Annotated in this window: 223 protein-coding genes, 3 tRNA genes, 3 pseudogenes and 1 riboswitch (2 of these 230 only partly in view); of the genes and pseudogenes, 124 read left to right on the top strand and 105 right to left on the bottom strand. The window is 57.5% G+C overall.

Annotated features, from left to right (window positions below; genetic code table 11):
- The 3 genes from BOSE62_RS13550 to BOSE62_RS13540 all read left to right on the top strand — a co-directional run.
- Window positions 1-480 carry the 3' portion of a DUF3604 domain-containing protein gene (locus tag BOSE62_RS13550; protein ID WP_159647074.1) on the top strand. 1,410 nt of this gene lie to the left of the window's left edge, so 480 of the gene's 1,890 nt are visible here — the last part of the coding sequence; its start codon lies beyond the left edge, outside the window; its stop codon occupies window positions 478-480.
- A 90-nt stretch (window positions 481-570) separates the two neighbouring features.
- A complete protein-coding gene (locus BOSE62_RS13545) occupies window positions 571-1,386 on the top strand; it encodes a peptidyl-prolyl cis-trans isomerase (protein ID WP_159647072.1) in 816 nt (271 codons plus the stop codon).
- Window positions 1,383-2,372 carry a HupE/UreJ family protein gene (locus tag BOSE62_RS13540; RefSeq protein WP_159647070.1) on the top strand — a complete coding sequence of 330 codons (990 nt, stop codon included), beginning with the start codon at window positions 1,383-1,385 and terminating at the stop codon, window positions 2,370-2,372. The genes BOSE62_RS13545 and BOSE62_RS13540 overlap by 4 nt, the downstream gene beginning before the upstream one ends.
- A 102-nt stretch (window positions 2,373-2,474) precedes the next feature.
- Here the strand turns inward: BOSE62_RS13540 and BOSE62_RS13535 are convergent, their stop codons facing one another.
- Both BOSE62_RS13535 and BOSE62_RS13530 read right to left on the bottom strand, forming a co-directional pair.
- A complete protein-coding gene (locus tag BOSE62_RS13535) occupies window positions 2,475-3,407 on the bottom strand; it encodes an SDR family oxidoreductase (protein ID WP_159647068.1) in 933 nt (310 codons plus the stop codon).
- A 106-nt stretch (window positions 3,408-3,513) separates the two neighbouring features.
- Window positions 3,514-4,287 (bottom strand): SDR family oxidoreductase, encoded by a 774-nt coding sequence (locus BOSE62_RS13530; RefSeq protein ID WP_159647066.1) that lies wholly within the window; start codon window positions 4,285-4,287, stop codon window positions 3,514-3,516.
- A 125-nt stretch (window positions 4,288-4,412) separates the two neighbouring features.
- On the opposite strand from BOSE62_RS13530, the gene BOSE62_RS13525 reads away from it, so the two are divergent.
- The 30 genes from BOSE62_RS13525 (at window position 4,413) to BOSE62_RS13385 (ending at window position 34,379) form a co-directional block, all read left to right on the top strand.
- Window positions 4,413-4,793, top strand: coding sequence for a VOC family protein (locus BOSE62_RS13525; protein ID WP_159647064.1), 381 nt, complete (start codon window positions 4,413-4,415; stop codon window positions 4,791-4,793).
- A gap of 5 nt (window positions 4,794-4,798) precedes the next feature.
- Window positions 4,799-6,607 (top strand): acyclic terpene utilization AtuA family protein, encoded by a 1,809-nt coding sequence (locus BOSE62_RS13520; protein ID WP_159647062.1) that lies wholly within the window; start codon window positions 4,799-4,801, stop codon window positions 6,605-6,607.
- A 14-nt stretch (window positions 6,608-6,621) separates the two neighbouring features.
- Window positions 6,622-7,437, top strand: a complete 816-nt coding sequence (locus tag BOSE62_RS13515; RefSeq protein WP_201295683.1) for a TIGR03084 family metal-binding protein — start codon at window positions 6,622-6,624, stop codon at window positions 7,435-7,437.
- Window positions 7,438-7,449: 12 nt separating this feature from the next.
- A complete protein-coding gene (locus BOSE62_RS17545; protein WP_268893911.1) occupies window positions 7,450-7,575 on the top strand; it encodes a hypothetical protein in 126 nt (41 codons plus the stop codon).
- Window positions 7,576-7,912: 337 nt separating this feature from the next.
- The gene (locus BOSE62_RS13510) at window positions 7,913-8,290 is read left to right on the top strand and encodes a MarR family EPS-associated transcriptional regulator (RefSeq protein ID WP_159647060.1); all 378 of its coding nucleotides are present in this window, start codon (window positions 7,913-7,915) and stop codon (window positions 8,288-8,290) included.
- Window positions 8,291-8,471: 181 nt separating this feature from the next.
- The gene (locus BOSE62_RS13505; protein ID WP_159647058.1) at window positions 8,472-9,776 is read left to right on the top strand and encodes a UDP-glucose dehydrogenase family protein; all 1,305 of its coding nucleotides are present in this window, start codon (window positions 8,472-8,474) and stop codon (window positions 9,774-9,776) included.
- Window positions 9,773-10,777, top strand: coding sequence for an SDR family NAD(P)-dependent oxidoreductase (locus BOSE62_RS13500; RefSeq protein ID WP_159647056.1), 1,005 nt, complete (start codon window positions 9,773-9,775; stop codon window positions 10,775-10,777). The genes BOSE62_RS13505 and BOSE62_RS13500 overlap by 4 nt, the downstream gene beginning before the upstream one ends.
- Window positions 10,778-10,779: 2 nt before the next feature.
- Complete coding sequence (locus tag BOSE62_RS13495; protein ID WP_159647054.1) at window positions 10,780-11,490, top strand: sulfotransferase; 711 nt, start codon at window positions 10,780-10,782, stop codon at window positions 11,488-11,490.
- 118 nt (window positions 11,491-11,608) lie between these two features.
- Window positions 11,609-12,340, top strand: a complete 732-nt coding sequence (locus BOSE62_RS13490; RefSeq protein WP_159647052.1) for a hypothetical protein — start codon at window positions 11,609-11,611, stop codon at window positions 12,338-12,340.
- A 55-nt stretch (window positions 12,341-12,395) separates the two neighbouring features.
- On the top strand, window positions 12,396-13,169 hold the full coding sequence (locus BOSE62_RS13485; RefSeq protein WP_159647050.1) for a glycosyltransferase family 2 protein: 774 nt from the start codon (window positions 12,396-12,398) through the stop codon (window positions 13,167-13,169).
- Entirely contained in the window at window positions 13,160-14,263 is a 1,104-nt protein-coding gene (locus BOSE62_RS13480) for a hypothetical protein (protein ID WP_159647048.1), read from the top strand. Before BOSE62_RS13485 ends, BOSE62_RS13480 begins: the two co-directional genes overlap by 10 nt.
- A 49-nt stretch (window positions 14,264-14,312) precedes the next feature.
- Complete coding sequence (locus BOSE62_RS13475; protein ID WP_159647046.1) at window positions 14,313-15,311, top strand: hypothetical protein; 999 nt, start codon at window positions 14,313-14,315, stop codon at window positions 15,309-15,311.
- Complete coding sequence (locus BOSE62_RS13470; RefSeq protein ID WP_159647044.1) at window positions 15,308-17,176, top strand: ABC transporter ATP-binding protein; 1,869 nt, start codon at window positions 15,308-15,310, stop codon at window positions 17,174-17,176. The genes BOSE62_RS13475 and BOSE62_RS13470 overlap by 4 nt, the downstream gene beginning before the upstream one ends.
- Before the next feature lie 37 nt (window positions 17,177-17,213).
- On the top strand, window positions 17,214-18,497 hold the full coding sequence (locus BOSE62_RS13465; protein ID WP_159647042.1) for a hypothetical protein: 1,284 nt from the start codon (window positions 17,214-17,216) through the stop codon (window positions 18,495-18,497).
- Window positions 18,494-19,768: a glycosyltransferase family 4 protein gene (locus tag BOSE62_RS13460; protein ID WP_159647040.1), complete on the top strand. Its 1,275-nt coding sequence runs from the start codon at window positions 18,494-18,496 to the stop codon at window positions 19,766-19,768. Before BOSE62_RS13465 ends, BOSE62_RS13460 begins: the two co-directional genes overlap by 4 nt.
- A complete protein-coding gene (locus BOSE62_RS13455; protein WP_159647038.1) occupies window positions 19,765-20,724 on the top strand; it encodes a glycosyltransferase in 960 nt (319 codons plus the stop codon). Before BOSE62_RS13460 ends, BOSE62_RS13455 begins: the two co-directional genes overlap by 4 nt.
- Window positions 20,725-20,812: 88 nt before the next feature.
- Window positions 20,813-21,394 carry a class I SAM-dependent methyltransferase gene (locus tag BOSE62_RS13450; RefSeq protein ID WP_236554025.1) on the top strand — a complete coding sequence of 194 codons (582 nt, stop codon included), beginning with the start codon at window positions 20,813-20,815 and terminating at the stop codon, window positions 21,392-21,394.
- Between the two features lie 6 nt (window positions 21,395-21,400).
- Complete coding sequence (locus BOSE62_RS13445) at window positions 21,401-22,516, top strand: glycosyltransferase (protein ID WP_268893909.1); 1,116 nt, start codon at window positions 21,401-21,403, stop codon at window positions 22,514-22,516.
- Window positions 22,513-23,415 (top strand): sulfotransferase domain-containing protein, encoded by a 903-nt coding sequence (locus BOSE62_RS13440; RefSeq protein ID WP_159647032.1) that lies wholly within the window; start codon window positions 22,513-22,515, stop codon window positions 23,413-23,415. The genes BOSE62_RS13445 and BOSE62_RS13440 overlap by 4 nt, the downstream gene beginning before the upstream one ends.
- A gap of 123 nt (window positions 23,416-23,538) precedes the next feature.
- A complete protein-coding gene (locus BOSE62_RS13435; protein ID WP_236554192.1) occupies window positions 23,539-25,425 on the top strand; it encodes an acyltransferase family protein in 1,887 nt (628 codons plus the stop codon).
- A complete protein-coding gene (locus BOSE62_RS13430) occupies window positions 25,422-26,660 on the top strand; it encodes a glycosyltransferase (RefSeq protein WP_159647028.1) in 1,239 nt (412 codons plus the stop codon). The genes BOSE62_RS13435 and BOSE62_RS13430 overlap by 4 nt, the downstream gene beginning before the upstream one ends.
- Complete coding sequence (locus BOSE62_RS13425; protein WP_159647026.1) at window positions 26,650-27,684, top strand: polysaccharide biosynthesis protein; 1,035 nt, start codon at window positions 26,650-26,652, stop codon at window positions 27,682-27,684. The genes BOSE62_RS13430 and BOSE62_RS13425 overlap by 11 nt, the downstream gene beginning before the upstream one ends.
- Window position 27,685: 1 nt before the next feature.
- On the top strand, window positions 27,686-28,795 hold the full coding sequence (locus tag BOSE62_RS13420) for a polysaccharide biosynthesis C-terminal domain-containing protein (RefSeq protein WP_159647024.1): 1,110 nt from the start codon (window positions 27,686-27,688) through the stop codon (window positions 28,793-28,795).
- Window positions 28,796-28,817: 22 nt separating this feature from the next.
- On the top strand, window positions 28,818-29,507 hold the full coding sequence (locus tag BOSE62_RS13415) for a hypothetical protein (RefSeq protein WP_159647022.1): 690 nt from the start codon (window positions 28,818-28,820) through the stop codon (window positions 29,505-29,507).
- The gene (gene wecB / locus BOSE62_RS13410) at window positions 29,504-30,637 is read left to right on the top strand and encodes a non-hydrolyzing UDP-N-acetylglucosamine 2-epimerase (RefSeq protein WP_159647020.1); all 1,134 of its coding nucleotides are present in this window, start codon (window positions 29,504-29,506) and stop codon (window positions 30,635-30,637) included. Before BOSE62_RS13415 ends, wecB begins: the two co-directional genes overlap by 4 nt.
- A gap of 69 nt (window positions 30,638-30,706) precedes the next feature.
- Window positions 30,707-31,849 carry a glycosyltransferase family 4 protein gene (locus BOSE62_RS13405; RefSeq protein WP_159647018.1) on the top strand — a complete coding sequence of 381 codons (1,143 nt, stop codon included), beginning with the start codon at window positions 30,707-30,709 and terminating at the stop codon, window positions 31,847-31,849.
- A gap of 37 nt (window positions 31,850-31,886) precedes the next feature.
- Window positions 31,887-32,030: a hypothetical protein gene (locus BOSE62_RS13400; protein WP_201295736.1), complete on the top strand. Its 144-nt coding sequence runs from the start codon at window positions 31,887-31,889 to the stop codon at window positions 32,028-32,030.
- Window positions 32,031-32,035: 5 nt separating this feature from the next.
- Window positions 32,036-32,620, top strand: a complete 585-nt coding sequence (locus tag BOSE62_RS13395) for a sugar transferase (protein WP_321326641.1) — start codon at window positions 32,036-32,038, stop codon at window positions 32,618-32,620.
- Complete coding sequence (locus BOSE62_RS13390) at window positions 32,617-33,243, top strand: acetyltransferase (RefSeq protein WP_159647016.1); 627 nt, start codon at window positions 32,617-32,619, stop codon at window positions 33,241-33,243. The genes BOSE62_RS13395 and BOSE62_RS13390 overlap by 4 nt, the downstream gene beginning before the upstream one ends.
- Window positions 33,244-33,245: 2 nt before the next feature.
- Window positions 33,246-34,379, top strand: coding sequence for a DegT/DnrJ/EryC1/StrS family aminotransferase (locus BOSE62_RS13385; RefSeq protein ID WP_328799782.1), 1,134 nt, complete (start codon window positions 33,246-33,248; stop codon window positions 34,377-34,379).
- A 77-nt stretch (window positions 34,380-34,456) separates the two neighbouring features.
- Here the strand turns inward: BOSE62_RS13385 and BOSE62_RS13380 are convergent, their stop codons facing one another.
- The 5 genes from BOSE62_RS13380 to BOSE62_RS13360 form a co-directional block, all read right to left on the bottom strand.
- Window positions 34,457-35,605, bottom strand: coding sequence for a hypothetical protein (locus BOSE62_RS13380; RefSeq protein WP_159647014.1), 1,149 nt, complete (start codon window positions 35,603-35,605; stop codon window positions 34,457-34,459).
- Between the two features lie 38 nt (window positions 35,606-35,643).
- A complete protein-coding gene (locus BOSE62_RS13375; RefSeq protein WP_159647012.1) occupies window positions 35,644-37,785 on the bottom strand; it encodes a GumC family protein in 2,142 nt (713 codons plus the stop codon).
- Between the two features lie 15 nt (window positions 37,786-37,800).
- The gene (locus BOSE62_RS13370; protein ID WP_159647010.1) at window positions 37,801-38,505 is read right to left on the bottom strand and encodes a polysaccharide biosynthesis/export family protein; all 705 of its coding nucleotides are present in this window, start codon (window positions 38,503-38,505) and stop codon (window positions 37,801-37,803) included.
- 163 nt (window positions 38,506-38,668) lie between these two features.
- Window positions 38,669-40,108, bottom strand: a complete 1,440-nt coding sequence (locus tag BOSE62_RS13365; protein ID WP_159647008.1) for an O-antigen ligase family protein — start codon at window positions 40,106-40,108, stop codon at window positions 38,669-38,671.
- A 351-nt stretch (window positions 40,109-40,459) separates the two neighbouring features.
- Window positions 40,460-41,302, bottom strand: a complete 843-nt coding sequence (locus BOSE62_RS13360; protein ID WP_159648049.1) for a hypothetical protein — start codon at window positions 41,300-41,302, stop codon at window positions 40,460-40,462.
- Window positions 41,303-41,642: 340 nt separating this feature from the next.
- Here BOSE62_RS13360 and BOSE62_RS13355 point away from each other — a divergent pair, with 340 nt between their 5' ends.
- Window positions 41,643-41,795, top strand: coding sequence for a hypothetical protein (locus BOSE62_RS13355; RefSeq protein WP_159647006.1), 153 nt, complete (start codon window positions 41,643-41,645; stop codon window positions 41,793-41,795).
- 404 nt (window positions 41,796-42,199) lie between these two features.
- On the opposite strand, the gene BOSE62_RS13350 is transcribed toward BOSE62_RS13355, so the two are convergent.
- Window positions 42,200-42,289, bottom strand: a tRNA-Ser gene (locus BOSE62_RS13350).
- Between the two features lie 224 nt (window positions 42,290-42,513).
- Here BOSE62_RS13350 and BOSE62_RS13345 point away from each other — a divergent pair.
- Window positions 42,514-43,296 (top strand): DUF1134 domain-containing protein, encoded by a 783-nt coding sequence (locus BOSE62_RS13345; protein ID WP_159647004.1) that lies wholly within the window; start codon window positions 42,514-42,516, stop codon window positions 43,294-43,296.
- 92 nt (window positions 43,297-43,388) lie between these two features.
- Here BOSE62_RS13345 and BOSE62_RS13340 read toward each other — a convergent pair whose 3' ends face one another.
- From BOSE62_RS13340 to BOSE62_RS13310, 7 genes are all read right to left on the bottom strand, one after another.
- Entirely contained in the window at window positions 43,389-43,997 is a 609-nt protein-coding gene (locus BOSE62_RS13340; RefSeq protein WP_159647002.1) for a riboflavin synthase, read from the bottom strand.
- Between the two features lie 46 nt (window positions 43,998-44,043).
- On the bottom strand, window positions 44,044-45,024 hold the full coding sequence (gene ribD / locus BOSE62_RS13335) for a bifunctional diaminohydroxyphosphoribosylaminopyrimidine deaminase/5-amino-6-(5-phosphoribosylamino)uracil reductase RibD (protein ID WP_159647000.1): 981 nt from the start codon (window positions 45,022-45,024) through the stop codon (window positions 44,044-44,046).
- Window positions 45,018-45,425 (bottom strand): hypothetical protein, encoded by a 408-nt coding sequence (locus tag BOSE62_RS13330; protein ID WP_159646998.1) that lies wholly within the window; start codon window positions 45,423-45,425, stop codon window positions 45,018-45,020. Before BOSE62_RS13330 ends, ribD begins: the two co-directional genes overlap by 7 nt.
- Before the next feature lie 96 nt (window positions 45,426-45,521).
- Window positions 45,522-46,175, bottom strand: a complete 654-nt coding sequence (locus tag BOSE62_RS13325) for an energy transducer TonB (RefSeq protein ID WP_159646996.1) — start codon at window positions 46,173-46,175, stop codon at window positions 45,522-45,524.
- A gap of 152 nt (window positions 46,176-46,327) precedes the next feature.
- Complete coding sequence (gene gltX / locus BOSE62_RS13320) at window positions 46,328-47,665, bottom strand: glutamate--tRNA ligase (RefSeq protein WP_159646994.1); 1,338 nt, start codon at window positions 47,663-47,665, stop codon at window positions 46,328-46,330.
- Entirely contained in the window at window positions 47,662-49,317 is a 1,656-nt protein-coding gene (locus BOSE62_RS13315) for an NAD+ synthase (protein WP_159648048.1), read from the bottom strand. Before BOSE62_RS13315 ends, gltX begins: the two co-directional genes overlap by 4 nt.
- A gap of 40 nt (window positions 49,318-49,357) precedes the next feature.
- Window positions 49,358-49,888, bottom strand: coding sequence for a DUF2306 domain-containing protein (locus tag BOSE62_RS13310; protein WP_159646992.1), 531 nt, complete (start codon window positions 49,886-49,888; stop codon window positions 49,358-49,360).
- Window positions 49,889-50,052: 164 nt separating this feature from the next.
- Between BOSE62_RS13310 and BOSE62_RS13305 the strand changes: the two genes are divergently transcribed.
- The 12 genes from BOSE62_RS13305 to BOSE62_RS13250 all read left to right on the top strand — a co-directional run bounded on the left by BOSE62_RS13305 (window position 50,053) and on the right by BOSE62_RS13250 (window position 62,358).
- Entirely contained in the window at window positions 50,053-50,817 is a 765-nt protein-coding gene (locus BOSE62_RS13305; RefSeq protein ID WP_159646990.1) for a LytTR family DNA-binding domain-containing protein, read from the top strand.
- Between the two features lie 103 nt (window positions 50,818-50,920).
- Window positions 50,921-51,856: a ribose-phosphate pyrophosphokinase gene (locus BOSE62_RS13300; protein ID WP_159646989.1), complete on the top strand. Its 936-nt coding sequence runs from the start codon at window positions 50,921-50,923 to the stop codon at window positions 51,854-51,856.
- A 35-nt stretch (window positions 51,857-51,891) separates the two neighbouring features.
- Window positions 51,892-52,299 carry a hypothetical protein gene (locus tag BOSE62_RS13295; protein WP_159646987.1) on the top strand — a complete coding sequence of 136 codons (408 nt, stop codon included), beginning with the start codon at window positions 51,892-51,894 and terminating at the stop codon, window positions 52,297-52,299.
- 75 nt (window positions 52,300-52,374) lie between these two features.
- The gene (locus tag BOSE62_RS13290; RefSeq protein ID WP_159646985.1) at window positions 52,375-53,688 is read left to right on the top strand and encodes an SDR family oxidoreductase; all 1,314 of its coding nucleotides are present in this window, start codon (window positions 52,375-52,377) and stop codon (window positions 53,686-53,688) included.
- The gene (locus tag BOSE62_RS13285) at window positions 53,685-54,158 is read left to right on the top strand and encodes a DUF2269 family protein (protein ID WP_159646983.1); all 474 of its coding nucleotides are present in this window, start codon (window positions 53,685-53,687) and stop codon (window positions 54,156-54,158) included. Before BOSE62_RS13290 ends, BOSE62_RS13285 begins: the two co-directional genes overlap by 4 nt.
- A 14-nt stretch (window positions 54,159-54,172) precedes the next feature.
- Complete coding sequence (gene hisN, locus BOSE62_RS13280) at window positions 54,173-54,952, top strand: histidinol-phosphatase (protein ID WP_159646981.1); 780 nt, start codon at window positions 54,173-54,175, stop codon at window positions 54,950-54,952.
- A 129-nt stretch (window positions 54,953-55,081) separates the two neighbouring features.
- Window positions 55,082-55,285: a 50S ribosomal protein L35 gene (rpmI, locus tag BOSE62_RS13275; RefSeq protein WP_159646979.1), complete on the top strand. Its 204-nt coding sequence runs from the start codon at window positions 55,082-55,084 to the stop codon at window positions 55,283-55,285.
- A 39-nt stretch (window positions 55,286-55,324) separates the two neighbouring features.
- Complete coding sequence (rplT, locus tag BOSE62_RS13270) at window positions 55,325-55,687, top strand: 50S ribosomal protein L20 (RefSeq protein ID WP_089133726.1); 363 nt, start codon at window positions 55,325-55,327, stop codon at window positions 55,685-55,687.
- A gap of 109 nt (window positions 55,688-55,796) precedes the next feature.
- The gene (pheS, locus tag BOSE62_RS13265) at window positions 55,797-56,912 is read left to right on the top strand and encodes a phenylalanine--tRNA ligase subunit alpha (protein ID WP_159648047.1); all 1,116 of its coding nucleotides are present in this window, start codon (window positions 55,797-55,799) and stop codon (window positions 56,910-56,912) included.
- Window positions 56,909-59,353 carry a phenylalanine--tRNA ligase subunit beta gene (pheT, locus tag BOSE62_RS13260; RefSeq protein ID WP_159646977.1) on the top strand — a complete coding sequence of 815 codons (2,445 nt, stop codon included), beginning with the start codon at window positions 56,909-56,911 and terminating at the stop codon, window positions 59,351-59,353. The genes pheS and pheT overlap by 4 nt, the downstream gene beginning before the upstream one ends.
- A gap of 117 nt (window positions 59,354-59,470) precedes the next feature.
- Complete coding sequence (locus BOSE62_RS13255) at window positions 59,471-61,039, top strand: peptide chain release factor 3 (RefSeq protein ID WP_159646975.1); 1,569 nt, start codon at window positions 59,471-59,473, stop codon at window positions 61,037-61,039.
- A 17-nt stretch (window positions 61,040-61,056) separates the two neighbouring features.
- Window positions 61,057-62,358, top strand: coding sequence for an MFS transporter (locus BOSE62_RS13250; RefSeq protein ID WP_159646973.1), 1,302 nt, complete (start codon window positions 61,057-61,059; stop codon window positions 62,356-62,358).
- 200 nt (window positions 62,359-62,558) lie between these two features.
- Here BOSE62_RS13250 and BOSE62_RS13245 read toward each other — a convergent pair whose 3' ends face one another.
- The 4 genes from BOSE62_RS13245 to metX form a co-directional block, all read right to left on the bottom strand.
- Window positions 62,559-62,825: a Txe/YoeB family addiction module toxin gene (locus BOSE62_RS13245; RefSeq protein ID WP_159646971.1), complete on the bottom strand. Its 267-nt coding sequence runs from the start codon at window positions 62,823-62,825 to the stop codon at window positions 62,559-62,561.
- Window positions 62,822-63,076 carry a type II toxin-antitoxin system Phd/YefM family antitoxin gene (locus tag BOSE62_RS13240; protein ID WP_100093159.1) on the bottom strand — a complete coding sequence of 85 codons (255 nt, stop codon included), beginning with the start codon at window positions 63,074-63,076 and terminating at the stop codon, window positions 62,822-62,824. The genes BOSE62_RS13245 and BOSE62_RS13240 overlap by 4 nt, the downstream gene beginning before the upstream one ends.
- Before the next feature lie 136 nt (window positions 63,077-63,212).
- The gene (metW, locus tag BOSE62_RS13235) at window positions 63,213-63,803 is read right to left on the bottom strand and encodes a methionine biosynthesis protein MetW (RefSeq protein WP_159646970.1); all 591 of its coding nucleotides are present in this window, start codon (window positions 63,801-63,803) and stop codon (window positions 63,213-63,215) included.
- Between the two features lie 124 nt (window positions 63,804-63,927).
- Window positions 63,928-65,052, bottom strand: coding sequence for a homoserine O-acetyltransferase MetX (gene metX / locus BOSE62_RS13230; protein WP_159646968.1), 1,125 nt, complete (start codon window positions 65,050-65,052; stop codon window positions 63,928-63,930).
- A 115-nt stretch (window positions 65,053-65,167) separates the two neighbouring features.
- On the opposite strand from metX, the gene hisC reads away from it, so the two are divergent.
- The 3 genes from hisC (at window position 65,168) to BOSE62_RS13215 (ending at window position 69,206) form a co-directional block, all read left to right on the top strand.
- Entirely contained in the window at window positions 65,168-66,268 is a 1,101-nt protein-coding gene (hisC, locus tag BOSE62_RS13225) for a histidinol-phosphate transaminase (RefSeq protein ID WP_159646966.1), read from the top strand.
- Entirely contained in the window at window positions 66,268-67,176 is a 909-nt protein-coding gene (locus tag BOSE62_RS13220) for a prephenate/arogenate dehydrogenase family protein (RefSeq protein WP_159646964.1), read from the top strand. Before hisC ends, BOSE62_RS13220 begins: the two co-directional genes overlap by 1 nt.
- A gap of 533 nt (window positions 67,177-67,709) precedes the next feature.
- Window positions 67,710-69,206, top strand: coding sequence for a spinster family MFS transporter (locus BOSE62_RS13215; protein WP_201295682.1), 1,497 nt, complete (start codon window positions 67,710-67,712; stop codon window positions 69,204-69,206).
- Between the two features lie 89 nt (window positions 69,207-69,295).
- Here BOSE62_RS13215 and BOSE62_RS13210 read toward each other — a convergent pair whose 3' ends face one another.
- Together BOSE62_RS13210 and BOSE62_RS13205 are read right to left on the bottom strand one after the other, a co-directional pair.
- Window positions 69,296-69,691, bottom strand: coding sequence for a cupin domain-containing protein (locus tag BOSE62_RS13210; RefSeq protein WP_159646962.1), 396 nt, complete (start codon window positions 69,689-69,691; stop codon window positions 69,296-69,298).
- Window positions 69,692-69,736: 45 nt separating this feature from the next.
- On the bottom strand, window positions 69,737-70,342 hold the full coding sequence (locus tag BOSE62_RS13205; RefSeq protein ID WP_159646960.1) for a hypothetical protein: 606 nt from the start codon (window positions 70,340-70,342) through the stop codon (window positions 69,737-69,739).
- A 349-nt stretch (window positions 70,343-70,691) separates the two neighbouring features.
- On the opposite strand from BOSE62_RS13205, the gene BOSE62_RS13200 reads away from it, so the two are divergent.
- Window positions 70,692-71,285 (top strand): HdeD family acid-resistance protein, encoded by a 594-nt coding sequence (locus BOSE62_RS13200; RefSeq protein WP_159646958.1) that lies wholly within the window; start codon window positions 70,692-70,694, stop codon window positions 71,283-71,285.
- 82 nt (window positions 71,286-71,367) lie between these two features.
- Window positions 71,368-71,967, top strand: coding sequence for a hypothetical protein (locus BOSE62_RS13195; RefSeq protein WP_159646956.1), 600 nt, complete (start codon window positions 71,368-71,370; stop codon window positions 71,965-71,967).
- A gap of 198 nt (window positions 71,968-72,165) precedes the next feature.
- Here BOSE62_RS13195 and BOSE62_RS13190 read toward each other — a convergent pair whose 3' ends face one another.
- The 5 genes from BOSE62_RS13190 to ftsE form a co-directional block, all read right to left on the bottom strand.
- Window positions 72,166-73,137 (bottom strand): hypothetical protein, encoded by a 972-nt coding sequence (locus BOSE62_RS13190; RefSeq protein ID WP_201295681.1) that lies wholly within the window; start codon window positions 73,135-73,137, stop codon window positions 72,166-72,168.
- Between the two features lie 176 nt (window positions 73,138-73,313).
- A complete protein-coding gene (locus BOSE62_RS13185) occupies window positions 73,314-74,003 on the bottom strand; it encodes a lysophospholipid acyltransferase family protein (RefSeq protein WP_159646954.1) in 690 nt (229 codons plus the stop codon).
- A gap of 1 nt (window position 74,004) precedes the next feature.
- Window positions 74,005-74,538 carry a YdcF family protein gene (locus BOSE62_RS13180; protein ID WP_159646952.1) on the bottom strand — a complete coding sequence of 178 codons (534 nt, stop codon included), beginning with the start codon at window positions 74,536-74,538 and terminating at the stop codon, window positions 74,005-74,007.
- Window positions 74,539-74,546: 8 nt separating this feature from the next.
- Window positions 74,547-75,443: a cell division protein FtsX gene (locus BOSE62_RS13175; protein WP_159646950.1), complete on the bottom strand. Its 897-nt coding sequence runs from the start codon at window positions 75,441-75,443 to the stop codon at window positions 74,547-74,549.
- 15 nt (window positions 75,444-75,458) lie between these two features.
- Window positions 75,459-76,169 (bottom strand): cell division ATP-binding protein FtsE, encoded by a 711-nt coding sequence (gene ftsE, locus BOSE62_RS13170; protein ID WP_159648045.1) that lies wholly within the window; start codon window positions 76,167-76,169, stop codon window positions 75,459-75,461.
- Between the two features lie 197 nt (window positions 76,170-76,366).
- On the opposite strand from ftsE, the gene BOSE62_RS13165 reads away from it, so the two are divergent.
- A complete protein-coding gene (locus tag BOSE62_RS13165; RefSeq protein WP_159646948.1) occupies window positions 76,367-77,140 on the top strand; it encodes a zinc-ribbon domain-containing protein in 774 nt (257 codons plus the stop codon).
- 18 nt (window positions 77,141-77,158) lie between these two features.
- Here BOSE62_RS13165 and BOSE62_RS13160 read toward each other — a convergent pair whose 3' ends face one another.
- Window positions 77,159-77,410, bottom strand: a complete 252-nt coding sequence (locus BOSE62_RS13160) for a hypothetical protein (RefSeq protein WP_159646946.1) — start codon at window positions 77,408-77,410, stop codon at window positions 77,159-77,161.
- A 254-nt stretch (window positions 77,411-77,664) separates the two neighbouring features.
- Between BOSE62_RS13160 and BOSE62_RS13155 the strand changes: the two genes are divergently transcribed.
- A tRNA-Leu gene (locus BOSE62_RS13155) sits at window positions 77,665-77,753 on the top strand.
- A 412-nt stretch (window positions 77,754-78,165) separates the two neighbouring features.
- On the opposite strand, the gene BOSE62_RS13150 is transcribed toward BOSE62_RS13155, so the two are convergent.
- From BOSE62_RS13150 to BOSE62_RS13135, 4 genes are all read right to left on the bottom strand, one after another.
- Entirely contained in the window at window positions 78,166-79,827 is a 1,662-nt protein-coding gene (locus BOSE62_RS13150; RefSeq protein WP_159646944.1) for a recombinase family protein, read from the bottom strand.
- The gene (locus tag BOSE62_RS13145) at window positions 79,824-80,261 is read right to left on the bottom strand and encodes a DUF2924 domain-containing protein (protein ID WP_159646942.1); all 438 of its coding nucleotides are present in this window, start codon (window positions 80,259-80,261) and stop codon (window positions 79,824-79,826) included. Before BOSE62_RS13145 ends, BOSE62_RS13150 begins: the two co-directional genes overlap by 4 nt.
- Entirely contained in the window at window positions 80,261-80,569 is a 309-nt protein-coding gene (locus tag BOSE62_RS13140; protein WP_236554023.1) for a DUF3489 domain-containing protein, read from the bottom strand. The genes BOSE62_RS13145 and BOSE62_RS13140 overlap by 1 nt, the downstream gene beginning before the upstream one ends.
- A 438-nt stretch (window positions 80,570-81,007) precedes the next feature.
- Window positions 81,008-81,769 (bottom strand): hypothetical protein, encoded by a 762-nt coding sequence (locus BOSE62_RS13135; RefSeq protein WP_159646938.1) that lies wholly within the window; start codon window positions 81,767-81,769, stop codon window positions 81,008-81,010.
- A 957-nt stretch (window positions 81,770-82,726) separates the two neighbouring features.
- Between BOSE62_RS13135 and BOSE62_RS13130 the strand changes: the two genes are divergently transcribed.
- The 7 genes and pseudogenes from BOSE62_RS13130 to BOSE62_RS13100 all read left to right on the top strand — a co-directional run bounded on the left by BOSE62_RS13130 (window position 82,727) and on the right by BOSE62_RS13100 (window position 88,358).
- Window positions 82,727-83,095: a DDE-type integrase/transposase/recombinase gene (locus tag BOSE62_RS13130; RefSeq protein WP_268893908.1), complete on the top strand. Its 369-nt coding sequence runs from the start codon at window positions 82,727-82,729 to the stop codon at window positions 83,093-83,095.
- A 115-nt stretch (window positions 83,096-83,210) separates the two neighbouring features.
- Window positions 83,211-84,595, top strand: a pseudogene (locus tag BOSE62_RS13125) (IS3 family transposase).
- 105 nt (window positions 84,596-84,700) lie between these two features.
- Entirely contained in the window at window positions 84,701-85,588 is an 888-nt protein-coding gene (locus BOSE62_RS13120; RefSeq protein ID WP_236554022.1) for an RHS repeat-associated core domain-containing protein, read from the top strand.
- A 9-nt stretch (window positions 85,589-85,597) separates the two neighbouring features.
- Entirely contained in the window at window positions 85,598-85,951 is a 354-nt protein-coding gene (locus BOSE62_RS13115; protein ID WP_159646934.1) for a hypothetical protein, read from the top strand.
- Window positions 85,948-86,433 (top strand): hypothetical protein, encoded by a 486-nt coding sequence (locus BOSE62_RS13110; RefSeq protein ID WP_159646932.1) that lies wholly within the window; start codon window positions 85,948-85,950, stop codon window positions 86,431-86,433. The genes BOSE62_RS13115 and BOSE62_RS13110 overlap by 4 nt, the downstream gene beginning before the upstream one ends.
- Entirely contained in the window at window positions 86,417-86,797 is a 381-nt protein-coding gene (locus tag BOSE62_RS13105) for a hypothetical protein (RefSeq protein ID WP_159646930.1), read from the top strand. The genes BOSE62_RS13110 and BOSE62_RS13105 overlap by 17 nt, the downstream gene beginning before the upstream one ends.
- 176 nt (window positions 86,798-86,973) lie before the next feature.
- Window positions 86,974-88,358, top strand: a pseudogene (locus BOSE62_RS13100) (IS3 family transposase).
- A 775-nt stretch (window positions 88,359-89,133) separates the two neighbouring features.
- Here BOSE62_RS13100 and BOSE62_RS13095 read toward each other — a convergent pair.
- Window positions 89,134-90,485 (bottom strand): IS3 family transposase gene (locus BOSE62_RS13095; RefSeq protein WP_159646928.1). Its coding sequence is split into 2 segments (ribosomal slippage): window positions 89,134-90,149 and window positions 90,149-90,485, totalling 1,353 coding nucleotides; the frame shifts between segments, so codons are not numbered across the junction.
- Between the two features lie 88 nt (window positions 90,486-90,573).
- Between BOSE62_RS13095 and BOSE62_RS13090 the strand changes: the two genes are divergently transcribed.
- Window positions 90,574-92,061, top strand: a complete 1,488-nt coding sequence (locus tag BOSE62_RS13090; protein WP_236554021.1) for an RHS repeat-associated core domain-containing protein — start codon at window positions 90,574-90,576, stop codon at window positions 92,059-92,061.
- Between the two features lie 699 nt (window positions 92,062-92,760).
- On the opposite strand, the gene BOSE62_RS13085 is transcribed toward BOSE62_RS13090, so the two are convergent.
- From BOSE62_RS13085 to BOSE62_RS13075, 3 genes are read right to left on the bottom strand one after another with little or no spacing between them, the layout of a single operon-like run.
- Window positions 92,761-93,300 (bottom strand): DUF5681 domain-containing protein, encoded by a 540-nt coding sequence (locus BOSE62_RS13085; RefSeq protein ID WP_201295680.1) that lies wholly within the window; start codon window positions 93,298-93,300, stop codon window positions 92,761-92,763.
- Window positions 93,297-93,812 (bottom strand): DUF5681 domain-containing protein, encoded by a 516-nt coding sequence (locus BOSE62_RS13080; RefSeq protein WP_159646927.1) that lies wholly within the window; start codon window positions 93,810-93,812, stop codon window positions 93,297-93,299. The genes BOSE62_RS13085 and BOSE62_RS13080 overlap by 4 nt, the downstream gene beginning before the upstream one ends.
- On the bottom strand, window positions 93,809-95,113 hold the full coding sequence (locus BOSE62_RS13075; protein ID WP_159646925.1) for a site-specific DNA-methyltransferase: 1,305 nt from the start codon (window positions 95,111-95,113) through the stop codon (window positions 93,809-93,811). The genes BOSE62_RS13080 and BOSE62_RS13075 overlap by 4 nt, the downstream gene beginning before the upstream one ends.
- 574 nt (window positions 95,114-95,687) lie before the next feature.
- On the opposite strand from BOSE62_RS13075, the pseudogene BOSE62_RS13070 reads away from it, so the two are divergent.
- Window positions 95,688-96,030 (top strand): annotated as a pseudogene (locus BOSE62_RS13070) (integrase core domain-containing protein); the annotation flags it as partial.
- 161 nt (window positions 96,031-96,191) lie between these two features.
- On the opposite strand, the gene BOSE62_RS13065 reads toward BOSE62_RS13070, so the two are convergent.
- The 3 genes from BOSE62_RS13065 to BOSE62_RS13055 form a co-directional block, all read right to left on the bottom strand.
- Entirely contained in the window at window positions 96,192-96,368 is a 177-nt protein-coding gene (locus BOSE62_RS13065) for a hypothetical protein (RefSeq protein ID WP_159646923.1), read from the bottom strand.
- Window positions 96,369-96,375: 7 nt separating this feature from the next.
- Entirely contained in the window at window positions 96,376-98,289 is a 1,914-nt protein-coding gene (locus tag BOSE62_RS13060) for a hypothetical protein (protein ID WP_159646921.1), read from the bottom strand.
- A gap of 133 nt (window positions 98,290-98,422) precedes the next feature.
- Window positions 98,423-100,306, bottom strand: a complete 1,884-nt coding sequence (locus BOSE62_RS13055; protein WP_159646919.1) for a sensor histidine kinase — start codon at window positions 100,304-100,306, stop codon at window positions 98,423-98,425.
- A gap of 149 nt (window positions 100,307-100,455) precedes the next feature.
- Here BOSE62_RS13055 and BOSE62_RS13050 point away from each other — a divergent pair, with 149 nt between their 5' ends.
- Window positions 100,456-101,109: a LuxR C-terminal-related transcriptional regulator gene (locus BOSE62_RS13050; protein ID WP_159646917.1), complete on the top strand. Its 654-nt coding sequence runs from the start codon at window positions 100,456-100,458 to the stop codon at window positions 101,107-101,109.
- 34 nt (window positions 101,110-101,143) lie between these two features.
- On the opposite strand, the gene BOSE62_RS13045 is transcribed toward BOSE62_RS13050, so the two are convergent.
- Both BOSE62_RS13045 and BOSE62_RS13040 read right to left on the bottom strand, forming a co-directional pair.
- On the bottom strand, window positions 101,144-102,178 hold the full coding sequence (locus BOSE62_RS13045; protein ID WP_236554020.1) for an SH3 domain-containing protein: 1,035 nt from the start codon (window positions 102,176-102,178) through the stop codon (window positions 101,144-101,146).
- Window positions 102,142-103,110: an RICIN domain-containing protein gene (locus BOSE62_RS13040; RefSeq protein WP_159646913.1), complete on the bottom strand. Its 969-nt coding sequence runs from the start codon at window positions 103,108-103,110 to the stop codon at window positions 102,142-102,144. The genes BOSE62_RS13045 and BOSE62_RS13040 overlap by 37 nt, the downstream gene beginning before the upstream one ends.
- Before the next feature lie 735 nt (window positions 103,111-103,845).
- Here BOSE62_RS13040 and trpS point away from each other — a divergent pair.
- Together trpS and BOSE62_RS13030 are read left to right on the top strand one after the other, a co-directional pair.
- Window positions 103,846-104,847 (top strand): tryptophan--tRNA ligase, encoded by a 1,002-nt coding sequence (gene trpS / locus BOSE62_RS13035; protein WP_159646911.1) that lies wholly within the window; start codon window positions 103,846-103,848, stop codon window positions 104,845-104,847.
- Window positions 104,848-105,182: 335 nt separating this feature from the next.
- A complete protein-coding gene (locus tag BOSE62_RS13030) occupies window positions 105,183-106,406 on the top strand; it encodes a serine hydrolase domain-containing protein (protein ID WP_159646909.1) in 1,224 nt (407 codons plus the stop codon).
- A gap of 147 nt (window positions 106,407-106,553) precedes the next feature.
- Here the strand turns inward: BOSE62_RS13030 and BOSE62_RS13025 are convergent, their stop codons facing one another.
- The 6 genes from BOSE62_RS13025 to BOSE62_RS13000 all read right to left on the bottom strand — a co-directional run bounded on the left by BOSE62_RS13025 (window position 106,554) and on the right by BOSE62_RS13000 (window position 114,950).
- The gene (locus BOSE62_RS13025) at window positions 106,554-107,597 is read right to left on the bottom strand and encodes a DUF1838 family protein (RefSeq protein WP_159646907.1); all 1,044 of its coding nucleotides are present in this window, start codon (window positions 107,595-107,597) and stop codon (window positions 106,554-106,556) included.
- A gap of 25 nt (window positions 107,598-107,622) precedes the next feature.
- Complete coding sequence (locus BOSE62_RS13020; RefSeq protein WP_159646905.1) at window positions 107,623-109,965, bottom strand: TonB-dependent receptor; 2,343 nt, start codon at window positions 109,963-109,965, stop codon at window positions 107,623-107,625.
- A gap of 245 nt (window positions 109,966-110,210) precedes the next feature.
- Entirely contained in the window at window positions 110,211-111,086 is an 876-nt protein-coding gene (locus tag BOSE62_RS13015; RefSeq protein ID WP_159646903.1) for an alpha/beta hydrolase family protein, read from the bottom strand.
- A 135-nt stretch (window positions 111,087-111,221) separates the two neighbouring features.
- Window positions 111,222-112,430, bottom strand: coding sequence for a class I SAM-dependent methyltransferase (locus BOSE62_RS13010; RefSeq protein ID WP_159646901.1), 1,209 nt, complete (start codon window positions 112,428-112,430; stop codon window positions 111,222-111,224).
- A gap of 1 nt (window position 112,431) precedes the next feature.
- On the bottom strand, window positions 112,432-113,661 hold the full coding sequence (locus BOSE62_RS13005) for an MFS transporter (protein WP_159646899.1): 1,230 nt from the start codon (window positions 113,659-113,661) through the stop codon (window positions 112,432-112,434).
- Window positions 113,658-114,950, bottom strand: a complete 1,293-nt coding sequence (locus BOSE62_RS13000) for a hypothetical protein (RefSeq protein WP_159646897.1) — start codon at window positions 114,948-114,950, stop codon at window positions 113,658-113,660. The genes BOSE62_RS13005 and BOSE62_RS13000 overlap by 4 nt, the downstream gene beginning before the upstream one ends.
- A gap of 248 nt (window positions 114,951-115,198) precedes the next feature.
- On the opposite strand from BOSE62_RS13000, the gene BOSE62_RS12995 reads away from it, so the two are divergent.
- The 6 genes from BOSE62_RS12995 (at window position 115,199) to BOSE62_RS12970 (ending at window position 120,488) form a co-directional block, all read left to right on the top strand.
- Complete coding sequence (locus tag BOSE62_RS12995; RefSeq protein WP_159646895.1) at window positions 115,199-116,398, top strand: class I SAM-dependent methyltransferase; 1,200 nt, start codon at window positions 115,199-115,201, stop codon at window positions 116,396-116,398.
- Complete coding sequence (locus BOSE62_RS12990; protein WP_159646893.1) at window positions 116,395-116,769, top strand: hypothetical protein; 375 nt, start codon at window positions 116,395-116,397, stop codon at window positions 116,767-116,769. Before BOSE62_RS12995 ends, BOSE62_RS12990 begins: the two co-directional genes overlap by 4 nt.
- Window positions 116,770-116,930: 161 nt before the next feature.
- Window positions 116,931-118,013, top strand: coding sequence for a serine hydrolase domain-containing protein (locus BOSE62_RS12985; protein ID WP_159646891.1), 1,083 nt, complete (start codon window positions 116,931-116,933; stop codon window positions 118,011-118,013).
- Window positions 118,014-118,118: 105 nt separating this feature from the next.
- Entirely contained in the window at window positions 118,119-119,516 is a 1,398-nt protein-coding gene (locus BOSE62_RS12980) for an MmgE/PrpD family protein (protein WP_159646889.1), read from the top strand.
- Between the two features lie 12 nt (window positions 119,517-119,528).
- Window positions 119,529-119,939 (top strand): nuclear transport factor 2 family protein, encoded by a 411-nt coding sequence (locus tag BOSE62_RS12975; RefSeq protein WP_159646887.1) that lies wholly within the window; start codon window positions 119,529-119,531, stop codon window positions 119,937-119,939.
- 24 nt (window positions 119,940-119,963) lie between these two features.
- Window positions 119,964-120,488: a DUF3598 domain-containing protein gene (locus BOSE62_RS12970; RefSeq protein ID WP_159646885.1), complete on the top strand. Its 525-nt coding sequence runs from the start codon at window positions 119,964-119,966 to the stop codon at window positions 120,486-120,488.
- Window positions 120,489-120,651: 163 nt separating this feature from the next.
- Here BOSE62_RS12970 and BOSE62_RS12965 read toward each other — a convergent pair whose 3' ends face one another.
- The gene (locus tag BOSE62_RS12965) at window positions 120,652-121,014 is read right to left on the bottom strand and encodes a hypothetical protein (RefSeq protein ID WP_159646883.1); all 363 of its coding nucleotides are present in this window, start codon (window positions 121,012-121,014) and stop codon (window positions 120,652-120,654) included.
- A gap of 231 nt (window positions 121,015-121,245) precedes the next feature.
- On the opposite strand from BOSE62_RS12965, the gene BOSE62_RS12960 reads away from it, so the two are divergent.
- From BOSE62_RS12960 to BOSE62_RS12950, 3 genes are all read left to right on the top strand, one after another.
- A complete protein-coding gene (locus BOSE62_RS12960; protein ID WP_159646881.1) occupies window positions 121,246-121,551 on the top strand; it encodes an REDY-like protein HapK in 306 nt (101 codons plus the stop codon).
- Between the two features lie 2 nt (window positions 121,552-121,553).
- The gene (locus tag BOSE62_RS12955) at window positions 121,554-122,348 is read left to right on the top strand and encodes an SDR family NAD(P)-dependent oxidoreductase (protein WP_201295729.1); all 795 of its coding nucleotides are present in this window, start codon (window positions 121,554-121,556) and stop codon (window positions 122,346-122,348) included.
- A 253-nt stretch (window positions 122,349-122,601) separates the two neighbouring features.
- Window positions 122,602-123,504, top strand: a complete 903-nt coding sequence (locus BOSE62_RS12950) for a hypothetical protein (protein ID WP_159646877.1) — start codon at window positions 122,602-122,604, stop codon at window positions 123,502-123,504.
- A gap of 61 nt (window positions 123,505-123,565) precedes the next feature.
- On the opposite strand, the gene BOSE62_RS12945 is transcribed toward BOSE62_RS12950, so the two are convergent.
- Genes BOSE62_RS12945 through BOSE62_RS12935 form a run of 3 tightly spaced genes read right to left on the bottom strand, consistent with a single transcriptional unit; the run spans window position 123,566 to window position 125,486 of the window.
- Window positions 123,566-124,441 carry a class I SAM-dependent methyltransferase gene (locus BOSE62_RS12945; protein WP_159646875.1) on the bottom strand — a complete coding sequence of 292 codons (876 nt, stop codon included), beginning with the start codon at window positions 124,439-124,441 and terminating at the stop codon, window positions 123,566-123,568.
- Between the two features lie 17 nt (window positions 124,442-124,458).
- Window positions 124,459-124,857: an ArsR/SmtB family transcription factor gene (locus BOSE62_RS12940; protein ID WP_201295679.1), complete on the bottom strand. Its 399-nt coding sequence runs from the start codon at window positions 124,855-124,857 to the stop codon at window positions 124,459-124,461.
- Entirely contained in the window at window positions 124,854-125,486 is a 633-nt protein-coding gene (locus tag BOSE62_RS12935) for a peroxiredoxin (RefSeq protein WP_159646873.1), read from the bottom strand. Before BOSE62_RS12935 ends, BOSE62_RS12940 begins: the two co-directional genes overlap by 4 nt.
- 99 nt (window positions 125,487-125,585) lie before the next feature.
- Between BOSE62_RS12935 and BOSE62_RS12930 the strand changes: the two genes are divergently transcribed.
- Genes BOSE62_RS12930 through BOSE62_RS12895 form a run of 8 tightly spaced genes read left to right on the top strand, consistent with a single transcriptional unit; the run spans window position 125,586 to window position 133,318 of the window.
- Window positions 125,586-126,503 carry an MBL fold metallo-hydrolase gene (locus BOSE62_RS12930; RefSeq protein WP_159646871.1) on the top strand — a complete coding sequence of 306 codons (918 nt, stop codon included), beginning with the start codon at window positions 125,586-125,588 and terminating at the stop codon, window positions 126,501-126,503.
- Window positions 126,503-126,943 (top strand): YeeE/YedE family protein, encoded by a 441-nt coding sequence (locus BOSE62_RS12925; protein WP_159646869.1) that lies wholly within the window; start codon window positions 126,503-126,505, stop codon window positions 126,941-126,943. Before BOSE62_RS12930 ends, BOSE62_RS12925 begins: the two co-directional genes overlap by 1 nt.
- Window positions 126,940-127,347, top strand: a complete 408-nt coding sequence (locus BOSE62_RS12920; protein WP_159646867.1) for a DUF6691 family protein — start codon at window positions 126,940-126,942, stop codon at window positions 127,345-127,347. The genes BOSE62_RS12925 and BOSE62_RS12920 overlap by 4 nt, the downstream gene beginning before the upstream one ends.
- Before the next feature lie 28 nt (window positions 127,348-127,375).
- The gene (locus BOSE62_RS12915; RefSeq protein ID WP_159646865.1) at window positions 127,376-128,971 is read left to right on the top strand and encodes a bifunctional protein tyrosine phosphatase family protein/NAD(P)/FAD-dependent oxidoreductase; all 1,596 of its coding nucleotides are present in this window, start codon (window positions 127,376-127,378) and stop codon (window positions 128,969-128,971) included.
- 9 nt (window positions 128,972-128,980) lie between these two features.
- Entirely contained in the window at window positions 128,981-130,750 is a 1,770-nt protein-coding gene (locus BOSE62_RS12910; protein ID WP_159646863.1) for a SulP family inorganic anion transporter, read from the top strand.
- The gene (locus BOSE62_RS12905) at window positions 130,747-132,168 is read left to right on the top strand and encodes a cytochrome ubiquinol oxidase subunit I (protein WP_159646861.1); all 1,422 of its coding nucleotides are present in this window, start codon (window positions 130,747-130,749) and stop codon (window positions 132,166-132,168) included. Before BOSE62_RS12910 ends, BOSE62_RS12905 begins: the two co-directional genes overlap by 4 nt.
- Window positions 132,165-133,169 carry a cytochrome d ubiquinol oxidase subunit II gene (gene cydB, locus BOSE62_RS12900; RefSeq protein ID WP_159646859.1) on the top strand — a complete coding sequence of 335 codons (1,005 nt, stop codon included), beginning with the start codon at window positions 132,165-132,167 and terminating at the stop codon, window positions 133,167-133,169. The genes BOSE62_RS12905 and cydB overlap by 4 nt, the downstream gene beginning before the upstream one ends.
- On the top strand, window positions 133,169-133,318 hold the full coding sequence (locus BOSE62_RS12895; protein ID WP_159646857.1) for a DUF2474 family protein: 150 nt from the start codon (window positions 133,169-133,171) through the stop codon (window positions 133,316-133,318). The genes cydB and BOSE62_RS12895 overlap by 1 nt, the downstream gene beginning before the upstream one ends.
- 26 nt (window positions 133,319-133,344) lie before the next feature.
- Here the strand turns inward: BOSE62_RS12895 and polA are convergent, their stop codons facing one another.
- Window positions 133,345-136,149, bottom strand: coding sequence for a DNA polymerase I (gene polA, locus BOSE62_RS12890; RefSeq protein WP_159646856.1), 2,805 nt, complete (start codon window positions 136,147-136,149; stop codon window positions 133,345-133,347).
- Window positions 136,150-136,199: 50 nt separating this feature from the next.
- Window positions 136,200-137,036, bottom strand: a complete 837-nt coding sequence (locus tag BOSE62_RS12885; protein WP_159646854.1) for a GGDEF domain-containing protein — start codon at window positions 137,034-137,036, stop codon at window positions 136,200-136,202.
- Between the two features lie 334 nt (window positions 137,037-137,370).
- On the opposite strand from BOSE62_RS12885, the gene BOSE62_RS12880 reads away from it, so the two are divergent.
- The gene (locus tag BOSE62_RS12880; protein WP_159646852.1) at window positions 137,371-137,787 is read left to right on the top strand and encodes an MAPEG family protein; all 417 of its coding nucleotides are present in this window, start codon (window positions 137,371-137,373) and stop codon (window positions 137,785-137,787) included.
- Between the two features lie 27 nt (window positions 137,788-137,814).
- On the opposite strand, the gene BOSE62_RS12875 is transcribed toward BOSE62_RS12880, so the two are convergent.
- Window positions 137,815-138,534 (bottom strand): energy transducer TonB, encoded by a 720-nt coding sequence (locus tag BOSE62_RS12875; RefSeq protein ID WP_159646850.1) that lies wholly within the window; start codon window positions 138,532-138,534, stop codon window positions 137,815-137,817.
- 84 nt (window positions 138,535-138,618) lie between these two features.
- Window positions 138,619-138,704: riboswitch (ZMP/ZTP riboswitch) on the top strand.
- 18 nt (window positions 138,705-138,722) lie between these two features.
- On the opposite strand from BOSE62_RS12875, the gene BOSE62_RS12870 reads away from it, so the two are divergent.
- Both BOSE62_RS12870 and BOSE62_RS12865 read left to right on the top strand, forming a co-directional pair.
- Window positions 138,723-139,406 carry a DJ-1/PfpI family protein gene (locus BOSE62_RS12870; RefSeq protein ID WP_159646848.1) on the top strand — a complete coding sequence of 228 codons (684 nt, stop codon included), beginning with the start codon at window positions 138,723-138,725 and terminating at the stop codon, window positions 139,404-139,406.
- A gap of 52 nt (window positions 139,407-139,458) precedes the next feature.
- Window positions 139,459-140,673 carry an MFS transporter gene (locus tag BOSE62_RS12865; protein ID WP_159646846.1) on the top strand — a complete coding sequence of 405 codons (1,215 nt, stop codon included), beginning with the start codon at window positions 139,459-139,461 and terminating at the stop codon, window positions 140,671-140,673.
- Here BOSE62_RS12865 and BOSE62_RS12860 read toward each other — a convergent pair.
- The 5 genes from BOSE62_RS12860 to groES all read right to left on the bottom strand — a co-directional run bounded on the left by BOSE62_RS12860 (window position 140,670) and on the right by groES (window position 146,462).
- Complete coding sequence (locus BOSE62_RS12860) at window positions 140,670-141,674, bottom strand: NADP-dependent oxidoreductase (protein WP_159646844.1); 1,005 nt, start codon at window positions 141,672-141,674, stop codon at window positions 140,670-140,672. The genes BOSE62_RS12865 and BOSE62_RS12860 overlap by 4 nt on opposite strands.
- A 105-nt stretch (window positions 141,675-141,779) precedes the next feature.
- Entirely contained in the window at window positions 141,780-142,853 is a 1,074-nt protein-coding gene (locus BOSE62_RS12855) for an MBL fold metallo-hydrolase (RefSeq protein WP_159646842.1), read from the bottom strand.
- Between the two features lie 20 nt (window positions 142,854-142,873).
- Window positions 142,874-144,250 (bottom strand): L-serine ammonia-lyase, encoded by a 1,377-nt coding sequence (locus BOSE62_RS12850; protein WP_159646840.1) that lies wholly within the window; start codon window positions 144,248-144,250, stop codon window positions 142,874-142,876.
- A 221-nt stretch (window positions 144,251-144,471) separates the two neighbouring features.
- A complete protein-coding gene (gene groL / locus BOSE62_RS12845; protein ID WP_159646838.1) occupies window positions 144,472-146,124 on the bottom strand; it encodes a chaperonin GroEL in 1,653 nt (550 codons plus the stop codon).
- 47 nt (window positions 146,125-146,171) lie between these two features.
- Entirely contained in the window at window positions 146,172-146,462 is a 291-nt protein-coding gene (groES, locus tag BOSE62_RS12840) for a co-chaperone GroES (RefSeq protein ID WP_100092959.1), read from the bottom strand.
- 325 nt (window positions 146,463-146,787) lie between these two features.
- Between groES and BOSE62_RS12835 the strand changes: the two genes are divergently transcribed.
- Genes BOSE62_RS12835 through sppA form a run of 7 tightly spaced genes read left to right on the top strand, consistent with a single transcriptional unit; the run spans window position 146,788 to window position 152,299 of the window.
- Window positions 146,788-147,081, top strand: a complete 294-nt coding sequence (locus tag BOSE62_RS12835) for a BufA1 family periplasmic bufferin-type metallophore (RefSeq protein WP_159646836.1) — start codon at window positions 146,788-146,790, stop codon at window positions 147,079-147,081.
- Between the two features lie 60 nt (window positions 147,082-147,141).
- Window positions 147,142-148,014, top strand: a complete 873-nt coding sequence (bufB, locus tag BOSE62_RS12830; RefSeq protein ID WP_159646834.1) for an MNIO family bufferin maturase — start codon at window positions 147,142-147,144, stop codon at window positions 148,012-148,014.
- Window positions 147,998-148,729, top strand: a complete 732-nt coding sequence (locus BOSE62_RS12825; protein WP_159646832.1) for an HvfC/BufC family peptide modification chaperone — start codon at window positions 147,998-148,000, stop codon at window positions 148,727-148,729. Before bufB ends, BOSE62_RS12825 begins: the two co-directional genes overlap by 17 nt.
- A 1-nt stretch (window position 148,730) precedes the next feature.
- Window positions 148,731-149,171: a DoxX family protein gene (locus BOSE62_RS12820; RefSeq protein ID WP_159646830.1), complete on the top strand. Its 441-nt coding sequence runs from the start codon at window positions 148,731-148,733 to the stop codon at window positions 149,169-149,171.
- 4 nt (window positions 149,172-149,175) lie between these two features.
- Window positions 149,176-149,700, top strand: coding sequence for a sigma-70 family RNA polymerase sigma factor (locus BOSE62_RS12815; protein WP_159646828.1), 525 nt, complete (start codon window positions 149,176-149,178; stop codon window positions 149,698-149,700).
- Between the two features lie 28 nt (window positions 149,701-149,728).
- Window positions 149,729-150,355: an NrsF family protein gene (locus tag BOSE62_RS12810; RefSeq protein WP_159646826.1), complete on the top strand. Its 627-nt coding sequence runs from the start codon at window positions 149,729-149,731 to the stop codon at window positions 150,353-150,355.
- A gap of 57 nt (window positions 150,356-150,412) precedes the next feature.
- Window positions 150,413-152,299, top strand: coding sequence for a signal peptide peptidase SppA (gene sppA, locus BOSE62_RS12805; protein ID WP_159646824.1), 1,887 nt, complete (start codon window positions 150,413-150,415; stop codon window positions 152,297-152,299).
- Here sppA and BOSE62_RS12800 read toward each other — a convergent pair.
- The 10 genes from BOSE62_RS12800 to mdh all read right to left on the bottom strand — a co-directional run bounded on the left by BOSE62_RS12800 (window position 152,272) and on the right by mdh (window position 163,651).
- A complete protein-coding gene (locus tag BOSE62_RS12800) occupies window positions 152,272-152,904 on the bottom strand; it encodes a trimeric intracellular cation channel family protein (protein ID WP_159646822.1) in 633 nt (210 codons plus the stop codon). The two genes, sppA and BOSE62_RS12800, sit on opposite strands and share 28 nt — an antisense overlap.
- On the bottom strand, window positions 152,901-153,575 hold the full coding sequence (locus BOSE62_RS12795) for a PepSY domain-containing protein (protein WP_159646820.1): 675 nt from the start codon (window positions 153,573-153,575) through the stop codon (window positions 152,901-152,903). The genes BOSE62_RS12800 and BOSE62_RS12795 overlap by 4 nt, the downstream gene beginning before the upstream one ends.
- Before the next feature lie 30 nt (window positions 153,576-153,605).
- Window positions 153,606-154,931 carry an amidase family protein gene (locus BOSE62_RS12790; RefSeq protein ID WP_159646818.1) on the bottom strand — a complete coding sequence of 442 codons (1,326 nt, stop codon included), beginning with the start codon at window positions 154,929-154,931 and terminating at the stop codon, window positions 153,606-153,608.
- A 96-nt stretch (window positions 154,932-155,027) separates the two neighbouring features.
- Window positions 155,028-156,434 carry a dihydrolipoyl dehydrogenase gene (gene lpdA / locus BOSE62_RS12785; protein ID WP_159646816.1) on the bottom strand — a complete coding sequence of 469 codons (1,407 nt, stop codon included), beginning with the start codon at window positions 156,432-156,434 and terminating at the stop codon, window positions 155,028-155,030.
- 62 nt (window positions 156,435-156,496) lie between these two features.
- Window positions 156,497-157,717, bottom strand: coding sequence for a 2-oxoglutarate dehydrogenase complex dihydrolipoyllysine-residue succinyltransferase (gene odhB / locus BOSE62_RS12780; RefSeq protein ID WP_159646814.1), 1,221 nt, complete (start codon window positions 157,715-157,717; stop codon window positions 156,497-156,499).
- Window positions 157,718-157,819: 102 nt separating this feature from the next.
- The gene (locus BOSE62_RS12775; RefSeq protein ID WP_159646812.1) at window positions 157,820-160,606 is read right to left on the bottom strand and encodes a 2-oxoglutarate dehydrogenase E1 component; all 2,787 of its coding nucleotides are present in this window, start codon (window positions 160,604-160,606) and stop codon (window positions 157,820-157,822) included.
- 181 nt (window positions 160,607-160,787) lie between these two features.
- Complete coding sequence (locus BOSE62_RS12770) at window positions 160,788-161,081, bottom strand: GIY-YIG nuclease family protein (RefSeq protein WP_159646810.1); 294 nt, start codon at window positions 161,079-161,081, stop codon at window positions 160,788-160,790.
- Between the two features lie 104 nt (window positions 161,082-161,185).
- Entirely contained in the window at window positions 161,186-162,076 is an 891-nt protein-coding gene (gene sucD, locus BOSE62_RS12765; RefSeq protein ID WP_100092973.1) for a succinate--CoA ligase subunit alpha, read from the bottom strand.
- Between the two features lie 43 nt (window positions 162,077-162,119).
- Window positions 162,120-162,683: a hypothetical protein gene (locus tag BOSE62_RS12760; RefSeq protein ID WP_159646808.1), complete on the bottom strand. Its 564-nt coding sequence runs from the start codon at window positions 162,681-162,683 to the stop codon at window positions 162,120-162,122.
- Window positions 162,684-162,688: 5 nt separating this feature from the next.
- Window positions 162,689-163,651, bottom strand: coding sequence for a malate dehydrogenase (mdh, locus tag BOSE62_RS12755; protein WP_159646806.1), 963 nt, complete (start codon window positions 163,649-163,651; stop codon window positions 162,689-162,691).
- Between the two features lie 311 nt (window positions 163,652-163,962).
- On the opposite strand from mdh, the gene BOSE62_RS12750 reads away from it, so the two are divergent.
- A complete protein-coding gene (locus tag BOSE62_RS12750) occupies window positions 163,963-165,057 on the top strand; it encodes a hypothetical protein (protein WP_159646804.1) in 1,095 nt (364 codons plus the stop codon).
- Entirely contained in the window at window positions 165,054-166,127 is a 1,074-nt protein-coding gene (locus tag BOSE62_RS12745; protein WP_159646802.1) for a phosphotransferase, read from the top strand. Before BOSE62_RS12750 ends, BOSE62_RS12745 begins: the two co-directional genes overlap by 4 nt.
- On the opposite strand, the gene zapE is transcribed toward BOSE62_RS12745, so the two are convergent.
- The 5 genes from zapE to BOSE62_RS12720 form a co-directional block, all read right to left on the bottom strand.
- Entirely contained in the window at window positions 166,124-167,239 is a 1,116-nt protein-coding gene (gene zapE / locus BOSE62_RS12740; RefSeq protein ID WP_159646800.1) for a cell division protein ZapE, read from the bottom strand. The two genes, BOSE62_RS12745 and zapE, sit on opposite strands and share 4 nt — an antisense overlap.
- Entirely contained in the window at window positions 167,236-167,730 is a 495-nt protein-coding gene (locus BOSE62_RS12735; protein ID WP_159646798.1) for a PaaI family thioesterase, read from the bottom strand. Before BOSE62_RS12735 ends, zapE begins: the two co-directional genes overlap by 4 nt.
- 21 nt (window positions 167,731-167,751) lie before the next feature.
- Window positions 167,752-168,534: a succinate dehydrogenase iron-sulfur subunit gene (locus BOSE62_RS12730; protein ID WP_159646797.1), complete on the bottom strand. Its 783-nt coding sequence runs from the start codon at window positions 168,532-168,534 to the stop codon at window positions 167,752-167,754.
- Window positions 168,535-168,638: 104 nt separating this feature from the next.
- Entirely contained in the window at window positions 168,639-169,523 is an 885-nt protein-coding gene (locus tag BOSE62_RS12725) for an alpha/beta hydrolase (RefSeq protein WP_159646795.1), read from the bottom strand.
- Between the two features lie 130 nt (window positions 169,524-169,653).
- Window positions 169,654-170,661 (bottom strand): phosphoribosylglycinamide synthetase, encoded by a 1,008-nt coding sequence (locus tag BOSE62_RS12720; protein WP_236554019.1) that lies wholly within the window; start codon window positions 170,659-170,661, stop codon window positions 169,654-169,656.
- A 194-nt stretch (window positions 170,662-170,855) separates the two neighbouring features.
- On the opposite strand from BOSE62_RS12720, the gene BOSE62_RS12715 reads away from it, so the two are divergent.
- Entirely contained in the window at window positions 170,856-172,286 is a 1,431-nt protein-coding gene (locus tag BOSE62_RS12715; protein ID WP_159646791.1) for a hypothetical protein, read from the top strand.
- 5 nt (window positions 172,287-172,291) lie between these two features.
- On the opposite strand, the gene BOSE62_RS12710 is transcribed toward BOSE62_RS12715, so the two are convergent.
- A complete protein-coding gene (locus BOSE62_RS12710; protein WP_159646789.1) occupies window positions 172,292-173,095 on the bottom strand; it encodes an NTP transferase domain-containing protein in 804 nt (267 codons plus the stop codon).
- A gap of 129 nt (window positions 173,096-173,224) precedes the next feature.
- Between BOSE62_RS12710 and BOSE62_RS12705 the strand changes: the two genes are divergently transcribed.
- Window positions 173,225-174,574, top strand: coding sequence for a lipopolysaccharide biosynthesis protein (locus BOSE62_RS12705; protein ID WP_159646787.1), 1,350 nt, complete (start codon window positions 173,225-173,227; stop codon window positions 174,572-174,574).
- 48 nt (window positions 174,575-174,622) lie between these two features.
- Here BOSE62_RS12705 and rpsI read toward each other — a convergent pair whose 3' ends face one another.
- The 3 genes from rpsI to BOSE62_RS12690 form a co-directional block, all read right to left on the bottom strand.
- Complete coding sequence (rpsI, locus tag BOSE62_RS12700; RefSeq protein WP_159646785.1) at window positions 174,623-175,162, bottom strand: 30S ribosomal protein S9; 540 nt, start codon at window positions 175,160-175,162, stop codon at window positions 174,623-174,625.
- Complete coding sequence (gene rplM, locus BOSE62_RS12695) at window positions 175,162-175,641, bottom strand: 50S ribosomal protein L13 (RefSeq protein ID WP_159646783.1); 480 nt, start codon at window positions 175,639-175,641, stop codon at window positions 175,162-175,164. The genes rpsI and rplM overlap by 1 nt, the downstream gene beginning before the upstream one ends.
- A gap of 138 nt (window positions 175,642-175,779) precedes the next feature.
- The gene (locus BOSE62_RS12690) at window positions 175,780-176,850 is read right to left on the bottom strand and encodes a COX15/CtaA family protein (protein ID WP_236554017.1); all 1,071 of its coding nucleotides are present in this window, start codon (window positions 176,848-176,850) and stop codon (window positions 175,780-175,782) included.
- A gap of 150 nt (window positions 176,851-177,000) precedes the next feature.
- Between BOSE62_RS12690 and BOSE62_RS12685 the strand changes: the two genes are divergently transcribed.
- From BOSE62_RS12685 to BOSE62_RS12660, 6 genes are all read left to right on the top strand, one after another.
- Window positions 177,001-177,408 carry a MerC domain-containing protein gene (locus BOSE62_RS12685; protein ID WP_394700102.1) on the top strand — a complete coding sequence of 136 codons (408 nt, stop codon included), beginning with the start codon at window positions 177,001-177,003 and terminating at the stop codon, window positions 177,406-177,408.
- A 46-nt stretch (window positions 177,409-177,454) separates the two neighbouring features.
- Entirely contained in the window at window positions 177,455-177,913 is a 459-nt protein-coding gene (locus BOSE62_RS12680; protein WP_159646781.1) for a Fur family transcriptional regulator, read from the top strand.
- Between the two features lie 97 nt (window positions 177,914-178,010).
- Complete coding sequence (dxs, locus tag BOSE62_RS12675) at window positions 178,011-179,939, top strand: 1-deoxy-D-xylulose-5-phosphate synthase (RefSeq protein WP_159646779.1); 1,929 nt, start codon at window positions 178,011-178,013, stop codon at window positions 179,937-179,939.
- A 49-nt stretch (window positions 179,940-179,988) separates the two neighbouring features.
- The gene (locus BOSE62_RS12670; protein WP_159646777.1) at window positions 179,989-180,672 is read left to right on the top strand and encodes a pyrimidine 5'-nucleotidase; all 684 of its coding nucleotides are present in this window, start codon (window positions 179,989-179,991) and stop codon (window positions 180,670-180,672) included.
- Window positions 180,669-181,505 carry a 2,3,4,5-tetrahydropyridine-2,6-dicarboxylate N-succinyltransferase gene (dapD, locus tag BOSE62_RS12665; RefSeq protein ID WP_159646775.1) on the top strand — a complete coding sequence of 279 codons (837 nt, stop codon included), beginning with the start codon at window positions 180,669-180,671 and terminating at the stop codon, window positions 181,503-181,505. Before BOSE62_RS12670 ends, dapD begins: the two co-directional genes overlap by 4 nt.
- The gene (locus BOSE62_RS12660) at window positions 181,505-182,965 is read left to right on the top strand and encodes a carotenoid oxygenase family protein (protein ID WP_159646773.1); all 1,461 of its coding nucleotides are present in this window, start codon (window positions 181,505-181,507) and stop codon (window positions 182,963-182,965) included. The genes dapD and BOSE62_RS12660 overlap by 1 nt, the downstream gene beginning before the upstream one ends.
- Before the next feature lie 81 nt (window positions 182,966-183,046).
- Here the strand turns inward: BOSE62_RS12660 and ruvB are convergent, their stop codons facing one another.
- Window positions 183,047-184,078 carry a Holliday junction branch migration DNA helicase RuvB gene (gene ruvB / locus BOSE62_RS12655; protein ID WP_159646771.1) on the bottom strand — a complete coding sequence of 344 codons (1,032 nt, stop codon included), beginning with the start codon at window positions 184,076-184,078 and terminating at the stop codon, window positions 183,047-183,049.
- 61 nt (window positions 184,079-184,139) lie between these two features.
- On the opposite strand from ruvB, the gene BOSE62_RS12650 reads away from it, so the two are divergent.
- Entirely contained in the window at window positions 184,140-184,454 is a 315-nt protein-coding gene (locus BOSE62_RS12650) for a GIY-YIG nuclease family protein (RefSeq protein WP_159646769.1), read from the top strand.
- A gap of 140 nt (window positions 184,455-184,594) precedes the next feature.
- Here the strand turns inward: BOSE62_RS12650 and ruvA are convergent, their stop codons facing one another.
- The 7 genes from ruvA to BOSE62_RS12615 all read right to left on the bottom strand — a co-directional run bounded on the left by ruvA (window position 184,595) and on the right by BOSE62_RS12615 (window position 187,956).
- Entirely contained in the window at window positions 184,595-185,200 is a 606-nt protein-coding gene (gene ruvA / locus BOSE62_RS12645; protein WP_159646767.1) for a Holliday junction branch migration protein RuvA, read from the bottom strand.
- A 204-nt stretch (window positions 185,201-185,404) separates the two neighbouring features.
- Window positions 185,405-185,875, bottom strand: coding sequence for a crossover junction endodeoxyribonuclease RuvC (ruvC, locus tag BOSE62_RS12640; RefSeq protein ID WP_159646765.1), 471 nt, complete (start codon window positions 185,873-185,875; stop codon window positions 185,405-185,407).
- A gap of 1 nt (window position 185,876) precedes the next feature.
- Window positions 185,877-186,227 carry a DUF3147 family protein gene (locus tag BOSE62_RS12635; protein WP_159646763.1) on the bottom strand — a complete coding sequence of 117 codons (351 nt, stop codon included), beginning with the start codon at window positions 186,225-186,227 and terminating at the stop codon, window positions 185,877-185,879.
- The gene (locus BOSE62_RS12630) at window positions 186,227-186,976 is read right to left on the bottom strand and encodes a YebC/PmpR family DNA-binding transcriptional regulator (protein ID WP_159646761.1); all 750 of its coding nucleotides are present in this window, start codon (window positions 186,974-186,976) and stop codon (window positions 186,227-186,229) included. The genes BOSE62_RS12635 and BOSE62_RS12630 overlap by 1 nt, the downstream gene beginning before the upstream one ends.
- Window positions 186,977-186,998: 22 nt before the next feature.
- A complete protein-coding gene (locus BOSE62_RS12625; RefSeq protein ID WP_159646759.1) occupies window positions 186,999-187,319 on the bottom strand; it encodes a heavy metal-binding domain-containing protein in 321 nt (106 codons plus the stop codon).
- 42 nt (window positions 187,320-187,361) lie between these two features.
- Complete coding sequence (locus tag BOSE62_RS12620; RefSeq protein ID WP_100093000.1) at window positions 187,362-187,604, bottom strand: DUF2312 domain-containing protein; 243 nt, start codon at window positions 187,602-187,604, stop codon at window positions 187,362-187,364.
- 43 nt (window positions 187,605-187,647) lie between these two features.
- Window positions 187,648-187,956, bottom strand: a complete 309-nt coding sequence (locus tag BOSE62_RS12615; RefSeq protein ID WP_159646757.1) for a DUF1244 domain-containing protein — start codon at window positions 187,954-187,956, stop codon at window positions 187,648-187,650.
- Between the two features lie 86 nt (window positions 187,957-188,042).
- On the opposite strand from BOSE62_RS12615, the gene pyk reads away from it, so the two are divergent.
- The gene (pyk, locus tag BOSE62_RS12610; RefSeq protein ID WP_159646755.1) at window positions 188,043-189,494 is read left to right on the top strand and encodes a pyruvate kinase; all 1,452 of its coding nucleotides are present in this window, start codon (window positions 188,043-188,045) and stop codon (window positions 189,492-189,494) included.
- Here the strand turns inward: pyk and BOSE62_RS12605 are convergent.
- The 3 genes from BOSE62_RS12605 to galE all read right to left on the bottom strand — a co-directional run bounded on the left by BOSE62_RS12605 (window position 189,491) and on the right by galE (window position 191,357).
- A complete protein-coding gene (locus tag BOSE62_RS12605) occupies window positions 189,491-190,078 on the bottom strand; it encodes an HAD family hydrolase (RefSeq protein ID WP_328799798.1) in 588 nt (195 codons plus the stop codon). The two genes, pyk and BOSE62_RS12605, sit on opposite strands and share 4 nt — an antisense overlap.
- A gap of 47 nt (window positions 190,079-190,125) precedes the next feature.
- Complete coding sequence (ykgO, locus tag BOSE62_RS12600) at window positions 190,126-190,251, bottom strand: type B 50S ribosomal protein L36 (protein ID WP_011415100.1); 126 nt, start codon at window positions 190,249-190,251, stop codon at window positions 190,126-190,128.
- A gap of 101 nt (window positions 190,252-190,352) precedes the next feature.
- The gene (galE, locus tag BOSE62_RS12595; RefSeq protein ID WP_159646753.1) at window positions 190,353-191,357 is read right to left on the bottom strand and encodes a UDP-glucose 4-epimerase GalE; all 1,005 of its coding nucleotides are present in this window, start codon (window positions 191,355-191,357) and stop codon (window positions 190,353-190,355) included.
- Between the two features lie 150 nt (window positions 191,358-191,507).
- Between galE and BOSE62_RS12590 the strand changes: the two genes are divergently transcribed.
- A complete protein-coding gene (locus BOSE62_RS12590; protein WP_159646751.1) occupies window positions 191,508-192,110 on the top strand; it encodes a DUF4136 domain-containing protein in 603 nt (200 codons plus the stop codon).
- Window positions 192,107-193,231 (top strand): M14 family metallopeptidase, encoded by a 1,125-nt coding sequence (locus BOSE62_RS12585; protein WP_159646749.1) that lies wholly within the window; start codon window positions 192,107-192,109, stop codon window positions 193,229-193,231. The genes BOSE62_RS12590 and BOSE62_RS12585 overlap by 4 nt, the downstream gene beginning before the upstream one ends.
- Window positions 193,232-193,267: 36 nt before the next feature.
- Here BOSE62_RS12585 and BOSE62_RS12580 read toward each other — a convergent pair whose 3' ends face one another.
- From BOSE62_RS12580 to BOSE62_RS12560, 5 genes are all read right to left on the bottom strand, one after another.
- On the bottom strand, window positions 193,268-195,850 hold the full coding sequence (locus BOSE62_RS12580; protein ID WP_159646747.1) for a TcfC E-set like domain-containing protein: 2,583 nt from the start codon (window positions 195,848-195,850) through the stop codon (window positions 193,268-193,270).
- Window positions 195,851-195,870: 20 nt separating this feature from the next.
- A complete protein-coding gene (locus BOSE62_RS12575) occupies window positions 195,871-196,341 on the bottom strand; it encodes a hypothetical protein (protein ID WP_159646745.1) in 471 nt (156 codons plus the stop codon).
- A gap of 73 nt (window positions 196,342-196,414) precedes the next feature.
- Window positions 196,415-197,011, bottom strand: coding sequence for a hypothetical protein (locus tag BOSE62_RS12570; RefSeq protein ID WP_159646743.1), 597 nt, complete (start codon window positions 197,009-197,011; stop codon window positions 196,415-196,417).
- A 216-nt stretch (window positions 197,012-197,227) separates the two neighbouring features.
- The gene (locus BOSE62_RS12565; protein WP_159646741.1) at window positions 197,228-197,959 is read right to left on the bottom strand and encodes a fimbrial biogenesis chaperone; all 732 of its coding nucleotides are present in this window, start codon (window positions 197,957-197,959) and stop codon (window positions 197,228-197,230) included.
- A gap of 159 nt (window positions 197,960-198,118) precedes the next feature.
- Complete coding sequence (locus BOSE62_RS12560; RefSeq protein ID WP_159646739.1) at window positions 198,119-198,562, bottom strand: hypothetical protein; 444 nt, start codon at window positions 198,560-198,562, stop codon at window positions 198,119-198,121.
- Window positions 198,563-198,932: 370 nt separating this feature from the next.
- On the opposite strand from BOSE62_RS12560, the gene BOSE62_RS12555 reads away from it, so the two are divergent.
- A complete protein-coding gene (locus BOSE62_RS12555; protein WP_159646737.1) occupies window positions 198,933-200,171 on the top strand; it encodes a tyrosine-type recombinase/integrase in 1,239 nt (412 codons plus the stop codon).
- The gene (locus BOSE62_RS12550) at window positions 200,172-201,044 is read left to right on the top strand and encodes a hypothetical protein (RefSeq protein WP_159646735.1); all 873 of its coding nucleotides are present in this window, start codon (window positions 200,172-200,174) and stop codon (window positions 201,042-201,044) included.
- Between the two features lie 218 nt (window positions 201,045-201,262).
- Here BOSE62_RS12550 and BOSE62_RS12545 read toward each other — a convergent pair whose 3' ends face one another.
- Window positions 201,263-201,718, bottom strand: coding sequence for a hypothetical protein (locus BOSE62_RS12545; protein WP_159646733.1), 456 nt, complete (start codon window positions 201,716-201,718; stop codon window positions 201,263-201,265).
- 765 nt (window positions 201,719-202,483) lie between these two features.
- Here BOSE62_RS12545 and BOSE62_RS12540 point away from each other — a divergent pair.
- On the top strand, window positions 202,484-207,685 hold the full coding sequence (locus tag BOSE62_RS12540) for a hypothetical protein (protein WP_159646731.1): 5,202 nt from the start codon (window positions 202,484-202,486) through the stop codon (window positions 207,683-207,685).
- 541 nt (window positions 207,686-208,226) lie between these two features.
- Here BOSE62_RS12540 and BOSE62_RS12535 read toward each other — a convergent pair.
- Window positions 208,227-208,314, bottom strand: a tRNA-Ser gene (locus BOSE62_RS12535).
- A 207-nt stretch (window positions 208,315-208,521) separates the two neighbouring features.
- On the opposite strand from BOSE62_RS12535, the gene BOSE62_RS12530 reads away from it, so the two are divergent.
- The 6 genes from BOSE62_RS12530 to BOSE62_RS12505 all read left to right on the top strand — a co-directional run bounded on the left by BOSE62_RS12530 (window position 208,522) and on the right by BOSE62_RS12505 (window position 213,917).
- A complete protein-coding gene (locus BOSE62_RS12530) occupies window positions 208,522-209,526 on the top strand; it encodes a peptidylprolyl isomerase (RefSeq protein WP_159646729.1) in 1,005 nt (334 codons plus the stop codon).
- Window positions 209,527-209,894: 368 nt separating this feature from the next.
- Window positions 209,895-210,887 carry a peptidylprolyl isomerase gene (locus BOSE62_RS12525; protein WP_159646727.1) on the top strand — a complete coding sequence of 331 codons (993 nt, stop codon included), beginning with the start codon at window positions 209,895-209,897 and terminating at the stop codon, window positions 210,885-210,887.
- An 86-nt stretch (window positions 210,888-210,973) separates the two neighbouring features.
- Entirely contained in the window at window positions 210,974-212,095 is a 1,122-nt protein-coding gene (gene ald, locus BOSE62_RS12520; RefSeq protein ID WP_159646725.1) for an alanine dehydrogenase, read from the top strand.
- A 129-nt stretch (window positions 212,096-212,224) separates the two neighbouring features.
- A complete protein-coding gene (locus BOSE62_RS12515; RefSeq protein ID WP_159646723.1) occupies window positions 212,225-213,196 on the top strand; it encodes an oxidoreductase in 972 nt (323 codons plus the stop codon).
- Window positions 213,193-213,402, top strand: coding sequence for a DUF5818 domain-containing protein (locus BOSE62_RS12510; protein WP_159646721.1), 210 nt, complete (start codon window positions 213,193-213,195; stop codon window positions 213,400-213,402). Before BOSE62_RS12515 ends, BOSE62_RS12510 begins: the two co-directional genes overlap by 4 nt.
- A complete protein-coding gene (locus BOSE62_RS12505) occupies window positions 213,399-213,917 on the top strand; it encodes a GNAT family N-acetyltransferase (protein WP_159646719.1) in 519 nt (172 codons plus the stop codon). Before BOSE62_RS12510 ends, BOSE62_RS12505 begins: the two co-directional genes overlap by 4 nt.
- Here the strand turns inward: BOSE62_RS12505 and rpoN are convergent.
- The 5 genes from rpoN to BOSE62_RS12480 all read right to left on the bottom strand — a co-directional run bounded on the left by rpoN (window position 213,914) and on the right by BOSE62_RS12480 (window position 218,284).
- A complete protein-coding gene (gene rpoN / locus BOSE62_RS12500) occupies window positions 213,914-215,419 on the bottom strand; it encodes an RNA polymerase factor sigma-54 (protein ID WP_159646717.1) in 1,506 nt (501 codons plus the stop codon). The genes BOSE62_RS12505 and rpoN overlap by 4 nt on opposite strands.
- Window positions 215,420-215,421: 2 nt before the next feature.
- Window positions 215,422-216,183 (bottom strand): LPS export ABC transporter ATP-binding protein, encoded by a 762-nt coding sequence (lptB, locus tag BOSE62_RS12495; protein ID WP_159648037.1) that lies wholly within the window; start codon window positions 216,181-216,183, stop codon window positions 215,422-215,424.
- 232 nt (window positions 216,184-216,415) lie between these two features.
- Window positions 216,416-216,964 (bottom strand): LptA/OstA family protein, encoded by a 549-nt coding sequence (locus BOSE62_RS12490; protein ID WP_159646716.1) that lies wholly within the window; start codon window positions 216,962-216,964, stop codon window positions 216,416-216,418.
- The gene (gene lptC / locus BOSE62_RS12485) at window positions 216,965-217,609 is read right to left on the bottom strand and encodes an LPS export ABC transporter periplasmic protein LptC (protein WP_159646714.1); all 645 of its coding nucleotides are present in this window, start codon (window positions 217,607-217,609) and stop codon (window positions 216,965-216,967) included.
- 57 nt (window positions 217,610-217,666) lie between these two features.
- Window positions 217,667-218,284 (bottom strand): ribonuclease D, encoded by a 618-nt coding sequence (locus BOSE62_RS12480; protein ID WP_159646712.1) that lies wholly within the window; start codon window positions 218,282-218,284, stop codon window positions 217,667-217,669.
- Window positions 218,285-218,513: 229 nt separating this feature from the next.
- Here BOSE62_RS12480 and BOSE62_RS12475 point away from each other — a divergent pair, with 229 nt between their 5' ends.
- Window positions 218,514-218,876 (top strand): DUF4870 family protein, encoded by a 363-nt coding sequence (locus BOSE62_RS12475; RefSeq protein ID WP_159646710.1) that lies wholly within the window; start codon window positions 218,514-218,516, stop codon window positions 218,874-218,876.
- Window positions 218,877-219,064: 188 nt separating this feature from the next.
- Window positions 219,065-219,733, top strand: coding sequence for a cold-shock protein (locus tag BOSE62_RS17580; protein WP_159646708.1), 669 nt, complete (start codon window positions 219,065-219,067; stop codon window positions 219,731-219,733).
- Window positions 219,734-219,882: 149 nt separating this feature from the next.
- Here BOSE62_RS17580 and BOSE62_RS12465 read toward each other — a convergent pair whose 3' ends face one another.
- The 4 genes from BOSE62_RS12465 to BOSE62_RS12450 all read right to left on the bottom strand — a co-directional run bounded on the left by BOSE62_RS12465 (window position 219,883) and on the right by BOSE62_RS12450 (window position 225,233).
- Complete coding sequence (locus BOSE62_RS12465) at window positions 219,883-223,398, bottom strand: autotransporter domain-containing protein (protein WP_159646706.1); 3,516 nt, start codon at window positions 223,396-223,398, stop codon at window positions 219,883-219,885.
- A 342-nt stretch (window positions 223,399-223,740) separates the two neighbouring features.
- Window positions 223,741-224,205 (bottom strand): Dps family protein, encoded by a 465-nt coding sequence (locus BOSE62_RS12460; protein WP_159646704.1) that lies wholly within the window; start codon window positions 224,203-224,205, stop codon window positions 223,741-223,743.
- A gap of 115 nt (window positions 224,206-224,320) precedes the next feature.
- Window positions 224,321-224,887 (bottom strand): TMEM165/GDT1 family protein, encoded by a 567-nt coding sequence (locus BOSE62_RS12455; protein ID WP_159646702.1) that lies wholly within the window; start codon window positions 224,885-224,887, stop codon window positions 224,321-224,323.
- 10 nt (window positions 224,888-224,897) lie between these two features.
- Window positions 224,898-225,233, bottom strand: a complete 336-nt coding sequence (locus BOSE62_RS12450; RefSeq protein ID WP_159646701.1) for a hypothetical protein — start codon at window positions 225,231-225,233, stop codon at window positions 224,898-224,900.
- A 195-nt stretch (window positions 225,234-225,428) separates the two neighbouring features.
- Between BOSE62_RS12450 and rpmG the strand changes: the two genes are divergently transcribed.
- On the top strand, window positions 225,429-225,596 hold the full coding sequence (rpmG, locus tag BOSE62_RS12445; RefSeq protein WP_108811670.1) for a 50S ribosomal protein L33: 168 nt from the start codon (window positions 225,429-225,431) through the stop codon (window positions 225,594-225,596).
- An 18-nt stretch (window positions 225,597-225,614) separates the two neighbouring features.
- Here the strand turns inward: rpmG and BOSE62_RS12440 are convergent, their stop codons facing one another.
- Entirely contained in the window at window positions 225,615-225,983 is a 369-nt protein-coding gene (locus BOSE62_RS12440) for a response regulator (protein WP_089133587.1), read from the bottom strand.
- Between the two features lie 52 nt (window positions 225,984-226,035).
- Here BOSE62_RS12440 and BOSE62_RS12435 point away from each other — a divergent pair, with 52 nt between their 5' ends.
- The 5 genes in view from BOSE62_RS12435 to BOSE62_RS12415 are tightly spaced (at most 20 nt apart) and all read left to right on the top strand, a layout consistent with a single transcriptional unit that may run on beyond the window.
- Window positions 226,036-226,341 carry a DUF3572 domain-containing protein gene (locus BOSE62_RS12435; RefSeq protein ID WP_159646699.1) on the top strand — a complete coding sequence of 102 codons (306 nt, stop codon included), beginning with the start codon at window positions 226,036-226,038 and terminating at the stop codon, window positions 226,339-226,341.
- A complete protein-coding gene (locus BOSE62_RS12430) occupies window positions 226,334-227,011 on the top strand; it encodes an HAD family hydrolase (protein ID WP_159646697.1) in 678 nt (225 codons plus the stop codon). The genes BOSE62_RS12435 and BOSE62_RS12430 overlap by 8 nt, the downstream gene beginning before the upstream one ends.
- A gap of 12 nt (window positions 227,012-227,023) precedes the next feature.
- Window positions 227,024-227,491 carry a RidA family protein gene (locus BOSE62_RS12425; protein WP_159646695.1) on the top strand — a complete coding sequence of 156 codons (468 nt, stop codon included), beginning with the start codon at window positions 227,024-227,026 and terminating at the stop codon, window positions 227,489-227,491.
- A gap of 20 nt (window positions 227,492-227,511) precedes the next feature.
- A complete protein-coding gene (locus tag BOSE62_RS12420) occupies window positions 227,512-228,246 on the top strand; it encodes a glycerophosphodiester phosphodiesterase family protein (protein ID WP_236554013.1) in 735 nt (244 codons plus the stop codon).
- A gap of 5 nt (window positions 228,247-228,251) precedes the next feature.
- Window positions 228,252-229,266, top strand: partial view of a GNAT family N-acetyltransferase gene (locus tag BOSE62_RS12415; RefSeq protein WP_159646692.1) — the 5' portion only. It continues 140 nt past the right edge of the window; only the first 1,015 of its 1,155 coding nucleotides appear in the window; it begins with the start codon at window positions 228,252-228,254; its stop codon lies off the right edge, out of view.

Here is a 229,266-nt window from a genome sequence, read left to right as displayed (position 1 = left end):
ACCAAGGGTGTTCCGATGGGCGGCGATCTCAAGGGCGGCGGCGGCCAAGCGCCCAAATTCCTGATCAGTGCGCTGATGGACCCGGAAAGCGCCAGTCTCGACCGGATCCAGGTAATCAAGGGCTGGGTCGACGCAACCGGCAAGAGTCAGGAAAAAATCTATAATGTCAGCTGGAGCGATGCTGATAACCGCAAGCCCGGGGGCGATGGCAAGCTGCCCGCGGTTCCCAATACCGTCGATCTGGCCAAGGGCACCTGGGACAATGCCACCGGCGCGCCTGAACTGGTTACCTTCTGGCAGGACCCCGATTTCGATGCCGCGCAAAATGCCTTTTACTATGTGCGCGTCCTGGAAATCCCGACGCCGACCTGGCCTGTCTATGATGCGCTGAAATTCAACCTGACCCTGCCCGATGATGTCATCAAGATCCAGCAGGAGCGCGCCTACAGCTCGCCCATCTGGTATACGCCGGCAGCCTAGGTCCGGGACAGTGATTTGACGGGACCTGTCAGCCGACAGGCCCGGATTGCATTGGCATGCCGCGGTTGCACAGATTGGATATTTCGACAAATGATGCACAAGCTTATTCGGGAACCGCTCGTTCATTTTCTCGGGGGTGCGCTGCTCGTCTTTGCCTTCTTCTGGGCTAGTGGCAGCAATCGGGATCCGGCTGACTATGCGATCCATATTGATGAAACGGATATCGAAAGGCTCAAGACAGGCTGGGTGCAGAATTTCCGGCGGACGCCTACGCAGGCTGAACTGGACGCCCTGATCGATCAGGAAATTGCCGAGGAAATCTACTATCGCGAAGCCTTGCGGCTGGGGCTGGACAAAAACGACCCCGTCATCCGGCGGCGGCTGTTTACCAAGATGCGCTTTATCGAAAGCGGAGAGACGGCAGACTCTGGAGCGGACGATACGATCCTGAAGCAATGGATGGACGACCACCCCGAAAAATACGCCCTTCCCCCGCTCTATGATTTCGAACAGATCTATCTCGGCCAGATCGATGCAAGCGAGGCGCGTCAGCGGATCGACCAGCTGAAAGCCGGTGCGAACCCCGACAGCTTCGCGCAACCCCTTTCCACGCCGCGGACTTTCGCGCGGACGGAGACAGCGGACATTGCCCGACAATTTGGCGAGCGTTTTGCGGAACAGCTCGAGACGCTGGAGCCCGGCGACTGGAACGGCCCGATCGTCTCGGGTTTCGGCAGCCATGCCGTCAGGATTTCCGCGAAAACCCCCGGTCAGACAGCGACGCTTGCGGACGTCCGGCAAAGGGTCGCCAATGACTGGTCCGCCACGCGACAGGCCGAACAGAGAGACAAAAGCCTCGCCCGTCTCCAGGCGGAATATGACATCACGGTAGCCGGTCGGCCATGATTCGCTGGCTGGCTATTCTCTGGGTCTCTTTTGCCTGCGGGCTCGCACCCGGCAGCGCCCGCGCCGACGAGCTGCGCCCGGCCTATATCGAGCTGACCGAACAGGCGCCGGGCCAATGGGCGCTGCTGTGGAAAGCCTCCGCCAATTCCCGCCTGGGCCAGAGTGGACAGGTCATCATCCCCGCCAATTGCAAAATCCGAGGCGAGCGCCAGCGCGAATTTACCGGCAGCAATATTCTGACCCATCTCAATTTGCGCTGCGACGGCACGCTCCAGGGGCAGGCGATCGGGCTGAAAGGACTCGCGCTTTCCACCACCGATGCGCTGGTCCGCATTGCCCCGATCGGCAGCCCCATGCAGACTCTGCGCCTGACACCAGACCAGCCGGTCGCCACCCTGGCCAAGCCCTCGATCATTTCCAATGTCGCGGTGACATATACGATCATCGGGATAGAGCATATCCTGCTCGGCTTCGACCATCTGTTTTTCGTGCTGGCGCTCGTGCTGCTGCTCAAGGGCGGCTGGCTGGTTGCCAAGACCGTCACCGCCTTCACGGTCGCGCACAGCATCACATTGGTGGGGACAACGCTCGGCTGGCTATCGCTGCCATCGCAGCCGGTCGAAGCGGTGATTGCGCTTTCCATTATCTTCCTCGCTGTCGAGGTGGTGAAAGCCAAGCCTGATGACCGACGCCTGTCGGAACGTTTCCCGTGGATCGTCGCTTTTCTGTTCGGACTTCTCCACGGCTTCGGTTTTGCCGGAGCGCTGGCGGAAATCGGACTGCCGGAAGGCGATGTTCCGCTCGCCTTGCTGACCTTCAATCTCGGCGTGGAAATCGGCCAGCTGGCGATTGTCGCGCTCGCTCTGGCCTTGTTATATGGCCTGAGGAAATTCCGGGTCGATTGGCTGCATCCGGCAAAAACCGCCCTGGCCTATGGCATCGGGATCCTCTCTACTTACTGGTTCATCGAGCGGATGGTCGCCTGACCATTTTCCCAGGGGGTTGACCCCGCATAGAATCCGGCCTTCGCTCCGGGGTTCGGAGCAAAGGCCGCTATCGTCATTCAATTCAGCAATATGGGGAAAAGTCTATCCCGCAGGCGGGCGGTGGGCGTCTTCCGACCAGTCCTGCCGTGCTGCCCATTCTTCCAGCGTCTCGAATTCGACTTCCGGCAGACGCTGCTGCATGAAATCGGTGTCGACTTCGAAAGGCCTGGTGACATTATTGTTGTTATATTCGTAGAATGCGGTGATTCCCGCAGCCATGGTTTCACGGTTTTCCGGCGGCACATCGTCACCAAAGGCCTTGACCAGATAGTCGCCGAACTCTTTCGGCGTGCACGGGTCATATTTGATTTCATGACCAAATACCCGTGACAGGGTTTCCGCTACTTCTGGTGGTCTCAGACGCTGTGGTCCGCCGATATTGAGCCAGGAACCTTCGAAGTCCGGACGGTCCATTGCGGCAACCATACATTTGCCGACATCATCAAGACTGATCCAGTTGGCCTGAAGATCGGCATTGTGCGGATAGACATAGCGTTTTTCGTCAACAATGAACGGCCGCGCCCAGTTGGTCAGCAGATTGTCCATGAACAGCACCGAACCGAATACGGTAGCCGGCATGCCGGAGCGGAAAATCTCGTTTACCGCGATAGTGTTGTTGCCATAGGTGAACGGGTCGCCGGGACGCTCGGGTATCCAGCTCGAGGTGTTCCAGACGAAACGCTCGGTGCCGGCTTCCTTGGCCGCGGCCGCGACCTTGCCCACCATGGTTGCACGATCTTCGCGCGCCTGTAGCGGGTGGGTGTAGAAAACCGCATCCGAACCTTCAAAGGCGGGGACCCAGGTCGATTCGTCGGTCAGATCAATCTGGCGGCATTCATCCGCTGCATTTGTGCCTCCCAGATCCGGATTTTCACTGCGTGACAGGGCACGGACCTTGTGACCTGCCGCTGCCAATTGTCGTATTTGTGCCAGGCCTTGCCGACCGGTAGCGCCCACGACTGATACCAATGCCATGATTTTCTCTCCTCTTGCATCTGCAGCGACGCTAGAGGCGAACAGGAAGAGTCCCAATGCTCCATTTTGTCAGGCCATTATTGTTAGGCCCGTTGTCGGGACGGCGTCAGGTATCCTGTTCAGCCAGCATCGCCTGCCATCGTTGCATGCCGGAAATCCAGCGTTGGGGATTGGCCCCCTTCTGTTTGATATAGTCGCCGACTACCGGATGCGGCAGAATCAGGAACCGTTCGTCGCCGATTGCCTCAACGCACATATCCGCGACATGTTCGGGCGTCACGATACCGTCCTTGGCCACGGTGGATGTGTCGACACCGGCAATCATTGGCGTATCAACGCCTTGCGGACAGAGCACTGACACTTTCAGTCCTTCTGCGCCATGGGTGATCGCCAGCCATTCGGCAAAGCTGACCGCAGCATGTTTGGTCACCGAATAAGGCGCCGATCCGATTTGCGCCAGCAAGCCGGCCGCCGACGCGGTATTGAGCAGATAGCCGCCGCCACGGGCCAGCATTTTCGGCACCAATATCCGTGCCGCCTGGATATGAGACAGAACGTTGATTTCCCAGATATTCTGCCAATCGGCATCTGGCACTTCGACACCACCACCGGTTATGATACCGGCGTTGGATACGAACAGGTCGATCGGCCCGACATCGGCTTCCACCGTTTCGATCAGATGGCTGATATCCTTGGCCAGAGACACATCGGTTTTGATTGCAACGCCGCCAATTTCATCCGCGACGGCCTGCGCCCCGGCAAGATCACGGTCCGCGCAAATGACCTTTCTGGCCCCTTCCGCAGCGAAGCGGCGGGCCATGGCCGCCCCGATGCCGCTGGCGCCACCGGTGATAACGATAATCTTGTCCTGCAATTGCATTTGGATTTTGTCCTGCTTGAATAAATTAATCACTCGCTTAAAGATGCCAGACGGTTAGAACAAGGCAAGATTGCATCCGGGCAGGAACGCTCCTGCCCGACTAGCCGCGAACAAAGGAGAGAAAAATGTTCAGTCACATGATGGTCGGATCGAACGATATCGACCGCTCGAAGAAATTCTATGACGCGTTGTTCAAAAGCGTTGGCGGTCCGGAAGCGATGGTCGATCCGAAGGGCCGGCTGATGTATGTTCACAACGGCAGCATCTTCATGGTTACGGCCCCTATCGATGGCAAGGAAGCCACATGCGGCAATGGCATGACCGTAGGATTTGCGATGGAAAGTCCCGATCAGGCCGATGCCTGGCACAAAGCCGGCCTGGAAGCCGGCGGTACCGCCATTGAAGACCCTCCTGGCGTGCGCGATAATCCCGGCATGAAGCTTTATCTCGCCTATCTGCGGGATCCGGACGGCAACAAGCTCTGCGCTCTGCACCAGATGGGTTGAATCATATGCCGGACAGGAGCATCCGGATCGGCGGTGCGAGTGGCTATTGGGGTGAAAGCGCCATGGCTACTCCGCAGCTGCTCAATGCGGACGTGGATTATCTGGTCTATGACTATCTCGCCGAGATCACCATGTCGATCATGGCGCGGGCCCATGCCAGGGACCCGGCGGCTGGCTTTGCCGGTGATTTTATCAGCGCGATTCTGAAGCCGCATGCCAAGGCTATTGCAGCAAAGAGCGTGAAGATCATCGCCAACGCCGGCGGGGTCAATCCCGCTTCCTGCGGCGAAGCGGCACGGGCGGTCATCAGGGAACAGGGTCTCGACCTCAAGGTAGCGGTGATCACCGGCGATAATCTGCTGGGCGAACGGGATGAAATCGCTGCAGCTGCGCCCAAGGAAATGTTCACCGGCGCGGCCTTTCCGGACAAGGACAGGATCGCCAGCATCAACGCCTATCTCGGCGCGTTCCCTATTGCCAAGGCGCTGTCCGAAGGCGCGGATATCGTGATCACCGGTCGCTGCGTCGACAGCGCGGTGACATTGGGCGCCTGTATCCATGAATTCGGCTGGTCGGCGAGCGACCATGACCTGCTCGCCAGCGGAAGCCTGGCAGGCCATTTGCTGGAATGCGGACCGCAAGCGACCGGTGGCAATTATACCGACTGGGAAGAGGCTGGTGACATTTCGAATATCGGCTATCCGATTGGCACGGTTTCTCCCGACGGCTCGTTCACCGTGGGCAAGCCCGAAGGCACCGGTGGCTGCGTCACGGTCGGCACGGTGTCCGAACAAATGCTGTATGAAATCGGCGATCCGCAGGCCTATATGCTGCCCGATGTCGTGTGCGATTTTTCACAGGTTGAAATCGTCCAGGCCGGCTTGGACGAAGTGCACGTGTCCCCGGCGAAAGGCTATCCTGCACCCGACCATTACAAGACCTGCCTGACCTATGGCGAGGGCTATCGCGGCGGGACCTATGTCAGTTTCTACGGCATTGATGCTGCCCGCAAGGCGCAGAAATTCTGCGACAATGTCTTTGTCCGTGCCAACAAGATCCTGCGCGGCCACAATCTGGGCGACTATAGCGAAACCAGCGTCGAGCTGATCGGCGCGGAAAGCCAGTTTGGCGACTATGCCGCCTTTCATGAACCGCGCGAAGTGGTCGCGAAAATTGCCGCCAAACACAGCGAAGCCGCAGCCATCGGCATCCTGCTGCGCGAGCTGACCGGGCTGGGTCTTGCGACGCCGCCAGGTCTGGGGAGTTTTTCCGGCGCGCGGGCCAAACCATCGCCCGTCGTGAGGCTTTTTTCCTATCTGACACCGAAAGATTCTGTAACCGTCACGATCGATGTCGATGGCAAGGAAATCACATTCCAGGACGAACAAGGTCAGGGCTTCAACCCGGCTGCCATAAACCGTCCGGCGCCGCCGCAAAATCCGCGCGAACCGGAAAGCGCCGTCACCGTTCCGCTGGTCCGGTTGGCCTGGGCCCGCTCGGGAGACAAGGGCGACAAGGCCAATATCGGCGTGATCGCGCGCGATCCTGCCTATCTGCCCTATATCTGGGCGGCTCTTACCCCGGAGTCCGTAGCCAAGCGCTTCGGCCATTTTATCGAAGGTGGCGCCGATGCAGCCCAAATCGACAAATATTATCTGCCCGGCTCCCACGCGATCAATTTCCTGATCGACGCGGTGCTTGGTGGCGGCGGTGTCGCGAGCATCAGAAATGATGCGCAGGGCAAGGGCTATGGCCAGATATTGCTCGCCCATCCGGTCAGGATACCGGCCGAGCTCGCCGAAAAACTGGATTGAGAAGGATTTTATCGATGATGCAGGAAGCCAAGGATTTCAATGAGGAAAGCGACACGCTGGCAGCCGTGCTTGCCGATGCGAGTGATGATGTCTTTGCCACGGTCACCCAGTTCAAGAGCTGGACAATCGAAGATGTCATCGGCCATCTTCATATCTGGAACGCAGCGGCCCTGATGACCCTGCAGGCCCCGGATGCCTTCAAGCAATTTCTCAGCGACATGATGGGCGCGTTCAAGACCGGCAAGGGCCATATCGATGTGCAATATGAATGGCTGGACCAGCATGCCGGCGGGATCCGCGGCAAGGCCCTGTTCGATGCCTATTGCGACTATTATCCCAAGCTCGCCACCGCTTATGGAGAAGCGGATCCCGAGCATCGCGTCGGCTGGGCCGGGCCGGACATGACCACGCGCTCGAAGATCATCGCCCGCCAGATGGAAACCTGGTCGCACGGGCAGGAGATATTCGACATATTGGGGCAGGAGCGCCAGGACGGCGACCGCATCCGTAATATTGCCCATCTTGGCGTCACCACTTATGGCTGGACCTTCCGCAACCGGCGTCAGGAGCCGCCGGCGACGAAGCCGTTCGTTCAATTAACCGCGCCATCAGGCGCCGTCTGGGAATGGAATGATCCGCAAGAGGATAATATGGTAAAAGGCAGCGCGGTGGAATTCTCGCAGGTTGTGACCCAGACCCGCAATATCGACGACACTGCGCTCGAGACGGTCGGCGACACCGCCCGCCAGTGGATGGAAATCGCCCAATGTTTCGCGGGTGGTCCGGAAAACCCGCCGGCAAAGGGGACGCGGAGTGTCGCCATCGGCTGAATGGAGCAGATAATGACCAGCATCGACCGTATCGCCGCCCTTGCCGCATTTTTGGCTTCCCCGCCGGAAGATACCACGGGAATGGATGCGACCACCCGGCCGGTGCATTATCGCCCTAGGGATATTCCCGCTCATTAGGGCGATCCCCGGGCTAAACTGTAACTGTTGCTCGAATGCCGGGCCTAGTGTCAGATATTTGCGATCGCGGATTATCCGGCCAAGGCGGCCATTGACTTTCGAATAATATTGCGGATATCGGAAGCCGCGCAACCAGCGAGGATGTGTGCCTGTTACACCCGGCACCGGACGGCAGGACGCTTCAGCAATCATATTTTAGGGCTTGTTCGCGGGCGCAGCATCATGCTATCGCTCAAAAATGAACGATGTCGATTCCGCGCCCCCGTATAGCCTTTGATTGCCTCGCACCCGCCGGGCCATTCCGGCCGCATGTCCCGAGAAATACCGGTTTGAATCTATGACCAGCAAACGCAGCAAGCTTCAGGAGGATACGCGTTTCCGCGTGCTTCGCCTGCTTGCCGAAAATCCGGAGATGTCGCAGCGGGAAATGGCGGAAGCCGTCGGCGTCAGCGTCGGGTCCATGCATTATGTACTGAATGCGCTGATCGAGAAAGGCCTGGTCAAACTGGGAAATTTTACCGCAGCAGAAGACAAGCGTCGCTATGCCTACAAGCTGACCCTCAACGGGATATCCGAGAAGGCCGCGATGACCCGCCGGTTTCTGCTGCGAAAAATGGAAGAGCATGAAGCCCTCAAGGCCGAAATCGAAAGTCTCGCAGCGGAACTGCCCGAATCCCAAATGCCCGGCCTCCACGATGGTGTAAAAAGTAAATGACCGGCCATCATGAAATTGTCACAAGCAACGTTGATCGGGGCAGGAAAGAATGCCCGCGATCACTGAAGCCGCTCCATTGCATGTTGTCTCGGGCAGATGGCAACAGGAATATCAGTGTATCGGCAGGAATGCCGGCGCGCTCAGACAGCAATAGACTATTAACTAAGGGAATAATCGGACGATGAAAATTGCAATGATCGGTACGGGCTATGTGGGGCTGGTCTCTGGCGTATGTTTTTCCGACTTTGGCCATGATGTGGTCTGCGTCGACAAGCTGCCCGAGAAAATCGCCCTGCTGGAACGCGGCGAAGTTCCGATTTACGAACCCGGGCTGGACGCCGTTATGGAACGCAATGTCGCCGCCGGCCGGTTGAGTTTCACCACCGATCTGGCGGCCGCCGTCGACGGCGCCGACGCGGTGTTCATCGCCGTCGGCACGCCGACAAGACGCGGCGATGGCCATGCCGATCTGACCTATGTCATGGCCGCCGCCAAGGATATTGCCGAGGCGCTGACCGGATATGCCGTGGTGGTAACCAAGTCGACAGTGCCCGTCGGCACCAACCGCAAGGTCGAAGCGGTTATCCGTGATGCCAATCCCGACGCGGAATTTGACGTGGCTTCAAACCCAGAATTTCTCCGGGAAGGCGCGGCAATCGATGATTTCATGAAACCCGACCGCGTGGTCGTGGGCGTCGAAAGCGACCGCGCGAAGACGGTGATGGGGGACATTTACCGTCCGCTGTTCCTGCGCGAATTCCCGATCGTCTATACCGATCTGGAATCGGCAGAAATGATCAAATATGCGGCCAATGCCTTTCTCGCCACCAAGATCAGCTTCATCAACGAAATCGCAGCGTTGTGCGAGCGTGTCGGCGCCGACGTCAAGTCGGTTTCCAAGGGCATCGGTCTGGATGGCCGGATCGGCAACAAGTTCCTGCACGCCGGACCGGGCTATGGCGGCTCATGCTTTCCCAAGGACACCAGCGCGCTGGCTCGGATCGGTCAGGAACACGGTGTCCCCCAGCGCATCACCGAGACGGTGATCGAGGTGAACGAAGCGATCAAGCGGCGAATGATCGACAAGCTGCTCGACCTGTGCGGCGGCTCGGTCAACGGCAAGACGGTTGCCGTCATGGGCGTCACGTTCAAACCGGAAACCGACGACATGCGCGATGCTCCATCGCTGACCATCGTTCCCGCGCTCGTGGGCAGTGGCGCGAATGTGCGGGTTTGCGATCCCCAGGGACTGCGTGAGGGCGAGGCGCTGTTGCCCGGCGTCACCTGGATTGACGACGCCTACGAGACAGCCAGCGATGCGGACATCGTGGTCATCCTGACCGAGTGGAACGAATTTCGCGCGCTTGACCTTGCGCGCCTCGCCGGAGGCATGAAGTCCCCGGTCATGGCCGACCTGCGCAATGTCTATGATCGCGATTCGGTTCTTGCCGCCGGCTTCACCGAATATGTCGGAGTGGGCCGGTGAAAACAGCCTTCATCACCGGAACCGGCGGGTTCATCGGTTTTCATCTGGCCGAACTGCTGCTGCAGGAGGGCTGGACCGTGGCCGGCTATGACGGCATGACCGACTATTATGATGTGCGCCTGAAGGAAAGCCGGATCGCGCTGCTCAACCAGCATCCGAAATTCACATTCACCCACGCCATGCTGGAAGACAATGATTCCGTGCAAGCCGCCGTCACAGCGGCTGCGCCGGATATCATCGTTCACCTCGCCGCGCAGGCAGGCGTCCGTTACAGTCTGGAAAATCCCCGCGCCTATATCGACGCCAATATCGTCGGCACCTTCAACGTCATGGAGGCTGCCCGCACGGTGCCGGTGCAGCATCTGCTGATGGCCTCGACCAGTTCGGCTTATGGGGCGAATACCGAAATGCCCTTCGCCGAGACACAAAAGGCCGACACGCCGCTGACCATCTATGCCGCAACCAAGAAGGCTAACGAGGCGATGGGCCATTCCTACGCCCATATCCACGGCATGCCGACGACGATGTTCCGCTTTTTCACCGTCTATGGCCCCTGGGGCAGGCCGGACATGGCCCTGTTCAAATTTACCAAGGGCATATTGGAAGGCACGCCGATCGACATTTACAACAATGGCGAGATGTGGCGGGACTTTACCTATGTCACCGATCTGGTCCGCGGGATCCGGCTGCTGATCGACGCGGTGCCGGGCGGACCGGAAACCGCGGTTGAGAATGACAGCCTGTCCCCCGCTGCTCCGTTCCGGGTGGTCAATATCGGCAATTCCGACAAGATCCGCCTGCTGGATTTCGTGGAAGCGATCGAAGATGAAGTGGGCAAGAAGGCGGTGCGCAATTACATGCCGATGCAGACCGGCGATGTGCCCGCCACCTGGGCGGACGCCGGCGTGCTGCAGCGGCTGACCGGTTACCGGCCGCAAACCCCGTTCCGGGAAGGCGTGGCCGAATTCGTCAACTGGTACCGCGACTTTTACGGAGACTGAGCATGCGCCTTGGATCCATCACTCTTGAGCGCAAGCATCTGAAGCGGGCCTGGGACTATGTAAAAACGGCGAACTGGCTGAATGTTCTAGCCAACCGAAGAGCCCAAAGCCGGTTTCCGGACATAAAGATTTTCATCATTGGTCCGAACCGCTGCGCGACCACGTCCTTTCACCGTTTCTTTCATCGCAACGGCTTGCGTGCGCTTCACTGCCGTATCGGATCCATGTATCTGGCCAAGGAAATACGTGACCGGCTCGGAGATGACAAGTCGCTCAAGGCGTTTCTGTCCCGCTGGACGGTCTATTCCGATTTTGTTTATCTCACCGATAACGAACATTTCGAGGCGCATGATCTTTACGAAACCTATGCCCGCCTGTTCCCGCAAGCCTATTTCATCCTGAACGACCGTGATGTTGATCGCTGGGTTGGATCGCGCCTGAACTTCAAGGATGACTTTCTTCCACGATATCTGTCGGTGCACGGGGGAACGGCGCAGAAAGCGGAAGCGAAGTGGCGCAATGAATTTGCGCAGCATCGCGAGGCCGCGCTGACCTTCTTTGCCGGTCACCCGCGCTTCATTCATGTGCCGATCGACCGGAACGTCCAGAGTGGTAGCGCCATTGATCCGGTGATCGAGATGATGCGACCGCATTTCAAATTGGACAGCCGCCTGTGGCAACCGTTGAATGCTTCTACGCAGGGCAAGGGCTGATGGGCGGTTACCCCAGCAGCTCGTCATTGCGGGTGCGGTGCAGGTGCGCCAATTCCGAATTTCGCGTTAGCCTGAAAGTAATCTTGTGATCCTAAGCTACGAACATCAGTATATTTTCATGCACTGCCGCAAGACAGCGGGCAGTTCGATCGCCGTCTCGCTCGCGCGAAATCTGGGCCCAAAAGACATTTTTGTGGGCGGCATCGAGGAAGCCATGGATTTGGGGATTAACCCGCCGCGCCGTGTTGTCGCGGCTGCGCTCCGGGAAAATCCCGTCGACCTTGTCCTAAACAGGGTCAAAGGCAACAAGCAATATGCGGCCGCTGTCTCGAAACATGCGAAAAAGCGTTTCTCCCGGACGATAGGAAAAAAGCCCCAGCACGTGGCAGCGCAGGTCATGCAGACGACCTTCCCGGTCGAATGGAGCAAATTCTTCAAATTCTGCGTGGTTCGCAACCCCTATGATCTGGTCGTTTCGGATTATTACTGGCGGACAAGTGGCGTATCGAACCCGCCGTCATTCGAGCACTATATGCAGGCTTTAGAGCGTTCCGATTCGCTCGACGGGATAGTGCCACTCGACATCCATTCGAACTGGCCGATTTATACGATTGACGACGAAATAGCAGTCGATGCGGTCTATCACTATGAGCAACTCCCACACGCGTTGGAAACAGGGCTTAAGGGAGCCGGAATACCGTTTGAGGGAATCATCACGAAAGCAAAATCATCACAACGTTCGGCCCGGTCCAAAAACTATACCGAGTTTCACACCTCTTTAACTCGCGAGATAGTGGAAAGACTCTATGACAAAGAAATCGCGGCTTTCGGATACAGGTTCGGCGATTGATCATGTCAGATTATTTTCAGTTTAAACCGGAACCGACAAGCCAAAGTAGCGGATTATGCTGGACATGATTTCCGTAATCATCCCGACCTGCAACCGACCGGCTGCATTTCTGAACAAGGCCATTGAATCGGCAATGGTTCAGAGTTTTCCGCCGCATGAAGTGATCGTGGTGGACAATTGCACCGTTAGTATCGGCCATGAATCCCTGCCTGGCAATGTGACCGTTTATCGTCTGCCGCAGCGCATCGGCCCGTCGCGCGCTCGTAATTTCGGCGCGGCCAGAGCGAGTGGGACCCATTTCGCTTTTCTTGATGATGATGACTGGTGGGATGACAATTTTCTGCGGAATATTTGGTCTGTCCTGCATGCCGAGAAATCGCGTTGCGCTTGTGGCCGGCTGGATACTTTCCGGACGAACCGAATTGAACGTTTTAAATGTGCCACTCCGGAGACCTTGACCATCCCGCTATTGCTTCGACGCAATCCCGGGACTACCGGGACAAACCTGCTGATCGAGAAAAAGCTGTTTTGGGAAGTCGGCGGATTCGACGAGCGGCTTCGAACATCTGAGGACAAGGCTCTGGTGCTGGAAATTTTAAGAGCGGACGAGAAGATCTCGATAGCACCAGAGGCGGTCGCAATCATGCGTCAGCATGACGGGGTGCGAGCGCATCAGGCCCGGCGTTACAAGCTTCTCTTCAGCTGGAAATATCGCCATCTTCTGGGATATAAGGGTCTCTCACGGGAACTGTTCCGGCTGTTGAACCCGCGGTTACTCAAAAAAATGTCCCGCAAGACAGGTAGAATCCGGAGGGCAGAATGCGCCTGATCATTCATATTGGTACACCCAAAGCCGGATCGAGCAGTCTGCAAGTTGCACTCGACACTAACCGCAACAGGTTGATGGAACAGGGAATATTATATCCCACGATCGAACGTGCCACGCACCATTCGGGCCTTGCCTCCGGCCTTCACGTCCCTGAGGCGATGCGTGACATCGACCTGCGGCGAAATGGCAATGATCCGGCCTTGGTCGTACGCAAGACCGAAGCCGCGTGGCAATCGCTCGCCGATCAGGTGTCCAGTCACAATCCAGAAACTTTACTCCTCTCGGCCGAAAACTTCATGTCGATCGATGACTTTACCACGCTGCGGGAATGGCTGGCGCGCATTGCCCCGGATGCGGAGATATCGTCTGTCGCTTATCTGCGGGCCCCGGTGCCCAATCATGAATCCAAGGCTTCCCAGAGGCTTGGACGAACCACGAAAGTACGACTTCCGGGTCACCTGCCCTGGCATTCGCGGCTCATGCGGTGGAAAAATATAGGCCCCGTACAATTGCGGGACCTGGCCAAAGTCGGCGATATACGCACGGATTTTCTCGAGGCGGTACAAGCCGGACTGGCGTCAAAGCTGTCCATGCCTGGGCGGAACGCCAATGTAAGTCTCACCGGAGAGGGTTGCATAGCCCTGCAAGCGGCCATGATGAACGTGACCAGCGACAGTGCTTCCGACTATGTCGAACGGTCACGAGTCTGGCGTGCGCGTCTGGCAGAGGCAGAAGCCGCGCTTGGTGAGTCGCTCTCGCTGCGCCGGGTAACTGTAAATCCAGCCGTTCGCTGGCTGATACTGGACGAATGGCATGACGAAGCGGTCGCCCTGCGCGAAAAATTCGATTTTCAGTTTGACGAACCCGCGCTTTACGACCGGGCAGAAATTGACAAGGGGCTTGCAGAGACCGGCGCCCGGGACTTGGGGCTCGCCGAGACAGATGCCCTGTCCCGCTTTCTCGCCAATGACCAGACAGCAGCGCTGCGTCTTCTGGCCCATGCAGCCGAGCAGGGCGCCGTACGTCAGGGCGGTTTTCCGCTGAGCAGTATGAAAGACGGATTGCGCAAACTGCTTCGGAAAGGGGCCCGATGAACCACGCCGACCTCAGTCGCCTTAACCTTATATGGAGCACGCATCGACCATGAACGTCCTGGACGCCGTGACCATGATCATCCGGACCGTTGGCGAGCGCACCGAAGAGGCGTGCCGCGCGTCGATTCGCGCGCAGGGGGTGGATGATAGCCAGATCGTGACGGTGCGCGAAGCGCCCTTCTCCAAAGCAATGCGTGTCAGTTTCGAGGCGGGCATTGCCGCCGGTAGAGAATGGACTTTCTGTATCGATGCGGATGTCGTGATGCGCCCGGGATCGATTCAGGCGATGATGCGGCAAGCCATGCAGCAGCCACCGGAAGTCTTCGAACTGCAGGGCGTGGTGCTGGACAAGCTGTTCGTAACGCTCCGCGAAGCCGGGAACCATCTGTTTCGCACGTCCTTGTTACCGCAGGTGATCGAACTGATTCCCGAGGAAGGTCAATCGCTTCGGCCAGAAACCACGGCAATGGAAGGGATGAAGGCCCGGGGTTACCCCTGGGCACAAGTACCTTATGTCGTAGGGTTGCACGATTTCGGGCAAAGCAATCGCGATATTTTTCGCAAATGCTATACCCATGCCCAGAAACATGCTCACTTGCTCGGCGATATTCTGCCCAAAATGCGCCGCCGCGCTGCCACGGACCATGATTTCGCGGTGGCGATTGCCGGTCTGGCGGAGGGATTGAAGGCGACGGCCGCGGTGCGGATCGATATCGATCACCGTCCGTTCAGCGAGCGCTTCGAGGCGCAGGGAATTAAAGAAAAGGCGCCATGCACCATGGATGAATTTACACCCGGCAGGGTCGAACAGATTCTGCAGGAATATGCCGAAACCGACGATCTGACCGTGCGCTACCTGCCCTTCTCGGGGCCCGAGGCCATCGCTCTCGACGGGACCACACGCTTGACGCCCTCGTCACGCAGACGGGCCCTGTGGCGCCGGAGGCAGCAAAAACATGGTACCGGAGGGGCAATGCTCTACACTCTGGGCCACGGGATCGAACAATTGGGTCTGCGACTGCAGCAACGTGCCGGAGATAGCAAATGAACAAATCTGCTGGTCAGCTGGCATCAGCCTCTGCGGACGGCACCCCTTACCAGGGGAGCCCCCTGCGCCTCGCCTTTTCCCTGCTCACACCGCGCGAGCAACGCAATGCCTTCATCGTACTGGCAATATTTCTTGTGTCTTCCGTGACACTGGCGCTCAGCGTTGCATCGGTCTATCCGTTTCTGCTGGTTTTAACCCGTCCCGACGTAATCCAGACCAATGCCTGGTTGCAGTGGGGCTATCGACTGGTCGGATCACCTTCTGAATTCACTTTCATATTGCTGCTGGGCGGAGCGACTGTTGCCCTGCTCGTGATCAACGCCGCGCTTCAGGTGCTGCGCGTCTACATGATCGAACGCTTCACGCAGATGCGGATCCACACGATCAGCGTGCGATTGCTCGAAGTTTTCATGTCGCAACCGATGACCTTTTTCCTGGGCCGTAATACCGGGGATATGGCGAAAGGCATATTGAACGAGACCCGCGAGGTGGTGCAGCAGTTTTTCCGGCCCGCTGCCGAGTTGGCGGCCGGCGTGCTCGGCACTTTGTCGGTTATCGTCGTACTGATGGCTCTGGCACCGATGATCACCCTTATTGCGCTTGGGGTGATCCTTCTTTCCTACGCAATCGTCTATCTGTTCAGCCGCACGATATTGGGCCGAATGGGCGTCAGTCGCGTGAAAGCAAATAGCGAACGCTACCGGATTTCGCGGGAAGCGCTGAGCGGTATCAAGGACATCAAGATCGCGGGGACAGAAAAATTCTACCTGTCCAATTACAGCCGCTTTTCGAGTGAAGCGGCGCTGACACAATCCCGTGCCAATGTGATCAACTCGGCGCCGCGCTACATGGTGGAAGCGGTTATCTTTGTTTCGATCATACTCTTGCCGCTAGTATATTTTGACGAAGAAACCCTGATCAATGGGGGATTGCTGACCGGGGTTTTGCCGGAATTGGGTATCATGGCGCTCGGCGCACAAAGGCTGATGCCGGAGGTACAAAAAATCTACCGCTCGATCAGCGTGATGAAATTCGGCGCTGCAGCTGTAACCAGCGTGCATTCCGACATGATAATGCCCGTCGATCCGGCGATGAAGATCAAACCGTCGTCCCGTTCGATAAGGCTCGGCAAGTCGCTGGAGCTTCGCGATGTCCAATTTGCCTATCCCACTGCAGAAGGTCTGGCATTGAACGGAATCAATCTGAAAATTCTGAAAGGTGAGCGTATCGGGATAGTCGGGACAACCGGCGCGGGGAAGAGCACTCTCGCTGATCTGGTTCTTGGCCTGCTGCGCCCCCGCGAAGGGGACGTAATGGTCGATGATGTCCGGCTTGCAGACGAGGATATCCGGATCTGGCAAAAAGCCATCGGATATGTGCCACAGCATATCTTTCTGTCCGACGCGACAGTGGCCGAAAATATCGCCCTCGGCGCAAAAACCGGCCATGCCGACCAGAGCAAAATCGAGGAAGCGGCCCGGATAGCGCAATTGCACGACTTCATCGCCAGCGAAATGCCGCAGGGATATGATACGCCGATCGGCGAAAATGGTGTGCGCCTGTCCGGCGGTCAGCGACAACGGATCGGTATCGCCCGGGCGCTGTACCGCGATGCTGATCTGATCGTGTTTGACGAAGCGACAAGCGCGCTGGATTCGGTGACCGAAGGTGAACTGGTTGCGGCAATCGATGCACTGCCGGGCGAAAAGACCCTGTTGGTAATCGCTCACCGGTTGACAACAGTGAAATCCTGCGACCGGATCATTGTCATGAAACAGGGCCGGATCGTGGCATCGGGCAACTGGGACGAAAATCTTCGCGACAGCCCGGATTTTCGCGATCTTGTTGCCCAAAAGTCCGAATGATACCGATACCGGTCCAATTTACGTGAGTTGATCTGCCATGAAGCTAAATATTATCAGCCTGCAGAATTTCGCACTGGCAATCCTGTGCCTGTGGATCATAAGTCCGCCGCTAACCCTCAATCCGATCGCACGAGCGCTGGCGCTGCTCGCGATCGTCACATGGGGCTTGCTGGAAATCATACGCTCTAACGGAATTTTCCGCCGGCCGACATGGCCAGTCTTGGGCGCAGGCCTGTTTATCGCCTATGATCTGGTGCTGTGGTATGCCCTTGGCGAATGGGAACTGATATCCCACATTCAGATGTATATTCTGCTAGCTTTGCTGGTTATCTACGAAAGCCGCCGGACCGACCCAAAAAGCTTGGCACCGGTCTTCTGGACAATGATGCTGGCACTGCCCGTCTGGTGGATCAGCACCCTTCGCGGCTTCGATACGTTCGGAGACCATGCCGCAAGAACCGTGGTCCGTTCTTCTGGTGAAGCGATGGAATTGATGCAACAGGGCGTCGGAGGATATTCGCTGATCTATTCCTCGCTCGTTCTCATTCCCGTGCTGGTGCTGATGACTTTCCGCTGGCGCCAGTTCGACACTTCATCGGCTCCGCGATTTCTTCGGGCTTTCCCGCGCGCGTTTCGCCTGATGCCGCCGGTCATGCTGGCACTGATTACCATTCTGGTCCTGCGTGCCGGCTTTACAATTGCGGTCATCGTGATGGTCGCAACGCTGGCTGTTTCACTGATGTATCTGCGGACCCGCCCCTGGATTCTGCTGATGGCTCCACTGGTGGCCCTGTTCTTGGTAGTCGTGGGACAGATATTCCTGCAGGACATTGTCGAATTGTTGATCCCCGTCGCAGACGGAACCTCGTTCGTCTACAAGTTGCGCGATCTCCAGCTTTCGCTGGAAATCGGAGACTCGACCGGAACGGTAGCCGACCGGACCGAGCGCTATCTTCGCAGTCTCAATTCCTTCCTGCAGAACCCCCTCTTCGGGGTGCTGGGAGACCGTGGCGTGGGCAATCATTCGGCCTATCTGGACTATTTTGCACAGCGCGGTCTGTTCTTTGGCATGCTTTATATGGTGCTGATGCTCTATCTTCCGGTCAGGATGCTCCGGCAACTCCCCGGCGTGCTGAGCATGACCGGTGGCGTACTGGCGGTGATGATCCTGTTTCCCCTGTTGAACAGCGTGACAATGGCAATAGGCGTGGTGCTGTTCATCATGTTCCCGGTAGCATGCTCGATCACCAGTGAATTCGGGAACAGGTCCAGATATCGTCGTCCCGCCGTTTCGCCCGGAAGACGGATGTCCGCGGCATGACGGGGAAACCCATATCCGTACTCTGGACATCCAATATTGTCCTGCCGGCTGTAGCCGCCCGGCTGGGCGTGCCGGAAACGCCTTTTGGCGGCTGGCTTTCCGTGACCACCCGTCGTCTGGCCCAAGTCGAAGGCTTGCGGCTGGGGGTGGCGATGCGGGCGCCGGTCAAAAATCTTCAGCACGTCCGTCAGGACGGCATCGACTATTACGCGATCCCCCAGTCCAAAGGGAACAGCTATGATATCGGCCAAGCCGACTGTGATCGGGTTCTCTCCGACTTTGCCCCCGATATCCTGCATGTCGAGGGCACCGAGATGGCCTATACGCGGCGCTTCCTGTCCAGCTGGTCCGGCCGCCGGCTGATTTCCCTGCAAGGCGTGATCAACGGCTACAAGCCCTATCAGTTCGGCCATCTTTCGGCCGGCGATTTCATTAACCTCAGGCATCCCCAGCATTTGGTCGTGGGGCTGGCTCTGCTCGCCAACAACCTGGTCAAATTTCTGCCGCGCCTGCGCGGCGAACGCGAGACGATCGCCATGGCGAACCATATTCTGGGTCGCACGATCTGGGACCGCGCCCAAGCGAACTGGCTGAATCCCGAAGCCCGATATCATCATTGCCCGCGTATCCTGCGTGATCCCTTTTATGAGAAACGCTGGTCCCGCACGGATTGCGAACCCTTTTCGATCTTTGTCGGCAATGGAGCTTCGGCGCTGAAAGGCGTGCATTTTGCGGTTCGGGCGCTGGCCCAGATCCATCACAAGTTCCCCGATGCCAAGCTCTATATCGCTGGCCGCAACCCCTGGTCTTTGTCCCGACTGTCAGCGCAGCGACTGGTCGGTTACTCGGTCTATCTGATGGACCTCATATCCGATCTCGGACTAAGGGATCATGTGGTTTTCACGGGTCAACTCGACGCCGAAAGCATGGCCGAACGGATGCGCCGGTCCCATGTCGTCGTCCTGTCTTCGCTGATCGAGAATAGCCCCAATACGCTCGCCGAGGCGATGCTTATGGGCGTCCCGGCGGTGCCCTCCTATGTCGGCGGCGTGCCGTCCATGGCACAGGACGGAAAAGAGGCGCTTTTCTATCGCGCCGGCGACCCGGCCATGCTCGCATGGCAATTGCAGCGTATTTTCGAGGATGACAGTCTGGCGGGAAATCTCTCGCAGGCAGCGCATCTGCGCGCCAGCGCCACGCATGATCCGGACCGCATCATCCAGACACTGGTGGACGCTTATCAGACCGTAGTAGCGAGGCAACCGGAATGACCCGTTCGCTCGCTCCGGTTGCCTTGTTCGCCTATGCACGCCCCGACCATCTGGAGCAGACGCTCACGGCTCTGTCTGCCGCAGAAGGCGCGCGCGATACCAGTGTCTGGATTTTCTCGGACGGGCCGAAAAATGCCGCCGCCGAGGGCCAGGTTGCAGCCGTCCGTAGCATATTGGCCGAGTCGCGCTGGCAACAGGATTTCGCCCAAGTGACGATCATCGCATCAGAGAAAAACAAGGGGCTGGCGCGATCCATTGTCGAAGGCGTCAGCCGGGTTATCGATCAGCACGGAACCGTCATCGTGCTAGAGGATGATCTGTTGGTGGCGCCCGATTTTCTCCGGTTCATGAACAGCGCGCTGGAACGGCATGAACATACCACCGAAGTCGGGTCTGTCACGGGCTATTGTCCGATAGCGCAGCCGCCGGCGGATTACCCGCATGATGTCTACGCCGTTCCGCGCAGTTGCAGTCATAGCTGGGCCACCTGGCGCGACCGCTGGGAAACGGTCGACTGGTCTGGCAGGGACGCTCCGCGCCTCTGGCAGGACCGGGCTTTGCGCAGGCGGTTCATGGCAACCGGATCGGACAAGCTGGACCGGCTGGGCAGACAGCTCGCAGGGCGGATTGATTCCTGGTCGATCATGTTCAACCTGTGGCATGTCATCAATGACCGCGTGGCCCTCTATCCGGTCCGCAATCTGGTGCAGAATATCGGTTTTGACGGCAGCGGCACGCATACCGGAGCCCACGACCGGATGCACACGGCGCTGGCGCCTTCCGGCTCGGCGCTGGATCCGGCCTTGCCTCCCGAAGACCCTCGCGTACTGGCGTCATTTCACAAAATCTACTCAGGATCGCTGCCGGGCCAGCTGCGCCGCTTCCTGCGTAACTGGCGCATGCCGGCCAGCATCAGATCGTTAAATATTAAAGAAAGACATACCCATGGTGAATAATCGCTGGAACAAAACGCAAACTCAATATGAGGCTGCGAGCGAACATTATGATCGCGCCTATTTCACTGATCAGGGGCGGCATGGTCTGTTGCGCGGCCAGGCCAATGCCTGGAAATTCGAACCCTATTTGAAAGACGGAATGGAAATTCTCGATTTCGGATGCGGTGATGGTGCTCTGCTCACTGTCTTGGGTGGGAAAAATGGTGTGGAGATCAATCCGCACGCTGCTGAAGCGGCGCGGGCGCGGGGGCTAACGGTTCATGCCTTGATCGACGAATATCCTGACAACGCGTTCGATGCTGTGATTTCCAACCACTGCGTCGAACATGTCGAAGACCCGGCGAGACAAATTCGCGAAATGCGACGGGTGTTAAAGGAAGATGGCATTCTGATAATTGTGGTCCCATGCGACCAGACAAGTTATCCCTATCGAGAAGCCGACCGCGACTTTCACCTATATTCCTGGAGCGCGGCAAATCTTGGAAATCTGGTGAAGACTTGCGGATTTGATATAGTTGAAGCAACTGAATTGAAACATCGCTGGCCACCAAAATGGCCTCTCATCATACAATATGGAGGCTTGCCGCTATTCCATGTGGCTTCCCGCATCTGGGCACGGCTGAGCAGAAAATCCTCGCAAGTCCGGTGCATCGCGCGCGCAAAGACCTGAGGCGACGTGAAAATTCTCTTTCACCTTTCGCAATTCAATATAGGCGGCGCCGAAATGTCCACGCTACGGCTTCTCAACGCCCTAGAGGCGCGTGGAGCGCGCATAACGCTGGTGCTGACCGAGCGTGGCGGCGCACTGGTAGACCGTCTGGCGCCATCGATAAAGATCGTGCACTTGCGGCCAGGACTACGGTCAGAAAATCCCGCGGTTCGAATGCTCCGTGGTGGCTTGGGAGCGTTAGCAGCTCTGCGTTTGGCTTTGCGACGATATGACGGAGCGGCGGTTGGTATGACCGGAGCACCGACTTGGGTCATCCGACATGTTGTTCGGGCGAGCAACAAATTGCATTTTGTCCGGAACGACCTGTCGCAATTGAGCAGGAGCCAGGACATAGTGAATCGGGTACGGCGCAACCTTCACGCATTCACCAGCTATGTCTGCGTCTCGGATGTCGCCCGCCAGTCGCTAGTTGCAGCAGTGCCGGAGGTGGCGGACAAGGTCCATGTGGTCTATAATATCCTCGATCCCGACGAGATGCGGGCGCGGGCGCGGGCCGAGCCGCCCCCCTTTCCGCCCCGGCGCGACGGAGCGCTGCGCATTATTTCAGTCTGTCGCCTGCATGAAAAAGCCAAGGGACTGACCCGCATGACACAGGTGGCGCGCCGACTGCTGGATGCGGGTCTGGATTTCGACTGGTTCGTGCTGGGTGACGGCCCCAACCGCGACCACATCGAAGCCGAGATAGCCGCACGGGATCTGGGTCGGCATGTGCATCTGCTTGGCCGCATCGAAAACCCCTTTCCCGCTTATGCCGAGTGTGACCTGGTGGCGATGCTGTCGAATTACGAAGGCCTGTGCGGCGTCGTCAATGAAGCCAAGATCATGGGAAAACCGATCGTGGCCACCCGCGTATCCGGGGTCGACGAGCAACTGGTGCACGGCGAGACCGGCTTGATCGCCGAGCAGGATGCCGATTCCATTTTTGATGCGATGCACAAGCTTATGAAGGATGATGCGCTCCGCGAAACATTGTCCAATGACCGCTTGCCCGCCGCCCTGCTCGATGATGCGCACAAACTGGACATGATTGAACTGCTGTTTTCTGGAAAGGTCAGCAAATGACTACCCGCGGCTCCGACACCCGGATAGATTTCGCCATAATCGGCGCGCAAAAATCGGCTTCCACGGCCGTCCAGCATTTTTTGCATAATCACCCGTCGCTTTATTTGCCGCTTGGGGAATTGGCATGTTTTGAGTCGCCGGATTTCGAACAGGGTCGTGTCGCGCGCCAGCTTGATTTGTCCGGCGCGGCAGACGGGCAGCTGAAGGGAATAAAGCGGCCGACCATATTCACCGATATAGTAGCCATCGACCGGCTCAAGGACCATTCCCCCGATTGCAAGATGATCATGGTCTGCCGGGAGCCGGTCAGTCGTTTTGTGTCCCATTACTTCCATTTGATGAACAGCGCCAAGCTTCCGGTCATGGAAATAAACCGCGCCGTCCACGCGATGTTTCACGGCGACTATTTGTCAAAACACATAGTGGGAACGGCGCTGCTGAGAAACGGAATTTATCACTCCAGCCTGACACATGTCCGGGATGTCTATGGCGCTGACAGTATTTTCGTCACTAGCCAGAAGGCGATACAGCAAGATTTTGGCACGGTTACGCAGCGGCTCTGCACCTTTCTGCAAGTGCCGTTCGACCCGGATCAAATTCCAGCAAAACGCGAAAAAAACGTCGGCAGCTATGATTATCGGCGCGCCTTTTTCCGCAAGCTGCCAAACGCCCTGACCTATCATTACTCGCTGGGACGTTCGCGCAAGGAATATCGGTCATCGCAACTGTTGCGGAATGCCGGTCGCGGCTTCTCCTTTTTGCTCGGAAGATGGCCTTTCACCAATCCGATCGCGCATAAGGATGTTCTGACGCCTGAATCAAAGTCACTGCTTCAGGAATATTACAAGGCTGATCGAGAAAAACTGCAGCGGGAGTTCCCAGATGCTCTCTATTGGTAGCCAACTAAAGCGCCCTGCACTAACGAACGGTCGCTGTTCTGCTGTACTGCTTGACGACGCTAGCCAGCTGGATGCGCTCTCGGCATTGATCAAGGGGATCAAAGAGCTGGATAGGTGCTCAAGATGAATGCGCGCAATTACCGACCAGAGATTGATGGTCTACGTGCGGTCGCCGTTCTGGTCGTGCTATTTTACCACGCGGACATGCCAGGCTTCTCCGGCGGCTTTGTGGGTGTCGATGTATTTTTCGTCATCAGTGGCTTTCTGATTACACGGATAATTCTGAGCGATATCGAAGCCGGGAAATTTTCCTACCGCAATTTCTATGAGAGGCGAATTCGCCGAATACTCCCCCCATTGTTGCTGGTTTCGGTGCTGACAATACCTGTGGCTCTGCTGACCATGTACCCCGATCAACTGGTCGATTATGCAAAAAGCCTGATAGCCACACAGCTATTTGCTGCAAACATACACTTCTTGCTGTCGAGCGGATACTTCCAAACGGCATCTGAACTAAAACCGCTACTTCATTTCTGGAGCCTTGCGGTAGAAGAACAGTTCTATTTCGTTGTGCCCGCTCTGCTGATGCTGGCAGCGCGGTTGGGTCGCCGATGGGTTTTTGGGCTCCTCTGGGCGATTGTTTTGATCAGCTTTATACTCGCTGACTGGATGTCCACGCGCCAACCCGATGTAGCGTTTTTCATTTTGCCGACCCGGGCTTGGGAACTGGGTATGGGAGCACTGGTGTCTATGCATTTCAGTCGGCTCGATACAGCAGTTGTTCGGTTCCCGGGCCCTGCGGCCATGGCTGGCTGGATAGGCCTCGCGATGATCGCAATTTCGGTTCCTCTATTTTCTGAAATCACGCCTTTTCCAGGTCGATATGCGCTGATCCCTGTGGTTGGCACGGCGCTAGTGATTGGATTTTCACGACCTACGAGCGGCTCCGGTAAGGTGCTTTCCTTACCTTTTGTCGTCTCGATTGGTCTTGTAAGCTACAGCGCTTATTTGTGGCATCAGCCGCTGTTCGTGTTTGCCCGTCTACATTTCGGTGGAGAGGCGCCATTATCGGTGCTACTCCTACTATCGGTTGTGACTTTCATTTTAGCTGCAATTAGTTGGCGATGGATAGAAAGGCCCTTCCGGGATCGTCAGCGCATGCCCTCCAAGCTTTTACTGACATGGGTGATATCGACGGCCGCAATATGCATTCTTGCCGCTACAATTATTCTCGCTCGGGCCGGTTTTGCTGATAGCTATCCAACATGGCAACGCGATGTTGTCGCCATCTCAGCAGCTGATTCCACGGATTATACAGACAGCTCCGAATATGCGGAGGCTTTGGCGCGGTCTTTCGAAAGCAAGGCATCAGGACGACGGGTGCTGATCATCGGCGATTCCTTTTCTCAAGATTTGTTCAACATGATCCGCGCAAACCACGCATTTGCAGATGATCAGATTGCTGCCTTGAATATACCTGCGCGTTGCGGAGCTAGTTTGGGCGGAAAAGAAGCTGAAGCCAAGATATCAGCACGCTATCTCTCTCGTTGTCGCGAGGCGTGGCAGCAGCTCCGCACGGATTCACGCATTGATCAAGCCGACATCATTTTAATGGCGTTCTTTTGGAACAGTCGTAGGATGGATTCCTCCGTTGCCACTATCAAAGCATTAAGTTCGCGCAGTGATGCGGTGCTGCGAGTGATTGGTACGAAGGATTTCGAACGTGATCGAAAAATCCTCATCCAGAATAGCCTGACTGACGCGGTGGATCTCCGTGTGCGACCCCGAAAGGGCGCTTTGGCAGCCAATGGCATGTTATCTGACGCACTTGGGAAAGAGGTGTTTGTGGACCCGTTGACTATACTCTGCGACGGCAATCGCTGCCCAGCGTTCAATGAATCTGGAAGGATAATCACCTACGACGGTCGGCACCTGACGCCCGCGGGAGCATCATACTTGGGATATCGCCTTTTCTCCGCACCTCAATTTTCGGGATTAAATCCATTGTGAGCCAAAAGACTCATCACTCCCCCTGGATCGCCTATGTCGTCCCCTTCGACTTTCCCGAAGGCGGGGCGGGCGCGCGGCGCGTGCTGGGCAACGCCCAGTCGCTGGTCGCGGCTGGCTATCGGGTGACGATCATCTCGGCCCAGATCGACCGCTCGGGCGGCGATGCGCGGCCTTTCGCTCCGGGGATCAGCCTCGCCTCGACCGGCGAGCGCGATGCCGAGCATCTGCCGCGCGCGCTGAAGCGGGCCCGCTATATCTTTACCGGCAGCCGCACGCGGGACTGGATCGCGCGCGCGCCAACGCCGCCCGCCGCGATCATATTGTACAGCGGCTATTCACCCTATTTGCTGCAGCTGACCGGCATGGCCCGGCGGCGCAATATCCCGCTGATCTTCGACGCCGTTGAATGGTATACGGCCAGCAGCACCGCCGGCTTTCTGAAGTCGCCCTATCTGTGGAATATCGAACTGGCGATGCGCGTGTTGATCCCCCGGCTGGACGGCGTGGTCGCGATCTCCTCCTATCTCGCCGACTATTACCGGCGGCGCGGGCTCGCGGTCGCGCAAGTGCCGCCCACTCTCGACGTCACGGCGCTGGAACCGGTGCTGGAGAACCGGTCAGATGACGGCCGGCTGCACCTCTCCTATTGCGGGTCGGCCTCGAACGATCTGCTCGACACGGTCGTCACCGCCCTGATGCGGCTCGACCCGGAAGGGGCGCGCATCCGCCTCGATATCGCCGGCCCAACTGCGGCGGAAGTGCTGGCCCTGCCCGGCCTGCACGGCCACGATGCCGTGCCTCCGGGTCTGACGCTGCACGGCCGGGTCACGCACGAGCAATCGGTCGCGATCACGCGCGCTGCCGATTTCACCATCTTTCTGCGCCGGATCAACCGGGTGTCGACCGCCGGCTTCCCGACCAAGTTCGGCGAGAGTCTCAGCCTCGGGACGCCGGTGATCACCAACCTGACTTCGGACCTTGCAGAGCATCTGGACGATGGTGTCAACGGTCTGGTCTGCCCATCCCACGACCCCGGCGACCTGGCGAATATTCTCGAGCGGGCGCTGACGCTCGATCCGGCACAATTGTCGGCGATGCGCCGCGCCGCTCGCGCGACAGCCGAAGCCGATTTTGATTATAAAGTTCACAGCGAAGCCCTTGTCCGTCTGCTGGCGCAATGCAACGCGCCCGGCCCCGACCGGACCCTTATGGAGAATGATGTTCATGTTAGATGATGTTTGCCTGATGATCACCGGCGGCACCGGCAGTTTTGGCAATGCCGTGGTGCGGCGCTTTCTGGACAGCAATGTCCGCGAAATCCGTATCTTCAGCCGCGACGAGAAGAAGCAGGACGATATGCGCAAGCTGTATCGCAACGACAAGCTCAAATTCTTCCTCGGCGACGTGCGCAGCCGGGACAGCCTCTCGGACGCCATGCACGGCGTCGATTTCGTGTTTCACGCGGCGGCGCTGAAACAGGTTCCGTCCTGCGAATTCTTTCCGCTCGAAGCTGTGAACACCAATGTCCTGGGCACTGCCAACACGATCGATGCGGCGCATCGCTCCGGCGTCAGGCGGATGATCTGCCTGTCCACCGACAAGGCGGTCTATCCGATCAATGCGATGGGCACGTCCAAGGCGATGATGGAAAAGGTCGCCACCGGCAAGGCCCGCGCGATCGACCCGGAGCGCATGACCATCTGCTGCACCCGCTATGGCAATGTCATGGCCTCGCGCGGCTCGGTCATTCCGCTGTTCGTGCGCCAGATCCAGGCGGGCGAGCCGCTGACCATCACCGATCCCGACATGACCCGCTTCATGATGACGCTGGACCACGCCGTCGATCTGGTCCTGTTCGGCTATGAACACGGGGCGACGGGCGATGTGCTGGTGCAGAAGGCGCCGGCCGCGACGATCAGGGTCCTGGCCGAAGCACTGCTGGACCTGTTCGGGAAACCCGACCATCCGATCCATATACTCGGCACCCGCCACGGCGAGAAAAAGCACGAGACCCTGCTCTCGCGCGAGGAGCTCGCCCAATCGGTTGATCTGGGAGAATATTATCGCGTTCCGGCCGACATGCGCGACCTGAATTACGGCGTCTATGTCGAATCCGGGGAAAGCCGGATCAGCGAATCCTTTGACTATACGTCGGAAAACACGCAACAGCTTGATGTCGAGGGCATGAAAGAGCTGCTGCTGCAGCTTCCCTTCATCCGTTCCACGATGGCCGGCGAACCGGCAGATTCCGAGGTTTGACATGCAGGTCCTGATTACCGGAGCAAATGGTTTCATCGGCCGCAATCTGGCGCTGCGCCTGCGCGAAGCAGGCCATGACGTGCTTGGCGCGACCCGCGCCACCAGCGACGCCGATCTGGCCGACATGGTGAAGCAGGCGGAAGCGGTGGTCCATCTGGCCGGCGCCAACCGGCCGGACACGGAAGCGGAATTCGAGGAAATCAACGATCATTATACCGCGCAGCTGTGCGCATTGCTGCGCGACCGGTCCGCTGCCATTCCGGTGATTGCGGCGTCCACCATCCAGGTGGATCGCGACACGCCTTATGGCCGGACCAAGGCGAACGCGGAAACCCATCTTCAGGCGCTGGCCAGCGACAGCGGCGCGCCGGTCAATATCTGCCGGCTGGTCAATGTGTTCGGCAAATGGTGCCGCCCGGATTACAATTCGGTCGTCGCCACCTTCTGCCACAATATCGCCCGCGATCTGCCGATCACGATCAGCGCTCCGGACGCCGAGGTCCGGCTGGTCCATGTCGATGACGTGATCACCGGCTGGCTGGCCTGGCTGGCCTCGCCGGGCAGCGGCGCCCAGATCACTGCAATCGCGCCGGAATATCGCATCACCCTGCAGGAGCTCGCAGACCGGTTGCGCGAATATCGCGCCATCCGCGAGACGCACACGGTGGGCGAAACCGGCACCGGTCTCGGGCGGGCGCTCTATGCCACCTATATCAGCTATCTGCCGGTGGATGATTTCGCCTATCCCGTCACCCGCCACGGCGACGAGCGCGGTGTCTTCGCCGAAATGCTGCGAACCGAACATTCGGGCCAGTTCAGCTTTTTCACCGCCGGTCCCGGAGTCACCCGCGGCGGCCATTATCACCATGCAAAGACCGAGAAATTCCTCGTCCTGAAAGGGCGGGCGCGGTTCCGTTTCTACAATATGGACAGCGGCGAGACCCACGCGCTCGACACATATGGCGCGGAATCCATCGTCGTGGAAACCGTGCCGGGCTGGAGCCATGACATCACCAATATCGGCGAGGACGAGCTGATCTGCATGCTCTGGGCCAACGAGCTGTTCGACCGGGACCGTCCGGATACGATTGCGCACCGGCTGACTTCATGATGCAATTTTCGGGATAGAATATATGAGACTGATCGAATCAAGATGGTTACAAGAACATCTGGCCGAAATGGATGTTGCGGAATTGTCACCGCTGCTGGAAATCGGTTCCTCCAGTCTCGCATTCCGAACAATTGCAAAGCCCCATATCGAGCAGTTTGTTCATGCTCCACTGCGGGAAAGAGGCGTACGGATTGTCACTACCGATCTTCGAGATGCCGAAGGCGTCGAGATCGTCGGCGATATTTTCGATCCGGATGTCTGCGCGAAACTTCAAGACGTCCAGGCTAAATCGCTTCTGCTTTGCAATCTTCTCGAACATCTTGTTGATCCCGCCGCATTCGCCGACGCCTGCAAGAGCTTTGTTCGACCGGGCGGATATATCATCGTTACAGTGCCCTACGATTATCCCTATCATCTTGATCCGATTGACACGATGTTCCGGCCATCCCCGGAGGAAATACATGCTCTGTTTCCTGGTACCCGGATTGTGGACAGCGAGATTCTGGTGGATGGCGGACGATGGTCCGACCTGCGCCGCACGAGAACATCATTTCAGTCGCTAAAATCAATAGCGGGCGACATCGCGCGAATGGTAACGTTTCGTGGTGGAATCGAAAGAACCAGGTCGCGCGCTTCGGGCCTGAGCTACCTCGTCAAAAACTACCAAATTTCGGCGATCATTCTACGCGTTCAGGAAGAACAGGACAAATGACAAAAAAACTCAAAATCGCCACTATCGTCGGCACCCGGCCGGAGCTGATCCGGCTGTCCCGGGTCATGGGCGCGCTCGACCGGCATTGTGACCATCTGATCGTCCACACCGGGCAGAATTACGATTATGAGCTCAACGGGATTTTCTACGAGGATCTCGGCCTGCGCCAGCCCGATGTGTTTCTGGAAGCGGCGGGCGACACCGCCGCCGAGACAATCGGCAATATCATCGCCAAATCCGCAAAGATACTCGCCGAACACCGGCCCGACGCGGTGCTGGTGCTGGGCGACACCAACAGCTGCCTCGCGGTGATCAGCGCCAAGCGGCTGAAGATTCCCACTTTCCACATGGAAGCCGGAAACCGCTGTTTCGACATGCGCGTGCCCGAGGAGATCAATCGCCGGATCGTCGACCATACCGCCGACATAAACCTGACCTACAGCCAGATCGCGCGCGAATATCTGCTGCGCGAGGGGCTGGATCCGCAGCGGGTGATCGTCACCGGCAGCCCGATGCGCGAAGTCCTGTCCGCCTATGGCGACCGGATTGCCGCCTCGAATGTCCAGGAACAGCTGGGTCTGGAAAAGCACGGCTATTTCGTGGTCAGCGCGCACCGCGAGGAAAATATCGAGGACCCGCGCCAGTTCGAGGGGCTGGTAGAAATTCTCAACATGCTGCCCGATCGGTTCGGACTGCCGGTGATCCTCTCCACCCACCCGCGCACCCGCAACAAGATCGAGGCCACGGGCGCGAAACTGGACCCGCGGGTGCAGCAGATGAAACCCTTCGGCTTTTCCGACTATAACGCCCTGCAGATGAACGCCCGCGCTGTGCTGTCGGACAGCGGCACGATCACCGAGGAAAGCTCGATCCTCAATTTCCCTGCGCTCAATATCCGCGAAACCCACGAACGGCCCGAAGGCATGGAGGAAGCGGCGGTGATGATGGTCGGCATGAACCCAGAACGCGTGCTGCAAGGTCTGGAAATCCTCCAGACCCAGCCCCGCGGCGAGGAACGGGCATTGCATCTGGTCGATGATTATGCACCGGACAATGTGTCGGAGAAAATCGTCCGGATCATCCACAGCTACACCGATTTTGTGAACCGGGTGGTTTGGCGGAAAGGCTGAGAACCGTGCAATATCCTCCCGAGGTCAACGTCGCTTCCGCTGTGGCACACCGGCAGAACAGATAATCCCATGCGTTTCATAATCATTGCCGGATTTGCCGGATCGCTGCTGAATTTCCGGGGGCCGCTGCTGCAGGCCCTGGTGGCGCGCGGGCATGAGGTCCATGCGGCGGCGCCGGGGCTTGGCGCCAGCAGCGTCGAGGCGGAGCGGTTGCGCGAGATGGGCATCACCCCGCATGATGTGCCGATGGACCGCACCGGCCTGTCGCCGCTGGCCGATCTGCGCCTGCTCGCCGCGCTGGCGCGGCTGATGCGGCGGCTGCAGCCCGATGTTATGATGGGCTATACGGTCAAGCCGGTCATCTGGGGCACGCTGGCGGCCTGGCTGGCGCGGGTGCCGCGCCGCGTGGCGCTGATTACCGGGCTGGGTCTGTCGTTCAACGAGGGAACGGGCGCCAGGCAACGGTTGCTGACGGCGCTGGTCTCGGGCCTCTATCGCGCCGCGCTTAACCGCGCGGATATGGTGGTGTTCCAGAATCGCGACGATCTAGCGCTGTTCCGCAAACGCGCCATTGTGGGGGCCGGTGCGCAGACACGGGTTGTCGATGGCTCGGGCATCGATCTCGACCGTTTCGCCCGGGTGCCGCTGCCCGACGGGCCGATGCGCTTCGTGCTGGTCGCGCGGATGATCGCCTCTAAGGGCGTGCGCGAATTTGCCGCGGCGGCGCGCCGCACCCGCGAGCGCCATCCACAGGTGCAGTTCGACCTGATCGGCGGGCTCGACAGCAACCCGGACAGCGTGACCGCCGAGGAGATCGACCGCTGGCAGGCCGAGCAGGTGCTGACATGGCACGGCCAGGTCGCCGATGTACGGCCCCTGATGCGCGCAGCCCATGTCGTGGTTCTGCCGAGCTATTATCGCGAAGGGGTGCCGCGCTCGCTACTCGAGGCGCTGGCGCTGGGTCGGCTGATCATCACCACCGACATGCCCGGTTGCCGCGAGACACTCGACGGCGGGAGCAACGGCATGCTGGTGCCTCCGCGCGATGCGGCGGCGTTGGCCGGGGCCATGGACAGGCTGGCCAGCGCATCTTGCGGAGAGTTGCTAAAGATGTCAGACGCGTCCCATCGTCTGGCACGGGAACGGTTCGATGTGCACCGGGTAAACCGCGACATGATCGCGGTGATCGAGGGCGACACACAGGGAATATAAGCCGGGACATGTACGGGGCCGCACAAGGGAAAATGGCGTGAAGATAGCAGATGCCGATATGCCGGAAGGCGCGCACCTTGGCGAAGCGCGCAACCATTGGCTGATTGGCTGGATCATCCCCCTCACAAGCCACCATATGGATGGGCTTTGCACGGACCAGAGGCTTCTCAGGTCATGGTGAAGCGGATGTTTGACATTGCCGGCGCCGCCACCGGCCTCATCCTGCTGTCGCCGCTGATGCTGATCCTGGTGATCCTGATCCGGCGCGGGATGGGGTCGCCTGTGCTGTTCCGCCAAACACGCCCCGGGCGCGATGGCAAGCCGTTTGAAATGATGAAATTCCGGACCATGCGGGATTCAACCGGAGCAAATGGCCAGCTATTGCCCGATAGCGAGCGGCTGACCCCGCTGGGCCGCAGCCTCAGATCCAGCTCGCTCGACGAACTGCCGGAACTGTGGAATGTGCTGAAAGGCGACATGAGCCTTGTCGGTCCGCGTCCGTTGCTGATGGAATATCTGCCGCTCTATTCCGCCGAACAGGCGCGCCGGCATAATGTCCGTCCCGGCGTTACCGGCTGGGCGCAAATCAATGGCCGCAACGCGATTTCCTGGGACGAAAAATTCGCACTTGATGTCTGGTATGTTGACAACCGGACTATCTGGCTTGATCTGAAGATCATCTGGCTCACGATCCGCAAGGTGCTGAAGCGCGAAGGCATCTCGGCAGCAGGGGAAGCGACCATGCCAAAATTTACCGGCCCGCAATCATGAAGCGACTGATCGGCGTCTATGGCGCATCCGGTTGTGGCCGGGGCATCCTGCCGTTGTTGCGCGGACAATATGCCGGAGCCGATCTGCTGTTCATCGATGACGGCCAGGCACCCGGCCGCGTGAACGGACAGGATATTGTCGACTGGCCCGCTTTTCTGGAGCGCGAAAATCGCGACAAGGCGGTATCGATTGCCATTGGGGATTCGAAAGTTCGTCAGCGTCTGGCTGATAAATGTGCCGCAGCAGATATTCCGTTGGTTGAAGCGCGGGCGGCATCGGTCGTGCAGATGGACGAAGTAGCGATTGGTCCGGGCGCCTGCCTCTCGCCTTTTGTAACGCTGACATCCAATATCTCGATCGGATGCTGTTTCCACGCCAATCTCTATTCCTATGTCGAACATGACTGTGTTGTCGGTGATTATGTCACCTTCGCCCCTGGCGCCAAGGCCAACGGCAATGTCACCATTGGCGACCATGCCTATATCGGTTCCGGCGCGATTCTGCGGCAGGGAATAACCATTGGTGCCGGCGCCACCGTCGGCATGGGCGCGGTTGTCATCCGGGATGTGGCGGCCGGCCAAACCGTTGTCGGCAATCCGGCCCGGCCACTAATCAAGGACTGATCATGCGCATCTATCTTTCACGCCCCCATATGTCCGGCAGGGAACAGGAATATGTAGCCGAGGCCTTTGCCTCGAACTTCGTTGCTCCACTGGGACCGCAGCTCGAGGCTTTCGAGGCCACCGTCGGCGAGTATCTCGGCGGCGACCTGCATTGCGTCGGCCTGTCTTCCGGTTCGGCCGCGCTGCACCTCGCGTTGCGCATCGCCGGTGTCGGCACCGGTGACGAGGTGTGGATTTCGTCCATGACCTTTGCCGGTGGCATCTTCCCGGTCAACTATCTCGGCGCAACGCCCCGTTTTTTCGATCTCGACCCGGCCAGCTGGACCATCGATATCGCGCGGCTCACCGACGAATTGGCCGTTGCCGACCGGGAAGATCGCCTGCCGAAAGCCATTGTCCCGACCGATCTCTATGGTCAATCCGTCGATCTCGACGCGCTTGAAACGCTGGCGGCACAATATGATATCCGGCTCGTTCTCGACAGCGCCGAAAGCCTCGGCGCCTGCTATCTGGGCGGGCGCAAGGCCGGCAGCGGCGGCGACGCAGCGATCCTGTCGTTCAACGGCAACAAGATCATAACCACCTCAGGCGGCGGCATGCTGGTCACCCGGCACAAGGACTGGGCCGAACAGGCGCGTTTTCTCGCGACCCAGGCGCGCGACCCTGCCCCGCATTACGAACATTCCACCTTCGGCTACAATTACCGGCTGTCAAATATCTGCGCCGCGATCGGTCTGGGACAGATGGCGGTGCTGGACGATCGCGTCGCCAGACGACGGACGATCTGTCAACGCTACCGCAAGGCCCTGTCCCGCCCAGGCATTGCCTTCATGCCGGAACCCGAAGGACAGCGTTCCACTTGCTGGCTTACCGCCCTGACCATCGACCCGGCATTGACCGGCGTATCGCGCGAAGACATCCGACTGATGCTGCTGGAGCATGAAATCGAAGCGCGACCGCTATGGAAACCGATGCATATGCAGCCCCTTTATACCGGCACACCCTATCATGGTGCCGGAATTGACGAAAGCTTGTTTGCAAACGGCCTGTGCCTGCCCTCGGGAAGCGACATGACGGATGATCAGCAAGACGAGGTTATCGAGCGGATCCAGATCCTGCTGGATAGAAAAGGCTAAGCGCAAGTCCCGTCAGCCGCTGGTGGATAAGCGGGCCTTGCGCGCTATGCTGATGCGCCGGACGGCTGCGTTTAAAATCAGCGTGCACTGATCTGGATGGAATGAATCTGCCCGTTCAGATTATCCTTGTCGGACCAGGCCCGCGCCAGCAGGGACAGGCGGACGGCTGCACAATCGGACGGCAGCGGTCCGACCGGGAAAATGCTGGGGCTTTTCGTCAGTGGCTGGTCAAAAAAGCCGGTCTCGCTATTCTCACATTGAAGCGCGATCCTGACGTCTTCAAGCTGTTCCACGGGCGAGATTTCATGCGTCACCCTGAGCGTGAAAGATTGCGGTACCGAAATGATCCGCTCGGCCAGAATGCCGGCTTTTCCTCGCCTGACAAAAAACTCCAGCCGCTCGGGATCATCGACAATTTGCGCGCGCTCTCCGGAACCTTTGTTGAGCCGCCAGTCAAACGGCGGCATTTCGCTGCTCCAGCCAAGCTTGCCCTGCCGGCTGGTCGTGCCAGCCAGATTGTCAGAACCTGGCCCGGAAATTCTCTGATAGAGTGCGAATGCCGAATCCAGGTCGCCGGCCCTGACCAACGCGTCCACTATGGCTCGGTCCGTGTCCGGTTCAACGGCCAGCTTGTCAAACAGGCTCATTCGCAATCGCGCGAGATTGAAGAGCGCGTCGCGATCCCCTGCTGCGGCTTGCAAGAACGGATTGGCCCAGTCCGGCTCGAGGCTCAACGCCTGCGCAAATTCCGGAACCGACCGTTCGTCCTTCAGCGCCTGAATCAGGATCGGAAACATGGTTTTCTGTTGCTCGGGCGAAACGGTCAGTATCTGGTTGAGCACTGCGATACTGTTGGCGAAATCATCGCGTGAGGCATATAGCAACAACAGATTGGACTGCAGCATCAGAGTGCGGCGGTTGAGTTCAGATGCGGCCAGCAAAATCCGGTTCTTTGCTCCCTCATCCCGTTGATCAAGGGCCAAAATCGTCCAGGATACCGGTGACAATGGTTCCTGTGCCAAAATCTTTCTGGCCAGGGGAGAAAGGGGTTCCTCTGCCTGGCTGTTGAGCCGGTCGAGGGCGACGCGCTCCAGTGCAAATCCGTTCAAGGGAAAGGCCCCTGCGGCAACGGCAGGCTGATCATTGGCGAGAGCATTGGTGAAGGCCTGCATGGCCAGCGCAGCGCTCAAAGCGACGGCCCCGACAGACAGGACAGCTGCTTTCATCCAGTTCATCTTGCTTGGATCAGCGCATTGATCATCGTTCAACTATCGTCTTTTTCACCATAGCTATGCCCGTAACCATAGCCATAACCATAGCCGTAGGTCTGATTGCGGTCATCCAGCTTGGTTACAATAGCACCGAATATGCGGGCACCACTGGTTTCGAGCCTGCTCAGAGCCTGCTGGATCGTCCGGATCTTGCCGCTATTGGCCTCGACCACGAAAACGACGCCATCGGCGACCGATGCAATCTCGAGTGCATCCGCCAGTCCCAGGACGGGCGGGCTATCGATGATGACATGATCATATCTGGTGCCCAGCTGCTCGAGCAGTGACTGCAGCCGCGTTCCGGCCAGCAATTCCCCCGGATTGGGTGGTTTCCGGCCACTGGGTAGAATATCGAACGGGTGCGAATCCAGCGAAACGATGCTTTTCGCGAAATCGTCATTCCCGGCCAGAAAGCCGCTCAATCCCACGCCCGGCTGGGGCACATTTTCAAAGATTTCGTGCAGGCCGGAATTGCGCAAATCGGCATCCATATACAATACCCGCTTGCCCAGATGGCCGAAGCTTTCGGCGACGGCAACCGCGGTGAGGGTCTTGCCTTCATCTGGCCGCGTACTAGTGAACATGATCGTACCGGGCGCGCCCTTGTCCGTCAGGAAATTCAGATTCGTCCGTGTTGCCTGATAGGCTTCGTTCAGTTCGGATTTCTTGTCCTCGAGCTGCTCATTGATAGCGTCTTCCGGAATCAGCGGAATGAGGCCCAGAACAGGCAGATCGAGAACCCGCTTCACATCGGCCGGGTTGCGGATACTCTGATCCATGGTTTCTCGGAGGATTACCAGAGCGCCACTCGCGAAGGCACCGAACAGGAAGGCCAGAAGCAGATTGCGTGTCAGAGACGGCTCATAGGGACTCCGCGCTATTTCGGCCTTGTCGACCATGACCATGTTGTTCTTGCCCGCGCCGACAACACCGACTTCCTTGAACCGTTGCAGAAGCGCATCATAAAGTTGACGGTTCGTATCGACTTCGCGTTTCAATATTCCGTACCGGACACCCTGCCCCTGCTGCCCCAGATAACCGGATTTGGCGCGATCAAATGCTCTTTGCAAGGCCTGCTCCTGGAGCAGAGCTTTCTGCAAGTTCGCCTGCAATTCTCTGGATATGTCTTGCGATGCCCCCTGCATCGAGGATTTCAGGGACGCCTCTTCCGCCTCCAGAGCGACGATCTGCGGATAAGAGGGACCGAATTGTGATTTCAGGCTGGCAAGCTTGGCCTGCACCTCGGACAACCGGGATTTCAGCACAGCCGATGTGCCGCCGGTTCCGGCTGCCGCCGCGCTCGCCCGCAAGGCGCTTTCGGCCTCGATCCGCGCCGCGGTTGCGCGCGCCAGATCTCCGCTCAAGGCGGAGAGTTCCGATGAAGCCAAAGTCTGGCCACCACCAGCGGATCCATCCTCTGAAGTGATTGGCGCGATATTCACGATCTCGTTTGCATTGGCATAGTCGATCAGTTCCTGTTCGGACCGTTCGAGCTTTTCCCGCATTTCCGAAATCTGGTCGCCAAGAAACTTCTGGGCCTGGGCATTGGAGCCGAATCTTTTGTCATAATTCATGCCCAGAAATTCTTGCGCCCAGAGATTGGCGATTTGAGCGGAAAGTTGCGCATCCGGGCTGGAAAAGCTGATATCGACCAGGTTCGAGAATTCGATTGGCTGAATGGAAATATCCGCGAGCAAAATATTGGCCGCGGCGGTGTCCGAGACTCCCTTTTCCCCCAGTCCGAAAGCTTCTTGAAACTTCTTGTCGCGAGTCAGATTACCGGCGCTGACAACCCGGTTGGCGAGGCTGCGGGACTGGAGAAGTTCATATTGGGTGGCAAAATACTGCCGGTCTTTCGAGATATTCTGCAGTTCGACGTCGCCGATATTGGTCACATCGGACTCGATCTGGCTGATCTCGATCCGCGCCGTCGACCGGTACAGAGGCGTCTGCAAGAGCGTCATGATCAAGCCGACCACGAGCGAAAAGACAATGATGCCGAGAATCACATAGCGCAGGTTGATGGCCTGCTGCCAGAAACGCTCCAGATCGTGGAGGCTTATGGAATCCGGCGCTTCCGCTTCAAATGGGTCACGTTCACCGGCTGATCTCGCAGTTTGGAGGTTCGTTGCCATTATTCAATCAACCTATCATCTTACTCTGTCGATCAGAACAGCAGTATTTGTTAGAAGCGGAACATATGCCAGCAGACCCTGCAGGAAACGTTTTGAAGGGGAATCGCCCACGGCAATTACGTCATTCGGATATATGGCGGGATCCGGGTAGTTTCCCCGCTGGATCGCGGTAAGATTATAGACACCGATATATTTCTGACCGTCTACCGTCCGCGATACCAGCACTTCCTGAGACTTCGCATAGTCCGAGAGGCCGCCGGCATTATAGACCGCGCGCAGCAAAGTGGGCGAGTTGGAGGATGTATAGGTTCCCGGTTTTTTCACTTCACCGCCGATCGAAACGGTCAACTCCGGCAATTTGGTCGGTCGAACGGTGACTTGCGGATTGAGAATATATTGCCCGCGCAATTTATCCTCGAGCACATCCTCGACTCCCGAAGGTGTCAATCCCTCCGTGTCGACCTGGCCAATCAAAGGAAAATTCAGCCGGCCCTGTTCATCCGGCAGATAGGTTCCGGACAGCAACTCCGATCCGAAAACAGCTATTTCCAGAGTTTCAAGCGGGCGGACCTGATAAGGCGACCCGGCAGTGCTGGCGGGAAGCTCTTCCAATGTGGTCAGCTCGATATCACTCGACATACCGATCGGTGCGGTTGCGCAGGCACTTAGCAGAGCCCCCGATATCGCTAAAATGAACAATTGTTTCAATTGGATTTTCATTTCCACTCTCTAATCCACACAACGGAATTCAGCCGTAAACAGCAATTTGCGATTAGGCAACCTCGATCCATCGCTATTTCCGAACGGGTGATGAACCTGCGTTCTCCGGAGCCAATGAACCGGGGGATTCTTCGGCCAGACAAGGGCCGAAAACGAGGGTGGATCATGGATCCCTGATGAAGCCGAGAGCTTCCGGATTGCGCCGCGCTGCAAGCAGCAGAGCCACGATCCAGACAGCGACCGCACTGAATAATGGCGTTCGCAGGGGATAGTCGACCAGACTGGCGACCCCCAATATGGTCATGATGCCGAACCAGAAAAACAGATGCGCGCGATTACTTGCGGTCAGGACGAACAGTTTCAGAACAGCAGCAAAATAGAAGAGGATTCCGGCAATCGCCAGCACCGCTACCGGCGCGCCCCCTTCGATGATCATCTGCAGCCAGTCATTATGCGCCTGATTGAAATAGCTGGGCATCAGCAATTCGTTCGGTTCATGAATGAAATAGGCCTTGTCGAACGTGCCAAAGCCGGTGCCGAACGGCCAATAGGTGCCGATCATTTCCAGCAGCGTCGGCATCGCGCTCGTCCGCAGGTTCGACATATTGTCAGCTTCGATCAGACGGGTGACAGCCGGGACGCGATCCGAGGCAAAGAACAGCAGAATCAGCGTCAGGCTGAACGCCACAATGGCAACCGAACCGATGATCGATGCGACTTTCCGGCTCTGCTTCATGCCGGGTCCCTTGGCATCCGCGGGCCTGAGATTATACAGGACCAGACCGAGGAAAAGCGCTATGCCGCCACATAGAAATCCGGCACGCGACCCGTTCAGGATCGACGACAGGAAAATCAGCAGATAGATGGTGACCAGGACCATGTTGGTATATTTCCTGTCGAGGCGGAAAAAGCGCCAGTTTTGCGAATAGATATAGCTGATGATCAGCAGCGCCACTGCCGAGAATACGCTGGAGTGATTGCGATTGGCGAAGAAACCGACGGCCTCTGTTGCATTGGTGAATTCATAGAAATAGAGCGGACCGCCGCTGGGACCGAGGATCTGCAGGATACCCAGCAGCGAATTGCCGAGAGCAATGACAATGATCAGCGCGAGAAAGTCCTTTTTCCGCCGGTTCGGATAGCGATGAAATAACAGAAGGGCCGCTAGCGGGACGATCAGCGCGGCCAGCGAATTGGCCGTTCGCGAAGGCGAAAAGGACAGCGGACGCGACAGGCCCCTCTGTCCGCCGGCCGCATCAAGCTTGGCGATCAGCGCCCGGCCCGGCAATTCGGACCATATTTGATAGGGCAAGGGTATGAGCTGGATGATCATCCAGACGGCCAGCACCGCCAGCCCCGCGTAAAGCGGCGCAAGCCCCTGAACCTTTTGTCCGCCCGCGCGACTCGCTCCAAGCTGATACAAAGCATAGCCGGCCACCAGGCAAGCGGCCGGCCGCAGCACTATCAGCTGCACCGCATCGCCGCGAACGCTGCCACCCAACAGGCAGATAGCAGTGATAAAAGCCCCCAGCACCAGCAGCAAAGCGCGGTCGGCAATCCCGCCTTTCGGAGCTATATTCCTGCTTTTTCTGTTATTCATCATGGCCCAAATATTGTGAACTGCAATCGCGATGGCGTGCGGAATTGATGATCGGGCGGGAACGGATAGTCAATGCAATTCATGTCGCATCGCGTGGCCGGCCCGCTTGAAACCAAGCCATCAGGCCATCAGCACGGTATGACGCGCAAACTTCCGGCAGCGCTCCACAAAAGAAGGAACCGGACGAATGCAGGGACCGGCACTATTCATGCGAACGGCCTGCTGCTCGATCACGCCGGTTTGGCCGCTTCAGCCTTGAAAGCGAGCGCAGGCGCGGCGTGCCTTAGCTCAGGCGGCGGTGGCGCTACCATGGCCACCGCCAGATCAAAAGCATCCACCCATGCAGCCCCGGGCCTAGTAAATGGTGAAATCAAAAATACGTGCCGTGAGCGCGCCTCCCGCGGCGCCACCGTTCAAGGCGTAGATAAAACCATATTCACCCTGCTCGAGAACTTCTTGGGCGACAACCTTGTAGACGCCGGGCCGGACAATCTCATAATCAAACTGGTGCTGATCCTTGTCCATCACACCGACTTTCGTACCACCGATATTCATGCTGCCGACCCGCGCTTCACGGCGTCCCTTTTTCTGTTTGAGCTTGATCAGCGTGAACTCGTTGGGAGAGTTGATTGTCTGGGCCGAACCGGATTGCCAGCTACTGGCCTGAACCACAGTGTCCGGATTGGATTCGTCAAAAAACATATAGAAAACAGGCGTCTGTGAATCTGTTCCCGCACGAGCCGTCTCATTGGGAATGGACGCCTTAACGCTCATCGACGCGAGGCCGCCGGTAATTGCGTAGCCCAATATACCACCGGTTTTGGCCTGATTGGAAATGGTAGAATCGATCCGCACCATTCTGGCGGCTTCCCCGGTCTCGTCCAGCAGGTACACGCCCGCCGGATGCGGGACCATGGGATCTGGCGAATCCGGCGCCATCGCCGGCGCACTCGCCTTGTTGCTTTCCTGCGCCTCGATCATCGCCGCGATAACGGCGCTCGAAACACCCTGGTTTTTCAGACTCACCATGGAATCGATCGACAGGTCATATTCGGAATCCGAAGTGCGGATTTTCGCGACAATGGCTTCATCGCCCAGGCCGAGGCCAATCATCGACAGCACCGTATCGTTGCTCAAGGTCTCTGCCATGGCAGGCACGGCAGTTAGGAGCGCCAGAATGGGCACCACAAGTTTCATTTTCACTGAATATTTCCCCCTTTTTATGTTTCATTATAATAATTTATCAGCGAGGCAAGAAGAAATAATGCGCGGTTCCGCTGCACGCGTTAAACGGTCTTGATGCCATTGCGCTTCATCGGCACCGGTTGACCGAGCGGCAAGCAAGCAGCACGAAGCGCTTCCACACCAACTGACAAAAAGCGGGCGAAGAAGTCAGCGATGGTCGGGAATTGGCGAGTGCGGAACACGGAGTTCGCTTGCTTTCAATCTTGCCCCGATTAAATGTCGGCCTTCGGTACATGGTCGCAGATCACATGATCTTGCCGCCGTGCTGGCCATTGTAAAACAAGGAAGCAAAATGAAAAATTCAGACGGGAAAGATCAAATCGTCAAAGACAACAAACTGACCTATGAAAAACCCGCGCTGATTGTTTTTTCAGATATGCGCGATGGAACTGAGGGAAAATATTACAACGCCCCGTCTGAGACCTCCAGTTATGGGCCGAGCTAAACCCGCCGCTGGTTAATGTGTTGCCCCTAGACCACTGCCCGGCGCGCGAAAAAGAATCCGTAACAACGTTATCGCTGCGGATTGACAGCTGGAAAATTTAGATTCCCCCCTATCTAGGCGCGCCTATTGGTTGCGGCAAACCTCTCCTGTGCCGTGGGGTTGGTTCTCCCGCCCCCACACATCTGGCCTGCAACTGGAGCCAGCAGCCCCCGCGATGTCGGAATTAATCCTCGACGTGCTGCCGTCGCTGTCAGCCCGGCCATATTTCTTTTTCACATATTATTACCCTCACCGTGGTCGGGCTAGCAGGGAACGGCAAGCGACGGCGCGTGACACGAACGTCGCCATTTCCAAAGGCCTAAGCTAAGGAATTGGCATTTTCAGCAATGATAGGAACAAGGGAGTGGAGGACACGGAGGGATTCGAACCCTCGAAGCCCGTAAAGGCTTGTCTCCTTAGCAAGGAGGTGGTTTCAGCCGCTCACCCACGTGTCCACGCAGTTTGGCTTGAAAAAGCGCTATAACGGCGGATAGCGCTGGCTGCAACGGGAAAATTGGCCCCTTTGGATTCCTGCCGGAAAAAATCCGGAACCGGTGAAAGCAGGGCTGGGGGGACTCGGATCGCCGCAGAATCGAGTCCGTTCGTCGTCCGTTCATTGCGTGGTCATAGTCGACGGCCGAGAGCCTGTATTCGGCTGGTAACCGGAAGGAGTTTGCCCATGTTACGGTTATGCTTGAAGAAATCATTGGGTCTATTTGCCATATTGGCTCTCGCCGGTGCACCGGCGCTGTCGCCCGCATCTGCGCAGGTCGAAACTGTCGATCCGAATGACGTGATCGATGCCGATCTGGCCGCACCCGATTATGACGGAAATTTTGAACCCGACAGCTCCCGGTCGGCCACCGTGGAGGATGCGCCACTGGATAGCGACCTCAATGCCGACATTATCGCCCCCTCCAGTTCGGCTGCAACCGGCGCTCAAGGCGGCGATAGCATCGGTGCAGCGATCGAGGACAGCAACACCTATCAGGACGATGACCTGATCGGCGCGGCCGAAGGCGTGTTCGGCAAGGGCGCAAAAGGCCTCGCCGAGGTGATCGAGGATATTCTCAAGAAGCAGGGCCGGCCCAATGCCTATATTGCGGGACGGGAAGCCAGCGGCGCTTTTGTCGTCGGATTGCGCTACGGTTCGGGCAAGCTTTATCACAAGGTCGAGGGCGAACGCCCGGTCTACTGGACCGGACCGTCCATCGGCTTTGATGTTGGCGGCAATGCCGCAAACACCTTCGTGCTGGTCTATAATCTCTATGACACCGAAGAACTTTATCAGCGCTTCCCGGCGGGCGAAGGCGCGGCCTATTTCATCGGCGGCTTCCACGTCAGCTACTTGCGTAGCGGTGACAAGGTTCTGATTCCGGTGCGACTCGGCGCGGGCCTGCGGCTTGGCGCCAATGTCGGCTATATGAAATTCAGCAAGAAGCAGAAATGGCTGCCGTTCTGACCGGCTCACCACCAACAGCCTGAGCGATACGGCCCGGCACGCCATCCCCTTCCCGCGGGGCCGCGACCGTCACGGGCGGGTTGCGATTTTGCTCAACCCCGCGACCGGACTTTTTCCATTCTCGCCAGATAGCGGGCCAATATATCAATCTCCAGATTAACCGCGCGGCCGGGCTCGAGCTCGCCGAGCGTTGTCACCTGTGCGGTGTGGGGAATGATATTGAGCGTGAACAATGCGCCCTCATCATCGTCGGCAACCGCGTTAACGGTCAGCGAGACGCCGTCGACCGTGATCGATCCCTTGGCGGCGATGAACGGCGCCAGATCTTTCGACACCCGGATCACGACTTCCCGCGAATCGCCGGCGGCGTTGCTCGAGGAGACGGTACCGACGCCGTCGACATGGCCGGTCACAATATGCCCGCCCAGTTCGTCTCCGACTTTCAGCGCCCGTTCCAGATTGAGTCTCCGTCCGGCGGCAAACTGGCCCTGCGCGGTGCACGAAAGGGTCTCGCCCGATACGTCGACGGCGAACCAGTCCGGCCCCTTGTCAACCACCGTCAGGCAGACACCGGAACAGGCGATCGAGGCCCCCATATCGACATCGTCCATAGCATAGCCGCACCGGACCACCACGCGCAGATCCCCGCGCTGGTCGACCGATTCAATGGTACCGATGTCTGAAACAATGCCTGTGAACATGCGCGATCCTATTTGCTGTGTCTATTTGCGACAAACCCGGCGGAACCTAGGCGGCGCGATCATATATCTCAAGCATATCCTGCCCGAGTTCGCGCCGGTCGGTGCGCCGCCACTGGCCATGCGCCTCACCCAGTTTTTCCAGCCCGATATCGCCGATGCAGGGCAGGCCGCCACCGATGATGATCGGGGCTCGATAGAGCAGCAGCCGGTCGACAAGCCCCGCCGCAAGAAAGGAGGTGGCGGTTTGTGCGCCGCCCTCGACCAGCAGCCAGTTGATATCGACCAGACCGGCAATCGCGGCCGGCTCGTTCAGCTGTAGCCAGTGCTCCGGCTTATCCTTGTCATTGCCAAGAACGACCGGTTGCGGCGATCGATCGGCCAGCCCGTCAAGCCGGACATCCAGCCCGGGCCGGTCCGCTCTGGCGGTGCCGGCGCCGACCAGGATCGCATCGCTGCGCGCTCGTTCAAGATGGGCATGCGCCCGTGCCTGATCGCCAGTGATCCACTGGCTGGAGCCGTCGGCCATCGCGATGCAGCCGTCTAGTGACATCGCAAGCTTGAGCGTGACAAAGGGACGACCATTCTCGACCCGGCACAGGAATCCCGCCATCGCGCGGCGCGCTTCCGGTTCTCTAATACCAACCGATACTGGAATGCCCGCTTCACCAAGCCGGTCAATGCCGCGGCGTCTCGTCCGCTCGTCGGCGTCGAGGGTGGCGACGATCACCCGTTTCGGTCTGGCCTCGATGATCACATTGCTGCAGGTCGGACCGCGAGTACTTTCATGCGCACAGGGTTCCATCGTGACAAAGATATCCGCGCCCCGGGCGGCGGTTCCGGCTTCGGCCAGCGCCATCGCCTCGGCATGCGGACGACCACCCTGCTGGGTCCAGCCGCGACCTACGACGACGCCCTTTTTCACGATGACGCAGCCGACATTGGGATTGGCACCGGTCCGGCCACGTCCCCGCTCCGACAGAGCCAGTGCAACAGCCATGAAATGTGCGTCGCCGGGGGGGGTCAGCATTGCAGACCGGCCGGGCGATCGACTTCAACCTCACCTCGCGCCAGACGTTCGGCTTCGATATCTGCCTCGATCGCCTCGACATCCATGCCGGACATCCGGCCCAGCTCCTTCATTGATTCGCGCCGTTTGGCTGCCAGCTTGTCCTTCAGGCACTGGACCTGCCAGCGGTCCTGCAGAATTTCCTCGTCGGTGCGATCATGTGTCCAGTTTTCGACATAAACGACCTCCTGCGGTACATAAGTGTAGGTATTTACCTTGGGATCGAGCCAGAAAAGGAACAGTATGAACGAGGTGCAGGCAATCGCCATCACCGCGGGAAGCAGACGCTCCCCCGGTTCACTCTGGCGAAAAACGGCAACCAGATCACCAAAACCGCCGGTAACGGATACATCTTTCAACATTCCCATGGCGTTCAGATAGTGCGGCAACGGCCGGATGACCAGCCCTTCCCGCAAATTTGCCGCGGGAAAGCGCTGGTCGACCGGCTGGCCCGTAGATCAACTGTTGATTTCAAAGCGGACTTTCAGGGTTATCCAGCTTTCAAAAGGCTTGCCATCTCTGGTTTCCGGGGTGAAGCGCCATTTGCTCAGCGCCTGTCTGCGCGTAGCTTCCCAGAAATCCTCATGCGGCGCATCGATCAGTTTGATTTGCTTGACCCGGCCGTCCGTCCCGACCAGTACCCGGACGCTGACTTCGCCTTCCCGCTCCAGCCGCAACTGGCCCGGCGGATAGGCAGGCTGGAACCGGTCCGCATAGCGAGTGTTAAGCCGTGCGCCGACAATCACCGGATCGGGTTTGATGGTGATGGTTTCCAGGGGTATTACCATGCCTTCTCCTACCGAGGCGCTGGCCAGACTGGTCGTTGCATATTGATCTTTTGGAATCGGCGGCAAGTCGGTTATCCGGGGTTCTGGTGCGGTTTTCCGTACAGGCGCCGCTGTTCTGACGTCTGGCTTCACTTCTTCGACCACCGGTTCTGGAGTCGGCTGCACTCTCTCGGGGATAGCCAGGATCGTGCCTTCGAATCTATCCGGCACCACGATCGCCGGCATCGCGATCACCGCCGCGACGATCGCCGCATGCACGGCGCCGGTCATTATCAGGCCTTTCGAACGCGGAATTTTATTTTCATATACAGATACATAGCTCATGATACTGTCCTCTCAACCATCCTCAACATGGCGGAGCGGCTCCGTGCCTTTTCGACTATCACACCGCAGCGCCGATTGTAATGTTATACTATTACATAGTAAAATGCAATCAGGGGTGGTTGCAGCCGCAAATCCAGCTATAGAAAATCATGTTAACTTATTGATATTGATAGTCTTGTTAGCGCTTCTTCGCGGCCAATCAGAGGCAGCAAAACATTCATGTCGGGGCCATGATCCAGTCCCGTCAGAGCTTGCCGCAGCGGCATGAACAGGGGCTTGCCCTTGCGGCCCGTCGCTTCCTTTAGCGTGCCGGTCAGCTCTTTCCACAAGCCGGAAGATGCTTCCAGTTCTTCCAGCTCTCTATGGGCGACCGACAGAAATTCACGGTCTTCCGGCGAAAATTCTGGCGGCGCAACTGGACCGGTCACCACCTGCCACCACTTGTCGACATCGCCCATATCATGCAGGTTCGGCCGGATCACCGCCCAGCCGTCAGCATCCATGGACTCCGGCAGCCGGTCCTTCACATCCGCATAGTCCAGCAGATGAACAATCTTCTGGTTGAGCTGCACCAGTTCCTCGTCGTCAAACCGCGCCGGTGCCCGGCCAAAGCGGGCAAAGTCGAAGGTCGCGATCAGCTGCTCGACGTCGGCAATCGGTTCCACCGGATCGCTGGTCCCGATACGGGCGAGCAAGGCAACGATCGCTTGTGGCTCGATATGCTTCTCGCGAAAGCCGCTGACGCCGAGCGAGCCGAGCCGCTTGGACAGCTTGCCTTCGGTCCCGACCAGCAGGGCTTCATGGGCGAATTCCGGGGGTTTTGCGCCAAGTGCTTCAAACATCTGTATCTGCACCGCGGTGTTGGCAACATGATCCTCGCCACGCACAACGTGGCTGATCTCCATCTCGATATCGTCTATCGCCGAGGGCAGCATATAGAGCCAGCTGCCATCCTCGCGCAGGATGACCGGATCGGACAACAGGGCCGGATCGAAATTCTGATCACCCCTTATCAGGTCGGACCAGACGATCGGATTTTCGTGATCCAGCTTGAAGCGCCAGTGCGGCTTGCGCCCCTCGGCTTCAAAGGCGGCAATCTGGTCTGGCGTCAGGTCGAGCGCGGCCCGGTCATAGATCGGCGGCTTGCCCCGGCCGAGCTGGATCTTGCGCTTCAGGTCCAGTTCCTGCGCCGTCTCATAGGCCGGATAGACCCGGCCATCGGCCTTCAGCTTCGCCAGATGCTCTTCATAACGGTCAAAGCGGGCAGACTGACGCTGCTCTTCGTCAGCGGTCAGACCGAGCCATGCCAGATCGGCACGGATCGCCTCGACATATTCCTCTTTCGATCGTTCGCCATCGGTATCGTCGAGCCGCAACAGAAAGGTTCCGCCCTGTTTCTTCGCGAACATCCAGTTGTGCAGCGCCGTCCGGATATTGCCGACATGGAGGTGGCCCGTGGGAGACGGGGCAAAGCGGGTTTTTATGGTCATACGGTCCTGAATGCGTTGGTGATCGGATAGCGCCGGTCACGGCCGAAATTTCTGGTGCCCAGCTTGACGCCCGGAGGAGCCTGGCGGCGCTTATATTCGGCGATATAGAGCAGCCGCTCGATCCGCACCACCGTTTCGCGGTCAAACCCGCGCGCGACCATGTCGTTGACCGATAATTCTTCCTCGATCAGCCCGTGCAGCAGCGGATCGAGAATCTCGTAATCCGGCAGACTGTCGCTGTCTTTCTGGTCTTCCCGCAATTCCGCGCTTGGCGGTTTGGTGATGACCGTTTCCGGCATCACCGGCCCGTCGGGACCGAGACCGAGGCTCGGCTTGTTGCGGTTGCGCCAGGAGGACAGTTTGAAGACGGTCAGCTTGTAGGCGTCCTTGAGCACCGAATAGCCACCCGCCATATCGCCATAGATGGTGGCATAGCCGACGCTCATCTCGCTCTTGTTGCCGGTGGTCAGCAGCATATGGCCGAACTTGTTCGACAGTGCCATCAGCGTCACGCCGCGGATCCGCGACTGGATGTTTTCTTCGGTAATATCGACATTGCTGTCGGCGAAACTGTCCTCGAGCATCGCATCAAAGCCTTCAACCGCCGGGTTGATCGGAATGGTGTCCAGCCTGGTACCCAGCATTTCGGCACAACCCGCCGCGTCATCCAGGCTTTCCTGCGAGGTGAAGCGCGAGGGCATCATGACATTCCAGACCCGGTCCGCGCCCAGGGCATCGACGGCTACCGCAGCCGACAGGGCGCTGTCGATCCCGCCCGACAGTCCGAGCAACACGCCCGGAAACCGGTTCCGGTTCACATAGTCGCGCAAGCCGACGATCATCGCGTTGTAGATATCGGCCGGATGATCATCCAGTTGATGGATATCTCCCGGCGCACAGGTCCATTCGCCGTCTTCCCGCGACCAGTGGGTATCGACGATCGCTTCGTCCCAGTCCGGCAACTGGTGCATCACGCTCGCATCGCCATTGAGCACGAAACTGGCACCATCGAAGACAATCTCGTCCTGTCCGCCGACCCGGTTCAGGAACAACAGCGGTATAGCCGTTTCCCGTACCCGCTTCGTCGCCACCTGTCCCAGACGCTTGTCGTCCTTCTCGATCTCGTACGGACTGCCGTGCACGGAAATAAACAGCTCGGCACCCTGCGCCTTGAGATGCTCGCACACGGTCGGAAACCAGACATCCTCGCAGATCGGCAATCCGATCCTGCAGCCTTTGAATTGAATAGGTTCCGGCAGCGGGCCGGAGGCGAAGAGCCGCTTTTCATCAAATGTGCCGTAATTCGGCAATTCGACCTTGTAGCGGATGTCCCTGACATGCCCGCCTTCGAGCAGGGCGATGCCATTGTAGAGCCTGTCATCCTCGCGGAACACCGATCCGACCAGCATCGCCGGTCCCGGCCCCGCAGTCGCCGCGGCCAGCCGGTTGAGTTCCGCCTCCGCCCGCTCCCAGACCGCCGGCTTCAGCACCAGATCTTCCGGCGGATAGCCGATCAGCTGCAATTCGGGAAAGACAATCAGATCGCTATCCGGCTTGCTGCCGTGCGCCGCAATCATCGCATCGGCATTGCCGCGCAGATCGCCGACACTCTGAGTCAGTTGCGCCATGGTGATGATAAGCTTGTCGGTCATCGGGCCCTGATAGAAAGGGGCGGCATGATCGGCAAATGATTTATCCAAAAACGAGATTGCCGAGAATGCGGTCCGGAATGAACGAAAAAATTCCCGCGATGATCAGGCCGATATAGGGCCCCTGCATGGCTCGATAATGTTCCTTGATATTGCCGATCCGCGCCTGCCAGACGCCGAGCGGAATCGAGACCAGAGTAACCACCGCAAATATATGGATGAACCCGAGATGTGTTCCGAACAAGCCCGAACCATCGCTGCGGCCCAGCCAGAAGCTGGTGATCGCAGTTGTCATCATCAAGCCACCCCACGTCCGGCCCAGGATCTTGTGTAGACGATCCCCCTTGCGTCTGAGCAGAATGTAGGCGCCTAGGGGCAGCGCCGGAATTACAGTGGCCAGATGCAGGATGACCGGCAGCGTCAACCTGTCAGAGACGCTGGCGGCCGCTGCGGCGTTGCCGGATCCGAAATTGGTCAATGCCATCAGCAGCAACGTGAGCAATATGGTTGCCCCAGCGATCATGATCATCCCCGGTACGGAATATCCTTTAGCGATGCTGCTGTTATCTGACATATAGGCATTCCTTGTTATCGTTTGATTTCAAGAACATGGACCTTTTATCTGCTTGTCGCTATTGCCCATACGGCTACCGCCATATTTCTTCGTGAAATGGCTTGAAAACCGGAACTTGCCCGTTGGCGAAACGCGAACGGGTAGCTAAAGAAACCCTCGTGACCATGACTTGGCAAAAACAACTGGCGATCGAGTTGCTCGTTATCAGCGGCATCGGCCTGATCATGGGCCTGCTCGGTCCTTTCGGCACTTATGCGATGCCGTTTGCGCTACGATTGGCCTATTGGGTAATATTCATCCTCGTTGGTTATTTGATATTCCGGCCGATCAGCTTCGCCGCTATCTGGCTGCACGAAGCGACCACTGTTCCTTACTGGGGTGCCATGACCATGGCACTGCTCGTCGCAGGCTTACCGCTATCGATGATGATCGGTTTCATGATCAACGGTTTTCGCTGGCAGGGACTGATGTTCAGTGACGATTTTGCCCTGCTCTATCTTCAGGTTATCGGTATCGGCCTGGGCATTTCTCTGGTCATGCGAAACTTGTTTCCGCGAGAGTATCGGTCGACCGGCGATCAGGGTGACGGAGAAGGGCCTGATCATACCCTGCCACTGCCAGCCCTGTACAACCGGCTGCCGCAGGGCTTTCCCGACACGATACTCGCGCTCGGCGTAGAAGACCATTATGTCCGCGTCCACGCAACAGAGCGCAGCGAGATGCTGTTAATGCGATTGGGCGACGCAATTCGCGAGATGGAACACATCGAGGGCCATCAGGTCCACCGCAGCTGGTGGGTTGCGGCCGAAGCCGTGGCGTCGGCAAAGCGGCAGGATCGCAACTGGCGGTTGCTGCTCACCAATAGTCTGGAAATTCCGGTTGCCCGCAACCGGGTGGCCGCTCTCAAACAAATAGGATGGATTAAATGAAAAGCCTCTTTTGATTCAGCTAGCACCTGTTTAACAGGGTCGCAAAATCATCACGAGGTTCCGTTGGAGATTCTGGCGGGCCGCTGGATCGGGGAACACAATTATGAAACTCATGTCGGGCAACAGCAATCTGCCCCTTGCAACGGAAATTGCAGCATATCTGGATATTCCGCTCACCGACGCCAGCGTCAAGCGCTTTGCCGACGATGAAATCTTTATCGAAATTCATGAAAATGTTCGGGGCGAGGACGTGTTTGTAGTCCAGTCGACCAGCCATCCCGCCAATGACAATCTGATGGAATTGCTGATCAGCATCGATGCCTTGCGCCGCGCGTCAGCCAAGCGCATCACCGCGGTCATCCCCTATTTCGGCTACGCGCGGCAGGACCGGAAGCCGGGACCCCGCACGCCGATTTCGGCCAAGCTGGTTGCCAATCTGATCACCGAAGCCGGTGCCGACCGGGTCCTGACCGTCGACCTTCATGCCGGCCAGATCCAGGGTTTTTTCGATATTCCGACCGACAATCTCTACGGCGCCCCGGTGATCAGCGAAGACATCAAGTCGCGTCACGCCGACAAGGATATCATGGTTGTTTCCCCCGACGTTGGCGGCGTGGTGCGCGCCAGGGCGCTGGCGAAACGGCTCGACAACGCCCCTCTCGCCATCGTCGACAAGCGCCGCGAACGGGCTGGCGTGTCCGAAGTGATGAATATAATCGGTGATGTGGAAGGTCGTTTCTGCGTCATGATCGACGATATTGCAGACAGCGCCGGCACTCTCTGCAACGCCGCCGATGCCCTGATCGCGGCAGGCGCGACCGATGTTGCGGCCTATATCACGCACGGCGTTCTTTCCGGCAAGGCGGTCGAACGGGTCAACAACTCCTCGCTGCGCAAGCTGATCATCACCGATACCATCCGCGCGCCGCAATCCGCGCTCGATTCGAACCGGATTCGCATCCTGCCGATCGCCCCTCTGTTGGGAGAGGCGATCAAGCGAATTGCGGACGAAAGCTCGGTGAGCAGCCTTTTTGACTAGTCGGGAGAGCATTTTTCCGATTTCGGGAGAGGACAATGCCCAGCTTTGAACTTCTGTTGAAATATCGCATCCATATCGCATTGCTGGCGATATTTATCTCGCTATTCGCATGGTTTACCGAATGGGCCGACTGGGTTTACATCTGCCCCTATTGCCGCGCACAAAGGACGGTCATCGGACTGCTTGGCCTGCTTTTACTGGCCAACCCCATGCACTGGCTCAACCGGTGGATAGCATCAACATTGGCACTACTTGGGCTGGTTGTCGCCGGAATGCAGCATTTCAACGGCTGGAAAAAGATCATGGCTGGCCAATTTACCTGGGGTGACTATTGGTATGCCAATGCCTGGGTTCTCTCCGGCTGTGCGATGTTCATCATCACCGGCCTGATCCTCTACCTGTGGACTTGGCGGCCACCCCTTGTCGAGACGGACCAGCCATGACCTCTCGCTCTCTTCAACTTCCAGATCATCCGGTCGTAGAAAGTTCCGCGACCATTCTACTGGATTGACCGTCCGTTGGATCGGAATCCAAAGTCGATATTGGTTCTGGGGGCATATGGTTTCATTGGCAGCGCCATTGCCAAGGAGCTTTCATTTGCCGGACATCGAGTCACCGGCTTCGGTCGCAATCTTTCCTATGGCCGGGCCATTCTCCCGGATATCCAATGGTGTAAAGGCGATCTTCGCCAATATTGTGACCCCCAAAGCTGGTTGCCTCTGCTGCACGAAGTCGATGTCGTCATCAATGCGAGTGGAGTTTTGCAGTCCAGCCCGGGGAACGATGTCAATATCACTCAGGCCGACGCCATCTTCGCACTGATCAAAGCATGCGAGATTTCGGATATCTCTCAATTTATCCAGATATCGGCCTGCGGCGCGTCAAATGATGCCGCACATGATTTCATGACGAGCAAGGCCCGTGCCGATCAACAGCTCCACAATTCGGCGCTCACGGCAACAATTCTGCGGCCGGGCTTGGTGATCGGTAGAAACAGTTATGGCGGCACCGAACTGATCCGCATGATTGCCGCCCTTCCCCTTTTCGCACCGCGATTGACCGGCTTCGGCAAAATCCAGTGCATCGCACTTGCCGACGTAGTGGAAGCGACCGTGAATGCTATCGCCCGGCCTGTTGCGCTGGCCGGTTCCTACGATCTCGTGGAAACCGAATCCCGGCCCGTCGATCAGATCATTGCACTGCACCGGGAATGGCTCGGATTTGGCGCCGTCGGCCGGAAGCTTCCCGTCGGGCGCCTTCTAACGAAAATCGCCGCCATGATGTCCGACGCGCTTGGCTGGCTCGGCTGGCGGTCTCCGATGCGTAGCAACGCAATCCGATCCCTCATCAACGGAGTGCAGGGCCAGTCTGAGCAGACGGCGATCATCCTCGGACGGCCAGCCATTGCGCTGGGACAGGTTCTGGAGGGCTTCCCGGCAGGAAAGCAGGACCGCATCCATGCGCAATTGATGCTCGGACTGCCACTATTTCTGGCAATGCTCGCTCTCCTCTGGCTGGGTTCGGGCCTGCTGGGAATCTGGAAGGCTGACGAAGCCGCTGCGCTGCTGGATGGCTCATATCTTTCGTCCAATATCGCGTTGATCATGGTCTACGGCGGAGCCGTCGCAGATCTGATCCTGGGTGCCGGGCTGCTTTTTCGCAAAACGGTGCGGGCAGCATTGGTCGGCACCATTGCAATCTCGCTCGCCTATCTGGCCGGTGGCACGATTTTGACACCACTGCTTTGGCTTGACCCGTTGGCGCCGCTGATCAAGGCCCTCGCGTGCGTTGGGTTATCCATGACTTGCCTGATCGCGCTGGATAAAAGATGAGCAACTTGCTGCTCTTCGCCCAGTGGCTGCATATAATCGGTGCAACGATATTGATTGGTACCGGCGCGGGAATTGCGTTTTTCATGCTGATGGCCCATCGCACCGATGATCCAAAACTTATTGCCCATGTTGCCCATACCGTGGTTGTTGCAGATTTCCTGTTCACCGCTCTGGCGGTGATCGTTCAACCGATCACCGGATTCTGGCTGGCCGCTCTGACCGGATGGCCGATTATGACACCCTGGATAATCTGGTCGTTGGCACTGTATATTTTCATCGGGCTGTGCTGGCTTCCTGTCGTCTGGATCCAGTTGCGTCTGCGAAACCTGGCACGGCAGTCCTGCGAGACGCACTCTGCCTTGCCACCGGAATATTACCGGCTCTACAGGGTCTGGTTCGCGCTTGGCATTCCCGCCTTTGCAGCAATTTTGCTGATTGTCTGGCTGATGCTCGCCAAATCAGTTTTTTGACGATAGGACAAGTTATGACACCCAAAGATATCGAACTTGCGCAAAAACTTGCAGAAGCTGCGGGCGAAGCTATCCGTCCGTTCTTCCGCGCCAAATTTGACCAGGAAGCAAAAAGCGACTCGACCTTTGTTACCGAAGCAGATCGCGCGGCAGAAGCCGCCATGCGGGCGATCATCGAAGCGGAACGGCCGGATGACGGCATTATCGGCGAGGAATATGGCACGCGCAATGAAGGCGCATCGCGACAATGGGTGCTCGATCCGATTGACGGCACCACCAGTTTCATCGCGGGGCGGCCGATATTCGGCACCCTGATCGCACTGATGCAGGAGGGCTTTCCACTGATCGGGATAATCGACCAGCCGATTTCACGAGAACGGTGGGTCGGCGTCGTCGGCCGCGAGACATTGTTCAACGGCCAGCCGGCCAGATCGGCGCGCTGCCGGGAACTCAAGGACGCCGTTCTCGCCACCACCTCTCCCCACCTTTTCGACGAGCATGACGCCGATCATTTCATGGGACTGGCCGGCAAAGTTGCGCCGCGCAAGATTATCTATGGCGGCGATTGCTACAATTACGGCCTGGTCGCCAGCGGCCATGTCGATGTCGTCTGCGAAGCGGGCCTGCTGCTCCATGATTTCGCCGCCCTCGCCCCGATTATCGATGGCGCCGGCGGGATGATGTGCGACTGGAACGGCGAACCATTGCACGCTGAATCAGACGGCCATGTACTGGCGATCGGTGATCACGCGCGGGTGGATGATGTGCTGGAGGCTATTGCTTGCCATCATTGAGGGATTTTCTCTCTTGATATCCCTTGCATTCCTGCCGAATCCCGCTAAAGACGCCCTTCCGAAGTGACGCTCTGGCCAGTGTTGGGCTGCCACAAGTGTCCGTAACGGTACCATCTAGAGGAGACCAAAATGCCCAAGTTGAAGACCAAAAGTGGTGTGAAGAAACGCTTCAAGATCACTGCGAACGGCAAGGTAAAGCACGGCGTCGCCGGCAAACGCCACCGTTTGATGAGCCATAACAGCAAATATATCCGTCAGCAGCGCGGCACCAAGAAATTGTGTGATGCGGATGCCCGGACAGTCAAGAAATGGGCGCCATACGGTCTGGGTTAATCCCGCCGCAGCGACATTCAAACTTACAGGATATAGAATATGGCACGTGTAAAACGGGGTACGACCACTCGTACAAAACATAAAAGATTATTGGTTCAGGCGAAGGGCTATTATGGCCGCCGCAAGAACACCATCCGCGTCGCGCGGCAGGCTGTCGAAAAAGCCGGCCAATATGCCTATCGCGATCGTAAAGTTAAGAAGCGGGCTTTCCGCGCGCTCTGGATCCAGCGTATCAACGCTGCGGTTCGCGCCGAAGGCATGACCTACGGCACGTTCATCCACGGCACCAAACTGGCCGGCATTGAACTCGACCGCAAAGTGATGGCCGACCTGGCGATGAATGAACCGGCAGTCTTTGGCGGCATCATCAAACAGGCGCAGGATGCTCTGGCCAAAGCCTAAGCATTTTCATAATTTCAAAGAAGCGCCGGAGAGCAATCTCGCGGCGCTTTTTTATTGGGTTTTTCGTGAGGCTTGCTAGACGGGCAACGAGCAAGAACGGGACAATATGATGAGCGACATCGAAGCGGTCAGGGACAAATATCTGGAGCAAATTGGCGCGGCGGCCGATGGCGAATCGCTGGAAGCAATCCGCGTGGCCGCGCTCGGCAAGAAGGGCGAGATTTCGCTGCTGTTGAAAACCCTGGGCAAGATGACGCCGGAAGAACGGCAGGAACAGGGCCCGAAGATCAACGGCGCGCGGCAGGCGGTTGCCGATGCGCTGGCTGCCCGCAAGGAGGCGATGGAAGCCGCGGCGCTGGACGCGAAGCTTGCCACCGAGACACTTGATCTGACATTGCCCCCGCCAGCCGCCCCGAAAGGCAGCATCCATCCGGTCTCTCAAGTGATGGATGAACTGGCCGAAATTTTCGCCGATCTAGGCTTTTCCGTCGCCACTGGGCCGGAGATCGAGGACGACTGGCATAATTTCACCGCGCTCAACATTCCAGAAACCCATCCGGCCCGGGCGATGCACGACACATTCTATTTCCCGCAGACGGATGACAGCGGCATGCCCAAATTGCTGCGTACCCATACATCGCCAGTGCAGATCCGCACGATGATGGATGTTGCGAAGAAGACCGACGGAGCGGGTGAACCGATTTACCTCATCGCTCCCGGCCGCACCTATCGCAGCGACAGCGATGCCACGCATACGCCGATGTTCCATCAGGTCGAAGGGCTGGTGATCGACAAGGGCATTCACATGGGCCATCTGAAATGGACGCTGGAAACCTTCGTCCGCGCTTTCTTCGAGCGCGATGATATCGAATTACGCCTGCGCCCGAGCTACTTTCCGTTCACCGAACCCAGCGCCGAAGTCGATGTCGGCTTCTCGGTCGAAGGGGGCCGGCGCATAATCGGTGGCGACCCGCGCGGTGAAAATGGCGGTTGGATGGAGATACTCGGTAGCGGCATGGTCCATCCCAATGTCATCCGCAATTGCGGACTCGATCCAGATGTCTGGCAGGGTTTTGCCTTTGGTTGCGGTATCGACCGGCTGGCGATGCTGAAATATGGCATGGACGATTTGCGCGCTTTCTTCGACGGCGATCTGCGCTGGGCCGACCATTACGGCTTTGACGCGCTCGACGTCCCCACGCTGAGCGGAGGAGTCGGCGCATGAAATTTTCCCTAAGCTGGCTCAAGGCCCATCTCGAAACGGATGCAAGCCTCACTGAGATCACCGACAAGCTGACCGCAATCGGCCTGGAACTGGAAGGCGTTGAAAACCCTGCCGATGCCCTGCGCCCGTTCCGTGTCGCCAAGGTTATCGAAGCCGGACCCCATCCCAATGCCGACAAGCTGCAATTGCTGAAGGTGGACGACGGTAGCGACGAGCCTTGGCAAGTCGTCTGCGGCGCGCCGAATGCGCGCAAGGATATGGTCGGTGTCTTCGGCCCTCCCGGCAGCTATATTCCGGGTAGCGATTTTACCTTGAAACCCGCGAAAATACGGGATGTCGAGAGCTTTGGCATGATGTGCAGCGCGCGCGAGCTGGAACTGGGCGAGGATCATGACGGCATTATCGAACTGCCGTCTGATGCGCCGGTTGGCACAAGCTATGCCGACTATGCACAGCTGGACGATCCGGTGATCGATGTCTCCATCACGCCCAATCGCCAAGACTGCATGGGCGTGCGCGGCATAGCGCGCGATCTCGCTGCAGCCGGCCTCGGCGCGCTCAAGCCGATGGACATCGCCAACATCGCCCGCAATGGCGCAGGTCCCGATATCGCGATTGACGATCCGGAAGGTTGTCCCGCCTTTTACGGTTGCACCGTCAGCGGCGTGACCAATGGCGCGTCTCCGGACTGGATGCAGGCCCGGCTGAAGTCTGCCGGCCAGAAACCGATTTCGGCGCTGGTCGATATCACCAATTATGTCACGCTCGACCAGGGCCGCCCGCTGCACGTCTATGACGTTGCCAAGCTCAACGGCGGACTGGTTGCGCGCAAGGCGCAGGACGGTGAAAAGCTGGTCGCGCTCAACGACAAGGAATATATTCTCGACGAGACCATGACCGTGATCGCCGACCAGGCGGGCGCGCATGGCATTGGCGGCATCATGGGCGGCGCGGCCAATGGCACCGACGGGAACACCACCGATGTACTGATCGAATGCGCCTATTTCGATCCCGCCCATATCGCCCGCACCGGCCAGAAGCTGATGCTGACCAGCGATGCCCGGCAACGCTTCGAGCGCGGCGTTGATCCCGCGTTCCTTGAAGAGGGGATCGCTATTGCTACAGCGCTGGTGCAGGAACTGTGCGGTGGCACGGCGAGTGAAATCACCCGCGCCGGTGAAGCGCCGACGGACCAGCGCACTATTGCTTATGATCCGCGTCAATGCGCTTCGCTGGGCGGGCTGGATGTGTCTGCGGACCGGCAGAAGGCCATTCTCGAATCGCTCGGTTTCGAGATCTTGTGTCCCCGCGAAGGCGGGGATCCATCTCCTGAAGGCACCAAGGATGACGAGCGGGAGATGGACCCCGGCCTTCGCCGGGGAACATGGACCGTCACCGTGCCGACATGGCGCCGTGACGTCGCCGGCTGGCAGGATATCGTCGAGGAAGTGATCCGGATAGAGGGACTGGACAGGGTTCCATCGACCCCGCTGCCCCGCAAACCGGGTGTCGCCAAACCGACCGCCTCGCCGGAACAGCTTTCCGAGTGCAAAGCGCGACGCGCAGCAGCGGCAAATGGTCTCAACGAAGTCGTTAACTGGAGCTTCATTTCCGATAAGGAAGCGGCGCCTTTCGGTGGCGGAAGCTGGTCACTGGCCAATCCGATCAGCGAAGAGCTCAAGGTCATGCGCCCATCGCTGCTGCCCGGCCTGATCGCAGCCGCCCAGCGCAACGCCGCGCGCGGCGCAACGTCGATCCGCCTGTTCGAAGTGGGTCGCCGCTATCTGGAAAGCAGCGAACATCCGACCATCGGCCTGGTTCTGGCCGGCGAAAACCGCGCCCGCAGCTGGCAGGCTGGCGCGGCAACGAAATTCGACGCTTATGATGCCAAGGCGGAAGTGCTTGCGATATTGGCCGCCGCCGGCGCACCGGTCGATAAGCTGATGGATTTCGGCGAGGCCGGTGATCATTATCATCCCGGCCAGTCGGGCACGTTGCGCCTGGGACCGAAGAAGATATTGGCGGATTATGGCGTACTCCATCCTTCAACAACCAAGGCTATGGGCTTCAAGGGCACAGCGGTCGCCGCCGAGATATTCCTCGATGCGATACCGCTGAAGAAGAAATCCGGCCATATGCGCGAAGCCTTTGCGCCACCGGCATTGCAGGCGGTGACCCGCGATTTTGCCTTCATCGTTGATGCAGACCTGCCAGCTGGCGATCTGGTGCGCGCGGTCAAGGGCGCGGAAAAGAAGCTGATCACCGATGCCCGGATTTTCGATCTGTTCGAGGGGCCGAGCGTCGGCGAGGGCAAGAAATCGCTGGCGGTGGAAGTGACCTTTCAACCGCAAGATGCGACGTTGACCGAAGAGGATCTGAAGGCGCTTTCGGACAAGGTTGTCGCGAACGCCGGCAAGCTGGGAGCGGGATTAAGGGGCTAGTTACTGCCGTCATGCTGAACTTGTTTCAGCATCCATTTCTCCCCATAGAACCTGCGTCCAGTCGATGGATAGATCCTGAAACAAGTTCAGGATGACGAGTGTTAGAAAACTGAACTTATGACCCAAACCAAACCCCGCCGAACATTCGCGATCATCTCCCACCCCGATGCGGGTAAGACGACGCTGACCGAGAAGCTGCTCTTGAAAGGCGGCGCTATCCATCTGGCGGGCGAGGTCAAGGCGCGGGGCGATAACCGCCGGGCGCGGTCCGACTGGATGAAGATCGAGCAGCAGCGCGGGATTTCGGTGACCTCCAGCGTCATGACCTTTGAACGCAACGGCATTGTCTTCAACCTGCTCGATACGCCGGGCCATGAGGATTTTTCGGAAGATACCTATCGCACCCTGACCGCCGTCGACAGCGCGATCATGGTGATCGATGCTGCATCGGGTATCGAGGCACAGACATTGAAACTGTTCGAGGTCTGCCGGCTGCGCAGCGTGCCGATCATTACTTTCATCAACAAGGTCGACCGCGAAGGGCGGGATCCGTTCGAACTGCTCGACGAAGTCGCCGACAAGCTGGCGCTCGACGTCTGCCCGATGAGCTGGCCGACCGGCATGGGCGGGCAGTTTGAGGGCGTCTATGATCTGGTCAAAAACCAGCTGCACCAGCCGACCGGCGACAGCAAAATCTATGACGGTGTGACACAACAGTTTTCGGGTCTCGATGATCCGAAACTGGCCGGAGTGCTCAGCGAAGGCGCGCTCGAGCGGCTGACCGGCGAAGGCGAACTGGCGCAGGGTGGTTATAGCAACTTCGATCTGGAGGCCTATCAGCACGGCGATCTGACGCCGGTTTTCTTTGGTTCGGCACTCAAGCAGTTTGGCGTCGAGGAGCTGATCGAGGCGATCGCCGATTATGCCCCGCCGCCGCGTCCGCAACCGGCCGAGCCGGCTCCGATCGATCCGGAGAGCGACGATGTCACCGGCTTCATTTTCAAGATCCAGGCCAATATGGACCCGCAGCACCGCGACCGGATTGCCTTCATGCGGCTTTGTTCCGGCGAGTTCAAACGCGGCATGAAGCTGACGCCCTCGGGTCTCGGCAAGCCGATTGCGATTCACAGTCCAATCCTGTTTTTCGCGCAGGACCGCGAAATTGCCGACACGGCGGAACCGGGCGATATCATCGGCATCCCCAATCACGGCACCTTGCGGGTCGGCGACACCTTGTCGGAAAAGAACCAGGTGCGGATCACCGGCCTGCCGAATTTTGCGCCCGAAATCCTCCGCCGGGTAATCCTGCGCGATCCGACCAAGACCAAGCAATTGCGCAAGGCTTTGGACGATCTCAGCGAAGAAGGCGTCGTGCAGGTTTTCTATCCCGAACTGGGCGCCAACTGGATCATTGGCGTGGTTGGGCAATTGCAGCTTGAGGTTCTGGTATCCCGTCTGCAGGCCGAATATAAGGTCGACGCCTATCTGGAACAGGCCCCGTTTGAAACCGCCCGCTGGATCAGCGGTGATGAAGCGACCTTGAACGCCTTTGCCAATATCAACCAGTCCAGCCTCGCCCGGGACCGCGATGACAATCTGGTGTTTCTGGCCAAATCGGCCTGGGATGTCGGCTATCAGGAAGAGCGAAACCCTGATCTAAAGTTCAGCGCGACACGCGAACGCTAATCCGGTAAATCCCGGTCATGGCCAGCAAATCCACGACCCAAAAAGCCTTTCAAGCGATCACGATTGATGATGAAGGCCGTGTTTGCGCCGATATCCCGGAAAGCGCCTGCAATCAGGAACCGGGCAATTTCTTCAAACATGTAGGCTCGCTGGCGCTGACCAAAAGCGCCGACGGGCTGATTGATCCGAAGCTGGTGCTCAGCTGGCTGATGACGTCGCTGGGCGCGCCGGTGGCGCTGATCGGGTTGCTGGTGCCAGTCAGGGAAGCAGGCGCTCTGCTACCGCAGCTTCTGACCGCCGGATATTTGCGGAAATTGCAGCGCCGCAAATGGGCATGGGCGATCGGCTCGCTGATGCAGGGTCTGGGAGCCGCCGCGATCGGGCTGGTCGCGATCACTATGACCGGTGCGGCCGCCGGCTGGGCAATTGTCATCGCGCTGGCGATATTGGCGCTGGCGCGCAGCATTTGCTCGGTCTGCTACAAGGACGTGCTGGGTAAGACCATCGACAAGTCCCGGCGCGGCACCGCGACCGGTCTGGCGGGTTCTATCGCGTCGGTCACCGTGATTGTCTACGCGCTGGCTCTATCCTCCAATCTGGTGGACCGCATGACGCTGGTTATCGGCGGTCTGTTTCTGGCGGGGGCGGCATGGATATTGAGCGGGCTACTGTTCGCCACTTTGAAGGAAGAAGCCGGAGCGACCGAAGGCGGAAAATCCGCGCTGAAGGAAGCCTATAAAAATTTCGCCTATTTGCGCGATGACCCGCAGCTCGTGCGCTTCATCCTGACCCGCGGACTGTTGACCGCCACTGCGCTGGCGCCGCCGTTCATGATTGCCGTCGGCAGCCAGGCCGGGGAAGGCTATGACAAGCTCGGCTTTCTGGTGCTCGCCTCGGCGCTGGCCAGCCTGTGCAGCAGCTTCGTCTGGGGCCGCCTGTCCGACCGTTCCAGCCGCAAGGTGCTGGTCTTCTCGGCAATGGTCGCTGCCATCATATTGGCCGTGACAAGCTGGCTCGCCTTCGCCGGAACGCTCAGCGGCGGCTATATATTGCCGGTGCTGTTGTTCGGCCTGATGATCGCCTATCAGGGCGTCCGCCTCGGCCGGTCAACGCATCTCGTCGACATGGCCGACAAGGACAGCCGCGCTGCTTATACCGCGCTTTCGAATACGATCATCGGATTGCTGTTGCTAGCCGGCGGTGTGTTCAGTCTGGTCGCCAACTGGTTTGGCGGGGAAGTGGTACTGGCGATCATGGCGGGAATGAGCGGGCTGGCGATATGGGCGGCGTTTGGGTTGGACGAGGTGCAGCGGGGGTGAAGGTACCCTGCGGTCGGCGATGAACCTTTAGGAAATTTTCGAGAGTAGACCGCTCCAAATCGGGTCTTATCAACCTTCATCCTCTCCCTATGGGAGAGGATGGTTGGGTTTCACCGTCATCTGATCCGCGAATTTCGCTGCCATTGGGTTGGATCCCAGCATTCGCAGGGATGACGGTGATTACCATGAACAAACCCTCTTCAATAATGATATCGGCATTGCGCTATTTCCAGCACTTGCTCTGGTCCTTCGCCGCGCACCCGATAGACGAGGCGATGTTCGCGGTTTATACGCCGCGACCACCAGCCTTTCAGTTGGCCGCGCAACGGCTCTGGCTTGCCGGTACCCCGGAAAGGCGTCCGGCGACATTCCTCTATCAGCGAATATATTCGTTCGGAAAGCTTTGGATCATGTTCCTGGAAATATCGATATTCCGGCCAACTTTTTCCCGAGAATAATACATTCACTGCTTGAAAAGCTCAGGCTCGAATCCCTCTCCGGCATCTAGTTGCCTTATCGACTCCAGCAGGCGCTCGGCATTTTTTGGTGAAGACAACAAATGGATAGTTTCTTCCATACCGGCCCACTCACTCTCCGAGATCATGACCACCGCCTCGCCATTTTGACGGGTAATTTTCAGGGGAATCTTGTCGGCTACGACGCGATCCATCAGCGCCTTGAGATTGGCGCGGGCCTTCGAGAAATTTTCCATCAGCATGATGGGCTTTACTTGTACCTAATGTTGTACAATGTCAAGATGACTCTTGTCACCCCAGCGAAGGCTGGGGCCTAAACCAGGTTCGCGAACCTCACTGCCCTTGGGTTGGATCCCGGCCTTCACCAGGATGACAGGGTTAGCTCCTAAGCAAGAACACTGCATGTTCCGCCAGCAGATTCGCCAGGCTGCGCCCGGTCTGCTTGTCGCCGCTGAGGAACCATTGCCCCTCCTGCGCATATTGGCCGTCCTGCACAAGCGCACGGAAATCGGCGATCGTGACATGATGGATATTGGGCGTGTCAAACCAGGTCTGCGGGATTAGTCGCGTCACCGGCATCCGGCCGCCGAGCAGCAGCGACGTGCGAATCCGCCAATGGGCGAAATTGGGGAAGCTGACAAAGGCCTGCTTGCCGATACGCAGCAGCTCGTCGACCATGATGTCGGGGCGGTGGGTGGTCTGCAGCGTCTGGCTGAGGATCGCATAGTCGAAACTGGCGTCGGGATAGGCGGCAAGATCAGTGTCGGCATCGCCCTGCACCACCGACAGTCCCTTGGCGACCGCGCTGGCGACATTGGCCGGGTTGATCTCCAGCCCGCGCGCATCGCAGCCTTTCTCATCGCGCAGCGCCGCCATCAGCGCGCCGTCGCCGCAGCCGATGTCGAGCACCCGGCTGCCGGGAGCGATGTTGTCGGCGATGATCTGCAGATCGGGACGGAGTTTGGTCATGCGGCTACTCCCACCTCGTCACGCTGAACTCGTTTCGGCACCCCTTTGTTCGCGCTCGCTGCCTGTGTAATCAGGCGCGATGGGCCCTGAACCAAGTTCAGGGTGACGATGGATATAAAATTGATCATCGTCCTTCCCCTGCCTTCAGGAAGCCGTCGACAATCCGGTTCATCTCGGGATTTTCCAGCAGGAAACTGTCATGACCGAAGGGGCTCGACAATTCCATGAAGCTGACCTCTGCTCCGGCCGCGTTGAGCGCGTGGACAATCGCCCGGCTTTCGCTGGTCGGATAGAGCCAGTCGGTATCGAAGCTGATCAGACAGAAGCGCGTTTTCGAACCGCTAAACGCATTTGCCAACGCGCCGCCATGGGCTTCGGCGAGATCGAAATAGTCCATCGCCCGGGTGATATAGAGATAGCTGTTGGCATCGAAGCGGTCGACAAAGCTGATCCCCTGATGGCGGAGATAGGATTCCACCTGGAAATCCGCATCGAAGCCGAACGTCTTGGCGTCACGGTCCTGCAGCCGGCGGCCGAATTTCTCGGTCAGGCCGGCTTCGGAGAGATAGGTGATATGGGCCGCCATCCGGGCGACAGCAAGGCCGCTGCTCGGTGGATCATCGTCGGCATAATAATCCCCGCCGCGCCAGCGCGGGTCGGCCATGATCGCTTGTCGCCCGACTTCGTGAAAGGCGATATTCTGGGCGCTATGCCGCGCCGCCGAAGCGATAATCACCGCCGACTTGACACGCTCAGGAAAGAGCGCCGCCCAGCTAACCGCCTGCATCCCGCCCATCGAACCGCCGACGACGGCGTGCAAGCGCCGGATCCCAAGATGATCGAGGAGCATCGCCTGCGCACGCACCATATCGCCGATCGTCAGAACGGGGAAATCCATTCCCCAGGGCCGGTCGGTCGCAGGATTGACCGTCGCCGGTCCGGAACTGCCCAGACAGCTGCCGATCACATTGGCGCAAATGACGAAATGTCGCTCCGTGTCGACCGGCTTGCCCGGCCCGACCATTCTGATCCACCAGCCGTCTTTGCCCGTCAGCGGGTGCTTCGAGGCGACATATTGGTCGCCTGTCAATGCATGGCAAATCAGGATTGCATTGCTGGCATCCGCATTGAGTGTGCCATAGGTTTCATAGGCAATGTCGACAGGCGCGAGCTCTGCCCCGCTGTCCAGCGGCAGCGGCCCGAGCAGGCGAACCTTTCGGTCTAGTCCAAAACGCGTATCTTCTGTCATCAACAGCGGAGCTAAGCGGCGAAATCCCCACCGTCAAATGATAATGCTGTTGACTGACAGGCCGCAAAGGTTAGTCCGGCGACAGATATTCTCTTCTGACAAGCGGACCAAGGCAATGAGCGGACCAAAAGCAAAAGACTGGATCATGGGCATTGCGCCTTATGTGCCGGGCAAATCGACCGGCGCGGACGGCCGCAGGATCGTCAAGCTGTCGGCGAACGAGAATCCGCTCGGTTGCAGTCCGGCCGCTAGCGATGCACTCAATGCCGCCTCGGCCTCTGTCGACCGCTACCCCGATCCCGGCTCGACCCGGTTACGCGAAGCGATTGCCGCCATATATGATCTCGATCCGGCGCGGATCATCTGCGGCACCGGTTCCGACGACGTCCTGCATCTCGCCGCCAATGCGTTCAGCGGGCCGGGCGATGAGATCATCTATGTCAAATATGGCTTCGCCGTCTACGATATAGCGGCGCGACGCTATGGCGGCACGCCGGTGGTGGCCGATGACAAGGATTATGGCACCGATGTCGACGCCATTCTCGCCAAGGTCACCGACCGGACCAAGGTCATATTCATAGCCAACCCCAATAATCCAACCGGCACATTCACCCCGCGCGCCGAGATTGCGCGCCTGCACGCCGCCCTGCCTGGCCATGTCCTGCTGGTGCTCGATGCCGCCTATGCCGAATATATGGACGAAGGGCAGGATGACGGCGCGCTGGAACTGGCCAGCAGCCAGCCCAATGTTCTGGTCACCCGCACCTTTTCCAAGATTCACGGTCTCGCCGCCGAACGGATCGGCTGGGGCTATGCCGACGCAGAGATTATCGGTGCGATGAACCGGATCCGGCTGCCGTTCAATGTCACCACCGCCGGCCAGGACGCCGCCGTCGCGGCGCTTGCCGCCGACGATTTCGTGACCATGAGCCGCGAGCATAATGCCAGATGGCGGCAATGGCTGAGCGACGAAATGGGCGCGCTCGGCAATCACGGCCTCAGGGTGGTGCCGAGCCACACCAATTTCCTGCTCGTCCTGTTCGAGGGCAAGGTGACCGCCGAACAGGCCAATGCGGCGTTGATGGACAAGGGCTATGCGGTCCGCTGGCTGCCCGGACAGGGACTGGTCAACGGCCTGCGCATCACCATCGGCACCGAGGAAGAAACCCGCGGCGTCGCCCAAGCCTTGCGCGAGATACTGGAAGCCGCCGACTGATGCTACCTTTTGCCAATATTGCGATCATCGGTATCGGGCTGATCGGCTCGTCCATTGCCCATGCCGTGCGCGAAGCCATGCCGTCAGCGCGGATCACCGGCTATGACACCGATCCGGCGGTGCGGGCGCGAGTCATCGAACTGGGTTTCTGCCACGATGTCAGCGACAGCGCCGGTGCAGCAGTCACCGACGCTGACCTCGTGATCCTTTGCGTACCGGTCGGCGTGATGGCGGACGTCGCCGCCGAAATCGCCAGCGATCTGCCCGCTGACGCCATCATCAGCGATGTCGGTTCGTCGAAAGAAAGCGTGCTGGCAGCATTCGCCGAGGCGCTCCCCGGTGCACGGGTCATTCCGGCCCATCCCGTTGCCGGGACCGAAAATAGCGGACCCGATGCCGGATTTGCCACGCTTTTCCAGGATCGCTGGTGCATCCTCACCCCGCCGGCAGACGCCGCAGCAGGCGACATCGAGCGGGTACGCGCCTTCTGGCAAAAGCTCGGCGCCGATGTCGAGATCATGGACGCCAAACATCATGATCTCGTGCTCGCGGTGACCAGCCATTTGCCGCATCTCATCGCCTATACAATCGTCGGTACCGCGTCCGATCTGGAAGATGTCACGCGTGGCGAAGTGATCAAATATTCTGCCGGCGGTTTCCGCGACTTCACCCGGATCGCCGCCTCCGATCCCACGATGTGGCGGGACGTGTTCCTGTCCAACAAGGATGCGGTGCTGGAAATGCTGCAGCGCTTCTCCGAGGATCTTTCGGCCCTGCAGCGCGCGATCCGCTGGGACAAGGGCGACGAACTGTTCGACCTGTTCACCAAGACCCGCGCGATCCGGCGCCGGATCATCGAGGAAGGCCAGGACGACGCCGCCCCCGATTTCGGCCGGACGCACGATTAACAGCCGCGGGTAGCGGCGAAGCCGAGCTTTACAGCAACAGCCATTTTTGTTTTCTGCGGCCTTTGCCTCGAAACGCCGGATTTCTGGCCTTTTTTGGTCCGCGACCGCTCGTCTAGTGTAACCTTCCAGATAGCCCTCGAGCCGGTCCGCTAAAAACTGGCGGCGGCAGCAAGCGTGATAATTCCGTCCAAATGGTCAAAGAGCCCGTCCTGCCCAAGACGCAGGATCTTTGGCGATAACAGACGGCCGAGCCAGATGTAGGACAGCACTATTTCAGTAACGGAATGTGGTTTTATTGTACCATATAAGCCTTCCGTCTCTGTTCCCCGCCGCAGGGCGGGGGTCCAAGTCGATCACACAGGACAGTTCCGGGCGGCGCCTTTCGGCGGCGAACAAGCTTCAGAAAAAAGCGTTCGTACGGTGCTGGTCGAAAGCGTTTTTTTACAACGGGATATACAATGCCATAAATTTCGGTACGATGCCGGGATACCCAACGGCAACAATCAGTTGGGAACCGCTAGGGGAGTCTGGATTTGGCCGAAGCTACAGCGACCGAAGTCGCGCATTCCAACCATGGTGCCAGCAATGGCGGGAGCCCGGACACGGGTTATGGAACCAGGAATTACCGCAATTATATCCTCGGCATCCTGCTCACCGTCTATATTTTTAATTTCATCGATCGCACGATCATCAACATATTGACCGAGCCGATCAAGGAAAGCTTCGGGGTTGAGGATTGGCAGATGGGGCTGCTCGGCGGCCCGGCCTTTGCGATCCTCTATACATTTGTCGGCATCCCGATCGCCCGTTTCTCCGAGAAGAACCACCGGGTCTGGATCATTGCGGGATCGGTGGCGCTTTGGAGTCTGATGACCGTTTTGTGCGGCTTTGCCACCAGCTTTATCGCGCTGTTCATATTCCGTATCGGCGTCAGCATCGGCGAAGCGGGTTGTTCACCGCCTGCCAATTCGATCATCGCCGACTATTTCATTCCCAAGGAGCGTTCGACCGCGGTTTCGGTCTACGCGCTGGGTATCCCGCTCGGCGGCATGGTCGCTTATGTGTTCGGCGGTTTCATTGTCGGAAGCCTCGATGGGCCGACAGTCGCTGCGATGTTGAGCAGCTGGAACTGGACCTGGGCGGTCAACGCGCTCGACTGGCAGAATATCGAGGGATGGCGCGTTGCTTTCGTGGTGGTCGGCGTTCCCGGCCTGATCGTTGCGATGATCGTCAAGATGACAATCAAGGAGCCGCCCCGCGGCTACACCGACCCCGTGGAAATGCAGAATAAAGAGCATGTCGGGTTTCGCGAAGTCTTGAAGATATTGTCGCAAAAGCCCGCTTACTGGCACGTCACCATGGGCGTCACCATCGCCTCGTTCGTCAATTATGGCGTTGGCCAGTTTTTCGTGTCCTTCCTGATCCGCACCCATGAACTCTCGATCTTCGATGCGTCGGTCAAGGTCGCGCTGGCTCTGGCCGTCATGGCGTCAATCGGCACCTATATGTCGGGGTTTCTGGCGGACAAATATGCCGAGCGTTTTCCCAAGGCGCTGGCCCTGATACCGATGTTCGCGCTGCTCGGCGTCATCCCCATGCATGTCGTCGGCTATCTCGCCGAATCCCTGTGGCTGGCAATCCCGCTGATGATGGTTGGCCAGATGCTGCTCTACACCTATCTCTGTCCGCTCTATGCCGTACCGAGCGGGGTGGTCGACAGCCGGATGAGAGCGACGGCGGTTGCCGTGACCCTGTTCATTGTCAACCTGCTCGGATACGGGCTGGGACCGCCGCTGATCGGCGGCCTGTCGACGATATTGAACGCGACCTTCCTGTCGGGACTGGACCCGACGCTGACGCTGGAGGCGTGCAAGGCAAGCAATCTTGCGGTGGCCGCACAGGCCGCTTGCGATTCGGCCAATGCGGACGGACTGCAATGGTCGATGATCCTGTTCAAATGCCTCTATCTCTGGGCCGTGTTTCATTTCTACATGGCCAGCCGTACGATCCAGCGCGACATGGGGCGCTAGCGGGAAAGGGCCAAACGGATGACTGGGACTCGCCGCCAGAGCGAAAAGTCTCCGTCATCCGGTTGGTAAAGTGGCAATCGGAATGGCCGCTATTCCGTCGTCTTGCCGTCGAAATGCTCATGCTCGTTCGCAGCATCGGCCGCGGTGGCATGGACAGTACCGTCAATATGCTCGGGCGGGCCATAGATCGTATATAGCCGAAGCGGTTCCTTGCCGGTGTTCACGACATTGTGGCTGGCACCCTGCGGTACGATAATGCCGTCATCGGATTTCACCTTATTGGCTTTTCCATCGATCCAGATTTCGCCGCTGCCCTCTTCGATCCGGAAAAACTGGTCCCGGTCGTCATGCACTTCCATACCGATTTCGTCGCCGGGTTGAAGCGTCATCAGCACCAGTTGCAGATTATGGCCAGTGTAGAGCACGCGACGGAAGTCATCATTCTGCTCCGTCAGCGCTTCGATATTGTCGACAAATCCTTGCATGCGAATATTCCTTTCGAGGGTAAACCGGTGGTGTCGTGCAAATGACTATTCGGTTTCACCGTTCTCTGCCATTTCTTTTTCCCAGGTTTCCCTGGCTGCCACTTGCGCAGCTTTGCTGGCGTCGGCGGTCGCCGCAGCAGCTTTTATCGCTGCCTTTTGCGCCGATTCGGCCGCCTGTTTTGCGGCCGCCGCGTCGGATTCCAGTCCCGCCATAAGCGATGCATTGGTTTCACGAACGGCAGAGCCAGTAGCGGCTACAGCCTCTTCCACCAGATCCTGCGCTTTCCGCGCATTTTCATGCGCTGCCAGATCCAGTTGGCTGTTGGCCATGGCAATTCTGGCCTGAGCCCGTTTCGCCGCGGCCTCCGCATTGATCGCCATCTGGGCGGCGGCCTCCTTGTCTTTCTGCGCTTCGGAACAGACCGCCAGTTTGGCCGCCATCACAGCCATCCTGGCTGCATCTTGCGCCTCCAGCGCCGCCTTGCTGGCATCATGTTTTGCCGCATCCATAGCGTCGCGAGCGTCGTCCATCGCATCATTTTCGGATGTGGTGCATTCTGCTTTTTCTCCGGTTTCGGTTTTCTGGCTACAACCCTGAACGGCCAGGGTCAGCACTAATGCGGCGGCGACGGTGGATAATGTCTGTTTCATGCCTCGGGTTCCTTGATGAGATTTACGATCGGATAGAATTATCCGTCTGGAATTGGTCCTCAGAACAATATGTGCGGCGCCTTGTAACTACGTAATTTCCACTAAATGCCAGCCATCCGGGCCTTTAATTTTGCGCAGAAAAACAAGGATTTCGAAGCAAGACAACGGGGCGCCGGCTAAGTGAATTTACGGATTTTGAAGCCGGACCACTGCCGGTAAACGGGAACGGAAAACTTGATCCCTGCCGATAGAGTCAAAGGTTCGATTCGGTAGAAAACAGAAATCCGGATGCTGCCCCATTCCCTGAACCAGCGACGGATTTCTGCCCCCTTCAACGATGGAGACAGACATGGCTACGACAATTGCGGATGACTTGCCGGATATTGAAGAAAATACGTCTAACAATCGAGGCTGGATGATCGCAACCGGCGTGATCATGATTCTTGCCGGTACCGGGGCCTTGGTCTTTCCGCTGATCAGCAGCTTCGGTGTAGCGATTTGCGTTGCCATTCTGCTTGCCGTTGCCGGGTTCGCCCAGATCATACACGCATTCAGCTATCCGACCTGGGGCAAAATAACACTGGCGGTTCTGGTCGGCATTCTCTGGCTATTGGCCGGTATCGTGCTGATGGCACGACCGCTGGACGCTGTTTTCGTTCTGACCATATTGGTTGCAGCGGCGTTTCTGGCCGAGGGCCTGTTGAAAACCATATTCGCCGTCAAGACCCGTCCGGAAACCGGCTGGGGCTGGATCCTGTTCGACGGAATTGTGGCGGCCGCCATCGGTATATTGCTCTGGTGGCAACTTCCCTTCTCAGCGCTTTGGACGCTGGGACTATTGGCCGGGATCAATATTCTCATCTCCGGCTGGGCACTGGTGATGCTCGCCGGTGCAATTCGCAAACCGGCGCAATCTGCCGAAGCCGGGAAAAGCAGCGCCTGATCTTATCCATCGCCGTTGATGCGCCCGGTGCCGGATCGACGAGAAACTGACTTTGCAAGCCCAATCCCCAAAGGAGAATGAAATGACCGATCAAAGCCATCTGCACAGCTATATCGAACGGGCCAAGAACCGTCTCGACGAGATTGATGCATCCGTCGCGCATTTTGAGGCCAGAGCTCAGGAAGTGCAGTCCGAAGCCCGCACCAAGGCGGATGCCGCTATTGCCAGGATGAAGGCCAACCGTGAGGCCTACCGGGCCTGGGTTGCGGAGAATCAGGAAATCGGCGACCGGATCACGGCCGAGGCTCGCAAGGAGATGGAAGCCGAATGGGCTGCGTTCGAAGACAATATCATGGCCTATTTTGACGCCGCTGCCGGAATGTATGAGCAGGACAAGGCCTATTTCCAGGTGCGGATCGCGGCGCTGAAGGACGCTTGGGAAAAGACAGTGAAACGCGGCAGGGCAGCGGCAAGGACATTGCAGGTTTCCAGCCGGGAGGAAGCGGACACTGCGGTCGCGAAACTCGAGGAAAGCGCGGACAGGGCGAACGAAAAACTGAAAGAGCTGAACAAGGCTGGCAGTGCATCATGGGCCGCGGTCCGCGAGGCCTTAACGACATCTCGCACGGCCTTTGACAAGGCGCTGGATGAGGCTCAGAAGGCCTTTAAAAAGGCCGTATAGTCAACCGGACATCCATAGCAGTACAGGGGAACGCCTCCCTTCCCGTTGCAGCTATGCAGATGCCCGATGTCGAGTGGCCCGGGCTCCCCTATCCAGGAGCCGGGGCCAATCTTTTCCGGCAGACGCAGACGCGCCTTCATCCGGCGGTATAATTATCTGAAGGCTGGTACCGGATATACTCCCGAGGGTGCGAGCGGTTTACAGCTGCTCCAGTGCGAGGTTGATTTCCTGAAGCCGGTCACCGCTCGCCGGCTTCATGCCGTCATCCGATGCGATTTCGAGCTGCTTTTCGCCATAGGCCCAGCGTTTGAGAATATCTCTCTTGTTGCAGTCCGGAAGCTCTGTTGCCAGCAGATCGGCCGGCGTCTGGAATATGCTGGCGGGATTGCTCAGCAGCGCTTCGATATCCCAGCCCTGCGTTTTCGCTCTCGACCGCAATGTTTCGAGATCAAGGTTCCGGTCTATCTTCGCCTTGACGTCCTGTTCCGTGGGCAGAACTTCGCCGGCGATATAATATTCCCCGTCCGGGAGATAGGAATAAGGCACGCCGCGATAGGCCTGCAGCTCGCCCGCGACGGCATCGCCATTGTAGCGGTCCTCCAAGACTGCATGATGCTTGGGGAGGTCATGAACGTGCACATCCAAGCCGCTATGATTCGCGAGAATTTCTACTGCATGCTTTTCATCGGCCGCATTCCAGGTCCGGACCCACAGCAGCAGTCCGCCGCGTTCGAGCTGATCTTCGACATAATCGGCGTGATGCTCGCCGATAAGCTTCGCCAGAACAGCGCCGATCGCCCCGCCTCCGATACCGCCGGCCGCAGCGGCTATGATCGCTGCACCGATGGCACCGCCCGACGCCACCACAGCGGTAAGCGTCGCCAGCGCGCCGACATAAATGAACCCGCTAAAGACACCGCCCTCCGCATCGCCGATCGCATCCGTAGAAATATAGGCGGTGGTGGGTACGGCCGCATCATCTTCCAGTTCCTTCACCGAAGTGTAGCTGTGCCCCAGTTCCTTTTGCACCGACGAAAGCGGGGCAAGCAAACTGAGTTCCGAACGATCGAAACCGTGCGAGAGCAAATCGTCCACCGCAGCCTGCAGCGCGCGTTCGGATTGAAAGACACCAACCGCTTCGCGGACGGTGGGGGTTTCTTGCTTGGCCATATCATCTTCTCCGGTAATAATTTGCGTAACGGGGGGAAGAATTCCGGGACGCACGTATATTCCCCATCATGGCTGAATGCCCTACCCCGCTATCACCGGCAGATAACCCCGTAATCTTCCTTAGACGCCGCATCCGACGGCACAGATGGAGCAATCCTCCGACAGGCCGGCTGCGCTCAATCGTTCAGCATATTGATCGCCGTATGCACCCGGTCGCGAATCTCGTCGCGGTCGAGGCCCGGTTCTATTTCCGGCTGCACTTCATAGGTGATGACACCGCTTTTCTGCACAAATGTGTCGCGGGGCGAGACGATACCGCTGTTCAGCGCCACCGGCACCAGCGGGATGCCCAGCAGTTTGTAGATACCGGCGAAACCGGTCTGCAGTTCCGGCCGTTCGCCATGATGGGCGCGGCTGCCTTCGGCAAAAATGACGATCGGGCGGCCTTCTGCAACGGCTTTCTTGGCCTGCTTGATGATCTGCCGCATCGCCGCGCCACCACCATCGCGATCAATGCCGAGCAATCCGTGCCTAGTGGCGATCCAGCCCCACAGGGGAATGACCAGCAGCTCCTTCTTGGCGATCACCACCGGCTTGTCGAACAGACGCAGCAAATCGATGGTTTCGAACATGCTTTCATGTTTGAAGACATAAAGTAGCGGCTCGTCGCGGATCTCGCCGCGTACCTCGACCCGGATACCGAGGATCAGCCGGGCGCAGAGATAGTGATAGCGGCTCCAATATTGCGCCATATAATAGATGGTCTTGGGCCAGAAAAAGGCGCCGAGAAAGGTGGCGATGATGATTGGAACCGAACCGATGTAGAAAACGGCCATGAAGATCAGCGAACGGATGACGGACAGCATCTCAGACCCCCGCCAGAGCAGCCAGCCGGCGCATCAGATATTTATTATACTCGGTAAACAAGGTGCCGAGCGAAGGGCGCGTCTGGACGGCATCGGAAAGGATCCGGACATCAGCCGGCATCGCTCGTTCCAGTTCCAGCCGGGCCCGGCGCATATGCCAGTCGGAGGTCACCAGGCGCACCGACTTGTCACCCCGCCGGGCCGCCCAGCGGGCTATTTCCAGCGCGTTGGAACGCGTGTCGACCGCCTGGAAACCGAGATCGATGCAGCAATCGAACAGGTCATCCGGCCGGTCATATTCGGCGGCGAGTTCCGCCGGTTTCACATCCCGGTCAACACCGGAGATCAGCAATCTCCCGGCGCTTCTGGCTTCCAGGATGTCCAGCGCGCGATCGATACGTCCGGCACCGCCGGTTAGCACGACAACCGAACCGGTATGGGCATCATCATCCGCTGGACGCGGCAGATCGATGGCAAACCAGGCGAAGCCGATGATCCAGAGCAGGATCAGGAAAGAGAAAAGGCGCAAGATCATCCGGGTGACTATAATATCTTTTTCAGGGCGCCTAAAACCGTCAATCTGGCGGTTATCATGGCAAGGAACATACCCAATATCGGAATGCTGGCAATTATCAACCAGCTCCACCAGTCAAGGCCGACCGATTCCACCAGTCCGGAGCCGAGAGCGGTCAGCTGGATGCTGATCAGCCAGATGATCGCGGCGCCACCAACCAGTCCAATCAGGCCGCCAAGCAAGGCGTCCAGCGCGATCCGCCGCTGGAACAACCGGCTGATCTGCTGATCGGTACCACCCAGCAGATGCACAACCGCGATGGTCTCGCCGTGGGTGTTGAGCGCCGATCGCGCCGAGATGATGACCGCCGCTCCCGTCGCCAGGGCAAGCAGGCAAACCAGACCAAAAGCAATCCACTGCAAGGAACGCACCAAGGAAATGACCGGCGCGATATAGCCGCTGCTCGGTTCGACCCGGGCGCCGGGTGCAATTTCCAGCAGCGCTTCGCGCAAGGACCGATATTCTGCGTCCGTTGCAACCCGGACCAGTTTCAGGTCGATCAACGCAGGAAGTGGAATATCGTCGGCCAGATCCCGGGTCCCCAGCCAAGGCTCGATCAGCGCTTCTATCTCTTCGGGCGGCAGCAGCCGGACCTCGTCGATAAGCGGCAAGGCCCGCAACCGTTCGGCGGCGGCGGTGGCCTGCCGGCTGCGCACTTCCGGATTGGCTTCGACAATCTGCACCGTCGCCCGACTGGACAGTTCGTCCGATACATCACCGATCGCCCGGGTCATCGCCAGCCCGGCCGCGGCGGCCAGAACGGTGAGAAAGATCATGATCGCAATCACCCATGGCATCGGACCGGACAGTCTGCCCTCGGGTATCAGGCGGCGGTCATGGCCGGGAATCGCGAAAAATTTGAACATCGGTCCGGCGCCCCGTTACAGCTGGTCTTTGGGGCGTGGCGGATGGCGCAGCGATCCGGTCGGATCGGCAAGCATGCCTTTTTCCAGCCGCATCATCTGCGCGCCCGGGATCTTGCTGAGCAGATGGATATCATGCGTAGCCACGACGATCGTCGTGCCCAGCGTATTCAGTGCCTCGAACAATTGCAGCAGGCGGATCGCCATTTCGGGATCGACGTTGCCGGTGGGTTCGTCCGCCACCAGTATCTCCGGCCTGCCGATCACCGCGCGGGCGATCGCCACGCGCTGCTGTTCGCCACCCGAGAGGGTCGCCGGCCGGGCCGAAGCCCGGTCCCCGAGACCGACCCATTCGAGCATCTCCGCGACAGGAACCTCGAGGTCTTTCTCGCGCACTCCGGCTACCCGCAAGGGAAGCGCGATATTGTCGAAGGCGGAAAGATGCGGAACCAGACGAAAATCCTGAAAGACCACACCGATACGGCGGCGAAAGCCCGGCAGCCGCTCGCGCGGCATGGTCACCGCATCTTCGCCGAAAAGCCGGATCACGCCGCGGCTGGGACGTTGAGAGAGATAGAGAAGTTTCAGCAATGACGTCTTTCCGGCGCCGGACGCGCCGGTGAGAAAATAGAAACTGCCCGGAAACAGGGTAAAATTGAGATCGGCGAGAGTTTCCGCCCCCGCACCATAGCGCAGGCCGACATTTTCAAATCGAACAATTTCGTCCAACATGCTCTACATTCCCATATCGCGGCGAAATATTGCCCGGTCGGCCGACCAATAAGCCTTTAACAGCCTCCAAATCAACTCCGCTGTCAACCGGCAACGATCGAATCGGCAGGAAAACGCGGAAAAACCTGCTTCGGTCTCAAAACGGTCAAGCAGCCACTTGCAGTTTATCGTGATGCCGTGTTTAGAGGGGTGTCATGATCTTGAACTGCCCGGCCTGTAAAACCCGTTACCTTGTGCCAGACAGCGCCATTGGACCCAATGGGCGCTCGGTACGCTGCGCGTCCTGCCGTCATAGCTGGTTTCAGGAGCCGGCCATTCCGGAAGAGATTCCAGTCCGGGAAAAGGAACCGGCCGCTGCGGCACCTGCCGCGCCGTCAGCACCGGCAACCGATACTGAAGCCGCGGTTGAGCAGGATTGGGAACCCAGTCCGCCCGTCTCCCCGATTACGCGATCGGCATCATCGCCTCCCATTTCCGCCAGCCAGGGTTATGGCGCGGGGGATAGCAGCTTTGCCCATGAACCGCCGTTCAAACCGCGCCGCAATCCGGCGAAATTGTGGACCTTGGCCGCCGTCGCCTTTGCCATCTTGGTAATAGCATCGGGCGCGGCGCTATATTATTTCGGGCCGCCCCGGTGGGTTTCCGACTATGAATTCGCCTCGACCGAAGAAACCCCGCTGCTCATCGAACTGAGCGAGAAACAGGATCGCCGGACCTTGCCCGACGGGACCGAATATTTTGCTGCCAGCGGGACGATTATCAATCCGACGACCAGTGAGGAGGCGATCCCGCCGATGCTGGTGATCCTGCGCGATGCCGGCGGACGGATCGTCTATAGCTGGAAAATGAAGGCACCGGCCGCATCGCTCGCACCGGGTGCCAAGATCAATTTCAACGAAGCCAAGCTGGACGTGCCGCGCGCCGCAAGCCAGCTGGAAGTCGGCTGGGCGGATCAAAACCGCGAATGATCGCCTGCCGAAATCGGTTCAGTGAAACTCCTGCAGGCTGACTATCCGGCCATCGTCGCTTTTAACCGTGCCGGCCGACCGGGTCGGGGGCAGACGGAATATATCATCTGCGCCCAAGTGCTGCACGCCGCGCCGATCGACCGCCGTATCGAAATCGATCACGTCCGCGCGCAATATCCGCACGCTGGCGACCGCCTGTACGCGCGTCGGACCGGAAACGGGCTGTGCCGGGGAACGGTCCGGTGGCGCTGCAAGCAGCAGCAGGAGCATCAGGCTGTCCATGCACCGAATAAAGCCGATCGGCCCTGCAGGGAACAAGGTCAATAGAAGGTTAATCGCCGCCCCCGACCCTCATTTTACCCGTCCGGCAAGGGCAAAGCCGTTTCCTGTGCTTTTGCGGGACAATTCCGGTCTGGCCGTTAACGAATAGGCGAGATGGCGACGAATATCTGTTGCGGCTGGGAAACCCCTTTGCTAAGGGCACGCGCCTACCCGGGACATAGCTGTCCCAAGCTAGAGACAGTGCGGTCGTGGCGGAATTGGTAGACGCGCAGCGTTGAGGTCGCTGTGGGGTTAATACCCCGTGGAAGTTCGAGTCTTCTCGACCGCACCAGACAGTATAAGTGCTTGATAAAGAACGATATTTTATCATGCAGCTTAGCGTGTTCCCTCTTTGCGCGGTATCGCCGACTTTCCCAGAATTCGCCGGAGATCCCTACCGATTTGCCGAATTTGTCATTCAATTAGCCAAGCTGATCATGAAATGACACTTGTTGCGGTTTTCTTGTCATTTTCGAGTCTTCTCGAGAGCACCAGACAGTCTTTGAATATCATCCAAAATCGACAGATTGCAGGAGTCTGGGCCATAACCCCGCATTTGCGGCGGTATTGGCGGATGGATCGTTATCGATTGTGGCGGGAGACCAGCGTTGAGCAGGACAATCTCGGTCAAAATTACCCAAAGTCTCCACCGTCAAAAAACCCGCCTCAATGGGCGGGTGGCAATGGATCCGAGGATGTGGACGTTATTTCGTGAGCGAGCCAACCCCAAGCAACTGTTCCTGCTCACTCCAGGCGAGCGGTAGCTCAATCTCCATAATTCGCTTCCGGCTGAGCAGGGATGGCTGGCTGCCCTCCACAATGGCTTCGACGATGCGCGGGCTGAGCCAGCTGAGTTTGACAAGCTGGGTCAGTTGCTTGCGGCAGCGTCCCTCGCGCGTTGCGATTCTTTGAAGCGGTACATCGGATGATGCGAGCACCAGTTTCTGTGCTGACATCGCATCGGCAAGAAGTCCCATCAGCTTTGGGTCGATGTTTTTGGGGCGGTCGTCATTGCTGTCGATCCTCAACTTGGCTTCCCGAAACGGTTTCTTTGCTGGTCGCGGTATTTCATATTGCCAACTGGAGGTAAGTGGTTCGTCGATCCCGAACTGATTTGGGTCGAGTTCAATGATCATCCGATCAACAGCAAAGCTGATCTTGCGGACCAGCTTTTGAACGGTCGAGCCCAAGTCGGCTGCCATTTCTTGTCCGTGCAACTGAGCTTGGGCGAACATTCTCTTCAAGGATCCACCATCTGTCAAACAGGCGATGCGGCGCAGTGCATGCTGGTCGCTAAGCAATGCCTTAATGTGCTCAGCCACATGTCTTTCCAGATGCACCATGGCATATCGTGTGGATTCTGCTTTGTCTGGTCCGGTAAGATCGCGGCGGGTCTCATAGTAGCGATACCGGCGCGCGCCCTTGGTGGCATAAGTTGGAACCATCGGCCTGCCTTGTTCGTCGGAAAGCAGACCCCTTAACACTGCCTGCTGGGGATCATTGCTTGGCCTTTTCCGGGGCGGGGCTGCGCTGGCGAGCTTGACTTGAACCGCGTCCCAAAGCTCAGCATCGACGATTGCCTGATGCTCGCCATCATAGATTTGACCCTTGTGCACGATCTTACCGCGATAGACGGGATTTTTGAGCAGATGGAACAGACTGCCTCGCCGAAACGGGATACCGCCTCTGTGTGGCCCACTCACACGCTGCTGTACCTTGGTCAAAATGCCTTCGCTTTCAAGCTGGGCCAGTAAGGCGGGAGCCGACTTGCTCGCAAGATAGCGGCGCATAATGGTTCGAACACGCCGCGCTTCTTCCGGCTCAGCAACCAGTTTGCGATCCACGACAATATATCCGAGCGGAACCGGCCCTCCCATCCACATGCCTTTTTTCTTGGAAGCGGCAATCTTGTCGCGGATACGCTCGCCGGTTACCTCGCGTTCGAACTGTGCGAAGGACAACAACACATTGAGCGTAAGCCTGCCCATACTGGTCGTCGTGTTGAACGCTTGTGTAATCGAAACGAAGCTTGCCTGTTTTTCATCGAGGATCTCGACGATCTTGGCAAAATCTGCCAGACTTCGCGTTAGGCGATCAACCTTGTAGACAACGATCACGTCAACAAGGCCGTCCTCGACGGCCTGCATCAATGCTTTCAAGCCGGGGCGCTCCATCGTCCCGCCAGAATAGCCGCCGTCATCATAGGCATCGGGAACCAGTTTCCAGCCCTCGTGACGCTGGCTCAATATATATGCCTCACAAGCCTCCCGCTGGGCATCCAGACTGTTAAACTCCTGTTCCAGCCCGTCCTCTGTGGATTTGCGCGTGTAGATGGCGCAGCGGACAGGATTGGGCACTGTGGTCATGTTGCTGCCGCCCTGATGACCGTCAGGCCAAAGAAGCGAGGTCCCGACCATTTTGTGCCAGTAATATGACGTGCGATGGCAGTAAGCGATTTCCATCGCTTACCATCATATTCAAAACCGTCATCGAGCACGGTCACGCTATGGCCGACACCGTGCCAGTCGCGGATGAGCTTCGTGCCTGTGCTGAGTTTGGAGCCAGTCACCAGCTTTGGTAGGGCGGGTATATCCTCGCTTCCATATCTCGCCAGACAGGCAGCGGTCCGCCGGTCCAGCCTGCCCAGCTTCTTTTCCTGCAGGCGATAGGACAGACCTCGTCGCAACAGATCTGGTGATAAGGAGGGTGCGGCGCTGCCACAATGGCGATGCCATGCCGTTTGCAGGTCGGCAACCGGCATGGTCTCTATAGCAGCTAGTGAGATAGTCCGCCCCGCCATCAGGCTGCTTCCTGCCTCAGGAACACCGTCCCGTTAACATCCGGCGTTTTCGCAGCATCGGTGACCGCTGGCTCCGATGTCTTATCTATCCGATAATAGCTGGTATCGTCCTTGCGTTTAGCGCGGATGATGTTGTGACCCTTTCTGCGCAGGCCGGTAAGGAACGCGCGGCAACTATGGGGCTGCCATCCGGTGGCTTGGGCAATCTCACCGAGCGAGGCACCCTTTGCCGAACTGAGGAGTTTACTGACGATCTCGGCTTTGGTTGGTTGGTCGGCCTTGTCTTTAGCGGGTACTGATTTTTTCATTTTGGGTCTCCGGTTTTGCGCCGAATAATCCGGCGCTTCCACTGACCCAAGGTCGCATATGCTTTTGTTTAGCTGCGACCTGACCGATCCGGTCATCCCGTTCGGCAGGAACAGCAATGCTCTGTTTGGAACGCAAGTCCAGTCGAATAACGGGCACAACCAAACAGTTTTGGTGATTTGAACCTGCTATATTTGCAAAAAGAAGCAGCAGTCAGCAACCGTGCCACTTGCGGTGATTCGAACTGATTAGATGGAAACAAAATCTGCCGTTCTGCTACCGAGCCGATAGCAGTCAATCGCTGCGGTCCAATATTATGTCCGCTTCGCGCCCAATTGTCGTCATTCCGAAGGCAGACGCTCGTTCCTAAAAGCTGCCATTCAGCGTCTAGAATTTGCTCACACTCGAACGGCAACAAATGAACCTGCTGTAGCGCGGCGTCAGTCGACGATAGGCTGTCCTTTGTCCCGCTTCTTGATGCCCGCCTCGGCGTTACGGATTCGCTCGGCTATGTCCGGATGATCGGCTGCGCGGGGCAAGGCTTCGCGGTTGTGAACATGCACCACAGCCGGCATCTTCTGGATCATGAAATTGTGCATGAGACTTCGTGCCTCGCGGAGTTCGGCAAGCAACTGGCTGAGATGCTCAGCAGAGACCACGCGCGCGGTATCTAGCATGCGGTCCTTATTGAGGGCAAGCTTCGGACCGCCTTCGGCCTCGGCACGTAGCGCCTCTTCCATCGCCCCGGTGTAAATATCCGAGTTGGCAACGACCAGATCGTCGGGCAATTCTTTACATACCGCCCAAATGCCGTGCGCGATGTCATGCCGCTTGTTTGCGGGCAGCGCGACATAGCGCAATATTGACCGGACTTCGATTGCAAGCGCGTCTCCCTGCTGGCTCTTCAAGTGGCGAATGAAGAACTTGCTGCGCGCGTCCCAGCCCTTGATTGCCTGCATCTCGGCAAGTGCGCCTCTGTCATTCGCGCACAGGAGGAAGATCGCATCTAATCTGCCCTCAATATCGGCCCAGGTCGCAACGATCAGTCCGAAGAACGCCGCTAGGTGAGGCCGTTGCAACACAACGTCAGGGTGGATTTCGAGGCTCGGTTGATCGGGAAGGCGCTGATCACTAATATGCATACGAGCATGCATATACGAAATTTCGAGCCCATGCCTGCGGTTTCTTCCATGATCGCCCAAAGACCTGAACTCCGCGCACTGGTCGCAGCCCGAATTCACCGATTGGTCACAAGAGCGAAGGTCTGCTGCCTGCTGACGGTATCAAAATGCCGCTATACCGCTTGTGGCCCAGTATCAGCCTTTACACTCTGTCCGATTGAATGGAAGGCTTCAGGCAGCAGATGATCTCCGCTAAACGACAGCAAATGGCGTGCTTGCTGACTGGTTGCTTTTACTTTCCATATCATCGGGTCGAACGGCAGGAAGTGGGTGGTTAGCGGTCATACGAACAGCCCGATATAAACGCCCGCTTTTGAGCCAACAGCGGACACAAAAAAAGAAGGCGATTGTTGTTAAAAGTCTTTTCGCATAGATCAAACCGGTCGATTGCGATTTAAGGTAATGCTGTGTCTGTTTACTCAAAGGCTAAGCGCCATATCATTATTGTAATACTGAGTATGCCATTGATTATGTGGGGTGTCCCAATGGTTGCGAGCTACTTCGGGCTAAACCCGGTTGCATTTATGTTTCCGCTAATGGGTTTGTGGTTGATCATAGGGGGCTTAGGTTCTTTTGTTATAAGATGCCCAAATTGCGGTAAATCTTTGTTCATGCATGGTTGGATAAGTACGCCATGGCCTGAGAAAGTGTGTAGCAAATGCAATACGAACCTAACTTGACAGCATCCTTTTTCTGATCTGGTCCTTTTCCATTGCCTCAAGTCTGCTTTTACGCCCCAAGTGGACGTCGAATTGGAACAACGCGAACGTCCGCAACTGGGGCGAAAGCTGAAAGTCAGCTTTCCGTGCTGGATCACCAATTGCGGACTGTCGGCAACCGGCCCATTTCCAGACCCATCGTGCCGCGCCAAAAAGGTTGATAATTAGCCAGTATGTTAACCCACTAAGTTTCCAATGCTAATCTTTAGCCATCGACAATTTAATTTCTCCAAAGATCCATCATGCGTTGCCGTTTCATGTGGGTTCCAAAGCCGCCAGAAAGCTGATGCGCAGCCTGCTTAAGAAGCAGGAAATAGTTCCTATACTTATCGTGACTGACAAGCTGCGATCTTATCGCACTGCATTTCGTGAAATGCGAATTACCGCTCAGCATATCGATAACAAGCGTGCGAACAATCGGGCAGAAATTCCCATCAGCCAGTGCGAAGACGAGAACGAAAGATGCAGCGTTTTAAATCCCCCGGCTCCGCCCAACGCTTCCTCAACGTCCACGCCACTACCTACAATCACTTCAACCACCAACGTCATCTTGTTAACCGAAACCTGTTCAAAAAAACTCAGAGCAGATGCTTTCGCTGACTGGAAAGTTGCGACAACCGCAGTATGAATCTTTGGACTCAATACAACATCGCGACTGTCCCCCGTCAGCATTCAATAGACAGACTGGCTGCATAAAATAAGTGAGTGTTTTGGTTTCAGTGCAGTGACTGTAAGGAACGAAAATGAAAGCAAAACACTCAAAAACCCCCGCGGAGCGGGTGGTAAAGGATATCCGCAGAGCCACGCGCAAGCAGTATAGCGCAGAGGAAAAGATACGGATCGTGCTGGAAGGCCTGCGCGGCGAGGATAGCATCGCCGAGCTGTGCCGCCGTGAGGGTATCGCGCAGGGCGTATATTACAAATGGTCGAAGGATTTTATGGACTGAGGCAACGCAGCCATGCCTGGGGCATGGCGAGAACCGAAGGACAAGCGCCGGCTTGCCGGCGATACATCGCGCGCTGCCAATAGCGACGAGGTCCGTGATCTTCGTAAGGAAGCCCGCGATCTGAAAGAGGTGGTCGCCGAACAGATACTCGAGAACCGCCTACTCAAAAAAAGCATGATCGGGGATGGGGGCGACGACGAATGAGGTATCCCGCATCCGAAAAGCTGGAGATCATCCGCATCGTCGAGCGGTCACATCTACCTGCCAAGCAGACGCTGGACAGGCTGGGCATCGCTCGGCCTACCTTCTACCGCTGGTATGATCTGTATCAGCGGTTCGGCGAAGAGGCGCTGGAAGATCTGCGTCCCGGCCCCAAGCGTGCATGGAACCGGATCCCCGACAAGGTGCAGGCACAGATACTGGAGATGGCGCTGGAACGCTGCGAGCTGAGCCCGCGAGAGCTGGCGGTGACATTTACCGATGAACAGCGCTACTTCGTGTCGGAGGCCAGTGTTTACCGCCTGCTCAAGCGCCATGATCTGATCACCAGCCCGAACTTCATCGTGATGAAGGCCGCCAGCGAGTTCAAAGACAAGACCACTGCACCCAACCAGCTGTGGCAGACGGACTTTACCTACCTGAAGATCATTGGCTGGGGCTATTATTACCTGTCGACCATCCTTGATGATTACTCGCGCTACATCATTGCTTGGAAGCTGTGCACGACCATGCGTGCAGAAGATGTCACCGATACGCTGGAACTGGCTCTTGAGGCATCAGGCTGTGCATCGGCACATGTGCTGCACAAACCGCGCCTGCTCAGCGACAACGGGCCAAGTTATGTTGCGGGCGAACTTGCGGATTATCTGGCCGACAAAAAGATGCGCCACGTTCGCGGTGCACCGTTCCATCCGCAAAGCCAGGGCAAGATCGAACGCTGGCACCAGACCCTCAAAAACCGCATCCTGCTCGAAAATTATTATCTGCCCGGTGATCTAGAAGCGCAGGTCGAGGCGTTCGTCGAGCACTATAATCACCAGCGTTATCACGAGAGCCTGAAAAACGTCACACCCGCCGATGCCTACTTTGGCAGAGCGGAATCCATCATCAAACAGCGAGAAAGGATCAAACGAAAAACAATCGAGCAAAGGCGCTTGCAACACCGAAAGCTTGCAGCCTAATATCAACCAACCAGATGGAACCAAATACTCGCCTATTTTAAACCGGTATCAGTCTCAAATTATCTGACGACGGACACCCGCTTTATCTATGACGGCGATGCGCTGGTGCTGGAATATGACCAGCTGGGCACGATAAAGCACCGCTATATGCACGGCAGCGGCGTCGATGATCCGCTCGTCTGGTATGACGGCGGCACGGTGAACGCGACCAATCGCCGCCATATGTTCGCCAACTGGCAGGGCAGCATCACCGCGATCACCGACGCGAGCGGCAATGTGGTGCAGGTTAACGCCTATGACGCCTATGGCATTCCCAATGCCACCAACCTTGGCCGGTTCCAGTATACCGGCCAGATCCTGATCCCCGAGATCGGCATCTATCACTACAAGGCGCGGGCTTATTCGCCATATCTGGGAAGGTTCCTGCAGACCGATCCTATTGGCTATGAGGACCAGTTTAATCTCTATGCCTATGTTGGGAATGATTCGGTTGGACGGATTGATCCGAGTGGGAACGCTGGAAAAGCTGTCGTTGGTGGATATAAATTTTCATTAAGAGTACAGAAATTAACTTCAAAAGGTGTGTCATTTGAAAAGGCCTTGAAGATTGCGGCGGAAGAGTTTGGTCAAGATTTTGCGACGGACTGGAATGCAATTGGCAACGATTCTAGTGCAAGTTTTGTTGACAAGTTGGCCGCGTCGGCGGACCTTTTGTTAGGCACATCGCTGAACAATAATGATGGGTCAGAAGAAAGTGATAGTTCGGCAGAGCAAAAAAGAAATAAAAGGCGCAAAGGAGCTCCGAAAGACAAACCTGCTGGAACCAAACCAATTGATAAAGGCAAAATAGATCGAGGGAAGCTACATGATATAAAAGACGGTATTGGAGCTGCACCTGACGACTGGGTTGGCGTAGATGGCGATGGAAATATATATACCACTGATCCTGAGACAGGGCAGGCGGTCAATCAAGGGCATCTTGACGATTTCTAGGAAAAAAAGATGGAATTTGACATCAATTTAGCTGCGAGTTTGGAAATCCTCATTCCAAAAGGCGAATCAAATTGGGTGCGATCGACTAAACTAGGAAATGCAAAAGTTAAGCAGCTAAAAAATGAGGAGACAAAAATTTCGATGGAATTGATCAAACGTGGAAAGCATAACTTTTCTGCCGTAAAGAAAAAAATCATGGATAGCATTAATGATGCCGATCTGCCGGATAGAAAAATTTTTGAGAAACTGTGGATCAAAATCGAAATTTATGACCCGAGCTTTATTTCAATATATTTTGATTCTGGCTTTATGAATTTTTTGACAGCTCGTGATATTGATATCCATCTGGAAAATCGAAGTTGAGAAATTACACGGGGCCTGAAGTAAGGGAAGATGAGATGCCGCAAAAAGAGCAGGATCAATGCGCGCTGGCTTTGCAGCAACCGGGTGAAATTGAATTCACTGGGAACACTGGAAGTCTAGTATTTTTAGGCGGTTTCTCGGGTAGCATTGGCATCTGGCGCAACACTAAAACCGGTGCTAGTGGCGATTATCACACTATTGGCGGAGGAGTTGGGCTTGGGGTGGGATTCACTCAAGATTATGGCAAAGCTAGATCACTGGCGGCCTTTGTAGGCTATGGTGAAACCTTAGATGTCGGAGGCTCTATAGGGCCAGTTGGAGGAAGCTACTCTGCCACTCAGAACGCTGCAGGCGATTGGGTCTCAAGCGGTGGGGCGCTCGGCTATTCTCCCTCGATCCTCAGCTCTAGGCGACTGGGTGCTACGGCCACAGCAACTGCTGGAGAAACCTTCATCCGGAATTGCCATGTTCGCGGGCAGTAGACTTCTGGCCACGCTGCCCATTTCTTTCGCCGCCCTCCTCTCCTCGTGTGGAGATTTCGACGAACCGCAGCCGTTGAACCCACAGAAGTTTTTTGGTTGCTATGCAGAGAGCGAATTTCGAATAACGATCGGACAGAATGGTGTTCTAATCGACGGACAGCGTTACCCTGTTGAAATTCACGAAGAGAAAATTGGTTTGGTGATTGTCTTGCCTCTAATCTTTGTCAACGACGGTGATGGCATAAAGCCAAGAAACGCGAGTGAACATTTTTACAGACTAATTGACGATGATAATGATCGCTATATCATTGTTGCCGATCAAGATGCATTCGTTCATGAGTTAGAATATGGTGCCTGCGGCTAACTGTCCGTCGTCAGATAATTTGAGACTGATGCCGATTTAAAATAGGCGAGTATTTGGTTCCATCTGGTTGGTTGATATTAGGCTGCAAGTGTCCCCCATCAGCATTCAATAGACAGACTGGCTGCATAAAATAAGTGAGTGTTTTGGTTTCATTGCAGTGACTGTAAGGAACGAAAATGAAAGCAAAACACTCAAAAACCCCCGCGGAGCGGGTGGTAAAGGATATCCGCAGAGCCACGCGCAAGCAGTATAGCGCAGAGGAAAAGATACGGATCGTGCTGGAAGGCCTGCGCGGCGAGGATAGCATCGCCGAGCTGTGCCGCCGTGAGGGTATCGCGCAGGGCGTATATTACAAATGGTCGAAGGATTTTATGGACTGAGGCAACGCAGCCATGCCTGGGGCATGGCGAGAACCGAAGGACAAGCGCCGGCTTGCCGGCGATACATCGCGCGCTGCCAATAGCGACGAGGTCCGTGATCTTCGTAAGGAAGCCCGCGATCTGAAAGAGGTGGTCGCCGAACAGATACTCGAGAACCGCCTACTCAAAAAAAGCATGATCGGGGATGGGGGCGACGACGAATGAGGTATCCCGCATCCGAAAAGCTGGAGATCATCCGCATCGTCGAGCGGTCACATCTACCTGCCAAGCAGACGCTGGACAGGCTGGGCATCGCTCGGCCTACCTTCTACCGCTGGTATGATCTGTATCAGCGGTTCGGCGAAGAGGCGCTGGAAGATCTGCGTCCCGGCCCCAAGCGTGCATGGAACCGGATCCCCGACAAGGTGCAGGCACAGATACTGGAGATGGCGCTGGAACGCTGCGAGCTGAGCCCGCGAGAGCTGGCGGTGACATTTACCGATGAACAGCGCTACTTCGTGTCGGAGGCCAGTGTTTACCGCCTGCTCAAGCGCCATGATCTGATCACCAGCCCGAACTTCATCGTGATGAAGGCCGCCAGCGAGTTCAAAGACAAGACCACTGCACCCAACCAGCTGTGGCAGACGGACTTTACCTACCTGAAGATCATTGGCTGGGGCTATTATTACCTGTCGACCATCCTTGATGATTACTCGCGCTACATCATTGCTTGGAAGCTGTGCACGACCATGCGTGCAGAAGATGTCACCGATACGCTGGAACTGGCTCTTGAGGCATCAGGCTGTGCATCGGCACATGTGCTGCACAAACCGCGCCTGCTCAGCGACAACGGGCCAAGTTATGTTGCGGGCGAACTTGCGGATTATCTGGCCGACAAAAAGATGCGCCACGTTCGCGGTGCACCGTTCCATCCGCAAAGCCAGGGCAAGATCGAACGCTGGCACCAGACCCTCAAAAACCGCATCCTGCTCGAAAATTATTATCTGCCCGGTGATCTAGAAGCGCAGGTCGAGGCGTTCGTCGAGCACTATAATCACCAGCGTTATCACGAGAGCCTGAAAAACGTCACACCCGCCGATGCCTACTTTGGCAGAGCGGAATCCATCATCAAACAGCGAGAAAGGATCAAACGAAAAACAATCGAGCAAAGGCGCTTGCAACACCGAAAGCTTGCAGCCTAATATCAACCAACCAGATGGAACCAAATACTCGCCTATTTTAAACCGGTATCAGTCTCAAATTATCTGACGACGGACAGTCAGCAGCAAGCGACCGGCATTGCCAGCCCTTCTGTATTGGACGAGTGCAAGGATAGCGGGCGGTTGGCTTACCGAAATGGCGGGCGCAGACAATATGGACGTGGACAGACTGCTCCCTGTCGGCGAACATCTCGAAGCCATCGACATGAAACGCGGGATGCGCCGGGTTGCCGTGCGCGATGGCGAAGGCAGGCTGGCGGCCGCGCTTTTCGTGACGCGCGACGGTCAACTTCCATCACGGGAATGGTGGTTTGGCTGGAGCAGGGGGAGGCCAAGAGTGCATAAGAAATTAGGCTTTAAACTTTGGCCACAAAATAAAAATGCGTATTCCCGACACATGTTCGTGGCTGGACTAGTCACAGCGTCGGGTATTGGAGCACGTCATCCTTCCACCTATTTAGAGTATGCTTGGCTTTCGACGTCAATTGTTTCATCTATTTATTTTTACACTTTGGTTTTTCGACTTCGTAGATGCAGGCATGGACTCATTTGCCAATGGCGTATATTTTTCTTCCCTTGGGTGATAGACCCCTGTCCAAAATGTGGAACGAAATCATTTGACTGAGTTTGGAGATACGCTAGCTGTGCTGTAAGGTGCCGCTATCCTAAAGCTCAAGAATTGTGTCCGTCGTCAGAACATTTGGCACTGAAGGCTGCGTAAATTAACGGAGCATTGGTTCCATCTGGTTGGTTGATATTAAGCGGCAAGCTTGCGGTGTAGCAAGCGCCGATGTTCGATGGTTTGTTTTTTGATCCTTTCTCGTTTTTTGATGATGGCGAGTGCTCTGCCGAAGTAGGCATCGGCAGGCGTAACGTTGCCCAGGCTTTCGTGATAGCGCTGGTGATTATAATGTTCGACGAACGCCTCGACCTGCGTTTCCAAGTCCCCTGGTAGGAAGTAGTTTTCCAGCAGGATGCGGTTCTTCAAAGTCTGGTGCCAGCGTTCGATCTTGCCCTGTGTTTGCGGATGGAAGGGGGCGCCGCGTACATGGCTCATCTTCTGTGCTTCGATATATTCTACCAGTTCACCCGCAATGTAACTCGGGCCATTGTCAGAGAGCAGCCGTGGCTTGTGCATAACTGCTGCCTGGTCGCAGCCTGAAGCTTCCAGCGCCATGTCCAGCGTGTCGGTGACGTCCTCGGCCCGCATGGTGCTGCAAAGCTTCCAGGCGATGATGTAGCGCGAGTAATCGTCCAGCACCGTCGATAGATACATCCACCCCCAGCCAATGATCTTGAAGTAGGTAAAATCTGTCTGCCACATCTCGTTGGGCCGCACGGTCGGTGTGTGGAATCGATCAGCAGCTTTGATCACGACATAGGCGGGGCTGGTGATCAGGTCGTGGGCCTTCAGAAGCCTGTAAACCGTGGCTTCTGACACGAAGTAGCGCTGTTCATCGGTGAACGTCACCGCCAGTTCGCGTGGACTGAGCTCCGAACGTTCCAGCGCCAGATCGATGATCTGGTCATGCACTTCGGCAGGGATCCGGTTCCACACCCGGCTTGGAGCCGATGGCCGGTCAGCCAGCGCTTCAGGCCCCCCTTCCAGATACCGATCATACCAGCGGTAAAAGGTTCGGTGCGGGATCCCCAACTTATCCAGCGTCTTGCGCGCTGACAGATGTGATTGCTCGACGATCCTGATGATCTCAAGCTTCTCCGATGCCGGATATCTCATGCGTCGTCGTCCCCATCCGCGATCATGCTTTTTTTGAGCAGACGGTTCTCGAGGGTCAGGTCGGCCACGCATTCCTTCAGATCACGCGACTCCCGCCGCAGGTCTTTCACTTCATCGCTGGTTGCAGCACGGGCCGTGTCACCGGCCAGCCGACGTTTGCCGGCTTCCATGAACTCCTTCGACCAAGTGTAATACAGGCTCTGCGCTATGCCCTCCTTTCGGCACAGCTCGGCAATGCTGTCATCACCGCGCAGGCCGTCGATCACGATCCGTATCTTGTCTTCTGCTGAGAAATGCCGGCGGGTCGCACGGCGGATATCTTTAACCACCCGCTCTGCGGGCTTTTTTGCGGTGGAGTGTTTTGGTTTCATGCTTCGTTCCTTCGTCACTACGATGAAACCAAAACACTCCTTAATTCACAACATCAATTTGGTGACATAGGTGCTGACGGGGAACAATGTGACCTACAGCTATAAGGATGACGGTTCACTCTACGAGATACAGGAAAATGGCAGCGCGGCGCTCGCCACCTATGCTTATGACGCCAATGGTCGCCGCACATCGATGACCTATGGCAATGGTGCGGTCACCAATTACGCTTATGATCCGCTGTCTCGCCTGTCTTCGCTGACCAGCAATCTCAGCGGAACCGCCAACGATCTAACCACGACGTTCCAGTATAACCCGGCCAGTCAGATTAGCGAGCTGACCCGCTCCAATGACGCCTATGCCTGGCAGGATCATTATAATGTGGATCGGGCGTATAATGTGAATGGCCTCAACCAGCTGACTACTGCGGGCGCATTGTCGCTGACCTATGATAATCGTGGCAATCTCACCTCGGATGGCACCAACAGCTATACCTATGATGTGGAAAACCGTCTGATCACGGGGTCTGGGGGCGTCGCGCTGACCTATGATCCATATGGCCGCCTGCATAAGACCACGGGCAGCGCAACCACCCGCATGGGCTATGACGGCCAGGACCTGATTGCGGAATATAACGCCTCCGGCACTTTGCTCCGCCGTTATGTCCATGGCGACGGCAGCGACGACCCGATTCTCTGGTATGAAGGAACCGGTACAATCAACAAGCGCTATATGCACAAGGATGAGCGCGGCAGTGTGATCGCTTTGACCAATGGGTCAGGCGGTGTTATTGGCATAAATGCTTATGATGACCACGGCATTCCCGCCTCGACCAATATCGGCCGGTTCCAATATACCGGGCAGCAATATCTGTCTGATCTTGGGCTTTATCATTACAAGGCCCGCATCTACTCTCCGACGCTGGGCCGGTTCCTTCAGACTGATCCCATTGGTTATGGTGATGGCATGAATCTATATGCCTATGTCAGCGGGGATCCGGTCAATTTTACGGACCCTACTGGTTTCAAAGGTTGTGATGTAAAAGAAGGGTTCATCAATGTTTGCGGGCCGAAAATGACACAAGATGGTGGACCATCCGGGGTCAGCGGAAGAGCTGGTCACAGCAATCCAGGGTTTCGCGGCAACGGAGGAAGAGACGGGGGTGGAGGCGATAGTCCACCGCCACCGCAAAGTGTAACGGTCGATATCAGTTGTGCGGATGTCCCTGCGGCTAACGACCCTGGTGTACAGGCTGCTGCTCTGAACGCGTTGGCACTATCTGTAAGAGATGGTGTTGAATACGGGTTTTTTGCTCAGCAAAGGACAACCGGACCCGAAAATTTCAAACCTCTTTCTCGCTTTACCTCCGGTCAGCCACGCCGGATCACGGGCACGGATATTTTGGGGAACTTGCCAAGAGCTACTCGGGGCTGGAGAGGCAGGACACTCTTCCATACCCATCCCAACAATCCGCCACCTTCGTCTGTAAGCGCTGGAGATCAGCGTAGTGCAACCGCACAGGGGCGGCCTGTAGTAGCGATCGACAATGCGGGGAATTTGACATGCGCCGTCCCCTAACCGCAGGCCCCCGTGTGCTGAGCAAAGCGATTTTGGTTCTCGCCTTGGCTGCCGCTGCCGTCTCTTGTGATGACTCTACAGGTGGCCAAACCGTTCGTGTTGACGGGGACTTGTCATCTCCGAGCAGTGAGGATCAAAGATATATCCAGCTCGCAACTGATGCATGGGCAAACAAACAAGGTCTTCCATCAGCCGATGAAGCTTTAGCGGGCCAACAGATTGAAGTCAGCCATCTCGATGGCGAAACCTGCGTTAGCTTTGTGATGATCCCACCCGGAGTGGGAGGTGAGCCCACCTACTGTTACGAACGAGGGACATCTAACTTAACCCGAAAAATGGACGATGTAGAGTAGGCCATTGGATGAAGTTCCGCCTATCGTCGGCTCCGTCCCCAACAGGCATCCGGCCCATATTGTAGCACCGCCAGCAACCAATGCGCGCAACATCAGCCGCGGTCCCTATGTCTCGCACACCCTAAACGGTGCGACCGTAGGTCATATTGCGATTGCGGTGACAGGTGCAACACCCCCCCAAATTCGTCTGATTGAGCGCGTACCTACACAAAGGAACAGCCTAAATCTCCCCGGAATAATCCGATGCCAGCGTGTAGATATGTAGGGACTCGCGAGACATCTTCAGTAAATTCCTGACGTAGGAAGGAGATGATCAAATGACTTTAACTGGGGCGAACTGCACAATTCACCCTTTTACCTCCCACCAGTCGGGCCAATTGACCTTGTCGGGCGTGCGCACCCCGCTCCATACCTTCTGTTGTTCCTGAATAGTAAGCCGCCTGTCACCGAGGCGCTCAAGGGCAGCCTCGACGATCCATGGGTTCAATTCCCATCGCACGCGGTTTTTGTCGGCGGGGTATTTCTTTCTTGCCAAACCAAGCGGTTCCAAAATCGCATCAGCGCCAGAACTGACCACCGATAAAACAATAGCATCAATGTGCTGCCTGTCGTCGCCGCGCTCCGTACGGGCTTGTTCAATAGCATTGAGCGAGTCCCGTGCAGCCGCGCTGTCACCCGCGAGCCCTTTCTGGGTCAATTGGAGAAGGAACGCCTCAGCTGCCGTTACCCTGCGCTCTCGTCCATTCTCGCGGATCGTCACCATCTGACCAAGCACGGAATTATAAGGAACAGACTTATGGCGGTTCTTGGGTCGTCCCCTCGGATTGCCTGACTGGCCCTTCCTGAAACGCATTGCGGTTGGGGGTTTACCGTAACCTTCGCTCACTCAACTCTACTCCGCGGCCACTTCAAGCTATCAGGGTCAAACGTGAAGAACTTGATATTGTCGGCTTCCCTGCGGTTAAATTTCTTGCGCCCGGGACGGCTCAATGCTGCCTGCGTCGCCCAGGCATGCACTTTCCATCTTGTTGGAAAGGCCGGCTCGGGCTCTGCAATGCCGAGAATGCGAAGAGCCTCATCCGCGTTGTCAGCCGAGTAATGGTGCTTGAGTTCAATTTTCCGGCGCGGTTCAGGGTTCTTCTGCTCAAGGGCCTTTTCCCGTGTCTCGATCATCTTGAGCAGTTTACGAATTGCCAGACGCTTTCCTGCAAGAGCATCCTTAAGCGTCTGCTGCTGCAACGCCTCTTCAACCGTCGCCTCACGCGTTTTTCCATTCTGGGTAATGGTCAATGTTTTGTCGAGAATGATCTCGAACGCCGACACATTGGGCCGCCGATGCTTGCGAGGCCGTCCTTTGGGATTGCCGGACTGACCGGGCTGAAAGCGCGTACTGCTCATGCCGCCAGATCCTCGCCATCGCGAAACACCAGTTGCGGCTCCTTGCCCGTTAGATCGCTCCAACGCTGCATTGCAAGATCAACATAGGCTGGATCGATATCGAGCCCCCGGAAGGCGCGCCCCACTCGCTCGGCGGCAACAAGACTTGTGCCCGAGCCGAGGAAAATATCCAGCACAAGCTCGCTCTGCCTTGTGACATCGCAGTAAGCGTCCGCTACCATCGCAACCGGCTTGACCGTGGGGTGTAGCGCCAGATCCTCGCGGCGTGATCCGCGCATGGAATTGACGCTGGGATAATCCCACACATTGGTCCGGTTGCGGCCATGCTTGCCAAGCTCGACATTGTTGATGTGCGGTTCATCGCCGATGCGGTAGACAAAAACCATCTCGTGCTTCGACCTGTAGAGAGAGCCCATCCCGGCATTGCTCTTGTTCCAGACACAAATGTTGAGCAGGTCGCCGTATATATCATCGACCGAAGCGGTCACATCATCCATGTGACGCCAGTCCATGCATATAAAATGAACCGCTCCGCTGCGTGATACTTTAGCGCAAGCACCCAACGTTTCAGCAAGGAACATCCTGAACTCGGCTTCCTTCATTTCACCAGATGCCATCGCAAACTCGCGGTGACGGCCCTTGGCATTGGCGTGGCCGTTAATCTTCACGTTGTAAGGCGGATCAAGGAAAGCGCAGTCGATCAAGGCGCCTTTACCAACTACATTCTGCAAGAAGCCAGCATCACGCCCATCGCCGCAGGCGACCCGGTGCTCGCCGAGCTGCCATATGTCACCAGAATTCACACGCGGGTTTTCAGGGACAGCAGGGATCACTTCATCGTCCGGGTCCTCACTATCAGCGAGTGCTACGTCGATCTCGCCAGGACTGAAGCCCGTCAAGCCCAGATCAATGTCTACTTCTGGCAGGGAAAGATCGGTCAGCTCCAGCTTGAGTATTTCCATGTCCCAGCCTGCATTGAGCGCTATCTTGTTATCCGCAAGGCGCAATGCCTTCTTCTGGGGTTCGCTGAGGCCCGCAAGCACGATCACCGGAACCTCGGCAAGGTTCAGTTCTCTGGCGGCCCGAAGCCGGCCATGCCCTGCAATAATATTGCCCATCGGATCAGCAAGTATAGGATTGGTGAACCCGAATGCCCGGATGGACTCTGCGATCTGAGTGACCTGCTTTTTTGAATGGGTTCGCGCATTGCGCGGATCCGGGATCAGCTTTTCGATCCGGGTATAGTTTACCTCAAGGCGGCGATCGGCAGAATCGTCTGCGAGCGATTCGTTTATGTACATAAGAAGAACATATCAGGATCATATGTTCTCATCAAGAGTTAATCCCGACAGCGACCGTTGGTGAGATTTCAACTGGACCCAGCGATCGCCAATATTCCTGTTCTAACGATTAAACCCTCTGTTGCTGGCGATTGGGGGCCCTGTTACGGGGAATTATTTCCCTGTTCCGTCGATTAACAGGAAAACGGCTTTTTGCATTGCTATACTACTGTAAAGTCACATAAGTTTCCCAACATATACAATCAAAATCACCCAAATCGGCCTGTTTTGGGTCCAAAACGACCATTTTTCCCTGTTAATTCCCTGATAACAGGGAAAATCACGGTGAGACCCGTTCGCTACAGACTGCGTCGCGCACCAGACAGTCTTGGAATGTCATCCAGAATCGACAGATTTCAGGCGTCTGCGCCATTACCCCGCATTTGCGGCGGTGTTGGCGAATGGATCGTTATCGATTGTGGCGGGAGATATGCTATAAACCGGTCGATCTAGTTTAAAATAGGCCAAAGTCTCCGCGTTCAAAAACCCCGCCTCAAAGGACGGGTGGCAATCGATGCGATGCGGGCCACGTTAGGTTGCGGGCGAACTTGCGGATTATCTGGCCGACAAGAAGATGCGCCACGTTCGCGGTGCACCGTTCCATCCGCAAACCCGGGGCAAGATCGAGCGTTGGCACCAGACCCTCAAAAACCGCATCCTGCTCAAAATTTTTATCTGCCCGGTGATCTCGAAGCGCAGGTCGAGCGTTCGTCGAGCACTATAATCACCAGCGTTATCACGAGAGCCCGAAAAACGTCACACCCGCCGATGCCTATTTCGGCAGGGCGGAAGCCATCATCAAACATCGAGAAAGGATCAAACGAACGGCCAACGAAGATCGGCGTCTGCAATACCGCAAGATCGCCGCCTCATATTAACCAACAGATGGAACCAAATACTTGTCTGTTTTAAACCGCCGTAAGTCTCAAATTATCTGACGACGGACACTTGGTGCAGAGCACGGCAGCACTCGGTTCCTCGGGGCCCAATTGATCGACCCTTCGGCTGAACATATCGCGCATCTGTTGGCGTGGTCCATTCAGGCCAACATCACCGCAAAGCAAATCCTGCAAATGCCGGAGAGCGGCTTGTAGTAATAATCTCGGCGCAGCGTGGTGTTCAAGCGGATGGAGTTCTTCTTGAAGAGAATGATCAGCATCGCAGCCATGGCGCCATCAGCAATCCGAACCACCGCAGGCCTTGTGCCCAAAACCAAGCGGGGTCTATTTCTTGCAGTCCTTGTCCTTGCTTTTGGAGCGGAAGATATTCCCAATTCCGCAGGCAACCTTGGAGCCTACCTTTTTGACATTGTTTGTATGGTGCTGGGCACGCTGTTTGGCAACCTCTGCAACAGCGGCAATCGGTTTGTCGGATGTCGCCGCTTCTGCGTACCGATTTTGCGTTTCGCGAATGCTGCGCAGGTCGGCGCCGGTCGCATTCCCGACCATTGAGCGACTCGTGGCTCCAAGCGCTCTCGCATTGTCGACATGATGTTTCGCGCGCTCTCCAGCAACGGTTGCAACACCTTCCAAGCCATGTTTCTTCAGGCTATCACCATATCGAGCCACGACATCCATCCGGCGCTCTGTCTTGATCCCCGTATGCTCTTCCAACAGCGCCCGACGTTGCCGGTCAAGGCGATCGAGCATGCGAACGCCATTGCCCAGTGCGGGGTTCTTGCTGTCGGCATATTTGGTGATGTTATCCATCAACTTGCCTTCGGTTGTCAGAGTCTCTGTCAGGTTCCTGAAGTTCTCCCGGTGATGCTCCCTGCGCTGAGCCGCTACGTCGGCAATAGACACGTCCTTGTCAAAGATCGCCGCTCCGTATTGGAAGCCTGTCGACAATGGATCCTGAACCTCGACACCGGTCGTTGCCTTGATGCCCTCAACCGCCGCCATTTCCGCCACTACGGCCACTGCGCCAACGCCGGTTCCAGCTAGTAATGCGCGCCCGCCTTTGCCGAGTTTTCCGACTGTTCCGGCGGTTTTTGCTGTCTTGGCAAGTTTAGCGGCGCGAGCCATTTTGGCGGCATCGGCTGTGGTCGAGGCCGCTTTCAATCCACCAGCGCCTCGCGCAACCTGAGCCGTGCGACCGGCCTTGTTGAGTTTGGAAATATCGCCGCCGCTAGCCGCGACGTTGCGGACGACCTGTGCTTCATTGGCTGGTGCCAGCCTGCGCGCTTGCTGTGCGATATCCCCCCTGCGCAGCGCGCCTCCTAGATCGTCGCCATTGGCAAGGATCTGGCGGCCAAGCTGCTGACTTCCCTGCCCTGCCTTGGCCACATTGCGTGCATTGCGCGCAGCATCGCCGCGCCGGCCGAGGTCCGCCAGCTCGTTCGCTGAGCCAGCAACTCTCGTAACACGAGCGGCCCGTGCATTCTCACCATTTTTGATAACCCGCCCTACGTCCGAATCCGCGATATTCACAGGGCGAACCGCAGCTGGCTTCGGCTGGGTCTTGATGGACGGGTTAGACTTACCGGTCACTTGATCGCGAAAGGTTACCTTGCGAGCACTGCCGCGATTAGCCGCGCTCGGCTTCTTGGCACCAGCGCGCGCTGCCTGTGCATTCTCGCCATTCTGGATGACCCGGCCTAACTCGGAATTGGCCATATTTGCCGGGCGTGGTTTGGCAGCATTCGTAACCCCCGGCCTGGTGCGGGCATGTTTTGCGGCATTGCCGCGCTGCTCCATCTCTGCGAGCGCATCCGCGCTGCCGGCAATGCGGTTCGTCCGTGCTGCCCTGGCTGCCGCGGCACGGGTTCGTAATTCGCGCAGACTGGCGGGGCGCGTTGCAGTGGCCGTCTGGCGCAGGTTTTGCCCTGCAATATTGGTAGATGTCGGAAGCTGACGGACATTCGATGCCGCTTTTTTGCGGCCTGCTTCACCAACCATCTTGGCCGTTTCGCTGATGTGTTTGGTCGGCTTGATAAACTGTTTGCCGACGACGCCAACGGCGCCTGCGACAATCAAAGTTTTCTCATCATTCGACAATTCGCCATCCCGAGCAATGTCGATATCCGCCGATGACTGCGTCTGCTGAGTTCCGGCATCCTGAGCTGACACTGGCGTGGCCGCTATTGTGATTGCGATGCTTGAAGCGCTCAATCCTGAAACTAGTTTTCTTATACGCATGCTGGCCTCCCTCTAATCCCAATGCCTCTTCACCAAGGAAGAGCTGTCTTGGATCCTGTTTAGGGGAGGGGGTACCTGTCTAGAATGAGGTCAATACCCCAATTGTTTCGTTATATTGCGGAACCGCCAGCAATTAGCGGCGCGGCAGCGTGATTGTCGCCACAGTTCCCTTGCCTGGTGCAGATTGCAGTGCAAACCCGAATCCGTACCTCGCGGCGAGATCATGAATTATCGCCAGACCCAGCCCATCGCCGTCTGACGCCTGATCCTTCGCCCCGCGATGTTGTACCTTCTGCAAGGTTGACTCGTCCATCCCGCACCCGTTGTCGCGCACCTCAATAAGGCAGTTACCATCGTGCCGGACCACCAGGTGTATCTCGCTCGCATCGGCATGGCGCAGCGCATTCGCTATCAGATTACTCACTGACCGGATCAGTGCGAGCGCCGGAGCGCGGGTTTCGCATGGAGCTGTCTGTGTCAAGAGCCTTACCCCTGATGCGGCAGCCTCCGCGGCGAACATTTCGTCGACTGTCTCGATAATCAGATCGAGCGAGTAAAGCTCGTCATCTTCCTCGCTGAGCGTCGCGCTGCGGTTTTCTTGATCACTATATTCGTGAGTAAGTTCTTCCAGATAGTCGATCGCTTCGCTCAGGCGCTCTTGTAGATCCCGTGAAAGATTATCCGCTTCCTCGCGAATCGAGGCTCGCAGGCCGACAAGCGGTTGGCGAATATCATGACTGGCAGAGGCAAGCTGCTGCTTGCGCCGGACTGCCGTTTCACGTGCCCGGGCATAGTCACGCTCGGTTTGAAGCAAACGTTGGTCGGCCTTAGACTGAGCCTGGAGAGCGGCAATACGTTCTTGGCTGAGACGATCACGCTCGAGCAGGCTGCGCTGAATATCGACGATCACTATCACGAGCAACGTTGCCGATACCGCGAGCCGCATCATATCTCTGATGAAGTTGGAAAACAGCTCAGGGACGACTGTGCCCATAAGCGCCGGCTCTACCAGCACAATAGCCAGCGAGCATGCGGCGATCGACAGGACAGCGATCCGCCGCAGCCCCTTTGCCGTCTCAATCCGCAAAGCGACAACCGCGACCAGACCGAGCACCAAGACGTAGAACATGCCAACCAGCAGAGAATCTTTCTGCAACAAGAACGCTGAGCCAAAAATGACAATAGGAGCAATCAGCAAAAGCAGCTTTGCGAGCGCGTTTATTTTGACAGCAATCGCGCTCCAGAAAGCAGCCATGATCATGAATGCTAGGGTCAACGAGATAAGCGTTATACTGCTCCGCCACACCATACGCGCCTGCTCAAAGCCAGAGGCCAGAATGGTTGTGAAAAGCGAGACATCGCTCTGTATTGCGATCAACGAAAATCCGATCGCCACGATGATCGTGTTCGGCCGGCGAGCCAAAATACCGAGCACGATCAGGCATATTCCCACGGCCAAGAACGTAATGATTACCCCAGCTTTTAGCAGCGTGCCGATGATTTGGTTGCGGCCTAATTCTCCCTCGCGGAAGAGACCGATGGAAGGGCGGTCATCGAGCGCAAGATTGATGATCAACAGCTCCGATTGGCCCGGCCGCAATTCAAAACTTGCAGAATGAAGATAGGTTAGTTTTTGATGCAGAAGCTCATTATCTGCTGTGGCTGGTCCGCCAAGAATCTGCGTAGTGCCACCTTCGCCGCTGACAAGATAGATATCAGGCACAGTGTAAAAAATGCCGCCCAGTCCTACGCTTCGCCTGATCGACCTAGCATTCGCCTCATCTGCGCGAATCGGCAATGCAATCCAGAGATCTCTTTGTTTCTTGACGCTTGTAAGCTGCGGTGTGAAGGCCGCTGTAAACTCTCCAGCGTTGAAGGCAGCCAGCGCATCGTCGATATCAAACGAGTGGATGCCCGACGAAACAAAGTACCAAGCCTTGCCTTCGACCTGCTCAGCCGGCTGACCTTGTCCCAGAAGCACAGGGGCGGCTTGGAACGGCGCCGTACCAGCTGGCACAGACAGGGCCGACGAATTCGTTGGAACCGCCAATGCCGCCGCCGCCAGAAGGCAGATACGCCGGATTATTGTTCCTACCCCCATCATGTGTAATATACACGTCTCGCCAGTTTGCAGAAGGGGGTTTTGATGATGGCGCGGTGGACACCATGACCTTTGGCAAGGAATATAAGGCTGTGATCGCCGATGATCACGGCGTCATTCGCGGCGCATTGGCCCGATTGCTGAATGATGCCGGTGCGCTCGAGGGCTATCGCTTTTCGATAACTGAAGAGGTGGCTGACGGCATTCGCGCGATCGGCGCGGTACGCAAACACCAGCCCGATTTGCTCATGCTGGACGTAACCATGCCGCATGCTGGCGGGACAGAGGTTTTGATCGAAGCGCGCCGCTGGGCGCGGGAGTGCAAAATCATCATTTTTACCGGTGTTGAGGCAAGCGGGAAAATCGCGGAGTTGGTTGAGGTCGGTGCGGATGGCGTCTTCTGCAAAAGCGATGACCTGAACGAACTCGGCGCTGCCATTCCGCGCATCATGGAGGGTGGGCGCGTCATTTGTCAGCGCTTCACCAAATTGCTGGAAGATGCCGCTGATCTTGAGCCACTGACCAGCCGCGAGCGGCAAATCCTGAACCTCGTCGTTAGCGGGCAGACCAATCACGAAATCGGCAAAACGCTGGGTATCAGTATCAAGACTGTTGACCGGCACCGCACCAGCGTGATGCGTAAGGCAAATGCTCGTTCTGCTGCTGAGTTGATTGCCTATGCTCTGCGCGAGGGGCTCGTTGACGCTAACGCCAGCTAGACGACAAGCATCTATGGTGATCGCTGAGTGTTGCCTATTGCAGATCTTCGACACTGACCCATCCCAAAACCCCATATACATCGCTGACGGGCAGGAATATTCCCTCAAGGCCACCAATCGGTATCAATTGCTGACCGGGGCGAATGGTGCGGACTGTTTCCGCCTGGCGCGAGGGTTCTATATAGAGGTTAGACTGGACCGCCACAATAACCGGTGGCGGGCCGGTCGGTTCAATGGGCTCGATAGCGGCCGGATCTGCAATAGCTACAGCATCAGCAAGATCCGACTCATCCGAGCGTTTGCCGACTCCCATGGCCTGAGCCTGCGTAACCATATTGTTATAAGCGATGACGAAGCCCTGGATCATTTCCCGACCATCTTCTTTTCTTGTGAAGCGTAGATCCGAAGATGCCTCTTCAACGGCTTGCATCCAAAAGCCCTCCGGCGTGCGCGACATCGCATCATCGTCGTCGTCATGAAATTTCAGCTTGGTCTTTTGGACTAGACCGGTTCCCGACGCGACCGCAGCGCCCTCTTCCGTGTCGATCAGCGTGAGACCGGTGATCACCGTGTTCTCCTTGCCAATTCCCACCGCTCCGGCGAGGCCATTCACGACCGCTCCGGCTAGCGGGATCATCCCCGCGATATCTCCAGCCGTTCCCATCCCGCTGCGATAACCGCTGTTTTGAGCCATGGCTGCCGCATTCGCGACACTGGCGCTGTTAAGGTTGGTAGCTGTGGCGACCTCTACTTTGTCGCCTGCAACGATTGTCAGCACGAATTGGGAGGCTTCTCCGCTGCTCGGCTGGTAGGATGTGAAGCACCTTGATTGATTGACCAATGCCTTGACGACTTGCTTCGGGCTGCCGAGCTTCTTGTCCACCCAGCTGCGCGCATCCCCTTCGATGACGGCAACTGTTCCCAAGGGCGTGTCGCACTGGACCAACTCAATCGCGCGGTGCTTTGAGCCGGCCCATGCAGGCGTGGCAACCGTAACAGCGAGCGCGGTGACAAGACGAAGTGCCCGCAGCATTACATACTCCAGCTCTGGTTGTTGCCGCCGGCGCAATCCCAGATTTGGATCCGGCCGCCATTGCGCTTCGATTCTGGTCGATGCGCATCTAGGCAGCGTCCCGTTCCGGCATTCACGAAAGCTTGCCGCTGCTTGCCCGGCAAAGGCTTGATCGTCCAGACCTGTGCTTCGTTGCCATCGCAGCCAAAGGCACGCACCGGCGCCCCGTTGTCAGTCCCGACCGCCTCCAGACACATGCCGCTGGCAGAAAGGATCAAGCCATCATCCTCAAGATAAGTGAAACGCTGATTATTGCCGCCGAGGCATTCCCAAACTTGCAGCTTGCCGCCCTGCTGCCCAAGATCATTTGTATCTAGATCGAGGCACATGCCATCTCCGCTGGTGACCGGGGCGGTAAAATCCAGTTCGATTTCCAGCGCCTCAGGTCGGGGCATGACACCAAAGCCTTCGGGCGTCAGCACCACTTCCTCGCCCCTGACCATCGCTTCGAAAACGCCGGGATAGGACAGTTCGATCGGTTCGAGCGAGAATTTGGGCGCGAGCAGTCCGGTCCCGCCACTGGCGAAAATAGTACCATCAGCGCGTACCGTCCATTCCATGTCCCGCTTGAGTAGCTCATCATATGCGACGAATTTTTGTCGGCCAGTCTGATGCAGCTTCGATGAAGTTACCATGCCCGGGTCAACCACCCACGCGAAAAAATGCGTCCACTCCTCCATCGCGATCACAATACCGTTCTCAATGATCACCTGTTTGCCGAGTTCACGCAGCCGCCATATACCATCAATAGGAAGTGGTGTGCCTTGACCATATTGTTCATAAGTTGCCAAATCAGCGCGCGTTCGCGAGTCCTGCGCATGCAGTGGCGTGGGGCGCGCGACCAGAGTGAACGCCAATGCCAAGACTGCGACAAGCTTCGTTAGACCGACAAAGCCTTCGACACTTTTCTTAGATGTACCCACCGGCATAGCCTCCCTTATCTTGGCGCAATTATGGAACATCAAAGCGGCTGTGCGAATGAGGTATATGCCCCAATTGACAGCCCAATGTCATGATCGGACAGATCGAATGCAGACTTTCGTTCATCAGGACGGTCAGCCCGGGTTCGGACAGTCTGGAATATATTCTCATCAAGTGCCATTCACTACAGCGTTGCAATCATTGCCAATACTGCAACTGGATCCGGCGCACGCGAATATTCCTGCTCCGACATGGCATGATCAATGCCGTTTTCCCCTAGCCTGCGGTAAGGTTTCCTATCACGACTGCGACCTGAGACCCTTTGTCGGTGGTATAACGCTGCCAATATGGCCCATCGTCTCGGAGGACCGATTTCGTGGCGATCAGATGCAAGTTGGGATTATAGGCTGAGCGTTCAGTCGAAACCCTGACTGCTTGCGGGCCCATGATTGAAAAAACGCATATGATGACGCTCAGGAAGAAAAGCGGACAATGGAAATCATTGCCGCAAATCAGGGGAACTGACATTTGTCCGCTCTTTACGCCCTAGCTGGCGAAGTTGACACATATCCGGAACCAAGTTAACGGCACCGCGATGAAATGCACGATGATCATTCACAGACTTTGGTGGCTGGCCTGTTGACAAGGCGGCCTGACGTTTAACTTCATTGGGGCCGCCGTATGGGCGGTCTTGCATTTCTGAAATCTCCCACGCGGCGTCCCTCATCTCAAGAGGAGACTCCATGACCAAACCGACCATATTGACTGGCGACCGCACGACCGGCCCGCTGCACCTCGGCCATTACGCCGGATCGCTTCGCAATCGCCTGCTGTTTCAGAACAGCCACGAGCAATTTCTGCTCCTGGCCGACACGCAGGCCCTGACTGACAATGCCGATACCCCGAACAAGGTGCGGGATAATGTACTCGAGGTCGCGCTCGACTATCTTGCTGTTGGAATCGACCCGGAGAAAACCACGATCTGCCTGCAGTCGCATCTGCCTGCCTTGGCCGAACTTTCGATGCTATATCTGAATTTCGTCACCGTTGCGCGGCTTGAACGAAACCCGACGATCAAGGACGAAATTCGTGCGCGCGGTTTTGGCCGCAATATTCCGGCGGGATTTCTGTGTTATCCAGCCGCACAAGCCGCCGACATTACAGCCTTCAAGGCAACGGTTGTGCCTGTGGGAGAGGATCAGGCTCCGCTAATCGAGCAAACCAATGAAATAGTGCGCCGCATTAATAGCGCCGCCGGGGAACCAGTGCTGCCCGAAGCTAAAGCTGTGATCCCGCGTTCCGGTCGTTTGCCCGGCGTCGACGGAAAAGCAAAAATGTCGAAATCTGGTGGCAATGCTATCCCGCTATCCGCGCAGCCCAAGGCGATTTCCGCAGCGGTGAAATCGATGTTTACGGATCCGAACCATTTGCGGATCGAAGACCCCGGGCAGGTAGAGGGCAATATCGTCTTCACCTATCTTGATGCCTTTGACGAAGACCGGATTGAAGTGGCCGACTTGAAGGCTCGATATCGTCAAGGGGGGCTTGGTGACAGCACGATCAAACGGCGTCTGGAAGACATTTTGCAATCGCTGATCGAACCGATCCGGACAAGACGTGCCGAACTGGCGCAAGACCCGGCGTATCTGCTCGATGTGATACGCAAGGGGACTGAAAAGGCCCGGAACCGGACCGAGGCAACCAGGCGCGAAGTCATCGAGGGCCTCGGGCTGTTCAAGCTGTGACTTGGTGTCTTCATAAGCGCCCCGCGAAAGGCACGTCATCGGATCAACGGGAACAGCCGGAACTGCCGGTGTCCGAAGATCCGGCTCGGGTGAGGGAAAGCCGGCGTCGAGCGAATATTTGCCCACGCTTCGTTCTCGTGTTAATCTGAAACTCTTCGGTGTTGGAATATCGCAATGCCATTGAGGTGCCCGTTATCGCCCTGCGGTCAGAGGCCTCCTCCAATTTGCCAGTCTCGACGAAGAAGACCACATTCTTCCCGGAAAATTGAAGCTATGATCGACGCACCTGTGCAGCATATCCGTGTCCATCACAGCAAATTGCAGAGGAAGAAAATATGAAGGCTTTCAGAACAAAACTGGTGCTGTCGCTTGCTTCCGCAACCATAGCCCAGGCCTGTGTTTCATCAGCAGTTCAAATGCCTGTTACGGACATGGCGGAACCGGAAGCTGCGCAGGAATATGCCGCCGATGCCGCACGTCCTTCACCGCAATCCCCCGATGTTCTCTCCCTCGATTCCTTTCAGCCGCGCGCCCTAATGGGCGGATGCGACGTCCGTGCGCTTCCACGCTCTGACGAGACATTGCCGCCAAAACTGCAGGCTGCGATCGCGCAGGCCAGAGCCTATTCCGCCGCACAGAAAGGCGTTAGCCTGCTGATCGTTCGCGACGGCAAAGTGATTCACGAAAGCTATGAGGGCGAAGCAGACGAGAGCACTTGGACCGATAGCTATTCCATGATGAAATCCCTCACCGGGCTCATGACGGGCATCGCGATAGAAAAAGGCTTGATCGGCTCGCTCGATGACCCGAGCGGCAAATATCTGTCGGAATGGGCGGATGATCCGCGCGGACAAATATCCATCCGCCAGCTGTTAACAATGCAAAGCGGACTCAGACTATATCCCTTTGGCGATCCGGCGGGAGAAAGCATGAAACTGATGTTTGCTTCCGACATAAACGGTGTCGCACTGAAAACTCCCTTGCAGGACGAACCGGGTGCCGTGTTCCGTTATAATAACGTCAACAGTCAAATTGTCGGCGCGATTATCGATCGGGCCGCAAAAGCCAAGGGTATGCCCGGTTTCATCGATATGCTGCACGATGATGTCTGGTGCCCGCTGGGCAATGGCGAAGCAGCGCTTTGGCTTGATCGAGAAGGCGGCTCCCCTCATTATTTCGCAGGAGCCTTCGCGCGGGCAGCTGACTGGGCCAGAATCGGCGAACTTTTTCGCAATCGTGGCAAGGCGAATGGGCAACGGATTGTTTCACCTGAATGGGTCGATGCAATGACCAGTCCCAGCGCAAAAAATGCGGCCTATGGTTTGCACATCTGGCTGGGCAAGGCCTGGCAGCGCCAGCGCAGATATAGTCAGGAGAGCCAGGTCAGCGTATTGCATTCGGCTCGCTATCTTGCCGATGACGTGGTCTTTTTTGACGGCTTCGGCGGCCAGCGTGTCTACGTCATACCATCCAGTAAACTCACCATTGTTCGTACAGGATTTGCCAATTTCAACTATGATGACGCCATGATAGTCAATCTGTTGCTGGCTGCATTATGATTATGCCCGGCCTGTCCCCTGGCCCAATCTTGTCCAAATCAGGATGTCCCTCCGCAACCGTCATCTATTTCACAACGGTTGCGGACTGGAAATTCACCCTGTCCGGCATCAACTGACATCAGATAATCGCCCTTTGCCGCGTTGCCCTCAGCGCTTGAACGAAGGTTTCGGCAAGGGTGCAAAGGGTATCTTACCATCTGCTGGCAAAGGTGCCGGATTTTGTTCCCGTGCGTACCATTCGAGGGACGACAGGGAAGGTTCTTCCCATATTTCCGGGGCCTCGAGGAATTTGGGATAATGTTTGGCTGCATATTCCAGCGCCTTCTGATCTGCATAATCAATCGTGTTTTCGGATCCGAAGAAACACGAATACATGCAGTGGCCTTCAGATGGCCCCATCAGCATCCATGGCAACCAAGGGGTGGTGCGTGTCCAGGTTCCTCTGGCCGGCAGCCCGGTCAGTTCGGGGTTCTGCATCTCGTCCCAGTTAAACTGGTATAAAAATTGTTCGGTTACCTGATTGAATCCCGATGCCGTTGCTTCGCGCGGCCATTTATCGGGCTGCAGTGCTGCCGGATAGAACAGGTTGATCCTTTCAGCGAGGATCAGATCATTGTCGCGCCTTTCCCAATCTTTAATCAGCGGGATCTTGGGGGGCATGTCGGTGTTGAGCCCGCCATAGCTGGGGGGCATGTAGAGATAATCCGTGATCGTATGATTGAACGGATCATTGGCGATCGGCACAACCCTGACTGTTTCGTTCAGATAGGGATTGGTCCATTCTTCCAGAATTTCGCCGGTTTCGAGATCAGTATAAAATCCGATTTCCCGCAACACTTTCTTGTAGCCCGGGTCCGCGCCCTCGTCATTGGGCAGAAGCCGCGCACAGGAGAAACCTGTGAAACCAACCAGATCACGGATAGCCTCACCCGGCCGCACCCCATGCACAATACCTTTGAACCAGCCGTATTTGGTAGATTTCATGTCGATATTGGCAAGGAAGCGCGCCTGAGCCTCGCGATTGCCGCGGGGTGTGGTGAGATCCAGATAATCGCCTTTGAGATCGCGTTCGACCCCGTCGGAATTCCTGTCTTTCTTATGCTTTGCCAACGCGCCGCCAGACGGCAACATCATTGCAGCGGCACCGGCTGCGCCGGCAGCACCAGCGGCCAGGAAGTTTCTGCGATCCATAAATCTCTCCGGTAGTTTGGTTTCTTCAGAAGTCGAATGTCAATGTTGCACCAAGCCGACGGCGGTTTCCGAGGGTTGGAACATAATCTGTGAAAAACGGCGTTGCGATGAAAAATGCATTGGCGACATAGACCTTGTCAAACAGGTTCTTGCCCCAAAGGGAGAGTGACCAGTTATCTGCCCGCACACCGATACGCCCATTTACCAGCACTCTGGGTTCAATCTCGGTTACGTTGATCTCCGAGGCATATTGCTTGGACTGCCCAGCGACATCAAGGCGGGTGAAGAAGTCGATATCATCCGATATGGCGGTGTTGTATGACGCGCCGACATTCCACTGGAACTTCGATGTACGCTGCAGATCATTGCCACCGATATCGCCGTCATAGTTGCAGACATCGCTGGGCGCTGTTTCGGTACCGCAGAGCAGAGAGCGCGTAATACGGCTGGATATAACGCCTTCATTGTAGCTTGCATCAATATAGGCAAGCCCGGCATTGAGTAGGAGTCCATCAAATGGTTCGAACGTCCCCTCTACTTCGATACCTTTCGACGTCGCACCCCCCAGTGCCTGGGTGATATTCGCGCTAAAGAAAGAAGCACCGGCCGCTGAAACCTGAAGCTGCAAATTGCTCCAGTCGATATAGAAAGCGGCGAGATTCAAGGTAGCCCGCCCGTTCATGAACGTGTTTTTCAAACCGATTTCATAGGTCCAGTTGGTATCGGGACTATAAAAGCGCTCTTCGTCGGTCAGATCCGTGTTGGTCGAGTTGATACCACCCGATTTAACGCCCCGCGCGACCGACGCGTAGATCAGATTGTCTTCGGTAATTTTATAGTCGATACTGGCGCGCGGCGTGAAATAATTATCCTTGTAGACATAGGGGCTGTTCACGCTGAGATCGGCGAGATCCTTACGTTCGTCCGTATAGCGGCCTTCCAGTTCGATGGTCAGGCGCTCGTCCATCAGGGGGACAGCGATACGACCGAAAATGGCCCTGACTTCGGTCTCGGTATAAGCGGAAAATGGCGTCGCATCATCAGGAATGGACGTCAATGGCGTCAGGTCGCGGAATGGAACCAGTCCACCGGTGCCCAGTTCAAGATCTTCGCCATTCTGAATGAAGCCGCCAATCATCGCATAGATACCACTATCACCCTGATATTGCAGTCGGATTTCATGCGAATCATAGTTAAAATCACCCACGGGATTGAAGGTGAACGCGTTGCCGGTCTGCCCCGCGAACACAGTCGGAACCAAAGCATCCCTGTCGCTGCCGCCAGCCGAGAACACATCGCCGTGCGAATGTCCGAACATATAGTTCAAGCTAATCTGATCGGTCAGTTCCGCCGCCACATTGACGCGAACAATCTTCGATTCGGAATCGAGCCCGAAGGTCCGGGGATCAATGACGAAACCTTCCGTGCCACTCGCTCCAGGTACCGGAGTCGTTGGCAATTCGCCGCAGTAAAGCTGCAGGCCGAAATTGGTAAATTGGCCGCCATTGCTGCAGTTGAAATCACCCGAACCACGCGACAAGCGATATTGCGCGCGCGTTTCGGAATCAGTCTTGAAGTTATAATAGTCGAAATCGATCGTCACCGCATCGACCGGCTTCAGACTAGCCCCGACCTGAACCATCGACTTGTCATAGCCACCAAGATTTCCGGTGGTGCCAGGATCGAGATCCAGATCAGCGTCGGGATGATTATTGGCATAATCACCATCAAATTCGGAATGGCCCAATGCCAGACGCATGGACAGAACGTCATGCACCAGCGGCACGCTGATCTTGCCGGAAATGTCAAATCCGCCATTTTCGGAGACTTCGACTTCACCGCTGGCCGATACTTCGGTCAGACTGCGGTTGGTCGACACATAGTTTATCGCACCGGCAAAAGCATTGGCACCATAAAGCGCGCTTTGCGGCCCCTTCACGACTTCGATACGCTCCAGATTCATCGATCCGACATCGAAAGCATATTGCCGCGGCAGGTAAACACCGTCGAGGAACACCGAGACATTCTGCTCAAGACCGGTGATCGAAAACTGGGTCGCACCACGAATGGTAGGAGATCCGAAGCCGCCGTTGGAGAAATCTTCAAAGACCAGACCCGGTGTCTGCATAGCGATATCTTCCAGTTCGCTTATCGAGCGCCGGTTCAACTCTTCCTTGTTGAAGGCGGTAATCGCGCCTGGAATATCTTGCAGATTTTCTTCAATCTTGCGGGCCGTCACCACGATCACGCCTGATTCAGCGGCATCGGCGGCAGTATCTTCAGACTGCGCAAAAGCAGGTCCGGCTGGAAAAAGGGTCAGCGCGAAAATCGAGCTCGTACCCATTGCTTTCAATATGGTCTTTTTCATAATGTCTTCCCCGATTATACTTAATCACAATGGCCTGAACTTCAGTCACCATCGATCTCACAATTTTTTGTTTGATGAGTCAGGTTAGTGCCATATTCCAGATTCAGGACAGGCATCACGAGATCTATCCGCTATGCGGGCAAATATTTGTCCGCCATGCGGGCAAACAAATTTTGCAGCAATCCGGGAAGGGAATATGCCGCATTTGACTGGCCTATTCGCAGACAGGCTTCAAAGCACGAAAATCAGTCTTTGTTCAGGCTTTCGCCATCCAGTTCGCCAGCTTGAGAACAAATGGACCCAGCCTTTAGTGCCGATTGTAAAAAGGCAACCGTAGTCGAGGTCGCTCGGTTCAATAATTGAGCAGATCGCGCGTCTGCCGGTTTTTCACGTCCGATCATCCCGCCGAAATAATGGTCGACTCCCTCTCCCACCCACAGCCAGCGCTTTCCTGCCGGTGCACCGATATAACTGGCTTTGTGAACTTCCCAATCGTCGATAAATCCCGGGATTATGTCGCTGGTGCCAGTTACAGTTAGACTGGGCACAGACATCGCTGCCCAGCCATCCGCATCGATCAATCTTGCTGTCGGCCCCGGCGGAGAGAAAGCAACGACGGCGCTTACGGAAGGATCCCTGACCAGGGGCGAAGGGATCGCCGGGATCGCGCCGCTGGCGATTTGTGCCAGCAGAGCCCCATAGCTATGCCCCATTGCGATTTTTTTGCCGGCGTCAATCCTGATTGCCGACCGGGCCAGCAGCATTTTTAGCTCCGAGGGAACGCTTAGCCCCAGAACCAGATCGGTTCCGCGGGTGCTCCACACATCGTCTCGGGATGGCGCTTTTTCATGCTGCCATTCCTCCGAATCCAGGTGCATCGGCGCGAATATAACATAGCCTGCGGCAGCCAGTGGCCTCAGCAGGGCATGATAGCGATCCGGCGCGGCAAATGCGCCATGTGAAAATACGACAAGCGGATATAGGCCCGGTTTGTCAGGACGGATGATCTCGAACGGAATAGGACGGCCATCGGCAGACGAAAGCTCCAGTGCTTCGACTGTGGTCGCCTGCGTGAGCAGAGATTCACAAGTGGTGATTATCGGGCCGGAGTCGAGTGCCATATTCTGCGAATGGTCGCAGCCGGCCAGCGCCAGACAGATTCCGGTGAATCCCAGTAAGGGAACGCGGTGCAGCAAAGATGAAACGGTACGGATCTTACTAGACCATTTTGCCGAGGGTTACCACAACGCCACCGGTTACTTCCAGGCGCCAAATGCGTGCCAGGCGGCTGCCCGCCCGTGATCTTCAGTCTCCCCTTCATCGGCCGTTGCCGGAAATATTTCTCGATCGACTACCGCTTTGACATGCGCCTCGAACAGATTTTCCGGGGCAAATCCGGCCTCGGTCATCACTTTGTTCAGATCCAAGCTATGCATAGACGACCAGAATGGTTCATTATTGTTGAACGCGTCCCAGTCCCGGATGAACTGCTCGTATAGAGGCATCGCATCGGTATAGGCCGGTTGCTCGAGATGAAACATCAAGCCACCGTTCGCCAGGACCCGATAGCCTTCGTTTATGATGCGCGGAAGGGCGCTGCCGCTGGTTTCGTGCAGAAACATTGTCGTCTGAACCCAATCGAAATATCCGTCATCCCAACGCGAAAGATCTTCGGCATTGGCCTGGACAAACCGGATGTTGTCTGCCCCGAGTGCGCGGGCGCGGGCGTGGCCATAGCGCAGAACCGGTGCAGCAACATCAATCGCGATGATTTCGGTCTCGGGAAAAGCCAGAGCCAAAGGCACAATATTGTGCCCGACCGTGACACCGACGTCCAGAATACGGCGCGGCGCCCAACCAGGACGCTCCTTCCGGATCCATTCAACCAGTGCCTGACCGCCACCGTCCGACAGGGCACCAATACCACCGGCAGTGGTGGCGAAAATGCCGCAGTCGTAATTGGCGCCGGCGGAAATATCGCCCTCCACTTCTTCACCATGATAACTTCCCGGCATGCAATGGATATCGACCGCCGACTGATAGCGCGGGATGGTGATATTCTCATCCAGTTCCAGATGGCTGCTGTTTGCACTGTTCGGATCATTATATGACGAAGCTGCATCCTTGAGCCGTTCAATCTGTCGCAGCACTAGTGCACGCCCGTTTTGCTGACGCATCTCCATCGAGTTGCGTTTCAATGCGGACCAGAACTGATGCCAGGGGTCGTCATTCATGGCATGGCGAATTTCGAAGCGGTTTTCCGGTTTGCGGCCCATTTCCTGAATAAATTTCGGCAGGACCCGGCTGTCATAGGCGCGCTTGTTTGCCGGACCGAGTGCGGTTGCCATGAAGCGATTGAAATTTGCCAGGAAATTGAACCGGGCAATTTCGTCATGCTGCGGTTTGGGAAAGATTTCATGCTGGGTGACCGCGCTATAAGGTGGAGCAATATCTTCGCGCTTCATACTAAGATTCCTTCTGTACGGCCCAGTCCGGATAGCGGCCCAGCGTCAGCAGCAATAATCCTCCCAGAGCAAAGAGACCCATAGCGACCATCAGCATCAGATCATAATTTCCGGTAGTGTCACGCGTCAGCCCATAAAGTACCGGCGAAACAGACGAGAACACTCCAAACGGCAGGTACAGAAAACCGTAGATTCTGCCATAAGCCACCATCCCGAAATAGCGGGAAGCCAAGTAAGAGATGACATCGGATTCCGCACCAGCGGCAAAGCCGAGCAGGAAGGCTGCACCAAAAATCAACGCCTGAGAAGTGTCCGTGCCAATCAGCAGCCAGCAAGCGATCACCGGCATAACCAGTACCGGGAAGGCGACGCCGGGAGCCCAGAATTTGTCAAACAGAAGACCGACGATGATACGCCCGGCAAATATACCGCTGGCGACAATACTCATCACGATCGCAGCTTCATCGGCCGTCAGGCCGTGCATCTGAACCATCTGTACCATGTGGATATGTGCGCCACCATATGCGAGGGCGATCAGCACCACCGATAGGAACAGAATCCAGAAACGATAACCTCTGATGGCTTGTCCCAGGCCTATGCCGGTCAGATTGCCATCCTGGCTTCTGATTTCGGCTGGCCTCTCTTCCGGTTGCGGGTCCCGAAACAGGGTCAGCGCAAGAGGCAGGCCAATCAGCAGGGGAAGCAGGGCCAGAACCGGAAAAACCATGCGCCAGTCGAATGCTTCGAGAACACGATTTGCGATTTGCGGAACAATCAGGCCGGCAATGCTGGTGCCCAATAGCAGGATCCCCAATGCCAGACCCCGGTTTCTATAGAACCACATATTGATGGTCCGGCTCCAGGTGACGGGAGTCGAGCCAATGCCCAATATCCCGATCAGCGCCCAGATGGCGTAGAAGCCGAAAATATTGTCGGGCGTGAAATACAAGAGCGAGAACGCAATGCCGAAACCGGTCAACGAGGCTGTCGCTACAGGCTTGACACCATATTTGTCGGCAAGCGCTCCGACAGCCGGGGCCAGAAAGGCTCCGATGATTCCGTAGATCGTGATACCGATGCTGATCTGTACAAATGACCAGCCCATAGCCAGATGGATCGGCCCCAATACGATCGGCAGAACGTTAAACGGAATCGGTGACGCGCCGGTAGCCACGCCGATGACTCCGGAAAACAATGGTTTCCAGCCTCTGGAAAACTCGGAACTGCTCATTCGGCCACAACCGGCTCCAGCGGAACCCCGCTGTCATTGACCAGTCTCACCGCATCGCCCATTGTCTCCTTTTTAAGAATGTTGATCATGGCCTTGCGCCGTTCCGGGTCGGTCACATTTCCGGAGGAGACCACCATCGTCGTTCCTGGCGCGAATTTGTCAGGATCAGCGATCAACCGGTCCATCAAGGCGTCGTCCCATTTCTCGCCTTTCTGGCCATGCGCCGCCATGTTGCTGGTATAGGTGAAATTGGGGACCGAGCCGACCGGTCGTCCAAAAATGCCGTAAAGATTGGGACCGGCAAGATGCTTGCCGCCTTTGTTCATCGTATGGCAAAATCCGCACCATTTGAAATTTTCTGCGCGCACATCCCGCTCAAGAGCTGTTTCGGGCGTGACCGTCACAACGACTACAGGCTCGTCATGAGAGGTCACACCTTTGGCCGCATCAACCCGCACGCCGGTTTCGACCGGACTGACCCGGAACATCGCATATGGCCCGTAGAGGCCGAGGCCGAGGAAGATGAAGGCCAGTGCCGGGGCAATCAAGCCCGGACCGGAAAATCCAGCGCCACGGTCATCCGATGTAGCGGGCCATCGCCGCGAGAGCTTTGCCAGTCCCCAGATAAGCAGCAGAATAATAATATAGATGGCGACCGCTCGCGGCCCGGGATCCGGGCTGGAGAAAGTCACGGCCGCATAGACCGATACCGCCGTACCTCCCAGCGTGAAATAGCCGAACCCTTTCGGAAACCCGGCCAATATCCCGACACCGTAACGAAAGATGAAGTAAAGCGCGGTGAGAAGCGTTACGAGATGTAGCACCAACATGGAAAAACCGATGCCTGAATGGAAATAGCCGGTGAACAACCAAAGGACACGACTTTCCCCGACAAGAGACGGGATCGCAGGCAATGGACCAAAATGGATATGATGACCTTCGGCCCAGGCACTCAATATGCCCAATAACGGGTTCAGCATCAGGGAGGCGACGCTCACCAGTGCCAATGCCATCGCCCAGCGATTGGCCATTGGCGATAGGGCGGGATGAACGACCTTTTTGCGCCCGACCCACCATTTAATAAAAAGCAGGATGCTCAGCAATCCCAAGATCATGCCAATGGAATAATGCCATCCGCGCAGGGTTTCGCGAAAGATCGATACCTTGTCGGTCCGCGGCATGACAGTGGTGGTCACCGTCAGCAGAATATAGGCAAAGGCCCATACAGGCCCCAGATACTCACTTTCCTCGATCCAGGTTCTGAATTTCGCAGATTTTAATTCTGACATTAGACATACTCTCGATCACGCCGTGAAAAGGCAGGTAGGATCTGACAGTCTGATCGGCCCTGCCGCATCCACTCATTGGCTTGGTCGTCACCCTCGAAGCAAATCGCCAGCGCAGCCAGCTTGGTAAGCGTATCTATCCGCACGGTGGATAATCGATATCGGGTGAGCAAATATGAACCGAGCCTTGTATAGACTTATCGGGTAGAATTGTCGCCTTGGGTGTTGCAACTTCAAAAAAGCAGAACGAAATGAATCAAAACATCTTTCAGCAGGCCCCTCACGACCTTTTGCCGGTGGGCAACCATGATGACCGAATGCGGCAGGAATTCAGCAAAAGCTTTCGTCAATATATCCAAAATGGGTTGCTGCCGGGCCTGACACCGGTTTTCGAAGGACGGGTAACGCGCACATTCCAGAAAGAGCACGGCCGGCCTCCGGCCGACCGGCACGACATTCGCAAAGCAATGGTCACCGACCCTTATTTTCAGACTTATGCCTCGTCGACTCGGATTGCTCAGGAACTGCTCTGGTCTTCCGTCATCGATCCGCTGGAACGTGATCTCGGTCCATTAACGGAAAAAGCCGAAACGCTGTCGACCCAGTCCCCCGCGATGCTGAAAACCAGCGAGGATTTCGACGTACCCCGTTATGTCAGTGCAATCGATATCCATTGCATGCCAGGCGGCTATGCAAGCAGCCGCTCGGACAAGGATATATTTGCAGGCGCGCTCTATGATCGCGGAGTCTATCTATACGCGATGGGCTACATGGGTCCCGACAACGACGATATGGGCCGCTCGGTTTGCAACTATATCAAGCGTAATCTGCCGGAATTTGCGCCCGAAACCATATTGGACATGGGTTGCACCATTGGCCATTCGACACTGCCCTTCAAGGAAGAGTTTCCGGATGCCGAAGTCACCGGAATTGACGTGGCCGGTCCTTGCATTCGCTATGCTCACGCCCGAGCGGCGGCCAAGGAACTGAATGTCGGCTTTCTGCAAGAAAATGCGGAAGAGACCAGCTTTGCCGACCAAAGCTTTGACCTGATTGTCAGCCATATCCTACTGCATGAAACGAGCGGCAAGGCTATGCCGCGAATTTTCGATGAATGCTATCGGCTGCTAAAGCCCGGCGGCTATATGATTCACGCCGATCTGCCACCGTTCGGCAAAATGGGTCCATTCATGCAGTTCATTCTCGACAATGAAACCTATTATAACAACGAACCCTTCTGGGGCGCGATGCGCGAAATCGACCAGATCAAATTGGCCAGCGATGCAGGATTTGCTCCCGGCACAATCCGTTTCGATACTGCACCAATGGCCGTCATGGAACTGTCCGAGGCTGAACAAGCCGCGCTAACCGACCGCGAATTTGTCGCGGGTGAATATGCTCCAGGCGGTGGCTGGGAAGTCCTGATTGCTCAGAAAGGCAAAACAGAATGAATATGGCGACGGAACAGACAGCGCCCGAGACTCAGACCCCGCGTCACGCAAAAGGCAAGAGACCGGATTTCTATGCCACTGAGGGAATGGACGAGGCCATGTCGATGATCATGGTTCTGGCCAGCGAATTCTGCACCATGCGCGACCGGATGGACACAATCGAAAAGATCGTCTCGGATAACGGTATTGATCTGGAATCAGAAATTGATCGCTATACCCCGACCCCGGAATCGTTAAACCAGCGGGAAGAGCGCCGCCAGTCGTTCTTCGACCGTCTGTTTTACGTCACCCAGAAAAAAGCGCTCGAACAAGCAACAGATGATAGCGGCGAACGCTATCAGGATGTGCTGCGCGACACGGCAAAAGGATAGCCATGGTGAACTTGGCGCGCGCAGTCTGCAAACGAACATTGCTGGCTCTTGCTGTATTTTCCGTTACTTCGTGTGCGCAACTGCCACAGAAACCGGCGGGTCAGACCTGGCGCGATCGGCCCTCCGGTTCGGATGAAATCTTTCATCAGCGATATCAGGCCATGATGGCAAGCGGGGGCCGAGCAGATTATGACATTCTGGCACCCGTCAACGGAGCCAAGCTAATCCGGACGCCACAGAGCAATCCGCGACAGCAGCAGATCTCGCCCGAAGCATTGGAATCGGCCAGACAATATGCCGCAGCGACGAATAGCAGCGCCTTGATTGTCTGGCGCAATGGCGAAATGCTCTCCGAACATTATTTTGGCGGGATCGCGAGCGACGATTTGCTCCCGTCGAAATCACTGTCCAAACCGCTGACCGCCATCGCAATCGGTCGTGCCATTCAACTGGGGAAAATCCGCTCGCTCGATCAGCCGGTGAGCCATTTTGTTCAGGAATGGAAAAGCACCGACAAAGCCGACATGACCATCCGACACATGCTGGCGATGGAAACCGGCCTGCTGGAACAATCTTTCGCGATGGAGGCAGATAACCACTGGAACCGAGCCTATCTCGACCCCTATCACGAACGCTATATCATTGACGAATATCCGCTGACATCGGAACCCGGTAGCAAATATAGCTACAGCAACGCCGCAGGCGATCTCGTTGCCATTGTCATCGAACGCGCCACTGGTCAGCGCTACGATCGCTTTGTCGGCGAAGAAATCCTCCAACCTATCGGCGCGGCCGGCGGGAATATCTGGTTCAACCGGAATGACGGAACGCCACATTCGGGATGCTGCATGAACCTGCCGGCGCGCAGTTGGTTGCAGCTTGCCATCTTGCTGGCAAATGACGGAACCGTGGATGGCCGGGCGATTCTACCACCAGGGTTTGTGAGTGAAATGCGGCGGCCGGGGGCCCACAATATCCATTATGGGCTGGGTGTCTGGCTGGGCACACCATATGCCGAAAGGAGAGGCTTTATGGGACCGGACTCTCCAGCCGCCAAAATATGGCACAGCCGGCCTTATCTCGCCGATGACTTGTTTCTTTTCGATGGCAATGGAAACCAGACGGTTTACATCATTCCATCCCAGAATATGGTCATTCTCCGAATGGGAAATTCTCCCGACAAGCCGGTTGAATGGGACAATAGCTTGCTTCCGAACCTGTTGCTCAGCGGTTTGAAAAACTGAATCCGCCACTCGGTTCCATCAGCAGGCCCGGCCAGTTTAACCGAACTGCGGATAGATCATACAGCGGTGGATCGCAGATACACAATAATCTGCCAATGCTGTCGGGTGAACAACAGCCCATCATCATCCGCCGAGAGCCGCGATTCTTGCCCGACGACCGAGCGTCTGGTGGACAAGATCATGGCATTCCGCGATGTCGCGCTATCAGCAGATACGCTCGAGAAAGCGCGCATCTTTCTGGCAGACACATTGGCCGTCGGCGTCGCCGGACGCTGTGAAGCGGTTAGCGACAAAGTCTTTTCAGCAGCGCAAGGCTGGTCTGCGAACGGCGAGGGCGACGTCAGAATATTGGGTCGTCCCGATGTCCGCCTGTCCCCACATGCGGCAGCCGTGGTCAACGGTACGCAAATCCACTGTCTCGAATGGGATGCGCTTCACGAGCCGTCAGTTGTAATCGCTCTGTGCACGACCACCGCAGCGCTGATCAGCGAAACCGAGACCAGCGATATTTCGCTCGACGAGACCCTGCGAGCGCTTGTCCTCGGGGTCGAAACCGCGGTATTTTTTGGTGCCGGATCGCAGACTCACCCTCGCTTCTTCCGTCCATCCACTGCAGGCCTGATGGGCGCATCAGTTGCCCTGGCCTATCTGCGGAAATTTACGCGAACGCAAATGTTCGATCTTCTCGGACTGGCCTATAGTCAGGTATCGGGAACCATGCAGGCGCACTGGGAAGGCTCCGAGGTTTTACCGTTACAGATTGGTATTGCCGCCCGCGCGGCTCTCACGGCCGCCGATCTGGCTGCTGCTGGAATTTGCGCACCGCATGACATTATCGACGGGAAATTCGGCTATTTTTCTCTGATCGAGACCGCCAGCAATCTGGATGCGCAATTCGCGCAATGGGCTGCTCCGTGGAAAATTGAGGAAGTGGCGCACAAGCCCTTTCCTGCCGGACGGGCTACCCAAGCAACATTGACCGCACTCATTGATCTTGCGGCGCAAAACAGCTTCGGCATGGATGATATCTCCAGTATCAAGGTTCATGTCCCGCCGCTCATCATGCTGCTGGTCGGGCGAGAATATAATACCGATATGAGCGCCGCCTATGCACGGCTGTGCATGCAATTCATTGCTCCCATGATGATCCGGGATGGCAGGATTGACCCGCGGCTGTTCACATCGGACCATATGGCTTCCGCTCAGGCTGAAGCAGATGCCGCGAAAGTCCGTTGCACGCTCGACGGAAATCCGGACCCCAATGCCCTTTCTCCCCAGACTATCGAGATCGCGCTGAACGATGGGCAGGTCATAACGCAATTTGTCGACATTCCTTACGGCTCGCCCGGTCGACCGATGGATCGTGCCGACCAGATTGCCAAAGCGGACTTTTGCTTTGAGACAGCCGGCTACCGGGGCAATGCCCATGCTCTTTTCGAAGCAATATTTGCAGTTTCAGAAAACATATCGATGCGCGATGTGCTGGACTGTGTCACCAACTAGAAAGATCCCTCCATGGCCCTGACGCGCGAACAGCTCTATCAAACCTGTATTACCAATTTCTTCGAAATGCTGAACGCCCATGATCTGGATGGGGTTATGGAAGGCATGGCCGACGATTGCGAAATGCGGATTCCCAGCAGCAATTTTACCTATACTGGTAAAGCTGCGCTCCGCGATCATCTCGCCGATTTTATCCAAAGCTTTCCGGTCATCCATTTCCGCGACTTCATCACCGCGGTCGATGTCGATAACCAGCGCGTCGCCGCCCGGTTCAATATCTCCCTGCGGGACGATGATGGCGAGGAAACGCATATGTCGAACTGCAATTTTTTCGAAATCAACGACCAGGGCAAGGTTTTTGACATTCTGATTTTTGCATCCGCGCCGCTTTCGAAGGGTTTTCATGTCGGAAGCAGCACCTAATATTTGATCACCAAGGGAATTATCATGTCCAATTCTATTGAATTACGCAAAAATATGCCTTTGCTAGCTGCCAATGAAGGCGTCTGGGAGGGCATTTACCGCTATTATGACGCGGTAACCGGGGAACTGACCGATGCGCACAAATCACGATTGATTTGCCGGATTCCCGAGGATGGCAAGCCATCTGACTATCATCAGACCAATTATTATTTCTGGGCCGACGGGAAATCCGAAACGCGCGAGTTTCCGGCCAATTACCGCGACGGCCGGATCTGGTGGGACAATGATCTGATCAAGGGTTGGGCCGCCGCAATGCAGCCGGACGACAATAATCTGTCAACCTGTCTGAACTGGGTCCGCAAGGGACAGGACAATGTCTATCTTTATGAAATGATCCAGGTCGACGAAGCTGTCAAAAACCGGGCCCGGACCTGGCAGTGGTTCCGCGATGGTGTTTGCTTCATGCGCACCTTGATCGATGAAAAATTCGTTACCGCCGATTGGCAGAACTGGACGGATTTCGAAGAACCCAAGAATATCAGTTTCTAAAATCCAGCCAGCGGGATGCTGCAGATCGAGACTATCGGAACCGGTGGAACTCGGTCTGCAATTCTTCGCCCTTGATGGCAACAGCGCCGGAGCAGCAATTCATAGCGCTGAAAGGTCCCTGTCCGGACCCGTTCTGGCGTCCGGCGGTGGGCAAAGGCCAAAGTCAGATGTCGCGCAATTCCTTGCTGACTTCCGACAGTGCCGGTTCATTTTCCTTTAACGCTTCAGCCGCCTGATGCGGCCCCCGCATCACGCGAAAAATAAACTCGCGTGTCAGCATGCCTCGTTCGAGGGCTTGCTCCTGATCGGGAACGAAAGCCTCTATGTCCGACCGCTCAATACAGCCCTGACTGTCCAGCAACCGCTCTACCGTATCCAGCCGTTCGCGCACGACCGAAACTTCACCGACCAGCGCCATCAACATAGAAAGCATCAATTCGTCCTGGCCATTGTCAAAATAGTCCGGCCGCTTGCCTTTGGCTTTTCTATTGGCCAGCGCCATCCAGTCCAATGGGGATTCACTCATCTGTTCACGCTCCGCCGTTGCGATTGCCGTTTACCATTTGTCCGAAGCGCGAAAGATCTTTCCCGAGCCGGCCATTTCTAATCAGCCGTTATCGTCTGATGCGGGTTGAAACAGAATATCCTTGCCCTTCAATGCTCGCACGACGGCCAAAAGGCGATTTCGAGATCGCCCGCTATTGGCTTGCCTCCTAGGACAAATTTCACGTGGTCAGAATCCGGATAAGGAAACAATATGCGCATCATCTGTCTGTTCAACCTGAAGCAAGGCGTCGACATTGCCGAATATGAGCAATGGGCCAAAAACCGCGACATCCCGGCAGTCAATGCGCTTCACTCGGTAACGTCTTTCAGCGTCCTACGCGCGACCGGCCTGTTCGGCAGCGATGGGCAACCCCCTTATGAATATCTCGAAATTATCGATATCACGGGCCTGGACGCATTTGTCGATGACGTATCCGATCCGGCATTCGCAGCGCTCGCAAAACCATTTCAGGACTATGCCGACAACCCCACTTTCATATTGACGGAAAGCCTTTGACCATGCGTTTCACGGGAAAAACTATTGTCGTCACCGGCTCGGGCAAGGAAAAGGGACTGGGCCAGGGCATTTTGCAACGCTTCGCCGATGAAGGAGCCAATTGTGTGGTCTCCGACATCAGGGTCGATGAAGAAACCCATAAGGTTGCCGAGGAATTGCAATCGCGGGGGGCGAAGACCGCCATCATTCCCTGCGATGTCAGCGACGCCACAGCCTGTAACCGCCTGGTATCCGAGACAGTGGATGCGTTCGGTGGCATCGACATCATGGTCAACAATGCCGGAATCGGCTTTATGATGGAACCATTGCTCGACGTTACTCCCGAAAACTGGGCCAAAGTCATTGGAGTCAATTTGTCGGGTGCATTCTATTGCACACAGGCAGCGGCTAGGGCGATGATCGATCAGGGGCGCGGCGGCCGGATCATCAATATAGCCAGTCAGGCCGCCAAGAGCGGATTCACCCATCTTGCCGCCTATGTCAGCTCAAAACACGGAATGGTCGGACTAACCCGTGCCAGCGCGATCGAACTCGCATCAAGCGGCATTACCGTGAACGCTGTCTGTCCCAATCATGTCACTACCGCGCTGGGGGCAGAGCAAAATGCATATTTCTCAAAGCTGCTCGGTTTCGAGACGGTAGAGGCCTATCTCGCGAACATGGCTGCAAAAAACCCTTCCGGCCGTCCGGGCCTGCCCAGCGATACGGCGGCGGTCTGTGCATGGCTGGCGAGCGATGATGCGCAATATATGACGGGCGAGGCCCTGAATATCTCGGGTGGTGAAGAGATGCATTAGCTGATGCCACTTTCCGTGCCCGCGGAAGCAAAACCCCGGAGAGAAGCGAATAATGTCACACTCCCGTTGCGGACGGTCATCACACAGGCGATGGAGGGTCCCGCGCGACAACCAGTCTGTCGGGCGGCAGCGTGATTTGCTCGGGGTCGGGCGAAAAATCGGAAGTTGCACCGCCGGTCAGCGCAGCATCGTAGCAGCCGCTGCGTTTAAACAGGCGATGCCGCTTTGCCTGACAGATAAAGGCTGATGTTCAATGACACATATAATCACCCACGGCAGCATTCTGGGCGGCATTGTCACCACGCCCGATATGGATGGCGCTCTTTCCGACTATTGTGTCCATCTCGGATTGAAGCTTATTGAAGACCGTATTGTCTCGGCAGAGGAATCTGTCAGCTGGTCAGCGCCCGGTATTTTGGGCCGCCGAATCGCAACCTTGCAGCCGCAAAGTGGCGCGGAATGCTTCATTAGACTGGTGGAGCAACCGGTCCCTGCTAAATTCAAACCGACAACCAGCTTTGGCTGGGCAGCATATGAGCTGAGCGTGCAGGACGTCTTTGGTTGGCCAGCCAGACTGGAAAAGTCCGGCTTCAATATCATCGGCCCTCCCAGAACGATTCCAAGCCTGCCCTATTTCGTGCCGATGCAAGTGACCGGCCGTGGCGGCGAAATGCTATATTTGAACGAAGTCCATGAGAACACACCAACCAGCGATCTGCCCAAGGCGGAATCCCTCACTGATCAGATCTTCATCGTCATTTTGGCAACCGGAAATCTCGATTCCGCGTTGCAATGGTATCAGCAACGCCTGCATCTCGATCTGGGTGACAGTCACGAGATCAACTATACCATGATCAACAAGGCCTTTGGCTTTGAAGATGGCACGCAGCACCGATTGACGATGGTGCAGGCCGGGCGTCTGCCAATCGTCGAAATCGATGCCTATCCGGCCGCAGCGACCGAACGACCGGTACAGAATGGCATGCTGCCCCCGGGGAACAGTCTGGTGACGCTGGCAATCAACGAACTGGACACGCTCGATATCGAATGGATCGCACGTCCGCGGCAGCGCAGCGGACCTATATATCAGGACCGTCGTGTCGGCACCACGATCGGGCCTGCAGGCGAACTCCTGGAGCTCGTCGAAATCACCTGAAATTACAGTCTATTCGCCCTCCTTCCGGGCCGGGCGCAATCACAGGCAAATCCGCGAGAAATCAGGCGGTGGCCGAGACCATCCAGACCTTGCCCTTCATCATCACGCCTTCGCCGGCTATATGATATTTCGCGAACAGGTCGGCCAGTTCCTTGCTGGCGGCTTCGATGACGGCCGCGCCCTTGTCGGCCAGCGCGCGACCGACGGCCATGGATGCGAAGGCAAATTCAACGGCCTTCTCCGGCGTTGCGCCGATCCCGCCGATCGGCTGAAGCGCTTCATAGCTGGCGACGTCGACATTGGTGAAACCGCTGCCGGCCAGAATCTCGCCGAGATAGTCCAGATCTTCAAAGGCAAACGGCCCCGGCGCGCGCGGCACCGCTGGCGGAATTTCGACATGGTTCCTGACAACGCCCATCATTTCCATCATCCAGAGATTGTCACGCGGCGGGCCCCAGACCGCCAGATCGATCCGCCCACCCTCGCGCAGCAGACCATGGAGATTCCGGAATGCGGAAACGGGGTCGTCAAAAAACATGCTGCCGAAGCGAGAGAAAAGCCGGTCGTAAGGCGCGTCCGCCAGTTGAACCGTAGCGGCGTCGGCACAGGTAAAGGCGATATTCCCGGCACCGGAATTGGCTGCCCGTTCCTGCGCTGCGGCGATGAGATCGGGTGAAATATCAAGGCCCATGACATTGCCGGATGGCGCGACCGCATCGGCGATCGCCAGCGTTGTGGCACCGCCGCCGCATCCCAGGTCGATCACTGTCGTCCCATCCTGATAGTCTGCGCGCGCCAGCAGGGCTTCGCCTATCGGTGCGATCATCTGCTCGAACAGCGAAAGATTGGCCAGCCATTTCAGTCCCATTTCACCGGCCCAGTCTTCCGGTTTCAGTTCTTCCGGCTTATCGCCCGGAGCGGTGGCTTCATCACCCATGCTGCTGTCCCTTCATGCTATAATATTTTCGCGAAACCCGCCGTTCCTGTTCCGGTTTCTGCCTTTTTTACCGGCGTGCCGGTCTTCGTTACAGCTTCGAATATCTGCTGTGGATCGGCATCATCGGTCAGCAGAGCCTCCATCGTCCGCACACAGAGGCGCGAGGCATCATCGGCAAGATCATACCAGATCTGCTTGCCCTCGCGGCGGGTTTTCACGACATCCGCCTGCCGCAAGGCAGCGAGCTGCTGGCTGAGTGCCGGCTGGCCAATGCCCGTCGCGGCATCGATTTCGCTGACGCTGCGTTCGCCGCGCAGCAGAAAGGACAGGATCATCAGCCGCTGCGGCTGCGCGAAGATTTTCAGCTTCTCGGTCGCGGCATCGGCGCGGTCTCGGCTTTCGTAAATGGCCGTCACGGGGCTTTCACTTTTCGGCAGAACCAGTCATCCTCCCGGTCGATATCCGTCGGCGACAGCGGCGGTATTTGCAGCACATCATCGCCGGGCTGCCACCCTTCCGGAACCAGGACATCCGCCTTGTCGGCAAGTTGCAGGGCGGCAAGCAGGCGCACCATCTCGTCAACCGAACGTCCGACATTGTGCGGATAGCAGGTGGACGCGCGGATCACGCCCTCCGGATCGATAAAATAGCTTGCGCGCATCGCGGCGGAATCGGCGGCGGTTTCATCTATCATCCCGAAAGCGCGGCCGACCGCCATGCTCGGGTCCTCGACAATCGGAAAAGGGATGTTGACCCCGAACCTGTCCTCGATCGCCCGGACCCAGGCGAGATGGGAATAGAGGCTGTCCACCGACAGGCCCAGCAAGGCGCAGTCCATCGCTTCAAACTGGTCCTGATGACGGGCGAGGGCAACGAATTCTGTGGTGCAGACCGGCGTGAAATCGGCGGGATGAGAAAAGAAGATCAACCACCGGCCGCGATAATCGGACAATTTTGCCGGACCATGGGTTGTGCGCGCCTGAAAGTCCGGGGCGACATCCCCGATACGCAATGATCCTGACTTTATCTGCAACGCGTCTGACATTTATTTCACCTCTCGCCGGAATTGGCAGCCTTGGCATATTGACGCAACACATATAATGTATTACATAGTTTATGTAAATATGAATTTGAGGAATTACCTATGACTGATTCGGCACTGATTCATGCAACAGATCAAATTTCCCGCGCGCAGCAGCACATCCCCGTTATCAAGGCTTTTTTCGACCAGCCGACCTTCACGGTGACCTATGTCGTGCACGACAAGGAGACGAAATGCGCCGCCATCATCGACAGCGTATTCGATTTCGACCCGGCTTCCGGCCGGACTTCCTTCGAGTCCGCCGACGAGGTGATTGCCTATGTCGAGGAGCAGGGCCTGACGGTCCAGTGGCTGCTCGAAACCCATGCCCATGCCGACCATCTGTCGGCTGCGCCCTATCTGCAGGAGAAGCTCGGCGGCAAGATTGCCATTGGCGAGCATATCGTGACGGTACAGGACGTTTTCGGCAAATTGTTCAACGCCGGAACCGAGTTCCAGCGCGACGGATCGGATTTTGACCGGCTGTTCGCTGATGGCGATACGTTCAAGATCGGCAATCTCGATGTAACGGTGATGCACGTGCCCGGCCATACGCCGGCGGATATTGCTTATGTCGTCGGCGATGCGGTCTTTGTCGGCGACACGATGTTCATGCCGGACTACGGGACCGCCCGGGCCGATTTCCCCGGTGGTGACGCTCGTCAGCTTTACCGGTCGATGCGGCGCCTGTTGTCGTTGCCCGAAACCACCCGCCTGTTCATGTGCCACGACTATCTGCCGGAGGGTCGCGACGAATATGTGTGGGAAACCACCGTGGCAGAACAGCGGAAGCATAATATCCATGCCCATGACGGCGTGACCGAGGATGAATTTGTCAAAATGCGGACCGAACGCGACAAGACGCTGAATATGCCGCGGCTGATCCTGCCCTCGGTACAGGTCAACATGCGGGCCGGCCATCTGCCGCCCGAGGAAGACAATGGCGTGCGCTACCTCAAAGTTCCGTTGAACGGCGTCTGATGCTCGCAGCCTTTTCCCACGCCATGCCGCTGGAGGGCCTGATCGGCGGACTGATGATCGGTGTCGCCGCCGCCGTGATGCTGCTTGGCCTCGGTCGTATCGCCGGGGTCAGCGGACTGGCGGCGCGCGCCACCGGCATTGCCGACAGCGGTGCGCCGCGTGGCATAGCCATCGCCTTTGTTATTGGCCTACCGCTGGGAGCCTTCATAATCGCCCAGCTCACCGGCGGGATCGAGACCCGCTTTCCGCCCTCGGTCATTCCGCTGGTCATCGGCGGCCTGCTGGTCGGCTATGGCACGCGGCTTGGTTCGGGGTGCACCAGCGGCCACGGTGTCTGCGGCATGTCGCGCCTGTCCCCGCGCTCCTTGATCGCCACGGCCATCTTCATGGCCAGCGGCTTTGTCACGGTCGCGCTGATGCGCGCAGGAGGCTTGCTATGAAGCAGATTTTGATAGCCCTTTTTGCCGGAGCCCTGTTCGGTGCGGGTCTGGCCTTCTCGGGCATGGCCGATCCGGCGCGGGTCCAGGGCTTTCTCGATCTTTTCGGTCGCTGGGACCCGACCCTCGCCTTTGTCATGGGTGGCGCGATGATCCCGATGGCCATTGCCTGGATCCTCCAGCGGCGGCTCGACAAGCCCTTTGCCGACGCGCATTTCTCGCTGCCCGGCACCACGCTGATCGACCGTAAACTGACCATCGGCGCGGTGCTGTTTGGCACCGGCTGGGGAATCAGCGGCCTTTGCCCGGGACCGGGTCTGACCGATCTGGCGATCAACCCACTGCCCGCCCTGGCCTTCGTCGGCGCGTTGCTGGCCGGCATGATCGCGCACCGGGTGACAAGTTAAGCAGAGACACGATAGTGAAGGATGTCCAATGACGAGCAAGCCAGAAATCACGAAGTTGAACGACGCCGTTAGCGTATCGCCGCAGCTCGGACTTGACGATGTCACGGCATTGGCAAAAGCCGGTTTCAAATCGATCATCTGCAACCGGCCCGACGAGGAAGAAGGCGACCATCCCGGTTCTGCCGCCGTGTCGGAGGCCGCGAAAAAGGCTGGCCTGCAGTTCGCATATGTCCCGGCCGTGTCAGGCGCGATCACCGATCAGGACGGCGAGAAAATGGCCGCAGCGCTGGCTGGCCTGCCCGCTCCCGTCCTCGCATATTGCCGTTCCGGTACCCGGTCTACAAAACTGACAGAGATGGCGCAGGCCAAAACAGAGAAAACTCCATCAAAATCCAGCCGCTTCAACGTCGTCATCGTCGGCGGCGGATCGGCTGGGATTGCAACCGCCGCCAGCATGCTCAAGCGGAACAAGACTATCTCGCTCGCGATCATCGACCCGTCCGACGACCATTATTACCAGCCCGGCTGGACCATGGTGGGCGGCGGCGCCTTTTCCGCTGAATTCACTCATCGCAAGGAAAAGGACCTGATCCCGGCCCGCGCGCAGTGGATCCAGTCGGCCGTCCGTTCCTTCGATCCCGAGAATAACGCGGTCCACACCGCCGACGGACAGCAAATCGGCTATGAAGTGCTGATCGTTTGTCCGGGTATCGAGCTGGACTGGGAGGCGATTGACGGCCTGACCGAGACACTCGGCCAAAACGGTGTCACGTCCAATTACCGCTTCGATCTCGCGCCCTATACCTATCGGCTGGTCAAGGACATGACCGGCGGGACCGCTCTGTTCACCCAACCGCCGATGCCGATCAAATGCGCGGGGGCGCCGCAGAAGGCGATGTATCTGTCCTGCAGCAAGTGGGAAAAACAGGGCGTGCTGGGCGATATCGATGTGCAGTTCCACAACACCGGCGCGGCGCTGTTCGGCGTGAAGGAATATGTGCCGGCGTTGATGGAATATATTGATCGATATAATGCCCATCTCAACCTCGAATCGCAGCTGGTCGCGGTCGACGGACCGGCACGGATTGCCACTTTCGAACAGAAGCGTGGCGACACAAACAAACGCGTCGAAGTGAAATTCGATATGCTCCATGTCGTACCGCCGCAGCGGGCTCCCGGCTTTGTCCGGTCCAGCCCGCTGGCCGCCGACAGCGGTTTTGTCGAAGTTGATCCCGCCACGTTACGACACACGAAATATACCAATATATTTTCGCTCGGCGATGCCTGTAACGCGCCCAATGCCAAGACCATGGCCGCCGTGCGCAAACAGGCCCCGGTGGTTGCCGTCAACGCGCTTGCCGCACTGGAGGGCAAGCCGCCGATTGCCGACTATAATGGCTATGGCAGCTGCCCGCTGACGGTCGAGCGCGGCAAGGTGGTGCTCGCCGAATTCGGCTATGGCGGCAAATTGCTGCCGAGTTTCCCCAACTGGCTGATCGACGGTACAAGGCCCTCGCGATTGTCCTGGCTGCTCAAGGACACGATCCTGCCGCCGGTCTACTGGCACGGCATGCTCAAGGGCCGCGAATGGATGGTCAAGCCGCACCGGATTGGTGCGGACTAAGACGGTCCTATGAAAGTCGCCCGCTATTTGCCGATCCTCGATTGGGGCAGCCGCTATAACAGCACAACGCTGACCAATGACGGCGTCGCCGCGATCATCGTCACGATCATGCTGATCCCGCAGAGCCTGGCCTATGCCATGCTTGCGGGACTGCCGCCCGAAATCGGCCTCTATGCCTCGATTCTGCCGTTAATCGCCTATGCGATATTCGGGACCAGCCGGACCTTGGCGGTCGGACCGGTGGCGGTGGTGTCGCTGATGACCCTGACCGCCGCCAGCGCCATTGCGCCTCCCGGCAGCGCCGACTTCATTGCCGCCGCTCTGGTACTGGCGCTGCTGTCGGGCCTGTTCCTCCTGCTTCTCGGCATATTCAAGCTCGGCTTTCTCGCCAATCTGCTCTCCCATCCGGTGGTGTCGGGTTTCATCACCGCCAGCGGCATCATCATCGCGACCAGCCAGCTGAAATCGATTTTCGGGATCAAGGCGAGCGGGGCGGCCATGCCCGAACTGCTGTCGAGCATCGCCGCAACCATCGGCACCACCAATATCCCGACCTTGATCATCGGCATCTCGGCGACCGCCTTTCTCTTCTGGGTCCGCAAGGGGCTAAAGCCGCTGCTGATGCGGATCGGCATTCCCGCGCGCCCGGCGGAGCTGCTGGCCAAGGCCGGGCCGATTGCCGCCGTTGCTGTTTCGACCATCGCCACGATATTGTTCGATCTGGAGGCCAAGGGAGTCAGCGTGGTGGGCGATATTCCGCAGAGCCTGCCGCCCTTCTCGGTTCCGCTGCTCGATCTGGAGCTTTGGAAAACGCTGGCGATACCGGCGTTGCTGCTCAGCATCATCGGCTTTGTCGAATCCGTGTCGGTCGGCCAGACCTTGGCCGCCAAGCGCCGCCAGCGCATCGACCCGGATCAGGAATTGATCGGTCTCGGTGCCGCCAATATCTCGGCAGCTTTTTCCGGCGGCTATCCGGTCACCGGCGGCTTTGCCCGCTCGGTGGTGAATTTCGATGCCGGAGCCGAAACGCCCGCCGCAGGAGCCTTCACCGCGGTCGGCATCGCATTGGCAGCGCTGTTTCTTACGCCGCTGCTCGCTTCCCTTCCCATCGCCACGCTGGCCGCAACCATCATCGTGGCTGTGCTCAGCCTGGTCGACTTCAAGACGCCGCGGACGATCTGGCGCTATTCGAAAATGGATTTTGCCGCCATGGCAGCGACCATCATTGTCACTCTGCTCGCCGGCGTCGAGCCGGGCGTCATCGCGGGCGTCGGCCTTAGCCTCGCGCTGTTCCTGTGGCGCAGCTCGCGGCCCCATGCCGCCATCGTCGGCCGGGTCCCCGAGACCGAGCATTTCCGCAACGTCAACCGGCACAAGGTGTTCACCGATCCCCGCATCCTGACCATCCGGATCGACGAGAGCCTGACCTATCTCAACGCGCGCTGGCTCGAGGAATTCATCCTCGAACAGGTCGCCGAGCAGAAAAGCGTCCGCCACGTCATCCTGATGTGCTCGGCGGTCAACGCGATCGATGCCTCCGCGCTGGAAAGCATCGAGGCGATCAACCACCGTCTGGCGGACGGCGGCATCTCGCTGCATCTCTCGGAGGTCAAGGGACCGGTGATGGACGCGCTGAAGCGCTCGCATTTTCTCGAGCAGCTCTCCGGGCAGGTTTTTCTTTCGCAGAACGAAGCTTATACTGCGATTATTGCAATTGCGGAAAACGAAGATAACGCCGACACTGATATTGATATTTGGAAGGCAAGAGGCCTGATATGATCGACAATGAACTCGCAATTCTTCTGGCGAGGGTGCAATTCGCCTTCACCGTCAGTTTCCACTTTCTGTTTCCTGCCTTCACCATCGGCATCGCCAGCTATCTCGCGGTGCTGGAAGGGCTGTGGCTGAAAACCGACAAGGGCGTCTACGCCAATCTCTACCGCTACTGGCTGAAGATTTTCGCCGTCGTCTTCGCCATGGGCGTGGTCTCGGGAATCGTCATGTCCTACCAGTTCGGCACCAACTGGTCGGTCTTCTCCGACAAGGCCGGGCCTATCATCGGCCCCCTCATGGCCTATGAAGTGCTGACCGCCTTTTTCCTCGAAGCCGGTTTTCTCGGGGTCATGCTGTTCGGGATCAACAAGGTCGGCCGCAAGCTGCACTTCGTCGCGACGCTGGCCGTTGCCATCGGCACCTTTATCTCCGCCTTCTGGATCCTCTCGGTGAACAGCTGGATGCAGACGCCGGTCGGCTATGCGATCAATGATGTCGGCCAGTTCGTGCCCGCGGCGGGCTGGTGGGATATCGTCTGGAACCCCAGCTTCCCCTACCGCCTGGTGCACACGGTGCTGGCCGCCTATCTGACCACCGCCTTTGCGGTCGGCGCGGTCGGGGCCTGGCATCTGTTGAAAGACAAGACCAACCCCGGCGCGCGCAAAATGTTCTCCATGGCGATGTGGATGGCGGCGCTGGTCGCCCCGACCCAGATATTCATGGGCGACCTGCACGGGCTCAACACGCTCGAGCATCAGCCGGCCAAGGTCATGGCGATGGAAGGCCATTATGAAAGCCATCCCGATGGCGCGCCGCTGATCCTGTTCGGCGTTCCCAACAGCGAGGAAAAGCGGGTCGACTATGCTATCGAGATACCGAAGGCCTCGTCGCTGATTCTCAAACATGACCTGAATGCGCCGCTGGCCGGGCTGGACACGATTCCCGAAGCCGACCAGCCACCCGTCGGTATCGTCTTCTGGGCGTTCCGGATCATGGTCGGTCTCGGCTTTGCCATGCTCGGCATCGGTCTGTGGAGCCTGCTCGCCCGGACGCGCAAGAAGCTCTATGACTGGACCTGGCTGCACCGCGCCGCGCTGGTGATGGGGCCGTCGGGCTTCATCGCCGTGCTCGCCGGCTGGGTGACGACGGAAGTCGGTCGCCAGCCGTTCACCATCTATGGCCTGCTGCGGACCAGCGAGAGCGCCGCGCCGCTGGACGCGCCGGCCGTCGCTATGTCGCTGCTCGCCTTTGTCGCGGTCTATTTCATCGTCTTCGGCGCCGGCATCGTCTACATCTTCAAGCTGGCGGCGAAAACACCCGAGGCGCACGAACCGGCGCCCGACGACGCGCCGATCCGTTCGGCCGGCATCACCCCGGCGGCGGCGGTGCTCGAAGGGGATCATGAGGAAGGAGCAGCGTCATGAACGGGTTCGACCTGACTGTCATCTGGGCGGGCATCATCGCCTTTGCCGTGGTCGTCTATGTGATCATGGATGGCTTTGATCTCGGCATCGGCATCTTGTTTCCCAATTTCAAGGTGGGAACGGACCGCGACACGGCGATAAACAGCATCGCGCCGGTCTGGGACGGCAATGAGACCTGGCTGGTGCTCGGCGGCGGCGGCCTCTTGGCGGCTTTCCCGCTTGCCTATGCGATCGTTCTCCCGGCGCTCTACGCGCCTTTGATCGCCATGCTGCTCGGTTTGGTCCTGCGCGGCGTGGCCTTCGAGTTCCGCTGGCGCGATCCGTCGCACCGGGCGCGCTGGGACTTCGCCTTTACCGCCGGATCGGTGATCGCGACCTTTGCCCAAGGCGTCACCCTCGGCGCCCTCTTGCAGGGCATCACGGTCGAAGGCCGCGCTTACGCCGGCGGCTGGTGGGAATGGCTGACCCCGTTCAGCATATTGACCGGCTTTGCGCTGCTGGCCGGCTATGCGCTGCTCGGCTGCTGCTGGCTGATCTGGAAGACCGAAGGCGCGCTGCAGCGCCAGTGCTACAGCTATGCTGGCCGGCTCGGCATCTTGCTGTTGATCGCCATCATCGCCGTCAGCGCCGCCACGCCCTTTCTCGAGGAAGAATATTATACCCGCTGGCTCGCCTATCCCGGCGTTATCGCCACCGCGCAGATCCCGCTGGCGACGCTGGTCATTTCAGTGCTCTATTTCCGCAGCCTGTCAAAAAAGCAGGAAGCCGCGCCCTTTTTCTATGCGCTGGGTCTGTTCGGCCTGAGCCTGGTCGGCCTTGGCGTGTCGATGTGGCCCGACGTCATTCCCGGCCGGATCACCATCTGGGAAGCGGCTGCTCCCTACGAAAGCCAGCTGTTCATGCTGGTCGGCGCGGGCATCATGGTCCCGGTCATTCTCGCCTACACCGCCTGGGCCTATTGGGTGTTCCGCGGCAAGGTCGGATCGGAAGGTTACCATTAATGGCTTTTGATCCGCTCTCTCCCGACGGCAAAAGCGCCGACGGCGCGCCCTTGCCCAAGCGCCTGCTCTGGATGCTCGCTTATTGGGCGATGGGGGTGCTGGCCGTCGGTACGGTCGGCTATTTCATCCGCTTCTGGATAAAGACCTGACGCATCGTCGGGGTCCAGTCAGTCGCCTAGTGCGCCTCGTCCCAGCTTTTGCCGGTCCCGATATCCACGTCGAGCGGCACCGATAGTTTCACCGCCGGTTCCGCCGCGCCGGACATGACCGTGCGGATCACCGCACTGGCGGCCTCCACGTCACTCTCCGGCAGTTCGAAGACCAGTTCGTCGTGGACCTGCATCAGCATCCGGACCTTATCCAGTCCCGCCTCGGCCAGCGCAGGCAGCATGCGTGCCATCGCGCGCTTGATGATGTCGGCGCTGGTGCCCTGGATCGGCGCGTTGATCGCGGCGCGTTCGCTGCCCTGCCGTTCGGCCTGGTTGGGCGATTTGATCCGCTCGAACCACGTCTTGCGACCGAACAAAGTCTCGGTATAGCCAGTCTCGCGGACCGATTGCAGCGTCCGCGAGATATATTGGTTGATGCCCGGGAAACGCTCGAAATAGGTGTCGATCATTGCCTGCGCTTCGTCCGCATCGACCTCAAGCCGCTTGGCCAGCCCCCAACGCGAAATGCCATAGAGTATGGCGAAATTGATCGTCTTGGCACGGGCGCGGGCGTCCCGGTCTTCGGCGCCAAACAGCTCGCGCGCCGTGCGGTTATGGATATCCTCGCCATTGGCAAAGGCTTCCTTCAGCGTCTCCACATCGGCGATATGCGCCGCCAGCCGCAGTTCGATCTGGCTATAGTCGGCGGCGAGAATGACATTGCCGGGCGCGGCCACGAAAGCCTGCCTGATCTGCCGGCCGATCTCGGTGCGGATCGGGATATTCTGCAGATTCGGTTCGGTCGAGGATAGGCGCCCGGTCTGCGCGCCGCTCAGGCTGTAGGAAGTGTGCACCCGTCCGGTTTCCGGATTGATCTGCTCCTGCAGCGCATCGGTATAGGTGGATTTCAGCTTCGCCAGCTGGCGCCAGTCGACGACCTTCTGGGCGATCGGTTCGCCGTCGCCGGCCAGCCGCTCGAGCACCGTGACATCGGTCGAATATTGCCCCGACTTGCCCTTCTTGCCGCCCTTCAGGCCAAGCTTGCCGAACAGGATTTCACCAAGCTGCTTGGGACTGCCAATGGAAAAGGATTCGCCGGCCAGTTCGTGAATTTGTGCTTCCAGCTTTTCCATTTCCTCGGCAAAGGTCTTGGACAATCGCGCCAGTTCCTCGCGGTCGACCAGCACGCCGGCGGCCTCCATCCCGGCGATCACCGGCACCAGCGGACGGTCGACCATCTGATAGACACGCGTCGCCCGTTCCGGGACCATCCGCAGGCGCAATATTTCCCACAGGCGCAGCGTGACATCGGCGTCCTCCGCGCCATATTCGGTAGCCTTGTCGAGCGGCACTTCGGCGAAACCGATCGCCTTCTTGCCGGTGCCGGTGAGCGATTTGAAGCTGATACATTCATGGCCGAGATGCATCTTGCTGAGCTCGTCCATGCCATGGCCGTGCAGGCCAGCATCGAGATTGAAGCTCATCACCAATGTGTCGTCAAAAGGCGCGATCCGGATATCATGTTGCGCCAGCACACCCATGTCATATTTCAGATTCTGCCCGACTTTCAGCACCGCATCGTCCTCGAGCAGCGGCTTGAGCCGCGCCAGCGCATCCTCCAGCCCGATTTGCTGCGGCGTCTCGCCGAACATGTCGCCGCTGCCATGGCCAAGCGGGATATAGCAGGCCTCGTTCGGACCCATGGCCAGACAGACGCCGATGATACGGGCGGTCACGCTCTCCAGACTGTCTGTTTCCAGATCCACCGCGCAGACACCTTGCGCCGTCGCCCGCGCGATCCACTGATCCAGCGTATCGATGTCCTGCACGCATGCATATGTGCTGCGGTCAATCGCCGGTACGTCCGGCAATTTTGCGGCAACCGGAGTGCCGGCTTCATCGTCAACATCGGGATTCTGCGGTTCGGCATGGCCCTCGCCACCCAATTTTCGGAGCAGGCTGTTGAACCCGTGATCCACCAGAAACTCGCGCAACGGTGCGTCGGGAATATCCTGGATCAGGAAGCTTTCGAGCGTATCGGGCAGCGGGCAATCGTCGCGCAGGGTCACCAGCTCGCGCGACAGTCGCGCCTGATCGGCAAATTCGAGCAGATTCTCGCGCATCTTGGATTTCTTCATTTCCGGCGCGGCGGCGAGAACGCTTTCGATATCGCCATATTCGTTGATCAATTTGGACGCCGTCTTCGGTCCGATGCCCGGTACGCCAGGAATATTGTCCGAACTGTCGCCCATCAAGCCCAGCACATCGCCAAGCTTCTCCGGACCGACGCCGAATTTCTCCTCGACCGTGGCGCGGTTCATTCGGGCATTTTTCATCGTATCGAGCATGTCGACCCGGCTCTCGTCATCGGGCTCGATCAGCTGCATCAGATCCTTGTCGGACGAAACAATCGTAACCTTCCAGCCCTCGGCCAGGGCGGCCTTGGTATAAGAGGCGATCATGTCATCGGCCTCGACATTTTCTTCCTCGATCAAGGGCAACGAGAAAGCGCGCGTGGCATCGCGGATCATCGGAAATTGCGGCTTCAGATCCTCCGGAGCTTCCGGACGATTGGCCTTATACTGGTCGTAAAGATCGTTGCGGAAACTGGTGCCCGCCTTGTCCAGCACCACCGCCATATGGGTCGGGCCATCGGCCTTGTTGAGCTCGTCGGCGAGCTTCCACAACATCGTCGTATAGCCATAGACCGCGCCGACCGGTTCGCCGCGCACATTGGTCAGCGGCGGCAGGCGGTGATAGGCGCGGAAAATATAGGCCGAGCCATCAACGAGATAGAGGTGATTGGGTTTGCTGTCTGTAGGGTCCGTCATGGCTGCAAGCACTAGCAGCGCCAGCCGTCCCCGTCATTTCAAATTCTGCATCAGCGGAAATTTGAATGGGCGACAAATGGTTTGAAATCCCGGGCCCGGTCATGAACGGGGCGCGGCTTGGCAATCATACCCGGTTCGAATAGCGCCACCTGGTTGCGCCCACGCCGTTTGGCGGTAAACAGCGCGGTATCCGCATTGCCCATCAGCGCTGCACGGTCCTGATGCGACGCAATGTCCGTAACGCCGATGCTGACGGTGATCACATGGCGCATTTTGTGATGGGGTTCGAAAATCGTATTCTCGATCTCGTGCCGGATGATCTCGCCGATGATCTGCCCTTCCGATGCGCTGGTGTCGGGGAGGAAAATGCCGAACTCCTCGCCACCGATGCGGCCGACCACATCATTTGTGCGCAGGATCCACCGGAACACACTGCCCAGCAGGATCAACGCCTCATCGCCGATCGGATGGCCGAAATTGTCGTTGATTTTCTTGAAATGGTCGACGTCGACAATCATCAGCACATTGGACTGGTTTCTGACCCGCAAGGCCTCCATTCGGCTGAAAAAACTGTCCCGGCTGAGCAGGCCGGTCAGGCCGTCGAAATTGGCACGCTGTTCAAGCGCCTTGTTTGCCTGCCGCAGATCGGTGCGCGCTTCCCTGAGGCGGTTGGTCAGCTGGACAAGTTTGAACCGCTGTTTCGACATATAGAGACCCAGCGGGATGGTGATCGCCCAGGGGATCAGAAACGCCATGTTGATCGCCGACCAGAACCGGTTGTCCATGCCAAAGAACAGCAGATAGATGATCCCGGTGAACGCAACGGACAATAATGCAGCGATCGCCGAAAGGATGGCGGTTTGTCGGACAGGCGACAAGCTGGACATTCTTGTGTTCATGGAACGGACCCATAATCAACATATATTGAGCCGCTGTGCAGATGCATGGTTAACGTGATGGTCTTCATTGGCGCAAAGACTGTTCCTATCTGGGGCACAGCCGCTCCGTGACAGCTGCCTGACCGTGTATAAACCGGCAGAATCCTTTGCCTTCCAGTCCATTGTCGCGCATCAGCGTCCAGGCGAAACCCGTCTGCGCGCACCGGCCGGACAGGCCATCGGCCGCTTTAAATCATGCTCGTTTCGCCGATAAAAATCGTGTCACGCCTTGTGCTCCGGCACGGCTTCCCTGAAGAAGGAAGCGCCGATCCGGAGAATGCCCATGACCATACCGATTATCGCCGCCTTTGCAGGTGCCTTGCTTGTCATTTTGCAGGCAATCCTGATGCTCCCGGTCGCTATGCACCGCATTCGCAACCGCATTGCATTGGGCACGGGCGACGATCCGGTGCTGGAGCGCAAGGTCCGGCGTCACGGCAATCTCGCCGAAAATGCCGCGCTGTTCATCGTCGTGCTGGCGCTGGCGGAAATGACCGTGGTGCCCAATGATGTCGTGAGAAATATCGCAATAATCTTCCTCGCCGGCCGTATTCTGCACGCCATTGCCCTGTCGACGGTTTCCGGATCGCATGGCGCTGACACCGGCAAGATTTTTCAGGCGTTCAGAGCGATCGGGGCATTCACTACCTTTGGCGGCTTCCTCGTGCTGGGCGGTTATATCCTCGCCGGCCTGTTCTAGCCATGAGTGTCCAGGATGCAGGCGGGTTCAGTCCGCCCGCTGTGGTCCGCGCCCGTCCTGCCACCATTCCTGCAACCAGCCATAGGGGCGCGCCACTGCCCGGCCCTGTCGATCACGCGCCGGTTCAAAGCGAAAACGCTGTTCAATCAGCTTGCAAGTGGTGGCATCAAGGGTGGCGTGACCACTGGATTGGTGAATCCGGCAGTCGCTTGCCCGGCCATCGGCGCCGACGGTGAAATGGGCCACCACATTGCCCCGATTCCCGGATTGCCAAACGGATCGCGGTATATCCCTGCGGCTGATCGCGCCGGACAGATAGCGCGGTCCGGAAACGATACCGCCACCGCCATAGCCATTACCCTTTCCACCGCTTCCGAAGCCGGGCCCGGCCTGATCGGAAGCACCGGCGCTGGCTTCCTCTCCCAGTCCGGCAACCGGCGCGGCAATCACCGGCGATTCTATCTTGAGTTTGATCTCCGGTATCGGCGCCACAATCTGGGTCGGCGCAGCCTGCAGATTTTCCGGCGAGTTTGCCTCTTGCACGGCTTCCGCCGGCTTCTCGGTGGGGGCTGGCTCCGGTGGTAGCGGCGGTGTGACATTGATGACCGTGAAACTTGCGGTCACGGTCTTTGCGACGTCCATGCCCATAGCGCTGACTAGCGCATAGCCGATCGCGACATGAATGAAGATCACGCCCGTCATGGATTTGGTGCGCTGCCGCCAGCCGGTTTCCGCCACATAGTTCATGCAGCCTATCTAGCATGGGATGCATGAATACATTCTGGCCGGCGCCGGTTCCGGTTTGGTGCCGAGCGTAATTTCTGGTATACCGGCCCTGTTCGTGACTGGCGAGATCAGGATGGCTTACCATCGGGGAGCGGACGAATTTTCAAAAGCCGATCGCCTGGGCGCCTCTCGAACTTTGGAGCAGCCCCATGACCGACGGTCCGAAACCCTTTCACATCGTCTTCCTGCTGTTTGACGGCATCACCCAGCTTGATTTCACAGGGCCAGCGCAGGTGCTTTGCCGAATTCCCGGCGCCGTCGTTCACACAGCAGTGAAAGAAATCAAGCCGATACAGACAGACAGCGGTTTCGCCATTGTCCCCTCGACCGATCTCACCGACTGCCCGCAAGCCGACCTGCTGTGCGTGCCCGGCGGTTTCGGCACCCGGGATGTCATTCAGGACGAAGCCACGCTGCAATTCTTGCGCGATCAGGGTGCCGAAGCCCGATATGTCACCTCGGTATGCACCGGTTCGCTGGCGCTCGGCGCGGCAGGGCTGCTGGAGGGCAGGCGCGCGACCAGCCATTGGGCCTATACCGGTCTGCTGGAGAAATTCGGTGCAACATACGAAAAAGCGCGGGTGGTCAAGGATGGCAATATCATCACCGCCGGCGGGGTAACCTCGGGCATCGACTTCGCCCTGACCGTGGTGGCGGAAATCGCCGGACAGCAATGGGCCGAATCAACCCAGCTCAGCCTCGAATATGATCCGCACCCGCCGTTCGGCAGCGGCCACCCCGACGTCGCCGATCCCGATCTGCTCGCTGCCCTGCTGGACCGTGTCTATGAAAAGGCGGCCCGGGAACTGGCCGACATTATTGATAGGCCATAGGTCCGGAATTTCCTTTTCCGCTGCGCCGCTTATCGCGTAAGCGCGATGGGGAATGAAAAGTTCCGCACCGATCGAAAGCCAGGCACCCGCCCGCATCAGCGAGCTGCGGCTCTTCCTCTTCGCGCTGTCGTCTGCGGCGGTAATCGCCAACGGCTATTATCTCCATCCCCTGATCACGCCGGTCGCCGAGGAATTCGGAGTCAGCGGCGCGACCGTCGGACTGGCGCCGGCGTTCAACCAGATCGCCCTTGCTCTGGGCATATTGCTGCTGTTGCCGCTCGGAGACCGGATCAACAACCGCATGCTGGTGACGATTTTTGTCGGCGGACAGTTTCTGGCGATGCTCGCCATGGCCCTGTCCGGCAGCTTCGTGATATTTGCCGCCGCTTCCTCGCTGCTCGGCTTTGTCACCATCGCACCCTATCTGCTGCCGGCCTATGTCACGCAGCGCGTGGCCCCGGAACGCATTGGCCATGTCACCGGAATCATGACCGCGGGCGTGACGCTTGGCATATTGGGCAGCCGGGTCGGCGGCGGCTTGCTCGGCCATTATTTCGGCTGGCGCTCGGCTTATTGGGTGGGAGTGGCATGCATGGCCCTGCTGGTGATCCTGCTGCCGCTGATCATGGAGCGCAAACGGGATGAGAAGCCTTCGGACGTCGAGCCGCCGCGCTATGGCGAGCTGCTTCGCTCGCTCTGGCCGATCATGAAAGCCCTTCCGGAAGTACCGCTGGGCGGGCTGATACAGGCGCTTTCCTTCGGCCTGTTTCTGGCAATCTGGCTGGCCATCGGACTGCACTTGCCGCGCAACGGCTATGGCGTCGATACGGTAGGCTATCTGGCGATCATCGCCATTATCAACGTCTTCGGCTCGCCCTTTGCCGGCCGGTTCGCAGACCGTATCGGCGCCGAACGCGCGCGTATCTATTTCTCGCTGGCACAGCTGGCCGGTGTCTGTGTCCTCCCCTTTGCCGGCCAGAATCTGGTCCTTCTGGTCATCGCGGTCATCTTCAACACCATTGGCGGAGCTTCGGTGGATATCTGCAGCCGGACAATCCTGTTCCAACGCGCACCGGAGATCCGCACAAGGCTGATGACCATCTATATCGTCATCATGTTCATCGGCGGCGGCATATCCAGCTGGCTCGGCACCGCGACATACGAATATGCCGGGTGGCCCGGGATTTCGGTCATGGCGATCTGCTATGCGCTGACCATCATGGGCCTGTCTCTCTGGGGCCTGCGCTTCCGCCAGGCCAGAGGCTAGATTTTCACCAGCACCTTGCCGATATTCCCGCCGCTGAACAATTTTCCATAAGCGGTCAGGACATTCTCGATTCCCCCGGTCACGTCGAACGGCGTGTCGATCAGTCCCTGGTCGAGCCAGCCTTTCAGTTCCGCCGTCAGCCGTTCGCCCTGATCGGCAAAATCGGGCGAGAAAAAGCCTTCGATGCGCAGCCGCTTCATGAGAATCTGGTCAAACTGCTCCGGCCCGCGCCCGCGCCCGTCGCCCTCATATTGGGCGAGTAGTCCGCAAAGCGCGATTCGTCCGTAGAGCGCCATATTGGGCAGCACCGCGTCGAGTATTGGCCCGCCGACATTGTCGAAATAGGCGTTTATGCCACCCTCGACCTTGGCCAGTTCGGCGGCGATATCGTCATTCTTGTAATCGATCGCTTTGGTGATGCCGAGCTCGTCTTCCAGCCAGCGGCATTTATCGGGTCCTCCGGCAAGGCCATAGACATTGGCGCCCAATATCTTCGCAATCTGGCAAGCCAGAACGCCGGTGGAGCCGGCGGCGGCGGAGACGAGGACATTGTCGCCGGCCTTCACGCCTGCCGTTTCCTTGATCCCCCAAAGCGCGGTCCAGCCGTTGAAGCCGAGCACGCCGAAATGCTGCTTGATATCCTCGATCGTGTCATCGACCCTGACCAGCCCGGCCAGTTCCGGCTGCATCACGCTATATTCGGCCCATTGCCCGAAACCGCGGACCAGATCGCCCTCGGCAAAATCGCTATGGCGGGACGCGGCGACATGGCCAAGCACCAGCCCGACCATCTTCGTGCCGAGTTCCAGCGGCGGCTGATAACTGTCCTCGCGCTCGGTCATCCACATGCGGGTGCCCGCGTCCATCGACAGATAGGCCGCTTTGACCAGAACCTCGCCATCGGCGAGTTCCGGCATGGATTCGCTTTCCAGCGACAGTGCGCCCGAGACATCCTGCCCCTCGGGACGGCTGTTCAATTGCCAAAAACGGTTTGTGGTCATGGTCATACCCTCGCGAAGGCGGGGCCCATCTCCCGCTTGTGCGTTTAGACGCAATTTCAGGAGATGGGCTCCTGCCTGCGCCGGAACACAGGAACTGCCGCCAAATTAGAGCAAACTGCCCTGTTCGATACTATCCTTATTGGCGGGAAGGCTGAACAGCCTCCCGTCCTTGCCGAGCACAATCGGGCCGTCATAGGCAGCGTTGGCGCCTTTCATGAAATAGGCGTCAAGATAGCCGAGCGGCAGTGCCGGAACGATATGGGAGAAAACCAGCATCTTCGCCTTCCCGTCCTTCGCCGTCTCCGCCGCCTCGACCGGTGTCGTGTGATAGTCGGGAATGTCCGCCATGATCTTCACCAGCCGTTTGCGACCGGCCTTTTCAAAGGCCGTTTCCAGCGTGCCGACCATCTTGGCGTTCAGCACTTCATGGACCAGCAGATCGCAGCCGTTGCAGATATTGGCGACGACCGGCAGTTTCACCGTATCGCCGCTGAAAACGACCGAGCGGCCCTTGTAATCGAAGCGATAGCCGACCGCGGGCGTGATCGGTTTATGGGCCACGGAAAAGGCGGTGATCCGGATACCGTGCTTGTCGTAGACGACCATCTGTTCCTGTCCTTCGGGGAATGTGAAGGGCCGCGCCGCGCCGCCCGCACCGGAAGCCGGCATCGTCGCTTCGCCATGGTGGGCGATGCGATATTGCACGTCGGCGGCATAAGCCGCGTTCAGACCGTCGACGATCGCGTCGACGCCCTCCGGCGCGATTACCGGCAGCGGCGCATCACGACCGCCACCAGCCCAGCGCTGCAGCATCAGTTCGCCCATGCCGTCGATATGATCGCTGTGGAAATGGGTGAGCAGCAGGGCTTCGGTTGCGCCGGGATTGAGGCCCATCAGCCCCAGATTGCGCACCGCGCCGCCGCCGATATCGACAATGAACAGCTTGCCGTCGATGATCACCGCCGAACAGGGGCCGGCCCGGGTCGGATCGGGCAACGGCGATCCGGAACCGCAGAGCGCGACATGCATGCCCTCCGGCAGGTCGCCGATAACATCGCGTGTCACCGCCGATTCGACCGCGCCGGCAAACAGCCGCTCGCCAATCTGCTCCTGAAACAGCAGCGCAGCGCCGATCACGAACAGCACCATCAGCAGCAGCCCCAGACCCAGCTTCTTCATCGATAATCCTCCCGTTTCGGTCAGCATTCCACCAAATTGACGGCGAGTCCACCTTGCGAGGTTTCCTTGTAGCGCTCGGACATGTCGAGACCGGTCTTGCGCATCGTCTCGATCACCTCGTCGAGACTGACCCGGTGCGTGCCATCGCCAAGTATCGACAGGCGGGCCGCCTCGATCGCCTTGACCGCACCCACCGCGTTGCGCTCGATACAGGGCACCTGCACCAGCCCCCCGACCGGATCGCAGGTCAGGCCGAGATTATGCTCCATACCGATTTCCGCGGCATTCTCTACTTGCAAAGGCGTGCCGCCCCAGGCCGCGGTCAGACCGGCTGCGGCCATCGAACAGGCAACGCCGACTTCCCCCTGACAACCGACTTCCGCGCCGGAAATCGAGGCATTTTCCTTGAACAGGGAGCCGATCGCCGCTGCCGTTAGCAGAAAGGTCTCCACGCCCGCTGCATCCGCCTTTGGCGCAAATCTCTCGTAGAATCGCAGCACCGAGGGAATGATCCCGGCGGCGCCGTTGGTCGGCGCGGTCACCACCTTGCCGCCGGCGGCATTTTCCTCGTTCACCGCCAGCGCCCACAGATTCACCCAGTCGAGAATGGTCAGCGGATCGGACAGGGCGCGTTCCTGCCGCTCCATAAGACGCGCGTGGATCAGCGGCGCCCGGCGCTTGACCCGCAGGCCACCGGGCAAGATGCCGCTCTGCATGATTCCGCGATCGATACAGGCCGACATCGCGTCGGCGATGGCACGAATGTCGGCGCTTATCTGGTCATCGGATTTTTCCGTCCGCTCGTTATCGCGCATGATATCGGCGATAGAGAGGCCCTTTTCCTCTGCGATCCGGAGCAAATCGGCGCCCGAGCAGAAGGGATGCGGCACATCCCAGAGACCGCTTTCCGGATTGTTGCTGCCGATCTGGTCCTCGTCCAGGATCGCGCCGCCGCCGACCGAATAATAGACTCGCGTATCGATAACGTGCTCGCCGGAATAGGCATTGAAGCGCATCGCATTGCTGTGAAAATCGAGCCGCTTTTTCTGGTCGAAGATGACGTCCGCCGTCTCGTCAAAGGCAATCTCCCGCGAACCGTTCAGGCTGATCTTGGCGCCGGAACGGATGTGATCAATCAATCGATCCGCAGCATCAGGTTCAATTTTGTCCGGTCTCTGACCGGAAAGGCCCAGCAGAATGGCCCGGTCGGTCGCGTGCCCCTTGCCGGTCAGCGCCAGCGAACCGAAGAGCAATGTCTCCAGCCTTGTCACCTTTCCCAGCCTGTCGGACTCGTCCAGACGTTCGACAAACATGGCAGCGGCCAGCATCGGCCCCATCGTATGCGAACTCGACGGGCCGACGCCAATCTTGAAGAGATCAAATGTGCTGGCGACCATATATCCCGTCCCTCACCCTGTCCCCGGTGCCCGCCGGGATCCGTCTCCTGAGAAAACGCCTATATCAACGCCGATAGAGAGATGATAGCTTTTGTAACCAGCTTGCGTCGGGGCCACCGGTCGCGCGAATGGACTTGGCCATTATAAAAAAAGCAAAAAAAGGGCCGGAAGTTTCCTTCCGGCCCCTCTTGATTGAGACAGCTCGCGCTGGACGGTCGGGTTTAGAAGCCCATTCCGCCCATGCCGCCGCCCATGCCGCCCATGTCGGGCATGCCGCCACCGGCTTTGTCTTCGGATGGTGTTTCAGCGACAGCCGCTTCGGTGGTGATCAGCAGACCGGCAACCGACGACGCGTCCTGCAGTGCTGCACGGACAACCTTGGTCGGATCGATGACGCCAGCTTTGACAAGGTCTTCATAGACATCGGTCGATGCGTTGAAGCCGAATTCCTTGCTCTTCTGGTCCAGCATCTTGCCGGCAACAACCGCGCCGTCAAAGCCCGCATTTTCAGCGATCTGGCGAACCGGAGCCTGCAGCGCCTTGCGAACGATGTCGATACCGCGGGTCTGGTCGTCGTTGACGCCTTCAAGACCTTTGAGCGCCGAAGTTGCATAGAGCAGAGCGGAACCGCCGCCAGGGACAATGCCTTCTTCAACGGCAGCACGGGTTGCGTGCAGCGCATCGTCGACACGGTCTTTCTTCTCTTTCACTTCGACTTCGGTAGCACCACCGACCTTGATCACGGCAACACCGCCGGCGAGTTTCGCCAGACGTTCCTGCAGCTTCTCTTTGTCATAGTCGGACGTGGTGTTTTCGATCTGCGAACGGATCGCTTCAACACGGGCCTTGATGTCGGCTTTCTTGCCAGCGCCGTCGACGATCGTGGTGTTATCCTTGTCGATCGTGACATTCTTGGCTTCACCGAGCATGTTCAGCGTAACGCTTTCCAGCTTGATGCCGAGATCTTCGGAGATCATTTCGCCCTTGGTGAGGATCGCGATATCTTCGAGCATCGCTTTGCGGCGATCACCGAAACCAGGGGCCTTAACCGCAGCGATCTTCAGGCCGCCGCGCAGCTTGTTAACCACGAGGGTCGCCAGCGCTTCGCCTTCGATATCTTCGGCAATGATCAGGAGCGGACGGCCGGCCTGGACAACAGCTTCCAGAATCGGGAGCAGTGGCTGCAGGTTGGTCAGCTTCTTTTCGTGGATCAGGATGTAGGGATTTTCGAGGTCCGCAATCATCTTGTCCGGGTTGGTGATGAAATAAGGCGACAGGTAACCGCGGTCGAACTGCATGCCTTCAACAACGTCGAGTTCAAAGTCGAGACCCTTGGCTTCTTCGACCGTGATAACGCCTTCCTTGCCAACTTTTTCCATGGCTTCGGCGATTTTCTCGCCAACTTCACGGTCGCCGTTGGCGGATATGATGCCGACCTGGGCAATTTCTTCGCTGCCCTTGACGTCTTTCGAGCGTTTCTTGAGATCCGCAACAACGGTTTCGACAGCCTGGTCGATACCACGCTTCAGATCCATCGGGTTCATGCCGGCCGAAACGGATTTCATGCCTTCCTTGACAATCGCCTGGGCAAGAACGGTTGCGGTGGTCGTGCCGTCGCCAGCAACGTCGTTGGTTTTCGATGCGACTTCACGAAGCATCTGTGCGCCCATATTCTCGAACTTGTCTTTCAGTTCGATTTCCTTGGCAACCGAAACACCATCCTTGGTGATGCGCGGTGCGCCAAAGCTCTTGTCGAGCACAACGTTCCGGCCTTTGGGACCGAGGGTTACTTTAACGGCGTCAGCCAGCGTGTTCACACCCTTGAGGATGCGTTCGCGAGCGTCGCGACCAAATTTTACGTCTTTAGCAGCCATGATATTTTCCTCTGCTTAGTTGATTGAAATGATGATGGGAGAAAGGCTTATTTCTCGAGAATGCCGAGAATATCGCTTTCCTTCATGATGATCAGTTCTTCGCCGTCAACGGTGACTTCCGTGCCGGACCATTTGCCGAACAGGATCTTGTCGCCTTTCTTGACGTCGAGCGGGGTGGCTTTGCCACTGTCGTCTTTCAGGCCATTGCCGACAGCGACAACCTTGCCTTCAGATGGTTTTTCCTGGGCGCTGTCCGGAATGATGATGCCGCCAGCAGTCTTGGTATCCGCTTCGACGCGACGCACCAGTACACGGTCATGTAATGGACGAAATTTCATAGATTTCCCTTTCTTGTCCAATCCAAATCTCTTCAGACCAGTCGCTATGGCCGGTCGGCAGAGCAGAATTTGTGTGAATTAGCACTCTCTCCTTTCGAGTGCTAACAGGGCCCATGTAATGGCTATTCATCCCCCGTCAAGGGAAAGGACGGAAAATATTTCATTGCATTTTCGTTGGATTTCCGAGGCATTGCGATTCGTTCGGCCAGCAATCTGCATTGTATCGCATCGCTGCTGTAACCGGAACAGCAGGCCGGTCGAATGACATTATGAGCCCGCCTCGGCAGGCTCGGACGGGTTCCCCCAAATTGAAAAAGGAAATATTATGTCTGCACTGACCAAAACAACCGCGGCAGCGGCAACCCTTGCCGCGGTTGCCAGCCTGACCCTTTCCGCCACCGCCGCCCAGGCCGCCGGAGCCAAGGAAAAATGCTATGGCGTCGCGCTGGCCGGAAAAAATGACTGCGCCGCCGGTCCCGGCACGACCTGCGCTGGCACCTCCACCGCCGACTATCAGGGCAATGCCTGGAAATATGTCAGCAAAGGCAGCTGCGTCAAAATGGGCGGTACGCTGACCGCGCACAAGGGCAATGCGAAACCGGTTCCCAAACGGGGCTGATCGCGCTAAATTCCGTGGATGGCCGCTATTCCTGACCCTCATGTTTCGTCGGTGACCACCATGCCGCACTCCCTCCCCCCATCGGGTGGCATCGGTCTCAAGTCGGTTCATTACAGTCATGTTCTGGAAGATGATGCGCAGGCGAAACGGCCCTCCTGGGTAGAGGTACATCCACAGAATTACTTCGGCGATGGCGGACCGGCGCACCGCTGGCTCACCGCCATCGCCGGGGTCTATCCCCTGAGTTTTCATAGCGTCGGCCTGTCGCTCGGGAGCGCCGAAGGGCTCCACAGAGACGATCTGGAAAAGCTGGCCGCGCTGTGCGACCGCTATCAGCCGGCGATGGTCTCGGATCATCTCAGCTGGAGCGGCAATGCCCATGACCGCTATCCCGACCTGCTGCCCATTCCCTATACACAGGAAGCGCTTGATCATTTTGCGGCCGAAATCGGCAAGGTGCAGGACCGCCTGCAGCGTCCGATCCTGATCGAGAATCCTTCGCGCTATCTATCCTATCGTGACGACGAGATGAGCGAAACCGACTTCATTCATGCACTCTGTCGCCAGGCGGGCTGCGGCCTGCTGTTCGACATCAACAATGTCGAGGTGACCGCGACCAATGTCGGACTGGACATGCACGCCTATATCGATGCGATCGATCCGGCAATCGTCGGCGAAATCCATCTCGCCGGCCATGCGACGGAAAGCCATGACAGCGGCCCATTGCTGATCGACGATCACGGCTCGATCGTGAGCGACGTCACCTGGGACCTCTATCGCCGCTTCATCACCCGCGCCGGCCCGATCGCCACGCTGATCGAATGGGACACGGATATTCCCGCATATGATGTGCTGATGGCGGAAGTCACGAAGGCGGAAACAATATTGGCCGCCCCCCTGCCGGAAGAGCCGTGCCATGCCCTCGCTCGCTGAAGGCCAGTCGCGCTTTATCGCCTGCCTGCAGCAAGGACCGGCGCATTTTCCTGACGATCTGTTCGCCGAAGACAGAGCGCGGGCGCTGCTCGGCCTGAAGGCGCACGCCAACACCATCTCCCATGCCCGGCTGGTGGCGCTGGAAGACTGCTATCCCCGCTTGCACGAACATATCGGCCATGAGGATTTTCACCGCCTCTCGCGTGCCTATGTGGAGCAGCGGGCCGTCATGGCCAGCGATCTCAACCATATCGGCGCCGGCTTTCCTGCCTTTCTGCAAGAGCGCGGATATGGCGGCGAGAACATCGACCTTGCCCGGATCGAATGGGCCTGGCTGGAAAGCTACCGCAGCGCCGAAGCCCTGCCACTGGCGCTGACCGATATCGCCACGCTCGGCGAAGCCGACCTGCTCGCCTTCCCGGTGGCCCCTCATCCGGCGATGCGGCTGATCGGACTGACCGCGCCGCTGTCGCCGGCGCTAGCCGAGCTGGCTGGCATGGAGTCCGACGCACTGATGATCGCCCGGCCGGAAGCGCAGATCCTGCTCCATCCGCTGAGCGCAACCGAACGGGCGATCGCAGAAAAAATACCTGGCTGCACAAATATGGGTAACCTTTTGGCCCATGCGCTCGAACTGGAGGAAGAAGCCACGGCGATGCAGCCCATCATCAAGCTGATCCAGGCCGGGGCGCTGACACCAGTCGAGGGAAATTGATATGAAATCCATGATCCGGAAAATGATTCGCCTGGTGAGCGGCGCAATACCGGAGGGCCTTGCCCTGCTGTTCGTCCGCGTGGCGCTGGCCGGTATTTTCTGGCGCTCCGCCCGCACCAAGGTCGAGGACGGCAGCTGGTTGCAGATGAGCGACACCACGGTTCTGCTGTTCCGCGAGGAATATGGCATGCCCTTTCCGGAAATCACCGGCCTGCTGGCGACCTACGCGGAACATTTTCTCCCGATCCTCGTGGTGCTCGGCCTGTTCACCCGCATCGGCGCCGCCGGCCTGCTGGTGATGACGCTGGTCATCCAGTTTTTCGTCTATCCCGAGGCCTGGTGGCAAGTGCATATCCTGTGGGTGGCGCTGGCCGGCATATTGATCGCGCGGGGTGGCGGACTATTCTCGCTCGACCGGCTGACCGGTCACAAGTTCGGCTGAACCGATGATCGCCAGCGAAGAAACATTCCGGCGTCTGATGACCAAAGCGCAGGCCGGTGACAAGCTCTGCTATTCCAGCCTGCTGACCGAATGCGAAAAATGGCTGCGGCGCTATTATGCGCACAAGATCAACCCGGCGGCGATCGATGATCTGGTACAGGAAACGCTGATCTCGCTGCATCGCAAACGGGCCAGCTATGATCCGGCAAGGCCGTTTCTGCCATGGCTCGCCGCCATCGGCCGCTATCGCTGGATCGACAGCCTGCGCAAGATATACCGGCACGAGCATGACCAGCTTTACGAAGAAATGGCCGCCGATCCACAGGACGAAACGGTGGCTGCCAAAGTCAGCCTCGAGCGTCTGCTCGACAGGATCCCGCCGAAACAGGCCGAGGTTATCAGCCTGGTCAAGATCGAGGGTCTCAGCATCCTCGAGGCATCGGCCAAAACCGGCCAGTCGGAATCGCTGGTCAAAGTGAATATCCATCGGGGGCTGAAAAAGCTCTCCTCGATGGTCGAAACAGAATGACAGTAAAAGAGTATATATGATGTCGGATATGATGATAAATCGTCTCGTCGAGGATTTGACCCCGGTAAAACCACTGAAAAATCGCAACGGCTTTGCCCTGACGCTGGCCGTTGCCGCGGTCGTGGCGGTGCTGGTTGCGCTGCTTGCCGGGGTTCGCGGGGACCTATTGATGGGCATGCCGCATCCGATGTTCTTTCTGCGTGGCGGAGCGCTGCTGCTGCTCGGTCTGACCAGCAGCTATGCCGTCATCGCGATGAGCCAGCCGGCCGTCGGCAACAGCTTCAAGGGCTGGATATGGGCGCTCGCGGCGGCACTGCTTTTTCCCGCCACGGCAGCGGTCATGGCGATGATGACCAGACCCGATGATATGGCAATATTGGTGGCCCGCTATGGCGTAGAATGTCTGACTGTCAGCATGCTGGCGGGTCTCGGCATAGCGGCGGCCCAGGTGCTCTGGCTGCGCCGCGGCGCACCGGTAGCGCTGGAACGGGCCGGCTGGCTCGTCGGCATGTCGTCCGGCGCTCTGGGCGCGGCGGCTTATGGCCTGCATTGCCCGTTCAACAGCATATTCTACATCGGCCTGTGGTATTCTCTGGCGGTGGCATTATGCGCGATTGCCGGTCGTTTGCTGGTGCCCCGGCTTATCCGCTGGTAATATCGGTGCGTCATCCCATATAGTGGGGGTGAATCCGGTCAAAACAGGGATATGAATATGCAGTTTGCGCGAGCAGCGTGGAAGTTTCTGGTGGCGATAAAGGACGGCATGGTCCTGATCGCGATGCTGCTGTTTTTCGGCGCGCTCTATGCCCTGCTATCGGCCCAGCCCAATAGCGGCGCGATCCGCGACGGCGCCTTGCTGCTCGACCTGAACGGGGTGATTGTCGAAGAGCCGGCGGCCCCGACCTTCGAGGATTTTCTGGCGGGCGCCGGCAACAGTCCGCGCGAATATCGCCTGCGCGATGTCGTCCGTGCGATCGATGCCAGCGCGGAGGATGACCGCGTCAAAGCCATCGTGCTCGACCTCAGCAGCTTTGTCGGCGGCGGCCAGACCAGCCTGACCGATATCGGCGAATCGCTCGCCCGCGCCAGAAAGGCCGGCAAACCGGTCTACGCATTCGCCAATTTCTACAGCGATGACAGCTATCAGCTGGCCGCCCATGCCACGGAAATCTGGATGGATCCGATGGGCGGAATCATTTTTGCCGGACCCGGCGGCAACCGGCTCTATTACAAGGGGTTGATCGACCGGCTCGGAGTGACCGCCAATATCTATCGCGTCGGCACCTACAAGAGCGCGGTCGAACCTTATATGCGCGCCGACCAGTCGCCGGCCTCGCGTGAAGCATCGCAGGCGCTCTACAATGTCCTCTGGGACGGCTGGCTTGCCGATGTCAAAAAATCGCGACCGCAGGCGATGGTCCAGGCCTTTGCCGACGATCCTGCAAGCTTCGTTGCCGACGCCGGCGGCGATTATGCAGCGGTTGCCATACAGCAGAAGCTGATCGACAAGCTGGGTGACAAGACCGCGTTCGACCGCTTTGTTGCCGAACAGGTCGGCACGGACGAAACCCCCGCACCGGACCGTTTCAACGCGATCGACTATGATGACTTTGTCGCCGCCCATCCGGTCGAGACAGACGGCGCCGCGATCGGCGTGATTACCGTCGCCGGCGAGATTGTCGGTGGCCATACCGGCCCCGGCATGGCGGCCAGCGGACGGATTGCCGAACTGATCTACACGGCTCTGGAAGACGAAGAACTCAAGGCGCTGGTGGTTCGCGTGGATTCGCCCGGCGGCTCGGCCTTTGCCAGCGAGGAAATCCGCCTGGCGCTGCTCGAAGCAAAGAAGAAGAAACTGCCGGTCGTCATTTCGATGGGCGATGTCGCGGCAAGCGGCGGTTATTGGATCGCCACGGCCGGCGACCATATCTTTGCCGAGCCCGGCACGATCACCGGTTCTATCGGCGTGTTCGCGGTTCTACCCAGTTTTGAAAAGGCGCTTGCCAAATGGGGAATCACGGCGGACGGCGTCCAGACCACACCACTGTCCGGCGAGCCTGATTTTGTCGGCGGCTTCAGCGACGATCTCGATGTGATCCTGCAGGCTGGTGTCGAAGACAGCTATGGCGACTTCATCAAGCTGGTTGCGGCCGCGCGCGGCAAGACGCCGGAAGAAGTTGATACGGTCGGACAGGGCCGGGTCTGGGATGGCGGTACTGCGCGGCAACTGGGACTGGTTGATGCCTTTGGTGGAATGCCCGAAGCATTGGCCGAAGCGGCCAAGCGCGCGGGCATCGCCGAAGGCGACTATCATGCGCAATATCTCGACCCGCAGACCGGATTTGCCGGGCTGTCCTTTGATGCCATTCCCTTTATCCGTCAGCAAAGCGCGCCGGTCACCGGAGTTATCGGCTGGGCCGCGCAGCGCCAGAAGGCAATCCTCGGCGAAGCGCTGGCCACCGCGCAGGGCTTGCTGGCGCGCGAGGATGTCCAGGCCTTGTGCCTTGAATGCGGAACCGGCCTGAACCGGAACACCCGCGCATCCGCCGGCTGGTTCGACAGGCTGCTGGGCTATTCCTTGTCTTCCGCTCCGCGATAGGCCGGTAGCGACAGGCCTTTCACGATGGCCAGCGCGCGCAGGGCAAATCCTGCGGCGAAGGCGATCAGTGCGGCGATGAAACCCTGCACGCCGATCTGCACCAGCAGCACGAATACCGAGGCCGCAAGTGCCCCGGCGGTCACATAAAGTTCGGGCCTGATGATGATCGAGGGTTCTCCGGCAATCAGATCGCGGATCACCCCGCCGACGCTGGCGGTGATAATACCCATGATCGCGGCAGGGACCGGATCAATGCCCAGTTGCATTGCCTTGGCGGCCCCGAACACCGAATAGGCCGCCAGTCCGATCGCGTCGAACCAGTCAACCGCCGCCGGTCGCCAGAATTTCACCGGTGTAACCCAAATCAGCAGGGCAATCCCCAGACATAATATCGGTACGCGGGCATCCTGCACCCAGAATACCGGCGCGCCGATCAGCAGATCGCGGACGGTACCGCCACCGACACCGGTAACCAGCGCAAAAAAGCCGAAGGTCACCAGGGTCTGCCGGTTGCGCGCCGCGACCAGCGCCCCGGAAATCGCAAATACCGCGATCCCGAACAGATCGAGCCAGCCCAGTGCGCTATAGAGAAAACCCGAATTCATGCCCTTTTCCTTCGTCTGCGCCGGGTGAACAGCAGGACAAATCCGAGAATCGATCCGACCAGCGCAAGCGCCGCCGAACCGATCAATATCGGATGGCTTGTATCCTCGCGCGTCTGCAGGTCCATGATATGCAGGCCCCACATGAAATCGAACGCTCGCCAGAAGCGCGTCCTTACGGCCAGCGTCTCGCCCGTGTCCGCATCGATATAGAAGCGCGCGTCATCGTCAAATATAACCTGCCACGACGGTCGTCCGCTGCGCTGCTCTAGCGGCGCCTGGTCGGCAGCAAACAGGGTAACGGAGCGGATCGCCGCCTCGCCGGCCCGAGCCGCGCTCGCCAGCCTGTTGGCTTCGGCACCCGACACCGGCGGCAACAGGGTGCCGGTCTCTGCGTCCGCCCGTCGCTTTCCGCCATCGGCATAGGCAATTACCCAGAAGGGACCGCTACTGTTCTGCTGCAGGGTCAGGCTCTTTGCCTGCCGCCCGTCGAGCAGCGGCGGCACCGGCTGGATAGCATCAAGCACCGGCGTTTCGCTGCGCAAATGATTGCCCCGCACAGTCTCGATTGGCTGCACCACCATCAGCAGTCCGCTGGCGGTCCAGATAATGATTGGCACCCCGATCAGCCAGCCGAGCCAGACATGCCAGCGCATGAGTTTATGATGTTTCATTCTGGCGTCCCGGACTTCCTGCTAAAACGGCTAAGTCGCCAATAGAGCCCCGATCTGTCGCGCACCATCAATTGTTTGATAATCCTGAAACTTGTCGCCGATCACCTGCATGCCGACGGGCAAGCCGTCGACGGTGCCGACAGGCAGCACGGTTGCAGGAAGACCGGGGAAGGTAACCAGTCCCGCCCAGGCGAGCTGCGGGCTGGCGGGGAGATCTTCACCGTCAATCTCTATATTCCCCTGAAAAATCTGCCCGTCATGATGCCGAAAGGCCGGGGTGGCGCTTACCGGAGCCAGCACAAAATCAAATGTGCCAAACAGATCCCGCCATTGCCGATAGACCCGCGCCTGTATATCGCAAAGGTCAAACCAGTCGCGCACCGTGGCTTGCGTGCCATCGGGTGCCGGCAGGCCGCCGGCCATCGCGATATTGAGCATCTTGAGATAGCTGTCATGGGATGCTTCGAGATCGGGAATCCATTCGCTACGCCGTTCGACCCGGCCCCCGGCATCCTCGATTTGTCCGGCGACCCGGTCCAGTTCGGCGCGATAGCCGCGCGAGCATCCGACCATCGGCTGCTCATCGATCAGCAGAAACCGGCCGCCTTTGACCGCAACATCCCGCCGCTGCAGCGGATGGTCAAGCGTGACCTCCAGTAAGATTGCCAGATCCTCCGCCGAACGCGCCAGCGGACCGCAGACGGACAGTGCCGGTCGCGCGCTATCGGTTCCGGGATAGCCATGGCCCTCGAGGCTGATGACATCAAAGGTCGGCTTGTGCCCCCAGATGCCGCAATAATGCGCAGGCACGCGGATCGATCCGCCGATATCGGATCCGAATTCACAGGGCAGCATCCCCGCGCTGACGGCGGCCGCAGCACCGCCGGAGGAGCCACCCGGGGTGCGGTCGAGATCATGCGGATTGTTGGTCCGGCGATAGACGGGATTGTTTGACTGCCAGTCGGCCAGGTCCGGCGGGACATTGGTCTTGCCAACGATCACAGCCCCCGCCCGCTTGAGCCGCTTGACAACGGCCGCATCGGAAGGCGCGATATTATTGCGCGCATGTTCCAGACCCCAGGTCGAGGGATGACCGGCGAGGTTGAAGCTTTCCTTGACCGTCATCGGTACGCCGAAGAGCGGCTGGCCCGCTTGCGGTCCTTCATCGTCCAGCCGATTGGCTGCAGCACGGGCAGCATCAAAGTCGCGCACGACCACTGCGTTGATCGGACCATCCAGCGCTTCAATCCGGGCGATAGCCGCTTCCGTCGCGTCCCGGGCCGATAATTTCCCGGCGGCAATATCGGACGCGATCCCGGTCGCGGTGGCTTCGGTGGTCAGTGATACAATCGCCATAGTCTCTCCCCCCGGGTTCCGGGCGGGAAGCCGTGACCCTTTTGGGGGATGATGCTAGTGCTGACCGGGCGCCACATCAAGTGCGGAGCATGGACACTACATATGGATCGGCTTGCCCTGCACCGCCATGGCCGCTTCCTTGATCGCTTCCGAATGGGTCGGATGGGCGTGACAGGTATAAGCGATATCCTCGCTGGTCGCGCCGAATTCCATCGCCTGGGTGACCTGCGCGATCATCGTGCCGGCGAGCGACGAGATGATGTGACAGCCAAGCACGCGGTCGGTCTTTGCGTCGGCGATGACCTTGACATAGCCCTCGGTGTCGCGATTGGTCTTGGCGCGGCTGTTGGCGGCGAAAACGAATTTTCCGATCTTATATTCGGTACCGCTGTCCTTCACCTCTTCCTCGGTCTTGCCGATGCTAGCAATTTCGGGATAGGTATAGACGACGCCGGGGATCAGGTCGTGATTGACGATGCCCTGCTGTCCGGCAATAAATTCCGCCGCGGCAATGCCTTCGTCCTCGGCCTTGTGGGCGAGCATCGGACCCGGGGTCACGTCACCGATCGCATAGACGCCGGGCACCTTGGTCTGGAAATCGTGGCCGACCTCGATCTGGCCGCGGTCGTTGGTTTCGACGCCGCTTTTTTCCAGCGCGAGCCCGTCGATATTCGGCTTGCGGCCAATAGCCACCAGCACGACATCAGCTTCCAGCGTCTCGCTGTCGCCGCCCTTGGCCGGTTCCATGGTGAGCGTCGCTTTCTTGCCCTTGACGGTGCAGCCGGTAACCTTGGTGCCGGTCTTGATATCGAACCCCTGTTTCTTGAACATCCGCGCCGCATCCTTGCGGATAGCGCCGTCCATGCCCGGCAGGATCTGGTCGAGATATTCCACCACCGTGACTTTCGCACCGAGCCGCAGCCACACGCTGCCCAGTTCCAGCCCGATCACGCCGCCGCCGATCACGACCATATGGCCGGGAACCTTGGGCAGTTCGAGCGCGCCGGTCGAATCGACCACGACATGCTTGTCATTGTCGATCTCGACGCCCGGCAACGGGGTGACCGAAGAGCCGGTGGCGATCAGGATATTTTTGGCGGTATAGCTCTTGTCGTCGACCTTGACCGTGTGCGCATCTTCAAACGCGCCGCGGCCCTTGATCCAGTCGACCTTGTTCTTCTTGAACAGCAGTTCGATGCCGCCGGTCAATTCGGAGACAGCCTTCAGCTTCTCGGCCAGCATCTGCTTGAGGTCAAGCTTCGCGCCGGTCAGCTTGACGCCGAATTTCTCCAGCGCGCCGCTATGCGCCTCGTGGTAGAGTTCCGAAGCGTGCAGCATCGCCTTGGACGGAATGCAACCGACGTTGAGGCAAGTGCCACCCAGCGTCTCGCGGCTTTCGATGCAGCCGGTCTTCAGACCGAGTTGCGCGGCGCGGATCGCTGCGACATAGCCGCCGGGGCCGGAGCCGATTATCAGAAGATCATAGTCGAAATTGTCGGTCATATTCTGTCTCTCATTCCGTCATCGCAAACGCGTGTCCGCATGACGGATATTGGGTTGTCTGCTTATAAATCAATCAAAAGCCGCGCCGGATCCTCGATTGCTTCCTTGATCCGCACCAGGAAAGTCACCGCTTCGCGGCCGTCGATCAGGCGGTGGTCATAGCTGAGCGCCAGATACATCATCGGCCGCGCCTCGATCGAACCGTCCGGCATCACCACCGGCCGCTGTTCGATCCGGTGCAGGCCGAGCACGGCAGACTGCGGCGGGTTGATGATCGGCGTCGACATCAGCGAACCGAACACGCCGCCATTGGAGATGGTGAAGGTGCCGCCCTGCATGTCCGCCATGGTCAGCGTGCCGTCCTTGGCGCGCTTGCCGAAGTCGCCGATCGTATTCTCGACATCGGCAAAGCTCATTGCTTCGGCGTTGCGGATGACCGGAACGACCAGGCCGTTCGGTGCGCTGACCGCGACCGAAATATCGGCATAGTCGTGATAGACGATTTCCTCGCCGTCGATTTGCGCATTGACCGAAGGTACGTCCTTCAGCGCCATGCAGGCCGCTTTAACGAAAAAACCCATGAAGCCGAGCTTCACATCATGTTTCTTGGCGAACAGATCCTTGTACTTGCTGCGCGTTTCCATCACCGCGGTCATGTCGACATCGTTGAACGTGGTCAGCAGGGCCGCTGTGTCCTGCGCCTCTTTCAACCGCCGAGCGACGGTCTGGCGCAGACGGGTCATGCGCACGCGCTCTTCGTTGCGGTTGCCGCCCTGCGATGGCGCAGCCGGTGCTGGGGCGCTGGTGGCTGCGCCTGTCTCGGCCTTTGGTGCCTGCTGTGCGCCGGATTTCACATATTGCTCGACATCCGCCTTGGTCAGCCGGCCATCCTTGCCGGTGCCGGTGATCTGGCTGGGGTCGACACCATGTTCGAGAACCAGCCGCCGGACCGATGGAGAGAGGGTGATCGAAGCATCGGATTCATCTGCCTTCGCTTCGCTTTTCGCTGGTGCCGGGGCTGCCTTGGCCGCCGCAGCGGCGCCGCTGCCCGCCTCAATCGTCGCAATCACCGCGCCGACCTCGACCGTATCGCCAACCTCGACCTTGTGTGCGCCCATCACACCGGCTTCCGGCGCCGGCACTTCCAGCGCCACCTTGTCGGTTTCCAGACTGGCAATCGGTTCATCAGCGGCGACCGCATCGCCCGGCTGCTTGAGCCATTCACCCAGAGTCGCTTCGGTGATCGATTCGCCCAATACCGGGACTGTTACTTCTGTAGCCATGTTCTATCCTATCAGCTTCCGTGTTCCGCTCCTGATGCGGAACCTGGTTCGTATTTCACTTTCCGTCCGCCGCGCTCCGCATCACGTGCGGAGCCCAACGCTTTACATCTCGACTGTATGCCCCAGCGCTTCGGCGATCAGCCGCTCCTGCTGCTGCTTGTGCCGCGAGGCCAGGCCGGTAGCCGGCGATGCACTCGCGCTGCGACCGGCATAGACCGGATCGACCGGACCGACCGCCGCCTGCTCCAGACAATCTTCCAGATAGGAGCGGACAAAATGCCAGCTGCCGTTATTCTTCGGCTCTTCCTGCGCCCAGACCAGCGTCTCGAGATTGATCATCCGTTTCAGCCGGACCACCAGCGGTTCCCCTGGGAACGGATAAAGCTGCTCGATACGGACGATCGCGGTATTCTTGTCACCCGCCGCGTCGCGCGCCTCGATCAGATCGTAGGCAACCTTGCCCGAGCAAAGCACCAGCCGTTTCACATCCTTGTCGGCCGGCGGATTGGTGTCGGACAATATCCGCATGAAATGATGGTCGCCCTGGAAATCTTCCGCCTTCGACACGGCCATCTTGTGGCGCAGCAGTGATTTCGGCGTCATGATCACCAGCGGCTTGCGGAACGAGCGCAGCATCTGCCGGCGCAACACATGGAAATAATTGGCCGGCGTGGTGATATTCGCGACCTGGATATTGTCCTGCGCGCACAGTTGCAGGAAGCGTTCCAGCCGGGCTGAACTATGTTCCGGGCCCTGGCCTTCATAGCCATGCGGCAACAGCATCACCAGCCCGTTGGCGCGCAGCCATTTGGCTTCGCCCGAGGCAATGAACTGGTCGATCATGATCTGCGCACCATTGGCGAAATCGCCGAACTGCGCTTCCCACAGAACGAGAGTCTTCGGATCAGCAGCGGCATAGCCATATTCGAAGCCGAGCACGCCATATTCGCTCAAGGGACTGTCGAGCACCTCGAAGCGGCCGTGCCGCACCGTGCTCAGCGGCACATATTTTTCTTCCGTTTCCTGATCGACCCAGACGGCATGGCGCTGGGAAAAGGTCCCGCGCCCGCTATCCTGACCGGACAGGCGAACATTATAGCCTTCCGATACCAGCGAGCCGTAGGCCAGCGCCTCACCGGTTGCCCAGTCGAGATTCTCGCCACTCTTGAACATCTTGGCCTTGGCGTCGAGCACCCGGCCCAAAGTCTTGTGGATCCGCAGCCCTTCGGGCACCGTGGTCAGCGTCCGGCCGAGACTGTCGAACAGTTTCGGATCGATCGCCGTTTCCACATTGCGCCGCGCGGTTTCCGGGTCGGCGGGAATATGAAGCCCCTGCCAGCGCCCGCCAAACCAGTCGGCCTTGTCGGCCTTGTAATTGGCGGCCGCCTGGAATTCCGTTTCGAGCTGATCGGCAAAAGCCTTGCGGGTGGTATCCCCCCAGTCGGCATCGATGATCCCTTCCTCGATCAGCCGCGCTTCGTAGAGCTTGCTGACCTTGGGATGTTTCTTTATCGCGGCATACATGATCGGCTGGGTGAAGCTCGGTTCGTCGCCCTCATTATGGCCGAAGCGGCGATAGCACCACATGTCGATGACGATATCCCGGCCGAAACGCTGGCGGAACTCGATCGCGATCTTGCAGGCGAAGGTCACCGCTTCGGGGTCATCGCCGTTGACGTGGAAGATCGGCGCCTGCACGCCCTTGGCGACATCCGACGGATAAGGCGAAGAGCGCGCGAACTGCGGGCTGGTGGTGAAGCCGATCTGGTTGTTGATCACGAAATGGATGCAGCCGCCGGTATTATAGCCGCGGATGCCGGAGAAGCCGAGGCACTCCCAGACGATACCCTGACCGGCGAAGGCCGCGTCACCGTGGATCAATACCGGCAGCACCTGGTCATGTTTTTCCAGATCATCGCGCGCCACCTGTTGCGCGCGGACCTTGCCGAGCACCACCGGGTCGACCGCTTCGAGATGCGACGGATTGGGCACCAGGCTCATATGCACATTGATGCCGTCAAATTCGCGGTCGGTGCTGGTGCCGAGGTGATATTTCACATCACCCGAACCGCCGACTTCTTCCGGATTGGCCGAGCCGCCGTGGAATTCGTGAAAGATGACCTTGTAGGGCTTGGCCATCACATTGGCGAGAATATTCAGCCGGCCGCGATGGGCCATGCCATAGACAATGTCGCGCACGCCGGACTGGCCGCCATATTTGATGATATTTTCCAGCGCCGGCAGCATCGATTCGCCGCCATCAAGGCCAAAACGCTTAGTCCCGACATATTTCTTGCCGAGGAAATTCTCATATTCCTCGCCCTCGATCACCTTGTTGAGAATCGCCTTCTTGCCTTCCGGCGTGAAGTGGATCTCGGCGTCCTTGCCTTCCATCCGCTCCTGCAGGAAGCGCCGTTCCTCGATATCGGCAATATGCATATATTCGAGCCCGACCGGACCGCAATAATTGGCACGCAACACCGCTTCGATCTCGCGCACCGTCGCGGTCTGGAAGCCGAGCACGCCGCCCAGATAGACCGGCTTGTCCATATCGTCGGCGGTGAAGCCGTGGAATTCGGGCGTCAGGTCCGCCGGTTCCTCGAGCTTGGAAAGCCCCAGAGGGTCAAGATTGGCACCGAGATGTCCGCGCACCCGATAGGTGCGGATCAGCATCATCGCCCGGATCGACTTTTCCGCCGCCTGGGCAACTTCGGCATCGGACATCGCCTTGCCGGATTTTTCCGCAGAAGCCTTGATCTCGATGCCCATCCGCGTGGGATCGAGCGCGCTGTTCAGCTCGTCGGCGTCATCAATCGGCCAGTGCTTGCGCTGCCAGCTGGGGCCTTGCTCCTGTTCCGAGCCGATAAATTCCTGATTTTCAAAACCCATAATATTTCCGTTCATTGTGCCCCTGCGAAGGCAGGGGCCCATCTCCAAATCTATCGTCCGATCACAACTGCCTTTTGTTACGATCAGGCTCGGCAGAGCGGGAACGCTATCAATCCGCTTTGTCTGTCGTTTCCGTGATGGCCCCCTGCCTTCGCAGGGGCACCACAGGACGACGGCGAATTCACGTCACAATCTCGAACCACAAATCCCGCCAGTCGGGATTTTCTTCTTCGATCCGCCTGACCTTCCAGCCCCGCTTCCATTTCTTGATCTGCAATTCCCGCAGCCGCGCTTCATCCAGATCATCATAAGCTTCAAACCAGACCAGCAGCTTGCAATGATGTTTCTTGGTGAAGCCATCGATCAGCGCGCTGCGGTGCTGATAGGTCCGCTTGACCAAATCGCTGGTCGATCCGGTATAAATTGCTCCGTTTTTCCGGTTTGCCATGAAATAGACAAAACCGGGTTTGTTCATCGTCAGTCCTTTCTACCCGTGTACCTGCGCAGGCAGGCACCCATCTCCCGTCGGCTCCACTTGGCACGATCGGTAGATGGCCCCCTGCCTTCGCAGGGGAACAATCAAACCAGCTCCTTCAACATCGCGTCCAGCGTGATGCCCAGTTCGCTCGGCGACGGCGAGACGCGGATGCCAGCAGCTTCCATCGCCGCGATCTTGTCTTCTGCGCCGCCTTGGCCTCCGGAGACAATCGCGCCGGCATGGCCCATGCGGCGTCCCGGAGGTGCCGTCAGACCCGCAATAAAGCCGACCATCGGCTTGCTGCGGCCCTTCTTGGCTTCGTCGGCAATGAACTGCGCCGCTTCTTCTTCCGCGCTGCCGCCGATTTCGCCGATCATGATGATCGACTTGGTTTCGTCGTCGGCCAGGAACAGCTCGAGCACGTCGATGAAATTGGTGCCGTTGACCGGGTCGCCGCCGATGCCGACCGCTGTGGTCTGGCCGAGGCCAACCGCCGTGGTCTGGTGCACCGCTTCATAGGTGAGCGTACCGGAACGCGAGACCACGCCGACCGAGCCCTTCTGGAAAATGCTGCCGGGCATGATGCCGATCTTGCATTCGTCGGGGGTCAGGACGCCGGGGCAGTTCGGGCCGATCAAGCGCGACTTGCTGCCCTGCAGCGCGCGTTTCACGCGCACCATGTCGAGCACGGGAACGCCCTCGGTGATCGCGACGATCAGCTCGATCTCGGCATCAATCGCCTCGAGGATCGAGTCCGCTGCAAATGGCGGCGGAACATACACAACAGAAGCCGTCGCGCCGGTTGCTTCCTTCGCTTCGGCAACCGTGTCAAAATTCGGCAGACCGATATGGGTCGTACCGCCCTTGCCCGGCGTAACGCCCGCAACCATCTGCGTGCCATAAGCCAGGGCCTGTTCCGTATGGAACGTACCGGTATTGCCGGTCATCCCTTGGGTGATGACCTTCGTGTTCTTGTCGATTAAAATGCTCATTCTATTCCTTTCTGAATTCTGCCATGCCCCATAATAACAACTATCAGCGATCTCCGTCTCTCAGCGATCGCTGACGTTCCAAATACTGCTGGGTGGGCTTTTTTAGTTTCGAAAGCTGAATTACGTTGAAGTCGGTACTCAGTTCGACACCTCGAATCTGGAAACTTATATCTTCGGGAAAAAACTCGAAATACAGATTGTTTTTACTGCATTCCCATCTGACATTCTGCCGACATTTCTTCAACGGAACAACTTCTCCCGCATATTTCAAAGAAATGAATTTATTGGCTCTATCCAGGGACAATTGCTGCGCCACCACTGAACAGCCGCTGGTATATTCATGTCCCCACGCATCATTATTATCGAAAAAAACCAGATAAGCGGTCTCTTGCTCACCAAGCTGATAAACGGACACCAACTTTTTTACGCCTCGATAATATTGACGAACCCAAAAAGGCAAATCACCAAATTCCCGCTTGTGCGCTTCTCCTTCTCTAAATTTAACGCTACCTTCCGCACAAGCTGACCAAAAGATGTCAAGAAGCCGAGGCTCATCTATCGGTGCTGCGCCGCTTATCGCCAGATTTAGAGCCAGATAATTGAACACCAAATTTACGCTAGGCTCGGATCCAGCCCCTTGCAGGCTTCCAGCAATTCCTTCACCGCATCGACCGACACGTCGAAATTGCCCTGCGCTTCTTCGCTCAGTTCGATTTCGATGACCTTCTCGACTCCGTCCTTGCCGATGATGACTGGTACGCCGACATAAAGATCGTCGACGCCATATTGGCCGGTCAGGTGCGCTGCAGCAGGCAGCACGCGGCGTTTGTCCTTGAGATAGCTTTCCGCCATCATGATCGCGCTGGTTGCCGGCGCATAATAAGCCGAGCCATTGCCGAGCAGCTGGACAATTTCGCCGCCGCCCGAACGGGTGCGCTGGACGATCGCGTCGATCTTGTCCTGCGTGGTCCAGCCCATCTTGATGAGATCGGGGATCGGGATGCCGGCGACTGTCGAATAAGCCGGAACCGGAACCATCGTGTCGCCGTGGCCGCCGAGAACGAAGGCCGTGACATCTTCAACCGAGACGTTGAATTCGTCAGCCAGAAAATGGCGGAAGCGGGCGCTGTCGAGAACGCCGGCCATGCCGACCACCTTGTTGTGCGGCAGGCCGGAAAATTCGCGCAGGGCCCAGACCATCGCGTCGAGCGGGTTGGTGATGCAGATGACAAAGGCGTCGGGCGCGTTCGCCTTGATGCCTTCGCCAACGGCCTTCATCACTTTCAGGTTGATGCCGAGCAGATCGTCGCGGCTCATGCCGGGCTTGCGCGGGACGCCTGCGGTCACGATGATCACATCGGCGCCGGCAATATCGGCATAGTCGCTGGTGCCCTTGAGATTGGAGTCGAATCCGTCCACGGGAGCGGCCTGCGCCAGATCGAGCGCCTTACCGGCTGGCATGCCCTCGGCAATATCGAACAGGACGACATCGCCCATTTCCTTGGAAGCTGCGAGGTGGGCGAGCGTGCCGCCGATCATGCCTGCGCCGATCAGCGCAATCTTGTTACGGGCCATGTGGGAAATTCTCCTAAGAATAGAGTCGAAAAAGGATATTAAAGGCAGGATTAGGCCCCTATTCTGACAAATTCAACCGCAGAAAGCACCAATTTGACCGCTATCTTTGCAATTGGTTCGCAGTAGCAATAGTGAGGCAACAAGCTTGTCATCCCGAACTTGTTTCAGGACCTCCGGAAGTGGGACAGCCGTTGGAGGTCCTAAAACAAGTTCAGGATGACGGAACAGCGAACATGCTTCCAATTCTTCCATTCTTTTGCGTTGCAAAGTGAAATCCAAATGGCATGATGCACAGAAAAAGAGGATGCAACATGCTGACAAAGGGCGACGAATATCCGCTGCACCAGACGCCGGAACCAATGGCTTTATCGGGCGGCAACCGCAACTTCTACGACCGCTATTTCTTCAACGGCTATAGCGCCGACGGCAGCATCTTCTTCGCCGCCGCGCTCGGCATCTATCCGCAACTCGATATCATGGACGCCGCCTTTTGTGTCTCGATCGACGGCAAGCAATATAATCTGCGGGCTTCCAAGAGAATGGGAAGCGAAAGACTCGACCTGACGGTCGGCCCGATCACCGTCACCATCGTCGAACCGCTGCAACAGCTCCGCCTGACCGTCGCTGCAAACGACAGTCCGGTCACCGCCGACATCCTGTTCTCCGCCCGCCACCAGCCGATCGAGGAGCCCCGCTTCATCCGCCGCGAGGGGCCCCGGCTGATGATGGATTACACCCGAATGACGCAGAATGGCGACTGGTCGGGTACAATCAGCGTCGATGGCCAGAATATCGATATCGGCCATTGCCGCGGCACCCGCGACAGAAGCTGGGGTATCCGCCAGGTCGGCGCATCCGAATCGCAACCTCCGCCCGCCGGCGCGTTCCCGCAATTCTGGTGGCTCTGGACACCGCTCAATTTCGACCATCACGCCTGTTTCTTTCACAGCAATGACGACGGCGACGGGATGCCGTGGAATCGGCGCGGCGTGGTCGATACGATCGCCCGGAGCGCGCTCGAGTTTGAACCAAAGGCCATCGATCTCAGCTATCATTCCGGTTCCCGCCGAATCAAACAGGTGCAGCTTGAAACCGGCACCGGGTCGCTCTCCATCACACCGCGCACCGGCGATGCGGCGCGGACATTCTATATGTCGGGCCTCGGCTATCTCCATCCGGTCTGGGGCCATGGCATGGACCATGGCGATCTCGAGGTCGACCATGATGTCATCGCCCTCGACCCCGCACCGGCAATCGACATGACCACCATCCATATCCAGGCGCTCAGCGATGCCGTGCTCACCGTCGATGGGAGCGAACATCAGGGCATCGGAGTCGTCGAACAATTGTTCATCGGCCCTCACGCCAGCAGCGGTCTCGCCGGTCCCATGGACCCTGCAGCATGAGCGCCCGTTTTCCGCTGCGCCCCGAAGAATTCGAGACCGCCTTCATCGAACAGGTCTTTGACGCGGCACCGGGATCACTCAAATCTCTTACACACGAACCGGTCGGGACCGGCCAGGTTTGCGACAGCTATCGGTTTGTCTGCGAATGGGCGGAGAATGTCATCGGCCCAAGAGAGTCACCATCCAAGTTTGATGTTCCGGCAACCTTTATTGCCAAATGCCCCAGTGCCGACACCATTAGCCGCAACGCTGCGGCGATCTTCCATCTCTATGACATGGAGGTCGGCTGGTACAGGGACGCGGCGAACACATCGGGTGTCGACTGCCCTCTTTGTTACCACGCCGCCATTGCCGATAACGAACAGGAATTTGTTCTCCTTCTGCAAGACATGGCACCGGCCAGGCAAGGGGATCAGGTGGCCGGCGCTTCGCTGATTCAGGTCGAGACGACGTTGGAGGAGGCAGCGACTTTACACAGCTACCGTCCTGAAAGTGGGTTCGAGAAGCTTCGCTGGTTGCACCATGGCGAAGGCAATAGCGAATTCACTAAAAACACGCTAATCCAAGGATATCCGGTATTTCGCGAGCGCTTTACCAAACTTCTTTCCGCTGATGCACTGGATCTGGGAGCTGAACTGGTCGCCCGGATGGATAGCTACATCGCACAAGCGCCAGCAGAGCAGACAATCACCCATGGTGATATGCGGCTCGACAATATCCTGTTTCACGCCGACGGACGGATCGCGGCTCTGGTCGACTGGCAGACCTGTTCGCTTGGCAATCCGGCCAATGATATCGCCTATCTGATCGGCACCAGTTTCGCCGATCCGGCGCAGCGCCGGGACGAGGAGAAACGGCTGGTCCGGGACTATCTGTCGAAACGGCCGAACGCGCCCGCCTTCGAGATTTTCTGGGACGAATATCGCCGCCACGCCTTTTCCGGCTTCCTGATGGCGATCAACGCCTCGCTGCATGTCGAACAGACCGAGCGCGGCGACAGGATGTTCGCCGCCATGGCCGAACGCCCCGCGCAAATGGCGATCGATCTGGACAGCCTCAGCCTGCTCTAGGAGGCGGCCCCGTGGCCGAGCGCCAGATAATCATCGGATTGCATCTCGAGCAGCCGCGATGCGGTGCGTTCAAACTCAAACGCGCCGTCCCCTTCCGGATAGAGCGCGTCGGGCTCGGCATCAGCGCTGGCCAATAGCTTGACCCGATATTCGTAGAGCGCATCAATCAGCGTGACAAAGCGCGCCGCCTCATTGCGGTTCTCCTTCGAAAGCACGGGAATCCCGACGATGATCACGCTGTGATAGTGCCGCGCGATCGCGAGATAGTCCTGCGCACCGCGCGCTTCTGCGCACAACCGCTTGAACGAGAAGACCCCGACCCCCTTGAGCGATTTCGGAACGGTCAGCATCCGGCCACCCTGCACCTCGATTTCGGCCGAAGGCACATGGGCGCGGTCCTCGGGAGGATAGTCGGTCAGCCGGAAAAAGGCTTCGCTCAACGCCTTGGTTGCAGCCTCGCCATTGGGCACATGCCATAGATCGACATCGCCCAGTCTTTCCCGCCGGTAATCGGTTGGGCCGTTCAGCGAAATCACATCCAGCCTGGTCTTCAGCAGATCGATGAACGGCAGGAAATGCTCGCGGTTGAGTCCGTTCTTGTAGAGATCATCGGGCGGCCGGTTGGAGGTGGTGACAATGGTTACGCCAGCCTCGACCAGACCGGTGAACAGGCGCGACATGATCATCGCATCGGCGCTGTTGTTGACCACCATTTCGTCGAAGGCGAGAAAACGTGCTTCGCTGGCCAGTGCCTTGGCGACCGGGATCACCGGATCGCCCTGTTCCTTCTTGCGCTCTTCATTGAGCCGGGCGTGTACATCGAGCATGAACTCATGAAAATGCGCGCGTTTCTTCCGCTGGATGCCGAGATTGTTATAGAAAAGGTCCATCAGCATCGACTTGCCGCGACCGACCCCGCCCCACATGTAAATGCCTTGCGGAGCCTGCGGTTTCTTGCCGAAGGCCCGCCACAATATGCTGCCGCGCGGTGGCACGGCTTCCAGTTCTTCCTGCAAACGGGCAAGCCGTTTGGCACAGGCTTCCTGATCGGGATCGGGCTTCAGTTCTCCTTGCGCGATCAGATCCAGATAGCGCTGGTAGAAGCTGCTCATTGCAAATCTGTTTTCTGGCGCGGCGCCTTTTTCACGATGGCGGTGAAAGAGGCCATATTGTCCTGGCCCTTGTCGCCCTGCACGACCAGCCCGCGCATGAACAGAAAACGCCCGGTTTCGCGCGTGATCTCGACTTGCGCCTCAAGCGGCTCGTCCAGCCGCGCGGAACCGAGAAAATGGGTCTGCAGTTCGAGAGTGACCGCATAGCCGGACGGACCGAGGTCGAGCACCCGCATCGCGGCAAACAGCGAACAGTCGATGAAACCCATCATCGTTCCGCCATGGACCGCATCGCCGAGATTACGGTGTTTGCGCTCGGGAAACATGCGCACCCGGGCGATAGCGTCATCATGCCCGTCACCGCCGCACCGGACAATCATCTTTCCCAGAAAGCTGTTATAGCAATCGGGATCGTTCAGCTGCCATATCTTCCAGTCCGGAAAGTCCGGGTCGGGCTCGCTGATGACAAAATTGCGCTCTGCTTCAGACATGAATGGGCGCCGGCTTTCGAATCAGACTTCGCGCGAGGCGGTCATCTTCTTGATTTCGGCAATCGCCTTGGCCGGCGACAGACCCTTGGGACAGGCATTGGCACAATTCATGATCGTGTGGCAGCGATAGAGCCGGAACGGATCTTCCAGTTCATCGAGCCGTTCACCGGTCATTTCATCGCGGCTGTCGGCGAGCCAGCGATAGGCCTGCAGCAGGATAGCGGGGCCAAGGAATTTGTCGCTGTTCCACCAGTAGCTGGGACAGCTGGTCTGGCAGCACGCACAGAGGATACATTCGTACAGCCCGTCCAGCTTGTTGCGGTCTTCCGGCGATTGCAGCCGCTCCTTGCCCGAAGGCGTCGGCGTAACCGTTTTCAGCCACGGCTGGATCGAGGCATATTGGGCGTAGAAATGGGTGAAATCAGGGACCAGATCTTTGATTACTTCCATATGCGGCAGCGGAGTGATGGTCACCTTGTTGCCGCAATCCTCGATCGCGGTGGTACAAGCCAGACCATTTTTGCCGTTGATGTTCATCGCGCAGGAACCGCAGATTCCTTCGCGGCAGGACCGGCGGAAGGTCAGCGTGGCATCCTGTTCCGACTTCATCTTGATCAGCGCATCGAGCACCATCGGCCCGCAGTCATCGGTGTCGATTTCGAACGTGTCGTAGCGCGGGTTCTCGCCCTTGTCGGGATCATAGCGATATACTTTGAACGGTCGCTTCTTCCCGTTGGTCAGCGCCTGATGCAATTCGCCCGTCTTGCGGATCTTGCTATTCTTGGGGAGCGTGAAAGTAGCCATGTCTGTCGGATTCCCTTGTTCTGCGGATCGGCATAACCAAGAAGTGCAGCTATCTCAACAGTTTTGCACTGCAAAAAAGACTAGGGGGCTTCCAATTCCTGCAATCACCGGTGGCGGTCAAAAAAAGCAACCATGTCGTCGAGCACCGGAGCCTTGTGACGAAAGGGCTTGGCCAACGCCATCATGATCTCGAGATGGTCGATACCGGGATATTCGACATATTCCGCGTCCCCGCCCGCATCGAGCATCCTGTCGCGCAAAATCTTGCTGTTTCGTGGCCTCACCTGGGTGTCGTTGCTGCCGCTGGAGAGCCACAATGGCGGGGCGTCGGGCCGGACAAAATTGACCGGCTGGGTCATTGCCGGCGCCGGATAGTCGCCGAAACTCTGCCTCGTGGTTTCCGAATCAAACGGATAGAAATCATAGGGACCAGCCAACGCGGCAACGCCCTGAATCAGGTCTGGCGACTTGCCTTCCCGTCCCAGCCATTGCCGGTCGAGCGCCAGCATCATCACATTATAGGCTCCGGCGGACTGACCCGACAGGAATATCCGCTCCGGATCACCCCCAAATGTCCCGATATTATCGTGCACCCAGGCCAGCGCCTTGGCGCTGTCTTCGAGAAAACCGGGAAAGCGGGTGTCGGGGAAAAGCCGATAGTCGGGCAGAACCACCATATAGCCTCGATTGGCCAGCGCCCGGCCGGCAAACGCATAATGTTCCTTGGCACCATCCCGCCAGCCGCCACCATAAATGAAGACAATCACCGGTAGCGGTTCGGCCGAGATGTTGGTGGGCGCCCATATATCGAGCGCCAGTCCGTGCTGGTCATCGAATTTCTGGTCCGGCAACAACAATCTTGCATCGCCGTCGCCCGGGAACGCGTTGTTCGCCATGTTCAGCTGTTTGGGTCCCGGCTGCGAAAAGAACCACCAGCCAGCACCGACCAGCACAAGAACCAGCAGACCAATGATCAGCAACCATTTCATGCCAATCCTCTAACCAGAGCCTGGTACAGTGGCAATGGGGCTGCATTGCGAACCGCGAGCAGATTTGACGCTATATCGCCAGATTCGTCTGCTTCCGGAACAGACTATGCCGGGCGCAAGCTCTGCTGTTCTATTCCATCAGGCCGTGACGCCGGTAGCCTTCGGCCAATATTGTCTCGATCAGTTGCGCCTGTGTCCAACCCGCCCGCTGCGCAGACCGGCCGAACACCTTTTCCGACCACAGGTTGCAATTGAGATTGAGCTCGAGAAACTGGACATTACCGGTATCCATATTCACCCGGAATTCAAACCGGCCATAATCGAAAGGCCGGTAATCGGTCATGACCCGGCGCGTCAGTTCGGCGATCTGCGGGCACATTTCCGGATGGTCAAAATCGACCAGCTGATATTTATGACCGCGTTCAACCAGGTCGCGCTTTTCCCAATAGGTCCGCAAGTGGCTGGGATCGGCCTGCTCGAACAGCATCATCGGCATGATTTGCGGTTCGCCGTTGATTGTGACCACCGGCACTTCGACATCGCTTCCTTCCAGAAACGGCTCGACAATGGCATCATGCCCTTCTTCGTGAATCTCGGCCACAGCCTGCCGCACACCGACCCAGTCGGAGGCGTCGTGAATACCCCAGCTTGCCGAACTGGCATTGGGCTTGACCACCATTCTTTCGGCCACCGGACAGTCTTTTTCCTCGACCGGTGCACCGCAGCGATAGATAGTCCAGGGCGCGGTGGGTAATCCGCGCTCGCGGGCCGAAAGCTTGGCGAGATGCTTGTCGTCGGCAAGGCCGCGCAGGATCGGTGTCGCTCCCAGATAGGGAATCGACAGGCGTTCGCAAAGCAGGGGAATCAGCATTTCGCTGTTCAGGAAGCCGCCGCGATTGAGCAGGGGGAAAACGAAATCCGCCTCCGGCTGGCCAAACAAGATTTCATATGTGTTGGAAAGCGTCAGGTTCAGACCGAGCGACTCCAGGATGCTGCGAACCTCATGATGGTAGATGGCGTGATTGCCGTCTTCCTTGTGCAGGCTGCCATCGCCCAGAGCATGTTTGGCCATGAAAAGAAGACGAACCTCTTCCTTGGCACGATCGGATATTGTCAATGGATCAGCAATTGCGGTCACTAGATTAGGCCTCAGCTTCACAGGACTGAAATATGCCTGTGTCAAATTACGGAAACTGGAAAAATCGCTGCGTACATAGGACATTTTTGCGAATAAGCAATTTCCCTTTTTGCCTTATCGTTCTATGGATGCGGTTTGTAGCAACGGACCGAGCAAATTAGTTGAGTTTATTTCAATCCGAGACGGCTCAGGCCATGAGCAGCGGCGGCGATGCCCGCATCACCATGGACCCCGCGACGGGACTGAACCGTTATCATAGCAGCCCCTGGCCCCGAGATATCATTGCCTATGCCAGTTCAACGGCCAATGATATAAGCAAAGCGGCATTTGCGCATGTCCAGTCGGTGCTGGCGAAACATGGGCAGCGGATATCCGCCCCCGAATTCTATCAAGAGCGCCTGGAACACTTGCGGCACACGATCCGGACCGCTTATGATCTTCCGCAAACAGTGCAGGTCGCATTCGCCCCTTCAGGCACCGATCTGGAATATATTGCACTGCTCTCCGTGAAAGGTGATCACAAGCGCCCGGTGCACAATATTCTGCTTGGTTCGGACGAAGTTGGCAGCGGCTGCATCCATAGCGCACATGGCCACTATTTCAGCGGTGAAACCGCATTGTCGATAGAAACGGTTCCGGGCATGCCGGTCGACGGACTGGGCGATACATCGCTACAGGAATTTCCGGTTCGCGATGAAGCCGGGGTGGCCTATAACAGCATCGAAATTACCGGCCAGATCGAACCGGCCATCCGGGCGGCGCTCGAACGGTCGGAAAGACCACTGGTCCATATCGTGCATGGATCCAAGACCGGATTGATCCTGCCACATCTGGCTGAAATTGACGCATTGCGTGACAAATATGGTTCGGATATCGCCTTCGTTGTCGACGCCTGTCAGGCGCGGATCACCTCGGCCGCGATCGCCGATTATCTGCAGCGCGACATCATGGTATTTCTGACCGGCTCGAAGTTCATGGGCGGTCCACCATTCAGCGGTTTTGCCCTGATGCGCGAAGACATGCTGCACAGCTGTGGTCCGATACCCGCCGGACTTTGCAATATATTCCGCCGCGCCGAATTCCCCCCAGCCTGGCCCGGACAGGAAAGACTGCGTGCGGACAGCAATCCGGGACTGTTGTTGCGACTCGAGGCTTCACTGTTTGAACTGGAGCGCTTCCAGGCACTTCCGACTGCGGAAATCCGCCGGATCACCGACCAGTTCCGTGAAGCGACGCAATGGCTGTGCGGACAGATTGGCGCAGAAAAGGTCCACAGTTACCCACCGGGCGAAAAAGAGGAAGCCCGGTTGCATCCGCTCGAAATGCGGACTTTGGTAACCATCAATATCAGCGACGGCACCAGCCTGGATTTCGATGATGCCACGCGGATCCACAAGGCGATGGTAGCGAGGGATATTCGGCTGGGGCAACCCGTTCGATGTGTGAAATGGGGTAATGGACGGTTTGGCGGGACCTTGCGGCTCGGCCTGTCGATGCCGCAAATGATCAATCTGGCCGCGCTTGATGACGCAGGACTTGCCGCGAAACTGCGCGAAGACATGGCGACGATTGCCGGCGCCTATCAGGAAGCGCGTGATACCGCCCTCATCGCTGCAGACAGCTGATTTGGCTATAATTTCAGGCCGGCAACCCGATCTTCCAGTATGGCTTCGACAATCTTGTACGTCCGCTCATTGTCGACATCGATAGCCTGAGTGCCGTCGCTCAGCGGCACCCGTCGGATGGTGATGCCGAAGCGCTTGGACATGCGTCTGAAAGCGCCATCAATGGTAACCAGCTTGAACCGCATGAGCAATATGTTGAACAGGCCGAAAGCGTTAACCAGACGCTTGGGGTTTTTCATGAACTGCCCGCCTTCGCGGAAAATATCGGCAGCTTTCAGCGCATCATTATTGGCGATTCCGTAGAGATTGCAATTGGCATAGCCATTGTCCCGGAAGTCGTAGAACCCGCCCTGCGCCTTGGGATGGATCGCGGTGATATCGTCCTTGTTGGCCAGTCCGGCGACGGCATCCGCTCCCTCTTCGAGTGCTTTGACAGCCCTGTCGATACTGTCGTGCTTGATCAGAACATTATCTGCGGTGGTGATGATGAAAGGTGGTGTTCCATTGGCACAGCCCAGCAGGACGCTTTCGGCAATATTGCTATCCGATGCGATGAAATGGATGGGAAGATCGTCACGCGCAAATTTTGCGGCCACCGGGCGGACTGCAGCCTCGCCATCGGGTTCGATCAATATATGAACGGACCGGCAACCGGGATGGCTGGTGACCGACTCCAATGTCCGGGCAATCAGTTGCTCGCCGGCGATGGGGATCAGGCATTTGTGGCTGACGCCATGCGCCTCCGCCAAGGGATTGATCACGCCTGTGCGCTGGGCAGCCAGCAATATTACATCAAATCTGGTATCCATATGGTCCCTGTGGCGCGGGCGCTGGATTTATTCAAGAGCCGGATTGATAAGACAATGATGGAAATAGCAGAATTTTGCGATAAAGAGATCGATCAACCGTCTGATGATGAGTAGGAAAAGTCGAGATCTGTGTCGCAAAATAGACTCTCCAGATGGTTCAGCAGCGAAGATTCGCTGGTTCGCGTATTCCGCAACAGCAGCTGGCTCTTCTCCGCCAAGGGTATCGGTGCGGTCCTGAGCATCTTCTATCTCGCGATCTTGACCCGCAGCTTGGGGGTCGCCGGCTTTGGTGAATTCATGGTCATCGTCGGCGCCATCCAGGTTCTGTCAGCAATCCTGAAACTGCAGACCTGGCAGACCGTGGTGCAATTTGGCGTCCCCTTTCTGATCGCCGGACAGCATGCGGCGTTCCGGAAACTGTCGGCCCGAAGCTTTTCGATCGAACTGATCGGCGGGCTGGTTGCCTGCGCGGCCTTGTGGCTGATGCTGCCTCATGGCGCGACTCAATTTGGCTGGAGCGGCACGGTCGAACAGGCGATACTGGGTTATGGCGTGATTGTTTTCCTGTCGGTCCGGTCGACCCCCACCGGCATATTGCGTGCGCAGGACCGCTTCGGCGGCAATGCCTTCGGCGATGCCATCATTCCGATCGTGCGCTTCGTCGGAGCTTTGGCCCTGTTCTTGACCCGGCCGTCGATGACCGGCTTTCTGATCGTCTGGGGGCTTTCCGAATTTGTCAGTTTCGTGGTGATGTGGCTGATGGTCTGGCGGCGGCAGGATCAAGCCCCTCTACCGCAAAGCGCGATCACACAAGCGGCCCCGGCGCCGGACCGAAAGGAGTTCGCAGCATTTCTGCTGTTCACCAATCTCGCCTATCTGATCAGCGTGATCCGCGAACGGCTGGTGGTCGTCATTGTCGGCTTTTTTGTTGGCCCGGCTGCCGCAGGCCTGTTCCGTCTGGCCGACCAGCTTGCCAACAGCCTCAACCGGCTCGCGGAAGTGTTTGCCCGCCCGCTTTTTGCAGAATTGTCCCGCCTGTTCGCGACCGGACAGTCGCGCAAATCCAGAGCCCTGTTCTGGCGATCCCTTCGGGTTTCGGCGCTGAGCGGCGGCGTCCTTTTCCTCGGCCTGCTGCTGTTCGGCAAGCATATCATCAACCTGATTTCCGGACCCGAATATCTCGCCGCCTTCCCGCTATTGCTGCTGCTGGGCGCCGCAACCATCATCAGCCTGGCCGGATTAGGCCTCGAGCCCCTGCTTCAGGCTGCGGGCCGTACCAGAAATGCGCTGCTGGTCCGACTGGTCGGTTTGCTCACGCTGGGACTGTTGATGGCCTTTGCATTACCCGCCTCGGGCACGATCGGTGTGGCCTGGGCCATGCTGATCTCGGCGATGGTGACAAGCGTCATGCTGCTGGTCTCGAGCAGGGCCGTGATCAGCAAACCCCAGCGACCCGTTCCGAAACTTCGCAAACCATAAAAAAGGCGACCCGCAGGCCGCCTTTTTCGCAATTCGATTTGGTTTCGCTTAACGCTTGGAGAACTGGAAGCTCTTGCGCGCTTTTGCCTTACCGTATTTCTTGCGTTCAACCTTCCGGCTGTCACGGGTAAGAAAGCCTTCTGCCTTCACGGCCGACCGCAAAGCCGGTTCATATTTGGTCAGGGCCTGCGAAATGCCGTGCTTGACCGCACCGGCCTGTCCGGAAAGACCGCCACCCTTAACCGTAACGTCCACGTCATATTGACCTTCGCGCTCGGTGATGGCGAAAACCTGGTTGAGCACCAGACGCAGGGTCGGGCGAGCGAAATAGGTTTCCTGGTCACGACCGTTGATCGTGATCTTGCCTTTGCCGGGCTTCAGCCAAACACGGGCAACCGCGTCTTTACGGCGACCGGTTGCATAGGCACGGCCAAATTTGTCCAGCTCCTGCTCGCGCAAAGGCATGGTGGAGACGGGCGGCTCAGCGGCTACGGTTTCGGCGTCCGCTTCAGCAGCAGCCGGTGCATCGACCACAGCCGGGCCAGCGATATCTTTAAGATCAGCGAGATCGGTTTTTACGTCAGACATTATGCGCCCACCTTGTTCTTACGGTTCATCGAAGCGACGTCGAGCGCCACCGGGTTCTGGCCAGCATAAGGATGCTCGGTGCCGGCAAAAACGTGCAAGGCACGCATCTGGGCGAAGCCAAGTGGTCCCTTGGGGATCATCCGCTCGACAGCTTTTTCCATGACGCGCTCGGGGAAACGGCCTTCGAGAACCTTTTCCGCGGTCGTGCCGCTGATGCCGCCGGGATGGCCGGAGTGCTTGTAATAGGTTTTCTGCTTGGTCTTGTTGCCGGTGAACTTCACCTTCTCGGCGTTGATCACGATGACATGGTCGCCGCAATCCACATGAGGGGTGTAGCTTGGCTTGTGCTTGCCGCGCAGGATACTGGCGATAATCGATGCAACCCGGCCAACGACCAGATCTTCGGCATCAATGATATGCCATTTCTTTTCGACATCAGCTGGCTTGGCCGACTGTGTCTGTTTCGTGATACCCTTCATGGGGTGACTCCTTCTTGGAGAATGGATAGATTCAAAAATGATAAAAGCCGGACACGAAGTTCCGGCCGGCTGCGGCGCTATTGGCTTTGTTTTTTCCGCAAGTCAAGCGAAAGCGGGGCTTTGCTGGCGGGTATAATATTACCGAGGACCGTTTTCCGCTTGCGGACGGCCGATTAAATGGACGCCCCAGACAGTCGACGCGACAACCAGCGCCCCAACCGCCTGGTGCAGCACCGCCAGATGGATATCGATCCCGGTCATCACCGTGGCGATGCCCAGCAAGATCTGGCTGCCAAAGGCTATATGGATAGCAACCGAAGCGCGGCGGTCCATTTTCCGGACCTTCCGGGCGAGAACCACCAGAAAACCGACCGCAACCCAGGCCCACCAGCGGTGGATGAAGTGGATCAGATAGGGGTCATTATTAAGCGCATTCCAGATACCCGAAGCCCAGTCGATTCCGCCGGGAATGAAATAGTCATTCATCAGCGGCCAGCTGCTCGACACATAACCGGCGTTCAGACCGGCGGTATAGGCGCCGAACAGCAGCTGTACGAACAGTACAACAATCGTCATCAGACCAAAGCCCGTCAGCCGTGCCGGCTTTCTGTCACCCGCCGCCCACTGGCGCAAGTCGAGTGCCGTCCAGACAAGCCCGCCCAATATGAAAAGCGCCGTCAGCAAATGGACAGCCAGCCGGAAATGGCTGACCTCGGTCCGTTCGCTCAGGCCGGAACTGACCATCCACCAGCCAATCGCTCCTTGCAGACCGCCGAGCGCCAGCAAGGCCACCAGACGCCAGCCATAGCCGGACGGAATTGCCCGCTTCACCGCAAACCACAGCAGCGGCAGTGCAAAGGCCACTCCGATCAAACGCCCGAGCAGGCGGTGCACCCATTCCCAGAAATAAATGAACTTGAAGTCCGCCAGCGTCATGCCCGCCGGCCCGTTAATTTCCAGATATTCGGGGATCTGCTTGTATTTTTCAAATTCTGACAACCAGTCCGCTTCGCTCAGCGGCGGTAGCGCGCCGGTCACCGGTTTCCATTCCGTGATCGACAGACCCGATTCGGTCAGCCGGGTAATCCCGCCTACCACCACCATGATGAAGACCAGAAAGGCGACGGAATAAAGCCAGTTGGCGATCGCGATCGGGCGACGGGAACTGGCCATGCTGTCTGGCTGCTCTGCGGTAATCGGCTGGGTCATCTGCGGCTATTTGGAATTAAATCGCCCGCCTGACAACCAGAATCGCGGAAGCGCGCCAAAATTTGGAAAGGAGGAGAAATGATATGTTGTAACTTAACAGGTCTTTTTCTATATGCTGCACACGCAAACAATGAAGCGAGACAGTGAGTCGTGTTTACGACAGCGAAATTCTGGGACAAGAACGGCGCCATGGTCAGGGACGGCCTTTGGGATCGGATCGCCGTGCTCGTCTCCGGCCTGTGCCTCGCACATTGTGTTGCGACCATTGCCTTTGTCGCGCTGCTGTCGTCGGCCGGCGGCATGTTTCTCAACCCGCTGATCCATGAAATCGGGCTTGGCATAGCTATTGCCCTCGGTTTTTTTGCGCTGGGACGCGGCGTGCTGGACCATGGCTATATCATGCCGGTAGCGATCGGCAGCCTGGGACTGGGAATGATGATGGGCGCGATCACGATTGGTCACGAAAACGGCCATGACAGCCTCGAAGTCCTGTATACCATGCTGGGTGTCGGCTTTCTGGCACTGGCCCATGACCTGAACTATCGCGCCACCCATTAAGTTTCTGCCCATTGCCCTTGCGGTGAAACATCCCTAAATTGCCCTGATGGGAAAACATGATCATCACGAGCATCACGGCGAATCCTTAGCCGACGCGGCGCGCCTCAATCTGGAGAAATCTGGGGAAAAATGGACGGAGACCAGAGCCGCCATTTTCGACGCGCTGGCCGGTTTCTCGCGCCCGGCATCGGCCTATGACATTGCCGAACTGGTTTCCGCCGCGCGCGGGAAGCGTGTCGCACCGAATAGCGTCTACCGGATATTGGATCTGTTCGTGGCGAATAATCTCGCGATGCGGATTGAAAGCGCCAATGCCTATCTCGCCAACAGCCATCCCGGCTGCGAGCATGATTGTATTTTTCTGGTTTGCGACAGTTGCGGCGAGGCCACCCATATTGATGACGACCCGCTGTCGCAGCAAGTGCGCAAAGTAGCAAATAACCAGGGCTTCAACTCCATCCGGCCGGTGATCGAAGTGCGCGGTATCTGCCAGAAATGCAGTTGATCCGGTTCCATTCTCAGCAAATGTTCACAAGCGGTCTGCTGAAAGTTCGACAGAGCATCGTAATGCCGTTAGAACTGGAAGCACACAGGGAGTAAATATGCCAGTTTCGAATACACCATTGCTGGATAATGTCTCCTTGCCGGCCGATCTGCGCAAATTAAAGCCGACGCAACTCCGGCAGTTTGCCGACGAACTGCGCACCGAAGTGATCGACACCGTGTCCACCACCGGCGGGCATCTCGGCGCCGGGCTCGGCGTTGTCGAACTGACCACGGCCATCCATTATGTCTTCAATACGCCTGAAGACCGGCTGATCTGGGATGTCGGCCACCAATGCTATCCGCACAAGATTATCACCGGTCGTCGCGATCGAATCCGGACCCTGCGGCAAGGCGGGGGTCTTTCCGGCTTTACCAAGCGGTCGGAAAGCGAATATGATCCTTTCGGCGCTGCGCACAGCTCGACCTCGATCAGCGCGGCGCTCGGCTTCGCCATTGCCAACAAGCTCAACGACGCGCCGGGGCGCGGCATTGCCGTGATCGGCGACGGCGCCATGAGCGCCGGCATGGCCTATGAAGCGATGAACAATGCCGAGGCCGCCGGCAACCGGCTGGTCGTCATTCTCAACGACAATGATATGTCGATCGCGCCGCCGGTTGGCGGCCTGTCAGCCTATCTCGCCCGGATCGTGTCCTCCCGCGAATTTCTCGGCGTGCGTCAGCTGGCCCGGCGCATCGCCCGCAAGCTGCCAAAAGCACTGCACGACGCCGCCCGCAAGACCGACGAATTTGCCCGCGGCATGACCATGGGCGGCACGTTGTTTGAGGAACTGGGCTTCTATTATGTCGGTCCGATTGACGGGCATAATCTGGAGCATCTGATTCCGGTACTGGAAAATGTGCGCGACGCGGCGGAGGGCCCCTGCCTGGTGCATGTGGTCACGGAAAAGGGCAAAGGCTATAAATTCGCCGAGGAAGCCGCTGACAAATATCACGGCGTCGCCCAGTTTGATGTGGTGTCCGGCAAGCAGAACAAGGGGCCGGGCGGTGGCCCCCCGGCCTATCAGAATGTCTTTGGCGAAACCCTTGCCAAGCTCGCCGACAGCGATTCGCGGATTTGCGCGATTACCGCTGCCATGCCGTCGGGCACCGGCGTTGACAAATTTGCCAAGGCGCATCCCGACAAGGCCTTTGATGTCGGCATTGCCGAACAGCATGGCGTGACCTTTGCGGCCGGCCTCGCAGCTCAGGGCATGCGACCGTTCTGCGCCATCTATTCCACATTCCTGCAGCGCGCCTATGATCAGGTCGTGCATGATGTGGCGATCCAGAATCTGCCGGTTCGCTTTGCCATTGACCGCGCCGGTCTGGTCGGGGCCGACGGCAGCACCCACGCCGGCAGCTTCGACATCACCTATCTGGCGACGCTGCCCAATATGGTGGTAATGGCGGCAGCAGACGAAGCCGAACTGGCGCATATGACCTATACCGCCGCGCTGCACGACAGCGGCCCGATCGCCTTCCGCTATCCGCGCGGCAATGGCACCGGCGTTCCGATTCCGGAAAAGCTCGAACGGCTGGAAATCGGCAAGGGCCGGATCGTCAAGCAAGGCACCAAGGTGGCAATCCTGTCGCTCGGCGCCCGACTGGAAGAAGCCAGAAAGGCCGCAGAACGGCTGGAAGCGCGCGGCCTCAGCACCACTGTCGCTGATTTGCGCTTTGCCAAACCACTCGACGAGGAACTTATTCGCAAATTGCTGACCACCCATGAAGTGGCGGTTACGATAGAGGAAGCCGCCGTCGGGGGTCTCGGCGCGCATGTCCTGACCTATGCATCCGACAACGGGCTGACCGATGCGGGTCTCAAAATCCGCACCATGCGTTTGCCGGATATATTCCAGGATCAGGACAAGCCCGACCTGCAATATGCCGAAGCCGGACTCGACGCCGATGGCATTGTCGATACCGTGCTCAAGGCCCTCCGGCATAACAGCACCAGTGTCGAGGATGCTGGAGCGCGCGCCTAGCCTATATTGCTGCTTGTGATTGCCGGAAACGGTCTTTAGGCGGTTCGCCATGCCACCCGAACTCTCCCATATCGATCACTGGATTTTCGATCTCGATAATGTGCTCTATCCGGTCGAGTGCGACCTGTTCGCGCTGATCGACATCAAGATGGGCGAATATATTGCCCGGACTCTGGAATGCGACCTCGTGGAGGCGCGCAAAATCCAGAAGGCTTTTTTCCATGATCACGGCACCACGCTGGCGGGTCTGATGCACCATCACGGGACCGATCCGTCGGACTTTCTGGATTTCGTCCACGATATCGACATGGATCGTCTGGCGCCGGCGCCGCTGGTTCGCGATGCCATTGCCGCGCTGCCGGGCGAGAAGCTGGTTTTCACCAATGCTGACCGGCCTTACGCCCTCAAGGTGCTGGAAAGACGCGGACTGGATGGCCTGTTCAACCAGATGCACGACATACTGGACACCGGTCTCGTGCCAAAACCTCAGACAGCTGCTTACGAGAGCCTGATTGCCGCCACCGGTATCAATCCGGCCCGCGCATTGTTTGTAGAGGATATGGCCCGCAATTTGCGTCCGGCAAAAGATTTGGGCATGACCACTGTGTGGATCAATACCGGCGCAGAATGGGCTGGTCGCGAGCATGATCCCGCCTATATTGACCACGAAATCACAGATCTGGAAAGCTGGGTCACCGGCCTCCACCAAGAAAAGGAAGAAACACCGACATGACCGCAGCTTTGCAGACCATTATCGACAATGCCTGGGACAAACGGGAATCCCTTGGCCTGACTACTCAGGGCGAGATCCGCGATGCTGTCGATTCCGCACTGGCCATGCTCGACAATGGCAGCGGCCGGGTCGCCGAGAAGAAAGACGGCCAGTGGGTGGTTAACCAGTGGCTGAAAAAAGCGGTGCTGCTCTCCTTCCGCCTGAACGACAATAAAGTCATCGAAGGGCCTGGCGGCGCCAATCACTGGGACAAGGTGCCGAGCAAATTTGCCGGCTGGGGTGAAAACCGGTTCCGCGAGGCGGGCTTCCGCTCGGTTCCCGGTTCGGTCGTCCGCCAGGGTGCACATATCGGCCGCGGCGTCGTGCTGATGCCGAGCTTCGTCAACATCGGTGCCTTTGTCGATGAAGGCACGATGGTCGATGGCTGGGCGACAGTCGGCAGCTGCGCGCAGATCGGCAAGAATGTCCATATTTCCGGCGGCGCCGGCATCGGCGGCGTGCTGGAACCGCTGCAGGCCGATCCGGTGATCATCGAGGATGGTGCCTTCATCGGTGCCCGGGCGGAAGTTGCCGAGGGTGTCCGCGTCGGCGAGGGTGCGGTGCTTTCGATGGGCGTCTATCTCGGCGCGTCAACCAAGATCGTCGACCGCGACACCGGCAAGATCTGGATGGGCGAAGTTCCACCTTATTCGGTCGTCGTGCCGGGTACATTGCCGCCAAAGGTCAAGGTTGACGGCGCTCCGCAGCCGTCGCTCTATTGTGCCGTGATCGTCAAGACGGTCGACGCGCAGACCCGGTCCAAGACCGGCATCAACGAATTGCTGCGCGACTGATGGCAACCGGGGTGGATCAGGTGAAGGTAACGCTGGAACCGAATGACCACCCCTATCGCAATGGTGCCTGGACTCCGGTTTTCGAGGAAGTCGACACGGATGAACTCGAGATAATCGGGACGATTCCGGCCGATATCGACGGGCTCTATGTCCGCAACACCGAGAATCCGGTGCATGACAGTATCGGCCGTTATCACCCCTTTGACGGTGACGGGATGATCCATACGATCCGCCTGCGCAACGGCAAGGCACACTATCGCAACCGCTTTGTCCGCACCAAGGGCTTCGAGGCCGAACAGGAAGAAGGCGGTCCCTTGTGGGTCGGCATCATGGGCAAGCCCGATGATTCCAAGCGCAAGGGGTGGGGCGCGCATGGCAGCATCAAGGACAGCAGCTCGACCGATGTCGTAGTTCACGCCGGCGCGATCCTCTCGACCTTCTATCAATGCGGCGAAGGCTATCGGCTCGATCCGGAGACACTGGAGACCATCGGCACGGCGGACTGGGTACCGGAGGACGGCATTTCCGCTCACCCGAAGGTCGACGAGGCCACCGGCGAACTGCTGTTCTTCAACTATTCGACCAAAGCGCCCTATTGCCATTATGGCGTCGTCGGGCCGGACAATGCGCTCAAGCATTTTATTCCCATCGAACTGCCCGGCGCGCGCCTGCCGCACGATATGGCGTTCACCGAGAATTTCGCCATTTTCAACGACTGTCCACTTTACTGGAAGCCGGAACTGATCGAGCGGAATCTCTTTATTCCCGCTTATCATCCCGACGAGCCCACCCGCTTCGGGATCATCCCGCGCATGGGCCAGCCGGAGGATATAAAATGGTTCGACGCGAAGCCAACCTACGTCCTCCACTGGACCAACGCCTATGAACAGGGCGATGAAGTGGTTCTCGACGGCTATTTCCAGAATGAGCCGGTGCCGCCACCCCTGACCGATTTCCCGGCAGGCTATGAAAGCATGGGCGCGAGCATCGACCTGCACAGTTTCAAACCCGAATTACACCGCTGGCGCTTCAACATGAAAACCGGCGAGACCAAAGAAGAGACATTGTTCAACGACTATCCGGTCGAATTCGGGATGATCAACCAGCAGATCGCCGGCAAACCCTATCGCTATGTCTATAGCGTTACCGGCGAGCCGGGCTGGTTCCTGTTCAATGGCCTGACGAAACATGACCTGGAGACCGGCGAAGCAGAGCATATCTCCTTTGGCGAGCAACGCTTTGGCTCCGAAGCCCCCTTCATCCCGCGCGCAAATCCGCAGTCAGAGGATGACGGTTATCTGATCAGCTTCATCACCGATATGGCGCAGAACCGGTCGGAATGTATCATCATTGACGCACAGGATATTGCGGCAGGCCCGGTCTGCACGATCATCCTGCCGCACCGGATTAGCAGCGGCACCCATGCAACCTGGGCGTCGGCGGAGCAGATAGCGAGATAACGGTGCTCCGCACTGGATGCGGAGCCCTGACGGCTAGTAGCGCTCTCGATATCCAGAGCTCCGCTTCAAGTGCGGAGCACGTCAATCAAACAGCTCTCCGTCCACCTCTTTACCCGCAGGCGGCGACAGCCCGAGATGCTGCCACCCGCGATCATTCAGCGTCCGGCCACGGGCGGTCCGCGCGATCAGGCCGAGCTGGATCAAATAAGGCTCGATCACTTCCTCCACCGTGTCCCGCGGTTCCGAAAGGCCAGCCGCAAGCGTCTCCACACCGACCGGACCGCCCTTGTAGACGTCCGCAATCATGTAAAGATAGCGCCGGTCCATCGCGTCGAGACCGATGCTGTCGACTTCGAGCCGGACAAGCGATTCATCAGCGATTTTCCGGTCGACCAGTCTCGTGCCCGCGACATTGGCAAAATCCCGCACCCGGCGGAGCAGGCGACCGGCGATACGCGGCGTGCCCCGTGCGCGGCGCGCCACTTCGGTGGCACCATCGGGCGCAATATCGAGATCGAGCAGCCGCGCGGCGCGATGAACGACCTGTTCCAGTTCCTCGGTCGTATAGAAATTGAGCCGTACCGGTATGCCGAATCGGTCGCGCAGCGGCGTGGTCAGCAGGCCCTGGCGGGTGGTCGCGCCGATCAGTGTGAATTGTGGCAGGTCGATCCGTACCGAGCGCGCCGAGGGGCCTTCGCCGATGATCAGATCGAGCGCGCGATCTTCCATCGCCGGATAGAGCACTTCCTCGACCACCGGATTGAGCCGATGAATCTCGTCGATAAACAGGACATCGCCTTCTTCAAGATTGGTCAGCAGCGCTGCAAGATCGCCGGACTTGGCGATGACCGGCCCGGAAGTCGCACGAAATCCGACACCCAATTCCCGTGCAATAATCTGCGCCAGCGTGGTCTTCCCCAATCCGGGAGGCCCAAAGAACAACACATGATCCAGCGCCTCGCTACGCCCCTTGGCCGCCTCGATAAACACCCGAAGATTGCCGCGCGCCGCTTCCTGCCCGATAAATTCGTCGAGCGTTTTCGGACGCAGGGCGGCGTCGATGTCTTCCGGCTGCCGCTGCGGCGAAAGATGCGAATTATCAGTAACGGCCAATACCCCTGAACTCGTCACCCTGAACTTGTTTCAGGGTCCATGGTGAGCCCATATACCTCACGTGCGACAAACGAAACAACCTTGCGTCTACATACTCGCCAGCCAGCCTTACGGCACGCTTTACATCGGCGTAACGTCGAACCTCATCCAGCGCCTTTGCCAGCATCGCGACAAACTGACGCCCGGATATACCTCTAAATATGCGGTGTATCGCCTTGTCCAATTTGAGATGTTCGACGGTATGAACAGCACGATCACGCGAGAGAAACAACTGAAAAATTGGCACCGTCCTTGGAAGATCAATCTGATTGAGTCGGAAAACCCGCAATGGATCGATCTGGCGGTCAATCTGGGCCTGCCCCCCATAAGTGACTGACGCCCCGCCACCGCCATGCTGAACTCGTTTCAGCATCCACCGCGAACCAATCACAGCCTGCGAGCGCGGAGAAGTGGGCCCTGAAACGAGTTCAGGGCGACGGAAAGAATGCTCATGAGCTTGCCGGTGCAAGCCGTCCATCAGCGCGCCGCCTTCTTCAACGCCAGCCGCACCAGCGCATCGAGTGTTGCGCCATCGCCGACCTCGGCATCCGCCGCTGCCACCGCCGCGCTCGCATCCGCCGGTTTAAAGCCGAGATTTTGCAGCGCGCTGACCGCATCGGCGCTGTTGTTCGAGGGTGCGTGGACCGCGCCGCCTGCTCCACTAATCGGATCGGTCGCGATGCCGCCGACCTTGTCTTTCAGCTCATTGACGATCCGCAGCGCCAGTTTCGGACCAACCCCGTTCGCCCGCGAAACCATCGCCTTGTCGCCGGTCGCCACGGCCCGCGAAATTTCTCCCGGTTCCAATGCCGACAGGATCGCCAGAGCCACCTTGCCGCCGACGCCCTGTACCGAGATCAGCAGGCGGAACCAGTCGCGCTCCGAGCCGCTGGCAAAGCCCATCAGCCGCATGTCGGTCTCGCTGACCTGCATTTCGGTATAGATGGTCGCGCCATCGCCCCTTGCGCCAATCGCGCTGATGGTGCGGGACGAGCAGAAGACCAGATAGCCGACGCCGTTTACGTCGAGCACGATATTGTCCGTGCCGATTTCGTCGATAGAGCCGGTCAGTTTTGCGATCATATTGTTGTTTTAGACTAACTTGGCACGCAATCCAGTGTTCTTTCTCTACCCCGCGCAAGCGGGCTACAAAATAGGAGCTCGCACAAGGACACGAAGGCACTAAGCGATTGGTGCCAAGGACTTGTCTTCGTGACTTTGGGTCTTCGTGCGCGAAAAATTAATCCGGTCCTTCGACAGGCTCAGGACGAACGGGCCGTGGTCCCTCTACCGCTTCCGGTGATGCGCGTGGGTGATCGCCACCGCCAGCGCATCGGCGGCATCCGCGCCGGCCAGCTTCACGCCGGGCAGCAGGATCTTGATCATCGCCTGCACCTGGTCCTTGTCCGCCTTGCCGACCCCCACCACCGATTTCTTGACCGTCTTCGCCGAATATTCGCCGACTTCGATTCCCGTCCGCGAAGCGCCGAGCAGCACGACGCCGCGCGCCTGCCCCAGCTTCAATGTGCTCTGCGGATTGCTGTTGACGAACACTTCCTCGACCGCTGCCGCATCAGGCTTAAATTCCAGCAGCAGATCGGTCAGCTCGAGGTCGAGCTTGAGCAGACGGCTGGCCATCGCCATTTTGCTGTCGGTCTTGATCTGGCCATTGGCGATATGGGACAGGCGATTGCCGTCCGCGACAATCACCCCCCAGCCGGTGGTACCGAGACCCGGATCGAGGCCGAGAATGATCATATTAAATCGGCAGCCCCATGCGCCGGCCAACAAAAGCCATGATCATATAAAGGCTTACCGTCAGCAGGCATCCCGCGGCCAGCGACAACCAGAAGCCGATACCATTGCGCAGCATCACCGGAATCAGCAGGAACATTGGAAGAGATGGAAGCACATACCAGAAGGTCGCCTCGGCATGGAGCGCCATATTTTCCGCGTCAGGCCGCGCATACCAGAGGAAGACCATGCCCAATATGGAGATCAGGGGCAGCGAGGCGACGAGCGCCCCGAAACTGGGCTGGCGCTGGGCGATGGTTGCCACCAGAGCCACGATCACTCCTGCGAGTGCGGCCTTGGCGGCAAATTCCCCCATCAGCCGGCGTTCAGTTTTTCCATGATTTCGTCGGACACGTCATAATTGCCCCAGACCGTCTGGACGTCGTCATCGTCTTCCAGAAGATCGATCAGGTTGAGCAAGGTCTCCGCCTGCTCCTGGTCGACTTCGACCTGAACCGTCGGACGCCATGCCAGTTTCACGCTGGCTGCTTCGCCGAGCGCCTTTTCGAGCGCTCCGGAAACCTCGTGAAGGTCTTCCATCGCGGTCCAGATTTCATGGCCGTCCTCATCGGAAGAAATATCTTCCGCGCCCGCTTCCATCGCCGCTTCGAGAACGGTTTCCTCGTCACCGGCGCTGACCGGATATTGAATATAGCCGACCCGGTCAAAACCGTGCGAAACCGAACCGCTTTCGCCCAGATTGCCGCCATTTCGCGACATGATGGTACGGACATTGGTAAAAGTGCGGTTATTATTGTCGGTCAGCGTCTCGATGATCAGCGACACGCCACCCGGGCCGAAACCTTCATAGCGGATCTCGCTATAGTCATCGCCTTCGTTGGCAGAGGCTTTTTCGATTGCGCGCTGGATATTGTCCTTCGGCATCGACACCGCCTTGGCGCTGTTGACCGCGAGGCGCAGGCGCGGATTGAAATCCGGGTCCGGCATTCCCGACTTGGCCGCCACGGTGATCTCGCGCGACAGCTTCGAAAATTGCGCCGCACGCTTCTTGTCCTGAGCGCCCTTGCGATGCTTGATATTGTTAAATTTACTATGGCCTGCCATTTTACCTCAAATTCCCGATTTTCTATTCCACGATTACTGCGGTGCCCGATGCCGACACCATCAGCATGGACCCCTTGTCGCCAACGACCTCATAGTCGAGATCGACACCGACCACGGCATTGCCGCCGGCCTTGGCCGCCTCGGCCTCCATCTCTGCCAGCGCTTCGTCGCGCGCGCGTTTCAGCACATTTTCATATTTGCCCGAGCGGCCACCAACAATGTCGGTAATGCTGGCAAACAGATCGCGAAACAGGTTCGCGCCGACGATTACCTCGCCAATGACGATCCCGCGATAATCGCGGATCGCGCGGCCTTCGATAGTTGGTGTCGTAGTGACGATCATGGCTGCTCTTCCATCGCTAAAGAACGGCTATTAGCCTATTGCTCAGGCCAAACCAAGCGCCGACTTATAGGTGTCGAGAATGGCTTCCATTTCCTGCCGGTCGTGGGTTTCCATTTTACGGAGACGGACGATCTGGCGCATGATCTTGGCGTCATAGCCCTGGGATTTCGCTTCGGAATAAACGTCGCGGATATCGTCCGCCATGCCTTTTTTCTCTTCTTCCAGCCGTTCGATACGCTCGATAAAAAGACGCAGCTGGTCTGCGGCGACATTGCCTTCGCTCATAGTTTCATTCCTTTAAATCTATATTCGGATTCGGAGCCTGCCTTTAAGACGCATCGGCGTTTTTGGCCACGCTTTCCTTCATCTTTTTGAGCCGTTCCGGCGTCGCCTCCGTCTGGTATTTCTGCTTCCACTCGCTGGCCGGCATGCCGTGAATGGCCGCCCGGGCTTCCTCCTTGGTCATTGAACCACCGGCCTCGACGGTCGCCTCCAGCACCCAGTCGGCCAGACAATTGCGGCAGAACCCGGCGAGGCCCATCAAATCGATATTTTCCGCGTCATGGCGATGCTGGAGATGGGTGACCAGACGGCGAAAGGCTGTAGCAGCAGCGGCATCGGTTATTTGATCGGTCATATTTGTTTCCATTGTTATTTGTTATTATCCTGTCATGAATTAGAAACAGGAAACGCGCAGGTAAAGCGCCACTAAGGATTTTTTGCATGGCATCGCCGATCTTCTCCCGAAATCGCAAAGTGAAAGTACTGGCAACGCTCGGCCCGTCCAGCGGCAGCCCCGACATGATCGAGGAGATGTACCGCGCCGGCGTCGACGCCTTCCGGATGAACATGAGCCACGGCGAGCACAAGGCGCACGCCGCCAATGTCAAATCGATCCGGGCATTGGAAAAGAAGGTCGGACGCCCGATCACCATATTGGCCGATTTACAGGGACCGAAACTGCGCATCGGCACCTTTGCCAAGCCACCGGTGATGCTCAAGGAAGGCGCGCGCTTCACACTCGACATGCGCAAGGAAGCCGGCGATGCACAGCGCGTGACCCTCCCGCACAAGGAAATTCTCGGCACCTTGCAGCCGGGCCACACGCTGCTGCTCGATGACGGCAAGATCCGGCTCGAAGTGACCAAAGCCGATGGCAAGAGCGTCGAGACCAAAGTGATCGTTGGCGGCGAAATTTCCGATCGCAAGGGGGTCAATGTCCCCGAAGTCGTTCTGCCGGTCAGTTCGCTCACCGACAAGGATCGCAAGGACCTGACTTTTGCGCTGGAACAGGATGTCGACTGGATCGCGCTGAGCTTTGTCCAGCGTCCGGAAGATGTCGCAGAGGCACGGCGGCTGATTCGCGGCAAGGCGGCCTTGCTGGCCAAGATCGAAAAGCCGGCGGCTATCGACCGGCTCGACGAGATACTGGAACTGTCGGACGCCGTGATGGTCGCGCGCGGCGATCTCGGGGTGGAGCTGTTGCCCGAGCAAGTGCCGCCGCTGCAGAAGAAGATCGTCGCCGCTGCCCGGAAGCTTGGCCGTCCGGTGGTCGTCGCCACGCAGATGCTCGAATCGATGATCAAGTCGCCGACGCCGACCCGCGCCGAAGTGTCCGATGTCGCCACCGCGATCTACGATGGCGCCGATGCGATAATGCTATCCGCCGAATCGGCCGTCGGCGACTGGCCGATCGAGGCGGCAACGATGATGGACCGGATCGCCGCTCAGGTGGAAAATGATCCGTCCTACGCCGATCGGGTTCATTTCACCGAAACCGTGCCCGATGAAACCACCGCGGATGCGCTGGCGGCGGCAAGCTATAATATCGCCCGCACCATCGAGACCTCGGCCATTGTCTGTTATACATCGTCCGGCTCGACCGCCCGGCGGATGGCCCGCGAACGCCCTTCGGTGCCGCTGCTGGTGCTCACCCCCAATCGCCACACGGCGCGGCGGGTCGGCCTGTTGTGGGGCGCCTATGCGGTGGTCACCCGCGACGTGAAGGATTTCGAGGAAATGATCGCCAAGGCCAAGCGCATGGCGTTGCGGCACAAGCTCGGAGCAGCGGGTTCCCGCTTGATCGTTTGCGCCGGCGTGCCCTTCGGTACGCCCGGCTCAACCAATCTGCTCCATATCGTGAGGCTGAGCGGAGACGAGCTCAAGCGCAGCTAGAGCAGGCGCAAGGCTTTCAGCTCCTGTTCCAGTCTGGCGGCATCGCTGAAATGATGGCCGGCAAGACCCATCGCTTCGCCCGCCTCGATATTGTCCAGCCGGTCATCGATGAAAAGACATTGGTCGGCGCGACGGCCGAATCGGTTCAGCGCGAGCTCGAATATCTCTGCATCCGGCTTGATCAGCTTTTCTTCACCGGAAATGACAATATCGGAAAATATCTCGAATATCGGGGCCGAGGGCCGGAACTGGGCCCAGGATTCGGCGCCGAAATTACTGATCACGAAGAGCGGCACGCCCCGGTCCGCCAGAGCGCGGACAAGCTCCAGCATGCCTTCGACCGGTCCCGGAATGGTTTCCGGAAAACGCTCGGAATAGGCAATGATATGTTCCTGATATTCGGGAAATTCGCGACTTCGTTCGGCGACCATATCGGCGAAGGGCCGACCGGCGTCATGCAGGAAATGCCATTCCGGCGTGACAACTTGGGCCAGGAACCAGTCCAGCTCTTCCGGGTCGGCAATCAGTTTTTCAAACAGACAGCGCAAGTCCCAGCGATACAGGACATTGCCTATATCGAAGATGACGGTGTCAATTATCGAGATGGCAGAACCCCCGCCAAATACGGTGCTTAGCCCTGGCGAGCCTTGAACCGGCGATTCGTCTTGTTGATCACATAGGTGCGACCACGGCGACGGATGACGCGGCAGTCCCGGTGACGGTTTTTAAGCGACTTCAAAGAGTTGCGGACTTTCATTTTGGTACCACGCCTTGATTATCTGAATTTCTTGAAAGCAGCCTAGCTGCGTTGAAGCAGGGCAATTAAGGTCGACAGCCGCCAAAGTCAAGCGAACAGCTTTATTCTCCGCGAATTTCGATGAGTTTGCGTTCCCACGCCAGCGCATGGGCGACAATTTCGTCGAGATCGGCATGTTTCGGCTGCCACGTAAAGCGGTCCATGATCGCCCGATTGTCGGAAATCAGCGAATCGGGGTCGCCCGCGCGCCGCCCTTCCATATTCCGCTTGATTCGCAGGTTGGTGACCCGGTCAACCGCATCGAGCACCTCGAGCACGGAAAATCCACGCCCATAGCCGCAATTGAGCAGATGATTCTCCTCCGGTTCCGCGATCAATGCTTCCAGCGCCAGCACATGGGCAGCGGCCAGATCGGACACATGGATATAGTCGCGCACGCCGGTGCCGTCGGGCGTATCATAATCCGTACCGAAGACCGCGACGCTGTCCCGCTTGCCCAGCGCCGCTTCCACCGCAACCTTGATCAGATGGGTGGCGCCGGCGGTCGATTGCCCGGTTCGGGCCTGCGGATCGGCACCAGCGACGTTGAAGTAGCGCAGGGCGCAGAAGTTCAGGTCATGGGCAGCCGATACGTCACGGAGCATATGCTCGGTCATCAGCTTGGACATGCCATAGGGATTGATCGGCAGTTGCGGCGTCGTCTCGCTGACCGGGCTTTCCTCGGGGATGCCGTAGGTTGCCGCAGTCGAGGAAAAAATGAAATGGCGCACGCCGCCGGTGACCGCCGATTCGATCAGGCTGCGGCTCTTGGCGCTGTTGTTATGATAATATTTGAGCGGATTTTCGACCGATTCAGGCACGATAATTGATCCGGCAAAATGCATGATCGCGCCGATATTCTCATCCTTGATGATCCGCGCAAGCAGGGCGCTATCTTCGATATCGCCCTCGTGGAACGCAACCCCTTCGGGAACCGCCCAGCGAAATCCGGTGGTCAGATTGTCGATGACCGCGACCGGCCAGCCGGCATCCTGCAGGGCCAGCACCGCGTGACTGCCGATATAGCCGGCCCCGCCGGTTACCAATATGGTGAAGGGTTTCGCCATGATTTCCAAATTCCCTGTTGCGCAATATCGGCTGTATATCGCTGCATTATCTCTATCCGGTTAAGCCCACCGGGCAAGGAGGCATTTTTTTACCACCGTCCGAATGATTATGCGCTAATATGCGGCGGGGCAAGTTCAGGAGTATATTTTATGGCCGGTTTTCAATCATTTGCGACATTGATCTTGGCAGGGTCTCTGTTGTCGGGCTGCATGACAGCGACTCCGCCGGTCGATGTCACGCGGTTTCACAACGCCCGGCTTGCCCCGATTGTCCCGGGCACCGTCAGCATCAGGGCCAATGTAACCGATGACGACCGCAGCATCGAATATGCCAGCTACAATGCGGCGCTGCTGCGGGAATTGCAGCGTGTCGGCTTTACCGAAGCACGCGACGATAGTGAAAAAAGTGATTATGTCGTGCGCTACACACTCGAACGGGCGGTGTTAAGCGCCGGAGGGGCCCGCTCTCCCGTCTCGGTCGGAGTCGGTGGCAGCACCGGCAGTCGTGGCTCGGGCGTCGGCCTGGGCATTGGCATCGATCTCAGCGGTCCGCCGAAAGACAAGATTGTTACCGACCTGTCCGTCCGGATCGCCAAACGGCTGAATGGCAATGTTGTCTGGGAAGGCCGCGCGTCGGTTGAGGCAAAGGAAGGCTCGCCGGCAGCGCAGCCCGGTCTGGCAGCATCGAAATTGGCCGAGGCCTTATTCAAGGACTTCCCCGGCGAGTCCGGAACCACTATCAGGGTGAAATGACCATAGAAATCACCAGCGCGTTCGATAGCGGCAATATCGAAGTCCAAGCCATCGACGGCACCACCGCAACATTGTCGATCCGCAAGGACAAGGACAGCGAATTTTTCCAGTGGTTCCATTTCCGGGTGACCTGCGCGGTCGGCGACGAACTGGAACTGGCCATCACCGGACTGAGGGAATCGGCCTATCCGCAGGGCTGGCCTGACTATGACGCCTGTGTCAGCGAGGACCGGGACTATTGGGGCCGCGCGCCGAGCAGCTATGACGAGGCAAGCGGCACCCTGACGATCCGCTATACGGCCAGCAGCAATATTGTCTGGTTTGCCTATTTCGCGCCCTATAGCATCGAGCGCCATCATGATCTGGTCGCCGAAACGGCCGCGGTCGAAGGCGTGACCGCCCGCGCGCTCGGCTACAGTCTGGAAGGCCAGCCGATCGACTGTCTCGAGATGGGGAGCGGCGACAAGCAGGTCTGGCTCTACGCCCGCCAGCATCCCGGCGAAAGCATGGCCGAATGGTGGATGGAAGGCGCGCTGGAAATGCTCACCGACCCCGCCGATCCGCACGCCCGGCTGCTGCTGGAAAAATGCCGCTTCCACATCATTCCCAATATGAACCCGGATGGTTCGTGCAGAGGGCATTTACGAACCAATTTTGCCGGTACCAATCTCAATCGCGAATGGCATGCACCAACGTCCGAGAAATCTCCGGAAGTCCTGTGCGCCCGCGATGCGATGGACGAAAGCGGCGTAGATTTTGCGATGGATGTCCACGGCGACGAGGCGATTCCGGCGGTCTTCATCGCCGGGTTCGAGGGCATCACCTCGATCACCGGTGCGCAGCTGGAGAAATATCACGGCTACCGCAACCGGCTCGCCCAGCGCACCCCGGATTTCCAGACAAAGCTGGGCTATCCGACGGCGGCCGAAGGCAAGGCCAACCTGTCGATGTCAACCAATCAGCTGGCCGAACGTTTCGGCGCGGTGGCAATGACTCTGGAAATGCCGTTCAAGGACAATCGTGATCTGCCAGATGCCGAGCAAGGCTGGTCCCCTGAGCGTTGCATATTGCTGGCACGCGAATGTCTGGCGACGCTGGCCGAAATGATCGATGAAATCTAGATCGGCGATTGCAATATAGACCGATAGCCGGTCGAACTATTCCGCTTCCGTGGAAACCAGGCATTTTATCGCGCCGACCTTGAGCAGCTGGTCTGGTTGGCGCCCGTTTGTCAGCTGTTCAAACGCGACCGGGCGACAGATCTGTCCGTCCGGCAGACGCATTTCCAGGCGGGTTGCAGGAGAAACCGTGATCAGGAAAAAGCCCTGTTCGTCCGTCAGGGTAATATCATTGTCGGATTTCACCCGACCGTTCGCGATCGGTTTCCCACCTTGATCAACCATCTGCCCGTAGATCGCAAAACTGTTAACCGCCTCGTAGCGGAAATATGCGACATTGCCGGGATAGAGGGTCACTCTCTTTATCTCGGTATCAACTTCAAATGGCGGAGCATTTTCCGGTTCCAGGTCGATTTCATATTCATCATAAGGCGCAACGCCGACCGCCGACGTACGGCCTGGCTTGATCCGGTCAAACGGCTGGGAGTTCACGCGGATCCGGTACCCGCTTTCGCTGGCGTCATCGCTCAGCCGGTATTTCCTATCGTCAACCTTGATGTCGGATAATATCACGGCTTGGCCCACATCCGCCAGTCCAAGCTTGAACTTCCCGCCGCCGACCGCAAAACCCGTGCGACCATTGGCAAAAATCGAGGTAAAGTCTCCGCCGCTTCTCGTGCGCTGATATTGGGCGGTCAAATCCACTTGCCCGTAAGATGTACGCAGATCCGATGAGGCGAACGCGCGATCGCTGTCGGCATTTGTCGATACACCGACCTGGTTCAGCAGCTCAGCATCGCCGATATTCTCAAGTCTCGATATCGAGGCATCGAGAACCGGCGATAGGCCCTTGCGACTGGAACCGCTGGTTTTTGCAATATATTCGGCACCGCCGCGCACCGAGGCGCTGGTTTTCCGGTCGAGGCCGAACAGGAAGTTTATTGACGCACCAACCCTTGAATCCCGGTTCGAAACCCGGCTGAATGCGGTTAGCAGCGGCCGCCGGTTGCCGATCCGGATGGATTTTGTGTAGCGCAGATCCACGCTATAATCGTCACGCCCGTTGTCAAATTTGGTATAGCCTGCCGATACGCTGAACGACCCGCCCGAAAGCGGCATTTGCATGGAACCGAAGACACTGGTGTCGGAACGGGAGAAAGGCAGATATTCCTGATCCGTCGCGAGATTCGCAAGATTGAAATTGTCGGCATCGGACTTGGTTTTTCTGGCTGAAATCGAAAATCTGATCTGCTTGATGTTCAATGTGCCGGTCGCCAGCACGCCATATGCACCATCATCACCGGCAGCGACCGAAACAAATCCTTCGAGGTTCCCCCGCACCGTCGTTATCGACGATTCCGCATAGTTGGCTCCGTCGATATGCAGCAGATTCAGCTCCAGCGCGGTTGCTTCGCCGATTCTGCGACTCGCGCGCACACCAACTACCGGGGCATTGCGGATACGCGGAAAAAATGTCTCGCTCTGGTTGGGCTGGTCGAACGGAAACTGATCCGGAGCATACATGCCGGCGCGAAGGCTGAATTCGGTCTTGCCCTTGAGTGGCAATCCCCGCGCACGGGTGAAAGCGCGCTCCTCCTGCAATATGATCGCGCCATCGGCACGGGCAGTAATCCCGAGCTGATAGGATCCTTCGGGCAGTCCTGACGTGTCGATAACCTGAAGCCCGGCTTGATAGTGGCGAACGGATATCAGCACACCGCGCCGGCGAAGTTCGACATCGGCCTCTCTTGGAAGCACGATCTGGATTGGCGTCGAAATGCTCGCTTCATAGGCCTTGCGCGGATAAAAACTCGCAAACTCGGCACCAACCATCCTGTAGGATGTCAGAAGTTTGGTGCTCAGATCCTCGAACAACCCGGCCCGACCGATCCGGTTGTTCCATACATGCTGGACCGTACCTTCCAGCAGTTGCGCACCCTGCTCATCGTCGACAATCGTGCGCGCCAGCAATGCGGTCTGGCCAATGCTGGCCGCCGTGTCGAAGGTCGCCCCGAAGCGAATAGAAGAATTGGGTCCATCAGTTTTGGCCGCGGCAAAATTCACGGTCTGAATGAGCGATGGTCCGGTTTCCGCCGGGCCCAAGGTAAAATTATCGACCTGATTGACGATCACATTTGCCGGCGAGAAAAACAGTTCGGCAGAGAAGCGTTCCGGATTGACGATCACCCCTTCCTGCCCCCGGGGCAGGATTCCGCAGTTCGATGTTTGTCCCGTTACACACCGATATTCCTCATTAAGCGATAGCGGCGCGGAAAGCAGTTTTGTCGCCGCTTCTTCGCTAACTTGCCCCTCGAGCGCCGCAACGACTTGCTCGGGATTTATCAAGCGGAACGTCCCGTCCTTGAGAACAGCACGGAATGAGCCCAGCCGGCGGCCAAGATAGAAAATGTCGAAAAATGTCTCAAGCGGAGCAGTAAGAGATTCGAAACCTGGCGGCGCCTCGGTTTCCAGCGTTTGACCGTTCACGATCGTGCTGCTTGCGGCTTCATCGATCGGGAGGGGATCGGCGCCACTGATCTGGGCATATGCGGCCTGAGAGAATATGATGGCTATCGCGCTGACGCCGATGCACGCCGCCTGGGTTTTCGGATGAACAGACATGGCTAACGCAACTGCCGCTTTTAATTCGGTATGACGGAAATCTGGAATTGCTCGGCATATTCACCAGCGACCGCTGCTGTCAGGTTATCGCGGGAGAAGCGGATTTTCAGTGAAGCGTTTGTTGTGCCGTTGCAGTCCTCCGTCTCGGACGTCCGGCCATCAAAAACATAGATATTGCCGGTTCCGGACCGACGGAATTCGCTGTCGCCCGCAGCGGTGCGAAACTCGATTTCATAAGCAGGCGCATGGGCATCGGCTGCATCCTGCACCAGAGCCAGCTGCAGACGATAGCGACCGGTATTGCTTGCGACGCACAATTGGGTCGTCGAATGCAGGTCACCTACACCGATCCAGCGGAGCGGCGCCTTGGCGCCATTGACAATTTTTACACTCGCGTCAGGCACGACGCTGGGCGTGGCAAACAGGGGCGATGCTATGCTCAGAAGAGCGCATGACAGCAGCCCTGTTCCGATAAGTCTGATGTTCGGCATCTCGCTTTCCCCCGATTTTAAGAAACCATATAGGGAGGGCGGGGATTGTCCCCGCCCTCGCAATATCCAGTGCTTAAGGCACAGCAACCACAACGGACAACGTTCCGGTGTAGGTGTCGGCCAGCGCCGCAAGGGCTTCGCTGTTGCGCACGGTTACGCGCAGCGAGCTGTTCTGGCCGCCAGCGTTGGTGCAGTCGAGGTCGGTCGCACGTGCCTGACCGTCACGGGTGTTTTCCATGGAAAACTGAAGGCCTGGGCGCATGAAATCTGCAGCAATCGAATTATAGGCTGCAGCATCATAATAGCCAACCGTATGGTTCAGCTGGGTGCCGGTTGCAGCACCGTTCAGGCCATAAGGATTGCCCAGTCCGTCACCGGCGTTGCCGTTGACCGTTACTTTGTAAGAACCAGCCGCATCGGCATTCGAGAAAACGCAGAATTGGGAAATTCCGCTGGTGGAACCGAAGTTGGAAGCGATCGTAGCGGCGTCGATTGTCAGGGAGACATCGTCCAGACCACGAATGCTGACCATCGGTACAACGGTAACATTCACATCCAATGTGCCGGTGCTCGCGGTGTCGGAAAGTACGCCATCAGTCGGCGCAGCATTAGCTGTACCTGATGCCATAGCAGCCAATGCTGCAGCTGCGAAAAGAACTGATTTTTTCATAATAAAATCCCCATTTTATTCAAGTATCGAATCGGCGATATTACCAATTCTTAATAAACTTTTAACGATTCTGAAAAATCATGTCAAATTTTATATTTAAAAAATGAAATGATTAACTAGTTAATACAATGAGATAGGCGCAGTTAGTCGCACGACATATCAATATATGCCGATTTTCAATCAGTTTTTTTGCGACTGTATTAGTGCTGCTCTATGTCAGTACTTTTGCTCGATGAACTCGCCCGCCGGACCATCCCTGGTTTTCAGAACCACCATGTCGGTCGGCGACGGAAGATCGATCTCGAATATATTGCCGGCATAGAGGCGCTGGGATTCGAAGGTTTTGCACCGCTCGGTGGACGGATCCTCCACTGCATCGGGCGGACAGATAAAACCCTCGGTCAGCAGGATATTGGAATTTCCGGTATTTTTCAGTGTCACCCGTTCAGCGCTGCGAACCGCCTCAATCCTGGCATTATTCTCGCTCGGTCGCACGACCACCAGTACGTCATAGGCCGCCAGCAGCTTTAATGCGATTCCACGCGCGTCTTCACCGCTCTGCTCGGCCTTGATCCTGCCAACTTGTGGCGCAACAAGCACCCGATAGATGCGGTCCTCGGTCAAATTTTCATTGAGCGACACGAGACGAATGGAACGAATGGCGCCTGGTTCCAGGACCATTCGGTTTGGCGTCACCAGCAATCCCGATTTCTCGGGATCGATCTGCGTTATCTTTTCTTCTTCCGGAGTCCCCGGATTGGCGATTTCCGTGACAGAAACAGACACATAATAGCGGTCCTCGCTGTCATTGCGGATAACCAGATCGCCGCGCTCGTTCTGCCCTTCGGCAAAATCGACCCAAAGCTTGTTTATCGAGAGATTCGCAAGCGCAGGGCCGGACGACCAGACCAGTATGAAAAATAGCAATACTGTCGATATTGTTCGCAATCAAATTTCCTCCCATTTGATGCGACCCGAGGGGGGAATTAGCTTTCTTGTCTCTAGAGTCAAGATTTTTTGGTGGATAATGAAATAGTTAACGCTGATGACGTTTGTGCGACTCGCCGTATTTCGGCGCTTTTCCCGTCAGCGATATTTACGAAAAATTTACTTTATTCCGATAACAACCTGCCGGGAGCGATCGCCTCCAACGGCCGCAACCCGACTCGCAGCGCGATTCGCCATAAGCTGATAGGTGGCCTTTGGCAGGGCTCCGGCCTCCCCGTCATCGGGTTTCTGGACTACCGAATAACTGCCGGTTGCCGACGACACCTGGATCGCCGAGATATTCTGACCGAAAATACTGAATTCGGTCACTCCGCTGTCAGAAACCAGGTCTGGCGTGTTGATCATCAGGCCGCTGTTGCCGTTCACGATTGCCCACAGGCCGGTTGCACCTTCTTCCTGCGCATTCACCGCCGCACGAAGCGGCGGAATGACGACCGTGATATTCATGGTAGCGGCATTCTCAAAACCCGGCGCTTCGGCAGCGGCACCGGTCGAATATGCTGCGCTGGCAAGAGCTGCGGCGGCAAGTATATAATACTTCATCTGATCGCGTCCTCAAACTTCTGGTTCATTCCCCTCTATCGCCGTTTCACTAAAATGCGGTTAACCTGCGGGAGCTTGTGATTCCCGCAAGGCGGGTGCGGGATTGCGCGCGAATGCAATCGCCACCGGCATCCGGCAGCAGCCCGGGAACCGGGTCAAATTTTTCACTTGAAGGCGGACACAGGTATTGCCGGAGGAATATAGTGGCGGAGCCGCAGTCCTTCCAACTCTTGCCCAGTAGTGTCTCGGCATGTTTAAATTCCCCCAATTTATCAGTAAAATATCGCAGCTTTCATCTTATAGTGTCCACATATAGCTTGACGCGTCCATCAATTATGTGGGACCTAATGTGGGACGCGAGAACATAAAAATGGCAACACTAACCTCTCTCAGTGTGAAGAACGCAAAGCCAGGCCGCCACGCGGACGGCAATGGTCTTTATCTGTTGGTAAGGCCATCGGGTTCGCGGCAATGGGTCCTAAGAGTAGTTGTGCCCCAGCCAGATAGCGAAAGGGGCAAGCGATCTGACTTCGGTTTAGGAAGTGCTACAACTCTGTCTCTGGCCGACGCAAGACAGAAAGCTGAGCAATGGCGGAAAATCGCTAAATCGGGGCGAAATCCAGCCGATATCACGAAACGCCAAGCGAAGGCAGATCTGGCGGATGAAGCCAAAAAGGCGATTACATTCCAAATCGCAGCTGAAAGAGCTTTCGAGGCCTTATCCCCCGGCTGGAAGAATGCGAAGCACCGTGCGCAATGGATAAATACTCTGAGATCATATACATTTCCTCAAATTGGCCATCTGCTGGTCGATGATATTGGTGCCCCGGACATAATTGACACACTGGGAGCGATCTGGCTCTCCAAGCCAGAGACGGCAAGGAGGGTGAAGCAACGTATCGAAACGGTTCTCGACTTTGCCCATGCAAGGGATTGGAGAGACAGGGAAAGCCCATCTAAAGCTATTCTATTAGGCTTACCTGACCAACCCAAGCGGGGAAGCCATTTCTCAGCAGTACCCTACGCTGCAGCGGCGCATACAATCCGCACCATTGAAGCGGCTAATAACACTATGGGGCGACTTGCTCTAAGGTTCACGATCCACACAGTCGCGCGATCTGGTGAAGTCCGCGGCGCTAGATGGAATGAAATAAATATCGAAGATCGAGTCTGGACCATTCCAGCCGACCGAATGAAAGCGGGGAAGGTCCACCAAATCCCGCTCACCGCATCTGCCCTTGAAATAATTAAGCAAGTGGCACCCTCATTCCAGGGAGATAATTCATTTGTATTCCCTAGTGCACGAGGTGGCATGTTGTCGGATATGACAATGGGAAAATCACAAAAGATTGCTGCTCCAGGCACCACTGTTCACGGCTGGCGTTCCACGTTCAGAGATTGGGTGGCGGAACAAACTAACTTTTCGGGAGAACTTGCGGAGATGGCGTTGGCCCACACCATAGTTAGTAAGGTGGAAGCCGCATATCGTCGAGGCAATCTTTTAGAAAAGCGACGGGCCTTAATGATTGCTTGGGAGGATTATCTGACTGGTCAGGAAACAATTGTCGCTCACATCGGCGAAGCACGAAGCAAAAAATTGCTGGCCTGAATGATGAACGCACAAATTCTGACTGAACAACTTTACGACAGATATGAAGCAATAGGCGAAAAACTAGATCTTGGGCATGACCTCGATTGTAGCGCCCTGGCGGTGCTAGGCCACTACTATGAATCGCTATCCAAAGGTGAAGAAATGCGCGCCGAAACTATCTCGACAATCGCAGATTTTCTCAAACAGGTTGAAAGCAACGTCCGAGCCGCGCTGCTAGAAATTCGCACAGCAAATAGATATGTCTCGTTCAACTTATACGCGGCGTTCGCCCGCTTGTTACCTTTGCAAGTCATCTCCGCTTACACACAAATGCATAGCCTGAGTGGTCAGACGGAATTTGCGGGATCACTGAAGAAGCTATCCAAGCTGTTCTCCGAAACGTCGAGCATTATAGGTTCAATTGAACTGACCGCTTCCCAGCCGAAAGCACGGCTGGATCCATCAAGGGCGGAAAAAATCGCGAGGTTGATCAACGATATCGAACGCGCGTTGATAGAGTCCATGATTCCGGAAAAAGGGGGAATGTCACCAAAGCGCTCGTTCGAGCTGTTCGCCGAATACTCACTGTCGGCAAGGTTCAGAACCACCGCAAAACGGCTTGATGAACTGGTTTGGAATCTCCCAGACATGAGTTCCAGACGGCTGCCTTCAAACCAATCCCTCGAATTCGTGATCCAACTTGGTGAAATCTGGTCCCTAGCAAAAGGCACACAACCGAGTGCGGAAAAGAACAATGCGATAGAGGACTATGTCCCACCATTTGTTCGGTTCGTTTACGCCGCCTGGAATCCTGTAATTCTCTGTTGCGAACCACCCTCGATCAGCACGATTTCAAGATATCTCAATTCCCCCAAACCATCCCAGACCTGAACGGAACCATTTGGGGGAAGGGCTAGCCTTCCAAAATCCGTATTAATCCAGCCCCAACCAGTAACATGTTGAGGTATTTCATATGGCCGACAGTTCTATTCCAAAATTTGGGTTCTCGGTTGCCGAGACGACACGATCAACCAGCCTTTCCCGCTCGCGTTTGTATCAACTGATGGCTTCGGAAGAACTCAAATACAAAATGGTTGGTAGTCGTCGGATTATTCCAGTTTCAGAGGTCCGCAGGCTATGCGGTGATGAATAATAAACGGCGTCACGATCTTGCCAAGACGTGGCCCCGAACGGACTGAGTTCGCTTCCACCAAATCCCAGGCTGAAACTGTAACTGTAACTGAAATTAATTTTGTTGAGGTCTCTGTAGTTTTAGCAATCAAAATTTGTGAGTTTACGGTGCTTCTAGATGCCTGAAGAGGGCCGAAACGAGCCCGAAAACCCAGCGTGATCGTCTCAAAAACAAGCAGGTAATCGCAGAAAGGAGGTTCTGAACTTGAAGAGCGAATTATCGTTCGAGCAATGCGATTCCATGGCACAACGTTGCGGTTTATGCGAATTGGCGCTTTGATCCGCTGCTCAACAAAAAAGCTGCCTTGGTGAAATCTGACGGCATTTGTGCCAGTCCAAAACCGCGTTGTCAGGCGGTCAAAGTCAGTAACCAAAAAAGCGCCACGTAATACGCTAAATTACGGGGATCATGGGGGTGTCACCCGCCCCTCGCAAAGGCTCGCTGGATGCCGATGCGGATATACGTGCTTTAGAATGCCACGACCCAAAATTTTTTGGGCCACTTTGACGGACCACGCGGGAGCGCAGACATCAAGTCGTTGCTCAACGGTGGGGGCCAAGATTGATCGCCTGAAGCGATGCACGGTAAACATGGTTGTGATTGTGCCAGTGGGTTAATCCGTTTCTACGCCATAGTACCTATGGTGTGGCCCTAACGGGTGGACGTGCTTTGCCTGTCCCTTCATCAGTCAGAAAATCTGGTTGCGGGTCAGTCTGTTCGCGAAACGGACATGAAATCGAACTGACCGGAATGTCTGAAAGCTGGTCGCTTGCAGAATAACTGCTTCTGAAGCGCGTACACCTTGAAAGGGACGGTCCGGTAACGGCTCACATGCGGCCATTTCCAATGATGCAAATTTTTTGTCCGCTATGCGCCCCAGTTACAGTCATTCAAGAATACTTTCAGCGCTCTTAGAAGCAGACCCCGTATAATCCTCGATTAAACAGCGACAAGGTTTGTCGATCCGGAATGGCGGCACTTTTGAGCGCGCGATATCTTTCAAATACACAATTCAGGTAGGTCAAACGACCTTGTCCAGGACACTTCAGTGCGGCCAAAGCTTCGGTTGAGAAGATTGTTTGGCAAAGGCAGAAATGTATCGTTTGTGTGCTAGTATCATGATGATACAGGGTGATAGATGACTAGTCCATATTCAACAGGCGGTGGCGGCACCCAATTTGAGACGCGCGTAGCAGCATACTATTTTGCGGCTGTGCTTGCGGAAGCGCGAGGGAGAGCCTTGCCTGGCGTGAACGCAACCGAAGTTCTGACCCAGAGAGCTGCATTTGATGAACCGCTCGACGACCTCGTGATCGCCGGCGTTTCTAATGAAGGCGCAGAAACAAAACTATCCCTTCAGGTGAAAAGCTCGCTCCGTTTCACAGAAAGCGACGAGGAGTGGCGAGCGGTCTTAGGTCAGGCGTGGGATACATTCAAACATGCGTCGTTTGATCACCAGAGCCACCGGCTTGGAGTAGCTGTCGCCGATTATCATGCAAAAGCTGACAAGCATTTCCAATCGGTGCTGACTTGGGCCTCGCATAGCCCCTCGGCGTCAGATTTCTTCAAACGGATTTCGCGAGAGGATTTCGCGCATAAGAATCAGCGTGATTTCGTCTCAATGGTTCGGAAAATTCTGGAAGCTCATCACGGCGACGGGGTGAGCTACGACGATCTTTGGAAATTCCTCTGTGTGTTCCGGATACTCCATTTCGATTTCAACAACGACGAAGCTTCGCGCGACGTTGAATCCGCTATCGATCGCGTAAGAAGCATCTTGCCCACCGCAGAACGGTCCAAGGCGACGCAAGTCTGGGACCGTCTCATTGTACGGGCAGGTGAAACAACAGTCGCCGGTGGCGGCGAGACAAAGACAAGTTTGCTCTCTGACCTGAAAATGGCTGGCCTGCCGCCGATACAGAGTGGAAATTTTCGCGACAGTATCGAGAAGATTGACCGTGAATCAAAGCGCGCAATGGAAACAATCAAGGCTGATATTCACGGCCTGAGATTGAAGCGAAATAGGCAGTATGATGGCATCCTAGAGGCCTTGGGAAACGGTCGTTTTGTACAGATCGATGGTGAACCTGGCAGTGGCAAATCTGCGCTTCTGCGCCAGTGGGCAGACGAACATGCTCAGACCGGGCCGATCTTCCTGCTGAAAGACATGCGAGTCCGGCCAGGTGGATGGGGGGCGCATGCTGGTCTGCTCGGCGTCAGTGATAAATTGGATGAGCTTCTCGGGGAAATCGCCTGTATCGGGAACCCCGTCCTTTATATCGACGGACTGGACAAGATCAGCGATCCAGCGGTTCGCCTAACTATCAATGACATTGTAAGGGCTATCGCAACCAACGACACACTTTCCTCATGGAAAATCCTTGCGACTGTCAGGGAACAGAACCTTGACCACATTGCGACTTGGCTCGATCCTCAAGCCCTTAAACATTTGCCGATCCGGACCGTCACCGTCCCGCCTCTTGGCAACGAAGAGTTGGCAATCGTGGCGGATGAATTCCCTCGCCTCGCCCCGCTCCTTCGCGAAGCTGATCACGCTGACATTATCTTGAAGCGGCCATTTTTTCTTGAATCAATGATCAGCCTGGCCGGTCGCACTGGTCAGTCCACTCTGCCAGCGAGTGAAGCAGAGCTTTTAGAGCTTTGGTGGGGACTAGGCGGAGCGGACATTCCCGATTTCAGCCCCGCGCAAGACCGGCGAAACGTGTTACTCGAACTAGCGGATCGTTTCGTAAGGCATCCTGCCGCTCCCGTTCCGATCCGCGATATTCCGTCCGGCCCGTTAGATGACCTCAAGAACGCGGGCGTGATCCGCGATGTACGATTGGGTCACACGATCAGCTTCTCTCATGACATTTATGAGGAATGGTCGCTGACCCATTGGCTGATGAATAAACTACCGAACGTTTTGTCCGCGTTGCAGGACGTCGGCGAACCACAGGAACTCGTACGACCACTTCAGTTGCTTGGGTCGTATCTGCTCGAATTCGACGATGACGCTAGCGGCTGGCGGGAGCTGTTCGAGAGTGTCAATATCGAAACTCTGCGCCCGGTTTGGCAGAGAACGCTATTAACATCTTGCCTGCGCTCTACGCGCAGCACGGAAATCTTGAACAAGCTTGCAGAGCTCTTGGCCGAAGATGACCATTCGGTTCTGAAAAAGCTTTTGAATGCCTTGCAGACTCTCGAGGTGGTTCCGAATACGTCATTTCTCGACGAAAAGGTTCTGCCCAACCTCGAACCTGACGAACGTGTTCGTTATTCCCACTTGCTTGCCCATCCAAAGGCTTACACATGGATACGCTTTCTTAATTGGCTATTTGCTGGCGATGCTGATCCACTGCCGGAATTGATTCCGGAGCTGGTTCCGATTTTCAAGACCTGGCAATCGACGTTTGCAGGGCTCAATATACGGCACTGCCGTCGGATTGGCGAAATCGCATATCGCTGGCTCACCGAGTTTGAGGCGGCTTCTCACCCCGTGCGTTGGGAGGATCGCAGAGAACCATTTAGTGTGAAGTTTTATTATGATCGCGAACGCGATCTAGAGAAAGAGATACGCTCTCTATTTTTGCAATCCGCAGGTGACGTTCCATCCCTCGTCTCGGAATACCTGTCGGCAAAGGCCGCTCATAGATTATCTCACATGCATCGCCAAGAGATAATGGGCGCGGGCAATACGATCGCGCAGTTTTTGCCGAAGGAGTTTGCCGATTATGTGATGGCGGCTTTCTTCAAGCATCCCAAGGACGACGATTCTCCATCTGGCCACTCGGGACATGACGGGCGGGACTTGGGCCTAAATGACAACTTCTCATTTTATCCCGCCTCGCCGTTGCAATCGCCATTTCTTGTCCTGCTGCGCCGCCATCCCGATCAGGGGTTGCGGCTTGTACGAGAAATGTGCAACTTTTCTATCGACGTTTGGCGATGGCTCCGAGAACGCGGAGACTATGGGGAAAAAGGTGTCCGCCCGATACCCGTAGAGATCGATTTCCCTTGGGGAACCCAGACATTCTGGGGTGATGTATATGTCTATAGCTGGTTTCGCGGAGGGCACGGAAATCACGCTTGCCAGAGTGCGCTGATGGCACTCGAATGGTGGGCCTTCGAGCAAATTGAAGCTGGAGCAGGCGTCGGTGAAGTTGTCCGGCAAATTCTGGAAGGCAATGAAACAGTAGCGGCACTGGGGATTGCCGTCAGCGTTAGTATCGCCAATATGGACCGAGAGCTCCGTCCTTTGCTGCCCTTCATCCTCTGCCCCTACATCTGGCAATGGGATTTGTCACGTTCGGTCGGAGATCAGACGGGAAATCACGCAAACGAGATTGGTGATTGGACACGGTATCGCGTCTTGCTGACAGCTGTTCGGGAACTCAATCAGAAACCGCACCGCAAGGTCTACATTCGGGACATTGTTCCCTACTTCGTGTTCAGCGATGACGAAGAACTGCGTGAACAATATACTTTGGGTATCCGCTCATTTCCCGATCGTCTTCCCTTCGAACTTGAGCATGAGAAGGACGACGAGGCTACCATCAATGGGCTGCGTAAAAGCATGCAATGGAATATGGAGCAGGCCGATCCGCAGTATTGGCACAGTGGGCCAACGGAGGATGGAAAGCACATTCAATTTTGGAATGAGCCGCCTTCAGCGAATGATCCGAACCGGCTTGCGCATTTGGAGCATTACGCGGAGCAGAATAGGTATTTGAAGCTCGCGCTTTGGGCGAACAAGTGCCTTGAGGCTGGTTCGCTCAATGACGAAATTACGCTGAAAGATGCACTCGAAGAGGCCAGAAAGCTCGATGGCGATAATCTCTTTGATCCTGAAGGTGCGGACTTTGATATTCAGCAGAGGGCGGCAGGTATCGCGGGTGTGGCTTTTGTTGCGGCAAAATTTGCCAATGATGACGACTGGAATGAGACAAACGCAAATTGGAGTGCGGACACACTGAGACGCGCTTCAGGATTCAGCCGAAGAGATGGGTTCACTTTCCGCGGAAGCGTGCTTTCGATGGACCCGCTGGAATTTGCGGCTCACGGCAATGTCGCGCTTGTAGCGAGGAACTTTGAACCAGAAGGAATACGACGTCAGGTACTCGAACTCGCATTACATCCATTCGATGCAGTGGCAGAAGCCGTTGCGAAAGCATCCGCATCGCTGGCTGAAAATGCCCCAGAATTTCTCTGGGAGCTTTTCGTCGTCCTGGTCAGCAGATGCATTAACAGTGAAGGCAACGCTCCAAATTATCATGCTGTCGAGAAGAGCGAGGGTGAGGCGGCATATCATGCCGAATTGATCACATCAGCCGAACGGGCGATCCAATCAGGCATTGCAAACCCTTTACCTGATGTTCCGATGCCATGGATCAAAACTGGCGATACTTCAGATGGTGACGGCGACACGGTTGGCTATGAACGAAATCCGGTAAATTTCCTTTCGAACTTAGCGCAAAAGACCGTCATTAAGATGGATTTCGATCCACTGATAGCCACCGAGCAAAAGAAGGCGCAGATTTTGCGGCTAATTGCACAGCTCGTCGAAATGACGTTTCAGGATATCGCGCCGCCGTTCGCGAAATCCCGTCGAGACTTTCGGGGCAGCACGCCGTTCGAATGGACGTTCAGCTTCTTCTTTTGGCTTGGCAAATTTTGCGGGCGATTAACGCCAGCAGAAGTGGATGACCTCATCCTTCGCCCTATCGCCGAAGCTGAAACCGAATGTGGTCTCTACGCGATGGACAATTTTTCGCGTGGATACTCAGCCTATAATATTCTGCCTCCGGCTGATCCCAGTGAAGCTAATCTCAAAATATGGAACCAGATGGCCGACTGGATCATAGCGCACCCTGAAGGAATGCACATTCAACACTTGGACCGAGAATACCAGTCGACGGTTCTCGCGCTACTCTTCTGCTTTCATGATGATTTCTCGCCCTTGTTCTGCGCTGCGGAACCGGACTGGCCTTACCTTAAGAGCTTCACGCATATATTTGACCGCGTGATTGGGAAATTCGGTACGAACAGCACAATATTCTACGCCATCACCAAGTTCTTACAGAAGGGTGGTCTGGAATTTTTTCAAGATCCCGCGCTGTCTTGGCTCGTGACCATCGCACAAGAAGCCCGACATGATTACGCCTTTTGGTCGGCGAATGGTGAAGAGACCGTCAGCATGTTGAAGGTGGTTATAGTAGAGAAGGACGCTGCCTTGAGTGATGAACATCATAAGGCACTCTCATTCATTATCGATGTGCTCGTCGATAATGGCGTACGAGGAGCAGGTTTTCTGCAGCAAGATCGACACCGAAAGTGCTAATCGCTCTTAATTGAAGCGGTTCATCTTGATCGAGGAAATTTGAAATCGGCATTTTTAAAAAGTCCTCAAGGCCTCTGCAGGTCTAATTCGAACCAATGCAAGCCCAGCCAAGTGTATCAGCTCCGACTGCCCGATTGAAAGTCTGGCCGAGTATCGGCTTCCAAATTTCCTGTCCCTGAAACCGGACAGTCCGTGACCGGCCCAAAAGCCGACGGATAGGAACGCGCGCAACCGAAGCGGTCAGAGAAGAATTTATCGAGTCGATGACAAACTGTAACTCGTAACTATTCGATGCGATAGTCATTGGCGCTGACCCTAAAAATGCGGTCCCCCAGCCCATAGGGCCTTGCGATCGCTTAGGGTAGGACCCGTAAAATCGCGAGCTAGGTTAATCAATACTCGCCACGCAAGTGTGCGGATCGGTAGCAGGCCACACTTTGTGGATTCGTTTCTGGTCTCAACACTGGCAAATATTTTGAGGGACATAATGTGGGACGCAGTTCCCGATGTCTCTATCATGTCCCAGATTTTTGCGATTAAATGGCGGAGCCGGAGGGATTCGAACCCTCGATAGGTTGCCCTATACACGCTTTCCAAGCGTGCGCGATCGACCACTCTGCCACGGCTCCGCAAATACCGCCTGACCCGTGAATCCGGTCGAATGTCAGACAGCGCCGCTTCCCTAATGCGGGATTCGCGCTTTCGCAAGCGATAGTGTCGAGTTAGGGTGGTGCTAAGCTATTAAACCCGTTCGCGCTGCGCTTGCCGAAACGCAGTAGCAGACGCACCCGGTCCTTCGACAGGCTCAGGACGAACGGAATTTTGGGGATATGTTTATGAGAAAGATCAGCGCCGTCAGTTCAACATTCGCCCTGTTGATGGCGACCCCCGCAATCGCGCAGGACACCCAAACAGCCGAATATCCGAGCCCCAATGCGATTGTCGACGCGGCCCCGCCCAGCGACTGGGTGACAATTGCGCCGAACGACCTGCTGGTCATGGATCTCGCGCCTGATGCCGAAGGCAACCCCCGCCGCGTGGTCATCCAGCTGATGCCCGAGCCTTTCTCGCAAGGCTGGATCCGCAATATCCGCAAGCTCGCCGCCGCGCACTGGTGGGATGGCACCAGCATCAATCGGGTGCAGGACAATTATGTCGTGCAATGGGGCGATGCAGGGTACGACAATCCGGAATCGGGCGAGACAGAGCAGAAGGCTTTGCCGGACGGGCTGGAGACGGTGCCGGAGAGTGATTATGTTGTCGAAACCCATATTACGATACGGGAAATGCCTTTTACCCATAAGCCAGACGCTCAAAAGATAAGGGAGTATGCTCTACAACACTGGGTGCCTCGCGACACTTATGCGCCTTCCGTCCGATTTCAAAAAGGATGGCCCGTAGGGCGGAATGATACACAGAGCTGGCCCATCCACTGCTACGGCGCGGTCGGCGTGGGCCGCAATTATTCCCCCGATACCGGCAGCGGCGCGGAACTCTTCACCGTGATCGGCCATGCGCCGCGCCATCTCGACCGCAATATTGCGGTGGTCGGGCGGATCGTCGAAGGGATGGAACATCTCTCCAGCCTGCCGCGCGGCAAGGGGCAGCTGGGATTTTACGAGGACGCGAGCAAGCGCGTGCCGATTAGATCCATCCGGCTGGGTGACGCGCTAGCCGAAGGCGCATCTCCCGCCTTCGAATATCTCGATACCAACAGTGCCATTTTCGCGAAATATGCCGACGCCCGGGCCAATCGCCGCGATCCGTTTTTCATTGTGCCGGCTGGCGGCGCGGATATCTGCAATATCCCGGTGCCGGTAAGGCGGGTAAGCGGCGAGTGATTGGAATCTGAAGACCAAGTGCAGCTTTGTTCTCCCGCGAAGGCGGGAGTCCATCTCGGACCCTGTGCTCTAGACGCCATTTCAGGAGATGGACCCCTGCCTGCGCAGGGGCACAATTTCGCTTTCCTACACAGCGCCAGATCGGTTAGTCTGGCCGCATGGTCCAAGCCCTTTTCTCGTCCGTTTATCGGCAGTTTTCGGCAAGTTGCGCCCGTAAGATATCCTTCGCCATAGGGGGTGTGACCCTGTGTGACCCAAAGAATGTTCCCCGCCGCAGGGCGGGGCACGGAAACCGCCTTTACAGGGGAAGAAAGCTTTCTTTTTCTTAACAGTGTAAAGTTTGTAAAGTTCAGCAAGGAAAGAGCCGCATGACAAACTATTTTCGATCCGCGCATATCGTCTTTTGGGCCCTGGCCGCAGCGTGTTTTTCATTCTCCTCTCCGGTCCTGGCGCAAGAAGAAGAAGAAGCTCAACAAAGCCCCGCCGAAATCCTCGCTGCTGCCCCGACCGAACACTGGCTGCCCATCCCCCTCACCGACCTGATGGTCCTGACTTTACCCGACTCCCCCGACGGCACGAAACGCCAGGCGGTGATCCAGCTGCTCCCGGCGAACCTGTCCGGTGGCCATGTCCGCAATGTCCGGACTTTGGCCCGCACACGCTGGTGGGATGGCACGAAAATCTACCGCGTCGCCAGAGATTTCGTCACCCAGTTCGGCGGCAATCCCGATGCCAAGACGCCGCCCAAGAGCCTCGAGACCGTGCCGGAAAGCGAATATTTCAACCAGGCGCTCGGGGCGAAACGCGACACCGATATGGCGGCGCTGAAGGCAGCGGTGGATTATAGCAATCACTATCAGGGCACGGAAATCGAGCCGCTGATGACCATGATTTACGAGAATATGGGTGCGCAGACGGTCGGCTTTGGCGGCGGCTGGCCGATCGGCAGCCAGACCATCGACGGCGAGACGAAATATTATCCGCTGACCTGTCGCGGGTCGCTGTCCCCTGCCCATTATGACCCGCCGGACACCGGCAGCGGCGCGGAAATGTCGGTGATCACCGGCGAAGCGGCGCGCAGCCTCGACACCACATTCGGGATGGTCGGACGAGTGATCGACGGACTGGCGCATTTGCAGAATCTGCCGCTCGGCACCGATCCGGGAGGCTTCTATGCCGACAAGTCGGAATATATCCGGATACAGTCGATCCGGCTGGCCAGCGAGCTGCCGCTGGCAGAACAGCCTTCTTATGAATATCTCGCCAGCTACAGCCCGGCGCTGCTGCAGTTTATCCAGGCCCATGGCGGCTATGGCAATATCTGCACCGTCCCGGTGCCCATTCGGAAAGTTTCAGAATAAAGCAATAAAATTACAACGTATCTCGCGCAGAGCGTCATTTGCTGGTAATGATGTACGATTAGACTCGTCAGAACAGGAGCTCCTCCATGCGCGTTGGTACCCCGAGAGAAATCAAGAATCACGAATATCGGGTCGGCCTGACCCCCGAATCGGTCCGTGAACTGACCGCCAATGGCCATGATGTGCTGGTCGAGACCGGTGCCGGTCTTGGCATTGGCGCGGAAGATTCCGAATATGTTGCCGCTGGTGCAATCATTGCTGCGACCGCTGCCGAAATCTTCGAAAAATGCGAAATGGTGGTCAAGGTCAAGGAACCGCAGGCGGTTGAACGGGCGATGCTGCGCGAAGGCCAGATATTGTTCACCTATCTCCACCTCGCCCCCGATCCGGAACAGACCGCCGATCTGGTCAAATCCAGAGCAACCTGCATTGCCTATGAAACGGTAACTGGCACCGGCGGGCTCCCCCTGCTCAAGCCGATGAGCCAGGTCGCCGGACGCATGTCGATCCAGGCCGGCGCGACCGCGCTGGAAAAAGCCCATGGCGGCCGCGGCATCCTGCTCGGCGGAGTTCCCGGCGTGGCGCCCGGCAAGGTGACCATCATCGGCGGCGGTGTCGTCGGTTTCAACGCCGCGCAAATGGCCGCCGGTCTCGGCGCGGATGTGACGATCCTCGACCGCGATCCGGACGTGCTGGAATCGGTCGGCACCCATTTTGAATCGCGGGCCAAGACGCGTTTCTCGAACAAGGCCAATCTGGCCGAATGTGTGGCCGAAGCGGATCTGGTGATCGGCGCGGTGCTGATCCCCGGAGCGGAAGCACCCAAATTGGTCACCCGCGAAATGCTCAAAACGATGCGTCCAGGTTCGGTGCTGTGCGATGTGGCGATCGACCAAGGTGGCTGTTTCGAAACCTCGAAGCCGACCACCCACGAGGACCCGACCTATGTGGTCGACGATATCGTCCATTATTGCGTCGCCAATATGCCGGGCGCGGTCTCGCGCACCTCGACTTATGCGCTCAACAATGTGACCCTGCCGCACACGCTGGCGATTGCCAACAAGGGATGGGAAAGCGCATTGCGCGATGACCGGCATCTGGCCGAGGGGCTGAACGTGTGGAATGGTCATGTGACCTACAAGGCGGTCGCCGAAGATCTGGGCTATGACTATATGCCGGTGTCGGAGGTTGTGGGATTGAAGGCTTAAATCGGGTTGAAGGCGATCGCCATATTGTGCACGTGCGCAGGCAGGTGCCCATCTTCAGACGGTTGAGCCGGACGCAATAGTTGGAGATGGACCCCGGCCTTTGTCGGCCACTGAATGAAGGAACAACAGATGGCAGCAGCAGACCAGAATCCCCTCGGATCGGGCTTTCATGCCAAGAGCGAACCGCACGAGATACTCGCCGGCATCGATCTGACCGGCAAGACCGCGATCGTCACCGGCGGCTATTCGGGAATCGGTCTGGAAACCACCCGGGCACTGGCGAATGCCGGTGCCACGGTGATCGTCCCGGTGCGCGATCCGGCCAAGGCGGAGGAAAAGCTTGCCTCGATCGAGGGCGATGTCTCCTCGGCAACGATGGACCTCTCCGATCTCGATTCGGTGCGCGGCTTTGCCTCTTCGGTCTATGACTCTATCGATGCGCTCGACCTGCTGATCAACAATGCCGGTATCATGGCCTGCCCGCTGGAACGCGTCGGACCGGGCTGGGAAAGCCAGTTTGGCGTCAATCATATGGGCCATTTCGCGCTGACCAAGGCGCTCTTGCCCTTGCTCGAAAAGGCAAGCGCACCACGCGTCGTCGCGCTGTCATCGATTGCCCACAAGCGAGGTGGCATCCTCTGGGACGATATCCAGTTCGAGAATAGCGAATATCAGAAATGGGTCGCCTATGCCCAGGCAAAGAGCGCCAACGCCCTGTTCGCCAATGCGCTGAGCCGCCGCATGCAGGCCTTTGGTGGCCGCGCTTTCTCGGTCCATCCGGGCGGGATTTTCACGCCATTGCAGCGTCATCTGCCGGTCGACGAGCAGGTCGAACTGGGCTGGCTGAACAAGGACGGCAGCGTGCCCCCGGCGGTTGCCGCAATCTTCAAGACGCCGGCACAGGGCTGCACCACCAGCCTGTGGGCCGCCACCTCACCGCTGCTGAATGACATGCCCGGCGTCTATTGCGAGGATTGCGACGTCGCGCAGCTGACGGGCGAGGATAGCCTGCCCTATCAGCATTGCGCGCCGCATATCACGGTGGATGAAGACGCCGAACGGCTCTGGGAGATCAGCGAGAAATTGCTCGCCGCCGCATGATGCAGACGGAAAACCAGGGTGCGGGTGAATATAGCGGGCTGCTACAGCGCGATGCGAGCGGCTTTCTGTTGCAATGTGATGATGGCCAGCGTTACCGGCTCGAACTGCTGCGCACGCCGGTTGACGAGGTCGAGAAGCGGGTGGTGGTAACCGGCCGGGTCATCGACGGCGCGCTCCTGGAAGCGGACGGGATAAGGCTGGCATGAATTTCGTAGCGGCACAAAATGGCGATATCCCGGCACTCCACGCGCTCGTCGAAAGCGCCTATCGCGGAGAGAGCGCGCGGCGCGGCTGGACCCATGAAGCGGATCTGCTCGACGGCCAGCGCACCGATGCCAGGGCATTGCGCGAGATTATCGCAGCCGACAATCAGGTGATCCTGTTCGCGAAGACAGGCGCTGCTATCGCCGGTTGCGTCCAGCTCTCCCGGGTCGGTGAAGGGCTCGCCTATCTGGGACTGCTGACTGTGGATCCTGCCTTGCAGGCAGGCGGTCTGGGCAGGCAATTGCTGTCGAAATCAGAGCGATATGTCCGGGATCAATGGCAGGCCGATGCAATCGAGATGACCGTCATCCGCCAGCGCGAGGATCTGATCGCCTATTACGAACGCCGCGGTTATGCGCGGACCGGCGAGCTGCGTCCCTTCCCGCATGGTGATCGGCGCTTCGGCCTTCCAAAGACCAAGGAACTGGAATTCGCGGTGCTGCGCAAGCCGGTCTAGGCGGCCTTGCCCTCGAGCGCCTTCTGCCGGCGGCGCTGGACCGAGCTGCCCAGACCCAGCGCCTCGCGATATTTCGCCACGGTGCGCCGGGCAATGTCGAAGCCCCGCTCCTTGAGCAGGGCGACCAGCTTGTCGTCGGACAGGATCTTCTTGGGGTCCTCGTTATCGATCAGGGACTTGATATGACTCTTCACCGCCTCCGCCGACGCCGCCTCGCCACCGGTCGAGGACTGAATCCCGCTGGTGAAGAAATATTTGAGCTCGAACGTCCCGCGCGAGCAGGAGAGATATTTGTTGGATGTAACCCGGCTGACCGTCGACTCGTGCATCTCGATCTGCTCGGCGACATTCTTGAGCGTCAACGGCCGGAGATGCGCGACACCCTTGCGGAAAAACTCTTCCTGCTGCTTGACGATTTCGGTTGCGACCTTGACAATCGTCCGCTGCCGCTGGTCCAATGCCTTGACCAGCCAGTTGGCGTCGGCGAGGCACTCGTTCAGCCATTCCTTCGACTGCTTGTCCTGCGCGCCATCCTTCAGTTCGGAATAATAGCTGCGGTTGACCAGCACTTTCGGCAAGGTAGCGCTGTTCACTTCGATGATCCACCGGTTCGTCCGCTCGGCGATGAAGACATCGGGCACGACCGCCTGCACCGAACCGCCGCCAATCTTGCAGCCAGGCTTCGGATCATAATTGCGCAACTCGCTGATCATGTCCCTCAGGTCTTCATCATCGACACCGCATATCCGCTTGAGCTGCGGCAGTGCCCCTTTGGCCAGCAGATCGAGATTGTCGATCAGCCGCGCCATGGCGGGATCATAGCGGTCGGCGTCCTTCGCTTGCAGCGCCAGACATTCGGCCAGATTCCGAGCGCCAACCCCGACCGGGTCAAGCGTCTGAACCATCGTCAGTATCCGCTTCACGTCTGCCAGTCCGACGTTCAGCCGCTGGGCCAGTTCAAGCAGTTCGGCCTGCAGATAGCCGCACTCGTCAATCTGGTCGATAATATGCTGCGCAATGAACAGGTCCATGCCGGACAAAACGGCTCCCGCCTGATCCATCAGATGTTCGGTGAGCGTAATTTCCGCAACCAGCATATTTTCGAAATCGGGTGCTTCGCCTCCCGCCGCCGCGCCGGTTCTGGTCCCGTTCAAACCCAATTGCCCGTCCAGCGCCCCATCGCTTTCGGAAAGGCTGTTATTGGTAAAACTGTCTGTCTCGCCCTGCAAATCCAGCGGCGATTCGGCTTCCGAAGGTCCCGACGTCAATATCTCGTCGCTTCCCTGCGCCGCCGGTTCGCTTTCAACATTGCCATCGGAGCTATCGCCGCTCTCGGTCGCAATCTCGCCGGTATCGAGCAACGGGTTCTTCTCAATCTCGTCGGAGATGAAAGTCTCCAGCTCGAGATTCGACAATGTGAGCAGCTTGATCGCCTGCTGCAGCTGCGGTGTCATCACCAGCGACTGGCTCTGCCGCAAATCGAGGCGAGGCGCGAGTGCCATGGCTAGAGCGCGAAGCCCTCACCGAGATAGAGCCTGCGGACATTGGCATCGGCAACAAGATCTTCGGGGCTGCCGGCGAACAGGACCTGTCCGTCGTAGATGATGCAGGCCCGGTCGACGATATCCAGCGTCTCGCGGACATTATGGTCGGTGATCAACACACCGATACCGCGCTCACGTAACTGGCAGACCAGATCGCGAATATCCGCGATCGATAGCGGATCAATACCGGCAAAGGGCTCGTCGAGCAGTACGATCGACGGGCTGGCCGCGAGGGCGCGGGCAATCTCGCAACGCCGCCTTTCACCGCCAGACAGTGCCATCGCCGGGGAACTGCGCAAATTCATCAGTCCGAATTCATCCAACAACCGGTCGAGCGTCTCGGCTCTCACGCTGGCATCGGACTCCACCATCTCGAGCACAGCCAGAATATTCTGTTCGACGGTCATGCCGCGGAAGATCGAGGTTTCCTGGGGAAGGTAGCCGATTCCCAAAATCGCCCGGCGATACATGGGTAGCGGGGTAATATCCTCGCCGTCGAGCATGATCCGCCCGGCGTCCGGACGGACCAGACCCATGACCGAATAGAAACATGTGGTTTTGCCGGCCCCGTTCGGCCCCAGCAATCCGACAACCTCGCCGCGGCCAACCGATAGCGATACATCTGACAGAACCGAACGTTTGTCATAGCTTTTGGCAATCGAGACCACCGCAAGACCGTGCTCCATTGCATCACTGGCCATGGCGGCACCAGGATCGGCCATCGTTGTCGCTTCGGTCGCGGCTATATCATTCATCACTGGTCCTTATCAGCATTGGCTGCCTTGTTTCTCGGCAAATAACATGCCCCATTTTAAACGGAATTGGCAAGCTTTGTGCATGGAAGATTGAATTGCATCCATAACAGTCGGAAATCCACCGCACGCGAGTACAAGACCGACGGGGCTCGCCCCCTGTCACGATTGCACTGGAATGACCGGATCACTGGTCGCGAGTTCAGTCTTTCCGCTGGGGAACCGTGAAGGTACCGGACACCCGGCCGCTGGAGTTTTGCGAGCCGACCGAAGCACCGCCGGTGGAGCGTCCGTCAATCGTCGACCGGCCCGATTCGAGGTCGATGATGACACGTCCGCCGGACAGGCGATTCGTGCCCTGCGTGAGCGTAACATTGCCGATCAGGGTGATCAGCCGCCGGTTGAGATCATAAATGGCGACATTGCCCGAAGCAGTGTCGCCGGCCTTGCGAATCGTCACGCCTCCGGACGCGTCGATGCGGTCGATTTCGATACCTCCGGTGCTGCGATAGGCCACCGTCATGCGCGCCGCGTTGAGCGTCAGTCCGGCCTGCTCGACCCGCACCGCACCAGAAAGGACAACCCGGTCGGCCCGATCCTGCACTTCGATCCGTCCAGCGTTGAAGTTCACCGGTGCATTGCTGTCGTGGCTTCCGAACACCTGCGCCGGAGCCGCACCGGCGAACAACAGAAAAGCGGACGCAAGGACGAAGCTACCAGCCGACAGGGAAAGAAAAGAATATGTTTTCATCTAGGGTCTTCTTAGTCCATTTTGTTCGATCCGCAAACGCGCATTGCCATCCAGACTGACAGTGCGCTCGGCCAGATCCGCTTTGAGCCGGTCCGCACCAAATGTTCCGATATTGGTCCGCCCTTCCACCGCGCCGGCGCTTTGCAGCGTCCGCTGTTTGAGGTCGACGGAGACATTGCTGGTCGAGAGGCGATAGCCGCCGGCAGCTTCGACCTGCACTGGTCCCGGTACCCGAACATTTTCCTGGTCCATATCATAGCGGCCTTCGCTCGCGCGGATCTGCGCCGGTCCTTCTTTCAGCAATATCCGGGCAGAAAGATCCTGCAGTTCGACTATTGCTTCGCTGGAGCTTTTCTGCACGGCGGAACCGGCCTTCAGAGAGAAGGGGCGGCCCTGACTGTCTTCACCGCGGTACAGCGCCTCGGTCACACGCATCCGTTCCTTGGCAACGTCCACGCTATTCTTGTCGAGCACGAAACTCAGTTCCCCGCTGGTTGTGAAGGGCGCCAGAGCGAGCATCGCGCCCAACAGGCCTACCCCCACGGGTAGAATGAAGCGCAGCAATTTGATATTTCTGTCATGCGCGCTGTTGGGAGCGGCAAATTGCTGACGCTTGGTTCGGGGAGGATTGACGGTAGCGGACATAGCTAGGCCCCGATCCCAAGGTTATGATCGAAACGAACAGACAGGATTGTCGCGGCGTCAGGCATGTGCAAAAATATCGGTTTCCGGCCAGCCGGCAAGGTCCAGCCGGGCCCGGTCCGGCAAAAAGTCGAAACAAGCCTGGGCAAGAGCTGTCCGGCCTTCCCGCTCGAGCCGGATTTCAAGCTCGGTTTTCAACCGGTGCAAAAAGCGAACGTCCGATGCGGCATATTCCTGCTGGGCATCGCTCAACACGGGATTGCCCCAGTCGCTCGATTGCTGCTGCTTTGAAATATCCTGGCCAAGAAGTTCGCGCACCAGTTCCTTGAGGCCGTGGCGATCGGTATAGGTCCGGATCAGCCGCGAAGCGATTTTCGTACAGAAGACCGGCTCCGCCATTACACCCATATAATATTCGATCGCAGCCAGATCAAAGCGGGCAAAATGGTAAAGCTTCACCCGGTCGGGATCGGACAGGATCGCCCGGAGGTTGGGAGCGGAATAATCACTGTCAGGGCCGAAGCGAACGAGATGCTCGTCATCGCCGCCATCGGATATCTGGAGCAGGCAGAGTCGATCCCGCGGGGTCTGGAGGCCCATGGTTTCCGTGTCCACAGCAACCGGACCGCTCGCCAGGAGACCTGCCGGGATATCCTCTTCGTGAAAAAAAACTGCCATCTATATTTGCCTGTCTATCTAGTCTTTCGGCCACTTTCCTTTTCGCGGCCGAGATGTCGCAAAGACACCCTGTCCGGCTTAGGGGTTTGTTCCCTAGCCAGATCATCGGCTGCAAAAATTGACAGCAGCGCGTCATTGAATATGCTATGTGCCGCAGGCCGGTTCAAACAGCAAGTTTAGTTTGAGCTTTGCCAAGCATAGGAATAACCTATGATAGGGGTTTGACAAGATGGCCGAGAAATTACCCGAACCAGCCGGTCCCGGTTTTGATCTGAACAAGGCAAGCATAATCTCGCTGCTCTATATCGCCGGATTTGTTGTCGGAATAACGGGGCTGGTGGGTTTCGTTCTTGCGCTGATATGGAAAGACGAGGTCACCGGAACCTGGGAAGAGAGCCATTTGCAATTTCATATCATGACTTTCGTGATCGGGCTGGTGGTCGGGATTATCGGCACGTTTCTCATCATCATATTGATCGGCATACCGATTCTGCTGGCCCTGGCGGTCTGGATATTGGTCCGTTCGGTCGTGGCGCTGCTGAAAGCGCAGAAGCACGAACCCTTCGCCGATCCGAAAACCTGGCTTTTCTAAACGGCATTGCCCGAATATCGAATCTGCCCGGTCTGTTTACAAAACACCGAATTCATTCGCTTATCCCTCGGTTTTCCTATATAGTTATACCGTGCGGTAATAGGATTCGCGCGAAACAATGGTCCGGAGCTCGTCCGCTGTGTCATTGAATTTACTAGATAGGGCGAATTGAAAGTGACGTTTTAAGAATGGGTTTTGACAGAAACCGGCGAGGCAGAGGCCGGGACAAGCGCGACGGCTTCGGCGACGAGAACTTCGATGGATATCAAGGCGACAGCGGTCCACCCGTAGAACGATATACGCGGCCGGACAGTGATTTCAGCGGCGGCAGACGGGGCGGTGGAATGCCGGACCAGGTCGTCGGCGAAAGCACCGGCACCGTAAAATTCTTTAATGCGCAAAAGGGATTCGGCTTCATCGTGCAAGACGGTGGCGGCGAAGATGTTTTTGTACATATCAGTCAGGTCGAACGCGCCGGACTGAAAGGCCTGGCGGAAGGTCAGACCTTGCGCTTTTCCTTGGTCGATCGTGGCGGCAAGGTTTCCGCTTCGGACATCCAGATTGAAGGCGACCTTATCGAGGTTCCGTCTGGCGGAGGTTCTTCCCGCGATGATCGTGGCGGCCCTCCCCGCAGGGAACTGACCGGTGAGAAGGCTTCGGGTACCGTGAAATTTTTCAATGGCACCAAAGGCTTTGGCTTCATCCAGCGCGACGACGGCCAACCCGATGCATTTGTCCATATTTCAGCTGTAGAGCGCGCCGGCATGCGCGGACTAGAAGAAGGCGACAAGCTGGAATTCGAACTGGAAGTCGATCAACGCGGCAAGACAGCAGCGGTCAATCTGGTAGCCAGATAAGGCTTTCCACCACATCCATAGTTAAGAAATGGCGGGCATTGTCCCGCCATTTTTTTTGCACTGGAGAGGCCGTGCCGGATCCGCAAAAGCAGCCGAACACAGAAAAGCCCGCCGGATTTCTCCGGCGGGCTTTTCTAAATGTCAAACCGTTAGAAGCGGAAGCTGATTGCACCCGAATAGACCTGGCTGGAAACATCCGACCGGCCGACGGTAGAATCGGCGGAAAGATCAAACGAGACATTGCCCATATTGTAGCGCAAGCCGATGCCGACCTCGCCCCAGTCCTTGTCGCGTCCGGCCAGCGCAAACGGAGCCACAGCACCATTTCCACCAACGAAATTCGCTCCGAAGCTGTTCGGATTATTCTCGAATTCATGGACATAATTCATGGATGCGCGCATCTGCAGCTTGCGACCCGGCTTGGACTTGAACTCGATACCGGCCAGTCCCTGAATGCTGCTATAGTCGGGACGGATGATCGTCAAAGCCGGTCCGCCGCCCTGTTCGCTCACGTTGCTGAAGTTGATCTTGGCCGCGCGAGCCCGAATGCCTGGTGCCGCGATCACATCGTTCAGTTCCATCTCTTTCGACAATCCAAGCTCGGCTGCATATACCATGCTGTCGTCGTCGGTTGTCAGGCTGAACGATTGGGTGCCTAGCGACACGGAACGCAACGTTTCCGCATTATAGGTACCCAGCGTCGCCCGACCATCGAGAACCAGGCCGCCGGACATTGCCTTCCGGCCATAGATCGAACCCATGATCGCCTTGGATTGCGCGGAATTGCCTAGAGCAACCGTTGCATCGACATCCGAATAATAGGCCGAGATACCGAGGAACGATGCTTCGTCGAAATAATATTCGAGACCACCCGAGATGAAGAAGCCGTCGAATTCGTCTTCGCCGTCAGAGCCCTGTGCAGGATTGGTGAGTGGCATGGAACCGCCATCACCATTCACAAAACCACCGGCGAGATAGACCGCCATGTTCTCGTTGACATCACCGGAACGGATTTCGGTGTCATCCGCATTGGCAGCAGCGTCGCTCAGAGCGCTGGCTCCATTCACCGCGAGACCGCCCAGCGAAGTGGCCGCCAGTTGCATCGGACGACCGATTACAGCGATCGTGCCGCCGTTCGAGGAACGGTCGGCAAGACTGATTCTGTTCTGGTAGAAATCGGAAACATTGCCGAGAAAAGCCTGTCCCATGGCCTGAACCGTAGACTCCGTGGTTGGAGCCCAGCTGTCAAAGGTCGCCTGGATGGTACCGGCATCGGTAAAGTCGAGGAAGGTGAACAGATCAGCAACGGCCGCATTGCCGCGGTTGTTGTCCATCAGATCGGCAAAGCTGGTCTGAACCGGATTACCCGCATCGACAACATTCTGATAGCTCTGGGCACTGATAGTCACGTCGACAGCGTTCGCACTATAGCTGAATTCCGAAAGCAGAATCGCCGAAATCTGTGCCGCACCATCAAACTCATCGGTAACGCCGCCAGCCGCTGTTACAATGCGGTAGGTGCTGGGGGTTACCGTCTGGAAACCATCAATCGGTGAAAACACAACCGTGCCACCGATATTGGCTTCTTCGCTTACTGCCAGAAGATCAGAATCCCCGGATGCGCCAATGTCGATCATCAGGGTCGAACCGGATGACAGGATTGCGTTTCCATTCACCGTCAAGGTTCCGATCGTGCCAACCGTACCGGGGGCAATGCCACCCGCAATATTGGTCAGGAACGGCGCATTGATCGTGCCGGACCCTGAAAGCAGACCGGAGAACAGCGAATAGTCACCCACACTGTTCAGCGTCCCGTCGACGGCAATACGACCGGCGGTCTGGTTGACGTCGATCAGTGCGGAAAGACTTGCGCCGCTATTGATCATCAGTCCGGCGGTGCCACCAACATTCAGTCGGTCAATCGTGACATCGCTGTTCAACGACGTGGTACCCGTCTGACTGAGCGTCACCTCGAAATAGCGAGCATTAACGCCATTTGCGACGTCGGCATCTATATTATCCGGCACAAAATCGGTTGCTCCGGCAAGTCCGTTGTCGAGCGTCGGATCCGGAAGCGGATCGCCTTCGGCCTGAGGGGTTTCTTCCGCACCCTCCGGTCCGCCATTGGCGGTAATAGCAACCGGAGTCGCACCGCCGTTAATGGCAATCTCGCCGACCGGAGTCGCGCCGCCACTGATTGCAATATCCTCGACGATCGTTGCGCCACTGCTGATAGCAATATTTTCAACGATCATGCCTTCGCCGCGAATGGCGGCACTGGCAAGGAACTGAGGCGAGCCTGCCGCTTGCACGGCGGTTGCAGAAGCCTGCGCTTCACCGGTCGGCGAAACGGCTTGCGCGTTCGGTATCTGGGCTACACCGATGGAAGAGCCTGGCGTTGCCGTAGGCGATGGCGTCGGGGTAGGCGTATTGCGTACCGGCGGTGTTCCGGTACCGGTCGCCAAATCAAGGCATTCATCTCCGAGATTATCACCCTCAGGATCGAAACAGACTTCACCAAATTGCGGCGTTGACTGATCGACGCCACCGGATTGGGTGTCAGGGAAACCGTTTACGACATTGCCGTTTTCATCAATGATGCGATAGGCCGGATCAAGATCGGTTTGCCAGTGGGTGGCATCTTCCCAGTCGCCGTCACCCGCTTTTGCGCTGACATAGCGATAGGGGTTCACAGCCGCGATATAATCAGCAAACAGGAACAGCGGCTGGTAAAAGCTTTCCGTACCGTAAGAACTGAAAACCTGCCCTCCAAAAAAGCGCGATCCTCCCGAAAGAACACCGATCTGCAAATCTTCTGTCGACAGGCTGTTGTTCGCGGCATCAAGGATCAGCGGGCCACCGGAGTCACCTCCGGCAGTTGTGCCTTCGACTTCGAGGGGCTCGTCTTTGTAAAGGTTGAAATCAAATTCATTGGTTTTGTCTGGATCGTCAAAATCAAGCCGGTACAACACCTGTGGCAGATCCCCGAAAGGACTACCGAACAAGAAGTTGTTTCTAGCATCAAATGAGGTCAGCGCACCGAGCATATTTTCGGCTGATTTCCGACGCCAGTCGATACCAAAGGTATCGCCTGCTGTACCACTGCCGCTACGGCCATAGCCGGAAATTTTCACATGATAGCCGGTCCCGTCGACATCATCAATTTCACCCGGATCGGGAAGCGGGGAAAACAGCAATGCCCAAGTGGGTATATTAGCGGCCGGATCAGACAAGGTGGCTACGGCAATATCGCCCTCGAGAAAACCAAAAGCGTTAGGATCAACCAGGGAATCGGGATTGTAGGCGATCTGGCTGATATTATACACAAATAAATCCGGGTTGGATGCATATCCATTGTTGATCCAGTCTATGAACCCCGGAAGCGAATTGCCGCTAAAGGAAAAAGCGGATTGGATTGCGCCATTGGTGTCATAATCAGTTTCCGGCAAGTCGTTGACGCAGTGCGCAGCAAACAGAACCGCACGCGGGTTGATTAGCGTACCGGTACAGACAAAACCATCGGTCCGGAAAAAATGACCGATACCGTTCACACTGTCTTCCGGATCGCTGATATCTGCCGGGGTATAATTGTCATTCGGCACAATGGCCTGTGCCGGGGTTGCCAGTGCGAGCGTCGCAATTGCTCCAGCCGCGGCTGTACGCAAAAGTACCGATCTTTTGGAATGTCCGAAATTCTTGTTCATCGAAGAATGCCCCTTGAAATAATAGATTAGAATAGACCCCTGTTGTTACTGTGCTTGCTTTTGCGATGTGAATCAAAGCGAAATTTACCAAATCGTGAACTTTGATTACGAAATCGACGGATTTACGGGCCTTTCCGGAGGCAAACATGGAAATTTTGGTTACATATGTGATGATTTGGCAACAGAAATGTCTGGATTCGGGCCAGAAAAACTGCGCCGCCCGCCTACCGAAGCAAACGAGCGGCGAAAATATTGTCAGACGGGCGCGTTCAATCCGGTCCGTCGCCGAGCGATTCGCCCTGCCTAATCTTTCTGTGCGATCTCGAACAGGAACCAAGCCCGCTCTTCGGCCTGATCGGTCCAGTCGTCGAGCATGCCATCGGTAGCATTATCACCCGCTTCTCCTGCCAGTTCCTTTGCTTCGCGCAGCGTTTCGACCAGCTTCAGATTATCGGCGCGCAACTCTTCGAGCATATCCGGTGCTGTCACCTTCGCATCATCATTGTCGGAAAGACTTTGGCGCCGGGCGATATCGCCAATCGAGGTGAGGGTCCGGTGCCCGTTCTTGCGGACCCGTTCGGCGATCAGATCAGTAGTAGCGAGTATCTGCGCCGCATGTTCTTCGAACATCAGATGATAGTCGCGGAAATGGGGCCCCGAAACATGCCAGTGAAAGTTTTTGGTCTTGAGATAAAGGGCAAAGCTGTCAGCCAATATTCCATTCAGTGCCTCGGCTACGGCTTTTTTTGCATTGTCACCTGTCGTCATCTTCAATCTCCTTTGTCGGAATCACCACGTTATGAAATGACTCTTACGACTGATTGACCGATCGATAAAACGGGAAGAATTACTATCTAAGATTGACAATATCGATTTGGCGACATCAGATTATGCCCCACGCACCGAGCGCCAGAATCGTACCGACGACCAGAAAGCCGACGCCACCGGCATATCGGATCGGCACCATCGGGACATGCTCTGCCAGCTGTCGGGGGAATAATATAGCGGGCAGGCAGGCAATCATCACCCCGATCCAGCCGCCAACTGCAGCGAATGCCGCCATGTCGGTCCGCGCGGCAGTGGCCATCAGTACAAATTGGCCCTTGTCGCCAAGTTGCAGAATGAACAATCCCAGAAAAGACGTCCAGAAGGGACCGAAGCGCCACGCTTCCAACAAGTCGACCGGCCGCCGCCAGGCCACCATGCCGACCCCCGCCAATAGCAGCGACAGAGCATAGAAGAGCTGCAGGGCGTCTTCGCTGATCCAGCGATGAACCGTCGATCCGGCGATGGCGGAAATCATGCAATTGCAGAGCGTGGCAAGCCCGAGCCCCCAGACGACCGGCGAAAGCCGGCCGTATCGTATCGCCAGTGCGGCGCATAATATCTGTGGCCGGTCGCCGAATTCGGCGACGGCCAGCGCAAAAAGCGAAGTTAGAAACGCATCCACTTTGCCGGCGTCAGGCCTGACCGCCAAGACGCAGCGCAACATTGGCCAGCAGCGCTTCGGTCATCGCCGGGTTTATCTCGCCCATATCGAGTGTCGCGCGCATCGCTTCGAGATAGGAACGAACGATGGTTCCGGCGCCGCCATTTGCGATGGCCGGCTGCAATGCGCTCTCCAGCGCACAGCTGAGATCGCGAAGCGCCAACAGCTCGTGCTCTGTCGCTTTCTGCCGCACATGATCGAGATGCATGAGAAATTGCATTGGATGACGAATGGCCAGCTCTGGCCGCAAGTCATCAAGCAAATTCAGCATTTCCGTCTGTACAAATGGGTTTTGATCATGATTCATGGCACTGTCCCTGATTGCATCCAACCATGCAAAAACATGGTTAAATAGTCGTAAACGGAGCAGAGTTTGCTACCTTCGCAACCCCGAAGGCTTTTTCTTGACATTCATCGGGCTTTTCACCATTAGCGCGGGAACGAATGCGGCGCCCGATAGCGTCGCTGTTTTTATTTCAGCTTCTGCCTTAAGGAATGCACCATGGCGAAACCAGCCAATGTAAAGATCAAACTCGTCAGCACGGCGGACACAGGCTTTTTCTACGTAACCCGCAAGAACCCGCGGAATCTTACCGAAAAGATGGTGCAGCGCAAATATGATCCGATTGTCCGGAAGCATGTCGAATTCAAAGAAGCCAAAATCAAATAATCCGGCTTTGGCCAGTCTTTAGCGGTGCAGAACTTTCTGCACCGATTCGATGAATTTCGCGACCGATATCGGCTTTGAGACATAAGCCTCTGCCCCGGCACTCAAAATCCGGTCCTCGTCCCCCTTGCCGGCATAAGCGGTGACGGCCATGATCGGTATGATCTTGAGCTGCCCGTCTTTCTTGATCTGCTCGATCAGCTCCAGACCGCTGACATGCGGCAACTGGATATCCATGACGATCAGATTCGGCACGAAGCTTCGCGCCTTTTCGAGCACTTCACGGCCATCGCTGACCGGCTCGACAACAAAACCGTGGGCCCGTAGCAGATCACAGAATAGCTTGAGGTTCAATTCATTATCCTCAACCACCAATACTCTTTTTGCCACAGCCGGATTTGCCCTTTCAAACTTGCTGGCAAACCATTAGGCGAAAGCGGCAATGGAAACAAATCCCAATCTCGGGCCGGATAGTGAAATCCCGGATAATGAAATCATCGCCTTGCAGGCGCTCGGATGGGTGCTGCAGGATCAGGATCGCGCCGAGCGACTGCTCGCCCTGACCGGCCTCGATCCCCGCGAACTGCGGTCGGGACTCGAAGACCCGACAATGCTGTCATCACTGCTCGGTTTTCTCGCCAATCACGAACCCGATCTTGTCGCCTGCGCCGACGCTATCGGGGTCGCCCCCGCAAAACTCGCTGCAGCAGCGCAGCATTTAAACTCTTCCGGAGACTTTTATGAGTAACAAGCCGCTTCTGATCAGCGATTGCGACGAAGTCCTGCTGCACATGGTGGTCCCGTTCCAGCAATGGCTGGACAGTGACAAGCATATCCATTTCGACCTGGAAAACGGCAATAATTTCGCCAATGCCCTGCGCCATAAACATGATGGGACCCAGGTATTGCCGGAACAGATCTGGCCGATGCTGAAAGAGTTTTTCGACAATGAAATGCACCGGCAGGGCGCGATCGAGGGCGCGGTTGAATCGATCAACAGGCTCGGTGAAATCGCCGATGTCGTGATCCTGACCAATCTGCTCGATGACCGCCGCGAAGCCCGCGCCGAGCAGCTCAAGGCCGTCGGCATCGATTTTCCCGTCTATACCAACCAGGGCGGCAAGGGTGAACTGCTGGCCGGCATTCTCGCGAAATATGAGCCCAGCGTGACTGTTTTTGTCGATGATCTGGGTCACCAGCACGGCAGCGTCGCCAAACATGCACCCGACGTATGGCGCCTGCAAATGGTCGGTGAACCGATCATGGCCAGACATGTCACCACCAACCCGGCCGCCCACGCCCGGATTGATCGGTGGGCCGAGGCTACGGCCTGGATTTCTGACATATTTGACAATGCTGTACCGGCTCCAGCGATGGACTTGCCATCGCAAGAGCTTGACCCTGCCAACCATGCGTGAGAGTTTTGCCTTATGACTGACAATATTGAAAAAGCCCTGATCGCCAAGGGCATTGAATTGCCGACACCGGCAGCCCCGGTTGCCTCTTATGTTCCCGCCATCGAAGTGGATGGCATGCTCCACATCAGCGGACAGGTCTCCATGCACGACGGCAAGCTGATCACCGGCCGGCTGGGTGACGATATGTCGCTCGAAGACGGGCAACAGGCCGCCAAGGCCTGCGCGCTGATGATCGCGGCGCAAATCAAGCGAGCGGCCGGATCACTCGATCGGGTGGACCGGATCGTCAAGCTCGGGGTCTTCGTCAACAGCACCGCGGACTATACCGACCATCCCAAGGTCGCCAACGGTTGTTCGGATATGATGGAAGTGATTTTCGGAGCCGCCGGACAGCATGCCAGAAGCGCTGTGGGTGTGGCTTCGCTGCCGCTCGGTGTCGCGGTCGAGGTTGATGCCATCATTGCTCTGAAACCCGAGTGATCGGAGCGCTGCTAGACAATATGCTTGCGCCGGCTCCGGCGGCCGGACGGGTGGCATTTCTCAAAGGCCAGCCCTACGCGCATCGGGGTCTGCACGGAAGGGGCGTACTGGAAAACAGTCCCGCCGCCTTCGAGGCCGCGATCCAGTTGGGTCACGGAATTGAATGCGACGTCCAGGCCGCCGAAGATGGCCGCGCCTTTGTCTTCCATGACTATGAACTGGACCGGCTGACGGGCCAGAGCGGCCGGATAGGCAACTTGCGGGCCGACGATATTGACCGGATCCAGCTCAATGACGGCCATGGCAAGATTCCGCGTCTGCGCGAAACCCTTGCCCAAATCGGCGGACGGGTCCCGGTCCTGATAGAAATCAAGTCACGAAACAGGCGGGTCGGACCGCTATGTCTTTCGGTACGCCGGGCGCTGGAAGGCTATGGCGGTCAAGCAGCGATCATGTCTTTCAACCCGCTGGTCGGTGTCTGGTTTCGCAAAAATGCCGGTCATATCGTCCGCGGTCTGGTGGTTACCGAAGAGGGTAGCAGAAACTGGCGGGGCCGGATCGCGCGCCACCGCAATCTCTGGGCCGCAAAGCCCGATTTTCTGGCTTATGATATTCGCGATCTGCCGTCCCGTTTTGCCGCGGCCCAGCGGGCGCGGGGCCTGCCCATCGTCAGCTGGACGGTGCGATCCGCCCAGCAGGAACAAACCGCCGCCCTCTATGCAGACGAACCGGTATACGAGATCCCGGAGACCTGAACAGCATGCCCGTCACGCCACCCACCGCCAGCGAAATTTTCGCACGTGCTGCCGGCGATATCGCCAGCCTGCCGGCTGACCAGTGGGATGCCTGCGCAGGATCCGCCAATCCTTTTGTCTCGCACGCATTTCTGTCCGCAATGGAAGAATCGGGAAGCGTCGGCCCGGGTACCGGCTGGAAACCGCTGCCCATCGTCATCGAGGATGCTGCAGGAGAAATCGCCGCCTGCCTGCCCGGCTATCTCAAGTCGCACAGCCAGGGCGAGTATATTTTCGACCAGCAATGGGCCCATGCCTATGAAAATGCCGGCGGCCAATATTATCCCAAGATCCAGATCGCCGCGCCTTTTTCGCCGGTGCCAGGCCCGCGCCTGCTGTTGCGTGACCAATCCCTCGCGGTGCCGCTGTTGCGGGCGGCCGAGCAGCTGGCAGAAAATAACGGAATTTCTTCGGTTCATGCGACTTTTGTCAGCGAGGACCAGCTCGGCTATTTTTGCGAAGCCGGGTGGATGATCCGGACCGACAGCCAGTTCCACTGGCGCAATGACGGCTATCAGAGCTTCGATAACTTTCTAGACGCATTGTCTTCCCGGAAACGCAAGGCGATCCGCCGGGAACGAGCCAAGGCCCAGGAAGAAGTGGACATAGCCCATCTGTCAGGAGACGAAATCCAGCCGCATCACTGGGACTATTTCTGGGAATTTTATCAGGATACCGGGATGCGCAAATGGGGGCAGCCCTATCTGACCCGCGAAGCCTTTGACCTGCTGCAGCAGAAGATGGGTGAGAAGCTGCTGCTGATATTTGCAATGCAGGAGGGCGTTCCGGTGGCGGGGGCTCTCAATGTCATTGGTGAAGACACACTATACGGACGCTATTGGGGCTGCACGCGCAACATCCCGTTCCTGCATTTCGAGATTTGCTATTATCAGGCAATCGATGCGGCGATCGCACGCGGACTGAAAACGGTCGAGGCCGGAGCGCAGGGCAACCACAAGCTGGCGCGGGGCTATCAGCCGG

The sequence above is a fragment of the Sphingorhabdus sp. 109 genome, from assembly GCF_902506555.1.
Classification (GTDB): domain Bacteria; phylum Pseudomonadota; class Alphaproteobacteria; order Sphingomonadales; family Sphingomonadaceae; genus Parasphingorhabdus.
The sequence above is the reverse complement of the archived record's forward strand: the minus strand, read 5'-3'. Positions and strand labels throughout refer to the sequence as shown.

Excerpts from the sequence above, each read along its gene's own strand:
- BOSE62_RS13545 (WP_159647072.1), top strand. The coding sequence starts at position 571 with ATGATGCACAAGCTTATTCGGGAACCGCTCGTTCATTTTCTCGGGGGT.
- BOSE62_RS13540 (WP_159647070.1), top strand. The coding sequence starts at position 1,383 with ATGATTCGCTGGCTGGCTATTCTCTGGGTCTCTTTTGCCTGCGGGCTC.
- BOSE62_RS13535 (WP_159647068.1), bottom strand. The coding sequence starts at position 3,407 with ATGGCATTGGTATCAGTCGTGGGCGCTACCGGTCGGCAAGGCCTGGCA.
- BOSE62_RS13530 (WP_159647066.1), bottom strand. The coding sequence starts at position 4,287 with ATGCAATTGCAGGACAAGATTATCGTTATCACCGGTGGCGCCAGCGGC.
- BOSE62_RS13525 (WP_159647064.1), top strand. The coding sequence starts at position 4,413 with ATGTTCAGTCACATGATGGTCGGATCGAACGATATCGACCGCTCGAAG.
- BOSE62_RS13520 (WP_159647062.1), top strand. The coding sequence starts at position 4,799 with ATGCCGGACAGGAGCATCCGGATCGGCGGTGCGAGTGGCTATTGGGGT.
- BOSE62_RS13515 (WP_201295683.1), top strand. The coding sequence starts at position 6,622 with ATGATGCAGGAAGCCAAGGATTTCAATGAGGAAAGCGACACGCTGGCA.
- BOSE62_RS17545 (WP_268893911.1), top strand. The coding sequence starts at position 7,450 with ATGACCAGCATCGACCGTATCGCCGCCCTTGCCGCATTTTTGGCTTCC.
- BOSE62_RS13510 (WP_159647060.1), top strand. The coding sequence starts at position 7,913 with ATGACCAGCAAACGCAGCAAGCTTCAGGAGGATACGCGTTTCCGCGTG.
- BOSE62_RS13505 (WP_159647058.1), top strand. The coding sequence starts at position 8,472 with ATGAAAATTGCAATGATCGGTACGGGCTATGTGGGGCTGGTCTCTGGC.
- BOSE62_RS13495 (WP_159647054.1), top strand. The coding sequence starts at position 10,780 with ATGCGCCTTGGATCCATCACTCTTGAGCGCAAGCATCTGAAGCGGGCC.
- BOSE62_RS13490 (WP_159647052.1), top strand. The coding sequence starts at position 11,609 with ATGCACTGCCGCAAGACAGCGGGCAGTTCGATCGCCGTCTCGCTCGCG.
- BOSE62_RS13485 (WP_159647050.1), top strand. The coding sequence starts at position 12,396 with ATGCTGGACATGATTTCCGTAATCATCCCGACCTGCAACCGACCGGCT.
- BOSE62_RS13480 (WP_159647048.1), top strand. The coding sequence starts at position 13,160 with ATGCGCCTGATCATTCATATTGGTACACCCAAAGCCGGATCGAGCAGT.
- BOSE62_RS13475 (WP_159647046.1), top strand. The coding sequence starts at position 14,313 with ATGAACGTCCTGGACGCCGTGACCATGATCATCCGGACCGTTGGCGAG.
- BOSE62_RS13470 (WP_159647044.1), top strand. The coding sequence starts at position 15,308 with ATGAACAAATCTGCTGGTCAGCTGGCATCAGCCTCTGCGGACGGCACC.
- BOSE62_RS13465 (WP_159647042.1), top strand. The coding sequence starts at position 17,214 with ATGAAGCTAAATATTATCAGCCTGCAGAATTTCGCACTGGCAATCCTG.
- BOSE62_RS13460 (WP_159647040.1), top strand. The coding sequence starts at position 18,494 with ATGACGGGGAAACCCATATCCGTACTCTGGACATCCAATATTGTCCTG.
- BOSE62_RS13455 (WP_159647038.1), top strand. The coding sequence starts at position 19,765 with ATGACCCGTTCGCTCGCTCCGGTTGCCTTGTTCGCCTATGCACGCCCC.
- BOSE62_RS13440 (WP_159647032.1), top strand. The coding sequence starts at position 22,513 with ATGACTACCCGCGGCTCCGACACCCGGATAGATTTCGCCATAATCGGC.
- BOSE62_RS13435 (WP_236554192.1), top strand. The coding sequence starts at position 23,539 with ATGAATGCGCGCAATTACCGACCAGAGATTGATGGTCTACGTGCGGTC.
- BOSE62_RS13425 (WP_159647026.1), top strand. The coding sequence starts at position 26,650 with ATGTTAGATGATGTTTGCCTGATGATCACCGGCGGCACCGGCAGTTTT.
- BOSE62_RS13420 (WP_159647024.1), top strand. The coding sequence starts at position 27,686 with ATGCAGGTCCTGATTACCGGAGCAAATGGTTTCATCGGCCGCAATCTG.
- BOSE62_RS13415 (WP_159647022.1), top strand. The coding sequence starts at position 28,818 with ATGAGACTGATCGAATCAAGATGGTTACAAGAACATCTGGCCGAAATG.
- wecB (WP_159647020.1), top strand. The coding sequence starts at position 29,504 with ATGACAAAAAAACTCAAAATCGCCACTATCGTCGGCACCCGGCCGGAG.
- BOSE62_RS13405 (WP_159647018.1), top strand. The coding sequence starts at position 30,707 with ATGCGTTTCATAATCATTGCCGGATTTGCCGGATCGCTGCTGAATTTC.
- BOSE62_RS13395 (WP_321326641.1), top strand. The coding sequence starts at position 32,036 with ATGTTTGACATTGCCGGCGCCGCCACCGGCCTCATCCTGCTGTCGCCG.
- BOSE62_RS13390 (WP_159647016.1), top strand. The coding sequence starts at position 32,617 with ATGAAGCGACTGATCGGCGTCTATGGCGCATCCGGTTGTGGCCGGGGC.
- BOSE62_RS13385 (WP_328799782.1), top strand. The coding sequence starts at position 33,246 with ATGCGCATCTATCTTTCACGCCCCCATATGTCCGGCAGGGAACAGGAA.
- BOSE62_RS13380 (WP_159647014.1), bottom strand. The coding sequence starts at position 35,605 with ATGAAAGCAGCTGTCCTGTCTGTCGGGGCCGTCGCTTTGAGCGCTGCG.
- BOSE62_RS13375 (WP_159647012.1), bottom strand. The coding sequence starts at position 37,785 with ATGGCAACGAACCTCCAAACTGCGAGATCAGCCGGTGAACGTGACCCA.
- BOSE62_RS13370 (WP_159647010.1), bottom strand. The coding sequence starts at position 38,505 with ATGAAAATCCAATTGAAACAATTGTTCATTTTAGCGATATCGGGGGCT.
- BOSE62_RS13365 (WP_159647008.1), bottom strand. The coding sequence starts at position 40,108 with ATGATGAATAACAGAAAAAGCAGGAATATAGCTCCGAAAGGCGGGATT.
- BOSE62_RS13360 (WP_159648049.1), bottom strand. The coding sequence starts at position 41,302 with ATGAAACTTGTGGTGCCCATTCTGGCGCTCCTAACTGCCGTGCCTGCC.
- BOSE62_RS13355 (WP_159647006.1), top strand. The coding sequence starts at position 41,643 with ATGAAAAATTCAGACGGGAAAGATCAAATCGTCAAAGACAACAAACTG.
- BOSE62_RS13345 (WP_159647004.1), top strand. The coding sequence starts at position 42,514 with ATGTTACGGTTATGCTTGAAGAAATCATTGGGTCTATTTGCCATATTG.
- BOSE62_RS13340 (WP_159647002.1), bottom strand. The coding sequence starts at position 43,997 with ATGTTCACAGGCATTGTTTCAGACATCGGTACCATTGAATCGGTCGAC.
- ribD (WP_159647000.1), bottom strand. The coding sequence starts at position 45,024 with ATGCTGACCCCCCCCGGCGACGCACATTTCATGGCTGTTGCACTGGCT.
- BOSE62_RS13330 (WP_159646998.1), bottom strand. The coding sequence starts at position 45,425 with ATGTTGAAAGATGTATCCGTTACCGGCGGTTTTGGTGATCTGGTTGCC.
- BOSE62_RS13325 (WP_159646996.1), bottom strand. The coding sequence starts at position 46,175 with ATGAGCTATGTATCTGTATATGAAAATAAAATTCCGCGTTCGAAAGGC.
- gltX (WP_159646994.1), bottom strand. The coding sequence starts at position 47,665 with ATGACCATAAAAACCCGCTTTGCCCCGTCTCCCACGGGCCACCTCCAT.
- BOSE62_RS13315 (WP_159648048.1), bottom strand. The coding sequence starts at position 49,317 with ATGACCGACAAGCTTATCATCACCATGGCGCAACTGACTCAGAGTGTC.
- BOSE62_RS13310 (WP_159646992.1), bottom strand. The coding sequence starts at position 49,888 with ATGTCAGATAACAGCAGCATCGCTAAAGGATATTCCGTACCGGGGATG.
- BOSE62_RS13305 (WP_159646990.1), top strand. The coding sequence starts at position 50,053 with ATGACTTGGCAAAAACAACTGGCGATCGAGTTGCTCGTTATCAGCGGC.
- BOSE62_RS13300 (WP_159646989.1), top strand. The coding sequence starts at position 50,921 with ATGAAACTCATGTCGGGCAACAGCAATCTGCCCCTTGCAACGGAAATT.
- BOSE62_RS13295 (WP_159646987.1), top strand. The coding sequence starts at position 51,892 with ATGCCCAGCTTTGAACTTCTGTTGAAATATCGCATCCATATCGCATTG.
- BOSE62_RS13285 (WP_159646983.1), top strand. The coding sequence starts at position 53,685 with ATGAGCAACTTGCTGCTCTTCGCCCAGTGGCTGCATATAATCGGTGCA.
- hisN (WP_159646981.1), top strand. The coding sequence starts at position 54,173 with ATGACACCCAAAGATATCGAACTTGCGCAAAAACTTGCAGAAGCTGCG.
- rpmI (WP_159646979.1), top strand. The coding sequence starts at position 55,082 with ATGCCCAAGTTGAAGACCAAAAGTGGTGTGAAGAAACGCTTCAAGATC.
- rplT (WP_089133726.1), top strand. The coding sequence starts at position 55,325 with ATGGCACGTGTAAAACGGGGTACGACCACTCGTACAAAACATAAAAGA.
- pheS (WP_159648047.1), top strand. The coding sequence starts at position 55,797 with ATGAGCGACATCGAAGCGGTCAGGGACAAATATCTGGAGCAAATTGGC.
- pheT (WP_159646977.1), top strand. The coding sequence starts at position 56,909 with ATGAAATTTTCCCTAAGCTGGCTCAAGGCCCATCTCGAAACGGATGCA.
- BOSE62_RS13255 (WP_159646975.1), top strand. The coding sequence starts at position 59,471 with ATGACCCAAACCAAACCCCGCCGAACATTCGCGATCATCTCCCACCCC.
- BOSE62_RS13250 (WP_159646973.1), top strand. The coding sequence starts at position 61,057 with ATGGCCAGCAAATCCACGACCCAAAAAGCCTTTCAAGCGATCACGATT.
- BOSE62_RS13240 (WP_100093159.1), bottom strand. The coding sequence starts at position 63,076 with ATGCTGATGGAAAATTTCTCGAAGGCCCGCGCCAATCTCAAGGCGCTG.
- metW (WP_159646970.1), bottom strand. The coding sequence starts at position 63,803 with ATGACCAAACTCCGTCCCGATCTGCAGATCATCGCCGACAACATCGCT.
- metX (WP_159646968.1), bottom strand. The coding sequence starts at position 65,052 with ATGACAGAAGATACGCGTTTTGGACTAGACCGAAAGGTTCGCCTGCTC.
- hisC (WP_159646966.1), top strand. The coding sequence starts at position 65,168 with ATGAGCGGACCAAAAGCAAAAGACTGGATCATGGGCATTGCGCCTTAT.
- BOSE62_RS13220 (WP_159646964.1), top strand. The coding sequence starts at position 66,268 with ATGCTACCTTTTGCCAATATTGCGATCATCGGTATCGGGCTGATCGGC.
- BOSE62_RS13210 (WP_159646962.1), bottom strand. The coding sequence starts at position 69,691 with ATGCAAGGATTTGTCGACAATATCGAAGCGCTGACGGAGCAGAATGAT.
- BOSE62_RS13205 (WP_159646960.1), bottom strand. The coding sequence starts at position 70,342 with ATGAAACAGACATTATCCACCGTCGCCGCCGCATTAGTGCTGACCCTG.
- BOSE62_RS13200 (WP_159646958.1), top strand. The coding sequence starts at position 70,692 with ATGGCTACGACAATTGCGGATGACTTGCCGGATATTGAAGAAAATACG.
- BOSE62_RS13195 (WP_159646956.1), top strand. The coding sequence starts at position 71,368 with ATGACCGATCAAAGCCATCTGCACAGCTATATCGAACGGGCCAAGAAC.
- BOSE62_RS13190 (WP_201295681.1), bottom strand. The coding sequence starts at position 73,137 with ATGGCCAAGCAAGAAACCCCCACCGTCCGCGAAGCGGTTGGTGTCTTT.
- BOSE62_RS13185 (WP_159646954.1), bottom strand. The coding sequence starts at position 74,003 with ATGCTGTCCGTCATCCGTTCGCTGATCTTCATGGCCGTTTTCTACATC.
- BOSE62_RS13180 (WP_159646952.1), bottom strand. The coding sequence starts at position 74,538 with ATGATCTTGCGCCTTTTCTCTTTCCTGATCCTGCTCTGGATCATCGGC.
- BOSE62_RS13175 (WP_159646950.1), bottom strand. The coding sequence starts at position 75,443 with ATGTTCAAATTTTTCGCGATTCCCGGCCATGACCGCCGCCTGATACCC.
- BOSE62_RS13165 (WP_159646948.1), top strand. The coding sequence starts at position 76,367 with ATGATCTTGAACTGCCCGGCCTGTAAAACCCGTTACCTTGTGCCAGAC.
- BOSE62_RS13160 (WP_159646946.1), bottom strand. The coding sequence starts at position 77,410 with ATGCTCCTGCTGCTGCTTGCAGCGCCACCGGACCGTTCCCCGGCACAG.
- BOSE62_RS13150 (WP_159646944.1), bottom strand. The coding sequence starts at position 79,827 with ATGACCACAGTGCCCAATCCTGTCCGCTGCGCCATCTACACGCGCAAA.
- BOSE62_RS13145 (WP_159646942.1), bottom strand. The coding sequence starts at position 80,261 with ATGGCGGGGCGGACTATCTCACTAGCTGCTATAGAGACCATGCCGGTT.
- BOSE62_RS13140 (WP_236554023.1), bottom strand. The coding sequence starts at position 80,569 with ATGAAAAAATCAGTACCCGCTAAAGACAAGGCCGACCAACCAACCAAA.
- BOSE62_RS13115 (WP_159646934.1), top strand. The coding sequence starts at position 85,598 with ATGGAATTTGACATCAATTTAGCTGCGAGTTTGGAAATCCTCATTCCA.
- BOSE62_RS13105 (WP_159646930.1), top strand. The coding sequence starts at position 86,417 with ATGTTCGCGGGCAGTAGACTTCTGGCCACGCTGCCCATTTCTTTCGCC.
- BOSE62_RS13080 (WP_159646927.1), bottom strand. The coding sequence starts at position 93,812 with ATGAGCAGTACGCGCTTTCAGCCCGGTCAGTCCGGCAATCCCAAAGGA.
- BOSE62_RS13075 (WP_159646925.1), bottom strand. The coding sequence starts at position 95,113 with ATGTACATAAACGAATCGCTCGCAGACGATTCTGCCGATCGCCGCCTT.
- BOSE62_RS13060 (WP_159646921.1), bottom strand. The coding sequence starts at position 98,289 with ATGCGTATAAGAAAACTAGTTTCAGGATTGAGCGCTTCAAGCATCGCA.
- BOSE62_RS13050 (WP_159646917.1), top strand. The coding sequence starts at position 100,456 with ATGACCTTTGGCAAGGAATATAAGGCTGTGATCGCCGATGATCACGGC.
- BOSE62_RS13040 (WP_159646913.1), bottom strand. The coding sequence starts at position 103,110 with ATGCCGGTGGGTACATCTAAGAAAAGTGTCGAAGGCTTTGTCGGTCTA.
- trpS (WP_159646911.1), top strand. The coding sequence starts at position 103,846 with ATGACCAAACCGACCATATTGACTGGCGACCGCACGACCGGCCCGCTG.
- BOSE62_RS13030 (WP_159646909.1), top strand. The coding sequence starts at position 105,183 with ATGAAGGCTTTCAGAACAAAACTGGTGCTGTCGCTTGCTTCCGCAACC.
- BOSE62_RS13025 (WP_159646907.1), bottom strand. The coding sequence starts at position 107,597 with ATGGATCGCAGAAACTTCCTGGCCGCTGGTGCTGCCGGCGCAGCCGGT.
- BOSE62_RS13020 (WP_159646905.1), bottom strand. The coding sequence starts at position 109,965 with ATGAAAAAGACCATATTGAAAGCAATGGGTACGAGCTCGATTTTCGCG.
- BOSE62_RS13015 (WP_159646903.1), bottom strand. The coding sequence starts at position 111,086 with ATGGCACTCGACTCCGGCCCGATAATCACCACTTGTGAATCTCTGCTC.
- BOSE62_RS13010 (WP_159646901.1), bottom strand. The coding sequence starts at position 112,430 with ATGAAGCGCGAAGATATTGCTCCACCTTATAGCGCGGTCACCCAGCAT.
- BOSE62_RS13005 (WP_159646899.1), bottom strand. The coding sequence starts at position 113,661 with ATGAGCAGTTCCGAGTTTTCCAGAGGCTGGAAACCATTGTTTTCCGGA.
- BOSE62_RS13000 (WP_159646897.1), bottom strand. The coding sequence starts at position 114,950 with ATGTCAGAATTAAAATCTGCGAAATTCAGAACCTGGATCGAGGAAAGT.
- BOSE62_RS12995 (WP_159646895.1), top strand. The coding sequence starts at position 115,199 with ATGAATCAAAACATCTTTCAGCAGGCCCCTCACGACCTTTTGCCGGTG.
- BOSE62_RS12990 (WP_159646893.1), top strand. The coding sequence starts at position 116,395 with ATGAATATGGCGACGGAACAGACAGCGCCCGAGACTCAGACCCCGCGT.
- BOSE62_RS12985 (WP_159646891.1), top strand. The coding sequence starts at position 116,931 with ATGATGGCAAGCGGGGGCCGAGCAGATTATGACATTCTGGCACCCGTC.
- BOSE62_RS12975 (WP_159646887.1), top strand. The coding sequence starts at position 119,529 with ATGGCCCTGACGCGCGAACAGCTCTATCAAACCTGTATTACCAATTTC.
- BOSE62_RS12970 (WP_159646885.1), top strand. The coding sequence starts at position 119,964 with ATGTCCAATTCTATTGAATTACGCAAAAATATGCCTTTGCTAGCTGCC.
- BOSE62_RS12965 (WP_159646883.1), bottom strand. The coding sequence starts at position 121,014 with ATGAGTGAATCCCCATTGGACTGGATGGCGCTGGCCAATAGAAAAGCC.
- BOSE62_RS12960 (WP_159646881.1), top strand. The coding sequence starts at position 121,246 with ATGCGCATCATCTGTCTGTTCAACCTGAAGCAAGGCGTCGACATTGCC.
- BOSE62_RS12955 (WP_201295729.1), top strand. The coding sequence starts at position 121,554 with ATGCGTTTCACGGGAAAAACTATTGTCGTCACCGGCTCGGGCAAGGAA.
- BOSE62_RS12950 (WP_159646877.1), top strand. The coding sequence starts at position 122,602 with ATGACACATATAATCACCCACGGCAGCATTCTGGGCGGCATTGTCACC.
- BOSE62_RS12945 (WP_159646875.1), bottom strand. The coding sequence starts at position 124,441 with ATGGGTGATGAAGCCACCGCTCCGGGCGATAAGCCGGAAGAACTGAAA.
- BOSE62_RS12935 (WP_159646873.1), bottom strand. The coding sequence starts at position 125,486 with ATGTCAGACGCGTTGCAGATAAAGTCAGGATCATTGCGTATCGGGGAT.
- BOSE62_RS12930 (WP_159646871.1), top strand. The coding sequence starts at position 125,586 with ATGACTGATTCGGCACTGATTCATGCAACAGATCAAATTTCCCGCGCG.
- BOSE62_RS12925 (WP_159646869.1), top strand. The coding sequence starts at position 126,503 with ATGCTCGCAGCCTTTTCCCACGCCATGCCGCTGGAGGGCCTGATCGGC.
- BOSE62_RS12920 (WP_159646867.1), top strand. The coding sequence starts at position 126,940 with ATGAAGCAGATTTTGATAGCCCTTTTTGCCGGAGCCCTGTTCGGTGCG.
- BOSE62_RS12915 (WP_159646865.1), top strand. The coding sequence starts at position 127,376 with ATGACGAGCAAGCCAGAAATCACGAAGTTGAACGACGCCGTTAGCGTA.
- BOSE62_RS12910 (WP_159646863.1), top strand. The coding sequence starts at position 128,981 with ATGAAAGTCGCCCGCTATTTGCCGATCCTCGATTGGGGCAGCCGCTAT.
- BOSE62_RS12905 (WP_159646861.1), top strand. The coding sequence starts at position 130,747 with ATGATCGACAATGAACTCGCAATTCTTCTGGCGAGGGTGCAATTCGCC.
- cydB (WP_159646859.1), top strand. The coding sequence starts at position 132,165 with ATGAACGGGTTCGACCTGACTGTCATCTGGGCGGGCATCATCGCCTTT.
- BOSE62_RS12895 (WP_159646857.1), top strand. The coding sequence starts at position 133,169 with ATGGCTTTTGATCCGCTCTCTCCCGACGGCAAAAGCGCCGACGGCGCG.
- polA (WP_159646856.1), bottom strand. The coding sequence starts at position 136,149 with ATGACGGACCCTACAGACAGCAAACCCAATCACCTCTATCTCGTTGAT.
- BOSE62_RS12885 (WP_159646854.1), bottom strand. The coding sequence starts at position 137,036 with ATGTCCAGCTTGTCGCCTGTCCGACAAACCGCCATCCTTTCGGCGATC.
- BOSE62_RS12880 (WP_159646852.1), top strand. The coding sequence starts at position 137,371 with ATGACCATACCGATTATCGCCGCCTTTGCAGGTGCCTTGCTTGTCATT.
- BOSE62_RS12875 (WP_159646850.1), bottom strand. The coding sequence starts at position 138,534 with ATGAACTATGTGGCGGAAACCGGCTGGCGGCAGCGCACCAAATCCATG.
- BOSE62_RS12870 (WP_159646848.1), top strand. The coding sequence starts at position 138,723 with ATGACCGACGGTCCGAAACCCTTTCACATCGTCTTCCTGCTGTTTGAC.
- BOSE62_RS12865 (WP_159646846.1), top strand. The coding sequence starts at position 139,459 with ATGAAAAGTTCCGCACCGATCGAAAGCCAGGCACCCGCCCGCATCAGC.
- BOSE62_RS12860 (WP_159646844.1), bottom strand. The coding sequence starts at position 141,674 with ATGACCACAAACCGTTTTTGGCAATTGAACAGCCGTCCCGAGGGGCAG.
- BOSE62_RS12855 (WP_159646842.1), bottom strand. The coding sequence starts at position 142,853 with ATGAAGAAGCTGGGTCTGGGGCTGCTGCTGATGGTGCTGTTCGTGATC.
- BOSE62_RS12850 (WP_159646840.1), bottom strand. The coding sequence starts at position 144,250 with ATGGTCGCCAGCACATTTGATCTCTTCAAGATTGGCGTCGGCCCGTCG.
- groL (WP_159646838.1), bottom strand. The coding sequence starts at position 146,124 with ATGGCTGCTAAAGACGTAAAATTTGGTCGCGACGCTCGCGAACGCATC.
- groES (WP_100092959.1), bottom strand. The coding sequence starts at position 146,462 with ATGAAATTTCGTCCATTACATGACCGTGTACTGGTGCGTCGCGTCGAA.
- BOSE62_RS12835 (WP_159646836.1), top strand. The coding sequence starts at position 146,788 with ATGTCTGCACTGACCAAAACAACCGCGGCAGCGGCAACCCTTGCCGCG.
- bufB (WP_159646834.1), top strand. The coding sequence starts at position 147,142 with ATGCCGCACTCCCTCCCCCCATCGGGTGGCATCGGTCTCAAGTCGGTT.
- BOSE62_RS12825 (WP_159646832.1), top strand. The coding sequence starts at position 147,998 with ATGCCCTCGCTCGCTGAAGGCCAGTCGCGCTTTATCGCCTGCCTGCAG.
- BOSE62_RS12820 (WP_159646830.1), top strand. The coding sequence starts at position 148,731 with ATGAAATCCATGATCCGGAAAATGATTCGCCTGGTGAGCGGCGCAATA.
- BOSE62_RS12815 (WP_159646828.1), top strand. The coding sequence starts at position 149,176 with ATGATCGCCAGCGAAGAAACATTCCGGCGTCTGATGACCAAAGCGCAG.
- BOSE62_RS12810 (WP_159646826.1), top strand. The coding sequence starts at position 149,729 with ATGATGATAAATCGTCTCGTCGAGGATTTGACCCCGGTAAAACCACTG.
- sppA (WP_159646824.1), top strand. The coding sequence starts at position 150,413 with ATGCAGTTTGCGCGAGCAGCGTGGAAGTTTCTGGTGGCGATAAAGGAC.
- BOSE62_RS12800 (WP_159646822.1), bottom strand. The coding sequence starts at position 152,904 with ATGAATTCGGGTTTTCTCTATAGCGCACTGGGCTGGCTCGATCTGTTC.
- BOSE62_RS12795 (WP_159646820.1), bottom strand. The coding sequence starts at position 153,575 with ATGAAACATCATAAACTCATGCGCTGGCATGTCTGGCTCGGCTGGCTG.
- BOSE62_RS12790 (WP_159646818.1), bottom strand. The coding sequence starts at position 154,931 with ATGGCGATTGTATCACTGACCACCGAAGCCACCGCGACCGGGATCGCG.
- lpdA (WP_159646816.1), bottom strand. The coding sequence starts at position 156,434 with ATGACCGACAATTTCGACTATGATCTTCTGATAATCGGCTCCGGCCCC.
- odhB (WP_159646814.1), bottom strand. The coding sequence starts at position 157,717 with ATGGCTACAGAAGTAACAGTCCCGGTATTGGGCGAATCGATCACCGAA.
- BOSE62_RS12775 (WP_159646812.1), bottom strand. The coding sequence starts at position 160,606 with ATGGGTTTTGAAAATCAGGAATTTATCGGCTCGGAACAGGAGCAAGGC.
- BOSE62_RS12770 (WP_159646810.1), bottom strand. The coding sequence starts at position 161,081 with ATGAACAAACCCGGTTTTGTCTATTTCATGGCAAACCGGAAAAACGGA.
- sucD (WP_100092973.1), bottom strand. The coding sequence starts at position 162,076 with ATGAGCATTTTAATCGACAAGAACACGAAGGTCATCACCCAAGGGATG.
- mdh (WP_159646806.1), bottom strand. The coding sequence starts at position 163,651 with ATGGCCCGTAACAAGATTGCGCTGATCGGCGCAGGCATGATCGGCGGC.
- BOSE62_RS12750 (WP_159646804.1), top strand. The coding sequence starts at position 163,963 with ATGCTGACAAAGGGCGACGAATATCCGCTGCACCAGACGCCGGAACCA.
- BOSE62_RS12745 (WP_159646802.1), top strand. The coding sequence starts at position 165,054 with ATGAGCGCCCGTTTTCCGCTGCGCCCCGAAGAATTCGAGACCGCCTTC.
- zapE (WP_159646800.1), bottom strand. The coding sequence starts at position 167,239 with ATGAGCAGCTTCTACCAGCGCTATCTGGATCTGATCGCGCAAGGAGAA.
- BOSE62_RS12735 (WP_159646798.1), bottom strand. The coding sequence starts at position 167,730 with ATGTCTGAAGCAGAGCGCAATTTTGTCATCAGCGAGCCCGACCCGGAC.
- BOSE62_RS12730 (WP_159646797.1), bottom strand. The coding sequence starts at position 168,534 with ATGGCTACTTTCACGCTCCCCAAGAATAGCAAGATCCGCAAGACGGGC.
- BOSE62_RS12725 (WP_159646795.1), bottom strand. The coding sequence starts at position 169,523 with ATGAAATGGTTGCTGATCATTGGTCTGCTGGTTCTTGTGCTGGTCGGT.
- BOSE62_RS12715 (WP_159646791.1), top strand. The coding sequence starts at position 170,856 with ATGAGCAGCGGCGGCGATGCCCGCATCACCATGGACCCCGCGACGGGA.
- BOSE62_RS12710 (WP_159646789.1), bottom strand. The coding sequence starts at position 173,095 with ATGGATACCAGATTTGATGTAATATTGCTGGCTGCCCAGCGCACAGGC.
- rpsI (WP_159646785.1), bottom strand. The coding sequence starts at position 175,162 with ATGTCTGACGTAAAAACCGATCTCGCTGATCTTAAAGATATCGCTGGC.
- rplM (WP_159646783.1), bottom strand. The coding sequence starts at position 175,641 with ATGAAGGGTATCACGAAACAGACACAGTCGGCCAAGCCAGCTGATGTC.
- BOSE62_RS12690 (WP_236554017.1), bottom strand. The coding sequence starts at position 176,850 with ATGACCCAGCCGATTACCGCAGAGCAGCCAGACAGCATGGCCAGTTCC.
- BOSE62_RS12680 (WP_159646781.1), top strand. The coding sequence starts at position 177,455 with ATGGGAAAACATGATCATCACGAGCATCACGGCGAATCCTTAGCCGAC.
- dxs (WP_159646779.1), top strand. The coding sequence starts at position 178,011 with ATGCCAGTTTCGAATACACCATTGCTGGATAATGTCTCCTTGCCGGCC.
- BOSE62_RS12670 (WP_159646777.1), top strand. The coding sequence starts at position 179,989 with ATGCCACCCGAACTCTCCCATATCGATCACTGGATTTTCGATCTCGAT.
- dapD (WP_159646775.1), top strand. The coding sequence starts at position 180,669 with ATGACCGCAGCTTTGCAGACCATTATCGACAATGCCTGGGACAAACGG.
- BOSE62_RS12660 (WP_159646773.1), top strand. The coding sequence starts at position 181,505 with ATGGCAACCGGGGTGGATCAGGTGAAGGTAACGCTGGAACCGAATGAC.
- ruvA (WP_159646767.1), bottom strand. The coding sequence starts at position 185,200 with ATGATCGCAAAACTGACCGGCTCTATCGACGAAATCGGCACGGACAAT.
- ruvC (WP_159646765.1), bottom strand. The coding sequence starts at position 185,875 with ATGATCATTCTCGGCCTCGATCCGGGTCTCGGTACCACCGGCTGGGGG.
- BOSE62_RS12635 (WP_159646763.1), bottom strand. The coding sequence starts at position 186,227 with ATGGGGGAATTTGCCGCCAAGGCCGCACTCGCAGGAGTGATCGTGGCT.
- BOSE62_RS12630 (WP_159646761.1), bottom strand. The coding sequence starts at position 186,976 with ATGGCAGGCCATAGTAAATTTAACAATATCAAGCATCGCAAGGGCGCT.
- BOSE62_RS12625 (WP_159646759.1), bottom strand. The coding sequence starts at position 187,319 with ATGATCGTCACTACGACACCAACTATCGAAGGCCGCGCGATCCGCGAT.
- BOSE62_RS12620 (WP_100093000.1), bottom strand. The coding sequence starts at position 187,604 with ATGAGCGAAGGCAATGTCGCCGCAGACCAGCTGCGTCTTTTTATCGAG.
- BOSE62_RS12615 (WP_159646757.1), bottom strand. The coding sequence starts at position 187,956 with ATGACCGATCAAATAACCGATGCCGCTGCTGCTACAGCCTTTCGCCGT.
- pyk (WP_159646755.1), top strand. The coding sequence starts at position 188,043 with ATGGCATCGCCGATCTTCTCCCGAAATCGCAAAGTGAAAGTACTGGCA.
- ykgO (WP_011415100.1), bottom strand. The coding sequence starts at position 190,251 with ATGAAAGTCCGCAACTCTTTGAAGTCGCTTAAAAACCGTCACCGGGAC.
- galE (WP_159646753.1), bottom strand. The coding sequence starts at position 191,357 with ATGGCGAAACCCTTCACCATATTGGTAACCGGCGGGGCCGGCTATATC.
- BOSE62_RS12590 (WP_159646751.1), top strand. The coding sequence starts at position 191,508 with ATGGCCGGTTTTCAATCATTTGCGACATTGATCTTGGCAGGGTCTCTG.
- BOSE62_RS12585 (WP_159646749.1), top strand. The coding sequence starts at position 192,107 with ATGACCATAGAAATCACCAGCGCGTTCGATAGCGGCAATATCGAAGTC.
- BOSE62_RS12580 (WP_159646747.1), bottom strand. The coding sequence starts at position 195,850 with ATGTCTGTTCATCCGAAAACCCAGGCGGCGTGCATCGGCGTCAGCGCG.
- BOSE62_RS12575 (WP_159646745.1), bottom strand. The coding sequence starts at position 196,341 with ATGCCGAACATCAGACTTATCGGAACAGGGCTGCTGTCATGCGCTCTT.
- BOSE62_RS12570 (WP_159646743.1), bottom strand. The coding sequence starts at position 197,011 with ATGAAAAAATCAGTTCTTTTCGCAGCTGCAGCATTGGCTGCTATGGCA.
- BOSE62_RS12560 (WP_159646739.1), bottom strand. The coding sequence starts at position 198,562 with ATGAAGTATTATATACTTGCCGCCGCAGCTCTTGCCAGCGCAGCATAT.
- BOSE62_RS12555 (WP_159646737.1), top strand. The coding sequence starts at position 198,933 with ATGGCAACACTAACCTCTCTCAGTGTGAAGAACGCAAAGCCAGGCCGC.
- BOSE62_RS12550 (WP_159646735.1), top strand. The coding sequence starts at position 200,172 with ATGATGAACGCACAAATTCTGACTGAACAACTTTACGACAGATATGAA.
- BOSE62_RS12540 (WP_159646731.1), top strand. The coding sequence starts at position 202,484 with ATGACTAGTCCATATTCAACAGGCGGTGGCGGCACCCAATTTGAGACG.
- BOSE62_RS12530 (WP_159646729.1), top strand. The coding sequence starts at position 208,522 with ATGAGAAAGATCAGCGCCGTCAGTTCAACATTCGCCCTGTTGATGGCG.
- BOSE62_RS12525 (WP_159646727.1), top strand. The coding sequence starts at position 209,895 with ATGACAAACTATTTTCGATCCGCGCATATCGTCTTTTGGGCCCTGGCC.
- ald (WP_159646725.1), top strand. The coding sequence starts at position 210,974 with ATGCGCGTTGGTACCCCGAGAGAAATCAAGAATCACGAATATCGGGTC.
- BOSE62_RS12515 (WP_159646723.1), top strand. The coding sequence starts at position 212,225 with ATGGCAGCAGCAGACCAGAATCCCCTCGGATCGGGCTTTCATGCCAAG.
- BOSE62_RS12510 (WP_159646721.1), top strand. The coding sequence starts at position 213,193 with ATGATGCAGACGGAAAACCAGGGTGCGGGTGAATATAGCGGGCTGCTA.
- BOSE62_RS12505 (WP_159646719.1), top strand. The coding sequence starts at position 213,399 with ATGAATTTCGTAGCGGCACAAAATGGCGATATCCCGGCACTCCACGCG.
- rpoN (WP_159646717.1), bottom strand. The coding sequence starts at position 215,419 with ATGGCACTCGCGCCTCGCCTCGATTTGCGGCAGAGCCAGTCGCTGGTG.
- lptB (WP_159648037.1), bottom strand. The coding sequence starts at position 216,183 with ATGGCCGATCCTGGTGCCGCCATGGCCAGTGATGCAATGGAGCACGGT.
- BOSE62_RS12490 (WP_159646716.1), bottom strand. The coding sequence starts at position 216,964 with ATGAAAACATATTCTTTTCTTTCCCTGTCGGCTGGTAGCTTCGTCCTT.
- lptC (WP_159646714.1), bottom strand. The coding sequence starts at position 217,609 with ATGTCCGCTACCGTCAATCCTCCCCGAACCAAGCGTCAGCAATTTGCC.
- BOSE62_RS12480 (WP_159646712.1), bottom strand. The coding sequence starts at position 218,284 with ATGGCAGTTTTTTTTCACGAAGAGGATATCCCGGCAGGTCTCCTGGCG.
- BOSE62_RS12475 (WP_159646710.1), top strand. The coding sequence starts at position 218,514 with ATGGCCGAGAAATTACCCGAACCAGCCGGTCCCGGTTTTGATCTGAAC.
- BOSE62_RS17580 (WP_159646708.1), top strand. The coding sequence starts at position 219,065 with ATGGGTTTTGACAGAAACCGGCGAGGCAGAGGCCGGGACAAGCGCGAC.
- BOSE62_RS12460 (WP_159646704.1), bottom strand. The coding sequence starts at position 224,205 with ATGACGACAGGTGACAATGCAAAAAAAGCCGTAGCCGAGGCACTGAAT.
- BOSE62_RS12450 (WP_159646701.1), bottom strand. The coding sequence starts at position 225,233 with ATGAATCATGATCAAAACCCATTTGTACAGACGGAAATGCTGAATTTG.
- rpmG (WP_108811670.1), top strand. The coding sequence starts at position 225,429 with ATGGCGAAACCAGCCAATGTAAAGATCAAACTCGTCAGCACGGCGGAC.
- BOSE62_RS12435 (WP_159646699.1), top strand. The coding sequence starts at position 226,036 with ATGGAAACAAATCCCAATCTCGGGCCGGATAGTGAAATCCCGGATAAT.
- BOSE62_RS12430 (WP_159646697.1), top strand. The coding sequence starts at position 226,334 with ATGAGTAACAAGCCGCTTCTGATCAGCGATTGCGACGAAGTCCTGCTG.
- BOSE62_RS12425 (WP_159646695.1), top strand. The coding sequence starts at position 227,024 with ATGACTGACAATATTGAAAAAGCCCTGATCGCCAAGGGCATTGAATTG.
- BOSE62_RS12420 (WP_236554013.1), top strand. The coding sequence starts at position 227,512 with ATGCTTGCGCCGGCTCCGGCGGCCGGACGGGTGGCATTTCTCAAAGGC.